This window comes from Salinispora vitiensis, from assembly GCF_000378825.1.
Lineage (GTDB): Bacteria > Actinomycetota > Actinomycetes > Mycobacteriales > Micromonosporaceae > Micromonospora > Micromonospora vitiensis.
This window is the reverse complement of sequence record NZ_KB900388.1, coordinates 3,065,716-3,290,460: the sequence shown is the minus strand read 5'-3', so window position 1 is coordinate 3,290,460 and position 224,745 is coordinate 3,065,716. Positions and strand designations below refer to the sequence as shown.

The window sequence follows — 224,745 nt, the reverse complement described above, 5'->3', positions numbered from 1 at the left end:
TTTCACCGGCATGGGGCAGATGGGCCCGGCGATGAAGGCCGCCCAGGCCGCGGTGGCCGGCCAGGCCGCCGGGGGACGGGTCGCCGCCGAGGTACGCCGGCAGCTCGCCAGCTGACCTGGCTCCGCGTACGCGAAGGGGCGGCCACCCGCGATCGAGGTGGCCGCCCCTTTGACGTCTCAGTGAACCGCTAGTCGGCGGGGCGTTCCGTCGGTCTGCCGTCGGGCTGCCCGGTCGGTTCGGCCGGCTCGGTGGGCTTGGTCGGCTCCGGCTCCGGGGCCGGGCCGGAGCTGACCTTGATGGTGACGACGCTGCCCTTGGCGGTACGGCCGGTCGGGCTGGTCCCGGCGGCGGTGCCGGCCGGGCAGCTCGACTCGACCCGGTTCGTCGAGACGAACACCGCGAATCCGGCCTTGGTGATGCGGGACTTCGCCTTCTCCACGCTGACGCACTTGACGCTCGGGATCGACCGCTGGTCGCCGTAGCGGAGCTTGTTCTCCGGCGGGGTGAAGTCGACCCTGGGCTTGCCCTTCATCGCGTCGCGCAGCGTCTCGTACACGGGTGGGTTGATGCCGTCGGGGTCGTCGTGACCCATTCGCTGGGTGGTCTGCGGCCAGTCTGGGTCGGCCATGATGCCGGCGACCGCGTACTGCTTGGTCATCGCGACCAGGGACGCGGTCTTTTCCCCGTCGGTGGTGCCGGACTTGCCGGCGACCGGGGCGTCAACGATGCCCCGCACGTTGCCGGCGGTCGGCGAGCCGCCGCACTTCGTCGTGGACGACTTGTCGCCGACGGGGCAGCGGGCGGCGTCCACGGCGGCGCGGGCCACCTCGGTGCTGATCCGCTGCTCGCAGCGGGGGCTGGCGATGTCGAGCTTGTTGCCGGCCGGGTCGCGGATCTCCTGCACCGGGATCGGCTCGCAGTACAGTCCTTCGGCGCCGAGGGTGGCGTACGCGTTGGCCAGCTCCAGCGGCGTGGTCTGGGAGACGCCGAGGGTGAAGGCACCCCAACCGTCAGCGTCTTTCTCCAGATCGAGGTCCTCCTGGCTCCGGAAGGTGATGCCGAGCTTCTTGGCGGCCTCGACCACCTTGTCCGCCCCCACCTGCTGCTGGAGGGGGACGAAGTAGGTGTTCACCGATTTTCCGAACGCGCTCCACATGTTGTGCACGCCGGCCATGCTGAGGTTTGCGTTCTCCGGGCAGTAGTAGGGGCCGTCGCAGGCGGCGGGGCTGTTCTTGTCGATCCTGTAGTCGGACCGGAACCGATGCTCAGCGTTGATGGTGTGGCTGAGCGGGATGCTCTTCTCCAGCGCGGCCACCACCGTGAAGATCTTGAAGGTCGAGCCGGCCTGGTAGCCGGTGATGCCGTCACCGCCGGTGAGGAGCGGGTTGACGGTGTTGGGATAGTTGCCGAGCGCCCCGGTTTCGCGTTTCGCCGGGTTGCTGTGTGGCTTGTTCTCCGGGTTGTCCGGGTCGTCGAGCTGGTAGTCGCGGTTGGTGGAGAGGGCGCGCACCCGGCCGGTGCCGGGCTCGACCACGGCGAGCATCCGCGCGGCCTTACTGGTGGCGGGGAGGTTCTTCCGTACCGCCTCGTCGGCGGCCTGCTGGACCTGGGGCTCCAGCGTGGTGGTGATCTCGAAGCCGCCGCTCTTGAGTAGCCGCTCCCGGTCGTACGAGGTGGAGCCGAACGCCTCCTGCTCCATCCACCAGCGGTAGAAGTAGTCGCAGAAGAATCCCCACTCCTGCGTGTTGGTGTCAACGCAGCCGTTCGGCGCCCGCTTGCCGACGATCTTCGGCTTGCTGGCCTTGGCCTCCTCGGCCTCCTCCGCGCTGATGGCTTTGATCTTCACCATGTTGTCGAGGACGTAGTCGCGCCGGTCCAGTGCGCTCGGGTAGCCGCTGGGCGTGGTCGGGTCCAACGTGCTGGGGGCTTTGACTAGGCCGGCGAGGAGCGCCGCCTCGGCGATGGTGAGCTTGCTCGGCGGCTTGGCGAAGTAGACCTGGCTGGCGGCGTGGATGCCGTAGGCGCCGTTGCCGAACGAGGCGATGTTGAGGTAGCGCCGCAGGATCTCGTCCTTGGAGAACTCCTTCTCGATCTGCACGGCGTAGCGCATCTCGCGCAGCTTGCGGGCGGTGGTGTCCTCGGTGGCCGCGACCACGTCGGCGGGGTGGGTCGCCGAGTACGCGATGGCGAGCCGGACGTACTGCATCGTCAGCGTGGAGGCGCCCTGCTGGTGGGCGCCCTCCTGGCTGTTGTTGATGAAGGCCCGGGCGACGCCGTTGAGGTCGACTCCGTTGTGTTCGTAGAAGTCGTGGTCCTCGGCGGCGAGGATCGCATCCTTCATGGCCGGCGCGAGGTCCTCGATTTTGGCGATGTCGCGGCGGTTCTCGTCGTACATCGTGGCCAACGGTGTCTTGCCGTCGGCGGCGAGCAGGTGGCTTATCTGGGGCCCGGTGCCGACGGCCAGCTCGGAGGGGAGGGCGTCGAAGGTTTCGGCGCCGGCCTTCGCGGCCAGCCCGGACAGTGCCACCGCTGGGAAGGCCGCCGCGGCGACCACCACTCCGGCGAGTAAGCCACAGACGAGCAGCGATGCGGCGTTGGTCAGCACATTATGATCACGTTTCCGCATCCAGGTCACCTCGACAGGGTAGCGAACCGGTGGCGAGCGGCGCGGGGCGGCTTTTCCCCATTTCCTGCGCACGCCCTCCTCGTTGTGTTAAACGCACGACCCCCGGTAGGCGGTTGCGGACCAGGCGTCGCCGAGTCTCCTCATGGCGTGGGATGGGCGTCCAACGTTTTCGTGGACCTCGGTGGGGTATGCGGGCGCCAGCCAGCCCGGTAAGCCGGGAGTGTCCGGAATAATGGATTTTGCCGACAACGTTGCGTAATCAGGCAGCTACAGAGCATGATGGGAGCGGCGACAGCGCCACAGGTCGTCCGTGCCGCCTTGGGGGAGGTCGGCGGGCGATCGGGGGGAAAACAGCCGGCTGGTCCGCGATGGGGTCGGTAGTACTGCAAGGGGGGACGTGTACAGATGGGCATGATCACTGACTGGCCGTCGCTGGCGGCATGTCAGAACGGGGACCCGGACGCGTTGTTCGTACAGGGCGCCGAACAGAACGTGGCGAAGCGGATCTGCCGAAGCTGCCCAGTCCGGTACGAGTGCCTGGCCGACGCGCTGGACAACCGGATCGAGTTCGGCGTGTGGGGCGGCATGACCGAACGGGAACGGCGGGCGTTGCTGCGCCGCCATCCGCAGGTCGCCAGCTGGCGCAAGACGTTCGAGGCCGCGATGAAGAAGAACGCCAAGGAGAAGGCCGACCGGGACAAGGTCCTGGCCGCCACGGTTGGCTGACGAGTCTTCCCTTGGCCGCCCGCGGCCGGGCTGATGAGTAAGTAACCCCTGGCGCCGCGGCCGGCTACGGATCTCCCTGGCCGGCCAGCGAACCGATCGTCCGTAGCCCGTCGATGTCGTGGACATCGGCGGGCTGCGCGGTGACCGAGGCCACCGGCACGGTCGGGAACGCCGCGGTGAACCGAGCGGCCACCCGCTGTTCGCGTACGGCCTGGTGGGCAAGGGTGGCATGGGCCCGGAGCACGTCCGCCGTGCCGTCGTGGCCGCCCAGCCTGGCCAGCCGGTCAGCGGCGGCCAGGCTCTCGTCGGGGTCGAGCTCCGGGGCTGCCGGGCGGTGCACCCGGTTGAGCACCAACCCGGCGAGCGGCATCCGGTCGGCCCGCAGCCGGCCCGCGAAGTACGCGGCCTCCCGGACCGCGTCCGGCTCCGGCGCGGCGACCAGGAGGAACGCCGTCTCCTGGGCCTGCAGGATGCGGTAGGTCTGCTCCGCCCGTTGGCGGAAACCGCCGAACATCGAATCGAGGGCGGCTACAAAGCCGGACAGATCACTCAACAACTGGGCGCCCAACAACTTCTGAACAACCTTCGAGAACATGCCGAACCCGGCGGTGACGAAGCTGAACATGCTCCGCCCGCCCGTGCGGGCCGGGGCAAGCAGCAGCCGCAGCATCCGGCCGTCCAGGAAGCGGGCGAGGCGAGCCGGTGCGTCGAGGAAATCCAACGCCGAGCGGGAGGGCGGAGTGTCCACCACGATCAGGTCCCACTCGCCCCGGGCGTGCAGCTGCCCGAGCTTCTCCATCGCCATGTACTCCTGGGTGCCGGCGAAGGTGGAGCTCATGGCCGCGTAGAACGGGTTCGCGAAGATCTCCGCGGCCCGCGCCGGATCAGTGTGCTGGAGCACCACGTCGTCGAAGGTGCGTTTCATGTCGAGCATCATGGCGTGCAGCTCACCGCCGCTGGCCTCGACGTTGATCCCCTTGACCTGGCGTGGAGTGTTGTCCAGCTCGGTAAGCCCCAGCGACTGGGCCAGCCGGTGCGCCGGGTCGATGGTGAGCACCACCGTGCGGCGACCGTGCTCCTCCGCGGCCCGAAGCGCGAGCGCGGCGGCGGTGGTCGTCTTGCCCACCCCGCCCGCCCCGCAGCAGACCACGATCCGTACGCCGGGATCGGCGAGGATCCGGTCAACGTCCAGCGGCGGCGCCGCGTCGTCGGAAGGCACCAATCGAGCGTATCGGGCCCGGTTCACCAACGCTCCCGAGCCGGAGGAGTGCCTCAAGCCGCTCGGACGAGCGCCGCGGCCAGCAGATCCAGACCCGCCCGGTCCACCCCGTCGGGCAGCAGCGGCAGCTCGACCAGCGGCAGGCCCAACTCGGCCAGCTCGGTCCGGAGCGAGTCCTCCAGGTCGCGGCGGACTGACTGGTCGCGCGCCTCGGTCGCCAGGCCGGAGACGGTGGCCTCGTCGGCGGGCAGCCCGGCGGCGAGCAACCCGGCGGTGAGCTCCGCCGCGGTGATCGCGGCGTTGACCGGTGCCGGTGGGCGGGTGGCGTTGACGATGATCCGTCCGACCGGGAAACCCAGCGTGGCGAAGTCGGCGATGGCGTCCGCGGTCTCCTGGACCGGCATCTCCTCAAGGAGCGTCACCACGTGCACGGCGGTCATCGGGGAGCGCAGCAGCGCGGCGACCCCCTCGCTCTGAGTTTTGATCGGCCCCACCCGGGCCAACCGTGCGGTCTCGGCGGTGACATTGAGGAACCGCGCGATCCGCCCGGTGGGCGGGGCGTCCAACACCACCGCGTCGTACACCCGCTGCTGGCCCTGCGTGCGGGTGGTGGCCTCCTTCACCTTGCCGGTCAGCAGCACGTCGCGCAGCCCCGGGGCGATGGTGGTGGCGAAGTCGATGGCGCCCAGCTTGCGCAGCGCCCGGCCGGCGCCGGCGAGCTTGTAGAACATGTCCAGGTACTCGAGCAGGGCCTCCTCCGCGTCCACGGCGAGAGCCCGCACCTCGCCGCCGCCCGCGGCGTCGGTCAGGTGCCGCTCGGCGTAGGGGAACGGGTCGGTGCCGAAGAGCTGGGCGATGCCCTGCCGTCCCTCGACCTCGACCAGCAGGGTGCGCCGGCCCCCGGTGGCGAGGGCGAGGGCGAGGGCGGCGGCGACGCTGGTCTTGCCGGTGCCGCCCTTGCCGGTCACCACGTGAAGGCGGGCCGGCCACTCGGTGCCGGCCGGCTCGGCCGGTCGCTGTGCTGCTCCCACCCGTCGAGCCTAACCAGGCGTCACCCGCCGGCGACCTCACAGACCCGCCAACCTTCGGTCCAGATCACGGTGAGGCGCAGGGGCAGTTCGGCGGCGTGCTCGTCGGCGGTGGTCATGGTGACCGTGGTGGTCACGCTGGCTTCGCCCTTGGTCTGCTTTTCGACCTTCGGGGGGCTCCACCGGAAGTGCGGCTTCTCGTAGTCGGCCGCGTACTTCTCCACCTCGGCGACCTTCGCGGAGATCTTGTCCCGATCCCGGGCGGCCGAGCAGACCAGGCTCGACGCCTGGGCCGCGTCGCGGTCCTGGTAGACGGCGGTGAGGAACTCATCCACGGCGACCCGGGGCTCCTCGGCGCCCGGGCCCTCCTCCATGGGACGCAGCACCAGGAATGCGGCGACCCCGCCGCCGACGCAGAGCACCAGGGTCACCGCAAGGGCGATCGACGCGATCAGGAATCCGCGTCGGCGGCGGGGCGCCGGACTCTGCTGCTCCGGGGGATAGGGGGCGGGGGGCGCGGGGTATGCCGACGGGTTTGGTGGTGCGTCGGGGGCGTCGGGTGGGGGGTATGCCGACGGGTTCGGTGGTGCGGGGGGTGCGGCCGGTGCGGTCGGGTGATCGGGCTGATGGGTCGGATCGTCGCTGGCTGACTGGGACATCGCTCCCCCGGGGGGTGGGACTGCGTCGGCTCGGCGAGGCGACGGGTGGCGGTTGGCCGCCGGTTACGACCGGAAGGGTAGCGGTTGGCCCGGCCATTGGCAGGGAGCCGGTTCCGCCCAGGCCCGTCGACTCCCGGATGTTGTCCGTATTCCGCCGGAGCAGGTGTCGCATATGTGACTTGGCGGTCGGAATGCCGCGCGTCCTGTTGGCGGGCGTCGAACAGCAGCCTACGTTCCGATGGTGCCGGGATCGGGCCGTGGGCCGGGCCGAGCGGCGTGGGCACGATCAGGTACAAACCGCCGGAGGCAAGGGCATGCACGACGTGGAGAACACCCGCCGGACCCAACTCCCGGCCGCGATCCGGCTGCCGGCCCCCGGGGGTGTCCCGGACCAGCCTGCCCTGCCGCCTCGCGACGAGGAGGAGCCGGGCTACGTGGTGCATCTTCCGGTCCGGGTCGCGGACCACGCCGCCGCTGTCGCGCTGGCGGGCACGATCGCCACCTCGTTGAGCTTCCTCGGTGCGGTGGACGCCGGGGAGACCACGGTCTCCACGGCGGATGACCAGAACAACCGGCACCGGGTCTTCTGTGACCTGCCGCTGCTGGACCGGTCCCGCTGCCCACGGCCCTATGACCACGTTGGCTCGTGCGGGGAGGCGGTGGCCGAGCAACGTCCCGCGCCCCAGGTCGTCGTCGGACCGTAGGCTGTGCCCTGGAAAGAACCGCACTCCAGGAAAGAGAGCCTTCCAGCGATGCAGAAGTGGGAGTACGCCACGGTCCCGCTGCTGGTCCATGCGACCAAGCAGATCCTCGACAACTGGGGCGAGGACGGCTGGGAACTGGTATCCGTGGTTCCCGGCCCGAACCCGGAGCAACTCGTCGCCTACCTGAAGCGGCCCAAGGCATGACCGGGCCGTACGCGAAACTCGTCGAGCTGGGGCATGAGTTGCCCGAGGTGGTGCCTCCGGTCGCCAGCTACCTGCCGGCGGTGCGGTCCGGGCAGCACGTTTACGTCTCCGGTCAGCTACCGATGGCCGAGGGCAAGCTGCTCGCCACCGGCAAGGTGGGCGCTGACGTCTCCGCCGACCAGGCCAGGGAGTTGGCCCAGCGGTGCGCGCTGAACGCGCTCGCGGCGATCAATTCGTTGGTCGGGCTGGCGAAGATCGTCAAGATCGTCAAGGTGACCGGCTTCGTGGCGAGTGCCCCGGGCTTCACCGGCCAGCCCGGTGTCATCAACGGCGCCTCCGACTTCTTCGGCACCGTCTTCGGTGAGGCCGGTCGGCACGCGAGGAGCGCGGTCGGGGTGGCGGAGCTGCCCCTGGACGCGCCCGTCGAGGTTGAGGTCATCGTCGAGGTCGCAGCTTAGCTCCTGCCGCGATCTTGTACCTCCTGCCGGTCAAAACCCCTGAACGGGTATGAAGCGGAGGATGGAGGTGCAAGATCGCGGAGGCCGGTGCGGGTGGTCGTACGATCGCAGCCATGAGCGGGCACTTCACGGCGCCGGCGACAGCTCTCGCCGGCGCGCTGCCGGGGTGGGTCACGCTGCTGCGGGCCCCCAACCCCGGGCCGATGACGTTGACGGGCACCAACACCTGGGTGCTCCGCGCCGCCCCCGAGGAACCGGCGGTGGTGATCGACCCCGGCCCGGCCGACGAGGCGCACCTGGCCGCGATCGCCGCCCAAGGGCCGATCGGGCAGGTGCTGATCACCCACGGGCACCCCGATCACACCGAAGGCTCGGCACGCCTGCACGACCTGCTCGGCGGGGCGCCCGTACGCGCCGCGGATCCGGCGCACACCATCGGCGGTACGCCGCTGACCGAGGCCGCCGGCGACCTCGGTGGCGACCCGCTGGAGATCCGCCTGCTGGGCACCCCGGGGCACACCGCCGACTCGGTCTGCTTCCTCGCGACGTACGGCGACGAGCAGGTGCTCCTCACCGGTGACACCATCCTCGGCCAGGGCACCGCCGTGGTCGCCCACCCGGACGGGCACCTCGGGGACTATCTGGACAGTTTGCAGCTGCTCGCGACGTACGGCGGAATTCCGGCCCTGCCCGGTCACGGCCCGGCGCTGGCGGACTGCGGCGCCGCGGCGGAGTTCTACCTGGCCCATCGACGGGCCCGCCTCGACCAGGTCCGGGCCGCGCTCGACGCCGGTGCCCGCACCGCCGCCGAGGTGGTGGCGGTCGTCTACGCCGACGTCGACCGGTCACTGTGGTGGGCCGCCCAATGGTCGGTCCGGGCACAGTTGGCGTACCTGGGCCGGGAATCCGGCGCCACCGATGCGGAGTTGGAGTAGACGTGACCTGCCCGGTGTGCGGAACCGTCGCGGTACCCGGTGCCCGGTTCTGCCACAACTGCGGCGCCGCGCTGCCGGCTGCGGCGACGCTGCCCGCCACCGAACGCCGTGTGGTCACCGTGCTCTTCGGTGACCTGTCCGACTTCACCTCCTGGTCGGAGGATCTCGACCCGGAACGGGTCGGCGCCGTCACCGACCGGGTGCTCGCGGCGCTGGCCGGTGCGGTCAAGACCTTCGGCGGGCACGTCGACAAGCTGACCGGGGACGGCATCATGGCGGTCTTCGGTGCGCCGGTGGCGCACGAGGACGACGCCGAGCGGGCCGTTCGGGCGGCGCTGTCGATGCAGCGGGCGGTGCGCCGGGTCCTCGACGACGAACGTGGTGGCGGCGGGCCGCTGGGGCTGCGGGTCGGGCTCAACACGGGGGGCGTGATCGCCGGAATCCAGGCGGCCCTGGAGTACACGGTCATCGGAGACACGGTCAACACCGCCGCCCGGCTCGCCGACGCGGCGGCGGTCGGGGCGGTCTACGCGGGGGACCGGACCGCCGCCGCCACCCGGCACGTCGCCTCCTGGCGGTCGCTGCGCCCGCTACGGCTGAAGGGCAAGCGCGAGCCGGTCGCGGCGTACGAGCTGCTGGGCCTGCTGGACGCCACGGGCACCCGCTCCGGGTTGGGGGACGAGGCGCCCTTCATCGGCCGGGAGACCGAGATCGGGCGGGTGGCGGGCCGGCTCGCCGAGGTGGTTGACAGCGGTGAGCCCCGGGTACTGCTGATGACCGCCGAGGCCGGCATCGGCAAGTCCCGCTTCGCCGCCGAGGTGGAGCGGCTCGCCGCCGGCTACGACGTGGGCGCCGGCCGGTTCGCGGCGTACACCGGTGCGCGGGTGCTCTCCGTGCGCTGCGTCGCGTTCGGTGAACGGCGCCGGCTCGCTCCGCTGGCGGACCTGGTCCGCGCCGCGGTCGGCCTGCCCACCGACTCGGCCACCGCGCTCACCCGACCGGCGGTCGAGGAGCGACTGCGTCGACTCGGCCAGCGCCTCGGCCGTGCCGGTGGCGATTCCGCGCCGGTCGCCACCGAGCAGCTGCTGGCCCTGCTCGGGTACGCGGAGCTGCCCAGCGGCCCCACCGACCAGGGCGAGTGGCGCTCGGCGAGTCAGTCCGCCGACGGCGACGCGGTGCCGAACGCCGTCGCCGACCTGCTCAGCGCCCTCGCCGCGGAGGAGCCGCTGGTGGTCGTGGTCGACGATCTGCACGACGCGACCACCGAGAGCACCCAGGCGCTCGGCGAGACCCTGTCCCGGCTCGTCGGCCCGGTGCTGGTGCTGCTGCTGGGCCGGCCGGAGCTGGTCCGCACGGCGGGTGCCCTGACCCGGGTGGCCGACGCCGAGGTCCATGCGCTGCCGCCGCTGCGTGGTGCGGACGCCGCGCGGCTGCTCACCAGCTACCTCAGTGACGGCCGGTTGCCGCAGGTCGACGCCGATCGCCTGCTCGCCACCGCGCAGGGCAACCCGTTCTACCTGGCGGAGCTGGTCACCCTGCTGATGGAGCGGGGCGCCCTGACCGTCGGTACCGACGAGGACTGGCAGCTCGCGCCGGGCTCGCTCGGCAGTCAACTGCTCTCCCGTGACCTCGCGGCCGTGCTCGCCGCGCGAATCGACGCGCTGCCGGCGGACGCCCGTTCGGTGCTGCGGGACGCGGCGGTGGTCGGCGACACCGTACCGGCGGGGGCGCTGGAGGCGTTGCGGGAGCAGCGGAGCGGTCGGGACGGCTGGCCGGCGGCGGTGGCCGCCGTGGAGCTGGAACGCGCGGTCGAGGAGTTGCTGCAACGCCGGATGTTGCACCGCGCGTGGTCCGGCCACACGTTCGCCACCCCGCTGATGCGGGAGGCGGCCTACGCCGGGGTCAGCAAGGCCGAGTTGGCCGAACGGCACGCGGCCCTCGCCCGTTGGGCGGCGGCCGACGCCCCGACCGGTACTTCCGCCTCCGGTGGTTTCACCGAGGCCGCCCGGGACGACTTCGTGGCCGGGCACGTGGAGCGGGCGACCGCGCTCGCCGACGCGGTCGGACTGCGGCCGGACGCACCGGCGCGGGCCGTGGTCCCGGTCGGGGTCGCCGCGTTGGGCCACGCCGCCCGCCGGTCGATGTACGTCGGAGAGCCACTGCTGGCAGTGGAGTACGCCGAACGCGCCAGCGAGCTGGCTCCGGATGGGGTCCCCGCGGCCGACCGGGTGGTGCACGCGCGGGCGCTGCTCCAGATCGGCAAGGCGTCCGACGCGCTCGCGAATGCGGAGAAGATCGCCGCCAACGCCGGGGACGAGGCGGCCATCCAGGCGAGTGCGCTGCTCCTAGCCGGGCAGGCGCAGCAGACAATGGGCGACCCGGACCGGGCGGTGAGCTCCTGGCAGGAGGCGTTGCAGGTCGCCTCCGCCCACGAGTTGCCGACGCTGCAAGCGGCGGCGATGCGGCGGCTCGGGATGGCCGACTTCATCGCCGGCCGGCTGGGGCAGGCGAGCAGCCGGCTCGCGGCGTCGTACCAGACCAGTCTCGCGGTGCAGGACCGCCGTGGGCAGGCGTGGTCGTTGCAGAACCTGGCCTGGGTGACCACCACCCGGGGCGATTTCGCCGGTACGGACGCGGTGCTCGGTCGAGCCGCGCGGTTGTTCGCCGAGCTGAAGGATCCGTACGGGCGGGCCTGGCTGCGGGGCACCACCGCCTTCGCCCGGCTGCTCGCCGGCCGGCTGCACGAGGCCGGCCGCCTCGCCCGGGCGTTCCTGCCGTTCGGCGAGCGGGTCGGCGAGCAGTGGGCGGTCGGCACCCTGCGGGCGGTGGAGGCGTTCGCCGCCGCCGAGCTGGGTGATCTGGCTGAGGCCGACCGGGCGGCCCGGCGGGCGTACCGGGACTTTGACGCCGCCGCCGACGAGTGGGGGCGGGGCTTCGCGCTGGTGGTGCGCGGGGTCATCGCGCGCGGCCTAGGCGAGCCGGAGCACGCCGCGGATCTGTTCACCGACGCGATGGGGTACGCCCGCCGTACCTCGCATCCACTGTTGACCGGGATGGCTGGCACGCTGCGGGGGTTCGTGGCGTTGGACTCGGGCGACCACGACCGGGCCGAGCGGGAGGCGCAGGCGGTGCTGGCCGCCGTCGAGCCGTACAACCCGTGGGCGCCGGCGCAGGTGGCGCCGCGGGTGCTGCTGGCCACCGCCCGGCTGGCGGCCGGCGACCCCGGCGCCGCGGTCGACCTGCTCGCCCCGGTGGCGACCGCCGCGCAGACCACCCCGGCGTTGCTTTTCTCCCGTCGCCTGACCTTGGCCCAGTACGCCTCCGCCCTGCTTGCCCACGGGCAGGCGGAGCAGGCGCTGGACTGGGCGCGGCGGGCCCGTTCCGTCCGGGCGGAGGACGTGCGTAGTCAGGTGGTCACCGCCGCCGTGTTGGCGAGGGCGCTCGCCGCTACCGGCGAGTCGGTGGCGGCGCGGGCCAGCGCCCAGGAGGCGGTACGCCTGGCGTACGCGACCGAGCAGCGGAGCGAGCGGCGGGCCGCGGACGACCTCCTCAGCCGGTTGACAGCGGCCGAGTGATCCGGCCGTCGGCGGCAGCGTCGGTGGCAGATTTTGGTAATTCCGGTGATGCGGGACAGGGTGGATGGTCGATAGCGTGGGGGCGCGCACGGCCCTGGGGTGTGGGCGTGCCGGACGGAAGGGGTCCGATGAAGCTGCCGCGTTCTGCCGCCGGCTGGACAGTCACGGTATTTGGCCTGCTCGCGTTGCTTGTGGGCGCGGTTGGGCTGGTCTGGCCGGAGGTGATGCTGCGGCTGCTCGGTTTCGAGGTGCTGGAGTCGCGGGCGTCGGGTGACTACACCATTACATTCCTGACGGCGTCCTCGATGGCGTCGTTCAACATGGGGGTCTACTACCTGCTCGCCGCGGCGACCGAGTGGCGGGCCTTCTACCGGTTCACGGTCGGGTTCCGGCTCCTCACGTTCACCGTCTTCACCGTCTTGGTGCTGGTGGACACCGCTCCGGGCCGGTTCTTCGGGGTGGCCGCCTGGGAGGGGCTGGGCGCGTTGGCGACCGCTGCGGGTCTGTGGTGGGATCGCCGCGGCCCGGGTGCCGTGGCACCGGGCAGCGCCGTCTCGTCGTCGGCCGACCCGGCGGGTCCGGCGTCCACCGCTGACGCGGTTCGCTGACCAGCCCGCCTGATTCGGTATTTTCAAGCCGTGACCGAGACCTCGCCTGGCGCGCTACCGACGCCCCTTGTGCCCGGGCTGACCGATCTGCGGGTTTTTGCCCGAGGCGGTTACGCGACGATCTACAAAGCCACCCAGATCTCGGTGGGCCGCGAGGTGGCGGTCAAAGTAGAGAACCGCACGCTGGACAGCGAGCGGGACCAGGCCCGGTTCCTCCGCGAGGCACGGGCGGCCGGTCGGATGTCGTCCCACCCGCACGTGGTTGACCTCTTCGATGTCGGCGTCACCGTGGACCAGCACCCGTACCTGATCATGGAGCTCTGCGACGGGTCGTTCGCCGAACGGATGCGTACCTCGCCGCTCGGCCCGGTGGAGGCCCGCGACCTCGGAGTCAAGATCGCCGACGCGATCGCCCACTCCCACGCGGCCGGGGTGCTGCACCGCGACATCAAGCCGGCCAACATCCTCCACTCCCACTTCAACCCGGCGGTGCTGGCCGACTTCGGGCTGGCCGTCGTCGCCGAGCTGCGGGACGCCACGGTCGCCCTGGAGGTGCTCACCCCGGCGTACGCGCCACCGGAGATGTTCAACCACAGCCCACCCTCGCCGGCAGTGGATGTCTACGCCCTCTGCGCCACCCTCTACGCGGTGATGCACGGTCGGCCGCCGCGTTGGCGGTCCGAGCGCGACCCCAGCCTGGTTACGGTGCTGGAGATGTTCCAGCAGCCGGTACCCGGCCTGCCCGGGGTGCCGGAGGAGCTGGTCGACATCCTCCGGGCCGGCATGTCGAACGACCCGATCGCGCGACCGTCCGCCGCCGAGCTGCGGGACCAGCTGGCCGCGCTGCCGGTTGGCGGGACCGCCGCCGGCGCCCCGGCCGAGCCAGCCGCCGGCGGGCACCCCGGGACGGCCCCGAGCGGGCACACCGGAGTGGCCGCGGACGGCCGGCCGACCTACCCGGCGCCCCGCGCGCCGGCCGAGGACGCACACCCGCCCCTTCCCTCCTCCGCGGCCCGGCGTCGGTGGCCCTGGTTCCTCGGCGGCGCGGGAGTGGCCGCCCTCCTCGCGGCCGGAGTCGGGCTGGTCGGCGTTGGACTGGATCAGGATGGGCGCGATGGCGGCCTGAGTGTGTCGCGACCGACCTCGAGCGTGGGCCGGACCGCCGATCCCGCCCTCCGGCCCGCCTGCGCCCAGGCGGTGGAGCTACCCTCCGGGGCCCGGTGCGGAGACGAGCTGGAGTGTTTCGGTCCGATCTGGGGCAGCGGGGCGCGGGCCCCCGCCGAGCAGGTGCCCTGCTCGGGTGAGCACACCTGGGAGAGCTACGCCGAGGGCGAGCTGATCGAGGCGGCACCCGGGATCCGCTACCCCAACATCGGCGTCGACCCGACGGTTCGTCGAGTGTGCAACGAGACCACCTTCAAGCTCGCCGCCGGCCTCACCCACACCGAGGGGTGGAAATTGGAGGTGCTGCCCCCCGGGGAGGCGGAGCGGACGTACCGCTGTGTGGCCGGGCGCGGGCTGGACGCGCTCGTCGCCCCGACCCTCGTGCGCTGAGCACCGCGTTGCGACCTTGGTGGCAGGTCGCCAATGACTAACGTGAAGGCCAGGTGAACATGGATCGGTCAGTCCTCTTCGACATCGACGGCACCCTCGTGGACTCAACCGAGGCGGTCACCATCAGCTGGCGTACGGTCGCCGCTCGTTACGGCGTCGATGCGGACGCCGTCTTGCGGGTCTGCCACGGCCGGCGCGACGAGGACGTGGTGCCGGAGTTCTTTCCGCCCGAGGCGGTCGCGTCGGTCCTGCGGGAGCTGGCCGACCTCGAGCTCTCGTACGCCGAGTCGGTGCGCCCGATCCCCGGCGCCACCGCCGCGCTGGCCATGATTACCGATGGCAGGTGGGCCGTCGTCACGTCCGGGTCCCGTCGCCTCATGACCGCCCGGATGCGCGGTGCCGGTCTGCGAACTCCACCGGTCTTCGTAGTGGCGGAGGATGTCCGCCACGGCAAGCCCGATCCCGAGGGGTATCTGCTGGCCGCCCGGCAACTCGATGTTGCCGCCGAGTCCTGCGTTGTCGTGGAGGATTCCCCCGCCGGAGTTGCCGCCGGCAAAGCGGCCGGTGCCGTGGTGGTGGCGATCGCCACCACCCACGCTCCGGCGGAGCTGGACCACGCCGACACCGTCATCGACGACCTGCATGAGCTGGACCGGGCGATCAGCGCATCCGTTAACCGCGTGCGGCGGTGAGGAGGCGGCTCACCTCACCGCCGTCGGTCGCCTCGCGCCCGTCGCGCCGGACGGGCGCCGGAATGTGGTGCGGCCGGTGTTTCCGTTGGACCCAGCCTTCGCTCCGGAGCTGGTCGTGCTGCTCGGGTGAGTAGGCAGTCGCCTCGCAGGTACTGAAGATGTCTTATGGGGCTTATATAGCCTTATGTCCGAATTCTGCCCCTCGGATCGGCTTAGCTCGGTTGGTTGCCACCGCTGCCCGGTAGTCGGGGAATCCCATCCGGCTACCCACGTGGGCTGCGGTTCCTCACCGTTCACGGGGGAAGGACGCCGAGAGCAGGATGAACCATCAAGACCAGGACCACTCCCGTAGGCGCGAACCGGTCCACCTCGCCGCGCTCCGACCGCGGTCACGGCGGCGGTGGTGGTGGGCTGCCGGCCTCACCGGCCTGGCGCTCATCGCCACAAGTGTCGCCGCTTCGGTGGTCGGCACTGCCGGACCTTCGCTCACCTCCGCCGACGAGCCCTCCTCCGCCACCGAGGACCATCGCAGCGGTGGAGGGTCCGACCCGGGCAAGGGTAAGAATGAGATGAAGCCGAAGCCCGTACCGGTCCCGTGCGACGCGGACAAGCTGATCGCCGCGATCACCCTCGCCAACGCCCGTGGCGGTGCCGTGCTCGACCTCGCCGAGAAGTGCACCTACCTCCTCACCGCCAACATCGACGGTGCCGGCCTGCCCGCGATCACCGCCCCCATCACCCTGAACGGCGGCAAACACACCGCCATCACCCGTGCCGCCGCCGTTGCGCAGTTCAGGATCCTCACCGTCAACGTCGGCGGCGATCTCACCCTTAACCACCTCACAATCACCGGTGGGCAAACCATCGACAACGGCGGCGGCATTTTCGTCAACACTGGCGCAGCGTTGACCACCAACCACAGCACCGTCACCCGAAACATCGCCGGCAGCGACGGCACCGGCAGCAGCGGTGGCATCGCCAACAACGGCACCACCACCATCAACCACTCCACGGTCAGTCGCAACACCGCGGCGACCTCCGCCGGAGGCGTCGGCAATGCGGGTCTACTCACCATCGAGAAATCCAACGTCACCGCGAACGCGGCAAATGTTTTTAACGGAATCGGCGGAGGTGTCGGCAGCTTCCCCGGCAGCACCACGTTCGTGACCCGTAGCACCATTAGCGGTAACACCACCATTGGTGCCGGCGGCGGAACCGGCGGCTTGAGTGCGAAGGTCACCGTGACCGACTCCGCCATCACCGACAACCGCGCCAGCAATGGCGGCGCAGCCTTCGTTCAGGGGGGCAGCCTGACCCTCCGCCACGTTGCGGTCACCCACAACACCTCCGTCAATCAGGGCGGCGGTCTAGTTTTCCAAGGCCTCAACGCGGCAACCGTGGGCACCATTGCGGACAGTAAGATCGCGCATAACGTCGCCAACATCCAGAACGGTGGAGGCATCGTCAACGCCGCCCTCAACCAACCCTCCACGGTTTACGTCCGGGACACCCACATCACGGATAACCAGGCAGCAATTGGTGGCGGAATATTCAACCTGGCGAGCCAGGGCCTCGACGGGGTGGTTACCCTTGTCAACACGAAGATCACCAAGAATATCGCCGTTCAAACTGGCGGCGGCATCTTCAACCTACCGCCCGGTGTGGTGAATCTGAACCCGGCCACCGGCACCATCGTGATCAAGAATCGACCAAACAACTGCTTCAACGTGCCGGGCTGCGCCGGGTAGGGGTGATCGCGGGCCGGAACTCGTCGAGGTCGCCGAGGGCGGGTGCTCGCCCTGACTCCGGGCGGCGTCGGCCGTGACCGGGCGCGGCTGTCGTGCCCCTCCAGCCCGGTGTGTCTCCGCAGGCCGTGACGAGAGCCGAGATCCCTTTGGTGGGCATTACTCGCATTATGGGCTGTTTGGGGGGTTAAGTCCGTTTTGCTCGTGGTGGTTGCTACCGCCTTCTGGTAGCCGAGGAGCGCCACCCCGGTCTGCCCCCGGGCGGCGAAGCTTCTCGCCGTTCACGGGGGAAGGACACCAGGATTGCGATGAACCATCAGGACCACACACCCGGACCCGAACCGGTACGCCCCGACCAGGGGCGTGCGAGGGCGCGGTGGCGATGGACTGTGGGGCTGGCCGGGGTGACCGGACTGGCTCTCACCACGGTCGGTGTCGCCGCCCCGGCCGCTGAGGCGGCCGGACGTCCCCTCGCCTCCGCCAACGAGCAACCCGCCGCCGACGACCGTCGTAGCGGGGACGAGCCCGGCAAGGGTAAGTCAGACAAGGGCAAGTCCGACAAGGGGCGGAAGGCGGAGAAACCCGAGGGGATCCCGGTGCCCTGTGATGCGGACAAGCTGATCGCCGCGATCACCCTCGCCAACGCTCGCGGCGGTGCCGTGCTCGACCTCGCCGAGAAGTGCACCTACACCCTCACGACCAACATCGACGGTGCCGGCCTGCCCGCGATCACCACCCCCATCACCCTGAACGGCGGTAAACACACCACCATCACCCGTGCCGCCGCCGTTGAAGAGTTTCGCATTTTCGCCGTCGATGCCGGTGGTGACCTCACCCTCAACCACCTGGAAGTCACCGGCGGGCAGGCCGACGGTGACGGTGGGGGAGTGCTCGTCAACACCGGTGGAGCGTTGACCGTCATGAAAAGCGCCGTCACCCGCAATATCGCCAGCAGTAGGGGCGGTGGCATCGCCAACGACGGCATCACCACCACCAAGCACTCCACGATCGGTCGTAACATCGCGGAAAGCGTGGGTGGAGGAATCGACAATGACGGTCTGCTCACCGTCGAAAAGACCTCCGTCACCGCGAACACGGTCAACAACGCTGCCGGCTCCGGCGGCGGTATCGGCGGTTCACCTGGTAGCACGACCCTCGTGACCGGCAGCACCGTCAGCGGCAATCGCACCGGTGACGCCGGCGGAGGAGTCGGTAGCTTCAACGCGACCGTCACCCTCACCGACTCCACCATCACCAACAACACCGGTAGCAACGGTGGTGGGGTCTTCGCCGAAGGGGGAATGTTGACCGTGCGGCGGGTCACCGCCACCGACAACACCGCAGCCCTTCAGGGTGGCGGCCTCAGTATCCAGGCCCTCACGGAAACAGCTGCGGTCACCGTCGAAGACAGCAAGATCGCGGGTAACGTCGCGCCGGGCGCGAACGGTGGCGGGATCGTCAACTCGGCCCTTGCCTTCGACTCCACAGTAGTTGTCCGAAACACCCTGATCACGGCCAACCAAAGCGTATCGGGGGGTGGGATATTCAACATCGGAGTAGGCGGGATGGCCACCGTCAACTTGTTCAACACGAAGATTGTCAAGAATATCGCCACCGGTAACGGCGGGGGCATCCTCAACGTGGCGGGTACGGTGAACCTGAACCCGGCCACCGGTACGGTCGTCATCAAGAATCGACCAAACAACTGCGTCAACGTGCCTGGCTGCGCCGGATAGCGGCCTGCTCACGCTGAGCTCGAAAGGGCCCGTTCCTGCCGTAACCCGGTGGGAGCGGGCCCTTCGGGAATCCGAAACGTCGGAAGGCACCCGAGCTGCGCCTCCAATCAGCGACAGCTATGAGCTGGACCGGCGATCAGCGCGTCCGTTCACCGCGTACGGCGCTGAGGAGGCGGCTTACCTCATCGCCGTCGGTCGCCTCGCGCCCGTCGCGCCGGACGGGCGCGCGTAGGTGCACCTCCCGTACCCCGGTTTCGGCGAGCACCTGCCGGACGTTGTGCGAGCGGATACCGCCGGCGGCGATCACCCGAAGCCGATCGCCGGCCCGCTGCCGCAGCGCGGCGATCCGGGCGGCACCGGTCAGCGCGGTGCTCGCCGCGCCCGAGGTGAGCACCGCATCCGCCCCGAGGTCGATGACCTCGTCGATCGCCGCGAGCTGGTCGTCGACCTCGTCGAATGCCTTGTGTACGGTCACCGGCAACGGCCCCGCCGCCTCGATCAGGTCCCGCAGCACGGCCAGGTCGAGGCCGCCGTCGGGGGTGAGCGCGCCGACCACCACGCCGACCGTGAGACCGTTTGGGTTGGGCAGGGCGCGGAGGGCCGCGATGTCGGCGAGCATGACCTGCTGTTCGAGCTCGCTCACCCGGAAGTCACCGCCGCGGGGCCTGATCATGACGCGCAAATCGGCCGCACGCAGCGTACGCAAGGCGACCTCAACCGTCCCCAGGCTCGGCGTGGTGCCGCCCTGGCCGAGGTCGGCACAGAGCTCCAGCCGGTCGGCCCCGGCCGCCTCAGCCACCAGTGCGGTCGGCACATCACTGACGCAGATTTCCACCGTGGTCATCCGACGGCCTGGACCTGGGTGGGCGTGCCGGTCGGCTCCGGGCGTAGCGGCAGGTGGCAGGCCACCTGGTGCCGGCCGCCGGCCAGCGGGGGCTCCGTTGTGCAGATGTCCGCCGCGCGGGGGCAGCGCGTACGGAATCGGCACCCGGTGGGTGGGTCGAGGGCGCTGGGAAGCTCGCCCCGGATGGTCGTGCCGTCGCGAGTGGCTGCCCGATCCGGCGCGATGGACGGGACCGCGTCGACAAGTGCCTGCGTGTACGGGTGCCGGGCCGCCCGCACCACTTCCCGGGCTGGCCCGATCTCGACGAGCTTGCCGAGGTACATCACACCGATCCGGTCTGCCATGTAGTCGACCACGGACAGATCATGGCTGATGAAGATGTACGCCAGACCGAGTTCGCGCTGCAGGTCCCGCATCAGGTTGAGCACCTGCGCCTGGATCGACACGTCCAGCGCGCTCACCGGCTCGTCGCCGACGATCAGCCGGGGGTGCAACGCCAGCGACCGGGCCAGTCCGATCCGCTGGAGCTGACCGCCGGAGAACTCGTGGGGGTAGCGTTCCAGCGCGCGTCGGGACAACCCCACCTGGTCGAGGAGAGTGGCGATCCGGGCCTGCCGCGCCGCACTGTCACCCACCTTTTGGATCTCGAGTGGTTCGGCGAGGATGGCGTCAACCCGCATCCGGGGGTTCATCGCGGCGTAGCTGTCCTGGAACATGAGTTGGACCTGCCGGTGCATCCGGCGTCGTTCCCGGCCGGTGAGGTCGGTGAGATCCGTACCGTCCAACACGATCTGTCCGGCGGAGGGTCGTTCCAGGCCGACGGAGAGCCGTCCCACGGTGGACTTGCCGCAGCCGGATTCACCGACGAGCCCGAAGGTCTCCCCGGGCCTGACCTCGAAGGAGACGTCGGCCACCGCACTGACCTGCCCGGCTGCCCGGCGCAGCAGCCCACGGCCGCGCACCGGGTAGTTCTTGACCAGGTTCCGCACCGACAGGACCGGCAGCTCCGCGACGTCGGCCGGCGCCGCGGTGACCGGCTCTGTCGTCGGTTCGACCTGCGCCGGCTTCGCCGCCGGTTCGACCTGTGTCGGGGCCGGCCCCGTGGCTGCCCCGGCGGGCGTGGGTACCGGGTGCAGACACGCGTGCTGATGGGTGCCCGGGATCAGGGACGGGTCGGTGGTCCGGCATTCGTCGCTGACATACGCACACCGGGCCGCGAACCGGCATCCGGTCAGGGGGCCGGACAGGTCCGGTGGCAATCCCGGGATGCTGATCAGGCGGTCGTGTCCGCCGCTGTCCCGGAGGGCCGACTCGGGTAGCGCCCGCATCAGGGCCTCGGTGTAGCGGTGCCGGGGTGCGTGGAACAGCTGCTCGGTAGCCGCGGTCTCCACGATCCGGCCGGCGTACATGACGGCTACCCGGTCCGCCCGGCCGGCGATCACCCCGAGGTCGTGGGTGACCAGGATGACGGCCATCCCGAACTCTTCCCGGAGGTCGTCGATGAGTTCGAGGATCTGCCGCTGGGTGGTGACGTCGAGTGCGGTGGTCGGTTCGTCGGCGATCAGCAGGCTTGGTGAGCAGACCAGAGCCATGGCGATGGCGACCCGTTGCCGCATACCGCCGGACAGCTCGTGTGGATAGTTGTCGACGATCCGTTCCGGCCGCGGCATCCCGACCCGGCGCAGGATCTCGATGGCCCGGTCCCTGGCCTCCGCCCGGCCGACCCGTTTGTGTACGCGCAGCGGTTCGGCCACCTGGGCGCCGACGCGAATGGTGGGGTTGAGCGAGGTGAGCGGATCCTGGAAGACCATGCCCATCCGGACACCTCGGATCCGGCGCACCTCATCGGTTGGCAACGAGCGTAGATCCCGTCCCTCGAACAGAATCTGCCCACCGGCGACGCGACCGCCGGGCGGAAGCAGGCCCATGATCGACAGTGCGGTCATCGTCTTGCCGCTGCCGGACTCGCCCACAACGCCGAGGGTCTGCCCCGGTGCGACGTCGAGACTGATCGCGTCGAGGGCGTGTACCGTGCCCCGGCGCAGCGCGATGTCGGTGTCGAGGTCACGTAGCTCCAGCAGGGGCCGGCCGGCTGCCGCTTGCCCGGCCGGCGCGGAGTGCCGGGCGGTTGGACCGATCGATTCGCTCATTCTCTGCTCCTGCTAGCGTCGCCGGAGGCGAACCTCGAAGGCGTCCCTGAGTCCGTCACCGATGAAGTTGAAGGCGAGGACGATGAGGATGATGGCGATCCCGGGCGGGTATAAAAGCCACCAGTGGCCGCTGTAGGTGTCCGCGAGACCATCGGAGAGCATGCCGCCCCAGTTCGCCGCCGGCGGGGGGATGCCGAGGCCGAGGAAGGACAGGTAGGCGACGTAGAGGATGGCGTCGGCGACCTGGAAGGTGGCGTTGACGATAACCGTGCCGATGGCGTTGGGGATGATGTGTCGGCGGACCGCACGGCCGCCCGTGCCGCCCATCCCGCGCATCGCCTGGACGTACTCGCGGGAGCGCAGCGTCAGTGCCTCGCCCCGCACGAGCCGGGCCGGGCCCAGCCAGGCGAAGGCGCCGATGATGAGGATGAGCATCGGCGCGCTCGGCGTGACGATGGCGGCGAGCAGCATGAACAGGAACAACGAGGGGATCGACATCATCGCGTCGACAAGGCGCATCACCGCGGCGTCCACCCAACCGCCGAAGAAGCCGGCGATGGCACCGAGGAGCGTGCCGACGATGGTGGCGAGGACCCCGGCGGCCAGTCCGACGATGATGGAGGTCTGCCCGCCGAGCATCAGCCGCCCCAGCTGGTCGTAGCCGACCCCGTCGGTGCCGAGCAGATGTCCCTGCTCGCCCGGGGCCCGGTATACGGCGGTGAGGTCCGTGTGTACTTGGTCGGTCTGGTAGACCAGCGGTCCGAGGAAGCAAACCGCGGCCAGCAGGACGAACAGGCCCAGTCCCACCAGGGCAAGCCGGTTCTCGCAGAAGACGATGAGCCCCTGCCGCCAGAGGCCACGCGGTGGTGTGTCGTTTGGCTCGGCCGGGCCGACCGCTTCGGACAGCGTGCTCATGTGGCGCTCCCACGGAGTCGGACTCGGGGGTCAACGGCGGCGTAGAGCAGGTCGGCGACCAGCGCGCCGACGACGGTGGCGATCGAGATGATGACGGTGACCCCGAGCAGGATCGGGAAGTCGCGCTTCAGCGCCGCCTGCCAGAACAACTGGCCCATCCCGGGGAAGTTGAACAGCGACTCGACGACCAGCGCCCCGCTGAACAGCGCGGGCAGGTACATCCCGAGCAGCGTGATGACCGGGAACAGCCCGTTGCGCAGGGTGTGCCGCAGCACCACCCGTCGCTCGGAGAGCCCTTTGCTGCGGGCGGTGCGTACGTAGTTCTCGTTCAGGTTGTCGATCATCGAGGAGCGTACGTACCGCGCGTAGACCGCGATGGTGACGATGGCGAGGGTGGCCGTGGGCAGGACCAGCCCGGCCGGATCGGCGAGCAACTCGGCAACCGTGAACCCCTGCGGCGCCTCCGGGGGCAGGATCGGCCAGACCTGCGAGAAGACGATGATCATCATGAGGCCGAGAAAGAAGATGGGCGTGGCGTACGCCAGCAGCGACAGTGCGGTGATGGCGTAGTCGGGCCAGCGGTTGCGGCGGATCGCCTGGAGCACGCCGAGCGGGATCGCCAACACGACGGCGACCAGGGTTGACAGCAGCGACAGCAGCATCGTCTTGGGGAGCCGCTGTTCGATCGCCTCGAGGACAGACTGGTTGAGCTGGTAGGAGTAGCCGAGGTCGCCCTGCAGCAGGCGTTGCACGTACATGCCGTACTGCTGGATCAACGGCCGGTCGTAGCCCATCTCGTGGTTGAACGCCGCCAGCTGCGCCAGTGTTGCCTCCTTGCCGAGGGTGGCCCGTGCGGCGCCCCCGGGCAGCAGGTGCAAGATGACGAACGCGATCACCGTGACGAGCACGATGACGATGAGCGCCTGTCCCAGACGTGCGATGAGGTACCGGGCCACTGTGCGGCTTCCTCTCCCTGGTCGGGGCCCCGACGACGCGCGGCGCGTCGCCGGGACCGGGACGATCAGCGGGCTACTTCCAGGACCAGTCCTGGAAGTACATGAGGTTCATCGGGTCCTGCGGCTCGACGCCCTGCAGACCGGAGCGGTACGCCGAGACCTGGTACACCGGGTTCGGCATCCACAGCACGGGCAGGTCCTTGGCCAGGAAGTCGTTGTACGCCATGAGCGCGCTCTCGTCGCCGGCGAACTGGGTGGCCTCGATGAGCTTGTCCGCCTCCGGGTTGCTGTAGCTGCCCAGGTTCACCGGGGCGTCGGTGGCGAAGAGCCGCTCGCCGCTGGCGAAGGCCGGGTAGTACCAGCTGCCCTGCGAGCCGAAGAAGGACATGTCCCAGGAGCAGCTCGCCTCGGTCGGCTCACAGGCTGGCGTTACCGCGACCGAGTCGGGCACCTCCTTGATGGTCAGCTGGATACCGAGCTTGGCCATCTGTGACTTGATCTCGGCGAACATCTTGGTCGTGGCGGCGAACCCGGTCTGGCTGGTCACCGTGAACTCGAGCGGGGTGCCGGCGGCGATTCCCTCGCCGCACTGGTTCGGGCCGGTGCCCGGCGACTGGCAGGTGGTCTGCCCGTCCGGGGTTACCTTCCAGCCGTGGCTCTCCAGCAGTTCCTTGGCCTTGGCCGGGTCGAAGGAGTACACGCACCGGGCGGTGTCGGTGTTGGTGCCGGGTTTGGCCGGCACCGGGCCGCAGGTCGGCGCGGCGGTGTCCGACCAGATGACCTCGCTGATCGTCGGCTGGTCGATGAGCATCTGCAGCGACTGCCGAAGGTAGGGCTGCTGGAACAGCACGCCGGACTTCGGGTTGTTGTAGTTGAGCTGGAGGTAGGTGATCGACCAGCCGTACCACGGTGAGACCGTGTATCCCTTGGACTCGAGGTAGCTCGTCTGGGACATGTTGGCCGCCGGCACGTACCCGTAGTCGATGTCGCCGGCGCGGAGCACGTTGAATTCGGCGTCATCGCTGGTGAACGGCCGCAACACGACCGTGGACAGCTTCGGCTTGTCCGTACCGGAGTAGTTGGGTTGGGCGGCGAGGGTGACCTCACCGTTGGGTACGTACTTCTCCAGCTTCCACGCGCCGCTGGTGACCTGCCACAGCTCGTTGGAGTCGTACGTCTTGGGGTCCTTCGCGGCGGCGGTGAGGAAGTCGAAGACCTTCTTGGCGCCCTCCGGGCTGCTGGCGAGGTCACTCACGTCGGCGGTCGCGGAGTCCTTGTTCCAGGCGTGCTGGGGCAGGGGCGTGATGCGGTTGAGCTGGTTGTCGATGAACCACGCGGTGTTGTAGACCTTTGTGGTGGTGATCGAGAAGGTCTTCTCGTCCTTGATCGACCACGTGTCGATGTTGTCGGGGAAGCCGCCGGCCCGGTAGGACGCCCACTTGTCCTTGTTCGCCGTGACCAGGTCGTACCAGAACTGGATGTCGCTGGTGGTGATGGGCGTGCCATCGGACCAGGAGTTGTCCTTCAACGTGATCGTCAGCGTCCGGCCGTCGTCGCTCACCTGCGGCGGCTCGGCCAGCGAGCGCTGTGGGTCGATGTTGTACTGCGCGGTGCCGTCTAGCCGGTACTGGTAGAGGGGGCGATAGAGCGCCTGGCCGAAGATGGCGTTCTCCCCCTGGGTGAAGCCGGGCGCTGAGATCGGCAGGATCCAGTTGGGGGTACGGAAGGCGACTGTCACGGTGTCCTTGCCCTGACTACCGCCGCCCTTGGACGATCCACTGTTGTCACCGCAGCCGACCAGACCTGCCCCGAGGGCGATCGTGGCGGCTGCCGCCACCGCGCCACGCAGGGCGCGGCCGGGAAATCTGCTCGTCATGAGTCTCCTCGTGTGATGTGCGCGTGCCCCTACGTCACCGGGTGCCGGCGCCTTGGGCCGGGTACCCCCGCCGGGCGCTGCCGCGGCGATCAACGCGAAGAATCTATCCAGGTGGAAGTGGTGCGTCAACGAAAATTACCCACTTCATTCACTAAGTTTGGTCGGTGTACGATCGAAGTCACCGAAGCATTGACCGTTACTCCTCGCCTGGGCGGCCGGAGTCCACCCCCCGACTTTGAGCTGCGACACGACTGGGGCGGGCCTTCGAGAACCACCCGACCAAGGGAGAGGCAAGTTTGGAGCCACCAATCTCCGCCACGCTGCGCGATCAGACCCTCGACCTGCTCTCCAGCGGTGCGGCCACGTCCCGCGCCGACCTCGTCGAGGCCCTGCAGGTCGCGCCGTCAACCGTCACCGCCGTGGTACGCCGACTGCTGGAGGAGGGTGTCCTCGCCGAGGAGGGCATGGGCCGCTCCACCGGTGGTCGACCCCCCCGGATCCTGCGCCTGCGAGAGACCAAAGGAGTCCTGGCCGTCGCGGAACTCGGCGGCAGGCACGCCCGGGTGGGCCTGTGCACGCCCGGCGGCGAACTGCGCACCACCGAGGAGGTGGCGATCGACATCGCCGTCGGGCCCGAGGAGGTATTCGCCGTGGTGGGAGCCACCTTCACCCGCCTCTTGGCGGCGACCGCTCCCGGTCAGGCGCTGCTCGGGGTCGGCGTCGCCCTCCCCGGCCCGGTGGGGTTCCCGGGAGGGCGGTTGGTCGGCCCGGCCCGGATGCCCGGCTGGAGCGGCGTCGACGCCGGCGCCCACCTCACCGACCGCTTCCAGGTGCCGGTGATCGTCGAGAACGACGCCAAGGCGGCGGCGATGGGTGAGTACGTCACCCGGCGTCGGGAAACCGGCGACATGATCTACGTCAAGGCCGGCACCGGCATTGGTGCCTGTCTGGTCAGCGGCGGACAGATCCACCGTGGCGGGCGCGGACTCAGCGGCGACGTCACCCACGTACGGGTAGCCGACAGCGGCGAGCGGCATTGCTCCTGCGGCAGCCAGGGCTGCCTGGAGACCGTCGCCAGCGGTGCCGCTCTGGCCCGTCAGCTGGCCGAGCAGGGCTCACCGGCGACCACCGTCCCCGACATCATCACGGCGGTCCGCGACGCCGACCCAACCGTCGTGACCATGGTGCGCCACGCCGGTGGACTGTTGGGCGTGGCGCTCTCCGGTCTGGTCAACTTCCTCAACCCCGACGCCATCGTCATCGGCGGCGTGCTGTCCAGCCTCGACGTCTACGTGGCGGCGACCCGCGGAATGCTCTACGAACGCTGCCTACCGTCCATGACCCAGTCCCTGACCATCGAGGCCAGCGTCGCCGGCTCGGATGCGGCCCTCATCGGCCTCGGGCACCTGCTGCGCACGACCGCCGACGTACGACCCAGCTGAGGAGCCAACACCCGTGCCTCGTCCCCTTCGTGTCGCCATCGGCGGCATCCACATCGAGTCCAGCACATTCTCCCCGCACCTGAGCACCGCCGACGACTTCGAGGTGACCCGGGAGGCGGCGCTGCTGTCGCGGTACGGCTGGCTCTCGCCGCCGCAGCAGTGGGCCGCCGACGTCGAGTGGATCCCACTCGTGCACGCCCGGGCCCTGCCCGGCGGCGTGGTGGACGCCGCGGCGTACGAGGAATGGGCAGCGGAGATCATGGAGAAGCTCGCCGCGGCCGGGCCCGTGGACGGCCTGCTGCTGGACATCCACGGTGCGATGAGCGTGGTTGGCCGTACCGACGCGGAGGGCGACCTGGTCACCGCCATCCGGTCGGTGATCGGGCCCGAGCCGTACCTGTCGGCGGCGATGGACCTGCACGGCAACGTCTCACCGGTGCTCTTCGACGCCTGTGACCTGCTCACCTGCTACCGCACCGCCCCGCACGTCGACGTGTGGGAGACCCGGGAGCGGGCCGCCCGCAACCTCGTCGCGGCACTGCGCCGCCAGCAGCGTCCACACAAGGCACTGGTCCACGTGCCGGTCCTGCTACCCGGTGAGATGACCAGCACCCGGGAGGAGCCGGCCCGGGGGCTCTACGCGCGGATCCCCGAGATCGAGGCCCGGGACGGCGTGATCGACGCGGCGATCTGGGTCGGTTTCGCCTGGGCCGACCAGGCACGCTGTCAGGGCGCGGTCGTCGTCACCGGTACCGACGCCACCGCCGCCGCCGAGGCAGCCCGTGAACTGGGCGGGCACTTCTGGGCGGCCCGGGACGAGTTCACCTTCGTCGCCCCCACCGGCTCGATGGATGAATGTCTCGACACCGCCCTAGCCGCCGTCGCCGATCAGGCGAAGCGGCCGTTTTTCATCAGCGACTCCGGGGACAACCCGGGTGCCGGCGGCGCCGACGATGTCACGTTCGCGCTCGACCGGATGCTGGCCCGCCCCGAGATCCGCGACGGCTCGTGTCGTGCCGTCTTCGCCTCGCTGGTCGATCCGCAGGCGGTGGCGCTGGTCGCCGACCAACCGGTCGGCTCTCCGGTCCGGGTGGCAGTCGGCGGGCGGATCGACTCCCGGCCGCCGGGCCCGCTGGAACTCGACGGGATCCTGGAGGCGGTCGCCGACGACCCCGACGGCGGGCGGTGCATCAGCGTACGGGTCGGCGGGCTCAGCGTCTTCGTCACGTCCCGCCGGATGCAGTACCGGCTGTTGGCGTCGTACGCCCGGCTGGGGGTCCGGGTCGACGAGGTGGACCTGGTCGTGGTGAAGATCGGCTACCTGGAGCCGGAGCTCTTCTCCGCCGCCGGGGACTGGCTGCTCGCCCTGACCCCGGGCGGCGTCGACCAGGACCTCGCGCGGTTGCCGTACCGGAATGTGGTGCGGCCCATGTTTCCCCTGGACCGTGACTTCGGCGCGGACCTCGCCGTGGTGCTCGGGTGAGCGGCGTGACCCAGCCCGAGGGCCACTGCGTCCTCGCCGTCGATGTCGGCGGGACGACCATCAAGGCGGCCGTGGTCGGCGACGACGGCCGCTTCCTGAGCACACTGACCGCGCCGTCGCAGGCGGACGACGACCCCGTCCTGGCGATCCGGTCCCTGTGCCGGCGATTGCGCGAGCACGCGCTCTCCCTCGGCGGTGAACCCGCCGCGATCGGCGTGGTGACGCCCGGCCTCGTGGACGAGCGGGACGGAGTGGTGCGGTACGCGGCCAACCTCCGCCTCCGTGACGTGCCCCTGCGCGATCTGATCAGCGGCGACCTCGGACTGCCCGTGGCGATCGGGCACGACGCCCGGGCAGCCGGCGTCGCGGAGGCCACGGCGGGCGTGGCCGTCGGGTTGGACAACTTCCTGCTGCTGCCCCTGGGTACCGGCATCGCCGCGGCGGTGGTGGTGGACGGCGTCCCGCTGGCCGGCGCGACCCGTGCGTCCGGCGAGGTCGGCCACATGCCGGTCTACCCGGGCGGGGAGCCCTGCAGCTGCGGGCAGCGGGGATGCCTGGAGGTGTACGCCTCGGCCGGTGGGATGGCCCGCCGCTATGCCCGGCGCGTCGGCACCTCGGGGGCGGACAGCCAAGCCATTGCCGATGCGGTGGGCACCGACCCGGATGCCCGCGTCGTCTGGGACGACGCGACCCGGGCGTTGGGGATCGCCCTGGCCACCCTCACCCTGGCGCTCGACCCGGCGCGGGTCGTGTTGGGAGGTGGGCTGGCCGAGGCGGGCGCGTTCTTCCTCGACCCGGTGCGCGAGGCGATGCGCGACGCCCTCGCCTGGCGGACCCCGCCCCCGGTGCTGCGTTCCGCCTTCGGCACCCAGGCGGCACAGGTCGGCGCCGCCATCTTGGCGCGGCGGAAGGCCGGGCTGTCCGTTCCCGACGGCTGGGGCGCACCCGATCTCGTACGGCCTGCCGCCGGAGAACCGCCGCACTAGCCGGTCATGGTGCCGCCGATCTGGCGCTTCATCGGCTGGACCCGGTTGCCGCGCGAAGGGCGGCAGTGAGGCGGGGAACCTCGGCTAGTTGGTGATGACGCCGCCGGGTGGCAGCGGCAACTCGTACGCCGTCGTGTCCGGCAGCTCTACCCGAACCCGGATGCGCCAGGGCTCCGCCGTGTCGACCTCGACCACGGTGCCGTAGGGGTTGCCGGGCACGGCAGACGTTCGGCCTTCCACCGTGGTCACCGCTACCCGACGATCCGCTGGAACGGCTACGAAGACGTAGGTTCCACGGCCCGGAAGGTGCCGTACCACCAACATTCCCAAGCCCGTTGGTCGCTCGGCCCGGCAGACGGCGTCCTCAGCGACGCAGGTGAGATCGTAGGAGATGTAGTCCGACCTGCGGCTGAACATCCCCGACCCGGTCGCGACCCAGAGCTCGGCCGCCTTGCCACCAGCCGCCGCCTCCTCCGGTCGCGCGGACCGTTTCACCAAGACCAGGTCTTCATCCCCCGCCCGTCCGGCAGCCAGTACCTGTTGCGCGGTAACTACTGATCCGGTGTCCCGGCTGAGCCGCCGTGCGGTTTCGTTCAGGTCGGGTCCAGGCGCGGTGGCGTGACTCGTGGTGGGTGTCCGCTTGTCGAGATCCACTTTGGCCACTCCCAGCCAGCCAGCGGCTATCACCAATAGCAAGAGCCCCACCACCGCTCCTTGCCGTCGCCGTCGTCGTGCCCGACCGCCCCGGACAACCCGGGCCGCGAAGTCGCCGGGCATTTCGTGCACCTCGACAGCACGCTCCATTAGTGACCGCAGGTCAATGTGGTTCATGGCGTTGCCCCTCTATTGGTGCCGGCGGGCATGGACGCTGCTCCGGACAACAGGTCCCGCAGCCGGTCGAGGCCGCGCGACGACTGGCTCTTGACCGCGCCAACTGAGCAGCCGAGTGCCGCTGCTGTCTCCTTCTCGGACCAGCCCACCCAGTACCGCATGACCACGACCGCACGCATCCGGGGCGGGAGCGAACGAAGTGCCCGCAGCAGGAGGGCACGGTCGTCCGCGCGGGCCATCTCGTCCCCCGGCGCAGCTTTGTCGGGCACTTCCACAACGCGCCGACGGACCCAGGGCGACCGCCACCGGCTGATGACCCGGTTGGCGATGGCCCGCCGTACGTAGCGCTCGGGGTCACCGTTGCGCAACCGGCTCCACCGGGGATAGGTCTGCTCCAGGACCGTCTGTAGGAGATCTTCGGCGTCCGACGGGTCGCCACACATCAAGATGGCGAACCTGAGGAGACGCCGGCCACTGCCGTGTACGAAGTCCTCGAAGTCCGGAAAGCTCAACGGCGGCTCCATGTCCTGATAACGCCGCAGCTACGCCAAAGGTTGAGTCGCGCCTCGGCCCCGGTGGCATCTATGTCCACGGTCGGGTCTGATTCTTCACCGAACTCAACCACCAACTCCCGGCCTCAACCGCAGCCGCACCAGCAAACCCTTGTCGTCCATCACGGCTGGTCGGGCCTAAAGCTCCATCGCCGACTTCGCCAAGAGCCCAACTACCAAAAGCGTGCAAACCTGGCGAAGCTCCCAAAAACGGCCGAAAGTGCACGATGCCTAGAACGAAACTCCTCTGGGGATTGGGTCGTATGGGCAGTGTAGAGTCAAACCATTGATCAAAACTGAAATCAGCCCTGCCTGAGAGCTCTGACGCTCAATGGACGAAGGGTTGTGCGAGGCGCCGTGCTCTGCGATAGTCAGCAAACTAGTGCGGCCCGACAATTGGTACGGGGGAAAGAGTGGCAAGTTTTCGTCGGGAGCTTCATGAACAGCTCATTGATCAAAGCGAAGCTATCTCGCGCCGCGCCACGAGGGCTGCCAGCGCGGCCGTGGGGGCGCGTGGGATGGGCGGCGCTGATGCGGTAAGTGTCACTCTGGATGGTGCCGGCAAAGTGTGTGCGGTGCAGGTCACCGCCGATTGGCGACGACGGGTCGGAGACCCCCAGTCGTTGGGTGGGGCAGTGCTGGAGGCGGTGCAGGCCGCCGCCCTTGCGCGCTTGTCCGCCTGGGGTGAGGCCTTTAGCGACGATTCACCGGAAGATAGCCCGGCCGCTCCGCCCGGTGATGTTACCGACCAGCCGCAGGACTTCGCGGCGCCGCGCCAGACGACCAGCGAGGACGTACGGACAGGGCTGGTAGAGCTGCTGGGGATGGCCGAAGACCTAGAGCGCGGCATTGACGAGCTCAGCGAGCAGCTTCCGATCGTAGCCGCCGCGACGCACCGTGGTAGCAGTGCGGACGGGTGCGTCGCCGTGACAGTTACTGGCGGCGGCGAGGTGCGCGAAATCCACTATGACCGGGCATGGCTCGGGCGAGCCCACGAGGCGAGCATCGGCCGACATACCCAGTTGGCTTTCGCCGCTGCCTATGAGGCCGCTGCGCGTAGCGGTGTAGAGCAGTTCATCGCAAATAGCCGGCTCGGTGAGTTGCAACGAGCCATGCAGGACCCTCTGGGGTATGCCCGTCGGTCTGGTCGCTCGAGCTAGCGGGAGTGTCGCGAATGACGTTGAAGGTTGCTGAGGAAGCGCTGCGCGCCGATGCGGACATGTGGGACGAGGTTGCGCGCGTGACCGATAAGGCCCAAGAGGCCGCGCACGCACTGACCCTGACCGAGGGGGAGCTGTCCTGGGCGGGCAGCACCACGTCGCTGCAGGCCACCTACACCGAGATTCAGCAAAAGGTGGTGATGCTGCTGCGCGAGGCCACCAGAGTTTACCAGGATCTGAGCATCACTCTTGATCAGGTCGCGAACGATTACCAGGCGGACGACCAGGCTGCCGCGCAAGATTTCAAGGGAGTGTGGGACGCACGTGACTAGTCCAACGTTTCATCCTGTCGAGGCCGAACTACTCCGTAGTATCTGGTCCACCGTGGACCGGATCCACACGAAGACTAGAGAACTGCAGAATGCTGTTAACAAAACCTTAGAGAAGTTGCCGAGTTTTTTGGTAGATCTAGTTATTAGCAAGTGGAACGAGTTTACCAGAGCCATCAATGGATTCTGGGATCAATTGAACGAAGCCTTCGCCTATACGGGTTCGCCGTCAAAGCTGACAGAGACCGCTGATGCCTGGAACGGCCTGGTCGGTGGACCGGTCAGCGGGCAGGTGCTGACTGCCGACGCCGGCACATTGCAGGTAGACAACAAATGGGAGGGTGATGCTGCGGATGCGTACCGGGCTACTTTGCCGCAGCAGAAAGCTGCTCTAGACAAGGTCAAAACCGCGCTCACTGATGGCATTACCTCCGGCCTTTCCGACGTTGCTGGGGCGATCACGAGTTTTTGGCGGCAGTTACTCGTTACGCTTGGCATTCTGGCTGCCGGCATAGTGGGGGCGATCGTCAGCGCTGGTACAATTTTCGGCTTGCCGGCAGCGCCGGTCGTCGCGGGTTTAGCTGTAGTGGTGGCGGTCGGCTCAGTATGGCACGCTATGTCGACGCTTGAGGGGGCGTGCTCGTCTGCGGCTAACACGATGCAGCAGAGGCTTGCCGATAACTCGGCATTCCGGGGTGGGCACTGGCCATCCGCCGTCAGGTACTAGGCCATGTCGCTTAAGGAGAGCCGGGGCGCGCAGGCTGTGGTGATCACCGCCTTGCTGTTATTTTCTATACCAATGGCTGTCGTTATGTTCGATGGAAGTATGTCTTCTTTTGACATGGCTGCCAGCACTTCGACAGGATACGATCTCGATTCGGGAGTGACTTCAGGCCGGATGGCGGTGAGCCTCGCGGCCAATTCCGTGGTCTTTGCGTTTATTTTGGTGGGCTTGTTAACTCGACGTCGTCGCTTGGCCGTCGTGGCCAAAGTGCTGGCGTTGATCAGCCTGGGTGGGGCGCTGGTCGGGTCCGGCGCCATCTTCATATGGGGTATCTACGAGAGTGAGATGAGCGCTGCGAACGTTCTGTGGGGCGCCCCCCTAGTGTTGTTTTATTCGTATACGGGAGTATTGTTCGCCAATAGTGCGATTCGGTTGACTTCCCGGTCGAGTCCCGGGCTGGCTGTGGCGGGTGGCGTTGATTCTTGATCGGCTGGGCCTGGTTGTCGCGCGATGTAGGGCAGTGAGCGCGGCAGCCGGGCCAACCGAACCGAGCTCGGACGCGACCAGGTAGCCCTGGGGGTGGAAGGCGCCTTCCGTTCGGGCTGCTCTCTCTGTCAGCGCTCGGGCGCCCGGTGATGGCGGGTGGGCAGATGCTCAAAGCTGACACCGCAGCCGTGAGGCGCAAGCGCAGGCCCGAATTCCTGCCCCGCTCTCTGACTGGTGATAGGCCTCAATCGGTCCGCCGCCGGACGGGGGTGCCGACGAGGGAGGGCTCCCCGGCCCTGCGTTCCCTCGCCGACATCCCCGCGCCTCCCCCGTTGCGACTCATTTGAGTCAGCCGACCTGCGATCGGGCTGTCACACCAGTTGAAGGGCGGCTGTCCCCCACCTTAGACTGTCACCAGCACTGCTTGTCAACCACCATGAGAGCTTGTTTCTCGAAACTCTCACGACAGTCATAATCCCTGGGGGTTCTGATGACCGCGAACGAGCCGCCTCAGGGGCAGGACGACACCGGACTGGCTACCGACACGGAGTGGAACCTGGCCTCCAAGATCAATAGGCTGTTCGACGTTGTCAGGCGTCCCGATGGCAAGCCCTACACCAACGACGAGGTCGCAGCGGAGATCTGCCGCAAGGGCGGCGAGGGCCTGAAAATCTCCGGCTCCTACCTGTGGTATCTGCGCAACAACGAGCGGGACAACCCCACGAAGAAGCATCTCGAGGCGCTCGCCAGCTTCTTCGACGTCCCGCCGGCCTACTTCTTCGACGACGAGAAATCTCGGGCCATCGCCAGCGAGTTGGAGCTACTGCTCAAGATCAAAAACAGTGGTCTCGAACGCATCGCCACCCGGCTCAGCGGGCTCTCCCCCCGTGGCGTCGAAGCCATTACCCAGGTCATTGAGTCGGTCCGGATGGCAGAGGGATTAGAACCGAACCCGCCCCAGAGCCGCGACGACTAGCGACTCGACCACCGCACCGAGAGCACCCCGGCGAGTCGCCGGTACCCTCGTGCGGCCTTCAGCCCATGCCGAGGCTACGAGGTGGCCCGGCGGGACTGGGAGTGCGCGCCGGAGCCGAGCGCGCCAGGGGAAGGAATGCCCTGGCAACCAACTCGAGGTATCGAACATCCCTGGTCAGGCTGGCGTCGCCTGCGGATTTCTCGGGCGGATTTGACGATGGGCTGCCAGCTTTGTCGCTCTGCCAATGGGCCAGGGCGGTGACCAGGGTGACCGCATCGACGTACGCCTGCGCGTGGTCCCCGGTCAGGCCCCGCTGGCGCGCGTCGACCGCCGCCTCGGCGACCGCCTCCTGATCGGCGAGCGGCTCCAGGAGTAGCTGGGCGTCGCGAATCTCGATGACTCGGCGGTAGAGGCGAATGTCGACATTCCAGGGTCGGGAAACACCGACCGGGGAGAGCACGATTTCGGGAATCGCCGTGGATAGCTGGTGCCACAACGGCTCAAGTCGACGGTACGCCCGGTATTGGCGTTGCCACCGCCACGGCAGCAGCACGCGGGGCCCCCACACCGGCAGGGTGGTGCCACCCGCGACCAGCACTCCGCCGCTGGCCGCCAACGTCGTTGCGATGGCTGACTCGTCACCCGGCACGGTCCAGCCCGCCCACGGCGCGACGATCAGGCTCAGCTTGTAGATGGTGTGGAAGCCGAAGATCACGCCGCCGGCGGCGACCATCCGCAGCCCGGTCTTCAACGTCGAGGTGACGTGCCGGGAGTACCGGATCGACAGCTGGATGAGGTCCACGACGGCCACGGCCAGGAAGCTGGGGTACAGCAGTTGGTAGATCACGACCGGGGTGTGGGTCGCGTACCGCTTGACGAAATTGATCTCGTTCTCGGTGTCCGCCGTCAACAACAGCGTCGTCATGATCACTGCGATTCCGACCAGCACAATCAGCCGGGCTCGGACGCGGGGGCGGGCGCGCTCGGTCGGATGCACCAGGTGCAGCATCATGATCTGCATCGCCCCGGCCGCGGCCAACGTCAGGAGGTTGCCGAGCAGGCGCCCGATGTTGGGTACGGCTAGCAGTTCGCTGATGATGATCCGATGTGGTGGCGCCATGACCAGGAACGACAGGCCGAAGGCGAGCAGCCCCAGGCACAACGCCCTGATGCTTGGAGAATCCGGCTGTCGCCGTACGGCTCGGATCTTCCACAGCCCTGCCATGATCGAAGCCACCCCAGCAATGATCATGATGGCCCGTTGTGCCGCCATGATCACTCCTCGAACGTGGATCGCAGGCGGTCAAGCTCCGGGGCTAACCCAGGGGTCGTTGCCGAGCGTCGGCGTGGGCGGCCACCCGCTGCCTTTTTGGCGATGAGCGTGGCGATTAGTTCGGCCTCCTGTTCCTCGATGTCGGAGTAGGAGGTCCTGCCCAGGACCTTGCTTATCAATGCTGGGTTCAGGTTGGGCAGGAGGCGGACCAGGTCGTCGCCGACACTCGCAGTTCCCTTGTGGTTGCACAGCATATGCCCGACTTCATGCAAAATGATGTGTTCGCTATGTAATGGTGTGGCTCTCGAGTAGGCGATGACATCGTGGTCGGGGAATCCAAGCCACAATCCGCACATTCCCCTCGGAATATGGTCGAAGGGCCATAGTTCGATGCGACGCCCGCGCCACTGGGCGAACTGGTCGAGGAAGACGCTGAGGACGAACGGACGAGGGATCCCCACATCGCGCACCAGGCGCTGCACCTGCTCAGCGCAGTATTGTTCAAGGTCTCGGTTCGGCACGTGACGAAGCCCCCCAGATTCTGTCGTAAATCAATCTCGACTGGGTAGCGAGCAAACATTCAGCATGATGGCCGACGCAGCCAACCCATACAACGGTCCGGGACAGCGGTCCAGTGTAAACACGCTCCGGGCTGGCAGCGATACTGGCCTGACCGGTGGGCAGTGAATCATCGATGGGTTGGAGGGGGGGTATCTAGACTCCGTCCCGTGGTGACCCAGGCGCGTTCGCGGGAGGTTCGTTCGGTTCTCGACGTGGTGGTCGGGTGGGCGACCGGGTGCGCGGAGGTGCGCGGGGTGGTGGTGGTCGGCTCGTGGGCGCGCGGGGCTGCGCGGATGGACTCCGACGTCGACATCGTGGTTCTGACGGATCAGGCCCGTTATTCCGCGGCGGAAGTGTGGACCGGTCTGCTCGGTGGCGAGGTGGTCCGGTTGGCTGAGTGGGGCCCGCTCCGGGAGGTCCGCGTGCGACGCCCATCGGGGTTGGTGGTGGAGATCGGCGTCGCGCCGGTGAGTTGGGCAGACACCGGCCCGGTCGACCCGGGCACGCGCCGAGTCGTCGGTGACGGGCACCGCATCGTGCACGATCCGGCCGGTGTGTTGGCCCGGCTGTCGGTCGCGTGCGGGAGCTGAGCGGCGGCCGCGACGCCCGCCTCCCCGCTAGCTCTTCGGTCGACTGAGATCCCGGTTGATAAATATTCACGTATGCGCAAACATGGGGTGGCCTATCGCTCTTGCCCACTTTCGGGAGGTTTACTCAGTGAAACCCTCAAGCTCCTCGCGCAAGCGGGTTGCCGCCGCCGCCGCGGCCGGAACCCTGGCCGCCGGCGTGCTGCTGGGCGTACCCACTCAGGCCGCCCCCGCGCCCCCGTCTCCCGCCTCCGCACTCGCCGCGCCCCCGTCTCCGGAGGTCGCCGAGCGCCTGGTCGATCTCCTCGGGGACCGGGCCCCCGGCATGTACCTCGACGACGACGGCGAGTTCGTCGTCACGGTCACCGACGACGCGGCGGCCCAGCAGGTCAGTGCGCAGGGGGTGCAGGCGAAGCGGGTGAACCGGGATGCGAAACAGCTCCGTGGCATCCGGGCCACGCTGAAGGAGATGGGGATCCCGGGCACTTCCTGGTGGGTTGACCCGGTCGCCAACCAAGTCGCGCTCGGCTACGACACGACTGTCACCGACGAAGAGCTCGAGACGCTTCGGGGCGTGGCCGACGATGCCGATGGCGCGCTCCGCCTGGAGGCCATGAATGGTGACCTGAGCGCCCTGGCGCTGGGTGGGGAGGCGATATACAGCTCCGACTTCAGGTGCAGTCTAGGGTTCAACGTCACCAATTCTGACCGGTCTGCGTTCTTCTCCCTCACCGCCGGCCACTGCACCGACGGAAGCTTGGCCAGGTGGTACACGGACCTTCCGGACCCCTCCGATCCAGACAAGAATCTGCTGGGTTACGACCTCGACAGCAGCTTCCCCGGAGACGACTACGGCCTCATCTGGACCGGGAGCGAAGCGCAGGACTGGGGCATGGTCACTCTCGGCGACGGTAATGCTCGGCCCATCTACGACCACGGCGAAGCGTACGTGGGCCAGTCGGTTGAGCAGTACGGCAGCACCTCGGGGCTGCTCAGCGGCGAGGTGACCCAGGTGGACGCCACCGCCGTCTACCGGGGCGAAGACGGCGAGGACGACGTGGTGGAAGGCCTGATCGGCACGGACATCTGCAGCCAGAAGGGCGACAGCGGTGGCCCGCTCTTCGCCGGCAACACCGCACTCGGCATGACCTCCGGTGGCGTCATTCTGTGCCTGATCCCGACCGCCAGCTGGTCCTTCTACCAGCCGATCGGAGAGGTGCTGGACGAGTACGGCGTGGAGCTCTACTGACCGGTGGAGCGGGCCGCCAGATGTCCTGGCGGCCCGCTCCGCGCGTCGGCGACGGTCACGGGATGGACCCGGTCGCCGTAGCGTGGCCCTAGGTCAGTACGACTTCTCCTGGCCGAGGACGTGCTGGGCCACGAAGTTCAGGATCATCTCCCGGGTGACCGGGGCGATCCGCCCGGCCCGGGAAGCCCCGAGCAGCGTCGCCACCCCGTACTCGGTGGTCATGCCGGCCCCGCCGTGGGCCTGGATCGCCGTGTCCACGGCCAGCGCCGCCGCGTCCCCGGAGGCGTACTTGGCCATGTTGCCGGCGACCCCCGCCTCCAGGTCCCGCCCGGCGTCGTAGAGCACCGCCGCCTTCTGGACCATCAGCCGGGCCAACTCCACCTGCACCGCCGCGTGGGCCAGGGGATGCGACACCCCCTGGTGGGAGCCGATCGACCGCCCACCCCACACCTTCCGGGTCGCCGTGTACTCCGAGGCGCGTTCGAGCGCGTACCGGCCGGAGCCGACACTCATCGCGCCGATCGTGATCCGCTCCGGGTTCAGTCCAGCGAAGAGCGCCGGCAGGCCGGCGTCCAGGGACTCACCGACCAACGCCTCCGCCGGCACCCGTACGTCGTCGAGGAAGAGCAGGAACTGGTCCTCCGGGGAGAGGATCTCCATGTCCAGCTTGGAGTAGGTCAACCCCGCCGCGTCCGTCGGTACGAGGAACAGCGCCGGCTTCAGTTTGCCGGTCGTGGCGTCCTCGGACCGCGCCACCACCAGTACGTGCCCCGCCTGGTCGACGCCGGAGATGTAGCACTTGCGGCCGGAGATCAACCAGTCGTCGCCGTCCCGACGGGCCACCGTGCCGAGCCGGTGGAAGTTCGACCCGGCGTCCGGCTCGGTGATCGCGAAGGCGATCCGCTGGGAGCCGTCGGCGATGCCGGGAAGGTGGCGTTTGCGCTGCTCCTCGGTGCCGTGCCGCGTGATGATCGTCGCGACGATGGCGGGAGAGACCACCAGCAGCAGCAGCGGGCAACCGGAGGCGGCCAACTCCTCGCAGACGATGGCGAGTTCGGTGATGCCGCCGCCCCCGCCGCCGTACTCGGTCGGGATGTTCACGCCGAGGTAGCCCAACCCGCCGGCTTCGTTCCACAGTTCGGTGGTGCGTTCGCCGGCCTTGGCCTTCTCGACGAAGTACCGGTGGCCGTACTGCTTGCCCAGCGCCCGTACGGCGTCGCGGAGCTGCTCCTGCTCGGGGGTGGGGTCGAAGTTCATGACTGTGTCTCCTCGTCGGGGTTGACCACGGCCAGTACGGCGCCGGTCTCGACCTGGCCGCCGGTGGACACCGGTAGCTCGGCGACGACGCCGTCGGTGGGGGCGAGCACGGGGTGTTCCAGCTTCATTGCTTCCAGGGTCAGCAGCAGGTCACCGGCGGCGACCCGCTGGCCGAGCTCGACCTGCACCCGGGTCACCGTGCCGGGCAGCGGCGCGAGCAGCGACCCGGCCGCCAGCTCCGCGCCGGGGAGCGGGAAGCGGGGCAGCTCGGTGAGGCTCACCGCCCCGTCCGGGCCGTCCACGAAGACCTCCGCCCCCGCCCGGTGTACGCGGTAGGTCCGGCGTACCCCGGCGACCTCCAGCACCACCCGGTCCGGGTGCGCCTCGACCAGGGCGAGGGCCGGTGCCGCGTCCGCAGCGGCGTCGCCGGCGGGCGGACCGCCGTCCACCGTCCACTCGACGAGCGCGCCGCGGCGGTCCAGGCGGTAGCGCACCTCGATCTCGTCGCCGTCCGCGCTGGCGTAGCGGGTGACCTGCGCGAAGGCGGGCACGTTGCGCCAACCCGAGGGGAGCCCGGCCAGCACCGGGGCGGCGGCCCGGCGGTCGGCGGCCGAGGCGAGCGCCGCCGCCACCGCGACCACCGGCAGCTCACCGGCGGAGACCAGCGGCGCGAGCACCTCGGGGTGCCGGTCCAGGAAGCCGGTGTCGAGGTCGACGGCGGCGAACTCCGGGCTGCGCAGGATGCGGACCAGCTGATCGCGGTTGGTGGCGACCCCGTGCAGCTCGGCCCGGGCCAGCGCGCCGGCCAGCGCGCGGGCCGCCTCGCCCCGGGTGGGTGCCCAGGCCATCACCTTCGCGAGCATCGAGTCGTAGTGGACGCCCACCACCGAGCCGTCCGTGACGCCGGAGTCCAGCCGCAGGCCGGCCCCGGTCAACGGCCCGAACTCGGCCGACACCCCGGGGACCGCGAACCGGTGCAGGGTGCCCGTCGCCGGCCGGTACCCGTGGGCGGGTTCCTCGGCGCAGAGGCGTACCTCGATGGCGTGCCCGGTGGCCGGTGGGGTCGTGTCGATCGGCAGCGGGTTGCCCTCGGCGACGAGTAGTTGCAGGCGGACCAGGTCCAGGCCGGTGGTCAGCTCGGTCACCGGATGCTCCACCTGCAGGCGGGTGTTCATCTCCAGGAAGTAGATCTCCCCGTCCGAGGCGAGCAGGAATTCGACGGTGCCCGCACCGAGGTAGTCGACCGCCCGGCCGGCGGCCACCGCCGCCGCGTGGAGCCGCTGGCGTACCTCAGGCGCGAGTACGCCCGGCGCCTCCTCGACGATCTTCTGATGCCGGCGTTGGATCGAGCAGTCCCGCGCCCCCAGGGCCACCACCGTCCCGAACTGGTCGCCCAGGATCTGCACCTCGACGTGCCGGCCGCGTTCGACGTACCGCTCGATGAAGACGGTGCCGTCGCCGAAGGCGGAGGCCGCCTCGCGGCGGGCGCTGGCGATGGCGTCGGCGAGACCGTCGGCGGTGCGGACCACCCGCATGCCCCGCCCACCACCTCCGGCGGCCGCCTTCACCAGCACCGGGAAGCCGTTGACCTGGTCGGCGTCGGTCCAGCTGGGCAGCATGGGGACGCCGGCCTCGGCGAGCAGCGTCTTCGCCGCCAGCTTGTCCCCCATCGCGGCGATCGCCTTCGCCGGTGGCCCGACCCAGGCCAGCCCGGCGTCGGTGACCGCCGTGGCGAACTCGGCGTTCTCGGCGAGGAAGCCGTAGCCCGGATGGACGGCGTCGGCCCCGGCCCGCCGGGCCGCGGCCAGGACGAGGTCGATCCGCAGGTACGTCTCGGCGGGTGTGTTCCCGGGCAGCCGGACGGCGTGGTCGGCCTCGGCGACGAAGGGCGCCTCGGCGTCCGCGTCGGAGTGCACGGCGACCGTCTCGATCCCGAGTGCCCGGCAGGTGGTGAAGATCCGGCGGGCGATCTCGCCCCGGTTGGCGACCAGAAGTCTGCTGATCATCCGCGCTGCGTCTCCTTCGTTCGCGACTTGGGACCGGCCTGACTGTGCGGTGTGGCTATTACATTCGGAAGACACCGAAGCCTTCGGCGCCCCGCACCGGTGCGGTGTGGATCGCCGACAGGCAGAGCCCGAGGACGGTACGGGTGTCCCGCGGGTCGATCACGCCGTCGTCGTAGAGCCGACCGGAGAGGAAGAGCGCCCCGGACTGGGACTCGATCTGCTGCTCGACCATCGTCCGCATGGCGGCGTCGGAATCCTCGTCGTACTCCCGGCCCTTCGCGGCGGCGGCCTGCCGGGCGACGATGGAGAGCACCCCGGCGAGCTGGGCCGGGCCCATCACCGCCGACTTCGCGTTCGGCCAGGTGAACAGGAACCTCGGCTCGTACGCCCGGCCGCACATGCCGTAGTTGCCGGCGCCGTAGGAGGCACCGAGGTTCACCGTCAGGTGCGGCACCGTCGAGTTCGACACCGCGTTGATCATGAGCGCGCCGTGTTTGATGATGCCGCGCTGCTCGTACTCGGTGCCGACCATGTAGCCGGTGGTGTTCTGGAGGAAGATCAACGGGGTGTCGGCGGCGTTGGCGAGCTGGATGAACTGGGCCGCCTTCTGGGCCTCCGCGTTGAACAGCACCCCCCGGGCGTTGGCGAGTATCCCGACCGGGTAGCCGTGCAGCTCGCCCCAGCCGGTGACCAGCGCGGTGCCGTAGGTCGGCTTGAACTCGTCGAACTCGCTGCCGTCCAGTACCCGGGCGATGATCTCGCGTGGGTCGAACGGCACCTTCAGGTCGGCGCTGGCGATGCCGAGCAGCTCCTCCGGGTCGTACCGGGGTGGCCGGGGGTCGGCCGTACGGGGCGCGGGTCCCGTCTTGCGCCAGTTGAGCCGCCGTACGCACTGCCGGGCCAGCCGGATGCCGTCCCGTTCGTCCTCGGCCAGGTAGTCGGCCAGCCCGGAGGTGGTGGCGTGCATGGCCGCGCCGCCCAGCGACTCGTCGTCGGCGTCCTCGCCGGTGGCCATCTTCACCAGCGGCGGACCGGCCAGGTAGACCTGCGACCGGTCCCGAATCATGATCACGTGATCGGACATGCCCGGCACGTACGCGCCGCCGGCCGTGGCGTTGCCGAAGACCACGCTGACTGTGGGGATCCGCTCCGCCGAGAGCCGGGTCAGGTCGCGGAACACCCGCCCACCCGGGATGAAGATCTCCGCCTGGGTGGGGAGGTCCGCCCCGGCCGACTCGACCAGGTTGATCATCGGTAGCCGGTTGGCCAGGGCGATCTCCCCGGCCCGCCGGCTCTTCGCCAGCGACCACGGGTTGACCGCGCCGCCGCGTACCGTCGGATCGCTGGCAACGATCATGCACTCGACGCCCTCGACCGGGCCGATGCCGGTGACCACGCTGGCGCCGACCGGGAAGTCCGTGCCGTACGCGGCGACCGGTGACAGCTCCAGGAACGGGGCGTCCGGGTCGAGTAGCAGCTCGACGCGCTCGCGGGCGAGCAGCTTGCCGCGCTTGTGCTGCCGGGCGCGGTACTTCTCGCCGCCACCGTCGCGCGCCTGGTCCAGCGCGGAGTCCAGTTCGGTCAACCGGTCCAGCAGCGCCTCCCGGTTCTCCCGGAACGTCGCCGCAGCGGGATCGATCACGCTGTCGAGTGTGGTCACAGCCCCATGCCCTTCGCGATGATCTCGTTCATGATCTCGGTGGCGCCGCCGCCGATGCCGAGGATGCGCTGGTCTCGGTAGTGCCGCTCCACCTCGGAGTCGCGCAGGTAGCCGAAGCCGCCGTGCAGCTGCAACGCGGCGTCGACCACCTCGGCGCAGGCGGCGACGGCGGTGTTCTTGGCCATCGCCACCTCCGTCATCACCATCTCCCCGGCAGCGACCCGGGCCGCCACCTCGAGCACGTGGGCGCGGGCCGACTCGGCGCGGGTGTGCATCTCGGCGAGCCGGTGCCGGACGAGCTGCCGGCTCGCCAGCGGGCGGCCGAAGGTCTCCCGGTCCCGGCACCAGCTCAGCGTCAGCTCCACGCAGCGCTGCGCCGTCGCGTACGCCTGGGTGGCCAGGGAGACCCGCTCGGCGGCGAAGTTCTGCATGATGGCGAGGAAGCCGGTGTTCTCCGCGCCGACCAGGTTCGTCACCGGCACCCGGACATCGGCGAAGGAGAGCTCCGCGGTGTCCGAGCAGTGCCAGCCGAGCTTCTCCATCCGGCGGCCGACGGTGAACCCCGGTGTGCCCTTCTCGATCACCAGCAGGGAGACGCCCTCCGCGCCCGGCCCGCCGGTCCGCACCGCGATGGTCACGAAGTCGGCCCGGTGCCCGCTGGTGATGTACGCCTTGGCCCCGTTCACCAGGTAGTGGTCCCCGTCCCGGCGGGCCGTCGTACGCAGCCCGGCCACGTCCGAGCCGCCCCCCGGTTCGGTGACCGCCAGTGCGCCGATCATCGCACCGGCGAGGGTCGGTCGAACGAAGCGCGCGATCAGGTCGGCGTCGTCGTCCGACCCGGTTCCCGCCCCGGTGTGGTCGCTGGCGGCCACCAAGTGCGGCAGGGCGATCCCGTGCGTGAAGAGCGCCGCCACCAGCCCGGAGGAGCCGCCGGAACGGATGATCTCCTCGGTGACGACGACCGAGTCCAGCAGGTCGCCGCCGCTGCCGCCGACCTCCTCGGTGAAGCCGATGCCGAGCAGACCGACCTTGGCGGCGGTGGCGTGTAGCTCTCGGGGGACCTCGCCGGCCCGCTCCCAGTCATCGAAATGTGGTAGCACCTCTTTGTCCATGAACGCCCGGGTCAGCTCGCGGAGCTGCCGGCGTTCCGGGGTGTCGAGGATCGTCATGATGCCCCCTCCGGGATCAACTCGGCCGGAATCTGAACCATGCGGGAGCGGAGCAGCTCCCCCAGCGCCTTCGCCTGTGGATCGAAGCGGGTCGTGGCCGCCACCCCCAGCCCGAGCAGCCCTCGGATCATGAAGTTGACCGCCCGCAGGTTCGGCAACTCGTACCGCTCGACGGTCAGCGGGGCGGTCTCCGGCAGCAACTCGGCGAGGCGCTCCACGGTCAGCCATCCCCGTAGCCACTCCCAGCTCGCGTCGGTTCGCGCCCAGACCCCCAGGTTGGCGTCGCCCCCCTTGTCCCCGGACCGCGCCCCCACCAGCTCCCCGAGGGGCCGGCGTCGGGTTGGGTACGCGGCGGGGCCCGCGCCCGACACCGCCATCCCCGACGAGGTCGGGGTCGGCTGCGTCAGCGGCGGCGGGGAGATCGGTACGCGGGTGCCGTCGGGCAGGACCGCCACGTGCTCGACGCCGTCCTGCGCAACCGTGTCGGCGGTGAAAACCCCGTACGGGGACGCGTCGCCGGGCAGCGTGGTCAGGGTGCATCCCGGGTACGAGGCCAGGGCCAGCTCCACCGCCGCGGCGGAGAAGGCCCGGCCGGCCCGCGCCTTGTCCCCGTCCCGCAGGTGGACGTGGAGCAGGGCGCTCGCCGCCTCGGTGTCCGCGGTGTCGGGGTGGTCGGTGCGGGCGAGGACGAACTCCAGCCCGTCCTTGCCGACCGTCTCCTCCAGCTGGCCGCGGACCAGGGCCGCCTTCGCCGGGATGTCCAGCCCACAGAGGACGAAGGTCATCGAGTTGCGGAAGCCGCCGAGGTTGTTGACACCGACCTTGAGCGTCTCCGGTGGTGGCGTCCCCCGGACCCCGGATACCCGGACCCGGTCCGGCCCGTCGTTGGTGAGGCGCACCGAGTCCAGGTGGGTGACGACGTCCGGCCCGAGGTAGGCCGGCGCGCCCACCTCGTACAGGAGCTGGGCGGTGACCGTCTCGACGGTGACCGCGCCCCCGGTGCCCGGGTGCTTCGTGAGTACCGACGAGCCATCGGCGTGCAGCTCGGCGAGGGGGAAGCCAGGCCGGTGCCCACCGTCCGGCAGCTCGGTGAAGAAGCTGAAGTTGCCCCCGGTCACCTGCGTGCCGCATTCGAGTAGGTGCCCGGCGACCGTCGCGCCGGCGAGGGCATCCAGGTCGCCGCGGTCCCAGCCGAACCGGGCGATCGCCGGCCCGACCACCAGGGAGGCGTCGGTGACCCGCCCGGTGACCACCACGTCGGCACCGGCGTCGAGTACGGCGGCGATCCCGAACGCCCCGAGGTACGCGTTCGCGGTCAGCGCGTCCGGCCGGGAAAGGGCGTCGCCCTCGACGTACCCGACCTTGAGGTCGAGCCCGAGCCGTTGGGCGAGGGAACGGACGGCGGCGGCCAGCCCGGCGGGGTTCAGCCCGCCGGCGTTGGTGACGATCCGGACGCCACGTTCCCGTGCGGTGCCGAGGGTTCCTTCGAGTTGACGCAGGAAGGTCCGCGCGTAGCCGAGGTCGGGGTCGCGCATCCGGTCCCGACCCAGGATGAGCAGGGTCAGTTCGGCGAGGTAGTCCCCGGTGAGTACGTCCAGCTCGCCACCGTCGAGCATCTCCTGCCAGGCGGAGAAGCGGTCGCCGTAGAAGCCGGAGGCGTTGCCGACCCGCAGCCGGCTGCTCGTGCGGTCGCCGGTGCCGGTGCTCGTGCGGTCGCCGGTGCGCACGCCGTCGCCGGTGCTCATGTGGTCGCCTGCGCTTGTGGCGTCCGGCCAGCACCGGGCGGGCCGGCGAAGGCCTGGGCCACGTCCAGCCAGGCATCGGCGACCGGCCCGGTCGCGGTGAGGGTGAGGTCGGCGCGGTGCCGGCGTTGGGTCACCAGCAGGCAGAAGTCCAGTGCCGGTCCGGTTACCCGGTCGGCGGCGTCCGCGGGGCCGTAGGCCCAGGTCGCGCCGGCGGTGTCGGTGCTGGCCGGTGGTGCGGTCAGTTCGATTCGGACCGGTGCGGTCGGCAGTGGGCGACCGTGTGCGGCGAAGGAGTGCGGCAGCGTCCGGAAGCCGAGGTGCGCGATGTGCCGCAGCCGTGCCGTGGCCGGTCGGGTGGCCCCGAGCGCGTCTGCCACGTCCGCGCCGTGTGCCCAGGTTTCCATGATCCGTGCGGTAACCATCGACGCCGGGGACATCCTGGTGCCGTACCAGGGGAGCTTCTCGCCGTCCGGGGTGGCCGCGAGGGCGGTGGCGAGCGCCGCCCGGCCGGAGCGCCAGCGGGGCAGCAGCTCGGCCGGGGGAGCGAGGAACTCCTCCGCGCCCGCGTCCACCAGCCGGGTCGGGTCGGCTGCGGTGGTGACGGAGGCGTAGAACGCGTCGGCGTCCGTCGCGGCGAGCTGCGCGGCGTGATCGGTCCAGGCCAGGTGCGCGATCTGGTGGCCGATTGTCCAACCGGGTGCGGGCGTTGCGCGGGCCCACGCCGCGGTCGACAGTGGTGCCACGAGCGCGTCGAGTTCGGCTGACTCGGCGGCCAGATCGGCCAGCAGGTCCGTCAGGTTGACCATGGTGCCTCCGGGGGAGTCGGCGGTGGTGCGGGACGGGTCAGGGGGCGAGGAGCTCGGTGAGTTGGCGTTTCCAGGCGGTGAGCAATGTGGTGCGCCGGGCGGAGTCGTCGTTGAGCAGGTTCGCCACGCCGAGGCCACGGAGCAGGTCGAGGGTGGCCTGCACCGCTTCTCGTACGCCGGGTTGGCGCTCATCAACCTCGAGCAGGGCGACGGTCAGCCGGTGCATCTCCCGGCCGAGGCGGGCCTCCAGCGGCACCAGCGCCGTCCGTAGTTCGTGGTCGGTGCGGGCGGCGACCCACAGCTCCAGGGCGGCGATGAATAGCGGCCCGGTGAAGGCCGCGGCGAGCAGGTCCACCACCCGGTCCAACCGCTGTGGGCCGGCGGGTAGGGCCTTCGCCTCGATGCGCAGCTCCTCCGCGCGTCGTTCGGCGAGGTGCGCGACCGCGGCGGTGACCAGGGCCGCCTTGGTGGGGTAGTGGTGTAGCTGGGCGCCCCGGGACACCCCGGCCCGGCTCGCTATGACGGTCGTCGTGGTGCCGGACCAACCATGCTCCACCAGGCACGCCACGGTGGCCTCAAGCAGTCGGGCCTGAGTGGCGCGGCTGCGTTCCTGTTGGGGGACGCGGGTCGATGTTTCGGACACGGCCTCAGCGTGCCGTCCACAAAACAAACAGTCAAGCCTGATTTTTTTTGGGCACGCAAAACGGCGGCCGGCGAACCGGCCGCCGTTGCAGCGGTAGCACCACCCCCGTGGATTCCGGACCGACGGGTGGGTGGGCGATCAGACGCGGGCGCGGCGAGCCAGGCGCTCCGGGTCCAGGATGATGATGCTCTTGCCGTCCAGGCGCAGCCAGCCCCGCGAGGCGAAGTCGGCGAGGGCCTTGTTGACCGTCTCCCGGGAGGCGCCGACGAGCTGGGCGATCTCCTCCTGGGTCAGGTCGTGCGTCACCCGCAGCACCCCGCCGTCCCGGGTGCCGAACCGTCCCGCCAGCTGGAGCAGGTTCTTCGCGACCCGACCGGGCACGTCAGTGAAGATCAGGTCGGCCAGCGAGTCGTTGGTCCGGCGCAGCCGGCGGGCGAGCACCCGCAGCAACTGCTCCGCGATCTCCGGCCGGTTGGTCAGCCACGGGCGCAGCGCCTGCTTACGGAGCCGCACCAGACGGGTGTCGGTCACCGCCGTCGCCGTCGCCGTCCGGGGCCCCGGGTCGAAGAGCGACAGCTCACCGAGCATGTCCGACGGGCCCATGACCGCGAGCAGGTTCTGTCGCCCGTCCGCCGCCCGGCGCCCGAGCTTGATTTTGCCGGAGAGGAGGATGTACAGACTGTCACCGGGCTCGCCCTCGTTGAAGACGACATCGCCCTTGCGGACCTCGATCGTCTCCATCTCCTTGGCCAACGCCTCGGCAGCTTCCGGGCCGACCCCCTGGAAGATCCCACTCCGGGCCAGTACCTCGTCCATCGCGCACCTCCGCCTGCGCGTGCCGTCCGTCGGCGGGTCCGCCGTCCGCTTCTCCCTCGCGCTCGGCCAGTCTAGGCGCACGTGCGCAGATATTCCGAGGTGCACCCCGGGAAACGTGAGCGTTGGGCGTAACCTGCCGGCCGTCCTTGACGTTACGTTACCGCGCCGCAGCAGGTGAGATGTGCCGGGCGCCAGATCGCGCCGTAAGGTCGCCCAGTGCTGAACGAACCGTTTCTGGGTACCCGTCGCGAGGACGGGCGGAACCTCCCGGTGCTGGTCTGGCGAGCTGAGCGGCCGTTACTAAGCGCGAGTTCAGCGGCGCTCGGCGGCGGGCTGGGCGTCCGGAGCTGGGTGCTCAACGCGACCGTCCCGATGTCGTACGACCGGGACGACCCCGTTGAACACCTGGCCGAACTGGCCGCGGGGTTCGGCCTCGACAGTCCTGGAGTGGGGCTGCTCACCGGGGTGGACGTCGCGGAGGTGGTGGCCCGAACCGACACCGGAGTACGGGTCTGGGCGACCGTCGGGCTCGGCGTTCCGATCTGGGCCGCCGCCCCACCCGAGCCCGCCCCGGCCGTGCCCGAGCACGTCCCGGCCCCACCCGTGCCCGAGCACGTCCCGGCCACGGCCGTGCCCGCCCCGGCCGTGCCCGCCCCGGCCGTGCCCGCCCCGGCCGTGCCCGCCCCGGCCGTGCCCGCCCCGGCCGTGCCCGCCCCGGCCGTGCCCGCCTCGGCGGTGCCCGGCGCGGACGGTCATCCGGTCGGCACCGTCAACATCGTGGTGTACGTGCCGGCCCGGCTCGGTCCCGCCGCCCTGATCAACGCGGTGGCGACCGCCACCGAGGCGAAGGCGCAGGCCATCGCCGAACTGGGCGTGCCCGGCACCGGCACCCCGACCGACGCGGTCACCGTCTGCTGCCCGACCGAGGGACCCGAGGCGCCGTACGGTGGCCCCCGCTCCACCTGGGGCGCACCGCTGGCCCGGGCCGTGCACCGGGCGGTCCTAGCCGGTGGCGCCCGCCCGGTGCGGCCGTGGTCGCAGCAGTCAGTCGGTTGAGTGACCCCACCAGGAGCCGATCAGGTGTGACGCCGAGCAGTTACCGAATCGGCCTCGTCGGCAGGAGGCGGGCCCGGTAGGGTCTCGGGCGATGCGCGCCCACGCAAAGACATTCACGTTCGCGACCCGTACGCGTCGGCTCCGGTCGGCCGGCGTGTTGCTCGCCGTGCTGGTTGTCGCCGGTTGCGGCGCGGTCGACTCCGATGCGGTCAGGTCCGGCGGGGTCTGGCAGTCCGGCCCCGACAACAGCTCCCCCTCCGCCTCCCCGACCGAGGAGGCCGCGGTGGTCTCCCTCAGCGCCACCGGCGACATCCTCCTGGGCAATGCCCCGGATCGGCTGCCCCCCAACGATGGCGAGGGCTTCTTCGACGAGGTGCGCCCGGAGCTCGATGCCGACCTGGTGATGGGCAACCTGGAGGAGCCGCTCACCGCCGACACCGGGACCGGCAAGTGCGGCGACTCCACCAACTGTTACCAGTTCCGAGCCCCACCGGAGTACGCGGCGCACCTGCGTGATGGCGGGTTCGACCTGCTCAACCTGGCCAACAACCACGGGAACGACTTCGGCGCGAAGGGCCTGGAGAACACCCGGCAGGCACTTGAACAGTACGAACTGGCGCACACCGGGGCGCCGGATCAGATCACCCTCGTCGACATACGTGGCGTCCAGGTGGCGGTGGCGGGCTTCTCGTCGTACGCGTGGTCGAACCCGCTGACCGACATCCCGGCGGCGGAACAGGTCATCACCAAGGCCGCTGAGCAGGCGGACCTGGTGGTGGTGCAGGTGCACATGGGCGCGGAGGGCGCCGACAAGACCCAGGTCAAACCGGGCACCGAGCAGTACCTGGGGGAGAACCGGGGCGACCCGGTCCGGTTCGCCAAGGCCATGATCGACGCCGGCGCGGATCTGATCGTCGGGCACGGCCCGCACGTCCTGCGCGGCATGGAGTTCTACCAGGGCCGGCTGATCGCGTACAGCCTGGGCAACTTCGCCGGCGGCGGGAACACCTTCAACCGCAGCGGCAAGCTCGGCTGGGGCGGCGTGCTCAAGGTTTCGCTGGAGCCCGACGGTACCTGGGCCGGTGGGTCGTTCGCCTCGACGTACCTGAATGGGTCGGGGCTGCCGGAAACGGACCCGGATGACCGGGGGCTGGGTCTGGTGCGCGAGCTCAGTGCCGCGGACTTCCCGGAGACCGGTGCGGTCTTCGATGACCTGGGGCGGATCAGCCCGCAGCCCGGCTGAGAGGCGGCCTCATCGCGCGGGCACGAATGGGGACGGCCGGCCGGCGACGTAGGCTGGCCGGCGTGACCAACAGCCTCAGGGAGACCGACCTCGGTCGGACGCGCCGCGCCCGGCGGATCGGGCGGGTGCTGGCCGACACCCACCCGGACGCGCACTGCGAACTCGATCACTCCAACCCGCTGGAGCTGGCGGTCGCCACGATCCTCTCCGCACAGTGCACGGACAAGCGGGTCAACGAGGTCACCCCGAAGTTGTTCGCCCGCTACCCGCAGGCGGCCGACTACGCCGGCGCCGACCGGGCCGAGCTGGAGGAGCTGATCCGCTCCACCGGCTTCTATCGCAACAAGGCAGATTCCCTGATCCGGTTGGGCCAGGGGCTGGTCGAACGACACGACGGTCAGGTTCCCGGGAAACTGGCCGACCTGGTGTCCCTGCCCGGAATCGGCCGCAAGACGGCGAACGTCATCCTCGGCAACGCGTTTGACGTGCCGGGAATCACCGTCGACACGCACTTCAACCGACTCGTACGGCGGTGGGGGCTGACCACCGAGACCGACCCGGTCAAGATCGAGCACGCTATCGGGGCGCTCTATCCGAAGCGCGACTGGACGATGCTGTCGCACCGGATCATCTTCCACGGGCGTCGGGTCTGCGCGGCCCGAAAGCCGGCGTGCGGCGCCTGCACCCTGACGAAGCTCTGCCCGTCGTATGGGACCGGGCCGACCGATCCGGCGGTGGCCGCGCGGCTGCTCAAGGGCCCCCGTGCCCGGGAACTCGCGGTGGCCGCGGGCGTCGATCCGGAGCTGGTGCCGGCCCAGGACGGGGCGGTGGAGGCGCCGTGAGGAAGCGGCTCGTCGCCCTGCTCGTCCCGGTGTTACTGGCGGTGGCCGGCTGCACGGACGCCGGGCCGGAGAACGCCTCCCGCACCCGGGATGAGGCGGCGCAGAGCCGGCCGTCCCCGTTCGCGGACTGCTCCGGTCTGACCACCGACCGGCCCAGCGCCCCGCCCGCTACCGGCACGGCCGCCGCTACGCCGGCCGCCGCCGGCGCGGCCTCCGCTACCCCGGCCGCTACCGGCACGGCCGCCGCCGGCACGCCCCTGCCGGAGCTGACGCTGGCCTGCTTCACCGGTGGCGCCCCAGTCGAGCTGCACCAGATCAGGGGCCCAGCCGTGCTCAACCTCTGGGCCTCGTGGTGTGCCCCCTGCCGCGCCGAGCTGCCCGCGTTCCAGCGGCTCAGTGAGCGGGCCGAAGGGCAGCTGACGGTCGTCGGGGTGAACATGCGGGACACCCGCAGCGGCGCCCAGTCGATCGGCGAGGACTTCGGGGTCCGCTTCCCCAGCCTGATCGACCAGGGCGAAGCGCTGCAACGGTCGTTGGGACGCAAGGCCATTCCGATGACCATCCTCGTTGACGCGAACAGCCGGATCCAGCACGTCGACGTCTCCGGGGCGCTCGACGACGCCCGCCTCGCCGAGTTGGTCCGGGTACACCTGGGCGTGGTGGTGCCGGAATGAGCCGCCCGCATCTCGCCCGCTGCCCGGCTGCGGCGGTGGCGGGATGAGTCGGCAGCCGCCATCCTGGCTCGACCCGCTGCGGACCCGGCTGGGCAGCGCCCGGACGGAGGACTTCACCCGGCTGCCCACCCCGGAAAGCGGTGGGCGGGAGAGCGCCGTGCTGGTGCTGCTCGGCGAGGACCCCGGCACCGGTCCGGACGTGCTGATCCTTCAGCGAGCCGCCACCCTGCGCAACCATGCGGGGCAGCCGGCCTTTCCCGGCGGTGCCGCCGACCCCGAGGACGCGGACGCCCCCGCAACCGCGCTCCGCGAGGCGAACGAGGAGGTTGATCTCGATCCGGGAACCGTCACCGTCCTCGCCGAACTGCCGAAGCTCTGGATCCCGGTCAGCGACTTCGTGGTGACCCCGGTGCTGGGCTGGTGGCACGCCCCCCACCCGGTGCACCCCCGGGAGCCGGCCGAGGTGGCGCACGTGGCCCGGATGCCGATCACCGAACTGGTTGACCCCGAGAACCGGCTGCGGGTACGCCACCCGAGTGGCTGGATCGGCCCGGCCTTCTCCGTCCGCGGCATGCTGGTGTGGGGCTTCACCGCGGCGGTGCTCTCCACCCTGCTCGACATGGGGGGCTGGGCCCGCCCATGGCGCCCGGGGCGGGTGCTGGACCTTCCCCCGGTGGCCGCGGAACCGGCGCCCTCCGCCGGGACTGATGAGGCAGACGAGAGCGCCCTGCGCTGACTCCCGTGACCTTGCGTAGCGGCAGCGGCGGTCCGGTGGGCCCGAGCCCCGTAGGCTGGACCCGTGTCCGCCGTGGATCTCGTACTGCTCCTGCTCATGCTCGTGTTCGCGATTAGTGGATACCGTCAGGGCTTCGTCACCGGCGTGCTGTCGTTCTCCGGGTTCTTTCTCGGAGCGCTGGCCGGCCTACAGCTCGGCCCCCGGCTCGCACAGCAGTTCCTGGACAGCGGCACCCGGGTACTGGTCTCCCTGGTGGCGATCTTTGGGCTGGCGGTGGTGGGGCAGGCGATCGCCGGCTGGCTCGGTACGCATCTACGCCGCACGATCAGCAGTGACCTTGGGCGGCAGGCGGACGATATCGGCGGCGCCTTCGTCTCGCTCTTCGCCGTGCTCCTGGTCGCCTGGCTGGTCGCGGTCCCACTAGGCTCGTCGTCGCTGCCCTGGCTGGCCTCCGCGGTTCGCAACAGCGCGCTGCTCACCGTGGTGGACCGGGTCCTGCCCGAGCAGGCGCAAAAGCTCTCCACCGCGCTGCGGGAGACCGTCGACACCAACGGCTTCCCGGACGTCTTCGGCGGCCTGGCGCCCACCCGCGCCCGGCAGGTCGCCCCGCCCGACCCGGCCCTCGCCGGTTCGCAGGTGGTCGCCAACAGTGAGAAATCCGTGGTCAAGGTGCTCGGCTCCGCCCCGAGCTGCTCCCGCCGTCTGGAGGGCTCCGGCTTCGTCTACGCCGACGACCGGGTGATGACCAACGCCCACGTGGTGGCCGGAACCCGCTCCACCGTCGTCGAGCTCAACGGCGAACGGTACGACGCCCAGGTGGTGGTGTACGACCCGGACCGGGACCTGGCAGTCCTGCACGTCCCGGGCCTGCCCGGCCCGTCGATGCGCTTCGCCGCCGGCAACGAGGACAGCGGCGCGGACGCGATCGTGCTCGGCTTCCCGCTCGACGGTCCGTACAACGCGCAGTCAGCCCGGGTCCGGGAGGTGGACGAGATCACCGGCCCGGACATCTACTCCAGCGGGAACGTGACCCGGGAGGTCTACACGATCCGGGCCCTGGTGCAGAGCGGAAACTCCGGCGGCCCGTTGGTCTCCACGAACGGCCTGGTGCTCGGGGTGATCTTCGCGGCGGCCGTCGACGACCCGAACACCGGCTTCGCCGTGACCGCGGACGAGGCCCGCTCGGTCGCCCTGGCCGGGGCCGAACGCGTGCGCGGCGTCAGCACCGGTGAGTGCACCTGAGCGCCTCAACGACGGTGCGGTGGGGTAGCCCGCCAGACCGTGAAGACCGCGGCGGTCGCGGCCACCACGGCGGTACCCAGCAGCCAGCCGGCAACCACGTCGCTGCTCCAGTGCACGCCCAGCGCCACCCGGCTGAACCCGGTCACCACGGCGAGGAGAAACGCGGCTGCCCAGATCGCGTACCGCTTCGCGGAGCGGCCCGGTCCGGGTCGGAAGACCACCAGCAGCACACCGGCGGCGAGCGCCGCGTTCAGCGCGTGCCCGGACGGAAAGGCGAGCCCGACCGCCTGGGCCAGCGGTTCCGGGAACTCCGGCCGGGGCCGCCCGACGAGCAACTTGAGCAGTGGGCTCAGCAGCCCGCCGAAAGTCATGGTGACGGCGACCCAGAGTGCCAGCTGTCGGGCCTGGCGCCGGGCCAGCCAGCCAACCACCACCAGCGCGGCCAACCGTAGCGGCATCGGCGCGAAGACCTCGGTCCACACGTTCAGCGCCCGGGCCCATTCCGGATGCCGCAGGCCGTAGTCGACGAGCGCCTCGGTCACCGCCCGATCCAGCCGTCGCAACGGCGACCAGGACGTCAACACCAGCAGCGCGAGCAGGAACGGCACCAACACCAGGAACGCGGAGACAACGGCGAGGGTCAGCCGCAGCCCCAGCCCGTGGTCGGGGTGCAGGCGGCGGTGGCGCCAGGACGGCCGGGCGGCCGTGCCGGGGCCGAGCGCGCACATGGCCTCCGGCTACCCGGATCGCCAGCGGGCAATCCGGTCCGATGGACCCGCCAGCCCGGACCGCGGCCGTTTCGACGTGGCGCCGCCCCCACCAGCTCCCGTCGACCACGGCTGCCACGACGCCGACGGGACGGTCGGGAGGAATTCGAGCCCGGTGCCCTCGGTATCCGCGCTGGCCGTGGTCGGCGCCGGGCCGAAGCCGACCACCCCCGGCGAGGAGTGGTCGTCCAGTGGGTTGAGCCCGACCGGCTGCACCTCGGCGGTCAGCGCCGCGACCGGGTCGACCAGCCCGTACCCGAAGCTGTCGTCCCGGCCGGCGGCACCGATGTCCGAAGCGGTGCGCAGCATTCGATTGATCACATCGCCGGCGGGCATCTCTGGATAGCGGGCGCGAATCAACGCGGCGGTGGCCGAGACCAGTGGCGCGCCGAAGCTGGTGCCCTGAACCCGCCAGTACCCGTCCGGCGGCCGCGCGCCCACCAGGCCGGTCGCGGGCGCGGTGAGCACCGTCTCCCGGCCGGTGATCGCACCGGACCAGAGCTTCTCACCCTCCTGGTCCAGCCCGGAGACCGCGACCACCCCCGGCTCCCGGGCCGGGTACCAGACCGTGCTGGAGTTCGAGGCGCTCTCGTTGCCGGTGCAGGCGACGACCACCACGTCCCGGGCGAACGCGTAGTCCAGTGCGGCGGCCAGCGCCGGGCTGGCGCTGCTGCCGCCGAGCGACAGGTTGATCACCCGGGCGCCGTTGTCAACGGCCCACCGGACGCCGTTCGCCACGATCAACGCGTTGTCGTAGCGGTTCTCCGCGTCCAGGACCCGTACCGGCAGGATCCGGGCGTCGGGTGCGAGGCCCACCACTCCGCTGCTGTCGTCGTGGCGACCCGCGATCAACCCGGCCACCGCCGTACCGTGGCCCACCGGATCCGGGTCGGCGGTGGGCGAGGACCCGACCAGGTCGAGACCGGGTAGCACCCGTCCAGCCAGGTCCGGATGTGCGCCATCCACACCGGAGTCGATGACCGCCACCACCACCCCGGCCCCGGTCGAGTGGCGCCACGCCGTGCTGGCGCGCAACATATCCAGCTGCCACTGGTCGTCGCGAACCTGGTCGGCGGAGCTCTCGGTCAGCTCCACCAGGGCCCTGCTGGCCGACTGGCCGGGGCCCACGGCGGCGCCCGGCGCGACGGCGGCGACCGGCACGACGGCGGCGACCGGCACGACGGCGGCGACCGGCACGACGAGGGCGGCCGACGTCAGCGAGCGCAACACGCGCCCGGCGGCCCCCCGCCGGGCGGCGGACCTGCTACCACGCCGTACCCCGATCACGTCCTGAACCCCTCGCGTTCGACCCACCTAGTCATAACGTTCGGAGAATAACGGTTCCCGCGGCCCCGATGGTGTAACCGGCGCCCTCGGACATGGCGGCGGCAGCTGGCGAGCCGAGGTCAGAAGTTGCTGCCGGAGGCGACGGGTAGCACCGGTGACGACGGGCCGAGGCGCGCCGAGCTGGCCATCGCTGCCCCGGTGGTCTCGGTCGCCGGGCGGGTTCAACCGGTACGAACAGGCCCGGGGGCTGCTCGTTGAGCGCCCCCGGCCCGCCGGTGTCTTGGGTCAGTGTGCGGAGTCGCCGTGCTCCTCGGCCTCCCGGCCACGCCGGATCGACGCGACGATCTCCTCCTCGGCCTCCTGCCGGCCCACCCAGGTGGCGCCCTCGACGGACTTGCCGGGCTCGAGGTCCTTGTACACCTCGAAGAAGTGCTGGATCTCCAGGCGGTCGAACTCGCCGAGGTGGTGGATGTCGCGGAGGTGCTCCTGACGCGGGTCCTCGTACGGGACGCAGAGAACCTTGTCGTCGCCACCCTTCTCGTCGGTCATCCGGAACATGCCGATGGTGCGGCACCGGATCAGGCAGCCCGGGAAGGTCGGCTCCGGGACCAGCACCAGGGCGTCCAGCGGGTCGCCGTCCTCGCCCAGGGTGCCCTCGATGAAGCCGTAGTCGGCGGGGTACTGCGTGGAGGTGAAGAGGGTACGGTCCAGCCGGATCCGACCGGTCACGTGGTCAACCTCGTACTTGTTGCGGTGACCCTTCGGGATCTCAACCGTGACGTCGAAATCCATCTGCACGCTCCTCGTCTGCCCACGCTGGCATTGACCGGCGGTGTCCGTCGCCGGACAGGCGGAACTCCCGCCCGACGGTCCGGTGTCCGCATAGTCTTCGGACCGAAGTAGTGTCACCCAAGCAGGTTCCGCGGGGCGAGGAGGGGGCCGTGGGGAGGGAAGATTCACACTACCGTCCGGAGCAGAGTACTGGACGGGAGACCGGCAGATCTGCTCGCGGCGGTGCGGTCGGGCGGGTACCGGTACCGGATGCCCACCTTGATCATCGACCTCCCGCCGGGTCGCCGCCGGGAACGCCCCCGGATCGCCCCGGCCCGGCCGGACCGCCATCGGTGGCTTCCGACAACGGCGGCTATGCCGCTGCTCCCTCGGCCCCCGGAGAATCCGATGAACCCGCTCCGAAGCCGGGTGAGTCCGCGGACGGCGGCGGCACTCGCGCCCCCGTACCGTCCGGCTCGACCTCGCCCGGCCGGCCCCGGCGTTGGCTGTTGCCGGCCGTGCTGGCCGCGGTGCTGCTCCTCGCGCTGGCCGCGGTCGGGGTTGCCGTGACACGGCCGGGCCCGGCAGCCGAGTGGCGCGCCGGTGACGCCGCCGCGGAGCCGCCGCCGGCGGTGTTGGCCGAGGCGGACGGGAACGCGCTCGAACCCGCCGCCGCCGGGGTGCGTGCCGCGCTCGACCCGCTGGTCAGCTCCGCCGCGTTGGGTGAGGTGGTCAACGTCTCGGTCGCCGATGTCGCGACCGGGTCGGTCCTGTATGACCGGGGTGCTGCCGAGGGCACCGTACCCGCCTCCGTGACCAAGCTGGTCACCGCCGCGACCGTGCTGGCCGCGCGCGGCTCGGGGCACCGGATCCCCACCCGGGCTGTCGCTGGTGCGGCTCCCGGTGAGGTCGTGCTCATCGGCGGGGGCGACCCGACACTCGCCGTCGACGGCACCGGTTTCTATCCGGGAGCGGCGCGCCTTGACGAGCTGGCCACGCAGGTGAAGGCCGCACTCGGCGACGTCGCCCCGGCACGGGTCGTCGTCGACTCCTCGCTGTACTCCGGGCCGGTGCACGCGCCCGGCTGGGACGACGACATTCCCACCGGCGGGTACGGCTCAGCGATTACCGCGCTGATGACCGACGGTGCCCGCGGTGACCTGGAGCAGGCGAAGCGGGACCACGACGACGGCGTCCACGCCGCCGAACGGGTACCGGAGCCGGACCTGTACGCCGGCGAGGCGTTCGCCCGGCTGCTGGGCGTACCGACGGACGCGGTCGAGCGGGGGCGGGCACCCGAGGCCGGTGCGGATGCGACGGCGGGTACGCCGGGCGCCGAGTTGGGCGTGGTGCAGTCGCTGCCGATGGTGCGACTGGTCGACATCATGATCGCTGACAGCGACAACGTGGTGGCCGAGGCGCTGGCCCGGCAGGTGGCCCTGGCCCGGGGGCAGCCGGCGTCGTTCTCCGGTGCGGGGGAGTCGATGGAGGCGGTCGCGGGGGAGCTGGGGCTGCCGGTCGACGCGCTCACACTCGCCGACGGCAGCGGCCTGTCCCGTGCCAACCAGATCAGTCCGGCGCTGCTCACCGACCTGATTCGGCTCGCCGCCGACGGGAGCCGTCCGGAGCTGGCGACACTCTTCGGGGGCCTGCCGGTCGCCGCCTGGTCGGGTACCCTCGCCGGCCGCTACACCGATGTCGCGGCGCAGGCCGGCGCCGGAATGGTCCGTGCCAAGACCGGCACGCTGACCGGGGTGCACGCGATCGCCGGCCTGGTGACCACCGCCGACGGGCGCCTGCTCACCTTCGCGGTGCTCACCGACCAGGCGCCCGGCGACGGGCTGACGGCGGCCCGGATGACGTTGGACCGGATCGCCGCGGCCCTCGCCTCCTGTGGCTGCCGCTGAGCCCAGCCGGGTGCGCTCCGACGTGGAGGGCGGAGGGGCGCGGTGGGGATCGGGGCCCGGCCGGGACGTCGTGGCCCCGACCGGGGGGCGACCGCGCGGGTACGGTGGGCCCATGGCGCAGTTCGTGGACTGGGATCTGGCCGCAGCGACCGCGGGGACGCTCGGCAAGACGGGCCCGCGCGTCTCCTATGTCGAGGCCACGGAGGTGGTCGGTGAGCTGCGACGGCTGACCGACGAGGCGGCCGAGCACGTCGGCGACTTCACCGGGCTGCGATCGCAGGTGTCGCACCCGCCGGTGCAGGTGGTGGACCGGCGAGACTGGGCGGCGACCAACATCGCCGGTCTCCGCGAGGTCATCGGCCCGCTGGTCGGTCGCCTGGCGGGAGACAAGCAGCCCGGTGTGTTGACCGAGGCGATCGGTTCGCGGATCACCGGCGTGCAGGCCGGCACGGTGTTGGCGTACCTCTCCGGCCGGGTCCTCGGCCAGTACGAGGTCTTCTCCGGCGAACCGGGCCAGCTACTGCTGATCGCGCCGAACATCGTCGAGGTGGAGCGGAAGCTGGCGGCCGATCCTCGCGACTTTCGGCTCTGGGTCTGTCTGCACGAGGTCACCCACCGCACCCAGTTCACCGCGGTGCCGTGGCTCCGGGCGTACTTTCTCGGCGAGGTGCAGGCGTTCGTGGATGCCTCCAACAGCGGCGCCGACCCCCTAGTCGAGCGGCTGCGTCGCGGCGTCGCCCTCCTCGCCGATGCGGTACGGGAGCCGACCGGTCAGACCAGCGTCCTGGACATCGTCCAGACCCCGGCCCAGAAGGCGGTGCTGGACCGGCTCACCGCGCTGATGACGTTGCTCGAAGGGCACGCCGAGTTCGTGATGGATGGCGTGGGGCCGCAGGTGATCCCGAGCGTGGAGCGGATCCGGGCGTCGTTCAACCGCCGTCGGGAGTCGGGCAACCCGGTGGAGAAGACGCTCCGTCGGCTGCTCGGGGTGGAGGTCAAGCTGCGCCAGTACGCCGAAGGGCGGCGGTTCGTGCACGGTGTCGTCGAGCGGGTCGGCATGGCGGGGTTCAACCGGGTCTTCGCCTCACCGCTGACCTTGCCCCGGCTCGCCGAGCTCAGCGATCCGGACGCCTGGGTGGCCCGGGTGCACGGGCCCGCCGGTTCGCTTCCGGCCGGCGACTGACCGACGACCCGTGGCCGCACTCGCCCCGCCGGTCGCCGCGATCCGCCGCGCGATCCGGCACGCGCTGGCCGAGCTACCCGGTCCGGGGCCGGTCCTGGTGGCCTGTTCCGGGGGAGCCGACTCGCTCGCTCTCGCCGCCGCGACCGCCTTCGTGGCACCCCGACTCGGGCTCTCCGCCGGTCTGGTCACCGTTGACCACGGCCTGCAGGAGGGCTCCGCGCGGCGGGCGGCGGCGGTGGCCGCCTGGGCCCGGGAGACCGGCCTCGCCCCCGTCGCGGCGGTCCGGGTTGACGTGTCCGGCCAGCCCGGTGGCCCGGAGGCCGCGGCCCGGGCAGCCCGCTACCGGGCGTTGACCGAGGTGGCCGATGGGTTTGGGGCGGTGGCGCTGCTGACCGGACACACCCGCGACGACCAGGCGGAGACGGTGCTGTTGGCGTTGGCGCGCGGCGCCGGCCCGCGCGGGCTGTCCGGGATGCCGGCCCGGCGGCAGCTCGGCTCGGTGGCGCTGCTGCGTCCGCTGCTGGAGGTGAGTCGGGAGCAGACCCGGGCGGCCTGTACGGCGCTGGGGCTCGAACCCTGGGTGGACCCGCACAACGCGGACCCGGCGTACGCTCGGGCCCGGGTTCGGGCCGAGGTGCTGCCGGTGCTGGTGCGGGCGCTCGGCCCGGCGGTGCTGGACAACCTGGCCCGTACCGCCCGGCTGGTCGCCGTCGACACGGCGGCGCTGGACGAGCAGGCCGGCGCCGCGCTGGACGGGGTGCGACACCCGGAGGGCGGTCTCTGGGTGGCCGGGCTCGCGGAGCTGGCGCCGGCGATCCGGGGACGGGTGTTGCATGCCTGGGCCCGGGAGTTGGGGGCTCGCCCCGCAGCCCTGTCGCACCGGCATGTGGGCGCGTTGGAGGCGCTGGTCACCGACTGGCGCGGGCAGGGGGCGGCGTACCTGCCGGGCGGGCTTCGGGTGCTCCGGCGGGCGGGTCGGCTCGCCGCCGTCGACTCGGCCGCGGCGGTGTGACCGGAGGGAGTTCGCTGGTCAGCGGGGGCGCGGATCGGTCCCGTTTGCTGGTCTTTGCGGAGAAACCCGGCCTGGGTCGGATAAAAGGAGCGGCCCCGCCGACGGAGACCATCGGACGTACGGCAGGCTAGGAGTCATGGCTGACGGCTCTTGGTACGACGCCGACATCGACCACGTGATCATTTCGGAGGCGCAGATCCGCGACAAGACGGCGGAGTTGGCCAAGCAGATCTCGGCGGACTACGCCGACGTCGAGGACGGGCTGCTACTCGTCTGTGTCCTCAAGGGCGCGGTGATGTTCATGGCCGACTTCGCCCGGGCGCTGGGCCGGCAGGGCCCCCCGGCGGAGCTGGAGTTCATGGCGATCTCCTCGTACGGGCAGGGCACCACCTCCTCCGGTGTGGTGCGGATCCTCAAGGACTTGGACCGGGACATCGCCGGCCGGCATGTGGTCGTGGTGGAGGACATCGTCGACTCCGGGCTGACCCTCTCCTGGCTGCTGCGCTATCTGGAGTCCCGCTCGGCGGCGAGCGTCGAGGTGGTCGCGCTGTTCCGCAAGCCGGAGGCGGTGAAGGTGCCGGTCGCGGTCAAGTACGTCGGCTTCGACATCCCGACCGAGTTCGTCGTCGGCTACGGGCTCGACTTCGGGGAGCGCTACCGGGAGTTGCCCTTCGTCGGCGTACTCCGACCTGAGGTCTATGCCCGGTAGGAGCGCTTGCTTTGACGCTCAGCGGACTCTCAGCCGGACGGACTAGGGTTGGGGCCGGTGGCGTGGAGGTAATCTCCAGGCCTGACCTCCGTAACCGCGAGACCGGGCGGTTGGGTGGCGGGTGCGGAGCTCGCGTCCCGCCGGCGGGATCCGGTTCGCCCTACGCGTAAGTGCTGGGCTGGCGTGCTCGCATGCGGCGCTAACGGTGTACCGTCGAGTGACCGTGGCGCGATGTGGTGCCCCGGGGGTCAGACCGGCCCGCACGGCGGCTCAGCCGCCACGCTGGCGGCGACACTATTCAGACGGTCCGGACGTCGATCAGGAGGATGCGAGCGTCTTGGCGCTCGACAATAGTATGGAACGTACGCGTTTCTTCCGCCGACCGTTGGTCTGGGTCCTCCTGGTCGGCCTCGGCGCCTTTTTTCTCTATCAATTCGCCTTCAATGAGCCCGAGTACCACGAGGTGGAAACCTCCGTTGCGCTGGAGCAGCTCAACGAAAAGGGTGGCATCGAGGAGGTCGTCTTCGCCGACAAGGAGCAGACGCTCCAGCTGAAGTTGGCCGAGCCGGCCAAGTTCGGTGACACCACCACCGATCAGATCGAGGCGCAGTTCCCGTACGAGTCCGGCGACCAGATCTGGAACGACGTCCTCGAGGCCGAGGCGAACAACCGCGTCACCGGCCCGGTCGACACCGACGTCTCCAGCGACAGCATCTGGACGACCCTGCTGGTCAGTCTGCTTCCCATCCTGCTGCTGGTGGCCCTGCTGGTGTTCTTCATGTCGCAGATGCAGGGCGGCGGCTCCCGGGTGCTCAACTTCGGCAAGTCCAAGGCCAAGATGATCACCAAGGACACGCCGAAGACGACCTTCGCCGACGTGGCGGGCTCCGAAGAGGCCGTCGAAGAGCTGCACGAGATCAAGGACTTCCTGCAGAACCCGGCGAAGTACCAGGCGCTCGGCGCCAAGATCCCGAAGGGTGTGCTGCTCTTCGGCCCGCCCGGCACCGGTAAGACCCTGCTGGCCCGCGCGGTCGCCGGCGAGGCCGGGGTGCCCTTCTACTCCATCTCCGGCTCGGACTTCGTCGAGATGTTCGTCGGTGTCGGCGCCAGCCGGGTCCGGGACCTCTTCGAGCAGGCCAAGACGAACGCTCCGGCGATCGTCTTCGTGGACGAGATCGACGCGGTCGGTCGGCACCGGGGCGCCGGCATGGGTGGCGGTCACGACGAGCGGGAGCAGACCCTCAACCAGCTCCTCGTCGAGATGGACGGCTTCGACACCAAGGGCGGTGTCATCCTGATCGCCGCCACCAACCGGCCGGACATCCTCGACCCGGCGCTGCTGCGGCCGGGCCGCTTCGACCGGCAGATCCCGGTGGACGCGCCGGACATGGAGGGCCGGAAGGCGATCCTGCGGGTGCACGCCAAGGGCAAGCCGTTCACCCCCGACGTCGACCTCGACGCGGTGGCGCGGCGTACCCCCGGCTTCAGTGGCGCCGACCTGGCCAACGTGATCAACGAGGCTGCGCTGCTCACCGCGCGCCGGGACAAGCGGGCGATCACCGATGACTCCCTGGAAGAGTCCATCGACCGGGTGATCGCCGGCCCCCAGCGCCGTACCCGGGTGATGAGTGACAACGAAAAGAAGATCACGGCGTACCACGAGGGTGGGCACGCGCTGGTCGCCTGGGCGCTGCCGCACGCCGCTCCGGTGCACAAGGTGACGATCCTGTCCCGGGGTCGCTCGCTGGGGCACACCCTGGTCCTGCCGACCGAGGACAAGTACACCCAGACCCGGGCCGAGATGGTCGACACCCTGGCCTACGCGCTCGGTGGCCGGGCCGCCGAGGAGCTGGTGTTCCACGAGCCGACCACCGGCGCCGGCAACGACATCGAGAAGGCCACCCAGCTGGCCCGCGCGATGATCACCCAGTACGGGATGAGCTCCAAGCTCGGTGCGCTCAAGTACGGCAGCAGCGGTGACGAGCCGTTCCTCGGCCGCAACATGGGCAACGAGCGGGGCTACTCTGACGCCGTCGCCGCCGAGATCGACGCCGAGATGCGGGCCCTGATCGAACTGGCCCACGACGAGGCCTGGGAGATCCTGGTCGAGTACCGCGATGTCCTGGACAACATCGTGCTCGAGCTGATGGAGAAGGAAACCCTCTCCACGGCCGACATGGCCCGGATCTGCGACCGGGTGGCGAAGCGCCCGCCGATGGCCCCGTACAACGGGTTCGGCAAGCGTCAGCCCTCCACCGAGCCGCCGGTGCGCACGCCCGCCGAGAACGAGGCGCTCAAGGCGCAGGACTCGGCCGACAACGCCGCCGTCAGCGGCACCGCCTCGAACAACTCGGACGGCTCGCACTGAACAGCGACGAGGCGACCAACCCCGTACCGGGGGACCAGGCGGCCAACCTCCCGTCGGGGTTGGCCGCCTCCGCCGCCGAGCTCGACGGCGACCTGGACCATGTCGCCGCTCGGCTGGTCAGCGGTCGGCTCGCCGGCCGTCCGGTCGAGGAGAGCGTTGACCTGGGCCGGCTGGAGAAGGCGGTCCGCGAGATCCTGATCGCGGTCGGCGAAGACCCGGACCGCGACGGGCTCCAGCAAACCCCGGCTCGGGTCGCCCGGGCCTACGCCGAGTTGTTCGCCGGGCTCCGGGTCGACCCGGCGCAGGTGCTCAGCACCACCTTCGAGGCCAGCCACGACGAGCTGGTGCTGGTCCGGGACATCGATGTGATGAGCCTCTGCGAGCACCACCTGCTGCCGTTTCGGGGCAGCGCCCACATCGGGTACGTTCCCGGCACGGACGGCCGGATCACCGGGCTGTCCAAGCTGGCCCGCCTGGTAGAGGTCTTCGCGCGCCGTCCCCAGGTGCAGGAGCGGCTCACCGCGCAGGTCGCCGACCTGCTGATGGCGCAGCTCCAGCCGCGTGGCGTGATCGTCGTCCTGGAGTGCGAACACATGTGCATGGCGATGCGCGGCATTCAGAAGGCGGGGGCCCGCACGATCACCTCCGCCGTACGCGGCAGCCTGCAGGCGGATGCGAGGACCCGCGCCGAGGCGATGGCGTTGATCAACTCGCGCTGACCTCGCCCGCCCGGCGGGGACACCAGCCACGCCGGGGGACCGCTACGCCTCCGTCGGGCTCAGCCCAGCAGGGCGAGCAGGAGCACCGTACTGGCCAGAACCGCCGGGACCAGGCAGACCAACGCCCCGAGCCGGGGAGTGCGGTGCGGTTGCCCGCCCGCGTCCGGCGCGGCGAGGCGCCCCACCCACCACCAGCCCGCCGCGAACGCCGCCGCCGGCGTCGCCAGCCCGACGACCAGCGCGGCGACGCTCACCGTGCCGGGGCCGGTGACAGCGAGCAGGATCAGCTGGACCAGCGGCGTCAGCAGGGCCAGCGGGGCGTAGCAGAGCAGGTTACGGGCGACGACGGGCCAGCCGGCCAGGTTGACCAGCCCCCGGGCGGCCAGCGCGGCGTCCGCCGACTCCACCCGGGCGGCCGCCTCCCGCAGCGCGGCCAGCACCGGCGCCGGCCCACTCGCCATCGACCGGTTCGCCGCCGAGAGCTCCGGTGGCGTCGGCGCCAGCGAGATCGGCGGTACGCCAGCCTCGCGCAGCCGCACCTCCTGCCCCGCCAGCCGGGCCCGGACCGTCGCCAACTCCTCCCGGGCCGCCGCGACCGCGCGGGCCTGCTCGCCCGCGGCAGTGGCCGCACCCCGGCGTACTTCGTCGAGCTGCCGGGTCGCCGCCAGGTACTCGGCCCATGCCGCCTCGGCCGGGTCGTGACCCGGCTCGAGCTCGGGCTCGTGGGCCGGCTCCGGCTCGTGGGTCGCCTCGGGCTCGTGGGTCGCCTCGGGCAGGCGCTCCGGTTCGGACTCGTGGGCCGCGTCGGTCGGCGCGGGGTCGGTTAGCGGCTGGTGGGCCGGCCCCGGCGGAGGAACCGGCTGCGGTACGTGGATCGGCGGCGGGGCCGCCGGGGGATGCTGCCGATCCGGGTCCCGATCCTGGATGGGTATCCGGCTCACGTCAGGACCGGATTCGTGGCGAACGGAACCAGGACGACGCCCTGCTCGCTGTGCCCGTCCCAGAGCAGCGCCCGGTCCGGTCGAGGGCGCCACTCCACCGGGCGGCCGAAGAGCGCCCCGAGCTGGGCTCCCGGTACGTCCACGACGGCGACCGTGGCGAGCTTGGCCAACTCGTCTCCTGGTTCGAGTAGGGACGCGAACGCGGGTACGGTGCCCCACCGGCCGAGCAGGTGACGACCGGCCGGCGGCCCCTCCCGGAGCAGGGTGGCGAGCCGGTCCGGCGGCACCCGTCCGGAACCGGGCCCGTCCAGGTCGAAAACGACCAGGTAGGCCGGCTCGGCGGAGTCGAGGGCGGCCGGCAGGTCAGCCGGCTCCACCACCGCGACCGAGTGTTTGGTGGCCAACTCGGCCGCGAGCGCCGCGGCGAGTGGCCCCGCCTCATCCGCGGGAGGCACCACCACGAACCGGGCGGAACCCGGCTGGTGGTGGGCGGCGAGACCGCGGGCCGCGGTGACCAGCAGGCCGGCGGCCGCCGTACCGGTGCCGAGCACCGCCAGATTGCGCCCCGGGGCGGGATCGAGCGGCACCGCCACCGTCGACCGGGTCACATCCACCGCGCGACCCAGCAGCGCCACCGGCCCGGTTGCCCCACCGGCCACCGCCGCGCGGTACCGGGGGTCGTTGCGGAGCTGCGGCTGGGCGTAACCGGCGAAGACAACTGGTGGGGCGCTCCGCTCCGGGCGGGCCGCCCAAAGCCGGTGCCGCAGGTCCGCCACCACCTCGCCGTGCTCCAGCGGATCGGGGAAGCGGACCACCCGTTCATGTCCCCGGATGGCGCCACGCGGCCCGCCGAGACCACCTGCGGTGTTGACCACCGCACTCCCCACCGCCAGCCCGGCCGCCGAGTCGTTGGTCGACGCCAACACCGCACCCCCACCGGGCAGCGCCACCCGCACCGGGAACTGCCCGAGCAGCGGATCCCGGTCACTGCGCGCCCGCAGGCCCAGGTCCCCCTCCCCGGCTAGGAGCAGGTGCACGCCGTACGACCGGCCGGTGCGCGCCACGGCCTCGAGCAGGGCCCGGGCCTCGGTGGCGATCCGGTCCCGGCCGGCGAGCAGTCGCGGTAGACCGTCCACCACGGCGACGATCCGCGGCAGCTCCCGGTGCTGCCGCAGCTCCTGGTACCGCTGCCCGCCGGCTCGGGCCCCGGCCTCCTCGCGGCGGCGGACCTCGGTGGCCAGGAGGTCGAACAGATCCAGCACATACTCCCGGTCCGCGGTGATGGCGGCGGCACGGACCTGCGGAATCCAGGAGCGGTCGTGTTCGGTCTGGAGAAACTCGGCGAAGGACTCCCCGGCGCCGAGGTCAGCCAGGTAGACGACGAGCTCCTCGGGACCGTAGCGGGCGGTCAGGCCGAGCAGGGCGGTGGCGAGGAACGTCGAGCGGCCGATCTCGGAGCGACCACTCACCAACCAGTGCGGCGTCAGCTCGGAGAAGCCCAGCGAGACCGGCCGTCCCCCGGCGTCCCCCACCGTCGTCGCCATCCCGTCGCGGGTACTCGCCGTCCACACCGGCTCGCCCGGCTCCGGAAGCAGCTCGGCCAGGGCCAGCCGCGAGCCCTCCTCCACCTGCTCGGCGACGCGTCGGCAGACCTCGTCCACGAGGTCTGCCGGGGGATCCGGTTCGAGAAAGACCGGCGAGTTCAAGCCGAGGCCGTCGTTGGGATGGGCGGCGCCGCCCGACGGATCCGCCTCCGGCGTCCCGAACTCCGTGCCGGGAGGGCCAGCCAGCAGCGCGTACGCACTGCGGATCGTCAGCGAGGCGGCGCGGGGCAGCGGAGCAGGGCCAGCCGGCCACCCCGCCACCACCAGGTGCAGACCGCTCGCGCTGCCCTGCTCGGCGAGCACGGCCAGACGGGCCAGGTCGGTGTGGTCGGTGGACTCGGGCAGTGCGGCGATGACCAGGAGCAGGGTCCGGTCGTGCCGGCTTCGGCCGTCGCCGACCGGGGCAATCCACCGCTCCGCCTCCGCCAGCACCGCCCGCAGGCCGGCGAGGTCGGTAGCCGGGGGCGGCAGGAGGCCGGCGTCGGCGAGCGCCGCGAACGGGGCCAGCGCGGTACCCGTACCGTCGACCGCCCGGACCAGCAGCGCCCCGGCCGGCGTGGCCGCCAGCAGTCGGAACAGGACGGCCCGGACCAGGCCCGCAGCCCGCGGATCCCCGGCGTCGGCGTCGATCGTCAGGTTCCCGGTGCCGACCAGCGGGACCAGTGCGGGGAAGCGCGCCTCGTCGAGGGGGGCGGCGGTGCCGACCCGGACGAAGCGCGGCGGCCCCTCCCCGGCGGGGGTCTCCGCCGGCAGCGTCTCCAGCGCGGCTCCCGCCCAACCGGGGGCGAGCTGACCGGCGGCGCTCCGCAGCCGGTCAGCGAGCGCGTACTGGCGGGCGTGGTCGGCGGGAGCGGGGCGGATGTCGTCGAGGACGTCGGCGGCGGCGAGCGCGGTGGCGGCAGCCTGCCGGTGTAGGGCGGCGGCCCGGTTCGCCCGCCTCCTCGGACCCACCCGTCCACCCCCTTTTCGCGAGGTCGGCGACCCACCCCGCGCCAAGACCGTAGCGCAGGACGAGCTGGTTCCGGCGGAGGCGCCGCGGTGCTGCGCCTCGTGTTGTTGCCGACGTCACCGGCGGGGAGGAAGCCGTCACGATCCGCCTAATCTGGGCATTGGGCCAGCGGCCGGCAGCCGTTAGCCTCAGGGGGTGGAATCAGTGCAGCCCCCCGCCGGTTCCCAGGTGTCCCGCCTACCGGCGCAGCGGCCTCCCTCGGAGCAGCTGGCGGCCCCACCTTCGGCGCCCGCGCCAGGAGCGGGGGCGCCGGTCCCGCCGCCGCGGCGCCGACTGCGCACCGTCCTCACCGTAACCGCCGCCGTGCTGGCCGCGCTCGTGCTGGGCGGGATCGTCGGTGGCTACGTCCTCTACGCCCGGGCCACCACCCCCGACCGCAGTGCACCGGAGGTAGTCGTGGACAACCACCTACGTGCATTCTTTGTCGACCGCGACGACACCCTCGCCGACCTGTTCCTCTGCGCCGAGGGAGCGTCCGTCGCGGAGCTGCGGGCGTTGCGCGAGGACTTGGTCGCGCGGGAGGCGCGCTTCGCGGTGCCGATTTTAGTTAGTTGGGAAAGTCTCGCGGTCCAACGGGACGGGGACGAGGCGGTCGTCGAGCTGGAGCTGGTGATCTCGGCCCATGTGGACGGCGTGGCCTACAGCGAACGGCAGCCGTGGCGCTTCACCACCCGGCTGGGCGAGGACTGGCGGGTCTGTGCCGGCGCGCGGACTGACTGACCCTACTCGATCCAGAGCAGGTGGACGGGGACCTCGAGCGTGGTCGGGGTCTGCCCGCGCCAGGCCCACCGGTACCACTCGACCTCGGGGGTGACCCGGACGCAGATGTCGCCCTCGGCACTGGAGTAGGTCTCGGTGACCGCGCGTAGGTCCCGGTGCTCGACCGAGCCCACCACGTGCACGACCCGCCGGCCGGCGACGGCGTCGGCCTCGAAGACCGGCGTCGGCGCCCGGTGGGTGGGCGCGTCCAGGGAGACCAGCCGATCCGGCTCCGCGGGCGGCTGCTCCGGTCGCAGCCCAACCGTCTCCACCCAGACCCGGTCGACCGGAACGAGGGGGGCGAAGACCTCGACCTGATCGGCCTCGGCGCGGTACCACTCGTGCTCGGCGATGACCGGGACGTAGGTGCGGCTGCCCTGTACCACGCGGTCGTCCGCGCGGAGGTCACCGCGCCAGCCCAGCCCGGGTTGGCCGACCCGCACCCGACGCCCGCGCAGCTCGACCCGGTCGGAGGCCGGCAGCACCGCTATCGGTCGGGGCGGCAGCGGCGCCCAGTCCGGCTGGTCCAGGAAGGGGTCGGGGAGGGGATCTGTCATCGCCGTCGGTTCCTCACTCCACGCTTCGCAGCGGCGCGCCCTGCTCCCGCATGAAGCCCACCGGGTCGATCGCGCCGTCGCTGCTCCGGTCACCATCGGTGTGCACCTCGAAGTGCAGGTGCGGGCCGGAGGAGTTGCCGCTGCTGCCGATCACCCCGATCTCCTCCCCGGCGCCCACCGAATCGCCCGCGCCGACCTTGGGCTTCTCCGCCAGGTGACAGTAGCGGGTAATGATCTTCCCGGGCCCGGGGTGTTCGATGTCGACGAACCAGCCACAGCCGCCCTTGCCCGGCCAGCCGTCCACGTCGCAGCTCAGCTCCCCGGCCCGGTCCGGGTCGCAGCGGGCGACCAGGACCCGCCCGCTGGCGGCGGCGCGGATCGGGAAGCCCTTCGGTGCGGCGATATCCACCCCGTGGTGCGCCGGCCGATCCTGGGTGCGGAAGCCGGAGCCGACGTCACCGGGGATCGGAGCGGTCCAGCCGGAGGCGGAGATCCGGCCATCCTCGGCGGCGTCGCAGACGTGCCCGCCGTTGACCGGCACGGTCCGGGCCGCGCCGCCGGCCAGCGAGTTGACGATCTCCGACGCCAGCGGCTCATGCTTCGCGTAGGCGTCCGGGAAGGCGCTGATCTGCACGGCCTGCGCGGCCCGGGTCAGCGGCAGCTGCTGCCAGCCGGGGACCTTCAGCAGCTTCTCGTAGAACTTGCGGGCCGCGTACTCCGGCGTCATCCGCTCCTGGACCGAGCCCCAGCCTTCCCGCTGCTGGAACAGGCCCACCGAGTCGTGGTCCGAGCCGACGCCCTCGTTGGGAAGCTGCTCCGACCCGGGGACCGTGGGGTTGGCGAGATTGCGCAGCCCGGACTCCTGCATCGCGGTCGCCACGGCGATCACCCACCCGCGGGGCGGCACCTGCAACTCCTGCCCGACCTGGATGATCCGCGCGGCGTTGCGGAGCTCGAGCTCACCGTACTGCGACATCTGCGGCATCGGCCCGGTGACCTCGACCCCGAAGTCATCGGTGCACTCCTGGTTGGTGAGCTGGAGCCGGTCATCGCCGCCGAGCCCGGTGAGGAAGAAGGCGCCCGCGCCGCCGGCGCAGCAGAGCAGGGTCAGCGTCGCGGTGAGCGCGAAGGCCAGCGCCCCGACGCGCAGCGGACGGCGTTTCGGCTCGGCTGCTCTGCTCATTCCTGCTCCCAGTCCACCGCGTCCACCCGCCACCGGCCGTCCGGCGCCACCAACTCCAGCCGGAGCTCGCCGGTGTTGAAAGGCACCCGTGCCTCGACGACCGCGTCCGACCGGGCCGTGACCGTCGGGGCGCCCGCCACCTCGCCGGTCGGGACATCGACCGGGTCCACGTCGGCGAGCTGCTCGGCCAACGTTGGGGTGGTTAGGGGGCGCAGCCCGGCGTGCCAGCGCTCGGCGGTGATTCCGGGCTGCCCCCGCCAGGCGGTGACGAACTGGTCAGCGACCTGCTCCGGTGTCGCCTCCCCGGGCCGGGTCACCGGCGTGGGGGAGCGCGTGCCGATCAGCCCGTCGTCGCCGGTCGTCGGGTGCACCGTGGTGATTGGCTGCTCCGGGCGGTTGCTGAGACCGCTCCCCGGCTCCCCCGCCCCGACGACCAGCCGGGTGGTGCCGATGATGCCCACCACCACCACGGCGAGCGCCAGCGCGATCCCCACCCGGGACCGGAACACCCGGGTGAGGAGCTGTTCGACCGCCCGCCGCACCGCGATCACCGGGCCTCGGAGCGGACCCGGGGGGTGCTCCGTTCCGGCGCGGGCTTCGTCGCACCGGGCCGGTAGATGACGAACGAGGGGCTCTCCGGCGGGCCCTCCGGCTCGGTCCAGCTGGCCGGCGTCCGCCGTTGCCGCGGTGCGGGGGTGGCGCGGTCCGGGGAGCCGCGCTCCCCGGCCGTCGGCGCCCCGTCCGGCCGCTCGCGGCGCTCCGGCCGGGCCCCACCCTCGGTCGCGGGCGCCAGCTCCTCGTGGCGGGCCTCCGGCCGGAGCCTGCTCTGCGTCGCCACCACCGCGCCGCGGCGACCCGAGCTCGGCTCGCCGGCCCCACGCGGCTCCGCGTCGAGGCGGGACGCCGTGCGCATGTCCCGGAAGAACCGGCGGTGCCAGGAGCCAGCCGAGCCGCCCGACTCGCCACCGCCCTTGCCGCCGAGCTGGGTGACCCGCCGGTAGGGGCGCAGCAGCAGCCAACCGACCACGCCGCAGAGCCAGACCAGCACCACCTGGAGCCAGCCGGGCAGGGTCGGCGTGCTCATGATGAGGTCCACGGCGAAGAGGTAGATCGCGGCGCCGGTGCCGAAGATGGCGATGTTGAAGACCGCCGCGACCACGGCGTTACCCAGCCGGCGCAGCCCGGCGCTCGCCGGTCGGAGCAGGCCGACGGTGCCGAGGATCGGCGCGGCGATCACCGCCCAGCGGAAGAGCAGGAAGCCCAGCAGCACCAGCACCGACGCGGTGAGATCAAACATCGCGAAGAGCAGCGCGGCGAGCACCGCGATGAAGCCGGCACCGACCCGGTCCATGTCCCGGATTCCCTGCAGGTACTCGTACGCCTCCGGATCCTCCTGCTTGATCTGCTGGGCGACCCGCGCCCACTGCTGTTGCTTGGCCCGGACGGTGGCCTCCCGGGTGGCGGGGAACTCCCGCAGCTTCTCGGTCTCCCCCCAGGAGAAGGACTTCGCGTCGTAGAGCGCCGGCCCGTACTTCTGCGCGGTCTCACTGTCGGCCGAGCCCAGCACCCCGCGCAGCCAGTTGCGGTAGAGCATCGTCTCGGTGGCCGTGTCGCTCGCCCGCACCGCCGGCGGGCGCTTGTCGACACAGGCATCCGGATTCGGGACCGGGCACTGGTCCGGCGGGGCATCCCTGGTGGTTGGTCCGACCGCGTCGTGGACCACCCCCAGCGTGGTGACCAGGGTGCCGTCGGCGACGTTGGCGGACTTCACCGGCCAGGCGGCCAGCGCGGTCACCGCCACCATCACGAGCAGTGCCCAGCCGGCGGTCGTTATGGCGTTGCTCATGTCCGACTGGCGGGATCGCCAGAGCAGATAGAGCCCGACCACGCCGAGGGTGACGATCCCGAAGACGCTGAACACCTTCTGGTAGACCGCCGTGGTCGCCTGCTCCACCAGCGGATCGGCCCAGCCCCACATCGACCGCGGATCCCAGGCCCGCTCCCGCAGCGCGTTCGAGGCACCGATGATCGCAGTGGCGATCATGAATTCGCCGTTGGCGACCGTGTTGGTGAACTTGTAGTCCGGGTGCAGCACGGCGGTGGCGCAGCCGGTGTCGATGTCGTAGGTGGTGTAGCCGTAGCCGGCGTAGCCGTAGTCGCTGTAGAACCCTTTCGGGCCGGGCTCCTTCGCGGAGTCCGGGCGGGCCGCGAACCAGCCGGCGAGGCCGGAGTCCGGCGCCGTCGGCGTCGGGGCGTTGCGGCAGGTGACCTCGTCCTCAGCGACCTCGCTGAGCCGGGAGACACAGGAGCGGAAGTCGGCCTGCCACTGCTCGACGGTGCAGGGGCTGGCCGGGGCCTGCGTGGACAGCTCCGGGGCCGGTGCCGCCGCCGCGCCGACCCCCGGCCAGCTGACCGTGGCCCCGGCGAGGACGCCGAGGGCCAGCAACAGCGCCACCGTCCGAGCCCGGGCCCCGGCCATCTCACGCCTCCAGGTCGGCTACGACGGGTAGTACACCCGCTGCGGCAGCGACCGCCGCGGGTGTGGTGTCGAGGTGGTCGAGCAGCCCATCGACGTACGAGACGTCGACTCGTACCTTCTGCACCCGCCCGTCAACGTCGCGCATGACGAACTCGCGGTAGCCGAGGCGGGCGGCGGAGGTGCTGTCGGCGGCGGAGAGGGAAGCGAGGGTGGCCTCGTACCCGTCGTTGACCGGGACCCGCAGCAGGCGCAGCGCCTCGGAGGCGATCTCCTCGTCCTCGGCGATCCGCCCGACGAAGACCGTAGAGACCAGGTTCTGTACGTCGAGGCCCAGGATGTCCTTCGGGTTCTGCGAGGCGACCAGCGCGGCCAGGTTCCACTTGCGGGAGTCCCGGGCCAGCCGCACCAGGAACGACCGCCCCGACCGCCAGCCCTCCATGAAGTGCGCCTCGTCCAGCCCGACCAGCTTGCGCGAGGACATCGAGCCGCCGTAGCAGCGGCGGACGGCGAGCCGGTGCGCGGTGTGCAGCATGGGCAGGGCGAGCGCCTCCTCCGCCGACCAGTACTCTCGCTCGATCTTGAGGTCGGGGAGGCGGAGGCCGGCCATCGTGATCACGGTGAGGGTGGCGTCCGGCCCGAGCAGCCCCTCCGGGGGGCGACCGAAGAAGAGCATGGCCAACGGCATCTCGGCGGTGTCCAGCAGGAGGTTGGCCAGTTCCCGGCCGGCGTCGTCGTCGAGCTTGCCCAGGGTGGCGACCACATCGTCCAGGGTGGCCGTCTCCTCCGCCGGAACCTGGCGTACGGCGTGCCGGAAGAGCGTGGCGGTGGAGGCCTCCCGCGCGACCTGCGGCGGCACCAGCATCATGCAGATGTCCTGGACCAGCATCCGGCGTTCGGCCCGGGCGTTGGAGACGGCGATCTCGAACTCCCGGTCGCCCGCGTCACCGGCGCTGAACTCACTGCGTAGCGGGGTGGGGATCAGCGAGTACGGGGCGAGGGTGCCGGGTTCGGAACCGGTCAGGTTCAGCACCCGCGCGTACGGGGCCAGCTCCGGCATGGCGCAGAGCCGGGCGAGCGGGCCGGAGGGGTCGAGCAGCGTTACCTGCACCCCGCGGCGGGCGGCCAGGTAGCCGAGGGCGCCGAGCAGGGTGGACTTACCGCCGCCGGGCTCGGCCACGAAGACCCCGAGCCCGGAGCGTTCCCGGACCTCCATCGGGAAGTGCAGGTCGAGGAAGACCGGCCGGCGGCAGGTGCCGGCGGTACGCCCGATCAGGTCGCCCCGGCGGTCGCCGACGGTCGAGGCGGCCTGCGGGAGCGCGGCGGCGAAGAGGTTGACCGGCATCCGGCGGACGTAGCCGGTGTTGGCGATCGGCTCCCCGGGGATGAACTCGCGGGCCAGCCAGTCCTGGTTCTTTGGGTGCTGGAGCGAGACCCGCAGCTCTCGGGAGTAGAGCTGGATCAGCCGGCGGGCGCGTTCCAGGCACTCCTCTCGGGTCCGGCCGCCGACGGCGAGTCGGTGCCAGCCGTGCGCGCGGGCCGATTCGACCGGCAGCCCGGTGGTCATCTCGTCACCGATGACCAGGGCCCGCTCCGCGAGGCGCTCCAACTCTGGCGGGGCGTCGATGCCGTGTTCGGCGTAGTCGAGCTGCTGGGAGCGGATCATCCGCAGCCGGTGCTCCAGGTTGCGGAAGGAGTCGCCGGAGCCGAGGATGTCGACCCGGCTGGACAGCTCCATCGGCCAGGGCAGCCGCTCGTGAAAGTGCAGCCAGGGCTCGTGTCGTTCCGGGATCTCCAGTGGCTCCATCCGGCCCACGGCGAGGACGGCGACGTGCCCCTCCTCCCCGGTCATCCGGTTGACCAGCTTGACCGTGGACCCGTACGGGGTGCGGTACCGCTCCACCTGCTCGGTCAGGGCGAGCAGGTCGCCGCGTTCCCAGTGCCCGTCGGTGACCGGGGAGAGCCGCCCGGGTGGGGCCATGCAGAGCGCTACTGAGCGGTAGAGGAGCCACTCCAGTTCCGGTGTGGTGACCCGGCGTCCGCGCATTCCGAAGGCGCCCAGCACCTCGTCGAACTGCTCGACGGTACGACTGAGCTTGCGCCGTTCGCCCTCGGCGACGCCGCGACCGAAGCTGCGTCGGACCCGCTCCACCAGCGAGTCGCCCAGGGAGCGTCGGGCGAAGGTCACCCCCAGGTACGTCTGTCCCTCGGCGTGGTTGACCGAGAGCAGGTGTCGTTGCGCGGCGACCAGGTGATCTGCCCAGGTCGGGGTCCCCGGGACGTCGGGGAGCGGTGCCCGGGTGTGGGTGTCGATGGTGCGGGCCCACTCGTCGGCCGGGAAGGGGCGGGTGGTGCGTCGCAGGTGCAGGCGGAAGCCGGCCAGCCCGGCGTACTGCTCGGAGATCGCCGCGAGTAGTGCCTCCCGCTCGGCGTCGGGGCGGAAGGCCCAGCGCACCTCGGGTAGCCAGTACCAGGCGGTGACCGTGTTGGGGGTGAAGGTCAGGTGGCCGGCGATTTCGGTGATGGCCAGCTCCACCGACGGGTCCCGGTCCTTGAAATTGATCTTCGGCGGCCGGATTCGTGCCGGCTTGGTGGCGCGATCCCGACGGTCGGGTTTGGTGGCGCGGTCCCGACGGTCGGGTTTGGTGGCGCGGTCTCGACGGTCGGGTTTGGCGGCGCGGTCCCGCCGGTTGGTGGAGCGTTGTTCGGACGGGGGTACGTCCGGGGCGTCCGGCTCCGACCGCTCGTCGAGGCGACGCCGCGGTGTCACCTCGGCTGGCCGCGGCCGCACCTCGGCAGCCGGTGGGGCCGCCTCTTCGGTCTCCGGCCGGGCGAGCCGCTCGCCGACCTGGTGCGGTACTCGGGTGGAGCGCCGGGCCGGCCCGGCGGACGACCGCTCCACTTCAGTCGGTGCGGCGGGAGTGGCCGGTGCGGCCAGGGCCCCGGGAGCGGCCGGAGCGGAGCGGGGATCCGCGGCGCCGAACTGCTGCGGGATGGTCGGCTGCGGCTGCTGTTCGCGCGCCGCTGATCCGACCGACGTGGACCGGGCCGGGCGCGTCGCGCCGAACAGGTCGAGGAAGGGGGAGTCGATGTCGGTGCCGGCGGCCGGCGGCGGCTCGGTGGGCGTCCGCTGGTGCAGTGGGCGGTGCGCCGGGAAGACACCGACCCCACCGTGGCCCGGGGAGGTGGACCGGGCGGAGTCGGGCCAGGCCTCATCGAACTCCGTGACGTAGCCAGCAGGCTGCGCTGCGTCACCTGGGGTTGCGGCCGGTTGCCCAGCCGGAGACCCCGGCGCGTAGTGGGAACTCATGCGACCGCCTCACCCGCGTCGTTGCACTGCCCGGTCATGCCAGTTCCTCTCGGATCCTGATCCGGCTGCCGACCAGGCGGGGGTCGCGTTGCTCGGCGGCCGGCTCCCGGGTGCGTCGCCAGTCGGTCAGCGCGGTGTGGATCACCATGCGCGCGGGCCGATCCGGGTCGACGTACCGGAAGACGAACGAGGTGGTCACGATCGCGAGGGCGATCTCCCACGCCGGGAAGAGCTCGACCTGCAGCGTGAACAACCAGTGGACGAACATGTAGAGGGGAACGAGCAGCATGAAGAGCCCGTACTGGGCGTACGGGAGGTGGACCGGGAGGGTGTAGCCGGGGGGCCCGAGGTAGACCAGACGAGCCCGGTAGATGTCGTCGTCGGTGCGCAGCCGCATGCTTGTGCCCGCGCCTATTCGAAGATCAGGCTGATCAGGTAGTCGCCGACGAAGAAGAGGGTGGCGGCCCCGGCGATGAAGGCCAGGCCGACGATCGCGATGGCCGAGCTCGTCAAGACCTTGGAGATCTCGCCCCGGCTCGCCCGCCCGATGAAGATGACGCCCAGCACGGCCAACAGGATCGGGGCGATCTTGCTTGCGAAGAAGGCGACGATGTTGTCGGTGGCGATACCGCTGGGTGCGGGCTCGGCGAGCGGTGTCGAGCTCAGGGCGGCGAGCGCGTGGGCGGCGGACGATGCCGCCTCCGTCAGCTCGATGGCGATCACTGGAAAACCTCCCCATTTCGCGGCCGGCGGCGCCGCGGCGGTGCAGCAGGCATGCCGGGCGGGAACGGTGCTCACGTTGCGGCTAGGCCGCTGCGGTCGTCACCCACCACGAGCGGGCGGGTCCTGGGCGGATTTTCCCGCTTCGGCCCCTCCCTCCAGGCTTCGCCACCTCGATGCTCGGCAATTCCAAAGCGTACGGCCACCCACTGTCTGCGACAAGCCACGAAGAATGACCCCGATCCGACTCTGTCGTCCGACCCCACACCTGCACCGAACCGCATGTCAGCGCCCCCGGGCCGGGTGGCGCGGGAGCGCCAACGAGGACCGGTACGGTCTCCTTGTGACCGATCTGGTGCAGGCCGCGTCCCCGGTGGTGATGGGCATCCTGAACGTCACCCCGGACTCCTTCTCCGACGGCGGACGCTACGCCGATCTCGATGCCGCCATCGCACACGGCGTGCGGCTGCGCGACGACGGTGCCCACCTGGTGGACGTGGGTGGCGAGTCCACCCGACCCGGGGCGGACCGGGTGGCGGCCGAGACCGAGGCGGACCGGGTGCGGCCGGTGATCCGCGAGCTGGCCGCCGCCGGCGTGCCGGTCAGCATCGACACCACCCGGGCCCGGGTGGCGGAGCTGGCGCTCGCCGCCGGGGCGCAGGTGGTCAACGATGTCTCCGGTGGGCTCGCCGACCCGGACATGGCCCGGGTGGTTCGGGACGCCGGCTGCCCCTGGGTGCTCATGCACTGGCGGGGGCACTCCCGCGAGATGCGGGAGCTGGCCCGCTACGGCGACGTCGTCGCCGACGTCAAGGCCGAGCTGGCGCAGCGGGTCGAGGCGGCCCTCGCTGCCGGGGTGGCGGCCGACCGCATCGTCATCGACCCGGGGCTCGGCTTCGCGAAGACCGCCGCCCACAACTGGGAGCTGAGTGCGCGGCTGCCGGAGCTGCTGGCGCTCGGCTACCCGCTGCTCTTCGCCGCCAGCCGCAAGTCCCACTTGGGTGCGCTGCTCGCCGTTGACGGCACGCCGCGGCCGACCGAGGGCCGGGAGATTGCCACGGTTGCCACCAGCGTGCTCGCGGTCGCGGCCGGCGCCTGGGGCGTGCGGGTGCACGACGTCCGGGCCACCGCGGACGCGCTGGCCGTCTGGCGGGCCACCGGGTCGCCCCGGCTGGCCGCCACCGGATCGTCCGGTCCCGCCGGCGCCAGTTCGACCGGACCGGCCGGCGCCGGCGGCGCCCAGACCAGCGGAGAGCAGCGATGACCGACCGGATCGAGCTCACCGGCCTGCGGGTGCACGGCCGGCACGGGGTGTACGACTTCGAGCGGGAACACGGGCAGGACTTCGTCGTGGACGCGCTGCTGGAGCTGGACCTCGCCCCGGCCGCCCGTTCGGACGAGGTGACCGACACCGTCCACTACGGGGAGTTGGCCGAGCGGCTGGCGGCGGTGGTGGCCGGGGAGCCGGTCAACCTGATCGAGACCCTCGCCGACCGGCTTCTCACGGTCTGCCTGGCCGACGCCCGGGTCCGTACCGCCACGGTGACGGTGCACAAGCCGCAGGCCCCGATCTCGGGTAGCTTCACCGATGTGGCTGTCACCATGTCCAGGTCCGCCTCGTGACCCGCGCCCTGCTCTCGCTCGGTAGCAACCTCGGCGACCGGGCCGACCACCTGCGGTCGGCGGTCACCGCGCTGGGTGAGTCCGTGCTCCTGGTCTCCGGTGTCTACGAGACGCCGCCCTGGGGTGACCGCGACCAGCCCGCGTACCTGAACGCCGTGGTGCTGGCGGTAGATCACGCGGCGGCGCCGGAGGACTGGCTGGCGCGGGCCCAGGCGGCCGAGCGGGCGGCCGGCCGGGAGCGCGATCCGGGCCGGCGTTTCGGGCCCCGCACCCTCGACGTCGACGTCATCGCGGTCTGGGGCCAGGACGGCACGCCGGTGCTCCGGGACGATCCCGAGCTGACGCTGCCGCACCCCCGCGCCCACCTGCGCGCCTTCGTCCTGCGGCCCTGGCTCGACCTGCAACCGTACGGGCGGCTGCCGGGCCACGGCTGGCTGACCGACCTGCTGAACTCGGCGCCGGTCGGTGCGGACGCGTTGGAGCTGCGCCCCTGCCCTGAAGTGGAGCTAGAGTCAACGGCATGAGGCAGCGGAGCCGGCGGGCATGACGCAGTCGAGGTCATCACCTCCGGACGGCGCGGGCCCCGGCCGGATGGGCCCCACCCGGGGCTCCACACTGGTGGTCGCCGGCCTCGCCGCCGCCGGGGTGGCGTGGCTGCTGATCAGCTTCTTCTACTACGACTACCTCCCCGGTGACCTGCCCTGGCTGCCGGTGGTCACCCTGGCCGGGCTCGCCGTGCTGGAGGCGTACGCCGCGGTGAACACCCGGGCCCGGATCGCGCGCCGGCCGGGGAAGGAGCCGGTGAACCCGCTGCTGGTTGCCCGCCTCGTGGTGCTGGCAAAGGCGTCCGCGCTGGCGGGGGCGATCTTCGTCGGCTGCTACGCGGGCCTGACCGGGTGGCTGTTCGTGGAGTCCACCCAGGTCGCGGCGAGCGACCGGAGCGTGGCTGGGAGCAGCCTGCTCGCCGCCCTGGCGCTGGTGGCCGCCGCGCTCTGGTTGGAGCGTTCCTGCCGGGTTCCCGAGCAGGAGAACGACCAAGATCGCGAGCCCGGCGACCGGGGAGGCCGTTCCGGCCAGCGCTGAGCCTGGGCTTCCGCCGTGCTTCTCGCCCGGGTACGGTGCCTGCCACCGGAGCGTAACGGCCGCCCCGGACCGCTTCGCGCGTTGGGATCCGGGACGGACGGCCAGGTGGAGGGGCGGCTGCATGGGGAACGACGAATCGGCGCGAGCTAGCTCGGAGGCCTCCCCCAGCGCCGACACCGTCGTCCCTGAGCCGGATCCGGACCGGGTTGAGTCCGGTGGGGACCGGCTCGGCGTACACGTCGTCTGGGAGCTCCTGCTCCTGGTGGGCGCGGTCGGGGTCGCGTACCTGCTCTGGCGGGAGAACCCGGAGACGCTGCGGGGCGACGGCCTGCGGTCACTGCTCGTTGATGGAGCCGTCCTCGGGTTGTTGGCCCTCGCCGCCGGGCTGAGCCTGCGTACCTCGGCGGTGAATCTGGCGATCGGTCCGGCGGCCGTCGCGGCGGCGCTACACATGGCCGAGCAGGGGGACCGGGGTGCGGTGGCGGCCCTCGGCCCGGCGATCGCCGCCGGGGTGCTCGGCGGGCTGCTGCTGGCGTTCGTGGTGACGGTGCTGCACGTCCCCGCTTGGGCGGCCAGCCTCGCCGCTGGCGCGGCGCTGGTCGGGTACATCGAGCGGCGAAGTGAGCCGGTGCTGCCGCAGGGTAGCTACGACCCGACGAGCGACGCGTTCTACCTGTTCGTCGGGTTCGCAGCGCTCACCGTGCTCGGCGGGCTGTTCGGCGCGTTACGACCGATCCGTCGGCTGATCGGCCGATTTCGACCGGTTGGCGATCCGGCCCGCCGGCAGGGGGCGCTGGGCCCGCTGGTGGCCGGCGGGGCGCTGGTCGCCTCCAGCGTCCTCGCCGTGCTGGCCGGCTCCCTACTGGGGACTCCCGCCGCTGGTCCGGTCGCCGTCGGGTCGGGGCTGGACTGGACCGTCCTGGCGGTGGGGACGGCGCTGCTCGCCGGCACCAGTGCCTTCGGCCGTCGGGGTGGCATCCTGGGCACCCTGCTCGCCGTCGCGTTGGTCACGCTCGTCCGCACCGACCTGGAGGCGAGCGGCCTGACGGCGAGTCGCTGGGCGGTCGGGGCGGTGGCGCTCGGGGTGGGGCTGGTGGTGACCCGGATGGTCGAGGCGTACGGGGGCGCGCGGGATGACCGGGAGGCGGTTGACGACAGCCCCGATCCGGACGAGCAGCTGCATGCCGATTGGAGCATGCGGCGGCCCGAGCCGTTCACGGACTGGGCCGCTACGCTGCCGCCCCCGCCCGCTGAGCGCCCAACCAATCAGTGGGATCTCCCGGACTGGGGGACCGGACGGCACTGGGACCCCAGCCGGCGTTGACCGCGCGTCAGGCAGGTCGGTGCTGACCCGTGTCACGCAGGTCGGTGCTGACCGCGTCTCGCGGGTCGGCGGGGAGCTTGACGGTTAGGCTCGGCCGCATGACCGACACACCTTCGACCTTCCCCGCCGGCCGGTCGTTCGAGGAGTTGGACGCACTCTCCACCGAGGAACTGCGCAAGCAGGCGTTCGCGGTGGCACGGGAGCGCCGTGACGTGCGGTTTTTCTGGTCAGTTCTGCGGCATCTGCCCAATGCCGACGAGGCCGCCGCCCTGGATGGCGCGCCGAACTCGGTCGGGCCGACCATCGACGAGGCGGTGGCGCTATGGCGGGAGCTGACCGGCCACGGCTACGAGGAGTTGGCGCCGGTGCTGCGGGCGGCCTTCATCGACTATCTACGGCGGTAACCGCCCCGTTGGGAGCGGACGGCCGGCGCTGGTCGTCAGCGTGGCCCAGGCCGAGCAGGCGAGATCGGGTGAGGACACCCACTGGTTGCTCCTGCTGGTCGGTCACCACCACCCGGTCCGCCATGGTGGTCAACAGGACCCCCAGCGCGTCGTACGCCGACGACCCGAGTGGCACCGTGGGGAGCTCGGCGGAGATCGGGGCGGCGGGGACCGGCTCGATTGTCTCCCGGGTGACCGGGGTGACGGCCAGGCGTCGGATGCCCCGGTCGGCACCGACGAATTCCCGGACGAACGGGGTGGCCGGTGCGCCGAGCACGGCGGCCGGGGTGTCGAACTGCTCCAAGCGGCCGCCCTCGGAGAGCACCGCGATCCGGTCGCCCAGCCGAACCGCCTCGTCGAGGTCGTGCGTCACCAGCACGATGGTCTTGCGAACCTCGGCCTGCAACCGCAGGAACTCCTCCTGCAACCGGGTCCGGACGATCGGGTCGACCGCGGAGAAGGGCTCGTCCATCAGCAGGACCACCGGGTCCGCGGCGAGCGCCCTCGCCACGCCGACCCGCTGCCGCTGACCGCCGGAGAGCTCGTGCGGGTAGCGGGCGCCGAACTGGGCCGGGTCCAGACCGACCAGCTCCAACAGCTCGGTGACCCGTTGCCGGCGGCGCTCCCGGGGCCAGCCGAGCAGCTGCGGCACGGTGGCGACGTTCGCGCTGATGGTCTGGTGCGGGAAGAGGCCGACGTTCTGGATCACGTAGCCGATGCGGCGGCGCAGCCGTACCGGGTCCACCCGGGTGACGTCTGCCCCGTCGAGCAGGATCCGGCCGTCGGTCGGTTCGATCAGGCGGTTCACCATCCGGAGTACGGTCGATTTGCCGCAGCCGGAGGGGCCGATCAGCACCACCAGTTCGCCGGCGGCGACCTCCAGGGTCAGCTCGCGGACCGCCTCGGTGCCGTCCGGGTAGCGTTTGCCGATCTCGTCGAGGGAGATCGAGGCCGCACGCGCCTCGTCGTCAGCGGATCCCCGCGGGGTAACGTCCACACATGTCCTTCCGCCTGAGCTACCGGGCCGACCCGGGTAACCCGTGGTTCTCCTGGCAGTACGTGCGGGACAACTTTGACACGATCCTCGCCGCGTTGCGCGAGCACACCTCGCTTACCTTGCGGGCGGTGCTCATCGCGACGCTGATCGCAGTGCCGCTGGCCGTGGCCGCGTACTGGTTCCGCGGGCTGGCCGGGCCGATCCTGGCGGTTACCGGTGTGCTCTACACCATCCCGTCGCTGGCGTTGTTCGCCTTCCTCGCGCCGTACCTGGGGATCGGGGTGGCGACCGTGCTCACCGTGGTGGTGCTCTACGCGCTGTTGGTGATTGTCCGCAACGCGCTCGCGGGCCTCACCCAGGTCCCGGCCGAGGTGCGGGAGGCGGCGGAGGGCATGGGGTACGGCCGCTGGGGGCGGTTGTTCCGGATCGATCTGCCGCTGGCCCTGCCGGGCATCCTCACCGGGCTGCGGTTGGCGACGGTCTCGACGGTGGCACTGGTCACCGTGGGGGTGGTCGTGGGGCAGGGCGGGCTCGGCCAGTTGATCTTCGCCGGCTTCCAGAACAACTTCTACAAAGCGCAGATCATGACCGGTACGCTGCTCTGCGTCCTGCTCGCCCTGGTGTTCGACCTCGCCCTGGCCGGTGTCGGGCGGCTGCTCACCCCGTGGCTGCGTCGCCGGAGCGCGGCATGACCGTGGCGGCCGGGCCGATCGAGGCGGCGGTGGTCTGGCTCAACGACCCGCTGAACTGGACCAATCCGGGCGGCATCCTGGACCGGACCGGTGAACATCTCGCCATCTCCGCGGCGGCGGTGCTCCTTGGCTGCCTGGTCGCGTGGCCGATCGGGCTCTGGCTCGGGCACACCGGGCGCGGCGGCGGGTTGGTCGTGCTGGTGGCCAACCTGACGCTGGCCGTACCGACGCTGGCCCTGCTCACCATCCTGCCGTTGACCTTCCTGGGTTTCGGCCGCCCCCCGGTGGTGGTGGCGCTGGCGGTCTTCGCGATCCCACCGTTGCTGGCCAACGCGTACACCGGGGTGCGTGCGGTGGATCCGGAGGCCCGGGACGCGGCCCGGGGGATGGGCTTCTCCCGCTGGCAGTTACTGCGCCGGGTCGAGCTGCCGCTCGCCGTGCCGTACCTGGCGGCGGGGTTTCGCACCGCGGCGGTGCAGGTCGTGGCCACCGCCGCGCTGGCCTCCTTTGTCAACGGCGGCGGCTTGGGGCAGATCATTCGGGCCGGGTTCGGCCTGGACATCGCCGCCGGCGGTGGGCAGATCCTCGCTGGCGGGCTGCTGGTGGCGGGGCTCGCGATGCTGGTGGAGCTGGTGTTGGCGCTGGTCGAACGGCTGGTCACCCCGCGACCGCTGCGTAACCGTGGCCGGCGGGCGGGGCGGCGCGCGGCCGCCGCGGTCAGCGGCGCCTGACTCCGGCGCCGGCGCCTGGCTCCCGTCCCGGCGCCTGGCCCCGGGGCCGGGGGCATCCGGCGCTCCCGATTGGGAGTCGGTGACGATCCGGTGACGAAGTATGACCGGAGTTTGTCGTACCCCGGCGCGAAGATGTTGGGTGGGAGCGCGGGCATCGATCGCCCGTCGGACACGCGGCCGGCGCAGAAGCCGTGCCGGGACACGGAAGGCGGGCAGAGATGCACGCACGCACACGTTTGGCGATCGGCGCTGTCGGCGTCCTGACCACCGCCGGTCTCCTGACCGGCTGCGGCAAGGCCGGTTCCTCCGGCACGGACGCGCCCGAGACCGCGGCGGCGGGGAAAGGCTGCGCCCCGGTGGCCGGCGACGAGCTGGTCGTGCTGACCGACGACAAGTCGCTGCAGAACAGCGACAACATCATCCCCGTGGTCAACGCCGACGCCGCGGCCCCGTCGCTCATCGCCGCCCTGGATCAGGTCTCCGCCGCACTGGACACGCCGAAGCTGATCCAGCTCAACAAGGCCGTGAACGAGGACCGCAAGACGCCCGCGGTCGCGGCGGCCGAGTTCGCCACCGCCCACGACCTCGCCGCCGGCATCGCGCCCGGGCCCGGCGGCACGATCCGAGTCGGAGCCGCCAACTTCAGCGAGAGCGAGACCCTCGCCGAGCTCTACAAGATTGTGCTGGTCGCCGCCGGCTACCAGGTCGAGGTGCAGCAGATCGGTAGCCGGGAACTCTACGAGCCCGCCCTGGAGAAGGGCGAGATCCAGGTCTTCCCCGAGTACGCCGCCACCCTGGCCGAGTTCCTCAACACCAAGGCGAACGGCGAGGGCGCCGAGCCGGTCTCCTCGCCGGACCTAGACGAGACGGTCGCCGCGCTGAAGGCGCTCGGCGCGGAGGCCAACCTGGTCCTTGGCGCGCCGGCCGCGGCCCAGACCCAGAACGCCTTCGCCGTCACGAGTGCCTTCGCCGACCAGCACGGCGTACGGACGCTCTCCGAGCTGGCCGAGAAGTGCTCCGGCCAGGAGACCGTCCTGGCCGGTCCGCCGGAGTGCCCGCAGCGGCCGAAGTGCCAGGCCGGGCTGGTCGAGGTCTACGACTTCCGGGCCGGGTCGTTCAGCTCGCTCGATGCCGGCGGACCGCAGACGAAGAACGCGCTGCGGACCGGCGAGGTCAGCGTGGGTCTGGTCTTCTCCTCCGACGGAGCCCTCACCACCGGCTGAGCCCCGAGGTAGGCAGGGCGAGCTGCGCTGCCGTTCCCACGCGGGACAACTCTCGGTAGGCTGCAGAGCCATGCCCGTCCCGGCCGAGACCGATGACCCGCGTAGCCCTCGGTTACCCACGGCACTGTTCCGGGTCGGCGTGGTGTGCGCGCCGGTGGCGGCGCTGCTGGTGCTCGTCGCCGACAGCAACGGCCTGCTACGGATCGCCGCCGTACTGGCCCTGCTGGCGGTGGTGCTGATCGGCCTCTCGATCGCGCTGCGCCCCGACGGCGGCGCCCGGGTCGGGGAGCTGCGGGGCGAGGTCGAACGGCTTCGCCGTGAGCTGCACGGTGAGATCGTGGCGGCGGCCCAACGGGGCAATCAGGCACTCGACCAGACCCAGCGCACCCAGGATGCGGTGGTGGCGCTGGGCCGCCGGCTTGACGCTGGTGCCGCCGCGCCGGCCGGGCCCGGCGGTGCGCAGCGGGTACGGGTCCCGGTTGACGCGCCAGCCGGGCGGGAAGCCGTTGCGGAGGCTGACCGCTGGGATGACCACGAGCGCGACCGGAACCGTGTCGGTGAATCCCCGTCTCAGGGCCACTTTCCGGGCGGCCACTCCGCGGCCGGGGCGGACGGGGCGGCCGGGGCCTACGCTGCGTTCCGGCCGTCGACCGGAGAGCACGGGGTCGACGACCGCTTCGCTGGGCGGCCCCGCACCGAGCGGCCCGCCGGCACCTATGGGGGTACCGCCGGCACCTATGGGGGCACCCCCGGTACCTATGGGGGCACCGCCGGCACCTATGGCGGCACCGCCGGCACCGCCGGTGGCGCCGAGCCGGAGGGCCGGCACGCCGCCCCCCTGCGCGGCGTGGTGCGACACACCGAGACGGTGCACGTCACCCGGCACACCGTGGTCGACGGCGCTCGGAACCCCGCTGGCGCCGGTGACTACGACCGAGGATGGCCGTCCGGCCCGGACACACCGTCGTGGGCCGAAGACCGGGAGCGCCGCTCCTGGTCTGGGGGCGGGCGGGCGCGTGACGAGCGGGGGCAGGGCGAACCGCCGGAGGTTGCTCGGGCCGGGGCGCAGTGGGATGACCAAGGCTGGGCCAACCAGCCCGACGGCCCGGGCTGGGACGGTGAGCGGTCTGACCGCGGCGGCGTTGACCAGCATGGCGGGGAGCTTGTGGCGGGCGGCGACGCGGAGGGCGAGTACTGGTCGCAGCTGCGGGCCGGAAACCGCTGGGCCGCCGTCCACGAGGACGAGCGGGGGCGCGAGCTGCGGCTGGGCGAGCAGCGGGCGCAGGTGCGTACGGATCGGGGCGGTGCCGAATACCGGGTGGACCAGCGGTGGGCCGCGGTCCGTCGGGACGAGCCCGGTCGTCCCGACGCCGGGCGGGGCGGGTGGTCCGAGCCGGTGGAACGATCCGCGCTGCCCCCGCCGTCCGCCGAGTGGGGGTCGCCCCGGCAACGGCAGCCCGAGCCCCGGTGGCCGGCGGAGCCGCAGCACCAGCCCGAGCCCCGGTGGCAGCCCGATTCGCAGCGCCAGCCGGAGCCCCGGTGGCAGCCTGATTCGCAGCGTCAGCCGGAGCCGGGTCAGTACGGCCGCGGGGACAACCGGTGGCGTTGACAGCCGCGGTAACGCCGAACAAGCGCAGCCGGCCCACTCACTTGTCGATGTCGCCGACCACGAAGAACATCGAGCCGAGGATGGCGACCAGGTCCGGCACCAGGCAACCGGGCAGGAGGGTGGCCAGCGCCTGCACGTTGGCGTACGACGCGGTGCGCAGCTTGAGCCGCCACGGCGTCTTCTCGCCCCGGGACACCAGGTAGTACCCGTTGATGCCGAGCGGGTTCTCGGTCCAGGCGTAGGTGTGCCCCTCGGGCGCCTTGAGGACCTTCGGCAGCCGGGTGTTGATCGGTCCGGTGAGCCGGTCCACCCGGTCCAGGCACTGCTCGGCGAGGTCGAGCGAGACGTACACCTGGTCGAGCAGCACCTCGAAGCGGGAGTGGCAGTCACCCGCGGTGCGGGTCACCACCGGCACGTCGAGCTGGTCGTACGCCAGGTAGGGCTCGTCCCGGCGGAGGTCGAGGTCGAGGCCGGAGGCGCGGGCGACCGGTCCGGAGGCGCCGAACGCGGCGGCCTGGGCGGCCGAGAGCACCCCCACGCCGACGGTACGGGCCAGGAAGATCTCGTTGCGCCGGATCAGATTGTCCAGGTCGGGCAGGCTCTGCCGGACTTCGCCGATGGCCGCCCGGGCCCGCCCGGTCCAGCCGGCCGGCACCTCCTCCTTGAGCCCACCGACCCGGTTGAACATGTAGTGGATCCGCCCGCCGGAGACCTCCTCGAGCACCGCCTGGAGCGTCTCCCGTTCCCGAAAGGCGTAGAACATCGGGGTGATCGCCCCGATCTCCAGCGGGTACGAGCCGAGGAACATCAGGTGGTTGAGGATCCGGTTCAGCTCGGCGAGCGCCATCCGGAGCCAGGTGGCCCGCTCCGGAACCTCCATCCCCAGCAGCCGCTCCACGGCGAGCACCACGCCGAGTTCGTTGGCGAACGCGGAGAGCCAGTCGTGCCGGTTCGCCAGCACGATGATCTGCCGGTAGTCGCGGACCTCGAACAGCTTCTCCGCGCCCCGGTGCATGTAGCCGATGATCGGTTCGGCGCTGACCACCCGTTCGCCGTCGAGCACCAGCCGCAGCCGGAGTACGCCGTGCGTCGAGGGGTGCTGCGGACCGATGTTGAGCACCATGTCGGTGCCGAGTTGTTCCCCACCGGCGCCGGTGCCGACGGTCAGTTCGCGGAGATCGGCGTCCGTGGTCATGCCTGTCATGGTGCCACGAGTGGGTCGAGGGCGACGCCGGCCGGCTGGAGGAGCCACCAGTGCCCGCCGAGGCCGGCCGGGTCGATCAGCTCGGCCACCGCCGACGCCGCGGAGAGGGCCCGCAGGTATCCCGCGGGGTCGGTGCTGGCCCGCGCCAGCGGTGGACGACGGCCGTCGGCACCGAGCGCCCGCAGCGCCGTCCGCTGCGCCACCAGGGTGTACGGGAGCTGCGCGACCCGCGTACCGGCGGCGGCGACCGAGTCCACGGCGAGGTGCGCGGTGACATCGCACGATCCGTCGGGTACCGGTGGGACCTGCCGCCCGTTCCGGTAGCCGGTCAGGGTGCCGGCGGCCGGCCGGGTTTGCCGGAGGTGCCCGTAGTCCACGGCGACCGCCAGCCCCCGGTCGAGCCGCCCGACGGCGTCCGCCCAGGCGTCGTCGCGGGTCCGGCCGATCTCGGCGCGGATGCCCGGGTCGTCGTCGGCGGGCGGCGACCACCACCGGGCCAACCAGTCGGCGTCTTCCGGGCTGACCGGGCCGCCGACCGTCTCCTCGCCGGTGGCGGGGTCCACCAGGAGGTACCGCCAGCCGGCCGGGGCGGCCACGGCTAGGTCCAGCGGGACATTGTCGAGCCACTCGGTGGCCAGCAGCAGGCCGGTGACGCCCGCGGGGATCTCCGGTGTCCAGGTGATCTCCGCGGGGAGCTCCGCGGGGCGCGGGGCGCGTTCGACGGCGGTGAGGCGCAGCCGGTGCGCGAGGGACGTGTCGGTGGCCCCGGCGATGCTGGCGTGCAGGGTGCGCAGTAGCTCGCCCCGCCCCGCTCCGACATCGACCACCGCGAGCGGGTCCGGGTGGTCCAGGGCGGCGTCAACGGTGGCGATCAGCCGGTGCAGGGCCGCCGCGAACGCCGGGGAGGCGTGCACGCTCGTACGGAAGTGGTCGGCGGGGCCGGCACCGGAGACGAAGAAGCCGTCCGGCCCGTACAGCGCCTGCTCCATCGCGTCCCGCCAGCGGATCGACATCAGCTTCTCCTTCTCCCCGGACCACCGGTGGTGAACGTTTTCACACCTCCCTGTCCCGGTTGCGGCGCCGCGGCGCATACTTGCCAGCGACCGGTACCCCTCCGAGGACTGGATCATCGTTATGAGTGCTTCGCTGTCTCCGCGTCCCGTCGATCAGTCGGTTGATGCTCCCACTCCCCGTTCCCTGACCGTCGGCCTGATCGGTGTCGGCCGGGTCGGTGCCGTCCTGGCCGCCGCTATCGCCGCCGCCGGCCACCGGGTGGTGGCCGCGACCGGCGGCTCCGCCGCCTCCCGCGCCCGGACGGCGCTGCTCCTGTCCGACGTGCCGCAGCGGCCGGCTATTTCGGTAGCCCGGGCCGCCACCGACCTCCTGTTGGTGGCGGTGCCGGATGACGCGCTCGCGACGGTCGTCGCCGGGCTCGCCGAGGCCGGGGCGTTGCGTCCGGGGCAGGTGGTCGCGCACACCTCCGGCGCGCACGGCCTGGCGGTGCTGGCGCCGGTCGTCGGGGCCGGGGCCACCCCGCTGGCCCTGCACCCCGCGATGACCTTCACCGGTACGCCGGACGATCTCACCCGACTGCCCGGCATCTCGTACGGGTTGACCGCCCCGGCGCAGCTGCGTCCGTTCGCTACCCGGCTCGTCGCCGACCTCGACGGCGTACCGGAGTGGGTCGCCGAGTCGGACCGAGCGCTCTACCACGCCGCCCTTGTGCACGGTGCCAATCACCTGATCACCCTCGTCAACGAGGCGGCCGACCGGCTGCGGGACGGCGGGGTGACCGAGCCGGAGCGGGTGCTAGCCCCGTTGTTGCGGGCCGCCTTGGACAACGCGTTGCGGCTCGGGGACGATGCGCTGACCGGACCGGTCGCCCGGGGCGACGCCGGCACCGTGCAGCGGCACCTGACTCAGCTCGCGGCGACCGCGCCGGAATCGGTGGGCCCCTACCTGGCGTTGGCTCGACGGACGGCGGACCGGGTGATCGCGGCCGGCCGGCTGCAGCCGACGGCGGCGCAGCCGGTGCTGGAGGCGTTGGGTGGACGGGATCGGGAGGGTGCTACGTGACCAAGCTGGTACACACCCGTGCCGAGCTGGCGGCGGCCCGGGCGGCGCTGACCGGCACCGTGGGCGTCGTCATGACCATGGGTGCCCTGCACTCCGGGCACGAGACCCTGTTGCGGGCGGCCCGGGAGCAGGCCGACGACGTCGTGGTCACGATCTTTGTGAATCCGCTCCAGTTCGGGCCGGACGAGGACTTCGACCGGTATCCCCGCACCCTCGACGCGGATCTGGAGATCTGCCGCCGGGCCGGCGCCGCGGTGGTCTTCGCGCCGGCCGTGTCGGAGCTGTACCCGCAGGGCCAGCCCCGGGTCTGGGTCAACCCGGGTCAGCTCGGCGAGGAGTTGGAGGGGCAGAGCCGGCCGGGCTTCTTCCACGGGGTGCTGACCGTGGTGCTGAAGCTGCTTCAGCTCACCCGGCCGGACTGGGCGTTCTTCGGCGAGAAGGACTACCAGCAGCTGGCCCTGATCCGCCGGATGGTGCGCGACCTGGAGGTGCCGGTGGAGATCGTCGGCGTGCCGACGGTCCGGGAGCCGGACGGGTTGGCGCTGTCCAGCCGGAACCGCTACCTGTCGCCCGATGGGCGGGCGGCTGCGCTGAGCCTGTCGGGGGCGCTGCGGGCGGGGGCGGCAGCCGCCGCCGGGGGCGCGGACTCGGGCGGGGTGCTGGCCGCCGCGCACGCCGCGTTCGACTCCGGACCGCCCGGCGCCGAACTGGATTACCTGGTGCTCACCGACCCGGAGCTGGAGCCGGGGCCGGTTGCGGGTCCGGCGCGGCTGCTCGCCGCCGCCTGGGTCGGCGCCACCCGCCTGATCGACAACGTGTCCGTCCAGCTCGACCCGCGTTTCTGACCCATCTCACGAAAGGCGTCTGATGCTGCGCACCATGCTTAAGTCGAAGATTCACCGGGCCACCGTCACCCAGGCCGACCTGCACTACGTCGGCTCGGTCACGGTGGACCAGGATCTGCTGGACGCGGCCGATCTGCTCCCCGGTGAACAGGTGGCGATCGTGGACGTCACCAACGGCGCCCGGTTGGAGACCTATGTGATCCCGGGGCAGCGGGGCAGCGGCGTGATCGGTATCAACGGTGCCGCCGCCCACCTGGTCCACCCGGGGGACCTGGTCATCCTCATCGCCTACGGACAGCTGGAGGACGCGCAGGCGCGTACCTACCAGCCGCGGATCGTGCACGTCGATTCGGGCAACCGGATCGTGGACCTGACCGCGGACGCGGCCACGGCGGCGCCCGGGACGGCGGGGGCGCCGGTCCCCAACCCGTTGGCGGACTCGCTGACCTGACCGGGGTCGCAGGACCGCTGACCTGACCGGGGTCGCGCGCCCGCCGACCTGATCGGGGTCGCGCGCCCGCCGGAGCCACGCCACGAGGATCTGTTACTCGTCGGGCATCCTTGGCTACCCTGGGTGGACTCGTTGGCAGGCGGGGCGTCGACTCTGGGAGGCGGCGTGAGGCATCGGGTCGGGAAGGGCGCGCGGGCGGTCGGCGGCATGCGGGCGTGGTGCGCGGCGACGGTGGTGGCGGCGCTGCTGGCGGGTTGTGCCGGGCCGACCGACGGCGACCTCACCGACGACTGGGGGGCGTTGCCCGCCGCCGGTCCGTTCACTCCCGAAGCGGGGGTGTGTCAGGTGGCCGACGCCACCACCCAGGTGACCCTGGCGGCGTACCAACCAGTGGAGTGCTCGGCCCCGCACCGGGTCGAGACCGTGCACGTGGGGACCTTCCCGACGGGGCGGTCCGGCCCACCGGCCGCCGGCTCGGTTGACCTGCGGATGGCGTTCGTCGACTGTGACACCCGCACCAGCGCGTACGTGGGGGCCGATTGGCGGATCGGGCGGCTGCGGCTCTGGGTGGCTGTCCCGTCCCCCGCGGGCTGGGCCGCTGGTTCCCGCTGGTACCGCTGCGACCTCACCGAGGTGACCTCCGCTGAGGCGGACGCCGAGGTGGTGCTCCGCACCGGCAGTCTGCGCGGCGGGCTCGCCGCCGGGTCACCGCTGCGGCTCGGTTGCCAGCAGAGTGGTCCGGATCGGGGCGGTGGGGTGGGGGCGCTGCGCCCCGTGGACTGCAGCAGTCGACACGACGCGGAGTTCGTCGGGGTGTGGCGGGCACCGAAGAGCCCGTACCCCACCGCGGACGCGGACTGGGCGTCGCTCTACGCCGGCTGCCGCAGCGAGATCGCGCGCTTCACGGAGGTGCCCGACGACCCGACGCTACGGCTGCGCGTCGATGTGGTGGTCCGTCCACCTGGCGCGGGCCGGTGGGAGGTCGGCGATCGGGGGGTCCGCTGCTACCTGTGGCTCAGCGACCGTCAGGTGACCGGGTCGCTGCAGGGCGCCGGTCCGGCCCGGTTGCCGGTCCGGAACCGGTGACGAGGAGCTAGCGGCGCTCTCCCCCGGCCTCGTCGGCGGGCGGATCGGCCCGGTCGGGTACGGCGTTGCCCAAACCACTCGTCTCGCCCCCGCCGCCTCCCACGTGCGTTGTTCGGGTTGACTGTGGGGATGGACCTTCCGACCGGTGACTGGCCGGCCCTGCCCCGGCTACTGGCGGCGCCCGCGCCCGGGTGGGTGGAGACGACTGACGTGATTGTCGTCGGTTCTGGGGTCGCCGGGCTGACCGCCGCGCTCCACCTGCGGGAGGCGGGTCTGCACGTCACGGTGGTCTCCAAGGTTGACATCGAGGAGGGCTCGACGCGCTGGGCGCAGGGCGGTATCGCCGCGGTGCTCGATCCGCACGACACCCCCGCGGCCCATGCCTCGGACACCGAGATCGCCGGGGTTGGCCTCAGTGATCCGGCGGCGGTCCGGGTCCTCGTCGAGGAGGGGCCCACCCGGTTGCGGGAGTTGATGCGGATCGGCGCGGAGTTCGACCGCAACCCGGATGGCTCGCTCATGCTCACCCGGGAGGGCGGGCACCGAGCGGACCGGATCGTGCACGCGGGTGGCGACGCCACCGGTGCGGAGGTGCAGCGGGCCCTACACGCCGCCGTACGTCGGGATCCGTGGATCCGGCTTGTCGAGCACGCCCTGGTGCTGGACCTGCTCCGGGCCCCCGGTGCCGGTCCGGACGGGCTCGGCCCCGCCTGTGGGGTGACCCTGCATGTGTTGGGTGAGGGCAGCGAGGACGGCGTCGGGGCGATCCTGGGGCGCGCGGTGGTGCTCGCGACCGGGGGGATGGGGCAGGTCTTCGGGGTAACGACCAATCCCGCGGTCTCCACCGGCGACGGGGTGGCCCTCGCACTGCGGGCCGGGGCCGCCGTCACCGATTTGGAGTTCGTCCAGTTCCATCCGACCGCGCTGATCGTCCCGCCGTCCGCCCGGGCCTCCGGTGCCCGGCACGCCCAGCAGCCGCTGGTCTCCGAGGCGCTGCGGGGCGAGGGTGCCCAGCTGGTGGACTCCGACGGTAAGCGGTTCATGGTCGGGCAGCACGAGCTGGCGGAGTTGGCCCCCCGGGACGTGGTCGCGAAGGGCATCCACCGGGTGTTGCTGGCCACCGGCGCGGACCAGGTCTTCCTCGATGCCCGGCACCTCGGCGGTGAATTCCTTGCCCGCCGCTTTCCCACCATTGTGGCGTCCTGCCTGGCCATCGGCGTCGATCCGGCGACCGACCTGATTCCGGTGGCACCGGCGGCGCACTACGCCTCCGGCGGTGTCCGTACCGACCTGCACGGCCGTACCTCCATCCCCGGCCTGTACGCCTGCGGTGAGGTCGCCTGCACCGGTGTGCACGGCGCGAACCGGCTGGCCAGCAACTCGCTGCTGGAGGGGTTGGTCTTCTCCCGCCGGATCGCCGAGGAGCTGGCGACCGGCCTGCCGGAGCAGTTGCGTCCGGCGCCGACCGGTGCCTGGGTGGGGGGTGCGGGTCGGGTGCTTCCCGTCGCCGGCGTTCCCGACCTGCAACGGGCGATGACGCGGGGCGCGGGCGTGCTGCGGTCGGCGGCGACCCTGGCCGACACGGCGGCTGCCCTGGCCACGCTCGGCGACGCCACGGGAGTTCCCCGCACCGCGGACTGGGAGGCGACGAATCTGCTGACGGTGGCGACCGTGCTGGTGGCGGCCGCCACCGCGCGGCAGGAGACCCGGGGTTGCCACTGGCGGGAGGACTTTCCGATGGCCGACGAGCGGTGGCGGGGCCACCTGGTCGGCACCATTGATCCACAGGGCCGGCTGCTGCGAAGGTGGCAGGGGTTCGGGGCCACCGAGCGTGGGGAGGACAGGTGACTGGAGAGACCGAGGGCTTGCTGCGGGCGGCCGGGCTGGACCCGGAGCGCGTACGACGGGTGATCGTCGACGCGCTCCTGGAGGACCTGGGGTCGGAGTTTCTCGACGTGACCAGTGTCGCCACGATCCCCGACAGTCAGGTTGACACGGCGGACCTGGTCGCGCGGGCCGACGGGGTGGTCGCCGGGCTGCCGGTGGCCGCAGCGGTGTTCGAGCTGGTGGGCGAGGTGACCGGAGCCGACCGTACGGTGGCGGTGTCGCTCGTCGCCCACGACGGGCAGCGGGTGGTCCGGGGCGACGTGCTGGCCACGGTGACCGGCCCGACCCGGCTGCTGCTCACCGCCGAGCGCACCGCGCTGAACCTGCTTTCCCGGATGTCCGGCGTCGCCACCCACACCCGGGCCTGGGCCGACGCGTTGGCCGGCACCAAGGCGATGGTCTTGGACACCCGGAAGACGACTCCGGGCCTGCGGGCGCTGGAGAAGTACGCGGTCCGCGCCGGCGGCGGCACCAACAAGCGGATGGGCCTGCACGACGTGGCCATGGTCAAGGACAACCACAAGCTGGCGGCCGGTGGGGTGGCCGCGGCGTACCGGCGGGTCCGGGCGGCCTTCCCCGGCGTGGCGGTGCAGGTGGAGGTGGACACCCTCGCCGAGGCGGTGGAGGCGGTCGAGGCGGGCGCCGACTTCCTGCTGGTCGACAACATGGGGGTGGAGCTGCTGCGCGAGGTGGTGCGCGCGGTCGGGGGGCGGGCCGAGTTGGAGGCGACCGGGGGGCTGACGCTGGCGGTGGCGGCCGAGGTGGCGGCGACCGGGGTGGACTTCCTGTCGGTCGGCGCGCTCACCCACTCGTCGTCGAGTCTGGACGTCGCGCTGGACCTACGGACGGGGTGAGGCGGCGGGCGTTGGCGGTTGTCTAGGCTGTCGGTGTGCTGCTCTGCATCGACATCGGAAACACCAACACCGTACTGGCGACGTTCGATGGCGACAAACTGGTGCACTCCTGGCGGATCAACACGGATCCGCGGTCTACCGCGGACGAGTTGGGGTTGATGTTCCGGGGGCTGCTCTCCGGCGCCGATGTGGAGATCAGCGGGGTGGCCGCCTGCTCGACGGTGCCCGCTGCGCTCCGGTCGGTGCGTACGATGCTGGACCGCTACTACGCCCACGTGCCGCACATGATCGTCGAGCCCGGGGTGCGGACCGGGGTGCAGCTCGCCATCGACAACCCCAAGGAGGTCGGTGCCGACCGGGTGGTCAACACGCTCGCGACGTACAACCTCTACGGCGGCCCGTCGATCGTCGTCGACTTCGGCACCACCACCAATTTCGACGTGATCAGCGGGCGGGGCGAGTTCCTGGGCGGGGCGTTCGCCCCCGGCATCGAGATATCCTTCGACGCGCTCGCGGCCCGCGCCGCCCAGCTGCGCAAGGTCGAGGCCGCCCGGCCCCGTTCGGTGATCGGCAAGAACACGGTCGAATGCCTGCAGGCCGGCCTCTACTTCGGCTTCGCCGGGCAGGTGGATCGGATCGTGGAGCGGATGGTGGAGGAGTTGGGTACGGTCAAGGCGGTGATCGCCACCGGAGGGCTGGCCCCGCTGGTGATGCAGGAGTGCCGGACGATCACCCACCACGAGCCGATGATCACCCTGATCGGGCTCCGGATGGTCTACGACCGCAACGTTTGAGCGGCCGGACCCGCCCGAGTCCGGCCCGGCCGGACCGTCCGAGCCCGGCCCGGCCGGACCGTCCGAGCCCGGCCCGGCCGGGTCATCAACCAGGTGATTGCGGGTATTGCGGTCGTAATCCGTCGTCATCGCCCCCCTAACGCGGGAGTGGGCGTGGGTTCGGTCATGGCGGCCGGCTATCCGATGTCCCTCGCGAGCGCCCTTGAGTACGCTCGGGGGCTGACCCCACCCGAATTCCCTGCCTGAGGAAGCGCGCCGTGATCGAGCAGAACGCCGTACCAGTTGACCCCGCCGACGACCTTCCGGAGCAGATGAAGGTCCGCCGGGAGAAGCGGGACCGGATGCTCGCCGAGGGGGTCGAGCCATATCCGCTCGGTTATCCGCGGACCAGCACGCTCGCCGAGATCCGCCAGGGCTACGCCGACCTCCCCACCGACACGGCCACCGGGGACCAGGTGTCGGTCACCGGCCGGGTGATCTTTGTGCGGAACACTGGCAAGCTATGTTTCGCCACGCTCCGCGACGGCGACGGGACCGAGCTGCAGGCCATGCTCTCCCTGGACCGGGTCGGCGCGCAGCGGCTTGCGGACTGGAAGCAGCTGGTGGACCTCGGTGACCTCGTCGGGGTGACCGGTGAGGTGATCACCAGTCGGCGCGGTGAGTTGTCGGTGCTGGCACAGGGGTGGGCGGTCACCGCGAAGGCCCTTCGCCCGCTGCCGGTGGCGCACAAGCCGCTCAGTGAGGAGGCCCGGGTCCGGCAGCGCTACGTCGACCTCATCGTTCGCCCGCAGGCCCGGCAGATGGTTCGTACCCGGGCGACCGCGGTGCGAAGCCTGCGGGAGTCCCTGCACGAGCGGGGTTTCCTCGAGGTGGAGACCCCGATGCTCCAGCTGCTGCACGGCGGTGCGGCCGCTCGCCCATTCGTGACCCACAGCAATGCCCTCAACACCGACCTCTATCTGCGAATCGCTCCGGAACTGTTTCTCAAGCGCGCGCTTGTTGGTGGCGTAGATCACGTTTTTGAGATCAACCGTAACTTCCGCAATGAGGGCGTCGACTCGTCGCACTCGCCGGAGTTCGCGATGCTCGAGGCTTACCAGGCGTATGGCGACTACGACACGATCGGTGAGTTGACCCGTCATCTGATCCAGCGGGCGGCGCTGGCGGTCGGCGGGTCGACGGTGGTGACCCACGCGGACGGTCGCGAGTTCGACCTCGGCGGTGAGTGGCGTTCCGTGACGTTGTTCGGTTCCCTTTCCGAAGCGCTTGGAGAGGAGGTCACGGTACACACGGAGCGGGCCCGCCTGGTCGAGTACGCCGACAAGGTGGACTTGGCGGTCGACCCGAAGTGGGGTCCGGGCAAGCTGGCCGAGGAACTGTTCGAGGAGTTGGTCGTACCGGGTTTGCTGGCGCCCACCTTCGTGCGGGACTATCCCGAGGAGACCAGCCCGTTGGTGCGGGCGCACCGTAGCGAGCCGGGCCTGACCGAAAAGTGGGACCTCTACGTGCTCGGCTTCGAACTGGGTACGGGCTACTCGGAGTTGGTGGATCCGGTGGTTCAGCGGGAACGTCTGGTGGCCCAGGCGCGGCTCGCGGCACGGGGCGACGACGAGGCGATGCAGCTCGACGAGGACTTTCTCCGGGCCCTGGAGTACGGAATGCCACCGTCTGGTGGTATGGGAATGGGAATCGACCGGCTCCTCATGGCGCTGACCGGCCTGGGAATTCGGGAAACCATCCTCTTCCCGCTGGTCCGACCGGAGTGACGGTCGGGTCACCCGACTCGTAACCGGATCCTATTGACGCGCGGCGCGGCATCCGGGTTATTGTGCTCTTGCGGGATTCGCAGAACCGCTGCACCCTGCTGGAAAGGAATGTGGGACGTGGCCAAGCAGATCATTCATAAGCTGGTCGATGACCTGGATGGCGGGGACGCTGACGAGACCGTCAAGTTCGCCCTCGACGGCGTTCAGTACGAGATCGACCTGTCGAGCGTCAACGCCGAGAAATTGCGGGAGGTATTCGCCGCGTACGTCGCCAACGGCACGAAGGTGGGCCGGGGTGGCGTGGTCGTGGGTGGCCGGGCTGCCCGGGGCCGGGGCGGTGCCACCGCCGATCGTGAGCAGAACAAGGCGATCCGGGCCTGGGCCAAGAAGGCCGGCAAGGAGATTTCCGACCGGGGTCGTATCCCGCAGGAGATCGTGGACGAGTACCACACTCGCGCCGGCCACTGACCGGTATCTGGCGGACGCCGGCCCGGAGCGCAGACTCCGGGCCGGCGTTGCTGTGTCTCGGCCCGGTGGCGGTCGGGGTGAGGGACGCTACCGCTGGTGGCGGCCGGTGGTGTCGTCGTGGCGGTGCGCCGGGTGGGCTGTTTCCGGGTCGGTGGCGCTTTCCGGGGCGTCGGGGGGTCGATCCGGCGGCGGTCGAATTTCGCTCTGCGCGTAGCAGCGCTGCTACCGGAACACCTGCTGAGCGCGGACGGTTGGGCAAAACAGCGCGTATCCGGCACCACCGGGGGAGGCAGGACCCCAGCGGAGTCGGCCCGCGGCGATAGAGTTAAAAGGCACGGACGCCCATCCCGGGCGTTCACGCAGCGGCCCCGCCACGATCTAGATCATCGAGGCGCACGGTATGTGAGGAGCACGAGGGCATGTTCGAGCGGTTCACCGACCGAGCGCGTCGGGTTGTTGTCCTGGCCCAAGAAGAGGCCCGGATGCTCAACCACAATTACATTGGTACTGAGCACATTCTGCTGGGCCTGATCCACGAGGGTGAGGGCGTGGCCGCCAAGGCGCTGGAGAGTCTGGGGATCTCCCTGGAGGGCGTGCGCCAGCAGGTTGAGGAGATCATCGGGCAGGGCCAGCAGGCGCCGAGTGGTCATATTCCGTTCACCCCGCGGGCCAAGAAGGTGCTGGAGCTCTCGCTGCGGGAGGCGCTGCAGCTCGGGCACAACTACATCGGCACCGAGCACATTCTGCTGGGCCTGATCCGTGAGGGTGAGGGCGTGGCGGCGCAGGTGCTGGTGAAGTTGGGGGCGGACCTGAATCGGGTCCGTCAGCAGGTGATCCAGCTGTTGTCGGGTTATCAGGGCAAGGAGCCGGCGGCGGCGGGTACGGCGCCGGGTGAGGCCGCTCCCTCGACGAGCTTGGTGTTGGACCAGTTCGGTCGCAATCTGACGCAGGCGGCCCGGGAGGGCAAGCTCGACCCGGTTATCGGTCGGGAAAAAGAGATCGAGCGGGTCATGCAGGTGCTGTCCCGGCGGACGAAGAACAATCCGGTGCTGATCGGTGAGCCCGGTGTGGGTAAGACCGCCGTGGTGGAGGGCCTGTCGCAGCGGATCGTCAAGGGCGAGGTGCCCGAGACGCTGAAGGACAAGCAGCTCTACACCCTTGACCTGGGTGCTCTGGTGGCCGGTTCACGGTATCGGGGTGACTTCGAGGAGCGGTTGAAGAAGGTCCTCAAGGAGATCCGCACCCGTGGTGACATCATCCTGTTCATTGACGAGATCCACACGCTGGTGGGTGCGGGTGCCGCCGAGGGTGCGATCGACGCGGCGAGCATTCTGAAGCCGATGCTGGCGCGGGGTGAGTTGCAGACCATCGGCGCGACGACGCTGGATGAGTACCGCAAGCACCTGGAGAAGGATGCCGCGCTGGAGCGCCGGTTCCAGCCCATCCAGGTGGGTGAGCCATCGTTGCCGCACACCATTGAGATTCTGAAGGGGCTGCGGGACCGCTACGAGGCGCACCACCGAGTGTCGATCACGGACGCGGCCCTGGTGGCGGCGGCGACCCTGGCCGACCGGTACATCTCGGATCGATTCCTGCCGGACAAGGCGATCGATCTGATTGATGAGGCGGGCGCGCGGATGCGGATCCGGCGGATGACCGCGCCGCCAGACCTGCGGGACTTCGATGAGCGGATCGCGCAGGTGCGTCGGGACAAGGAGTCCGCGATCGACGCGCAGGACTTCGAACGGGCCGCGCAGCTGCGGGACACCGAGAAGCAACTGCTGGGTCAGAAGGCGCAGCGGGAGAAGGAGTGGAAGGCCGGCGACCTGGATGTCGTGACCGAGGTCGACGACGAGCAGATCGCCGAGGTGCTCGGTAACTGGACGGGTATCCCGGTCTACAAGCTGACCGAGGAGGAGACCTCCCGGCTGCTGCGGATGGAAGACGAGCTGCACAAGCGGGTCATCGGCCAGGAGGACGCGGTCAAGGCGGTGTCGAAGGCGATCCGCCGCACGCGGGCCGGTCTGAAGGACCCGAAGCGGCCGTCCGGCTCGTTCATCTTCGCCGGCCCGTCCGGGGTCGGTAAGACCGAGCTGTCCAAGGCCCTCGCGGAGTTCCTCTTCGGCAGCGAGGACGCGTTGATCCAGCTGGACATGTCCGAGTTCCACGACCGGTACACGGTGTCCCGGCTCGTCGGTGCGCCTCCCGGCTACGTCGGCTACGACGAGGGCGGGCAGCTGACCGAGAAGGTCCGTCGGCGGCCGTTCAGCGTGGTCCTCTTCGACGAGATCGAGAAGGCCCACCCGGACGTGTTCAACACGCTGCTGCAGATCCTCGAGGACGGGCGGCTCACCGACGGTCAGGGCCGGATCGTGGACTTCAAGAACACGGTCATCATCCTGACGACCAACCTCGGTACCCGCGACGTCGCCAAGGCGGTCTCGCTGGGCTTCCAGGCCTCCGATGACTCCGACTCGAACTACGACCGGATGAAGCAGAAGGTCAACGACGAGCTCAAGCAGCACTTCCGGCCGGAGTTCCTCAACCGGATCGACGACACCATCGTCTTCCACCAGCTACGCCACCGGGAGATCCTCTCGATCGTCGATATCATGATCGGTCGGATCGAGACCCAGCTGCGCAACAAGGACATGGGGCTGGAGCTCACCGACAACGCCAAGCAGTACCTGGCGACGAAGGGCTTCGACCCGGTCCTCGGTGCCCGGCCGCTGCGCCGTACGATCCAGCGCGACATCGAGGACAACCTCTCCGAGCGGATCCTGTTCAACGAGCTCAACCCCGGCCAGATCGTCATCGTTGACTGCGAGGGTGATCCGGCCGACATCGATTCCTCCAGCCTCACCTTCCGCGGCACCGACAAACCGGCCGAGCTGCCGGACGCGGTCCCCGCCGACCTCGGCGGTGCCGCCACGGGGGCGGACGAAACGGCGTAGGCCGGCAGGTCCAACCGACGAGAACGGCCCGATGGCGATCGCCATCGGGCCGTTCTCGTGCTCAGTGGACGAGGATCGGCGGTCCGTCCCCGGCGAGCCGGAAGGACGCCTCGTTGACCTGCTCCACGAGACCGTCGTCGACTAGGCCGGCCAACGCCCGAAAACGCTGGGCTTCGTCGGCCCACACCTGGTCCAGGCGTTGCCGGGGTACCGGGGCGGTTGCCTCCCGGAGCACACCGAGCAGTAGCCCACGGACCTGACGGTCGGTGCCCGCGTACCGTTGCGGACGTCGGGTGGGGCCGGTCGGCGCCGGCTCCCCGGCGGCCCGCCAGGCGCAGATCGAGGCGACCGGGCAACTCCCGCACCGCGGCGACCGGGCCGTGCAGACCACCGCCCCCAGCTCCATGAAGGCCGCACTGGCCAGCGCGGCGGCGGCCGGTTCCGCCGGCAGCAGCTCCTCGGCGGCGACCAGGTCGGCCGGGCGGGTGGCGGGGCCGGCGTCCGGTTCGCCCGCGACCGCCCGAGAGATCACCCGCCGTACGTTGGTGTCCACGACCGGGTGCCGCTGCCCGTACGCGAACGCGGCTACGGCCCGCGCCGTGTACGTGCCAACCCCGGGTAGGGCCAGCAGCTGCTCCAGCCGGTTCGGCACCTGTCCGTCGTGCCGCTCCACGATCGCCACCGCGGCCTCACGCAGTCGGACCGCCCGCCGTGGGTAGCCGAGCCGCCCCCACATCCGGATCGCCTCTGCGGGCGGCTCCGCCGCCAGGTCGGCCGGGGCAGGCCAGCGGGCCATCCAGTCCGTCCAGGCGGGCAGCACTCGGGCGACCGGGGTCTGCTGGAGCATCACCTCACTGACGAGGATGGCCCAGGCGCCAACCTCGGGGCGCCGCCAGGGCAGGTCCCGGGCGTGCTGCGTGTACCACCGGCTGACCCGGGTGGTGAAGGTCGGTTCAGTCATCGTCGGTCGATCATGTCACGCCGCGGGACGCGCGCCCCCATGGCGGCCAACCCGCTGACCAGTCCCGAGAATGGTCGAGCGGGCAGTAATGACGAGTGGTCGAGCGGGCGGTAATTGGGTGGCGTTGTGGGCCTGATCGGGGAGAATCCGGGGATGAGTGAGCTCGCCATCACCGTCATCGGTCGGGACCGGCCCGGCATCGTGGCCGATGTGGCCGAGGTGCTCGCCCGCCTCGGCGCGAACCTCACCGACAGCACCATGACCCGGCTCCGGGGGCATTTCGCGATGACGTTGATCTGCGTGGGCCCGGCTGCCGCCGAGGCCGAGGCCGCGCTGGCGCCGCTCGCCGCCGACGGTCAGCTCCTGGCGACGGTACGCGCGGTGGTGCCCGACGGGGAGCAGACGTCGAGCGGCGCGCCGTACGTGCTGGCGGTGCATGGTGCTGATCGGATGGGCATCGTCGCCGCGATGACCCGGGTGCTCGCGGAGGCGGGCGGCAACGTCACGGACCTGAGTACCCGCCTCGCCGGCACGCTCTACGTCGTCCTCGCTGAGGTCGAGCTGTCGCCGGACGTGGCCGAGCAGGTGACGGCCCGGCTGGCGGCGACTGCCGCGGCACTCGGGGTGGAGGTAACCCTCCGGCCGGCCGACCCGGATCTGCTGTGAACCGCGAGGAGCGTGTCGGCCTCGGCGACTGGACGCTGGACGTGCTGGGCCCGCCGGGTCAGGTGCGACCGGTGGTGTCCGCCCCGGCCGCGGTGCTCACCCGGGCCGCCGGCGAGGTGGATCCGACGGCGGAGCAGACGGTACGCCTCGCCGCCGATCTGGTCGCCACGATGCGGGTCGCTCCGGGCTGCGTCGGTCTGGCCGCCCCGCAGGTCGGGGTCGGTGCCCGGGTCTTCGCGGTGGATGTCACCGGCCATCCGAAGGCCGGCATCGGGCACGGTGCGTTCGTGCTGTGCAACGCGGTCGTGGTGGAGGCCAGTCGGTGGAAGGCGGGCCGGGAGGGGTGCATGTCCGTGCCGGATCTGACCGGTGACGTCAAGCGCGCCGGCCGCCTGGTGGTGGAGGGGGCGCTGCCGGGAACCGGCGCGACGGTTCGGTTGGTCACCGACGCGTTCGAGGCGCGGGCCCTGCAACACGAGATCGACCACTGTGCGGGTCTGCTGTTTTTGGACCGGGTCGCCGGTGCCCATGCCGTGTACCAGCGCAAGGTGTATCTGTGATCACTTTCCGCTTTCCCGCCCGTACCCTTGGTGGTTTGGACTGTTGTAAGTGGAGAAAAGCTTTCATTGCTGGACTGATTCGGCGCGTCGCTGTCGGTTGCCGCACGTGGCACCGCTACGGTAGAGCATCATGCGTCTGACGGTCGGCCCCTTGCCCCCCGCCGTTTACTGGCGGCGTCGCGCCGTTGTACTCGGAGCGGTGTTGCTCTTTCTGGTGGTGGTTTTCTACTCCTCATGGGGTAATTCGGACGAATCCGCCAGCAAGAACGCCAGCGGGCAAGAGCAGCCCTCCGGCGACTCCCCAGCCGACTCCGAAACCCCGGCCGGGCAGGCGGATCCCCCGGATGACCCGGGCGACGCCGGTGGGGAGGAGCCGCCCAACCCCGAGCCGTCCGAGGGGGCTGAGGTGGATGACCCGCCCCAGGTGCCCCCGAGTACCGGCGACGGAGACTGCACCGATGCCGACATCAGCGTGATCGCTGACGCCCAGCCGACGTCGGTGGGCCAGGGCGATGCCGTAGAACTGAAATTTAAGATCAAAAATATTTCGGACCGGACCTGCAGCCGGGATGTCGGCGCGGACCTACAGGAGCTGTTCCTCAAGTCCGGGGCGGCGACGATCTGGTCCTCCGACAGCTGTGGCATCGCCGAGGGCTCGTACGTCCAGTCGTTCACGCCGAACTTTGAGCGGTCCTTCGGGGTCACCTGGAACGGCAACGACGACACCCGCTGTCAGGGTGGGGTCGCCATTGGCCCCGAAGCGCCGCCCGGCACCTACCAGGTGTTCGCCCGGGTCGGCACGAAGCACAGCGAGCCGGTGGAGCTCGAGGTCGGCGGCTGACCGAGCCGTACGGCTGGCGGGGGGGGTCAGACGTAGCGTTCCAGGATCGAGGCCTCGGCGAGCCGGGAGAGTCCTTCTCGGACGCCCCTGGCCCGGGCGTCGCCGACGCCCTCGACGGCCTGCAGGTCCTCCACGGTCGCGCCGAGCAGCCGCTGAAGGCTGCCGAAGTGCCCCACCAGGCGGTCAACGATCGCCACCGGCAGCCGCGGCACCTTGGCCAGTAGCCGGAACCCGCGAGGGCTGAGCGCGGCGTCGAGTGCGTCGGCGGCGGCCGGGTAGCCGATCGCTCGGCTGACCGCGACCAGGTCGATCAACTCGGCCGCGGTCAGCAGGTCCAGCTCGACCAGGGCCTCGTCAAGGGTACGGGGCTTGCGGCCGCTGGGCAGGTAGTCCCGGATGACCAGGGTGCGGTCGGCGTCCACACCGGCCATCAGCTCGTCGAGTTGTAGCGCGAGGAGCCGGCCGTCGGTGCCCAACTCCACGACGTATCCGGCGATCTCGTCGGCGATTCGACGGACCATCTCGAGTCGTTGCACGACGGCGACCGCGTCCCGGACGGTGACCAGGTCCTCGATCTCCAGGGCGGAGAGGGTGCCGGAGACCTCGTCCAGGCGTAGCTTGTAGCGCTCGAGCGTGGCGAGTGCCTGGTTGGCCCGGGAGAGGATGGCGGCCGAGTCGTCCAGCACGTGCCGCTGGCCGTTGACGTAGAGGCTGATGATCCGCATCGACTGGCTCACCGAGATGACCGGGTAGCCGGTCTGACGGGCAACCCGCTCGGCGGTGCGGTGCCGGGTGCCGGACTCCTCGGTCGGGATCGAGGGGTCGGGCATCAGATGCACTGCCGCCCGGACGATCCGGCTGCCGTCGCTGGAGAGCACCACGGCGCCATCCATTTTGCACAGCTCGCGGACGCGGGTGGCGGAGAACTCCACGTCGAGCGGGAAGCCGCCGGTGCAGAGGCTCTCGACGACCCGGTCGCAGCCCAGGACGATCAGGGCGCCGGTGCGTCCGCGGAGGATTCGCTCCAGCCCGTCCCGGAGGGCGGTGCCGGGTGCCATCAGGGCCAGGTTGGCGCGCACTGGGTCACTGGCCGCGCCTCCGGTCACGTGCACGCTGATCGGACGGGCGGTCGAACCCACGGCACCGGTGCGGGCGTGTGGTGTCGCGCCGGCAGGCTTGGTGGTGTCGCGGTCGGTCGGCACGGGGACAGTCTACGGACTACTCTGCGGTGGGTGTTGTCGCGGTTACTGTGATGTGTCGTGCTGCCTGAATTAACCGATCCAACCGCTTAATAGCCCTTTATTGGGAAGCTTTCTGTATTAACGGGGCTGAAGGTTATTCGGCTGATACCCGCGCGACCGCTTGAAGCGCGGCCCGGACATCGCTGACTTCGATCACTCGTAGCTGTTCGGCGCGGACGCCGGTGCTCTCCGGACCACAGCCCGGTGGTACGAGCGCGAGCCGGAAGCCAAGCCGGGCCGCCTCGGCCAGGCGGCGCGGCACCGCCCCCACCCGACGTACCTCCCCGGTGAGCCCGACCTCCCCGATCGCCACCAGGTGCGGGGTGATCGCGAGGTTGAGCCCGCCGGAGGCGACCGCCAGAGCAACCGCCAGGTCGGCGGCGGGCTCGACGACCCGGATGCCGCCAACAGTGGCCGCGAAGACCTCCCGATCGTGCAGGGTCAGCCGCTCGGTGCGTCGTTGGAGCACCGCCAGGACCATCGCGAGTCGGGCTGAGTCGAGGCCGGAGACCGTTCGTCGGGGCGACCCGGCCACCGTCGCCCCGATCAGCGCCTGTACCTCGGTGACCAGCGCACGTCGCCCCTCCATCGCCACCGTGACACAGGTGCCGGGAACCGGCTCCGAGTAGCGGGTGAGAAAGAGCCCGGACGGGTCGGCCAGACTGCTGATCCCGCCCTCGTGCATCTCGAAGCAGCCGACCTCGTCGGCCGCGCCGAACCGGTTCTTCACCCCCCGCACCAACCGCAGGGACGAGTGTTTGTCCCCTTCGAAGTGCAGCACCACGTCAACCAGGTGCTCCAGCACCCGTGGACCGGCCACCTGGCCGTCCTTGGTGACGTGCCCCACCAGCAGCGTCGCGATGCCCCGCTCCTTGGCGACCGCCACCAGGGCCGCGGTGACCGCACGGACCTGGGTCACCCCGCCGGGCACCCCTTCGCTGCCGGTGGTCGAGATCGTCTGCACCGAATCCAGTACCAGCAGCCCCGGCTTGACCGCGTCGAGGTGCCCGAGCACCGCGGCGAGGTCGCTCTCGGCCGCCAGATAGAGCTGCTCGTGCAGGGCGCCCATCCGTTCGGCGCGCAACCGGACCTGGCTGACCGACTCCTCGCCACTGACCACGAGCGATGGGTTGGCGCCGCCAGCGGCCCACTGCTGCGCCACGTCGAGGAGCAGGGTCGACTTGCCGACCCCCGGCTCGCCGGCGAGCAACACCACCGCGCCCGGAACCAGGCCGCCGCCGAGCACCCGGTCGAGTTCGCTGACCCCGGTCGGGCGGGCGCGCGCGGGCGCGGCGCTGATGGTGGCGATCGGCCGCGCCGGCTCGGCCGGCAGCCGGGAGCTGACCACCCGGCCGGAGACGGTCGGGCCGGTCAGCGTGCACTCGACGACCGAGCCCCACTCGCCGCACTCCGGGCAGCGGCCAACCCACTTCGGTGGTTGGTGGCCGCAGGCGTCGCACTCGTAGGCGGGGCGGGGTGCGCGGGCGGCGCGGGCGCCGGTCGGGCCGGCGCGGCCGGATCGGGAGGTGGTCACCCCAGGACGTTAACCGTCGCGTCGACGATCAGTGCCCGGCGCCACCCGGACCGCCGTGCCCGTCCTCCAGCTCCTCGAAGCCGGTGTGGCGCTCGATGATCGGCTCCGGGGGAGCGGCCGGGGTGAGCGGCACGGCGACCGGCGCCGCGGCCCGGATCGTGGTGCCACCGAAGTCGAAGGTCACGAAGACACTCTCGCCGACCCGCAGCGGCTGATCCAGCCCGATCAGCCGCAGCACCGCTGGCGCCTCCGAGTTGAGCTGGGCGAAACTCAGCGGCGGCACCACGATCTGGGCCGGCAGGCCAGCGGAGGGCGCAGTCTCGGTGACCGTCGTTGCCGGGCTTTCCTCGAGCGGGGCGTTGGGGTCGCTACGGACGACCTCCTGGGCGCCCTCGGTGGTGACGGTCACCGTGACCTGGTCCGGCGAGTCGTTGTAGAGGACCACGTCCAGGTTCGCGTCGTCACCGGCCTGGTAGCCGTCCACCCCCGGGTAGGCGATCAGCAGGCCACGAACAGCGAAGTCGCCGCTCTTACTCGCGACGTTGACACCCTGAATCGACGGTACGGTTTCGGCGGTCTCGGAGACCTGGCCGGCGCTGCATCCGGAGAGCAGTAGTCCGCTCGTCGCCAACCCGGCCAGTAGCAGGGCCGACCGGCGGGAACCCCTGATCGAGCGCGTCACGTCGGTCCTCCTCGTCATGATCGGGCCCGGTCGTACGCCGGACACGGTGGCCATGCCCGTGCAGACCGCGCTCCAGGGTAGTTGGGACTGATCCAGTTCCGCACGCCGACCCGGGTATGCCACCGCTGTGAGGGTGTTCAAACCAATGGCCCGCTGGTCAATAGCAGAATCACATCGATGAGAGCGATTACTAAAACCGCCCGGAAGGCGGCCACTGACCGAGTCGTGGCGCGGTTGGTGACGCGCTCGCCGTACCAGAGGAGTGGTGGTGTCAGGACGGCGGCGGCCACCGTGGCGAGCCCGACCGGCGACGGTGGTCCGGGCGGCCCGAAGACCAGGGTGGCGGTCGCGGCGAGCAGGAGCCCGATGGCGGCGGTTCGGCTGCCGCCCGCGCCGAGCCGGTGGGGCAGCCCGCGGACGCCGGTGCGGGCGTCGTCGTCGAGGTCGGGCAGCACGTTCGCGAAGTGCGCGCCCGCGCCGAGCAGGGCCGCGGCGCTGACCAGCCAGACCGGTGGGGTTCCCGCACCCGGCAGAGCCAGTACGACGAAGGCCGGCAACGACCCGAAGGAGGCCGTGTAGGGCAGGACCGACAACGGCGAGGACTTCAGCGGCCAGTTGTAGAGCAGCGCGGAGATCAGCCCGGCGGTGGCTACCGCCGCGGCGGCTCGGTTCGTCGTCAGCGCGAACACCGGGGTGGCGAGGGTGGCCGCGGCGGCGGCCAGCAGGGTCGTACGTCGGCTGACCAGACCGGCGGCGACCGGCTTGTCGGGCCGCCCGACCACGGTGTCCCGTTTCGCGTCGAGCGCGTCGTTGGTCCACCCGACGGCGAGTTGGCTGGCGGCCACGGTGAGCACCACGACGACCACCCCCGCCAGCCGGTGCCCGACACCCCAGGCGAGCAGGCCGGCCACGGTGGTGACCGCGGCTGCTGGCTCGGGATGGCTCGCCCGGAGCAGGGCCACCGCCGACCGGGCGCGGGTCGCTCCCGAGCCACCGGTGGTGCGTCCGGCCCGGTCCGGCCGGGTCAGCACCCGCGCGACACGCCGTAGCACTGAGGAGGTCATGAGGGAAGTCTGGTCGTTACCGGGCAGTCGTGCCACGCTCGGTCCATGCCAGAGGCTGGCCGCACCCTGCCGCGCAACGATCCGCGCCAGTACGACGACCTGGCCGGGGAGTGGTGGCGGCCGGACGGCGCGTTCGCGATGTTGCATTGGCTGGCCGAGTCCCGGGCGGCGCTGGTGCCGGCGGCGTCGCGTCCCGGCGCCGTCCTGGTTGACCTCGGCTGTGGCGCCGGGCTACTCGCCCCGCACCTCGCCGGCAAGGGCTATCGACACGTCGGCGTCGACCTCACCGGTTCGGCGCTGCGCCAGGCCGCCGGGCAAGGTGTGGCGGTGCTCAACGCCGATGCGACCGCCGTGCCGCTCGCCTCCGGCTGCGCCGACGTGGTGGCCGCGGGCGAGCTGTTGGAGCACGTTCCCGACTGGCGAACGGTGGTGGCAGAAGCCTGCCGGCTGCTCCGCCCGGGTGGGCTGCTCGTCCTCGACACGCTCAACGACACCGCGCTGAGCCGCCTGCTCGCCGTCCACATCGGCGAGCGGCTCCCCACGGTCCCGCGGGGCATCCACGACCCACGGTTGTTCGTGGATGATCGCGCGCTGGCCGCCGAGTGTGCCCGGTACGGCGTCAACCTGCGGCTGCGCGGGATCCGACCGCAGCTGATCCGGGTGCTCGGCTGGCTGGCCCGGCGGGCGAGGGGCGCGGGCGGGGTGCCCCCACGCATCGTGCCGACCTGGTCAACGGCGGTGCTCTACCAGGGCTGGGGCCGGCGCGAGCGTGCTCAGACGCGGACGGACGGATCTGAGGAGGGAACGGTCGTATGACGCAGGCTGTGCAGGTAGCCCGCCGGTTGGCGCCGAGATTCGCCGCCCGGGCGGCCGACCACGACCGGGACGGCACCTTCCCGGCCGACGATTTCCGTGACCTTCGGGAGGCGGGCCTGTTCGGCCTGATGGTGCCGCGGGAGCTTGGCGGCCTCGGCGCCACCTTCGGGGAGTACGCCGCGGTCGCGACCGAGTTGGCCCGGGGAAACGGCGCGACCGCGCTGGTGTTCAACATGCACGCCTCGGTCACCGGCGCGTTGGGCGCGGTGAACGAGGAACTGGCCGAGACGCTCGGCCTGCCGGACGGGGCGTTGGCGGCGCGGGACCGGCTGCTGCGGGCGGCGGCGGATGGCTCCTGGTACGCGGTGGCGATGAGTGAACGCGGGGCGGGGGCCCGGCTCTCGCAGCTCAGTACGGTGTACGAGCCGGTTGCCGACGGCTGGCGGCTCAAGGGGAGCAAGACCTTCTGCTCCGGTGCCGGCCACGCCGACGGTTATCTGGTGGCCGCCCGTAGCGCGGCTGATCCGTCGGTGGTCTCCCAGTTTCTCGTGCCGGCCGGGGACGGGCTGGCCGTCGAGGAGACCTGGGACTCGCTGGGCATGCGGTCCACCTCCTCGCACGACCTGCACCTGGAGGTGACGGTGCCGGCGGACCGGCTGCTCGGCGGGGTCGAGGGGCTGGCTCTGGTCGTGGCGCAGTTGATGCCGCACTGGCTGGTCGCGAGCTACGCCGCGGTGTACGTCGGGGTCGCGCGCGCTGCGATCGACGCCGCGGCCGAGCATTTGAACGCCCGTGAGCTCGGCGGTCTGCCGGCGGTCCGGGCCCGGCTCGGTCGCGCCGACGCGGCGGTGGCCGCGGCGGACCTGGTGGTGGCGGAGGCGGCCCGCCGGGTGGACGAGGCGCCGGGTGACGCCGAGACGAACCGTTGGGTTTGGCGGGCGAAGTTACTGGCGGGCACCACCGCGGCCGACGTGGCGGCCTCGGTGCTGGAGGCGGCCGGCACCGGGGCCACTCGGCGGGGGCATCCGTTGGAGCGGCTCTACCGGGATGCGCGGTGCGGTTCGCTGCACCCGGCGACCTCCGACGTCTGCGCGGACTGGCTCGGTATCGCGGTGCTCGGTGGCGACCCGGACCGCGACGGGTCGGCCCCTCGCTGGTGAACGTGCTGAGAGATCAGAACGAAGGGTGGGCGTCATGGCCGTGCCAGTGATCGCGGGGATCGGTACGGCGCATCCGCCGTCGGCCGACCAGGGTGAGCTGTGGGAGGGCTTCTTCGCCCGGCACTACTCCGGAACCACCCGGGCGCTGGCCGAACGGATCTTCGCCAACTCGGGGGTGCGGCGCCGGCAGGCCGCGGTCAACCCGATGCTGGAGGATGTCTCCGACTGGTCGACCGAGCGGCGGATGCGGCGCTACCAGGTGGAGGCGCTGCCGCTGGGCAAGGAGGCGGTGGGGCGCGCGCTCACCGCCGCCGGTCTGGCCGCCGGTGACGTCGGGCTCTTCGTGGTCTGTTCCTGCACCGGCTACGCGACCCCGGGGCTGGACATTCTCCTCGCCCGGGATCTCGGCATGGCGCCGGGCGCGCAGCGGGTCTTCGTCGGCCACATGGGCTGCTATGCCGCGTTGCCGGGGCTGGGGGTGGCGAGCGACTTCGTGACCGCCCGGGGTCGACCCGCCCTGCTGCTCTGCGCCGAGCTGACCAGCCTGCACATTCAGCCCGCCACGGCCCGGGTGGACACCCAGCAGATCGTCTCGCATGCGCTCTTCTCGGACGCCGCGGTGGCCGCCGTGGTCGTGCCCGGTGGCCCCGGGTACGCGGTACGTGAGATCGCCTCGGTTACCGACACCTCCACCGCCGATCACATGACCTGGGACGTCACCGATGCCGGGTTCCGGATGGGGCTGTCGCCGAAGGTGCCGCAGGTGCTCTCGACGCAGGTACGGGCGCTGGTGGACGGCCTGCTCGCCCGGCATGACCTGCGGCGGTCGGAGGTGGACGGCTGGGCGGTGCACCCGGGCGGCCCTCGCATCCTCAACGTGGTGGAGCGGGAACTCGCCCTGCCGTCGGCCGCCCTGGCGGCGTCCCGCGAGACGCTGGCCGAGCGGGGCAACTGTTCGTCGCCGACGGTGCTGTTGGTGCTGGACCGACTGCACCGAGCGGTCGGGCCGGCGCGACGGGTGGTGATGTTGGCCTTCGGCCCGGGCCTGACCCTCTATGCGGGCCTCCTGGAACGGTCAGCTGGCGAGGCGGGCTAGAGACGGGCTAGTTCGGGTTGGTAGTCGGCGGTGGAGCGGAGTTCGGGGAGCACTTTCCGTACCACCCCGGAGCGGTCCACGAGCAGCGCGCTGGCCACGCCGACCCGGGGTGGCAGGCGGAGGAAGGCGCGTAGCCCGTCAGCCGGGTCGTCGAGCGTGTGCAGGGCGGGCTCCGCGGCGGGGGGCGAGGCGCGTACGGCGGGGGCGGGGTTGACGATGATCACGGTGACCCGGGGTGGCGCGACGGCGACGGTGTTGGCGACCTCGGCCGGGCAGTCGCACGCGTCGGTGAGGAGGATCACGGCGGGCAGCAGGCCCCGCAGCGGCACCGGTTCACCGTTGTCCACCAGGTCGAACGCGGGCAGGGTCCGCCCGATCAGGTCTGCGGGTGTGGCCGGGGTCGACGCCGGTGGGGTGGGGGGCGGTTGGGCCCAGATCGTCGCGTTCAGCCCGGCCAGCACGGTGACCATGGCGATCAGGAGGATCAGCAGCGCCGGCACGGTCGAAGCGGACCGGGTCGGCCGGTTCAGTTCCCGGCGGAGCTGCTCGGCCTCGGCCGAGAGCGCTGCGGCGTTGTCCGGTACAACCACCCGGCCCCATTCGGGCGGCAGGTCCGGCAGTCCGGAGTCGTCGTCCGCGGCGGGCCTGCCCATCGAACCCCCTGGATTCTTGGCGAGCCTGAGGCGGGCTCTTGTTCAGCCTGCCGTACCGGGACCGCTCCCGCCAGGCGTGGGCGAGTGTCGGGGGCGCCGGCTACCATGAGTCGAGCGCATCACCTTGGATCCCGGGTTCCGTCACTCAGCCGCGACGGCATATTGCCGTTACGGAGCGTGTTCAATACTTCGGTCTGGCTGCCTGTCAAGCTGAAGAAATCCCTCTCACAGGGCCCCTGAGCTGCGCCAACGGTCAGGGCAGCGGTGAGACACCGGTGTCTGAGCGTGTTACCCTAGACACAGCGAAAGGGGTTTCGAACCTATGGTTTTCAGTGTCGGCGAGACCGTTGTTTACCCCCACCACGGGGCCGCACTCATCGAGGCAATCGAGACTCGGGTCATTAAGGGCGAGGAGAAGCAGTACCTCGTTCTCAGGGTCGCGCAGGGTGACCTCACGGTCCGGGTTCCCGCGGAGAATGCCGAGATCGTGGGTGTGCGCGAGGTGGTCGGCGAAGAGGGCCTCGGCAAGGTCTTTGACGTTCTCCGGGCTCCGCACACCGAGGAGCCGACCAACTGGTCACGGCGTTACAAGGCGAATCTCGAGAAGTTGGCTTCCGGCAATCCGCTGAAGGTGGCCGAGGTCGTCCGCGACCTGTGGCGTCGGGAGCGGGAGCGGGGGCTGTCCGCAGGCGAGAAGCGCATGCTCGCCAAGGCCCGCGACATTCTCGTCGGTGAGGTCGCACTGGCCGAAAAGAGCACCAAGGACGAGGCGGAGACGCTGCTCGACAAGGTGCTGACCGAAGCCTGATCCGCACCTGATCGTCGTACCCGATCTGCCATGAGTAAATCACCGAGGACCGCGACGTGACCGCGCAGCTTGATCCGCGCGGTGACGTCGCGGTCCTCGTGCCTGCGGCCGGTGCCGGCGTACGGCTGGGCCCCGGCCGGCCGAAGGCCCTCCGGCTGCTGGACGGGGAGCCGCTCCTGGTGCACGCGGTCCGCCGGCTCGCCGCCGCCGCCTCGGTGCACACCGTGGTGGTGGCCGCTCCGGCGCCGGATCTCGTCGCGGTCCGCGAACTGTTGGCCCCGGTGGCGCCGGTCACCGTGGTGCCGGGCGGAGCGCAACGGCAGGCCTCGGTCGCTGCCGCGCTCGCCGCGGTCCCCGCCGGCCCGGAGATCGTGCTGGTGCACGACGCGGCCCGAGCGCTCACCCCGCCCGGGTTGGTCGAGTCGGTCGCCGCGGCGGTCCGCTCCGGTCACGACGCGGTGATCCCGGTGCTCCCGGTGGTCGACACCATCAAGGAGGTCGGCGTCAGCGAGGAGGTCCTCGGCACGGTCGATCGCTCCGCGCTGCGGGCGGTGCAGACGCCGCAGGGCTTCCGGCGGGCGGTACTGACCACCGCGCACGCCGCCGCCACCGACCCGCTCACCGACGATGCCGGCCTGGTCGAGAAGCTCGGGGTGCCGGTGGTCTGCGTACCCGGCTCCGAGTACGCCCTGAAGGTCACCCGCCCGTTCGACCTGGCATTGGCCGAGCACCTGCTGGCGATCGACCGCTGACCCGTACCCTCGGATGGTGATCGTTCCGCGGGTTGCCATCGGCGTTGACATGCACGCTTTCGAGTCCGGCCGGCCTTGTTGGGTCGCCGGCCTGCACTGGCCTGGGCAGGACGGCCTAGCCGGGCATTCGGATGCGGATGTCGCCGCCCACGCCGCGTGCAACGCGTTGCTCTCCGCCGCCGACCTGGGCGATCTCGGCGCCAACTTCGGGGTGGGGCAGCCGGAGTGGTCCGGTGCCTCCGGTGTGGCCCTGCTCGGCGAGAGCGCCCGCCGGGTGCGGGCGGCCGGCTACACGATCGGCAACGTGTCGGTGCAGGTGATCGGGAACCGCCCCAAGATCGGGCCGCGTCGGGCCGAGGCGCAGCAGGTGCTCTCGGCGGCGGTGGGCGCCCCGGTGAGCGTCTCCGCCGCCACCACCGACGGGCTCGGCTTCCCCGGCCGGGACGAGGGCCTGACCGGCATCGCGGTGGCCCTGGTTTACGCAGCCCCGGCCGCCTAGGCTCGCAGCGATGTCCAGCGAATCCACCTCTGACCGCTCCGCGGCCGACGGCTACCTGCAGCGCGCCCAGCTCCTCGCCGAGCTCGGCCGCTACGACGAGGCCAGCACCGAGCTGGGGTTCGCTCTCGCCCTTGATCCCGCCCACGCGGCGGTGTTGATCGAACTCTCCCGGGTGCGGCTGGCGGCGGGGCGGCCCGCGGAGGCGCTCACCGCCGCCGACGGCGCGTTGGCGGTCGCGCCGGACTCGGTCCCCGCCCTGGTCGCTCGGGGGATGGCCCTGGCCGACCTGGCCGAGCATGGGGAGGCGGCCCGGACCGCGGACCGGATTCTGGCGCTGGGACCGGCGGACGCGTATGCCCAGCGCAGCGGCGCGGCGATCCTGGCCGGTTCCCGCAATGGTCAGCCGGCGCTGAACGCGGCCTGGCGGGGGGTGGAGCTGGCCCCACAGGAGCCGGCGGGGCATCTGGTGCTTGGGTTGGTCGCGGCGAACCTGCAGCTGTACGACCTGGCCGAGCGGGCGTACTCCGAGGCGCTGCGGCTCGATCCGCAGCTCGCCGAGGCGCGGCACGACATCGGGGTGCTGCGGCTGGAGCAGCGCCGGTGGAGTGAGGCGCTGGAGCACCTCGCCGCCGCGGCGGCGATCAGCCCTGGTCGGATCAAATCGGTGCGGACGATCTCGGCCGGCCTTCGCCAGCTGGTCGTGTTCGGTGCCGGTTGGTCCATGGTCGCCGCGGTGCTGATCGCCTGTTTCGCGGTGGGTAACCCGGGGTTGTCCCGGGCCGTCGCGGCGGCGGCGGCCCTCGGTGGCGGGCTGATGGTGTGGCGGTACGCGGCGAAGCTGCCCGGCGTGGCCCGCACGATCCTGCCGGAGCTGCTGCGCTCCGACCGGCCGTTGGCGTTGGCCGGGTACGCGACTGCCGCGGCCCCGGTGCTGCTACTGCTCTACACCCTCGTCGGTACGGTCTGGCCGCTGGTCCTGGCGATCGCGGTGGCGGCCTTCGCCGTCGTCACCGCGCTCGCCCGCTCGGTGCGCTGAGGGCTAGCCGCGCCGCGCCCAGGTCCAGGCGTACGCGTCGTCTTCGCAGGCCGCGGCGGCGTCGCAGAGCTCCAGCGGGCGGAAGGTGTCGACCATGACGGCGAGCTCGTCGAAGTAGTCAACGCCGATCGACCGTTCGGCGGCGCCGGGCTGTGGCCCGTGGGTGAAGCCCGACGGGTGTAGTGAGATCGACCCCTGGCCGATCCCGGAGCCGCGCCGCGCCTCGTAGTTGCCTCCGGTGTAGAAGAGCACCTCGTCGGAGTCGACGTTGTGGTGGTTGTACGGCACCGGGATCGCGTCGGGGTGGTAGTCCACCTTGCGGGGGACGAACGAGCAGATCACGAAGTTCGGGCCCTGGAACGTCTGGTGCACCGGCGGGGGCTGGTGGATCCGGCCGGTGATCGGCTCGAAGTCGTGGATGGAGAACGCCCACGGGTAGAGGTGCCCGTCCCAGCCGACCACGTCGAACGGGTGATTGGCGTAGACGTGCCGGGTCCAGCCGCGTCGGTGCCGGACCAGGACCTCGACGTCCTCGCCGGCAACGAGGAGCGGTGTGTCCGGTCCGCGGACGTCCCGTTCGCAGTACGGCGAGTGTTCCAGGAACTGGCCGCGCACCGACAGGTAGCGCTTGGGTGGGCCGATGTGGCCGGTCGCCTCGACCGCCAGCAGCCGGACGGGCTCGGTGCCGGTGGGTACGAGCCGGTGGATGGTCGAGGTCGGGATGATCACGTAGTCGCCGGCGACGGCGTCGAGGGGGCCGAAGGGGGACTCGACCCGCAGGGTGCCGGATTCGAGGTAGAGGCAGTGGTCGCCGGTGGCGTCGCGGAACAGCGGGGAGGGCTGGTCGGCCTGCACGTACGCGATCCGGACGTCGTCGTTGCCGAGCAGGTAGCGCCGGCCGAGCACCGGGTCGGCGCCGGCCCCGTCGAGTTGGTGGGTGCGCAGGTGGCGGGGCTTGAGCGGGAGGTTCGGCGTGCAGGTGACCGCCGGTGGGGTGAACTCCTCGGCGGCCACGATCGCGGTTGGTGCGTGCCGGTGGTAGAGCAGCGAGGAGTCGTCGGAGAAGCCTTCCTGGCCCACCAGCTCCTCGGCGTAGAGGCGGCCGTCGGGCTGCCGGAACTGGGTGTGGCGCTTGCGCGGCACCTCGCCGACGCGGCGGTAGAACGGCATCTCGCCCTCCCCGAGCAGATCATCCAGGGTGTCCGACAATCGGACGCTATTGTCCGCTCCTTTAGCGTCCCGTAGATTGTTGTCTCGTGTCAACGAAGCTGCCCCGACTCCTCGCCGGCCTCGTCGACGACGCCGCCGTCTTCCCGCCCGGCAGCGCGTCGCTGCCCGAGGCTGTTCCGGCGCATCGGCAGCACCGCTCGTCCTGGTACGCCGAGCTCGTCGGCCCGCTCCTGGTCCCCGCCTCCACAGTGCTTAACCGGGAGCTGCATGCCCTGGTCGACCCGGCCGAGGAGCTGGCGATCGGGCTGATCGGAGACACCGGACCAGCCGGCCTCCCGGCCGCCCTCGCCGCAGTGCCCCCCGGCGTCAGGATCCAGCAGGTCGAGGTCGCCGTCGCCGCCCGCGGCGCAGACCCGCAGCCGGGCCTGGCCAAGCTACTCGCGGTGGCGGAGCAGCTCGCCGGTCGTACCGTCTACGCCGAGATTCCGCTGACCTTCGGCTTGATGGGTGCGCTGGACCGGCTCGTCGAGGCCCGCGCCGCCGGGCTGCCGGTGGCCGCGAAGTTCCGGACCGGCGGGCTCGCCGCCGAGCTCTTCCCCACCCCCGCCGAGCTGGCCGCGGTGATCCACGGGTGCCAGCAACGGGGGCTGCCGTTCAAACTGACCGCCGGGCTGCACCGCGCGATGCGACACCTGGACCGGGAGACCGGCTTCACCCACCACGGCTTCGTGAACGTGCTCGCCGCCGCGCTCGTCGCGGCCGGGGGCGCCGAGGTGGAGCGGGTCACCGAGCTGCTCCGCGCCACCGACCCGCGGCCGCTGCTCGTGTCGATCGAGCAGCGGCTGGACGCGGCGCGTCCGCTCTGGATCGGCTACGGCTCGTGCAGCATCCTGGAACCACTGACCGATCTGACCCAGCTGGGGCTGGTGAACGGGGGTACCGACGCATGACCTGGGTGACCGGCCTGGAGGGCTCGCCGTACGGGCTGCACAACCTGCCGTACGGGGTGTTTCGCACCGCCGACCGCGAGCCACGGGTGGGCGTACGCGTCGGTTCCCACGTACTGGACCTCGGCGGCGCCGAGCAGGCCGGCCTGGTGCTGGCTGCCGGTACGCTGAGCCGCCCCCGGTTGAACGACTTCATGGCGCTTGGCCGTCCGCAGTGGACCACCGTGCGGGAGCGGATTGTCGAACTGCTCACCGACAGCTCCCACCGGGCAGCGGTCGAGCCGCTGCTCCGGCCACTGTCGAGCGTGGAGCTCCTACTCCCCTTCGACGTGGCGGACTACGTCGACTTCTACTCCTCCGAGCAGCACGCCAGCAACGTCGGTCAGATCTTCCGGCCGGGCCAGCCGCCGCTGCTGCCCAACTGGAAACACCTGCCGATCGGCTACCACGGTCGGGCCGGCACCGTCGTGGTCTCCGGTACCCCAATCGTCCGGCCGTACGGCCAGCGGGCTACTCCGCAGGGTCCGGTCACCGGCCCCTCGGTTCGCCTCGACATCGAGGCGGAGGTCGGCTTTGTGGTGGGTGTGCCCAGCCCGCTGGGCAGCCGCGTCCCGGTCGGTGACTTCGCCGACCACGTGTTCGGCGTGGTCCTGGTCAACGACTGGTCCGCCCGGGACATCCAGGCCTGGGAGTACCAACCCCTCGGACCGTTCCTCGGTAAGTCCTTCGCCACCTCGGTGGCGGCCTGGGTGACGCCGCTGGCGGCGCTCGATGCGGCGTTCGTGCCGGCGCCGGAGCAGGATCCGCCGGTCGCTGACTACCTGCGCGACGAGCCGCACCTCGGGCTGGATCTACGCCTGTCGGTGGAGTGGAACGGCGAGCGGGTGAGCGAGCCGCCGTTCGCCACCATGTACTGGACGCCGGCGCAGCAGCTGGCCCATCTGACCGTCAACGGAGCCGCGCTGCGCACCGGCGACCTCTACGCCTCCGGCACCGTCTCCGGCGCCGAGCGCGGCCAGGTCGGTTCGTTCCTGGAGCTGACCTGGGGTGGGGCGGAGCCGGTCCAGGTCGGTGGCAGCGAACGTACCTTCCTGGCCGACGGCGACACCATCACCATCACCGGCACCGCGCCCGGGCCGGACGGCACGACCGTCGGCCTCGGTGAGGTCACCGGCACCGTCGTCGCCCCCCGCTGACTCGGCGAATACCCCTTCCGTCCCGGCACCGCGCCGCCCTGGTGGCGCCGCGGTGCCGGAGCGATAGCACCGGTGCACCCAGGTCTGCCGGTGCCGGGCGAGAAACCTCCACCGGTACGGGTGGATCGCACAGGTCGTGCGATCGGGCCTCCTTCCCGTCACGTTGATCGATCGGATCCGTCGCCACGCGATACGGCCCTGCTCCCCGGGTCGGCTCGCGGCTGGTTGGCGGCACGGCGACAGGAGGGTGAAGGGTGAACGGTTACCCAGGCGCGGTCTGGCGATCCAGCAGCCGCTCCAATGACCAGGGGCTCTGTGTGGAGGTGGCCGACAACCTGGTCCAGGCGCTCGGCGTGGTGGCCGTACGTGACTCCAAGGACAGATCTGGTCCGGCCCTCGCGGTGGGGGGTCCGGACTGGGAAAGGTTCATCCGAGCGGTCCGGGCCGGAGAGCTCGGGTAGCTGAGTGGCGAGGGGGCCGTGCGGGGCAGCTGTCCGGCAATAGCCGGCGGCGGGACCCGCGCGGCGGTCACAGCGCGTACCGTCGACACCACGGGAGGTGGTATGTCGCGGGTGACGGTCACGCGGGCCATCCAGGCGCAGCCGAACGACGTGTGGCGCCTGCTCACCGACCTGACCGCGCGCACCCACGCCGCCGGGGGTCGGGTGGTCCTGACTCGCGGCGAATTCGGCCCGGGCACCGCCTGGCGGGAGGTCCGCTCCCAGCCGGACGGTGCGGTGCTGGTCGAGGAGTTTGTCGTGGTCGAGGCCGTGCCGCCGCACCTGCTGGTGCTCGCCTCGCCCGGCCGGGAGGTGGACTATCGGACCACCTGGGCGCTGCGCCCGGCCCGGTGCCGAGGCGAACGCAACACGGTGGTCACGGTCACCCAGGAGGCGATCCCCGTCGGTGCCCGTGGCCGAATCGTCGCGTTTTTCCTCGGCGGGCTGGCCGCGCGGGCGGTCTCCGGTGCGCTGCGCCGTGATCTCGCCGAGCTCGCCGCCGGCCGGGCCGCGTCGGTCCGGTAACCACGCCGCAGCCGGGCGCCGTGTGCTGGGTAGGGTTCCGGGCGGAGGTGCGCATGGTTTTCCCGACAGGCCGTCGGCTCTTCGTCGTGGCGACGGTGGTCGTGGTGGTGCTGATGGCGGTGGCGGCCACGGTTTACCGGGTGCTGGCCCCGGCCGAGGTCAGCACCGCGGCGGCCGGCGCATACCCCACGGCGGCGACTCCGTCCCCCGGCCTCGTCGCGCGGCTGCCGGTGGCGCCACTGGTGGTGGACGGCCGAATCCGGGTGTACGCCTCCGAGCGCCAGGTCTACGCCGACGAGCCGGTCGAGTTCAAGCATCGAAGTACCCCGTACTGGTCCTTCCGCCGCTGGCCCGCCGAGCTGGAGGGCGTGGTGGCGAGCGGCCACACCGTGGTCACCCAGTGGTCGGACGGTCAGGTGGTGGCGCTGGACGGGCGTACCGGCCAGGTCGCCTGGCGGGCGGAGGGGCCGGTGCCGGAGCACGACACCGAGTCCCGGCGAACCGGTGCGGAAACCGTGTGGAACCCGGCGGGGCTCTTCCTGGCTTCGGCTGCCGACACCTCGGTGGTGCTCGCTGCCGGCGGGGATGCGATGGCCGGCTGGAATCTCGCCGATGGGCAGCGACTCTGGCAGTCCGACGTCCGGCCGGGGTGCCAGCAGGCGATCGGCACCAGCACGGCGGGCGCTCTGGTGAGCGTCGACTCCTGCGGCCCGGCGGCGACCATCGACTTCCGGGACGCGGCCACCGGCGCCGTCACCCGCTGGAGCCCGCCGGGTGGCGGGGAGACGCTGGTCGTCACCCCGCTCGGCTGCCACTCGGGTCGATCCGGTTGCGCCGGCCTCCGGACGGCGGTCGGACCGGGTGACGACGCGGCTCGGGGCTGGCTGTTCGGCCCGGGAGAGCCGGTGGCGGCACCGGTGCTGGACGCGCCGGACACCCGGCTCGCCGGTGACGTGGCCGTCGGCGTACGGGATGGTGTCCTGGTGGCCCGGGAGGCGCGGACCGGGAGCGAGCGGTGGCGACACGAGGACGTGGGCGGGGCCCGGGTACTCGCGGTGGAGCCGGACCGAGTGCATCTGATCACTGAAAGTAACAATCTGATCACGCTTGATTCGGTCAGCGGGGATCAGCGATCCCGGTTCCAGCTTTCGCTCGGCACCGACAGCACATCGTGGGCCCCGGGCGCGGCGTACGCGGTCGACGGCTACCTGGCGGTGGAGTGCCTCCGCCTCCCGGTCGACGCGGAGGCGGACGATCAGGGTTACTTCCTCACCTCGCGACCGGTTCTGCTCGCCGCGACCTGAGCAGGCCGTCTGCTCGCCGCGACCTGAGTAGGTCGCTACTCGCCGCGACCCGAGCAGGCCGTCAGCTCGCGGCGAGCAGAACCGCCGTGGCTCAGCTGAGCGCGGCCTCCGCCGCGGCTAGGAAGGCGTCGTTCTCGGCCGGGGTGCCGATGGTGACCCGGACTCCGTCGCCGGGGAAGGGTCGCACGATCACGCCGCGCGACTCGCAGGCCCGGCCGAACTCCACCGCCTGGTCGCCCAGGGGTAGCCAGACGAAGTTGGCCTGGCTGTTCGGTACGTCCGGGACCAGCTTGCGTACCGCCTCGGTGACCCGGCCCCGCTCGGCCACGACCAGGGCGCAGCGTCGCCGTACCTCGTCGGCCTGGGCGAGGGCCGCCAGCGCGCCGGCCTGGGCGGCCGCGCTGGCGGAGAAGGGCGTGACCACCTTTCGGATGGCCGCGGCGACCTCCGGCTGGGCGACCAGGAAGCCGATCCGCAGCCCGGCCAGGCCCCAGGCCTTCGACAGGGTCCGCAGCACCGCCACGTTCGGTCGGTCCAGATAGCCGAGGCCGTCCGGCACCTCCGGGTCGGTGACGAACTCCCGGTACGCCTCGTCGATGACCACCAGCACGTCGTCCGGGACCTGGTCGAGGAAGCGCTCCAGCTCGGCTCGGCGTACCGCGGTGCCGGTGGGGTTGTTCGGGTTGCAGACCAGGACCATTCGAGTGCGGTCGGTTATCGCGGCGGCCATCGCGGTCAGGTCGTGCCCGTGCCCGGCGTCGTTGCTGACCCGTACGCTGGTCGCCCCGTTGGTCGCCGCGATGATCGGGTACGCCTCGAACGAGCGCCAGGAGTAGAGCAACTCGTCACCGGGCATGCAGGTGGCCCGGACCAGGTGATCGGCGAGCGCCACCGAGCCACAGCCGGTGGCGATCCGCTCGGCGTCCACCCCGTACTGCTCGGCGAGGGCCGCGCGCAGCGCCACCACGCCCATGTCCGGGTACCGGTGGGCGCCGGCGGCGGCCTCGGTGACCGCCGCCACCACCCCGGGCAGCGGCCCGTACGGCACCTCGTTGCTGGCCAGTTTGATCGCCTCGGGCAGGCCCAGCTCGCGGGCCAGGTCGGCCGGGCTGCGCCCCGGCACGTAGCTGGGCAGGACGTCCAGGTCGGCGCGGGTCAGCCGGGGTGCTGGCCGGCGTCGTCCGGTATCGGTCATGGGGTGTCTCCCGGAGGTGCGGGGCGGTCATTCGGGACGGGGGTACGGGGTAGCTGGACCACCACGGTCTGCGCCCGCTTGTCGTGCAGGGCCTGCCGGAGCGGACGGTCGAACAGCGGGGAGAGGGAGTCGATGAGCTGCAGCAGGAAGCCGATGCCGCAGAACCAGAGCAGGGTGGGCAGGCCGAGCGTGTTCCAGCGGCGCAGCGCCCGCCCGAAGCCCAGCGGGGCGACGGCGCTCACCGGTAGCACCTGCAGGCCCATCACCCGCTTGCCGAAGGTCTGCCCGCGGTTGGCCATCGACGGTACCTCGTAGGCCATCCAGAGCGCCGTGGCGATCAACAGAATCACGATCTGGAGGTTGGCGGCCTGGTCACCCGCCTCCGGTATCTCGGTGGTGTTGGCGGTGTCCTGCTCAACGATCCGGCGCCAGGCCTCGGCGAAGGGCGGGGAGATCTGCTGGACGTACTGCCACACGAACCAGGAGTTCACCACCACGTTCAGCGCGAGGACGACGGTGATGTCGATGAGGCGGGCTACCAGCCGGGCCCCCAACCCGGCCAGTGGCAGCCCGTGCGGACGAGGCTCGGGCTGCTGACCGGGCCAGGTCGGGTACGGCGCGCCCGGTGGCGGCCCGCCGGGCGTCCCCCGGTACGGCGCGCCCGGTGGCGGCCCGTGGCCCGGTGACGGGGTGCCGGACCCGCCCGGGGCGGGCTGGCCCGCCGCGGCGCCTGGTTGGCCGGCGGGTGGGCCGGGCTTGTCGAACCGGGTAGCCGGCTTCGACTCGGGCGCAGGCTCAGGCTCGGGCTCGGGCGGCGGCGGGCCCGCCGGGGGGGTGGCCTCGGCCGGGATGGGCGCACCGAGCCAACCCTCGCCGTCCCAGTACCGCCGGGTGTCGGGGTCGGCGGGGTCCAGATACCAACCGGGTGCGACGCTCACCGCGCCACCTCGTTCTGCTCGCTCACCTAGACACCTTAACGACGGGGGTTGGCCGCCCGGGGGTTGGCGGCCACCGGGCCGCCAACCCCTGGACGTCACAGGTTGCCGCGCTTCTCCTGTTCCCGCTCGATGGCCTCGAAGAGGGCCTTGAAGTTGCCCTTGCCGAAGCCGAGCGAGCCGTGTCGCTCGATCAGCTCGAAGAAGACGGTCGGGCGGTCCTGTACCGGGTTGGTGAAGATCTGGAGCAGGTAGCCGTCCTCGTCCCGGTCGACCAGGATCCGGCGGGCCTTCAGCTCCTCGATCGGCACCCGGACCTCGCCGATCCGGGCCCGCAGCTCCGGGTCGTCGTAGTACGAGTCCGGGGTCTCCAGAAAGTCCACGCCCGCCGCACGCATCGCGTCCACGCTGGCCAGGATGTCGTTGGTGGCCACCGCGATGTGCTGGGCCCCGGGGCCCTGGTAGAAGTCCAGGTACTCGTCGATCTGCGACTTCTTCCGGGCGACCGCCGGCTCGTTGAGCGGGAACTTCACCTTCCGGGTGCCGTTGGCGACCACCTTGCTCATCAGCGCCGAGTAGTCGGTGGCGATGTCGTCGCCGACGAACTCCGCCATGTTGGTGAAGCCCATCACTCGCTGGTAGAACTCGACCCACTCGTCCATCCGGCCCAGCTCGACGTTGCCGACGACGTGGTCGATCGCCTGGAAGAAGCGCTTCGGCTGGACGCCGGCGTCGATCATCGGCTGGCGGTCCACGATCGGTCCGCGGGCGACGTAGCCGGGCAGGAACGGACCGTGGTAGCGGGAGCGGTCCAGCAGGGTGTGGCGGGTGTCGCCGTAGGTGGCGATGGCGGCGGCCCGGACCGTGCCGTGCTCGTCGCTGACCTCGTGCGGCTCGGCCAGGCTGGTCGCGCCCTGGGCCATGGCGTGCGCGTACGCCGCGTCCACGTCCGGGACCTCCAGCGCGATGTCGCAGACCCCGTCGCTGTGCCGGGCGACCTGCTCGGCGCCGGGCGCGTCGGGGCGGACCGCGCCGGTGAGGACGAACCGGGCCGAACCGCTGGTCAGTACGTACTGGGCGTGGTCCCGGTAGCCCTGCTCCGGCCCCCGGTACGCCACGCAGGTCATGCCGAACGCGGTGGAGTAGTAGTGCGCGGCCTGTTTGGCGTTGCCGACCAGGAACTGCACGTGGTCCAGGCCCCGGACCGGGAACGGGTCGCGGCTGATGTCGTGGTCGACGGCGCCGACCAACAGGTCGGCGTTGACCTCGTCGTTCGACTGGGGTCGGTCGATCGCCTGGGTCATGGTGGCCCTCCCTCGCGTACCGGCCGGCCTGGTGGGCCGCAGCCGTGTTCCGTCAGTGCCGTGTTCCTCCCGTGAATATCGCTGTGCTCCCGGTCACTGAGCAACTGTCGTTGATCTGGCTGGTCAGGTTGTACAAGCAGTAGGGTCCTTGCCTATGAACCCTGGTCATGCTGTTCAGCTGGACAGCCTCGACGTTGGCCTGATCGAGCTCTTCGCCGAGGAGCCGCGGATCGGCGTGCTGGAGTGCTCCCGTCGCCTCGGGGTGGCCCGGGGCACCGTGCAGGCGCGGCTGGACAAGTTGGTCGCCCGCGGGGTGATCGACGGTTTCGGCCCCGCGGTGTCCCCGGCCGCCGTCGGGTTCGCGGTGACCAGCTTCGTCACCCTGGAGATCAGCCAACGACACGGGCGCGATCCGGTCGTCGCCCACCTGGCGGCGATCCCGGAGGTGCTCGAGGCGCACACCATCACCGGCTCCGGTGACCTGCTCTGCCGAATCGTGGCCCGCTCCAACGCCGACCTGCAACGGGTGATCGACCAGATCGTGTCGCACGAGAGCATCCGACGTACCTCGACGATCATCGCCCTGGCCGAGCAGATCCCGCACCGGGTCCTGCCCCTGCTCCGCTCCGCGCTGCGGGCAACGTCGCCGACGGCAGCGGAGGGCGCCGGGTCCGGTCAGTCGTTCTCGGCGAGCGCGTCCCCCAGCGAGGTGCGGCGGTAGCGGACCGTCCGGCCGGCGCGGGCGCGGGTCACCAGGCCCGCCTCGCGCAGCACCGCCAGATGGTCGCCGACGCCGCCCAGGCTCAGACCGAGTTGGGCGACGAGCTGACTGGTCGTCGCGGGGGCGGTCAGGGCGCGCAGCACGGTGGCGCGGCCCCGACCGACCAGCCGGTCCAGCGCGTCCACCGGCCGCGCCGGGTCCGGGGGACCGAGTAGTTCGGCGACCCCGGCCGCCCGGTAGACGATCGCGTAAGGCCCGGGTTGCTCGACGTAGCACATCAGGGCGCCGAAGACGGTGGGCACGAAGAGCATTCCGCGCCCGCTCAGCGGGTATGTCCGCGGGTCCCGGTCGGGGATGTCGAGGTAGCCGACGGTCGGGCCGGGGACCCAGCGCAGCCGCGGGTCCAGGTCCGCGACCGCCGCACCCCAGCCGTACGCGAGCAGCCGCCCCGCCCGGTGCAGCAGGTCCCGCTCCAGGGCGGCCCGTAGCCGCGGCCAGTCCGGCTCGACCAGCGTGACCCAGGCCGCCTCGATCCCGTCGGCGAGTTGGTCCACCACGTCCGGCGACTCGTAGATCCGACGGGCGTTCGCCGGTGGGGTTCGGTGGCCGGCGAGGTTGCGGGCCAGTTCGTCGCGGGCCCGCGCCAGTGGAGTCGACCGGACGATGGCGAGTTCGTCGGCGAAGTCCCGTGCCGTGCCGTCCGGTGGCGGTACGTAGAAGTCCGCGTTGTACGCGCCCCGGCGCTGCAACGCCAACAGCGCGTCGATCGCCGGCACGCTTCGCCGCAGCTGCTCGAAGGCGGGGCGGGCCCGGGTCACCCACGGGGTCAGCCCGGTGACCTCGTTCAGCCCGGCGCAGAGCCACAGCGCCCACACCGCCTCCCCGAGCGGCGAGATGGCGTATCGGCTCACCGCCACGTCCGCCGAGGTCACCTCGATCCGCATGCCGCTCCTTTCGCTGGTGAACGAAAGGATAGGTCGCCGCCGGATCCCTCCCCACACTTACTCGAATGAGTGTGACCGACTCCCGTCCCGTCACCTTCCGGGATGTCTTCGCCGTCGCCGAGTTCCGGGTGATCTTCGGCGGCTACAGCGTGTTCGTGATCGGCGAGACGGTGAAGATGCTCGCCCTGTCCGTGCTGATCTACGAGCGCACCGGCTCCGGGCTGCTCGCCGCGTTGGCGTACGTGACCGGGTTCCTGCCACACGCGGTGGGCGGGGTGTTCCTGCTCGCCCTCGCCGACCGGTGGCCGCCGCGGCGACTCATCGTCGGCTACGACCTCTTCCGGCTCGCCATGGTCGTGGTGCTCGCGCTCGGCGTGCTCTCCCCGCCGGCGATGCTCGGCCTGGTCGCGGTCGTCGGACTCCTTGCCCCGGTCAGTAGCGCCGCCCGTAGCGCGCTGCTGCCGGAGATACTGCACGGCGACGCGTACGTGTTGGGGCGGTCGGTGCTCACCGTGGCGGCCGGGGGCACCCAGGTGGCCGGGTTCGCCCTCGGTGGCCTGCTGATCGGGCTGGTCGGCCCGTACGGGGCGCTCTGGCTCACGGCGGCCACCTGCCTCCTCGCCGCCCTGCTGGCCCGGGTCGGGCTGACGTCCCGAGCGCCCCGGGTGGCGACGGGGACCGGAAACGCCGTCGGGGAGACCTGGCGGGTGAACCGGATGCTCCTCGCCGACCGGCGGGTACGCGGCCTGCTCCTGGCACAGTGGATTCCCGGCTCGCTGCTGGTCGGGGCCGATGGCGTGCTCGTGCCGTACGCGGCCCAGCTCGACCCGAAGGCCAGTGCCGGCCTGCTGCTGATGGCCGGTGCCTTCGGGATGCTCCTCGGTGACCTGCTGGTCGGACGGTTCGTCGGGCCCGACCGCCGGGAGGCGTTGACTCCGTGGCTGGCGCTGCTGCTCGGTGTGCCGATGCTGGCCTTCGTGGCCCAGCCGGGCCAGTGGCCGGCGGTGGTGCTGCTCACGGTCGCCACCGCCGGCTTCGCCTACCAGCTCGGGCTGGCCCGGCGGTTTCTCGACGCGGTGCCGGAAGCCCGCCGGGGGCAGGCGTTCGGGCTGCTGGGCACCGGCCTGATGGCGGGGCAGGGGTTGGCCGCCGCGGCCGGCGGGGCGTTGAGCGAGGTGGTCGCCCCCGGCACCGTGATGGCGCTGGCCGGGGTGGCGTCGCTCGTCGCGACGGCGGCGCTCTGGCGGACGCTGGCCCCGCCGGGGCGCGGGCGCGGCGGGATGCGGCGGGCCGGGCGGGCGGCTACCGTGTCCCGGTGGTGAAGGGGCGCGGCCTTGGTAAGCCTGGTTGGTTGCTGCTCGGGCTCGTGACGGTCGTCGTGCTCTCGGTGAGCGGGGTCTGGAACCCGTTCCCCGCGGTGTGGGACTGGGTGAACCGCAGTGCCCCGATCGGCGGGCCGGGCGTGGTCTGGCAGCAACGCGTCGGTGGCACCCCGCGCAGCGTCACCATCGCCGGGGAAGCCGTCGTGGTCGAGCAGCGCACCCGGGTGGAGGCGGTACGGCTCGGCGACGGCACGCCGCTCTGGAAGCGCAAGGCCGACTGGTCGGCGGTCGCCGGAGCGGGGCAGGACGCCGTCGTCGTGGTGGGCAAGCTCCTCACCCGGGGCTACGAGGTGCTCGACCCGGTCACCGGTGCCACCCGGCGACGGGACACCGCCGCGGTCGCGGTCTGGACCTGGCAGAACCTGCTCATTGACGCGCACTGCCCGGCCCCCACCGACTGCACGTTGCAGGCCTGGGATCCGCGCGGGGACACGCCGCTGTGGACGGCCTACCTGCCCGGAGTCGAAAGTGGCCTGCTCGGGGACAATCCGGGGCTGCTCGACACCCGTCGAATCGAGGCCGTCCGGATCGACAAGGGTGCCTCCGGCCCGGAGCCGGTACCCGGGCTGATCGGGTTTCCAGTCGACGGTCGCGTGCACGTCCTGGACACCGCGACCGGACGGGTGCTGGTCGACATCGAGCCCGGCCGGGACGAGCGGCTGTCTGTGGTCGGTGGCCGGATGCTGCGGCTCACCGCCCGCTCCGAGGAGGGCAACTGTCTATACACCGTCTCGGGCTGGGACCCGTTGTTGGGGAAGGAGACCTGGCAGCGGGCGGGCGTCAACTTCGGCACCGCCGACGCCATCGGCTGTGCCCAGCGCCGGGACCCGTTGGGCGCCCGCAGCGTGCTGATCGGGGTGTCGCCGGACGGTAAGCAGGCGGTCCTCGACGCCTACGACGGCCGGCTGCTGCTGGTCACCGATCCGGGCACGAAGATCGTCGCCGTTGACGATCGGTACGCCCTGGTCCGTGCGGCCGATCAGCGCTCGGTCTCGGTCCGCGAACTGGGCGGTGGCGAAATCCGGTGGACCCGCCCCGCCGAGAAGGAGCCGCGGGCGTCGCTCACCCCCTCCGCGGCGATCTTCGCCGAACGGGAGCCGTCCCGGCTCGTCGCGCTCGATCCGGGTACCGGCGCTGAGCTGGCGAACCTCCGGACGGCGGCGAATGCGCTCGCGGTCGGAGCGAACGGCATGGTCATCGGTGAGGGCCGGGAGATCGGGTACGTCTCCTTCCGGCCGATCGACCCGACGGGATGAGAGCACTGTCCCAGGACCTACCCGGCGGGTGGGACCGGACGGCTCTTCTGCCCTAGGCTTTCCGCTCATGAGCAGTGCCGCCTCCTTCTCGTACGCACCCCTGCTGCCGACCGGTTCGGACCAGACGGAGTACCGCCTGATCACCGACGAGGGCGTTGACGTCGTCAACGGCCCCGGTGGTCGCCGATTCCTGACTGTGGAGCCGGCCGCGCTCACCGCGCTGACCGCCGAGGCGATGCACGACATCGCGCATTTTCTGCGCCCCGCGCACCTAGCGCAGCTCCGGGCGATCATCGATGACCCGGCGGCCTCGCCGAATGACCGCTTCGTCGCGCTGGACCTGCTCCGCAACGCCAACATCGCCGCCGGTGGGGTGCTCCCGATGTGCCAGGACACCGGCACGGCGATCGTGCTGGGCAAGCGGGGCCGGCACGTGCTCACCGACGGGGCGGACGCCGAGTCGATCTCCCGGGGGGTCTGGCAGGCGTACACCCGGCTGAACCTGCGCTACTCGCAGCTCGCCCCACTGACCATGTGGGAGGAGCGCAACACCGGCAGCAACCTGCCGGCGCAGGTGGAGCTCTACGCCGAGGACCCGGACGGGCAGTCGGACGCGTACAAGTTTCTCTTCATGGCCAAGGGCGGCGGCTCGGCCAACAAGTCGTACCTGTACCAGGAGACCAAGGCGTTGCTGAATCCGACGCGGATGATGCAGTTCCTGGAGGAGAAGCTGCGGTTGATCGGTACGGCGGCCTGCCCGCCGTACCATCTGGCCGTCGTCATCGGCGGCACCAGCGCCGAGTACGCGCTGAAGACCGCCAAGCTGGCCTCGGCGAAGTACCTCGACCGGCTGCCAACCGCGGGTTCGATGACCGCGCACGGCTTCCGCGACCTGGAGCTGGAGGCCGAGGTGCTGGAGCTGACCCGGGGCTTCGGCATCGGCGCGCAGTTCGGTGGCCGGTACTTCTGCCACGACGTGCGGGTGGTCCGGCTGCCCCGGCACGGCGCGTCCTGCCCGGTGGCGATCGCCGTGTCCTGCTCGGCGGACCGGCAGGCGGTCGCGAAGATCACCCCGTCGGGGGTGTGGCTGGAGCGGCTGGAGACGGACCCGGCCCGCTACCTGCCCGACGTGACGGAATCCCAGCTGGAGTCGTCGGAGGTGGTCCGGGTCGACCTCAACCGGCCGATGGCCGAGATCCGCGCCGAGTTGAGCAAGTACCCGGTCAAGACCCGGCTGTCGCTGAGCGGTCCGCTGGTCGTCGCCCGGGACATCGCCCACGCCAAGATCGCCGAGCGGCTGGATGCCGGCGAGTCGATGCCGGCCTACCTACGGGATCACGCGGTCTACTACGCCGGCCCGGCGAAGACCCCCGAGGGCTACGCCTCCGGCTCGTTCGGCCCGACCACAGCGGGCCGGATGGACGCGTACGTGGAGAAGTTCCAGGCCGCTGGCGGCTCGATGGTGATGTTGGCCAAGGGCAACCGTTCCACCCAGGTCACCCGCTCCTGCCAGGAGCACGGCGGCTTCTACCTCGGCTCGATCGGCGGCCCGGCCGCCCGGCTGGCCCAGGACTGCATCAAGCACGTCGAGGTGCTCGAGTACGCCGAGCTCGGCATGGAGGCGGTCTGGCGGATCGAGGTGGAGGACTTCCCGGCCTTCATCGTGGTCGACGACAAGGGCAACGACTTCTTCGCCGAGGTGACCAAGCCGGTCCTCACCGTCGGCCGCCGCTGACATCGGTGCGCCCGCTCGGCTACCGCGGAACGGGCGCACCGCCCCCGTCACATGTTTCATCAATTTGCGCGTCCTGGATTGTCGGACGTCCCTCTCTTGATCCACTCTCACCGCGCTATCGCCGTACCCGAAACGGTTTTAGGTCGACAGCTACGCTGCGGGAAGTCGCAAGTACGGCAGGGGTGGAACTATGCGGTTTGGGATCCTGGGCCCGCTGCGGGTCGGTGTGGAGGGCACCGTCACCGCGGGTCGGGATCGGACCGTCCTCGCGATGCTGCTACTGCAGGCGGGTCGGATCGTGCCGGTGGCGGAGCTGGTCGACGCGGTCTGGGAGGAGCGGCCACCGGCTACTGCTCGGGCCCAGCTGCAGACCTGTGTGTCCCGGCTGCGGCGCCAATTCGTCAGCCTCGGGTTGCCCCCGGAACTCATCGTCACCGACCCGGTTGGATACAGCGTCCGTACCGCCCCCGGTGACCTCGACGCCGAGGTGTTCGGCGACCAGGTTGCCGCTGCGCGGGCGGCGGTCGCCGCTGACGAGCTGGCGGACGCCCGGCGGCGGTTCCGTGCCGCGCTCGCGCTCTGGCGAGGGCCGGCGCTGAGCGGCATCGCCGGGCGGGGCGTACTCGGCCGGGCCCAGACGCTCGACGAGCAACGGGTGACGGTGCTGGAGGAGTGCGTTGACGTCGAACTACGGCTCGGCAACGCCGTTGACCTGATCGACGAACTGACCGAGGCGGTCGCGCGACACCCGCTGCGGGATCGCCTGCGGGGCCAGCTGATGCTGGCTCTCTCCGCCATCGGTCGCCAGGCCGATGCCCTCGTCGTCTACCGGGACGGGCGCCGGCACTACGCCGAGGAGCTGGGCATCGAGCCCGGCGTGGAGCTGCAGGAGCTGCACCAGCGGGTGCTGGCCGGGGACCTGGTCACCACTGGGCCGCAGCGCACTACCGCCCCGGTCCGGGGCCTCCCGAGGGCGATCAGCGACTTCACCGGTCGGCAGGAGATCGTCGCGAGCCTGCTCCAGCAGTTCTGCGAGGGGGACACCCAGGTTCAGCTGATCGACGGGATGGCGGGCAGCGGCAAGACCACCCTCGCGGTGCACCTCGCCACCCGCCTCGCCGACCGTTACCCGGACGTGCAGCTCTACATCGACCTGCACGGTCACAGTGACCGCTCCCCGTTGACCCCGGACGCCGCGGTGGCGACGTTGCTACGGCAGCTCGGTATACCGGCGGAGCGGGTTCCGGTGGACCTGGAGGATCGTCTCGCCCGGTGGCGCACCGAGCTTTCCGACCGGCGGGCGCTGGTGTTGCTGGACAATGCGGCGAGCGTCGATCAGGTCGCACCCCTGCTGCCGACCGGGCGGTCCTGCCTCACGCTGGTGACCAGTCGATGGCGGTTGGCCGGGCTGGACGCGGGCCACCCCGTGTCGCTGCCCGTGCTCGATCTGGACGAGGCCGTCACGATGCTGGGGCGGGTGGCCGGGCCGGAGCGGGTCGCCGCCGAACCGGAGGCGGCGGCGGAGGTGATTCGTCGCTGCGGTTTCCTGCCGTTGGCGATCCGACTGGCGGGTGCCCGGTTGGCGCACCGGCCGAGCTGGCGGATCGTTGACCTAGTGGAGCGGCTGGCCGGAGCCCGTGATCCGTTGGCCGAGTTCGCGGCCGGGCCGCGTTCGGTTGGCGGCGCCTTCGCCCTGTCGTACGCGCAGGTCTCCCCGCCCGCGCAGCGGCTTTTTCGACTGCTCGGCGTGCATCCTGCCAGCAACTTCGACAACGCGGTCGCCGCCGCGTTGGCGGAGCTGGCCCTACCCGACACCCGGGACCTGCTGGACGAGTTGATCGACGCCAATCTGGTCGAGGAGCCGAGACCGGGCCGGTTCCGCCTCCACGACTTGGTCCAGAAGTACGCTCGCCGGCTGTTGGCTGAGCCGGGCCGAAAGGCCGAGCGCTCCGCCGCCCTGGAACGGCTTCTCGATCATCACCTGTACGTGGCGGCGGCGATCGCCCGTGTCCTCGAAGGAAGCAGCCAGGTCGCCTTCGTACTGCCGGATCCGCCGCGGGCCGACCTGGTCGAGGCATGCCTACCGCTGGGGACAACCTGGTTCGAAAACAACCGCGTGGTGTTGACCGCGCTACCCCGAATCGCTGAGGCGGAGGGCTTGCTCCAGCACTGTTGGCAGCTCGCCCGCGCCTGCTGGTGGGCGAACTACCAGGGTGGCCAGCTCAGCGAGCTGATCGAGATGCACACCGTGGGGCTCCGGGCGGCGGAGCGCCTCGACGATCAGGCTGCGGTGGCGCTGACCCTGAACTACCTGGCCTCGGCGCACTATCGGCTGGCGCAGTTACCCGAGGCGATCACCCTGATGTCGCGGAGTCTCCAGGTGTGCCGCCGGCTCGGGCTGCGGCAACAGGTTATGAGCGGACTGATGAACCTTGGAGCCGCCTACTCCATCAACGGCGACTACCGGCGTGGCTTGGAGTTTCTTGATGAGGCGATCATTTCCGTCGATGCCAGGGCCGGGCGGGGCAGGCTTGCCGAGCTGACGAGCAACAGGGGCTGCGCGCTCGCGTACTGGGGTCGGTACGAGGAAGCCCTGCGCACTGCACGGCTAAGCATGGTGCTGGCCCGGCAGCTCGATGATCTGTGGGCACTGGGCCGGGCCTTCACGCACATCGGCATGATCCGGCACCGGATGGGGGACGTCGCACCTGCCCGGCGGCTGCTCCGGACGGCACTGCGGGTCACGCGGCGGGTCGGCAACAGCTACGGCGAGGGCGAGGTCCTCAACGAGTTCGGTGTGTTGGAGCGGGAGGCCGGGCGGCCCGGGGAAGCCGCGCGGCTGCACCGGGAGGCGCTGATCGCGATCAACAGGTCCGGCGATCGGATTGGTGCGTGTGCCTCCCGCAACCTGCTGGCTCGGGCGATCGCCGAGCAGGGGGACCGGCCCAGCGCGTTGGATCTCTTCCGCCGGGTGCTGCACGACGCCCAGAAGATCAACCATCGGTACGAGCAGGCGCGGGCCCTGGACGGCATGGCTCGCTGCCTGCGGTCGACGGACGTGCGTGCGGCGCGGGTGTACTGGGCCCAGGCGCTCGCCCTCTTCGACCAGGTCGACGTGCCGGAGCGGCATGAGGTGCGCCGGCTGCTGACCGAGCTTGGTTGAGCGGCTCGGGGTGCTGGTTCTCCGGCCGGGTTCGGGCGGGAGCCAGCCCGATGGTCACGCCGATTCCGACGACGACCGCGCCGACGATGTCCGCGCTCGAGGGGTAGCCGGTGCCCAGCAGTGCCGTGGCCGCGACCGCGCTGGCCGGCGCGATGCCGGCGGCGAGCCCAGCCCGATCGGCACCGAGCCGGGAGATCGCTCCATACCAGAGTACGAACGCGAGCGCGGTGACGACGACGGCGAGATAGGCCAGCCCCAGCGCCTGCCCCATGGTCGGGAGGGGAACCGCGCGCTGCCCGTCGGCGAAGACGGCCGCGATGAGCAGTACGGGTACCGCCAGCGCCGACGCGTACGTCGAGACCCGCAATGGGCCCAGCCTCGGTAACAACGGGACGGCGAGCAGCGAGAACGCCACCTCGGCGGCGAGCGCCCCCAGCGCCCACGCCAGCCCGGTGACACTGCCGCCGCCGTAGCCCTGGGTCAGCACCACGCCGGCGGTCACCACGATCGCGGCGGTCACCACCCGCCCGCTGGGGGGCCGACGCCGTAGCAGCGGAGCCAGGAGCGCGAGCATGATCGGAACGCCACCGATGACGGCTCCGACGCTGGACGGGTCGGCATGCCGTACGGCCTGCACGTAACAGACGTTGAATCCGGCCAGGCCCGTGCCGGCGAGTAGCGTCAGGCGTACCGCCTCGCGCGGCGACAGGCGCAGATGTGACACCCGCTGCAGGCGCATGAACAGCAGCAGGACTAGGGCCGCGCCGGAGTAGCGCAGCAGCTGGCCGCCGAACGTCGGATAGTCGGTGAGCCCGGCGAGGACAGCCGCCGAGCTGCCGACCAAGGCCATCGCCGCGACGCCGGACAGAATCCCCCAGTATCGGCTCAAAATGCTCTCTCCTTGACGCGGCGGCGTGGTCTACCGGTCCGTTGCTTTAGCGTGGCGATTGCCGTGATGTCACGTCGTTCCTGCGTGATCGCTTTTAGTGAAGCCGGCCTGGTGGGTCGGGCACCAGACCAGTTGGGGAAGGTGAGACCAGACCAGATGGCACGGCAGCTCCAACTCAATCTGGACCGACAGTCAACAACGCCGCTGATCGAACAGCTGCGTAGCGGCGTCAAGAGCATGATCGAGGCCGGTGCCCTGCGGCCCGGGGCGCCGTTGCCGTCCAGCCGACTACTCGCGGCCGACCTACGGGTCGCACGCAGCGTGGTGGTCGAGGCGTACCAGCAACTGACCGCCGAGGGTTACCTGATCTCGGTGGACCGCTCCGGCACTCGGGTCGCGAATCTGGCTTCCGCCCAGGACGGTGCCGTCACCGGGGTGTCCGCCGTCGGCACCGTTTCCGCGCGGTGGGACCTCCGCACCGGGCTCGCGGATGTCAGCGGCTTCCCCCGCGCCGAGTGGCTCACCTGCCTGCGGCGGGTGCTGCAGACCGCGACGCCGGAGCATCTGGAGTATCCCGCCCTGGCCGGGGTGGCGGAGCTGCGGAGCGAACTCACGTCCTACCTCGGACGGGTTCGGGCTGTCCGCACCACCGCCGACACCTTGATGGCCACCGCGGGCTTCGCGCAGGGCCTCGCGCTGCTGTCGAACATGCTGTTGGATCTCGGACACGCGACCGTCGCCGTTGAGGACCCCGGACATCCGGGGCAGCGAAGGTTCCTTGAAGACATCGGGCTGCGTCCGGTGCCGGTGCCGGTTGACGATGAGGGGATCGACGTTCGGGCCCTGGCCGCCAGCGAGGCGCGGGCGGTGCTGGTGACACCGGTGCACCAGTTCCCGACCGGTGTCGTGCTGTCCGAGTCGCGGCGTACGGCGCTGGTGGCCTGGGCGCGGCAGGTCGACGGGCTCATCGTCGAGGACGACTACGACGCGGAATTCTGGTTTGACGATGCCGAACGTCCTCCCGCCGTCCAGGGCCTCGCTCCCGAACGGGTGGTCTACGGCGGGTCCGCCAGCAAGACGCTCGCCCCGGGGCTTCGGCTGGGGTGGCTCGCCGTGCCCGCGCACCTCACGCCGGCGCTGGAGCGGGCCCGCGCCCGTCAGGACCTGGGCAGCTCCACCATCGATCAGCTCGGGTACGCCCACTTCATCGCCACCGGACGCCTCGAGCGGCACCTGCGCCGGATGCGCCGGCGCTACCGGGAGCGGCTGGAGGCGTTTACCGCCGCGGTCGCCAACCTGCTGCCCGACTTCAGGTTGATCGGCTCACCCGCCGGTCTGCATACGTTCCTGGCGATTCCGCCGTACGTTGACGAACGGGCGTTGGTGGATGCCGCCGCGCGACTCGGCGTGGTCGTGCGGGGGGCGGATCACTTCGCCTGCCACCATCGCCCACCGACACCGGGGCTCGTCGTCGGGTATGCCATCCACTCCCGCGACTCGCTGGTCGGGGCCGCCGCCGCCTTGGCCGCCGCGGTCCGGATGATCAGGACCGGTTGAGCGGCTCGGGGTGAATATCCGCGCGGGGCCGTCGTGCGCGGCAGGATGGTGGGGTGACGAATCCTGAGGCGACGGGCTACCGGATCGAACGCGACTCGATGGGCGACGTGGAGGTGCCGGCCGCGGCGCTGTGGCGGGCCCAGACCCAGCGCGCGGTGCAGAACTTCCCGATCTCCGGGCGGGGGATGGAGCCGGCCCAGATCCGGGCGCTGGCCCAGATCAAGGGAGCCGCGGCCGAGGTCAACGGTGAGCTGGGGGTGATCGACGCGAATGTGGCCGCCGCGATCGCCGCCGCCGCGGCGCACGTGGCCGACGGCGGGTACGACGACCAGTTCCCCGTCGACGTCTTCCAGACCGGCTCTGGCACGTCGTCGAACATGAACACCAACGAGGTGATCGCCACCCTGGCCGGTCGTGAGCTCGGCGCCGACGTGCACCCCAACGACGACGTGAACGCGTCGCAGTCGAGCAACGACGTCTTCCCGTCCTCGATCCACCTGGCCGCCACCGAGTTCGTGACCCGGGACCTGCTGCCCTCGCTGGTGCACCTGGCGGAGGCGTTGGAGGGCAAGGCCGCTGAGTTCGGGGATGTGGTCAAGGCGGGGCGTACCCACCTGATGGACGCCACGCCGGTCACGCTCGGTCAGGAGTTCGGCGGGTACGCCGCGCAGGTCCGCTACGGCATCGAGCGGCTGGAGTCGGCCCTGCCCCGCCTGGCCGAGCTGCCGTTGGGTGGCACCGCCGTCGGCACCGGCATCAACACTCCGCTGGGCTTCGCGGCGCGGGTGGTGGAGCGGCTGCGCGACTCGACGGGGCTGCCGCTGACCGAGGCGCGGAACCACTTCGAGGCGCAGGGCGCCCGGGACGCGCTGGTGGAGACCTCCGGGCAGCTGCGGACGATCGCGGTCGGTCTCTACAAGATGGCCAACGACATCCGCTGGATGGGCTCCGGGCCCCGCGCCGGGCTGCGGGAGTTGCGGATCCCGGACCTCCAGCCCGGATCGTCGATCATGCCGGGCAAGGTGAACCCGGTGGTCTGTGAGGCGGTCCGCCAGGTCTGTGCGCAGGTGATCGGCAACGACGCGGCGGTCGCCTTCGCCGGTTCCCAGGGCGACTTCGAGTTGAACGTCATGCTCCCGGTGATGGCCCGCAACCTGCTGGAGTCGATCAAGTTGCTGGCCGCCTCGGGGCGGCTGTTGGCGGACCGGTGCGTGGTCGGCCTGGTCGTGGACGCCGAGGTCTGTTTGGCGTACGCGGAGGGCTCGCCGTCCATCGTCACCCCGCTCAACCGACATCTCGGGTACGACGAGGCCGCTTCGATCGCGAAGGAGGCTCTCGCGAAGCAGGTTTCGATCCGGGAGGTGGTGGTTTCCCGGGGGCACCTGGAGTCCGGCAAGCTCACCGGGGAGCAGCTTGACGAGGCGCTCGACCTGCTCCGGATGACCCACCCCTGATGGGCGGAGGGGCAAGGGCCTGCCGTCGACGTATGGGGCCGGACTCAATCAATCTGACTCATCTCGTACCGCGTGCATTCAGCGATCTTGTCGGCGGTGGCTTCCCCATGCTCTTGCACGTGTGAGCGGTTCATGTGCACCTGCCAGAGTTCATGGGACTCCCAGTTCTCGTAAACGAGAAAACGGGTGGGGTCGCTGTTGTCCTGATGGAGGTAGTAGTCGATGCACCCGTTCTCCTGGCGGATGAGCGGGACAACCCTCCTGAGCTCGGCCTTGAGTGGTTCCACCTGGTCCGGCTTGGCGCGAACGTCAACAACAATGGTCAGGTGTGGCATTCGGCGCTCCAGGGTTGCTCGGAGATGCGCTTAACCTCCTCAAGCTAGCGGCTGAGATCACTCGGAGTCCTGACAAGCCATCAACTGGGGGCAGCGAGCTGAACCGAGGGTCGAGGGCCGAGGGGCGAGGGTCGGAGGCCGGGCTGAGGGCCAGGGCGTGCGGGCGGTGGCGGGGTTGGGCGGTGGCGGGGTTGGGTGTCATCCGGGCCGCCTGGTGTTCCCTGGAGGCGGGGCCTCCGCGCCCCAGGGAACACCCAGCTCAGCGCAGGATCTTAAACCGCAGGTGGGTCGCCTGGGGCGTATCGATTACACCCTTGTTCTCCAACCGCAGGGCGGTAGCGTCGAACAGCTTGATCCCGCCGTCGATCACCATGGGCCGTACCGCCAGCCGCATCTCGTCAACGAGCCCCGCGGCCAGGCACTGCTGGGCGAGCTGGGCGCCGCCGCCGATGATGACCTCGCGTGCGCCCGCGGCGGTCTGCGCCCGCCGTACGGCCTCGGCCACGTCCGGAATGAAGTGGAAGACAGTGTCCCCTTTGGCCACCTGCTCCGGCGCGCTGTGCGAGACGACGAAGTGCTCGACCGGGAACGGGTTGTCCACGAACCCGTCCTGGCTGGCACCCTGGTCGTAGGTGCGTCGCCCCATGACCATCGCGCCCATGCTGCGCTGCAACTCCTCGACGATCGCCTGGCTCTCCGGCGAGGGTGCGAAGAACCAGTCATGCAGCCCGGCGGGCCCACCGTCCGCGGCGGCGATGCAACCATCTACCGACATCGTCATATCCAACACGACTTTTCCCATGAAACCTCCACCGGTTGCTGGCATCCTGCTTCGCGAGCCGGGAACAGCGCTCCTGCCCACCTCTCCGGGGTCGCTGAGGTGTCATGATCACGGAAAGCTCGCCTCCATCGATGTCATCATCACCCACCGACATTCCGGTCCCCCGCTGACTCACTGAGCCTTTCCGCGTAGTGGGTCGTGACGTTGGATGATCAGGTGGCTTTTTGGTGGTCGGTGTGAAGATGCCAATGCTGCTGGCCGCCAGGGCGTCAGCCCCACCGGGATGTTGTGCCCGAGGTAGCTGTCAGGGTTAGTTTCGCTGTCGAGCTGCCCCACCGGCGGGACCGACGCCAAGGCTCGCCCCGGGCTGCTGGGCGGGCACGGGGCATTGCTGCGCCCCAGCTATGCGGGCAGCTCGACAGCGGGCGGCACCGCACCGCCTAGTCCCGGCAGGACGACGCTCGGTCGCCCGCCCAGCTCACTGGTGTGCCCCCACCGAGTGGCGGTGCTAACCAACCCCGTCATCCTGATCTGAATTCATCGCCGGCGGGTTGCTTCGGGGTGTCCAGGCGAGGAAGCGGTCGAAGAGGGCTTTGGGATCTGGGCCATTCTGTAGGTGGAGCTTGTGCAGGTCGGCTGCGGCGTCGTGAAGTTGGGCGCAGAGGTAGATCCGGAGTGCGACGAGATCCTTGGCGTACTCGTGGCGCAGGGTGAGTCGGGCGGTGGCGCAGGGCCAGGGTGCGGCGCAGGTGCGGCAGATCCAGAGTGGGCGCAGCGGCAGATGCGATCGGGCGGCGGGAGGGGTCACCACTTGCCGCCGTTGGCGCGCCACGTTTGGGCGGGGGTGAGCCAGCCGACCCGGCCGACCTGGGGTTCGGCTACGGTGGGGGCGTTCCACGCGGGGCGGTTCGGTGGGGGCGCGGCGGTGGTGGGTTCGGTTGGCACGGTCGCGTGGCGGTCCGGGCAGGTTCGCCAGCGTAGGCCGCAGGAGCACTGGGGGCGGGGGCCGCGCCAGACCCGGCGGTGCCGGGGTGCGAGCGGTATGGGGCGTTGGTTGCGCGGCCACCGGAATGCGTGGGGAAGCCAGTTTCGGATAGATCGAGACATGACGCGGCCCTTCTTGAATCCACTGTGAGTGTCACGGCCCCGGCGGTAAGGTTCGCCCGGCCGGTGGGACGGACGGCCACTCGCTCTCCATGATCACTTTGGGCAATAGCGGCGTAGCGGGCTGTGCGGATTGACCCTACGAGGGGACAATCAGATCCCTATGCGGTTGCCCCATGCCAGCAGCGAGGCATATTGCCAAGGAGCGAGGCATCATGAGTTTTCGTGCAGAGCTGCGCCGTCGAAGGCTGGAAGCCAACCTCTCCCTGCAACAGCTCGCCGAGCTGGTTCCCTGTGATCAGGGGTACTTGAGCAAGGTGGAAAACGGTCACCGGAGGCCCGGCCCGGAGATGACGGCCAGCCTGGACCACGCCCTCGGTGCCAACGGTGTGCTCTTCGCCTTGGCGGGCGACAACGAGGAAGGCGGTGAGAACGTGCGGCGGCGCGCGGTACTGCAAGCCCTCAGCACGGCCGGGATGGCGGTGGCGGGTTGGCCGCTGACCTCGGCAACCACACCTCGCAAGGTCGGCATGGATCACGTTGCTGACCTCGTCGACACGACCGCCGTCTACCGAGGGTGGGTATCTCGACATGGTGGAGTGGCCGTGCAGCAACCGGCTGCGCAGTTGCTGGAGCGGGCCGCCACCCTGTACGGCACTGCCCACGAACCGAAGGTTCGTACGGCGCTACTCGTCGCGATCGCCGAACTTGCCGGCCTCGGCGCGTACATCGCGCGCGACATTGGAGACCATCGCAGCGCCGACGAACACGCCTGGCTTGCCTTGTCTGCGGCCACCACCGCCGGTGATACCGCCCTCGGCGGTCACACCGTAGTGCGGATGGCGGGGCACAACATCGAACTGCGTAACCCCGACAAGACGCTGGCACTCCTCGACGCGGCCGCGCAGCGTGCCAGCGACCTGTTCACCGCAGGCGACCGCGCCAACCAGACCTGTATCCGGGCGTGGGCGCACGCCCAGGCAGGTCACACGGACCTGGTCCGTCGTGCTGTGGGAGACGCCGAGGACGCCTTCACCCAGGTAGACGCGGCCGGCGCTCCCGGCTGGGCCGCCCAACACGTCACCGAGGCAGAGCTCTACAGCCTCACCGGCGCTGCGTACACGGACCTAGCCCGCACCAACCCCCGACATGCCGTAACCGCCATCAGCCGTCTTCACCGGGCCCTGGACCTGCGCGGTGTGTCGTTGGCCCGGAACCGCACCCTTGACCAACTCAGCCTGGCGGAGGCGTTGCTGTATGCCGGGGAGTTTGACGAAGCGGGGCGAGTTGCTTCGGCGGCTACCGATGCTGTTGGAGACATCAATTCGGGCCGGCTTTCGCTACGCATCGCTGGCCTGACTCGTCAGATGCAGCCGCATACCCGCAAAGCACCTGCTATTGCCGAGTTCGTCGTAGCGCAACGCACCGGATAGGTTCCCGGTGGCGTGCTTTTGTCCCCATTCAATGTAGCTATGCTCGATCAACCGTCGGATCTCGGACGGCTACAACGGGGTCTGGGAAGCTAGCCTTGGCGAGGTCTTGCATCTACAGAGGTCGATTGAGCTGATGAGGAAAGTGACGGAGTCATGGACTTGATAGGTGCTACCTGGCGGAAGAGCAGTCGGAGTGCTCAGACCAACGACTGTGTCGAAGTGGCGATGAACCTGCCGGGTGTGGTGGGGGTGCGGGACAGTAAGGATCCGACGGGTCCGGCGCTCTCTATCGACCCGGGCTCCTGGCGCTCCTTCACCGCCGCGCTACGCCGTTAGGCGAGCGCCCCGGCCTGGTCGTCAGGCCGGGGCGGTCCACGATTACCTAACGCAGTCGACCGCGGGCGTCGCCGTTGTCCTGGTCGGCGACGAAAGCCACGAGCCAGGCCAGCGGCGCGTTCCAGTTGATGGTCAGCTCGTTGGTCGACCACGATTCGATGTCGTCGAGGTAGCAGAACTGCGGCGGGCACCCCTGCAGTTTCTGCTGGGCGACCGGGTCCTGGATGCTTGAGTTGGGACCTCCGGACAGGGTGCCCCGGGGCGGGTTGGGCAGGTCGGTGTTGAGTTGGTGGGCGTACCAGCGGCTGTGCTGGTTCTCCGAGGCCACCTCGCCGTACCCGGTCACGTAGGACTGGTTGAGAGCGTTGCGCCCGAAGATGTAATCCATGGTCTCCAGGACGCCGTCGCGGTAGCGGTCGGTGCCGGTGATATCGAACGCCACCGCCATCACGATGGCGTTGTTCAGGATCAGGTTGTTGGATCCCCAGTCGTACGTGTTGTCCGCGGGCGCGTACGGGATGCCGTACGGGTGCGCCTCCAGCGTGGCGAGATACTTGTCGGCGCCGGCGACGACAGACTGCCGGACTCGCTCCCGGTCGGGTAGGCCGTTGGGCAGGGTTGCCAACTGGAGTCGGCCGAGCTGGGCCGTGTTGCCCCAGTCGAAGCCCCGGTCCCGCCAGACGTCCGCCGTGTGCAGCGGGGAGTCGAGCAGGAAGTCCCGGTATTCGCGGTCGCCGGTGGTGATGAACAGCTCGGCGGCGGCCCAGTAGAACTCATCGGTGACGTTGTCGTCGCCGTACGCGCCACCGCCGTTGCCGTCGTTCGGGTCGGCGTACATCTCGGGGTTGGACTTCGCCGCCGCCCACGCCGCCTTCGCGGCTTTGAGGTTCCGCAGGGCGAACCGCCAGTCGTAGGGCAGGTAGACCCGGGCGGCCTGGGCGGCGGTGGCCGCCAGGTTGAGCGTCGCCGCGGTGGAGACCGGGTGCAGCTCGCGGAGCTTCGGGTCGAGGTGGGGCAGGAGCGGAAGACCGGTCCAGGAATCGTCGTGGATCTTGTGGTGGGCCATGCCGGCGTAGGGCTGCCCCGCCGGTACCTGCATCTTGAGCAGGAACTCCTGTTCCCAACGGGCCTCGTCGAGAATGTCCGGCACCCAGTTGCCGCTCTCCGGCAGGTCGAGGGTGCCGTCGCGCAGCTTCCAGAACTCGCCGGTCGGGGCCAGGAGGGCGCGCTCGTACTCGCTCATCAGCTGATGTACGGAGATGCCGCCGTTGACGACGTACTTGCCGTGGTCGCCCGCGTCGTACCAGCCGCCGGAGACGTCCAGTGTGTACTCGCAGACGCCGGGCTGGCAGGGAACCGACATGTCTCCCTGGTTGGGGGCGGCACCGACATGCCCGGCCGGTCGACCGTAGCCGGGGCGCAGGTCTTCGCGGATCTCCACGCCGCTGCGTTGGGTGTAGTAGAACTTGAGCGCGTCGAGCCGGAGCTGCTCGTAGAAGTCGGAGCCGAGGTCGAACGGCCGGCTGGTTTCCCCGTCGGCGGTGAGGGTGTAGCCGGTGCCCTTCTTCTGGTAGTCGCCGAAGTCAATGCTGTGTACGTGTTGTCCGGACGACTCATCCAGTCCCCGAGGTTGGGTGGTGCCGCTGGCGACGACGGTCCCGGCGTCGTTTCGCAGCTGCCAGGGCAGCGCTTCGGTCGCCTCGGTGACGACGGTGGCGTTCTTCGGCCCCTTGGGCAGGTAGCCGACCTGGTTCACGCGTACCCGTGGGCCGGTGTCCGGCTCGTACTCGTCTGGCTCGGCGTCCCCGAGGAGGCTGATGTCGTCCAGGCAGATCCGCCACGGCTCGGCACTGCCGCCGATCTGGAACGCGACCTGGGCGTTCGGCAGGTCGACCGGGGAGGTGAAGGTGTAGCGGTAGCTGTCGCCGGAGACGGTCAGCGCCGGGTTGGCGGCGAGGTACTGGGTGTACGGCGGGACCGGGAGTTGGATCAGCGCCTTGCCGACCTTGCCTGGGTCGGCGCTGCCGAAGAACTGGAACTCGTACGTCACGCCGGCCTGGAGGGAGATGTTGTCCTGGCCGATGATGGCGTCCCACGGGTTGATCGTGCCGCCGGGCACATCGGTGCAGAGCCTGCCGTCGCTGGAGTCGAGGGTGAGGTTGCCGGTGGACCACCAGGGCGCGTGGCCGTCGTCGAAGGTGCCGTTGATGATCTGCTCTACGGCGTCGGCCTGCGCGCTGCCGCCGGTGAACCCGCTGACGGCGAGCGCGAGGGCGATGCCGGCGGCGAGCGGCGCGGCGCGTCGCCTCCGGTCGGCGGGTGGATTGGGGGCCATGAGGCTCCTCTCGATCCTGGTGGTGGTGGTGCCGGGTGGGGTGTCGGCGGCGTGGGAGCGCTCCACGAACTCAGGTGTGCCGATGAAACCACGCCTGGGGCGGCGCTGAGAAGAGATGGCGAGGAAACTTCTTCCGTTACCTTCCTGTTATTGACGTGACGCATTTCACGGGTGTTGACTGCCCGAAACCGATTCCGGAACCGGTTTCGGGCTCATTCAGCGCTTGACAAGGATGCGGTCAGTGCCAATCACCATCGCGGATGTTGCGCTCCGGGCGGGTGTCAGCAAAACCACCGTCTCCCGGGTCATCAACGGCAAGGGGGAGCTCGACGAGGTCACGGCGGCGCGAGTCCGGGCTGTGATCGACGAGCTCGGTTACGTCCCCAGTGCCCGCGCTGTCAACCTCGCCCGTGGCTCCACCCGGGTCGTCGGGATGCTCGTCCCCTCGCTCGCCTGGCCCTGGGTGGGCCAGGTGCTCCAGGGCGCCGTGGATGCGGTGGAGAGCGAGGGGTACGGGCTGCTGCTGTCCACCTGCAACCGGGGCGTGGAGTCGATGCGGCAGTTCGCCACCCACGTGTCGGCGAAGTCCTTCGACGGGCTGTTGGTCATCGAGCCCGAGGGAACCCTCGACTACATCGCCGAGCTGCACGACCAGGGGTTGCCGGTGGTGCTGATCGACGACCGGGGACACGAGCCAAGGTTCCCCTCGGTCGGCACCACGAACCGGGCGGGGGCGAGGGCGGCCGCCGAGCACCTGGTCGGGCTCGGCCGGCGACGGCCCCTGGTTATCGCCGGGCCGTACCGCTTCGGCTGTGTCCAGGAGCGCCTGGGCGGCTTCACCGACGGCTACGCCGCCGCCGGTGCGCGGCTGGACCCGGCGCTCCTCTTCGAGGGCGCCTTCACGTACGAGTGCGGGCAGGCGTTGGCCGGCCGCGCGGTCGCCGAGGGGCTCGACTTCGACGCCGTCTTCGCGCACAACGACGTGATGGCGGCCGGGGCGTTGCGGGTGCTCCGGGAGAACGGCCGGCGGGTTCCGGCCGACGTGGCCGTGGTCGGCTTCGACGACCTACCGCTGGCGGCGCAGACCGAGCCGCCACTGACCGCGGTGCGCCAACCCGTTCGCGAGATGGGTGCGGTTGCCGCGCGCGCGTTGCTGAACCACTTCAACGGGATACCGCTGCCAACGGCGCCGGTGGTCATCCCCACCACCCTCACCGTTCGTCAATCCACCGTCGCCTGATGTCGCACCAACGGCCCTGGTTCATTCCCCGGCACCATTCCCCCCGGCCCCCGGCCGGAGAAACGCAGGGAGTCATGATCGACAGACGTCGTTTCCTTGCCATCGCGCTCGCCGGCACCGTCGCCACCACCGCGCTCGTCGGTTGCGGCGAGACCGCGAACACCCGCGCCCAGGACGAAGGCGTGACGGTACTCAACATCGGCATGCCGAGTGGCCCGCAGACTGAGAATCACAACCCGTTCCTTGAGTCCTCCTCGGCGGCGGCTCTCGGCTACCGGTGGACGCTCTACGAGCCGCTCGCCATGACCAATCTGGCCCGTCCCGCCGAGCCCGCCCGGCCGTGGCTGGCCACGAAGTGGGAGTGGTCGTCCGACTACCGCACCCTCACCCTGACCATCCGGGAGAACGCCACCTGGTCGGACGGGCAGCAGCTGACCGCCGACGACGTCGCGTTCACGCTTGACATGATCAAGAACAATGAGGCGTTGAACCTCAACGCCCTGCCGTTCTCCTCGATCACCACCAGCGGTAACCAGGTGACCGTCACCTTCGGCGCGTCGCAGTTCGTCAACCAGACCAAGGTCCTCGGTTCGATCCCGATCGTGCCGAAGCACATCTGGTCCGCGGTCGAGGACCCGGCCACCGACCTCAACGCCGAGCCGGTCGGCAGCGGCCCCTACACGTTGAAATCCTTCACCCCGCAGACCACCACCCTCACCCTGCGCGACGGCGGCTACTGGCAGGACCTGCCGAAGGTCAAGGAGTTGCGCTACACCTCGTACAACGACAACAACGCGCAGACGACCGCCCTGGCCAACGGCGAGTCGGAGTGGAGCTTCGTCTTCATCCCCAACTACCAGACGGTCTTCGTCGCCAAGGACCCGGAACACAACAAGGTGTGGGCGGCGCCGGCGCTGGGCGTGCACGGCCTGTGGATCAACACCACCCGTAAACCGTTCGACAACCCGGCACTGCGCCGGGCAATGAACATGGTGATCAACCGCAATGACATCTTCGTGCAGGCCTCGGCCGGCTGGTTCCAGCCCGAGGTGACCTCGGTGACCGGCATCCCCACCCCGGCCGGTGAACCGTTCATCGCCCCCGAGTACAAGGGCCGCACGTACCAGGTCGACGTGGCCGGCGCGAAGAAGGTGCTGACCGACGCCGGCTTCCGGTTCGACGGCGACACGCTGCGCGACCCGTCCGGTGAGCCGGTCACCATCAAGCTCAGCGACCCGGCCGGCTGGTCCGACTACATCACCAGCCTGGAGATCGTGAAGGACAACCTGTCCACGATCGGCATCGCCGCCACCGTCGACAAGGCCAACACCGAGGCATGGCAGAAGTCCGTCGAGGAGGGCACCTTCGAGGGCACCTTCCGCTGGACGGACTCGGGTGCCACCCCCTACGACCTCTACCGGACGATCATGGATGGCGCGCTGCTCAAGCCGATCGGAACCGTCTCCCAGCAGGGCAACTTCGGCCGGTTTGACAGCCCGGAGGCGACGCGGGCGCTGCGGAACTACGCCGAGGCCACCGACGACGCCAGCCGGACCGCGGCCCTGAACACCCTCCAGACGATCATGGTCGAGCAGGCGCCGATGCTGCCGGCCGGAGCCGGCAATGTCGGCGGCGCGTACGTCACCAGGAACTGGACCGGCTGGCCGAGTGACGCCGACCCCTACGCGTCCGCGCAGCCGACCCAACCCAGCGCCCTGGACGTGCTGCTGCGTCTCACCCCCACCTCCTGAGCGCGGACCGGGTGCGGGACCTCGTCCTAGTGGGCCCCGCGCCCGCGTCCGGCCCGCCCGGGCGAAGGAGCCCAGATGACCGAGACCGAACCCCGCTCCGACGTGGTGCTCACCGCCGAGGCGGTGACCCGGCACTTCCCCGTCCGCCGGGGGCTGGCGCAACTCCTGCGCCGGCAGCGGCCCGTCGTGCACGCCGTTGACGACGTGACCGTGACCCTGCGCCGTGGCCGGGTGACGGCGCTCGTCGGAGAGTCCGGCTCCGGGAAGTCCACCGTCGCGCGCCTGTTGGCCCAACTGCAACCGCCCACCAGCGGCCGAATTCTGCTGCACGGCGAGCCCGTCGCCGTCCGCAGCGGCCGACCGTTCCGGGCGTACGTCCGGCGGGTGCAGATGATCTTTCAGGACCCGTTCGCCTCCTTGAACCCGGTACACACCGTGCGCTACCACCTGACGCGCGCGCTGCGGATCCACGGCACCGCCGGGCGCGGCCCAGCCGAGCGTGCGGCCGCCCTGCACCGGCTGCTGGAACGGGTCGCCCTCACGCCACCGCAGCGCTACCTGGACGCGTTCCCGCACGAACTGTCCGGCGGTCAGCGGCAGCGGGTGGCCATCGCCCGCGCGCTCGGCGCCGACCCGGAGGTGCTCCTCGCCGACGAGCCGGTGTCCATGCTCGACGTCTCCATCCGACTGGGCGTGCTCAACCTCCTGCGCGAGCTGACCGAACGGCTACACCTGGCCGTTCTCTACATCACCCACGACATCGCCTCGGCGCGCTACTTCGCTGACGAGACGCTGGTGATGTACGCGGGCAGGTCGGTGGAGGGCGGCGACAGCGAGACCGTCACGCAGCGACCCGCACACCCGTACACCCGACTGCTCGTCGGCTCGGCACCCGACCCGGACCGGATCACCGGTGCCGCGCCGCCGGCCGTGCCCGACCGCGGTGACGGGGAACCGCCCAGCCTGATCCGGCCCCCCGCTGGGTGCCGGTTCCACCCACGCTGCCCGGCGGTGATGCCCCGCTGCGCCACCGACCTGCCGCCCCGCCTCGACGTGGGGGACAAGCCGGGCCACTGGGCGGCCTGCTGGCTCTACGACCGGCACCCCGCCGGGTCGATCGCCGGCGCGGGGAAGGGGGACGGGTGAGGTTCCTGCTGCAGCGGCTCGCCTTCTACCTCTTCACCGTCTGGGCCGCCATCACCATCAACTTCTTCCTGCCCCGGCTCATCCCCGGTGACCCGGTCCGCTCCCTGATCGCCCGCTACCAGGGGCAACTGAGCGCCGACGCCATCGACTCGCTGTACGTGCTGTTCGGGCTCGACCAGGAGCGGAGCCTCTGGGGGCAGTACGTTGACTACTGGGCGCAGTTGCTCCGTGGTGACCTCGGACTCTCCTTCACCTTCTTCCCGACCCCGGTCTCCGACGTGATCGGGAACGCGCTGCCCTGGACCGTCGCGCTGGTCGGCATCACTACGTTGGTCAGCTTCGCCCTCGGCACCGGGCTGGGCGTCCTGGCCGGCTGGCGGCGTGGCTCCTGGCTGGACGGGCTGCTGCCGGTCACCACGTTCCTCTCCTCGATCCCGTACTTCTGGCTCGGGCTCGTCGCGATCGCCCTGCTCACCGGCCCCGGCAGCTTCTTCCCGTCCTCGGGTGGCTACGAACCCGGCCTGGTACCCGCCTTCGACACCATCTTCCTCGGCAGCGCGCTACAGCACAGCCTGCTGCCGGCGGCCACCATCCTGGTCTCCTCAATGAGCGGCTGGGTGCTCAGCATGCGCAACATGATGGTCACCGTCGCCGCCGAGGACTACATCACCGTCGCCCACGCCAAGGGCCTCGGTGAACGCCGGGTCGCCCTGCACTACGCCGCGCGCAACGCGCTGCTACCCAACATCTCCGGCTTCGCGCTGTCCCTCGGCTTCATCGTCGGCGGCACCCTGCTGGTGGAGATCGTCTTCTCCTACCCCGGCCTGGGCTTCCAGCTCTTCCAGGCGGTCGGCGCCAAGGACTACCCCCTCCTACAGGGCATATTTCTGATCATCACAGTCTCGGTGCTGGTGGCGAACCTGCTCGCCGACCTGGCGTACCTCGCACTCGACCCGCGTACCCGCAAGGAGGGCTGAGGAGATGGCTGTCCCTGCCGGCACCGTTGACGCCGCCACCCCGGCCGGCCCCGCGACGGTCGGCACCGGAGTGCGCCACCGCCCCGGGCGGCGACTCCCGCTGCTGCGCAACCGTAAGGCCATGACGGGGCTGATCACCCTCGGGTTCTTCGCCGTAGTCGCGGTCATCGGTCCCTGGCTGGCCCCGTACGACCCCGGCCGCCGCAGCGCCGACCTGTTGCAACCGCCCTCCGGCCAGCACTGGTTCGGCACGACACACCTCGGGCAGGACATCTTCAGCCAGGTTCTGGTCGGCACCCGGGGGGTGCTGCTGGTCGGCTTCACCGCCGGCATCGTGGCCACGCTGCTCGCGGTCGTCGTAGGTGTTACCGCCGGCCACCTCGGCGGTGTCGCTGACGAGAGCCTCTCGGTGCTGTCCAACGTGTTCCTGGTGATCCCGGCGCTACCTCTGATCATCATCGTCTCCGCCGCCATTCCCGAGTCCGGTGACCTGACCATCGCGTTGCTCATCGGGCTCACATCCTGGGCCTGGGGGGCCCGGGTGCTGCGCGCGCAGACCCTGTCGCTGCGTCGCCGGGACTTCGTCGAGGCCGCCCGCGCCACCGGCGAGTCGACCTGGCGCATCATCGCCTTCGAGGTCCTGCCGAACCTGACCGCGGTGATCTCCTCGGGCTTCATCGGCACCGTGATCTTCGCGGTGATGTCGCAGATCACCCTGGCCTTCATCGGAATCTCGTCCATCTCCCCGTGGAACTGGGGCACCATCCTCTACTGGGCCCAGAGCCAACAGGCCCTCGCGCAGGGCGCCTGGTGGTGGTTCGTACCCGCGGGCCTGGCCATCGCGCTGCTCGGCACCGCCCTCGCGTTGGTCAACTTCGGCATCGACGAACTGGTCAGCCCTCGGCTTCGTACCTCAGGCAGCGGACCGATCCGGACTCCCGACGGCCGCACCGTCCGGATGCGGACCGGCTTCACCCCGGTCCTCGCGTCGGCACCGCCACAAAGTCGTCAACCACGTCGGCAGCGGCGCCGGCCGACCACGACGAGGAGGTCGTCCCGTGAGTAGCCCGGTGCTGGAGATCCGCAACCTCTGCGTTGACTACGGCGTGGGGGAGACGGCGGTCCGCGCGGTCCGCGACGTGGACCTGACCCTGCACCGGGGCCAGGTGCTCGGCCTCGCCGGCGAGAGTGGCAGCGGCAAGTCCACCCTGGCCTACGGGCTGACCCGGCTGCTACCCCCGCCCGGAGTGGTGACCGGCGGGCAGGTGATCTACCATCCGCCGGCCGGTGCCCCGGTGGATGTGCTGGCCATGACGCCCGCGCAACTGCGCCGCTTCCGCTGGGCCGAGACGGCCGTGGTGTTCCAGGGCGCCATGAACTCGCTCAATCCCGTGCACCGGATCTCCACCCAGCTGCTGGACGTGCTCAAGGCACACCGGCCGACCAGCACCGCCGTCGGGCGGCGCGAGCGGGCCCAAGAGGTCCTGCGGCTGGTCGGCATCCCAGCGGACCGGCTGGACGCCTACCCACACCAGCTCTCCGGCGGCATGCGGCAACGGGTAATGATCGCGATGGCACTGTTGCTCGAACCGCAGCTGGTCATCATGGACGAACCGACCACCGCACTGGACGTGGTCATGCAGCGGCAGATTCTCGGCGAGCTCGCGCAGCTGCGTCAGCGGCTCGAATTCGCCGTCCTGTTCATCACCCACGACCTGTCGTTACTGGTCGAATTCTCCGACCACATCGCCATCATGTACGGCGGTCGCGTCGTCGAGCAGGCCGCGAGTGATCGGCTCTACCAGCAGGCCCTGCACCCGTACACCGAGGGCCTGCTGCAGTCATTCCCCGCCCTGCGAGGGCCGCTACGTACCCTCACCGGCATTCCTGGATCCCCGCCCGACCTCCGGGCGATGCCCACCGGCTGCGCTTTCCACCCTCGCTGCCCGTACGCCCTCGACGTGTGCCGCAGCCGGCTGCCACCCCTGGGCCGACCCGCCGACAGCCACGCCGGCCGCACCGTCGCCTGCTGGCTGCACCCCACCGCCGAGCCCGCCACCGAGACCCGACCGTGACAGGAGCAGCATGGACACCACCCCATCTCCTACCCCCACCGCGCGCCGTGCCTCGCTGACCGTGGACCAGGACGACCCGATCTGGGCGCTGCCGGCCACGTTCCGGTGGGGCGTGGCGACGTCGGCCTACCAGATCGAGGGTGCGACGAGCGAGGACGGCCGTACCCCCTCCATTTGGGACACGTTCTGCCGCGTCCCGGGCGCGGTGCGGGACGCCGACCACGGAGACGTCGCCTGCGACCACTACCACCGGATGCCGGAGGACGTCGCCCTCATCGCGGACCTCGGCCTGGACACCTACCGCTTCTCGGTGGCCTGGCCGCGGGTGCAACCGGGCGGGCGCGGCCCCGTCAACCACGCTGGCCTGGCCTTCTACGACCGGCTCGTGGACGAACTGCTCAGTCGCGGTGTCGAACCGTGGATCACGCTCTACCACTGGGACCTGCCGCAGGAGCTGGAGGATGCCGGCGGCTGGCCGGGCCGGGACACCGCGTACCGGTTCGCCGACTACGCGATGCTCGTCCACGACGCGCTCGGTGACCGCGTACCCACCTGGACGACGCTCAATGAGCCGCTCTGCGCGGCGATGCTCGGCTACCACGTCGGCGTACACGCCCCGGGCCGGCGCGACCTGGGTGACGCTGTCGCCGCGGTCCATCATCTGTTGCTCGGTCACGGCCTCGCTACCGAGCGGCTGCGGGCCGCCTCCGCCCCCGGCACCCAGCTTGGCATCACCCTGAACCTGGGGCCGGGGCAGCCGGCCACCGACAGTGCGGTGGACCGCAACGCGGCCCGCCTCGCGGACGGCCTCGGCAACCGGCTCTACCTCGACCCTGTGCTGCGTGGCAGCTACCCCGACGACGTGGTCGCCGACCTCGCCCGGGTCGGCGTCCAGATACCGGTGCGACCGGGCGATCTGGAGACCATTTCCGCGCCGATCGACGTGCTCGGCGTCAACTACTACTTCGCCCACCGGATCAGCGGCACCGACGAGCAGGGCCGCACCGCGGAGGCGGACGGCCTACCCGTTCGACGCTCCCTGCCCACCGGCCGGCCGACGACCGCGATGGGGTGGGAGATCCAGCCCGAGGGCCTGACGGAGCTGCTGGTCCGCCTCGGCCACGACTATCCCGGCATTCCCATGGTCATTACCGAGAACGGTGCCGCCTTCGACGACGAGCCGGACGCCGACGGGTTCGTCGCCGACGACGACCGCGTCGCCTTCGTCGCCGAGCACCTGCGGGCGGTAGCCCGGGCCCGGCAACGTGGGGCCGACGTCCGCGGCTACCTGGCCTGGTCCCTGCTGGACAACTTCGAGTGGGCCGAGGGGTACGCGAAGCGGTTCGGCCTAGTCCGGGTGGACTACGAGACCCAACGGCGGGTGCCGAAGCGCTCGGCCCTCTTCTACCGCGACGTCGCCCAGCGGGTACGACAGGCGGGGTAGGCGACGGGCACCCGGGCCCGGACCACGAACCGTTCCCCTCATCTGGCTACGGGGTTACCACGCTGAGGTGGGCCGGGGGCAGCCAGAGGGGGGTGTCGTCGCCGGGGCGCAGCGGTGCTGCCGGCCCGGTGGTGAGCTGCAGGGTGACTCCACCGCTGGTGGCCTGGATGTCGAGGTGGGTGCCGCGGTCGGTGACGGCGGTGATGGTCGCCGGCACCACGTTGTCGCCCGGATGGTCGCCGACCACGATGGCTGCGGGGCGGATGAGGAGCAGGCCCGCCCCGCGGTGGTCGGTGTCGAGGCGGAGCCGGCCGAGGGGGCAGTCGAAGTGGCCGGCGGAAGCGGTGCCGGGGATGGCGTTGCCGGCGCCGCCCAGGAACCGGGCGACGGTCAGGGTCGCGGGCCGGCGAAACAGGTCGGCGGGCGGGGCGTGCTGCGCGACCCGACCATCGAGGAGCACGGTGACCGTGTCGGCCACGTCGGTGGCCTCGTCGCGGTCGTGGGTGACGAAGAGGGTGGTGCTGCCCTCCCGGCGGTGCAGCTCGGTGAGGAGCGCCCGCATGTCGCCGCGTAGCTGCGGGTCGAGGGCGCTGAACGGCTCGTCGAGCAGCAGGACACCGGGGCGGGCGGCCAGGGCGCGGGCGAGGGCGACGCGCTGCTGCTGGCCGCCGGAGAGTTCGCCGCTACGCCGCTCGCCGTAGCCCGGGAGCGCGACGGCGTCGAGCAGCTCGGTGACCCGCCGCCGGATGGCAGCGCGGTCGGTGCCGCGCATGCGCAGGCCGAAGGCGATGTTCTCGGCCACGGTGAGGTGCGGGAAGAGCAGGGGGCGTTGGAAGACGACGCCGAGGTCGCGCCGGTGCGGGGGCTGGTGCAGCACACTGTGGCCGGCGAGCCGGACGTCGCCGCCGGTGGGGGTGCTCAGCCCGGCGACGATCGACAGGAGGGTGGACTTGCCGCTGCCGGAGGGCCCGAGGACGGCGGTACGGGTGCCCGCCGGCACCTCCAGGCTGACCCGGCGCAGCGTCGGCGTGGTGGCACCCGGGTAGGTGTGGTCCAGGTCGGCGATGGTGATGTCGGTGGTCATCGGCCGACTCCGAGCAGGGCGGTGTCGCGGCCGGCGAGTTGCCGGGCGGCGAGGGCGGTCAGCAGCAGGGGCGGGGCGACGGCGACCAGCGCGATGGCCGCGGTGGCGGCCTGGTTGCCGCTGCCGGCGGCGGTGGCGAAGAGCAGCAGCGGCACGGTGGTGACGACGCCACCACCGATGAGCAGGGTCAACAAATAGTCGCTCCAGGAGATGAGGAAGGCGAACATGGCGGCGACGACCAGGCCACCGCGCAGCTGGGGGAGGCTGACCTCGCGGAACGCCCGCCACGCCCCGGCGCCGAGGGTGCGGGCCTGCCGTTCCAGAGCGGGGTCGACCCCGGCCCACATCCCGGACATCAGCAGCGTGGCGTACGCGGTGGCCGCCGGTAGCTGGGCCAGGACCACGCCGGTGAGCGAGTCGGCGAGCCCGGCGCGCAGGTAGACGACCTGCGCGCCCATGGCGACGGCGAACGGGGGCACCAGTACCGGGGCGAGCAGGACCAGCTCGATCAACCGTCTCCCCGGCAGCCGGTGCCAGGCCAGCGCCCGCCCGGCGGCGGCCCCGAGGGCGGTGGCGAGGGCGGCGACGGCGGCGCCGATGCCGATGGAGGTGGCGACGGCCTCGGCGAGGCGGGACTGCGGCCCGAGGGCCTGCTCCCAGCCGGCCAGCGACCAGCGGTTCGGCCACAGGTCGGGGTAGAACCACTGGTCGGTGAAGGCCTGCACGGCCAGCGGCAGCAGCGGCCCCGCCACCCAGAGGCCGGTGAGGATCAGGACCGTGGGGCGGGCCAGCCCCACACCGAGCGGCCGCCGGGGCCGCCGCGCTCCCCTTACCGGCCCCGCTCCGCTCACCGGCCGCGCTCCCTGCACCGGCCGAGATCCCGTCGCCAGCCCCGTTTCCGTCATCGCCGCGCTCCCGTCACCCGGCCGACGGCCCGCCGGCTGGCCCCGGTGTACGCGAGCGCCGCCGCGACGGCGATGACCGCGATCAGCAGGGCGATGGCGATGCCCTCGGCCCGGCCGGAGAGCTCGGCGGCGGCGAACCGTTGGTAGGCCAGGACCGGTAGCGGCTGCGGGTAGGCGCGGCCGAGCAGCGCGGGCACCTCGTACGCGCCGAGGGTGAAGGCGAAGATCAGCACCGCCACGGCCAGGATCGACGGGGCGAGCAGGGGCAGGGTCACGTGCCGCAGCACCTGCCGGGGGCGGGCACCGAGGGTGGCGGCGACCCGTTCGTGCTCGGCGACCGGCCCGCCGAGCGCGGCGAGGACGACGATCAGCACGAACGGCGCCTCCTTCCACACGTACTCGGCGATCACGGCGACCGCGTGCGGGTCGGCGACCAGGGCGGGCAGCGCGACGCCGACCGTACGGGCGGCGCGGGCCAGCAGGCCGGAGTCGGCCAGCAGCAGCCCGATCGCGACCGCGCCGATCAGGTGCGGCACCGGCAGTCCGAGCTGGGCCAGGAAGGTGGCCGCGCGTCGACCCGGGGCGGTGCGGCGCAGGGCCAGGGCGGCGGCGACCCCGACGGCGACGGCGAGCCCGGTGGCGACGGTGGAGATCCAGAGGCTCAGCAGCAGCCCGTTGGTGAACGCCGGACCGTCGGTCACCCGCTGGTAGGCGGCCAGGCCGACCGGTGTGTCGGTGAACCCGGCCAGGCCGAGGCTCTGCGCGAACCCGTAGCCGAGGCCGCCGCCGAAGAGCAGCACCACGGTGGCCAGCGCCGGCAGGATCAGCAGGAGCCCGGTACGGCGGTGGTTCACTGTTGCAGCACCTCGCGCCGCCAGCCCTCCTCCAACGGCGGCAGCCACTCCGCCCGCAGCTCCGGTTGACTGTTGCGGGACAGCTGGTCGTAGCTCGGCACCTGGGCCGAGGTGGGCAGGGCGGCGAAGCGGTCCCGCCATTCGACGTCGAGCTTGTCGAGGTCCACGGCCGGATACTGGCCCCACCCGTCGGGGCGGGCCTTCTCGTACTGCAGCTCGGGGGAGAGCATCAGGTCGGCCAGGGCGAGGGCGGCGGAACGGTTGGCGGCGTTGGCCGGTACGGCGAGGTAGTTGGTGTTGCCGATGGTGCCCTCGTCCAGCAGCAGGGTACGGGTGGTGGCCGGGAACTGTTCCCGTTCGACCAGGCTGGTCACCTGCGCCGGCCCGTACGTCATGGTGAAGTCGACCTGCCCGTTGGCGTACAGGTCGTTGAGCTCCTTCTCGTTGGCCGGGTACGTCTCACCCGCGCGCCACAGGGCGGGCCGCAGCTCGCGCAGGGTCTGCCACAGTGGCGGGGTGAGCCGGTCGTAGGCGGCCTGGTCGAAGTCGTCCGGGACCTGGTCGACCCCGCCGGCCTCGTGGTAGAGGGCGTGTCGGACGAAGACCGAGCCGGTGAAGTCCGGCGGGGCCGGGTAGGTGAATCGGCCCGGGTGGGCGCGGATCCAGTCCAGTAGCCCGGCGAGGCTGGTCGGCGGGTCGCTGACCCGGGCGGAGTCGTAGCTGAACGCGAACTGGGCGCGGCTCCACGGCACCTCGCACCCCTCGACCGGGGTGCCGAAGTCGTTGGCGACGGTCGGCTCGGACCAGTCGACGTAGCGCATGTTCGGCAGCAGCTCGACCAGCCCGCACTGCCACAGCCCGGCCTGCTTGCCGGTGCGGAAGTTCTCCCCGTTGATCCACACCAGATCCACCGACCCGCCCGAGCCGCGGCCGGCCTGCTTTTCGCCGAGGACCTTGTTGACCGCTAGGGCGGTGTCGGTGATCGGTACCCGGTTGATCCGGACGTCGAGGCGCTCGCGGGCGGCCGGGGCGACGACCTCGTCGAGGTAGCGGTTGGCGCCGTCGTCGCCGCCGTACATGAAGAGGTTGACCGTCTGCCCGCGGGCCTCCCGCAGCACCTGGTCGAAGTCGCGGGGGGCGGGGTCGGCGTCGTCGGTGCCGGTGGTGCAGCCGGCGGCGAGCAGGCCGGCGGCGGTCAGCGACGCGACCGCGCGCCATCGTCGGGTCATCGGGTGGGCCTCCCGGCGGGTTCGGACAGGGTACGGACGGCGTGCATGACGCGTTGCCCGGCGGTGATGGCCACCACGGCGGCCCACCCCCAGGCGAGCTGCCCGGCGAGACCGGGCAGCAGGCAGAACAGGGCGTGTACGGCGATGGTCTCGGTGCCCTCGGCCAGTCCACCGAGGAAGTGCAGCGACCGCTCGTCACCGCGTTCCCGGCCGACCCGTTCGGCGATCGACGAGTACGCCAGCAGCGTCGCCCCGTTGACGTAGTAGGTCACCAGCAGGACCAGGAACGGGGTGGCGGGCCCGTCGACGCCGACGGCGACCCCGGCGACGAACGCCCCGTACACGGTGAAGTCCGCGACGATGTCGAGGAAGCCGCCCAACGGGGAGGCGGTGCCGCGGCGGCGCGCGAGGGGGCCGTCGAGGCCGTCGGCGAGCCGGGATACCAGCCACGCGACCAGCGCCGGCCACCACCAGCCGGCCGCCGCGGCGGCGCTCGCGGCCAGGCCCAGGGTCAGGCCGGCGGCGGTCAACCGGCCGGGCGTCACCCAGGGCCGGTCCACGGCGGCGGCGCACCGGTCCAGGGTCTTGGCCAGGACCGGCCGCAGACGTGCGTCGATCACGGGGCGGACCTCGGCGGCGACGGTGGCGGCAGCCGCAACGCCGACCCGGTGGTGCCCTCGGCGGTCGGCACCGGGCGGGAGTCCCGGCGGCGGGCCCGGCGGGCCGCTGCCACACCGGCCAGAGTCAGCGCGGCCAGACCGGCGACGGCGGCGAGGAACTGCGGCGAGGTGGGGTCGGTCAGCGACCCACCGACCGCGGTGTAGGCGACGATTCCCGGCGTCATGCCGATCGCCGAGCCGAGGGCGTAGTCACGCAGCCGCACGGCGGTAACCCCGGAGCCGTAGTTGAGCAGCGCGAACGGGACCAGCGGCACGAGCCGCAGCCCGATCACCGCGATCAGCCCGCGCCGCGCCAGGAACCGGTCCAGGCGGTGCAGTCGGCCGCCGACCAGCCGCTCCACGGCCGGGCGGCCCAGCAGCCGGCCGAGCAGGAACGACGCCACCGCCCCGGTGGTCGCCCCCACCAGCACCACCACTGATCCGCCGACCACTCCGAACAGCGCCCCGGCGGCCGCGGTGAGCAGCACACCGGGGACCAGCAGCACGGTGCCCAGCGCGTACCCGGCGATGTAGAGCAGCGGCGCCCACGGCCCGGCGGCGGCGACCCGGTCCCGCAGCACCGCCACATCCGGGGTGCCCTGGGTGGCCAGCAGGGTCGCCGCGCCGGCCAGCAGCACCACCAGGAAGGCCAGCCTCGGCCATGGTGAGCCGACGATCCGGACGAGCCGGGACGCCGCCGCGGGCCGGGTTGCTTCGTCGGTCATCGGTTCCCACCCCGGATCGGGTGCAGGGCGCGGCGCAGGGTGCGGAGCGCGGTCATCGCCCGGGCCGGCAGCGGCGTGGACAGGTCGGCGCGGAGCTGGGCGAGACTGGCGTTCCACGGCCCGTCCGCGTACGTCGGGTAGGGGTGCACGGTGCCGGCGACGTCGCGTACCTTCGCGCCGCGTCGGATCGCGGCGGCGAGCTCGGCGATGGTCTCACCGGCCCGGGGCGAGACGACGGTGGCGCCGAGGAGCCGGCCGCCCGGCCCGCTCACCAGTTGGGTGAATCCATCGGTACGACGGTCGGTGATCGCCCGGTCGACGTGGTCGTGGGAGAGCCGCTCCGCGCGGGCACGGGTGCCGTGCCGCTGGCGGGCCTGGGCGAGGGTCGCCCCGACGCGCGCCACCTCCGGGTCGGTGAAGGTCACCCACGGTACGGCAGCGTAGTCGATGCGGCGGCGCAGCCCGAGCAGCGCGTTGGTGGCGGCGTACCCGCCCTGCACCCCGGCGACGTGGGTGAACGGGAGGGTGCCGGTTACGTCACCGGCGGCGTAGATCCGTCGGTTGCTGGTCGCCATCAGGCCGTCGATCACGACATGCCCCTGTTCGGTGCAGCGCACTCCGGCGGCGGCGAGGCCCAGGTCGGCGCTGCGCGGTCGGCGTCCGGTGGCGACCAGGATCCGGTCGACCTGGACCGTCTCGCCGCTGCTGAGGTGGAGCGTGCCGGCGGTGACCCGGTCGACGGCGGTCCCGGTCTTCACGGTCACGCCCTCGGCCCGCAGCCGCTCGGCGATCAGCGCGCCGACCTCCGCCTCCTCCTTGCCCAGCAGCCGGTCGGCCACCTCCACGACGGTGACCTCGACGCCGAGCCGGGCGAGGGCCTGGCCCAGCTCGCAGCCGATCGGGCCGCCGCCGAGGATCGCCAGCCGCCGGGGCAGCGCGGTGAGCTCCCAGAGCGTGTCGGTGGTCAGCGGGTCGGCCTCGGCCAGGCCGGGCACGGTGGGCAGGGCCGGCGTGGCACCGGTGGCGATCAGTGCCCAGCGGAACCGCGCGGGTCGGGTGCCCGCGTCGTCGGTGATCCGCAGCGTCGCCGGGCCGGTGAACTCCGCCCGGCCGGCCACCACCGTCGCCCCCGTCGCGCTGATCGCGGCGGGGGAGTCCACCGGTTCGATCCGGGTGATCGCCGACCGTACGTGGGCGAGCACGGCGGCGTCGTCGATCTTCGGCGGGCCGGTCCGCACCCCGTACCGGTCGGCGGTGCGGACGGCGTGCGCGGCGTGCCCGGCGGCGATCAGCGACTTGCTGGGCACGCAGCCGGTCCAGAGGCAGTCACCGCCGGTGCGCGCGGATTCGACCAGCAGCACCCGGGCACCGAACCGGCCGGCGGTCTTGGCCGCCACGAGCCCCGCGGTGCCACCACCGAGGACCACCAGATCCCACTCTTCCACCCCACCAGCCTTCCTCGCCGCGCCGCCCGTGCGACCGTGCCTGTCCAGGATGCCCGGTCGGGGCCGGGGTTACCGAACTCCGTAATGCAACGGTCAGAACTGGGGTGGCGGCACCACGGCCGGTCCGGGCCGGCTGGCGGTCTTGCGCGCCCGGTAGGCGGTGACGGCGGCCCGGTTGCCGCAGCCGGCGTCGCAGAAGCGGCGGGACCGGTTTCGCGACAGGTCGACCAACACGTTGCCGCACCCAGGGTGGTCGCAGCTTCGTAGCCGGCCCAGTTCGCCGCTGCGGACGAGGTCGGCCATCGCCATCGCGGCCTCCACCGCCATCCGGGTCGCCAGCGGCGCGTCCCGGGGCACCGCGTGCAGGTGGTACGGCTCGTCGTCGTGCGTGATGAGCTGGGGCAGGGCGGCGTTTTCCCGGAGCAGTCCGTTGACGATGGACACGATCTCGTCGGTGTCGCCGTGCCAGAGGCGGCGCAGCCGGGGGCGCAGCTCGCGTACCGCCCGGAGTTCGCCGTCGGTGTGCTCGTGTCGTCCGCTGTACGCGTGGGCGACGAAGAAGTTGTTCAGCGCGGCCGTGTCGGGTAGGCCGTCGCCGGCGCTGCCGTCGGTGTTCACCAGGGCGGCGGCGGCGATCAGCCCGCACTCCGTGTCATGGGCAAAAAGCAATTTGACTCCTATCCTGGTAGCGCTAGCGTCATCGACGTAAGCGCATTTTGCCCATTACATGGTGTTGTTGCCAAGGAGAACCCATGCGCCAACCCCCGCGCGGCAGCGCCGGCCTGCTGCTGGCGGTGCTCTCGGCACTGACCTTCGCGACCTCCGGGACGTTCGCCCGCTCGTTGATCGACGCCGGCTGGTCCGCCGAGGCGGCGGTGGTCGTCCGGGTCGGCCTCGCCGCTCTGGTGTTGACGGCGCCCGCGGTGCTGGCGCTGCGCGGTCGCTGGTCGCTGCTCCGCCGTAACGCCGCCTCGATCACCGCGTTCGGGCTGCTCGGCGTCGCCCTCGCCCAGGTGTGCTTCTTCAACGCGGTGCGCTACCTGCCGGTCGGCGTCGCGCTGATGTTGGAGTACCTGGCCGTCGTGGTGGTGGTCGGCTGGATGTGGCTGGCCCACGGGCAACGACCCCGCCGGCTCACCGTCGTCGGGTCGATCGTCGCCCTGGCCGGGCTCGGCCTCGTGCTCGACCTCGCCGGGGCCGAGCGGCTCGACCCGGTGGGGGTGCTCTGGGGGCTCGGCGCGGCCGTCGGGCTGGCCGGCTACTTCGTGCTCGCCGGCCGGATGGACGCCAACCTCCCGTCGGTGGTGCTGGCCTCCGGTGGGATGGCGGTCGGCGCTGGCGTGCTGCTCCTTCTCGGGCTGGTCGGGGTGTTGCCGCTGCGGACGTACACCGGCGCGGTCGACTTCGCCGGGCAGCGCACCAGCTGGCTGGTGCCGGTGGCGGGGCTGGTGCTGGTGGCGGCGGTGCTCGCGTACCTCACCGGGGTCGTCTCGACCCGTCTCCTCGGTGCCCGGCTGGCCTCCTTCGTCGGCCTGACCGAGGTGATGTTCGCCGTGCTCATCGCCTGGCTGGTGCTGGCCGAGCTGCCCACCGTGGTCCAGCTCGTCGGTGGGGCCCTGATCGTCGCCGGGGTGGCCCTGGTCCGCCTCGACGAGCCACGCGAGACCCCAACGGTTGAGCAGGACCAGAAACCGGCACTCGCCACCCGCGGTTGACCCTGGCAAGCTCGACGCCATGCTGAGGACGGTGGTGTTCGACGCCGACGAAACCCTGCTCGACCTGCGCCCAGCGATGACCGGCGGGCTGCTGGCCGTCCTCGACGAGATGCGCCGGTTGACCCCGGCGGCGGCTGCGGTCTCGCTCGCTGACCTGGAGCACGACTGGTCCGTGACCTTCGCCGCGAACCCCGCTCGGTCGACGCCGGAGGTGCGACGGATGGCGCTTTCCCGGTCGGTGTCCCGGGTCGGGCTCGACGCGCACCTGGACGACCTGCTGGCGCACTACTTCGCCCGGCGGTTCGCGCTGACCCGCCCCTTCCCGGATGTGCTGCCCGCGCTCGCAGCCCTGGCGGAGAGGTGGGCGGTGGGCTACGCCACCAACGGCAACAGTCGCGCGGAGCGCTGCGGGCTCGGCGGGAGGTTCGCCTTCGAGGTGTACGCGCACGACAACGGGCTGCCGAAGAAACCGGCGCCAGAGTTCTACGCGGCGGTGGTCCAGGCAGCCGGGGTGCCGGCCCGGCAGGTCGTGTACGTCGGCGATTCGATCGCCCACGACGTGGTCGGGCCGCAGACCGCCGGGCTGCGTGGAGTCTGGCTCAACCGCGTTGGTCGAACCTGCCCGCCGGGGGTGCGGCCAGACGCGGAGCTGTCCACCCTGACGGATCTTCCTGCCGTCCTGGCTTCCCTGGCGGACGAGGAAGATCTTCGGGCGCAATCGGAGCGACCCCTGGTGTAAACGTCGACGGTGCTGTTCGATGACTGCCACGTCCTGCAACGAGAGGATCCGATGTGAGCAGACGCTTCACCGCTGGCGCCGTCGCTACCGTGATGGGCCTGGCGTTGACGGTCACGGGGCTGAGTGTCCCCGCCGGCGCCGCACCGAGCAGCAGCCAAACCTTCACTGTGGTCGCGGAGGACGGCGTAAGCGCCGCGGCGGCCCTGGCGGAGATCCAGGCAGCCGGGGGCACCGTCGTAACCCGGATCGACGATGTCGGCGTGTTCCAGGTGACCAGCGACAAGCTGGACTTCACCGACCGGATCGCCGAGGCCGACACCCTGATCGGCGCCGTCGAGCAGAAAGCCATCGGCCGGAAGCCCAAGCTGGACCCGGTCGAGCAGGAGGCGCTGCTAGCCGCCGTCAACGGCAATAGCTCCGGCAAGGGCTCCGACTCCGGCAAGAGCTCCGGCGGCAAGGGGTCCGGCGGCAAGGACAAAAAGATGGACCCGCTGGACGACAAGCTGTGGGGCCTGGACATGATCCGCGCCGACAAGGCCCGCAAGAAGGAGCCCGGCGACCAGCGCGTCACCGTCGGCGTGCTGGACACCGGCCTCGACGCCAGCCACCCCGACATCGCGCCGAACTTCAACTGGGCGTTGTCCCGCAACTTCGCGCCGGACCTGCCCGAGGTCGACGGCGAATGCGAGGTGGCGAGCTGCCTCGACCCGGTCGGCACCGATGACGGTGGCCACGGCACCCACGTGGGGGGCACCATCGGCGCCGCCGCCAACGACTTCGGCCTCTCCGGTGTCGCGCCGAACGTCTCGCTGGTGGAGCTGAAGGGCGGCCAGGACTCCGGCTACTTCTTCCTGGAGCCGGTGGTGCAGTCGTTGCTGCACGCCGGGCGGGCCGGGCTCGACGTCGTGAACATGTCCTTCTACGTCGACCCATGGCTCTACAACTGCACCGCCAACCCGGCCGACTCCCCCGAACACCAGGCCGAGCAGCGGGCCATCATCAAGGCGATGAAGCGGGCGCTGAACTTCGCCCACGAACAGGGCGTCACCCTGGTCGGCTCCCTCGGCAACAACCACGAGGACCTGGGCGACCCGCGGATGGACACGTCCAGCCCGGACTTCGGTGACACCCCGCCGTACCCGCGTGAGATCGACAACGACAGCTGCTGGGACCTGCCGGTGGAAGGGCCGCACGTGATCGGCGTCTCCGCCCTCGGCCCGTCCGGCAAGAAGGCCGACTACTCCAACTACGGCACCGAGCAGATCAGCATCGCCGCACCCGGCGGCTGGTACCGCGACGGTTTCGGCACCGACACCTTCAGCACCTACCCCAACCTGATCCTCTCCACCTACCCGGAGAAGGTGCTCAAGGAAAACGGCATGGTGGACGCGGACGGCAACATCGACCCGAGCGCGGAAGGAATCGTCTTCAAGGACTGCAAGAGCAACGGTGAGTGCGGCTACTACCGCTACCTCCAGGGCACCTCGATGGCGTCGCCGCACGCCTCGGGCGTGGCCGCGCTGATCGTCAGCAAGCACGGCAAGAAGGAGGGCCACACCGGCTACGGCCTGGCCCCGGACCTGGTCGAGCAGCACCTCTACCGCACCGCCACCGAGCAGGCCTGCCCCAACCCGCGGCTGCAGCAGTACCGCGACGAGGGACGCGACGAGACCTACGACGCGTACTGCGCCGGTGGACGTAGCTTCAACGGCTTCTACGGGCACGGCGTCATCGACGCGTACACGGCGGTAACCACCCCGCTGAAGTCACACGGCCGGCCGTAGGGCGGACCGAGCACAAGGCCCGGCCGACCCCGACAGGTCGGCCGGGCCTTCCGCTTCAGCGCAGCGCTTCAGCGCAGCGCGTCGGCGACGGTGCCGGCGGCCGTGCGGACCTGGCCGCCGACCGTCTCGGTGTCCAGCGGCGTCAGGGAGACCACACCGACGCTCGCCTCCAGCCCCGGTACCCCCAGCACGGGTGCGGCCACCCCGTGCGCCCCGGACTGCAACTCCCCAGCCGTGTCCACCGGATCCGCCACGCCGGTCCGGCCGGCGAGAATCGCCCGCCCTGCCGCCCCGCGCTCCAGCGGATGCCGCGCCCCGGTCCGGTACGCCACGTGCAGGGCGGTCCAACTCGGTTCGACCACCGCCAGCGCGACGCCCTCACCCCCCTCGACCACGGTCAGGTGCGCGGTCGCGCCGGTCTGCTCGGCGAGCTGGCGCAGCGCCGGCAGCGCCCCCTCGGCCAGCAGCGGCTGGGCCCGCCGGGCCAGATTCAGCACCCCCACCCCGAGGCGGAGCCGGCCGTCGGCGTCCCGGCGCAGCAGCCCGTGCGCGCTCAACGGCGCGACCAGCCGGTACACGGCGGCACGGCCGATCCGTAGCTGGCCCGCCAGCTCGGTGACGGTCAACCCGCCGGGCGCGTCGGCGACCAGGTGCAGCAGGCGCAACCCCCGGTCCAGCGTCTGTGCGCTCTCGCCGCCCCGCGGGGCCGGCGGGTCGCTGTGTCGGGGGGTCGTGTCCACGCCAGCAGCGTACGACCCGGCTCCCGGCGGCCCGGGGAAGCGGGGACGGATACCCTTGTCCGGTGACCCTACGCCTGTATGACACCGCCACCCGTTCGGTGCGGGACTTCGTCCCGCGGGAAGCCGGCAAGGTGGGGATCTACCTGTGTGGTCTCACCCTCCAGGCACCGCCGCACATCGGGCACCTTCGCTCCGGCGTCAACTATGACGTGCTCCGCCGGTGGCTGCTGGCGCGCGGCTTCGAGGTTCGCTTCATTCGTAATCTTACCGATATCGACGACAAGATCCTGGTCAAGGCGGTGGAGCAGGACCGACCGTACTGGTCGATCGCCTACGCCAACGAGCTGAAGCTGACGGCCGCGTACCGGTCGCTGAACGTGCTGCCCCCGACCTACGAGCCGCGGGCCACCGGGCACATCCCGGAGATGCATCAGTTGATCATGAAACTGATCGACGCCGGTCATGCCTACCCGGCCCCCGACGGCTCCGGCGACGTCTACTTCGACGTGCACTCCTGGCCCGCGTACGGGGCGTTGTCCAACCAGTCCCCGAGCGACATGCAGTCCGCCGGCGACGCCCCCGAGCGGTGCAAACGTGACCCGCGCGACTTCGCCCTCTGGAAGGGCGCCAAGCCCGGCGAACCCACCGACGCGTACTGGCCGTCGCCGTGGGGTCGGGGCCGGCCCGGCTGGCACATCGAGTGCTCGGCGATGTGCTGGCGCTACCTCGGCGGCGAGTTCGACATCCACGGCGGCGGGCTGGACCTGACCTTCCCGCACCACGAGAACGAACTCGCCCAGTCCCAGGCCGCCGGCCTGCCGTTCGCCCGCTACTGGGTGCATCACGGCCTGCTCAACATCGCCGGTACGAAGATGGGCAAGTCCTGCGGCAACGCCCTCGACCTGACGTACGTGGACTCGCTCGGGGTGCGTCCGGTGGAGCTGCGCTACTACTACGCCGCCGCCCACTACCGGTCGATGATCGACTACTCGGAGGACGCGCTGCGGGAGGCGGCCGTCGCGTACCGGCGGATCGAGGGCTTCGTGCAGCGCTCCGCCGAACGGGTCGGCGCCGGCCAACCGGCGGTGGTGCCCGCGGCGTTCGCCGCCGCCATGGACGACGACCTGAACACCTCGGCGGCGCTCGCAGTGCTGCACGAGACGGTTCGGGACGGCAACACCGCGCTGACCGGCGGTGACGATGTGACCGTCCGCACCGCACTCGGCCAGGTGCGGGCGATGCTGGATATCCTCGGGGTCGATCCCCTCGACCCGGCGTGGAGCGCCGGCGGCGGCACCGACGACCTCTGCAGCGTGGTCGACTCGCTGGTGCAGCTGGCCCTGGAGCAGCGGGCGCAGGCCCGCAGCCGCAAGGACTGGGCCGCCGCCGACGCGATCCGCGACCAGCTCAAGCAGGCCGGCGTGGTGGTCGAGGACACCCCCCAGGGCCCCCGTTGGACTATTGGAGAGCAGGACTGATGGCCGGCAACTCGCAGCGCCGTGGCCGACGGCTGACATCTAAGGCAGGCGCCCCGAAGGGCACCGGCGGCAAGGGGCGGGACGCCCTCGCCGGCCGGGGCCGTACCCTGCCCGCCGACGAGCGGCCGTGGCACAAGGGGTACTCGGGTACCGAGAAGCTGCCCCAGCGCACCGCCTGGAAGCAGGAGAAGGAGCGGCGGAGCGCGGCCGAGGAGGGGCGCGCCCCGAAGATCGGTAAACCCGGCACGAAGGACACCACCTGGGGCAAGGGTGGCGGTCGGGGTGTTCCCACCAACAAGAGCGGCCGGGGCGCCCCCGCCAAGAGCGGCGGCCGGGGTCGGCCAGAGAGCCGCAGCGGTGGCCCGCGGGTCGCCCCCGGTCGGCGGACGAACCCGGCGAAGGACACTCCCGAGCTGTTGGTCGGCCGCAACCCCGTGCTCGAGTCACTGCGTGCGAACGTGCCGACCACCGCCCTCTACGTCGCGCAGGGGCTCAACACCGACGACCGGATCAGCGAGATCGTCCGGACCGCGGCGGACCGGGGCATCGCGATGCTGGAGGTCAGCCGCGCCGAGCTGGACCGGATGACCGGCGGCGTGTTGCACCAGGGCGTCGGCCTGCAGGTGCCGCCGTTCCGGTACGAGCCGTTCGAGGACCTGACGGCGGCGGCGCTGGAACAGCCCGCCCCGCTGCTGGTGGCGCTGGACGGGGTCACCGACCCCCGGAACCTGGGCGCGGTGATCCGGTCCGCCGCCGCGTTCGGCGCGCAGGGGGTCTTCGTCCCCGAACGGCGGGCCGCCGGGATCACCGCGACCGCCTGGCGGACCAGCGCCGGTGCCGCCGCTCGGGTTCCGGTCGCCCAGGTCACCAACCTGACCCGGGCACTGAAGGCGTGCAAGGACGCCGGCTTCCTCGTGGTCGGCCTGGACGCCGACGGGGAGACCGACCTGTACCACCTGGAGGCCGCTGTTGGCCCACTCGTCGTGGTGGTGGGCTCCGAGGGGCGCGGCCTGTCCCGGCTGGTCGGCCAGACCTGTGACCTGACCGTCGGAATCCCGATGGTCTCCGACGTCGAGTCGCTGAACGCCAGCGTCGCGGCGGCCGTGACGCTCGCCGAGGTGGCGCGCCGCCGGGCCACCGAGGCCTGATTCCGCATACGAGGGAGGGGGCGGTCCGCAGCAGCGGACCGCCCCCTCCCTCGTAGCTCAGGATTCGTCGGTCAGGACGGGATCCGGAGGCCGGACTTCGAGTTGAAGATGTGGCTGCGGCCGGGCTGCGGCCGGACGAACACGGTGCCGCCCATGGTCGGCATGGTGCGCCGGTCGGTGCGGACCACGAACCGCTCGTTGGTGCCCTCCAGCGCGGCGTGACCGTAGATGTTCGCGTCCGACCCGAGGTCCTCGACCAGCTCAACGGTGACCGGCAGGCCGCCCTCGGTCGGGCTGACCAGCTCGCAGTCCTCCGGACGGAAGCCCACCACGACCTTGTCGCCAGCCTCGTCTGCGCGGGCCGCCTCGACCTGCTCGCGGGTCAGCGGGATGTGCATCTCGGCGAACTCGGCGCCCGAGTCGGTCAGCGGAACGGTCTTGATGTTCATCGCCGGCGAGCCCATGAAGCCGGCGACGAAGACGTTGGACGGGGTGTCGTAGAGCGCCCGCGGCGTGTCGACCTGCTGGAGCTCGCCGTCGAGCAGGACCGCCACCCGGTGCCCCATCGTCATCGCCTCGACCTGGTCGTGGGTGACGTAGACCGTGGTCACACCGAGCTTGGACTGCAGGGACGCGATCTGCGTACGGGTCTGCACCCGAAGCTTGGCGTCGAGGTTCGACAGGGGCTCGTCCATCAGGAAGACCTGCGGCTCGCGGACGATCGCCCGCCCCATCGCCACCCGCTGGCGCTGGCCGCCGGAGAGCGCCTTCGGCTTGCGGCTGAGGTACTCCTCCAACTGCAGCAGCGTCGCGGCTTCCTTGACCCGCCGGTCGATCTCCGCCTTCGGGGTCTTGCGAAGCTTGAGGGCGAACGCCATGTTCTCGTACACCGACATGTGCGGGTAGAGGGCGTAGTTCTGGAAGACCATCGCGATGTCGCGGGACTTCGGCGGCAGGTGGGTCACGTCCCGGCCGTCGATGGAGATCGAACCCTGGTCAACGTCCTCGAGGCCGGCGAGCATGCGCAGGCTGGTGGACTTACCGCAACCGGAGGGGCCGACCAGGACCAGGAACTCGCCGTCGCCGATCTCCAGGTCGAGCTGGTTGACGGCGGGCCGCTCGGTGCCCGGGTAGATCCGGGACGCCTTGGCGTAGGTAACCGTGGCCATGAGGGTGCTTCCTTTCACCGGCAGGAACGTGCCGGACGATCCGAGTGAAAGAGCGGACCGGCCCGCAGCTGCGACCCGGCCCACGGGCGACGGGCGTCGACCGCGTCCCTGAACGGTAGATCGGTTTCGTCCGTGTGCCAAGAACGGGAGCAGCTGGTGGGACCGGGACCATACACATAACGGTCAGGCGAGCAGTGCCGGGCACGAAACGACGACGGTTCGGACGTGCCGCCGACGGAAGTCGTGCTGACCGGGCCCGCCGCGCGGGAAAACTGGACGTCAGTCGCTATGCTGGCGTCGGCAACACGCCCCTGTAGCTCAGCTGGACAGAGCACTCGCCTTGTAAGCGAGATGTCGCCGGTTCGATCCCGGCCGGGGGCTCCACCTCCACCAGGCATTCCACGACGGGTGCCGCTGTGAATCGCCGGATTGACAGTAACGCTGACAGCAACGAGGTCAAGGCGGCCCTTAACGGGCCGCACGCGCCGCCGCCTGGGCGCGTGCCAACCGCTGCCGCTGTCGCTCTGCGGCCGTCCCGCCTGATACCCGGCGGCTGGCGCGGAGAGCGGGGAGCCCGGGGCCGCCGTAGACGGGAGGGCTGGGGAAGTGGTGGGGGTTCGTCGCCGGCGGCCGGCCGCGCCACGCCGGAGCGACGCGGCGTAGGGCAGGGCACGCCGGGTCCGCGCGGCGGGTCACGGCGACAACCTGGTGGCGGTCACTGCGCCTCCGGCGGGGGCGCTTGGGCTCCGGGATGGCCGGGTGGAGGCCCGCTCCCCAGGAGGGCGGGTCGACGGCAGACGGGATGGCAGGATTGGCCTCGTTCTGACGAGGAACAGGAGGGCACCAGGATGTCTGGCTGGGTTGATCTCTTGAATGAGTCGCACGGCATCCGGGCGCTATACGGTGAGGATCTGCCGGGGCTGACGTCGGTTGACCTCCATGAGTTGGTCCTTCATCGCGACGGGCCACGTGTTACGTTGCGATTTGATCTTTCTCAGTTCCCCAAGCCGCCACCGAAGAAGTGGGATGATCAAGGCTTCAACGTTGTTCAAGTCCAACTCATGCTGGTGGATGTGCTGCACCTGACCGTAGTTGGTTGGACGACCCGTGCTGTGCTTGACATCAATGTCGAGCGCATAGGCAAGGCGCTTTCGTTGAGGGCAAGCAATGGCTCGGTGGATATCAACATTAACGCCCGAGGGCTCGTTCTGTCACACCTATCGGCCTATTGCGGTGCCTCGGCGGAGTAACTATCTGGGTGACGACGGGTACGAGCGGCGGCGGACGTCCACGGACGACCCTGGACGGTTGCCGCAGGCCCATGGCAGCGCGGGTCAGCAAGCCGTGTTGGTTGCCTGGGGGCAAGGAGTCGCCGGGGCGCACACGGGGCACAAGACAGCGTCAAACCTTGGCAACCAGCCACCAGCGTGAGCCCAGGAGCGGGCGTAAGCAGCATGTCGACCGGGCCACCCCAGGTCGCGGGCGAGACGGTCCAAGTTCCGCTTCAACGTCTGACGCCCGGCTGTGTAAAAGGAGCTGCGGATGTCGACTGCGGCTCCTTTCACGATCATTAGTGATGCCTTTGTCGTTCCCGTTCGAACAATCGCTTAGCTCGCCGGCACCACTGTGGTTTCGATTTGCGGCGACGATCCGGCTGAGAGTAGCACAAGCACCATGATCACGGACGCAGCGAACAGCACGAGGCTGAGCGATAGCGTCACGAGGTGGAGGGCTCGACGGTCTTTGGACGCCCTAGCCCCCCAGGTACTTGCAATGGCCGCAACTATCGATACTGGCACTGCGATTATAAAGTTGACCACCAGCGTTACCGCAGCTACAAGAACTAACGCGATACTGAGGAGCTCACGCGAACTCCACCCTGCATTTCGTTCGACCGGCAAATCCATCGTAACCGGGCCCCCTGCTATGGCTCACCAGGTGCTGGCAACTTTTAGAGGACAGAGCATACTCGATCGCCGCTGGCCGTACCGAAGCTGCACCCTTCGCGCGCAGGCAGTGCTCGGGATGGCTCACATCGCAGCCGCCAACGCCGAGGATGAAACGGGGACCTGCCCCAGGAAACGACGCCCCGCCCGGCCGTGAGGCCAACGGCGGGGCGTCGTCATTCGGACGCGTGTTGTCGCAGGTGCCACCCGCCCCGCCCGCAGGCCGTCAGCCGCTAGGGCCGCCACCAGGCCGAATGGTCTCGATCGGCTCCGGCAGGTCGGGCGGGAGGGGTGGTGTGGGCTGGTGGCACCATGGTTCTACCTGACCTGGTGTGGCGGGCGTCGGCGCGCGGCGTAGCTGAGGACGACACCGGCCAGGATGGACAGGGCGGCAGCACCGATGGTGGTGGTCATCTTGGGGCCGGTGATGGGTAGGTCGGGCTCGTCGTGTGGTGGGGCGATGGTGATGGTGGTGGGTGGAGATTGGCTGTCGGGGCAGGTGTTGGTGCTGGTGTAGTGGGCGGTGAGGGTGTGGGTGCCCGGTGGGAGGGTGGCGGTGTGGGTGGCGGTGGCGTCGGCGGTCAGGGGTGTGGTGGTGAGGGTGGTGGTGTTGGTGCGGAAGGTGATGGTTCCGGTGGGGGTGTCGACGTTGCAGGTGACGGTGGCGGTGAGGGTGATGTCCTGATCCGCCGCCGGGTCGGTTGGGGTGACCTGCAGGGTGGTGGTGGATGTCGGTGGTGCGGTCAGGGCCAAGCTGTGGGCATCGCCGGCGGCGACAGCGGTGATGGTGGTTTCCGGCGGCAGGTTGACGTTGACGGGTGTGCTGCGGTTGGTGGTGGTTCCGTCGCCCAGCTGACCACTCGAGTTTTCGCCCCAGGCGAGGACGGTGCCGGTGGAGGTGACCGCCAGGCTGTAGAGGTTGCCGCCCGTGATGGTGGTGACGGTGACGCCGGCGGGCAGGTTGACGTTGACGGGTGTGCTGCTGTCGGTGGTGGTTCCGTCGCCCAACTGCCCTTCGGAGTTGTCGCCCCAGGTGAGGACGGTGCCGGTGGGAGTCAGCGCCAGACTGTGTTCGTCGCCGGCGGCGATGGCCGTGATGGTGACGCCGGCGGGCAGGTTGACGTTGACGGGTGTGCTGCTGTTGGTGGTGGTTCCGTCCCCCAGCTGCCCCCCGAAGTTGGCGCCCCAGGCGAGGATGGTGTCGGCGGAGGTCAGCGCCAGGCTGTGGTCGCCGTGGGCGGCGATGGCGGTGATGGTGACGCCTGCGGGCAGGTTGACGTTGACGGGTGTGCTGCGGTCGGTGGTGGTTCCGTCGCCCAACTCGCCGTCGTTGTTTTCGCCCCAGGCGAGGACGGTGCCGGTGGACGTCAGCGCCAGGCTGTGGTCGTCGCCGCCGGCAATGGCTGTGACCTCGGTGCCTGGGGGCAGGTTGACGTTGACGGGTGTGCTGCTGTTGGTGGTGGTTCCGTCCCCCAGCTGACCCTCGGAGTTGTCTCCCCAGGCGAGGACGGTGCCGGTGGACGTCAGCGCCAGGCTGTGGTCGTCGCCGGCGGCGATGGCCGTGGCCTCGGTGCCTGGGGGCAGGTTGGTGTTGACGGGTGTGCTGCGCCTGGTGGTGGTTCCGTCGCCCAATTGGCCGTCGAGGTTTTCGCCCGAGGCGAGGACGGTGCCGGTGGACGTCAGCGCCAGGCTGTGGTCGCCGGTGGCGGCGATGGCCGTGGCCTCGGTGCCTGGGGGCAGGTTGGTGTTGACGGGTGTGCTGCGGTTGGTGGTGGTTCCGTCGCCCAACTCGCCGTCATTGTTCTCCCCCCAGGCCAGGAGGGTGTCCGACGCGGTGCCGGACGGTGCGGGCGTGTTCCGTGCCGCCGCCGGCCACGCGCCGGCGACTGCCTGCGTGGCTGTCACCGCCAACACCAGAAAGAACAAGCCGACGATTGCCCGACCCATCCGGTCCACTCCGGCGCTCCGGCCTGTCCGCTGGCAGCTTCTGCGCATCACTCCGACCTCCACGTCGGCAAACATCGCCAATAGGGCAGACGCCAGTGTCAACGAGCTATTCCGTATAAATGCGGAGAAACGCCCCGAGGGAGACATCTAGTTGATGCCGCCGGTCGACAGCCGACCGGGAAACGACGGGCGATGGGAATTTTTCGGCGACCAGTTCGGGTTTGATCTTCGGCGCCAGTCCGTCGTGTGGACACCCGGGACAGGGGATACTGGAAACATGCGCTCTCGCATCATGCCGATCTTGGCGGTGGGGCTTCTTGCCGCGCAGTACATCTGGGCAGCCCTCTGAGCAGCCCTCTGCGGAGGCTTACCCACTGGCTGTAGGGCCGCCGGCTGTACTCGATACGCAGGTGCCTGGCTGGGAAACCTCCGCCTGGCTGACCGAAGGCTCCTTCTGTGTGCGAGCCGCCCGCACCGACGGGAGGCACAAGGAGGGGCGAGCGAACGAGTTCGTCTTCTGCGATCCGGCACCATCGGCTCTGAACACCGCTGGTCCGCCGCTGCTGCCTGCCAAGCCAATGCCCTACATCGCGCCCCTAGACCCGCAATCACAGGAGATCATCCTGGTCGGGACCGTTCGAGGCGCTGTTACCAGCGTTTCCGTGACCATGTTCAACCGAACCGCCACAGCAGCCGTTCATTCGCTGCCCACAACGAACAGCCATCAGGTAGGCGCGTACGCCGTCTGGCTTCCCAGCAGCGACACCGGACGCAACGGGATGCACATCTCCGATATCACCGCCGTCATCGGCCGAAACGCAGCCGGCGAAGTCGTGGCCCGGCTGGACTGACGTAAGAATCGTTAGCAATACGCCCGCCCGGCGGGCGATGTGGGCTAGAAACCGTCCTGGGGAACTCGCCACTCCTAGCCCAGGCAAGAGCACAGTTTCCCCGCCTGTCCTTGTAGCCTTCGCCGATGCAGGGATGTGGTTGTCCTGCCCCGGCCGCCGGGTGTGCTTGTGATCGAGACCAGCCAAACGCTGGCGGCAACTCCCTCGACTGCCCGGGCTGAAATAAGTCGCGGCGCACGGTAGAAATCAGGGCGGGCCGTTCGTCGTAGGGGTCAGCCACCCGGCGCGGTTGGCTGACGAGGCGAAGAAGGGTAGGCGGATGAAGTACCTGATGCTGGTGTGTGTCAACCGGCCGGCCGACGAGGGAGCGGGCGACCCCGGCCGTCCCGTCGGTGCCGCACCGGACGAGATGGACGTTGACACCTGGGTCGAGGAGATGGACGGCCGGGGCGTACGGCTGCTGGGCGAGGCGATCCGTCCGGGAAGCGACTCGACGACGGTTCGCGTACGCGATGGCAAGGTCCTGCTCACCGATGGCCCGTACGCCGAGACGAAGGACGTGATAGCCGGTTTCGACGTACTCGACTGCGTCGACCTCGACGAGGCGGTGGAGGTGGCGTCGAAGCACCCGATGGCGCGTAGCAATGTGGTCGAGCTGCGGCCGTTCTGGGAGTAGGACTGCGTACCGACATCGAGGCGGGCCGGGTCAGCGCGGCGGTCGCCACCGCCTACGCCGACGACTGGGGGCGGATCGTCGCCATGCTGATCCGGCTCGCTGGGGACTGGGAGCTGGCGGAGGAGTGCGCCCAGGACGCGTTCGCCGAAGCGCTCACGCGTTGGCCGACAGAGGGGATACCGGATCGGCCGGGGGGATGGCTCGCCACCACGGCCCGTAATCGCGCGGTGGACCGGCTTCGTCGCTCCGCCGTGGAGGCCGGAAAGCTGCGCGACGTGTCCCGGCTGGGGGAGCCGGCCCCGGTCGGCTACTTCCCCGACGAACGCCTCGAGCTGATGTTCACCTGCGTGCACCCGGCGCTCACCGGTGAGGCGCAGGTCGCCCTCATGTTGCGCTACCTCGCCGGGCTCCGGACCGCGGAGATCGCCCGAGCTTTCCTGGTGTCGGAGCACACCATGGGGCAACGGTTGTTCCGCGCGAAGAACAAGATTCGCCATGCGGGGATCCCGTTCCGGGTCCCGCCGGCTCGGCTGCTACCGGAGCGACTGTCGGCCGTACTCGCGGCGCTCTACCTGCTGTTCAACGAGGGCTACGCGGCGACCGCCGGCACGAACCTCGTGACCGCTGCGCTCTCCGGCGAGGCGATCCGGCTGGCCCGCCTCCTGATCACCCTGATGCCGGCTGAGCCCGAAGCCCGCGGACTGCTCGCACTCATGCTGCTGCACGACGCCCGCCGCCGGTCCCGGGTTGACCAGCACGGTGACCTGGTCACCCTCGCCGACCAGGACCGTTCGGCCTGGGACCACGCACAGATCGCCGAGGCGGTCGTCCTGCTCGAGCAGGCACTGGCGCGGCGCCGCCCCGGTGCCTACCAGGTGCAGGCGGCGATCGCCGCGGTCCATGCCGAGGCGCCCGTGGCGGCGGCGACCGACTGGCCGCAGATCGTCGGCCTGTACGCGCAACTCGCCCGCCTGGCACCCAGCCCGGTCGTCGAGCTCAACCGGGCGGTGGCGGTGGCGATGGCCGACGGACCCGGAGCTGGACTGGCGTTGGTGGATCGCCTGGCCGCCACCGGAGTGCTCAATGACTACTACCTGCTGCCGGCGACCCGGGCTGACCTACTGCGCCGGCTGGGGCGATTCGCCGAGGCGGCGGCCGCTTATCGTCGGGCGCTTGAGCTGTGCGGGACCGACGCCGAGCACCGGTACCTCCGCCGCCGTCTGCGCGAGGTGTCGGCACCCACCTCGTAGGAATCGGTTCAACGCCGGCTGGGTAGCCGGCGCTTTCTCCTGGTGGCGGTCTTCTGTGGGCGGCGCTCTTCTCCTGGTGGCGGTCGGTGCCGGTTACGTGGACAGTAGCAGCGGTATCGTCAGCACATACGCCGCGAGCAGCACCGAGCCTTCCGGTCGGGTGAGTGAGTAGCTCCGGCGGAGCAGTATCCACGCCGCCACCGCGGCTAGGCCCATCACTAGGACGAGCGCGGCACTGGTGCCCGGGACACTGCTCGGGGCGGCCAAGGCGATCACCGAGCCGCCGACGAGGCTGTTGAACAGGTTGGAGCCGAACAGGTTGCCCACGAGCAGGTCTGACTCACCCTGTCGTTGGGCTTGAATCGTGGTGACCAGCTCCGGCAGCGAGGTGCCCACCGCGACCAGGGTCATCCCGATGATCAACTGGGGAACTCCCAGGTCGGTGGCGATGGCGGCGGCGTTGACGACCAGCAGCTGGGCCCCGGCCAGGACCCCGACCAGGCCGAGTACGGTGCGGACCGGCTCCCACCGGGCCAGCGGTTGCCGCTGCGTCGGCGCCGGGTCGACCGCGGCGATGTTCTCGCCTTCCACGTGCTCCACCACGTCCCGGGCCAGCGGAGTGGCATCGCCCTCGCCCGCCCACCGGATCAGCAGCCACAGCGCACCGGCGGCGGCGACCAGCAGCACCACACCACTCACAGCCGTCAGTCCGGTCCAGGCCAGGAGGCCGAAGAGCAGCACGGCGCCGACCGCGAGCCGTGCCTCGCGGTAGATCACCGTCGACTTTACGGTGACCTTGGCGACCAGTGCGGCGACGCCGAGGACCATGGTCAGGTTGAGAATGTTGGAGCCCGCGATGTTGCCGAGGGCGATGCTCGTGTCGCCGCGGGCCGCAGCTACTCCGGAGACCAGCAGCTCCGGTGCCGAGGTGCCGAGGCCGATCACCACGACGCCGACGACGACGGGTCTGATCCGTAGCCGGTGGGCGAGCCGGGACGCGCCGAGCACGAGATGGTCGGCGGCCACGGTGAGCAGCAGCAGACCGGCGACGGCAAGGAGAATGCGGAGAATCATGACGGGCTCATGTGCGGCGTTGTCCTCGCTATCCCGTTGATCGGCGCCGGGCGTACCGGAGCCCAACCTACTGCCCTGGTCGACCCTTGTGGGCCCGGACGGTGCCGGAACCGCGTGTTCCCGGCGATCGATCGCGGGAGTGGGGTCTTCGCGGCTGCGAGCTCCGTTACCGGGTACGGCGGCGACGCGACCTGCTCCGGTGGGAGGGGGAGGGGACTAGCCTCAAGCTGTGATCGAGGCGGTGTTGTGGGACGTTGACGACACGCTTTTCGACTTTTCTGGCTCGGATCGGCGGGCGTTGTCGCGGCACTTCCAGGCGGAGGGCCTACCCCCGTCGGTGGCGTCGGTTGAGCGTTGGCAGCAGGCGACCGAGGTCGCCTACGGGCGGTTGGCCGCTGGGGAGCTCACGTACGAGGAGTGTCAGCGGCAGCGGGTTGCCGGGTTCCTGGGGCGGACGCTGGACGACGTGGCGGCGGACGCGTGGCTCCGGCGCTACACCGCGCTGTTCGAGCGGGCGTGGACGGCGTTTCCGGACGTCACGGCCGCCCTCGCGGCGCTGCCGTACCGGCACGGGATCCTCTCCAACTCCAGCACCGCGCATCAGGAGCGCAGACTGACTGCCCTGGGGTTGCGTCACCACTTCGAGGTGCTGCTCTGCGCGGACCGGCTTGCCCGGGCGAAGCCGGATCCCTCGGCGTTCCTGGCCGGCTGCGAAGCATTTGGGTTGCCGCCGGAGGCGGTCGCCTACGTGGGCGATCAGTTGGACACGGATGCGGTGGCGGCTCGGGACGCGGGCCTTGTCGGAATCTGGCTTGATCGTGCAAGATCGACGGCGACCGTGTCGGTGCCGGTCGGCGTGCACCGGGTCCCGGGCCTCGCCGACCTTCCCCGGCTGCTCGCCGCACTGGGCGAATAAGGCTACGGGCTGTCCCGTCCATGATTGGAGCCCTCGCGATGTCGTTTGAACTCCAGCCCGTCCTGACCAGCGAGCTGATTGCGGTAAGGCCCCTCCGGCCGGCGGATTTCGATGAGCTGTTCGCTGTCGCCGCTGACCCGCTGCTGTGGGAACAGCATCCGCAGCCGGACCGGTGCCGAGAGGAAGTGTTTCGCGCTTTCTTCCGGGATGCGCTCGCCTCCGGCGGCGCGTTCGCAGTGGTCGACACCAGGGACTCTCGCCTGATCGGATCATCTCGGTATCACGGCTACGATGCGGAGCGCCGCGAGGTCGAAATTGGCTGGACCTTCCTTGCGCGTTCCCACTGGGGCGGGGTTTACAACAAGACACTCAAGCAGCTCATGCTGGATCACGCTTTCCAGTTCGTCGATACCGTTGTCTTTCTTATCGGTACGGAAAATTTCCGTTCTCGGCGGGCGGTGGAGAAACTCGGTGGGGTCCTGGTCGAGCCGGGCCAGGACCGGGGTGGGGTGCCCCGCGTGTGCTACCGGATCGAGGTTGGCAACTGGTCCGGTGGGCGTGCAGGTGCCGACGGCCCGGGCGGTGCCGGTGGCCCGGGCGGTGCCGGTGGCCCGGGCGGTGCCGGCGGCCTGAGCTGACGGTGGTCTGGGGAGACGGTGGCAGCATGAAGTGGGGCACATGATCTTTAGGCGTAACGAGCGAAGGTTGCCGGACAACGTGCTACCGGACGGCGGGTTCCCGAACCTTTACCCACAGTCGGCCCGGCACCTCTTGGGGCGCCTCCACTACTCGGAGCCGGAGGAAGGGGAGGCGGAGGTAGCGGCGGCGCTCCTGTTGGAGGCGGTCGGCGAAGTGCCGGGTCCGAGCCGGTTCAGGGGTCTACTCGCCGAGGCCGAGGCGCTGCTGGGGTTTCGGAAGTTGACGGGAGTTCGGTCGTGATGGCAGTGCTGCAGGTCGTGGGGTTGGGTTCGATGTGGGTGGTGGCGGCCCTGCTGCTCCCGCAGGCCTTGCACGATGCCAAGCGCCGCATGCTGTGCGCGGTTCTCCTGCTTTTCGCGATTGAGCTGACCTTGTACCGGCCGGAGGTGCAGGCTCCGATCTACGACGTCGTCAACGGGCACATCGTCTTCGTGGCCGTGCACCTGGTGAGCGTCGGCAAGGGAATCGGCGTGCTGTACCTGCTGCTCATGCTGGTGCAGCGACCCCGCTATCGGCTACCGGTTGCGGTAGCGGGGGTGGCGGTCTCCGCAACGATGATCGCGATCTACGTGTCGGCTCGGCCAGAGCCGGCCACAGTTGACATCCCGCCCGAGATACCACTGAGCTACTGGCACATCTTGTCGGTGTTCCACACGGTCGCGCATTTGTTGGCGGTTGGGCTGTGCTGGCATGCCGCCCGGCTTGTCGCGCCGAGAGCGATGCGCGTAAGCCTGTGGGCATTGACCGGCGGGCTGCTGTTGGCGTGCCTGCCGTGGGCCTTCAACCTCGGCTGGCTCCTCACCGAGGACACCGCTTGGCTCGATCCGATCGGTCCGATCGACGCGGTGACCGGTCTGATCCTCGCGTTCGGTGCCGCGTTGCCGTTGGTGGCGACAGCGCATCGGATGGTACGGCACTACCGCGCATTGCGTCAACTAGAGGCACTGTGGCGAGAGCTCACCTCGGTGGTACCCGACATTGTGTTCGAAGCGGTTCGGCCCGGACTCGGTGTGCGTCAGCTACGGCTGCGACTGCATCGACGGGTCGTGGAACTCCGAGACGCGATGTTGACGCTGCGTGAACATGTCACTTCTGCGGAGCTGCGCGCGGCGCAGGAACATGTGGCCGCCCAGGTCTCCGACGAGCAGCGACGGGAGGCCGCGGCCACCGCCTGCTGGCTGGCGGCAGCCGTGGCAGCGAGGCACCGTGGCGGCGAACCGATGGTGCGGCGGGAGGGCCTGACGAGCGCCCCCGGTGACGACCTCGACGAGGAGGTCAGGCAACTGTTGGAGATCGCGCAGTGGTACCGCTCACCGCTGGTTGACCGGTATCGGGCCGGATTGCCGCCGGTCACCACGGCCCAGTAGCTGATTCACCCCACAATTCGAGAAGGGAGACCTGGGTGGGATTCATCCAGATAATCGACTACCGGACCGAGTACCCCGAGGCGGTGGACCGGCTCCTCACCGAGTGGATCAACGGGAGTGCCGGCCTGCGTACCGCCATCCGTACGCGGGTCTGCCGCGACCTCGATGACCCAACCCACTATATGGAGATCCTTGAGTTCGACTCGTACGATGATGCGATGGTGAACTCCGAGTTGGCCGTGACCAACGCGACCCATGAGGCTTTCGTGCCACTGTGCACCGACGGCCCGCGTTTTATCAATCTCGATGTCATCCGGGACGAGCCATGGCAATCATGAAAACCGTGGTGGGCGGGCGTGTCGCCTGCCCACCACCCCCCTTCTATGGCCTACGTGGTCGGCTTAACCGGCTTGGTCGCGCTAATAGGGGAGCTACAGTGCGCCTGTTTCTGACTCCCCTGGCCATGGTTGGCGCCCTTGCTCTAACCGGCTGCGCAGCCGGATCCGATACCAGCTCGGGTCTCGCCACGACCCCGACCGTGGACTCCACCGCACCCCCGAACGCCGGGTCCGCCGCAACTTCGCCCTCAGCGCCCCCATCCGTCACCGATGAGGTGGGACTACCCCCCGCCGAGCCAGGGCGAACCACGCTCCTGGCTGCGGAGCCCCAGTCCGGCGACGCGATAGTGGGGCGCGTCACTACTGGTCCGGGCGCATTGTGGATCAGCCTCGACTGCCAGGGCGACGGCTCGCTCGTGCTCGCGGTGGGCCCAGCCTCCGAGTTCACCATCCCGTGTGGCCCGGAACTTCACCATGAGCTCAACAAGATTGATGCCGCCTCATCCGCGCAGCCGCTGGGGGTCACGGTGAAGACGTCGGCGGAGGTGCGCTGGGCCCTCCGGATCGAGCAGTGACGACTCCGGCCGGAGGGTTGGTTCGGCATGGCGTTCCGGGGCGCGGGTACGGTGGCGGCCCTTCGGCCCGGCGGAGCAGCCACCAGGCGACAGCGGCCACGCCGAGCAGGCCGGTGCCGGCGATGAGGAACACTCCGGCCGGCGAGGTTGCCTCGAGTAGGGGGCCGCTGATCAGGTAGGCCGCGGTCTCCGCGAGGAAAACCGGGGCGTAGATCGCACCGAAGACCCGGCCCAGCTTGTCGCTGTCCACGTTCTGGCCGATGGCGGTGTCGGTGGCGATGTTCTCCAGGCCGTTGCCGGCACCGGCGATCGTGTAGAGCAGCACGATCAGGATCAGCTGGCCGGCGATGCCCACGGCGATGAGGCCCAGGGCTGAGCAGCACAGGCCGATGAGGAGCAGCCGCGGGCCGGAGGGCTGCCAACGGGTCAGCGCGAGCAGCAACGGCACGAGCACCATCGCGAGCCCGTAACCGCCGGTCGCCACCCCGACCCAGGTATCGGTGCCCCCGTGGTCGTCCTTGATCAGGAAGACCAGCGCCACGCTGTCCCAAGCGGCGAAGAAGACACCGAGAAAGAGGCAGAGCGCCACCGCCCGGGCAACGGCGTGCCCGGCCACGTAGCGCAGGCCGGCCGTGAGGTCCGCGACGAACCGCGTGGTCCGCCGGGAAGCACCATGATCGCTGCCGACCGGCGGCAGAAAGAACAGCACCAGGGCGGAGAGCAGGTAGGAGGCCGCGTCCAGGGCGAAGGCGGCTCGCGCTCCGGCAGCCTGGATGAGTACCGCACCGACGACCGGCCCGGCGGCCAACGCCACATTGCGCGAAAGCCCGAGCAGCGAGTTGGCCTGCACCAGGCTGGACCGCTCCACCAGCCGCGGCACGCAGCTCTTGCCCGCGGGCAGGAAGCAGGTGGTCAGCGTGCCTTTGAGCAGGATCAGGGCGATGAGCACCGGAAAGGGCGGCAGGGCCACCGCGATCAGGCCGACTGTCCCGAACCGAATCAGGTCAGCGGCGATCATGATGCGGCGGGGGTCCCAGCGGTCGGCCAGGGTGCCGGTCACCGGGCCGAGCCCTTGGGGCAGTGCCTTCGCGGCGAGCGCCAAGCCAAGCTCGGTCGGGGTTGCCCCGATTTCGTAGAGGTAGAGAACCACGGCGGTGGCAGTGATGACATCACCGAGGTAGGAGGTGGTGCGGGCGAGCCAGAGCGTCCGGAAGCCGCGGTTGTCAATGAGCAGCGACAGCCCACTACCCCGCAACCTCGTCACTGAAATCCGCCCCTCCCAATTGGAGGAATAATGATCGGCCGCTGAACTTACCAGGGCGTCAGCACTGTAGACAGATCTTGGTTCAGGCGGGGTATCTCTGGTAATAGCGGATGGTCGGGATCGGCGTTGGGTAGCTTCGGTTAGGCGCCCCGGCTGCGGATCAAGTCGCGGGCTGCCTCAGCTGGGCGCTCGTTCCATTAGCGTTTGCCGGAGGTCGTCGGGGAGGCCCTCGACCTCTGCCAGCGCGGGCAGCAACTCCGGCTCGGTCAGGTACGCGTGGAAGGCCGCCGCGATTGTTACGCCATGGGCCGGCCGGTGGAGCACCGAAACCGGATCTCCGGCTCGCACCTCTCCTGGTGTGACGACCCGAAGGTAGGCGCCGGGGCGATTTTCCCGGGTGAACCGCTTCACCCACCGCGGCTCCGCCATCTTGGCCTGGAAAGTCGCGCACGGAACGCGGCCAAAGGTCGGCTGAAGTTCGAGCTGGTCGCCGATGCGCCAGGTCTCGCCGATCACCGCACCGTTGACGTCGACGCCGGCCGTGGTCAGGTTCTCGCCGAAGATCCCGCCTGGCAGCACCCGCCCAAGGTGGGCCTCCCACCAGTCGTAGTCCTCCCGGGCGTACGCGTACACGGCTTGGTCGTCGCCGCCGTGGTGCTCGATGTCGAAGATCTGGTCGCCGACCAGGCCGCTGTGTAGGCCGGTGGTCTTCGGCCCCGGCGCCCGGACCGTCACGGGTCCGTCGACGGGCTGCTTGTTGATGCCGGTGATCCCGACTCGCTTCGCGGTGCTGGGTTCCGGTACCGCCAGGTTGACCGAGAGGATGCTGCCCATGGGCAGCAACCTATCCGTCCGTCTGACGTGGAGCAAAGGAGTTCGGGCTCGGTTTACGAGGCGGCTTCCAGCACGACGACGGGGATTTCCCGGTCGGTCTTGGCTTCGTACTCCGCGAAGCCGGGGAAGGCTTCCTTCTGCGCGCTCCAGATGCGCTCCCGCTCGTCCCCCGCGGCGACCCTGGCCACCAGGTTGAACGTGTCCGTGCCGATCTCCGCCTTGACCTGCGGATGGGCTCGTAGGTTGTGGTACCAGTCGGGGTTGCTGGGGGCGCCGGCCTTGGAGGCGAACACGGCGTAACCACGATCCAACTTCTGGTACATCATCGGGTTCAAACGGGGCTGCCCACTTTTGGCGCCCACCGTGTGTAACAGCAGCAGGGGTGCGCCTGCGAACTGGCCACCGACCCGCCCGTCGTTTTCGCGAAACTCTTTTATGATCTTGGCGTTCCAGTCGTCCATGATCTCTCCTCGCTCGTGTGTCGGCCCCATTATCGTCAATCTGGTACCCCCGCAGTGCCATCCGTTGGGCTACCATCCACCCGATATGCGAGAGCCGACTACGTCGAATGCGGCGTCCGGGTGCCTGTTCGGGTTGGCCTATGGCGACGCCTTGGGCGGACCGACCGAGTTCATGACGGTCCCGGACATCCAGGCCCGCTACGGGCCCGACGGCCCGCGCGAGTTGGCGGGCGACCCCGCACCCGTCACCGACGACACCCAGCTGACCCTGGCGGTCGGGATGGCGCTGTTGGATGCGCCCGCGCCGACGGCCGAGGTGTTGGAACCGCTGCTTCGGGAGCGGTTCGTGCAGTGGGCAGCCAGTCCCGACAACAACCGCGCACCGGGAATGACCTGCCTGCGTGCCTGCGGGAACCTGGCCCTCGGCCAGCCGTGGACCCAGGCCACGATGGTCGGCTCGAAGGGCTGCGGCGCGAACATGCGGGTCGCGCCGGTCGGGCTCGTCGCCGGCTACGACCTGGACACCCTCGCCGGGGTGGCGCAGCTGCAGGCCGCGATGACCCATGGGCATCCCACCGCGCTCGCCGCCAGTGAGCTGACCGCGTACGCCGTGCGGCTGCTGCGCGACGGCGCGGAGCTGCCGTCCCTGCCCACGCTGCTGCGAGCCCGCGCCCACGACCAGCGCACCGTCTACCGCGACGAGTGGTTGGGTGCGCTGTGGCAGCAGCCCGGCGTCGCCAATCCCGCCGACTACCTCGCCCGTGGCTGGGACGAGTGCCAGCACGTACTGGATCGGCTCGATCTGGCGCTCGCCTCGGCCGACGACGGCGCGGACGCCTGCCGGATCACCGGTGCCGGCTGGATCGCCGAGGAGGCCCTGGCCACCGCACTGTTCTGCGCGATCCGGCATGCCGACGATCCGGTGTCCGCCCTTGCCCGCGCCGCCACCACCTCCGGCGACTCCGACTCCATCGCCGGTCTGACCGGCGCGTTCCTCGGTGCCGCCCACGGTATGGCCACGTGGCCGGAGCCCTGGCGCGATCAGATCGAGTACGCCGACGAACTCGCCAGGATGGGCGAAGCCTGGGACTGATTCTTTCAATTCGTGATCAGGCTCATTTTTTCTTTCTCTACTTACCCTATTTTTTATGATCTCTCAATATGTCTGTCAGTATTCTGCCGTGCCTGTATCAGCCCGGGGGTGGGCCGCCTCATCTGTTCAGCGATGACGTAGCGAATTGGTAGGAGGCGGCCACTCCATTCCGTTCCGAGCGCCAGCGCGGCTGAGTAGCCCAGTTGAGAGGAGAACCGACATGCACACCGTCGACCTCGCCCTCCGAGCCCGGCACAACGCCAACAGTCCGTGCAACCATCAGCCGACGTGTCCTGCCGCCAGCGCGGTCGACCATGAGGCGGCCCGCATCATCGCGTCCCACCCGGAGCAGGGCTGGAGTCTGCGCTGCAACGGCGTGATCGTATTCGACGACACCGGTGAGTTGATGCCTGATAACAGCCCGGTCGCCCCGCACCGTGGCCCGGCTCCGCACTGGGAGGGCTACCGCGGAGAGTGACTCGGATGCGGCTGATCCGCCGTCCGTGCGGCCGGGTCAGCCGGTCGGAACCCAGAACCGGAGCTTCTCGCTGCGTTGGTCGGCGAAGATCCCGCCGTTGCGCTCGATCACCTTACGGGAGGCGACGTTGTCCACATCGCACGTCACCAGGGCGGATGCGATGTCCAGGCGGTGCGCCACGGGCAGCGCGGCGGTCAGCATCGCGGTCGCGTGGCCCCGCCGCCGTGCGGTTGGTCGCACGTCATAGCCGATGTGCCCGCCGAAGTCCCGCAGGTACGGGGTCAGGCGATGCCGGATCGCGAGGCGGCCGAGGTAGGCGTCGTCCTGGACCCACCACAAGGTGGTTGACGGTACGTGCCCGTTCGGGCGCGGGGAGTCCTCGAGGTTTTGCTTTCGTAGCCAATCGACGTACGCCGCGAACCCGGCGGGAGTTGACCAGTGGCGCGAGAATATGCGCAGCTCGGACCCGATCATGCTGCCGTCTTCCGTGCTGCCGCGTCCCTCGGCGCGGAACTCGGCCATGGCGGCAACGAACGATTGATGCACCCGTACGGTGGGCGGGCTCAGCTCTGGCATGGCGATATCAGTATCGAATCGGCCGCTTCGGCGCACCCGTATTTCGGTGGTGGTGTGGGGGTAGGTGTTGAGTAGGCCGGATGGCCCGGGTCGAGGATGTTTTCGTCGCCTACCGTCCCGGCGTGAATGATCATCCTGACTGTGCTGCATGACGGGCTGTGGGCGGACGACCGGGCCGGCGGCAGGGCTGGGAAGATCCACATGATCTGTAGGGACGCCACCGGCGTCGGTAGCGACAACAGGAGGATGGAATGGCAGACGGTTTGGTGCTGGCCTCCGGCCCACGTGTCGGCGTGTTGGCCGACGCGTGGGGCGGTTCCGTGGCGCGGGAGGTCGCCCTGGTTGTTGGTGGCGCCGCTGTCGTCGGTGCCGCTGCGCAGGTGTCGGTGGCGATTCCCGGGTCACCGGTCCCCGTGACCGGGCAGACCTTCGCGGTGCTCTTGGCCGGGACCGCGCTCGGGTCGGCCCGTGGGGTGGCGAGCATGCTGCTCTACCTGGTGGCGGGGGTGTTGGGGGTGCCGTGGTTTGCCGACGGCGCGCACGGCTGGCAGTCCGCGACCGCGGGCTACCTGCTGGGCTTCGTGTTGGCCGCGGCGGTTGTCGGCCGGCTTGCCTCGGCCGGGGCGGACCGGCGGCCGTGGCGCATGTTCGGGCTGATGGTGTTCGGGAACGTGGTGATCTATGCGGTTGGTGTTCCCTGGTTGACGGTCGCCACCGGGATGGACGTGCCGACCGCGCTCCTGCTGGGCCTCGTTGCGTTCCTGCCGGGCGACCTGCTCAAGGCCCTGCTCGCTGCGGGCCTGCTACCGGGCTCGTGGCGCCTGGTGCGTCGGCTGTCCGGCGGCGCGTGAGTTGCCCTGTGTCAAGTCTCCACAGGTTGATCTGGGTTGAGCAGGTGTTGTAGGGCGCTGTGGCGGTGGGGGTCGTAGTGTGATCCGGCACCGGCGCTGCGCCGGGGACCACGTGGTGCCCCGACTAACAGCGCACCACAGCGATCAGCGTGACTGACCCAGGTCGATGCGGTCCTGACAATTGCTCACATTTGGGGTAGCCTCCCACGATGGCTGATAAGACTACTCCGGATAAGGGCATGGCGGGCGTAATGGATACGGCGCTCGAGCGCGTCCTAGCCGAGCGGTCCTCTGAGCGGGACGCCCGTGAGGAGGCCGACGCGCAGCTCGCCGCCGAATTGGAGGCCGCAGCGGAGCAGTCGCAGGCGGCTGCCGCTGCCGGTGTTGCCGGTACTGCCGCTGCCGGTGCTGCCGGTGCTGCCGCTGCCGGTGCTGCCAGCGCTGCCGCTGCCGGTGCTGCCAGCGCTGCCAGTGCTGCCAGTGCGGTGAGGCGGCCTGCCTGACGGGAATGAGGACGGCAGTGGCCGCGGTGGCTGCACCACGGCTGAGCGTTGTCCGTCTCTCCATCGGCTGGTCCGCTGGAGAGACGGACAGCCTGTTTCTGAAGCCAGACCTCGCCCGACTCGATTCAGAGTCCTGGATTTGTGCTGCTGGGACGGCTACCCAAACGCGGAGTCTGGTCGGAATTGGACGCCACAGCTCACGGTCATCCCAAACCAGCCGATGCCCTGCCAAGGGGCTTTTATCCGGCATGTGAATCAGGGTTGACCATCGCCCAGATGCTGATAGGCCCCGCTTTGCCCTGTCCCGGCCGCCCAGGCACGTCGGGGCGTCTCGGACGGCACGTTCTATCGAGCTCAGACGAGCAGCTATGGCGTTCAATGCGAGTGGCTCCCAGGCGCCTGATCTCGGCAGCCGAGCCGGTAGCCTCGACCCTGACCCGCCCGGGGCCGCGCGTCCCTGATCGCACAGCCCTTGTCGGCATCGCACAGCCCTTGTCGGCGAAGCGAACCCGCGTACAACGCCACGGGCGCGGCTCTTGCTGCCCTCCGCCGACCAGGCTGCCTGGGGCGCCGCCTGGCGCTAGCCCGGCGTGCTAGGCGCGCCGTGCTGGCCCGCAACTGTCCCGAGAAGAGGGGCCGAAGGTCACGCTCCAGCGAGTTTTCCTGAGGTTAGCCTTACCTAATCTCAAGGTGAGTCTGGCTGGGGGCGTGCATGACGAGCAGGACGTTCGAACAGGGGACCGACGGTCGGCCCGGGGCTGAGGCCCGGCCCGACGGTCGGCCCCCGGCTGAGGCCCGGCGCGGCGAAAGGACGCTGGCCGACCTGACGCCGAGCGCCACCGCGCAGGTGGTGAGCGTCTCGGTGCCCGATTCCCCGGCTGTCGCGCGGCGTCTGGCCGACCTCGGTTTCACGCCGGGCACGGAGGTCCGGATGCTGCGCCGGGCACCGCTGCGCGACCCCCTGATCTACCTGGTGAAGGATTACGAGATCTGCCTCCGCCGGGCGCAGGCGTCCTGCGTGAACGTGGTCGAGGTGGACGGGTGAGCAGCTCCTGCCACGAGAGCGGTCAGCCCGCGGCCCCGCTGACCCAGCTGCCGCAGGTGGCCCTGGTCGGTGCCCCCAACGCGGGCAAGACCAGCGTCTTCAACGCCCTCACCGGCTTGAACGCCAAGACCGGAAACTATCCCGGGGTGACCGTGTCCCGCTTCGCCGGGACCTGCCGGGTCGGCGACCGTAAGCTCGCCGTCGAGGATCTCCCCGGCTCGTACGGGCTGGACCCGGTCAGTCTGGACGAGCAGGTTCTGGTCGATGTCCTGGACGGCAACGGCATGCGGGCGCCCGATGTGTTGCTGATCGTGGTTGACGCGACGACCCTGCGGCGCTCGTTGGGATTCGTCGCGCAGGTGCTGGCCCGGGGTCTTCCCAGCTGCGTGGTGCTGACCTTCACCGACGAGTTGCTCCGCCGCCAGGGCGCGGTGGATGTCGACGCGCTGAGCCAGGCCCTGGGAGTGCCGGTGGTCGCGGTGGTCGGCCACCGCGGTCACGGCATCGCGCAGCTGCGGGAACAGCTGCTCGACTGGAGAGACTGGCCGACGCCGGTGATACCACCACCCGTGGACCCGGGTGAGCGGGACGCCTGGGTGGAGTCCGTCCTGTCGTACGCCGGGTACCGGGCGGCCCAACCGCACGGCCGCACCCGACGACTCGACGCGGTGCTGCTGCACCCGATCTTGGGCACCGTGGTCTTCTTCGCCGTGATGGTGCTGTTCTTCCAGACGGTCTTCACCCTGGCCGCTCCGCTTCAGGAAGGGGTCGAGGCGTTCTTCGGCGTACTGTCGGGCTGGGTGTCGGTGCACGTCACCAATCCGTGGCTGTCAGGCCTGCTTGGGGACGCCCTGATCGGTGGAGTCGGCGGCGTCCTGGTCTTCCTGCCCCAGATCATGCTGCTGTTTCTGCTGATCTCCCTCCTCGAGGGGGTCGGCTACATGTCCCGCGCGGCGTTCCTGATGGACCGGGTGATGGGCCGCGTCGGGCTGGAGGGACGTGCCTTCGTGGCGCTGCTGTCCTCGTTCGCCTGCGCGATCCCCGGCATCATGGCCACCCGCACCCTGCCCTCGGCCCGGGACCGGATCGCCACGATGATGGCGGCGCCGCTGATGACCTGCGCCGCGCGGCTTCCCGTCTACGTGGTCCTGATCGGGCTGCTGGTCGACCCCGCCGCCACGTTCGGTCCGTTCGGTCTGCAGGGTCTGGTCATGTTCGGGCTGTACCTGCTCGGTGCGGTCGCGGCGATGCTGGCCGCGTGGACGTTCAAGAAGTTCGGTGACCGTCGTGGCCAACCGACGCCGTTCTATCTCGAGATGCCGCCGTACCGGCTGCCCTCGCCCCGGGCGGTTCTGCTGGCGGTGTGGGGCGCGGCGAGTTCGTTTCTCCGCAAGTGCTCGACCATCATCGTGGCCACCACGATGGTGCTGTGGCTGCTGCTGAACCTGCCGCTGCACTCGACCGAGCAGATGCAGGCGGCGGGCGTCGACACCGCTGATTCGGCCGCGGTCTCGGCCTACGTCGTCGACCACAGCTACGCCGCCGAAGCCGGCCGGCTGGTGGCCCCGGTCTTCGACCCCCTGGGTTTCGACTGGCGGATCAATGTCGGCGTGCTGTCCGCCCAGTCGGCCCGGGAGACGTTCGTCGCCACCCTCGGCCAGGTGGCGGCGGCCGAGGACCCCGAAGACCCGGGCGACGCGCTACGTGCCATGACCTACTCGGACGGCCCGCGTGCCGGGCAGCCGATCTTCACCGCGCCGACGATCGCCGCGCTGCTGGTGTACTTCGCCTTCGCCCTCCAATGTATGGCGACCGTCGGGGTCATCCGGCGGGAGACCGGCACCTGGCGGTGGCCGCTGGTGGCCTTCGGCTACCTCACCGTGGCGGCCTGGCTGATGGCCTACCTTGCCCGGACCGTCACCTCCTTCTTCGTGGGGTGACTCGGATGGTTCCCCTGCACCCGCAGCGCTGCGCCGACGAACCGGATCTGCTGCGCTGGGTCATCCCCGCCGACCTGCTCGACCCGGTCGGCGTCGTGGCCGCGGCCCCGCCACCGCTGGCGGGGCTGCTCGCCGACGGGACCCTCGCCGAGCTTCGGCTGGAACCCGCCGCCGTGGTCACCCGCCTCGGCCCGCGGCGCAGCTGGCGGGACCAGGGGCCCCGGGTACGCGGCGCGCTGCACGCCGCCCTCGGGGAACCCGACGGCTGGCACGTCGTACCCGATTCCGGTGCGCGGGCCGGTGACGCGGTGCTGCGTACGCTGGCCCAGCAGCTCCTCGATGGGTCGGTCGGGCGGTTCGCCGCCGCGCACGGTGGCCGGATCGACCTGGTGGACGTGCGGGACGACGTGGTCACCGTCCGGCTCGCCGGTGCCTGCAACGGCTGCCCGGCCGCCCGCAGCACCCTGCACGGCCAGCTGGAACATCGCCTCCGGCAGCGCTATCCGGCGCTGCGCGCGGTCGTCGACCATGCGGCTCGGTCCAGCGCCTCACGCACAACCGATCGATGATCCGGTCGGGTGCACTGCTCGGCTAGCCTTCACCCGTGTCCGGCCGGGTGAACGGTGCGGCCCGGGTCTTCGAGGACGGGCAACTCCACCTGTATGTGGTGAATCTTCCCGATGTGTCGGGTTACTACGAGGTGTGGCTGATCTCAGTGGTGGATATCTCCGCCGAGCGGTACGACAACAACACCGACCACTCCGGCGACAGCCTGGTCCGGGGCACTCTGACGGGCTGACCCTCCCACCGGGAAGGTGGAGACCAAGCGGCGGTGACGGTGCCCGACTGCCAGCGGGTTTGTCGACGATCGTTGTCGGTTGCCGCGGGCAGCACGCCCCGGCCAGCGGGTTCGAGTAGACTGGCCCCGCGGCCCTTCCAGCATGGCGACGAGGCTCGATGCCCACGTCGCGCGCCGCGACGCAGCTGCCGCTTGACCGCCGCGTTGACCTCCTTCGCCGACACCACCACGGTCAGCGCCAGGCGGGACGCCCCCTTCAACCTTCGGAGCCTCCATGGCGGCAAGCCGCCCGCGCCAGAACACCCTGCCCGACTCCCCGCCAACCCAGCCCGACCCGCCGAGCTTCACCGACCTCGGCGTGCCCGACCCGCTCACCCGCCACCTGGCTGCGGTCGGGGTGGAACGGCCGTTCCCGATCCAGGCCGCGACGTTGCCGGACGCGCTAGCCGGGCGGGACGTGCTCGGCCGCGGCCGTACCGGTTCGGGTAAGACCTATGCCTTCGTGCTGGCGGTGCTGTCCCGCCTGGCCTCGACCGCGACACCCCGTCGGGCCAAGCGTCCCCGGGCGCTGATCCTCGCGCCGACTCGAGAGTTGGCCACGCAGATTGACCGCGTGATGGCGCCGCTGGCCCAGGCGCTGTCGCTGCGCACGATGGCGATTTTCGGCGGCGTCGCTGCCCGGCCCCAGATCGCCGGGCTCCAAGCCGGGGTCGATGTCCTGGTGGCCTGCCCCGGACGGCTGACCGACCACGTCGAAGCCGGACACGCGTACCTGGACGCCGTTGAGATCACTGTCCTCGACGAGGCCGACCACATGGCCGACCTTGGCTTCCTGCCCAGCGTACGGCGGCTGTTGGAGCGCACCCCGCGCGGTGGGCAGCGGCTGTTGTTCTCGGCAACCCTGGACTCCGGCGTTGACGTCCTGGTGCGGCGGTTCCTCACCAAACCAGTCGTGCACAGCGTTGACTCAACACTGTCGCCGGTCGCCGCGATGACCCATCACGTGCTGCACGTCCACGCCGAGGACCGGTTCGCCGTGTTGGTCGAGCTGACTGCCACATCGAGCCGCACGGTGGTGTTCACCCGCACCAAACGGGGTGCGAAAACTCTGACTCGACGGCTCGCCGCAGCCGGGGTCAGCGCGGTCGAACTGCACGGCAACCTCGCCCAAGGCGCCCGCACCCGGAACCTACAGGCATTCGCCGCCGGGGAGGCGCACACGTTGGTCGCCACCGACATCGCCGCTCGGGGCATCCACATTGACGATGTGGCGTTGGTCGTGCACGCCGATCCGCCGGTGGAGCACAAGGCGTACCTGCACCGTTCGGGTCGTACCGCTCGGGCCGGTGCGGACGGGACCGTCGTCACCCTGATGACCGACGCGCAGGTGGCCGAGGTGCGGACACTGACTCGCAAGGCCGGCATCACCGCGACCACGACCCGCCTGCGCCCGGGCGACCCGCTGCTTAGTGACATCGCCCCGGGTGAACGGCGGCTGGTTCCCCAGCCTGTATCGCCTTCCCCCGGCCCTCGGCACGAGGCGCGGTCCACTCCCGGCGGCCGGGGGCAGCGCGGCGGCAAACCGGCGCCGACCACCTCGACCCGATCTGGTCCGCGGCGATCCGGGGCCGCAGCCTTCTCCGCCCGGGCCCGTCCCCGCGCGCGCCACATGGGACGATAGTTCTTGTTCGGGCCGAGCCGGACATTCGAGATCTCGTCGGGTTCGGTTTCCTCGATGATGCCCGATCTATTGGCGCCCACTATGGAATTTCGCTTTAGGGTCGGCGCGAACAGGGCGTTTGCGGGATATCTGGGATAGTGATGAGGGCCGCGTCACTGGGCCCCGCGAATGCTCGATGGGCGCTGATATCGTGCCGCTCGTGACTGATGAAGCGGCCAGTGAACGGGGGCGCCCACCCGCCGGTGCGCATGCGCATGGCGCTCCGGGTGGCCAAAGCGATGTTCCGGTCTCATCCCCACCGCCCTACGGGCCGCATCCCAACCCGCCGGCTGGTGGTGACCAGTATGGGCAGGGCCAGTACGGACAGGGCCAGCAGTACGGGCCAGGCCAGCAGTACGGGCCGGGCCAGTACGGGCAGGACCAGTACGGGCCGGGCCAGTACGGGCCGGACCAGTACGGGCCGGACCAGTACGGGCCGGGCCAGCAGTACGGGCCGGGCCAGTACGGGCAGGACCAGCAGTACGGGCCAGGCCAGCAGTACGGGCAGGACCAGTACGGGCTGAGCACGCAGCCGAGCGCTGGGCCGGCTGGTGGTGAACCGTACGGGCAGGATCAGTACGGGCTGAGCACGCAGCCGAGCTCGTTCACCACGGCGCCGCTCGCCGCACCAGGACTGCAGCGACGGATCGTGCCGTCTCCGCCCCCAGAGCGGGGAAAGCTCCTGCGTGGCCTGCTCATCGGTGTCCTCGCTGGCGCGCTGGTGGCCGGGGTCGGCGCGTTCTTCGTTGGTCGGGCGACCGCGCCCGACGGTGGTGGTGCGGCGCCGGCTGCCGCCCCGCAGCCGGAGAAGCTGGCCGAATTGGTCGCCACCAACCGCGCCGCATTCCCGGATGACCTGCTCCCCCTGGCGGAGCCGTGGCTGGCCGACATGAGCGGCTGCGTCGCGGACGCCGGGAGTGGCGGCCCACAGCTCAGCCCCGGGCAGCGCTCCCATGTGCTGTGCCGGGACGGCGGGATGTACCTGCACTTCGTCGGGTACGAGTCGGCCGAGGCCAAGGCCGCCGACCAGGACTACCGGCAGCAGCTCGCCCTGAACTCGGGGAGCATCCTCGCCGGGGCCGATCAGCCCGGCCGTAAGTTGGGCGGCGTCACCGACGCCCCGGGTACGTACGTCGAGTACGCCACTCCCGCCGGCGATGCCCCGGCTCTCTGCGGCTTCTGGTGGAATCGGGACAACACCGAGACGGCCGTCTACGTGGACGTGCTCTGCGACAGTCTCGGCGGCGGGTGGGACTCGCTGCGAGCTGTCTGGCAGCGACACAGCTGATGGCCGACCTGCTCGCCGACCGGTCGGTTGCGGTAGTCCATGAATGGTTCAGCGCCGTCGGTGGATCGGAGAACGTCTTCCTGGCGATCGCTGAACTGATCCCGCACGCGACCCGGCACGTGTTGTGGGCCGAACCAGATGCCGACAGTGCCGGCCTGCGGGAGACGTGGTTGGCCCGCACCCCGCTGAGTCGATCTAAGGCACTCGCCCTCCCGGTGATGCCGTTGGTGTGGCGCACCGCGGGCCGGCCCAGCCCAGATGTGGTGATCTCGTCCAGCCACGCTTTCGCACACACCGTCAAGTTCGGCGATCCCGCGCAGACCCGACACCTCAGCTACGTGCACACGCCCGCCCGGTACGTGTGGAGCCCCGGCTTCGACGGGCGTGGAGCCAACCCGTTACTCGCACTGCCCCGCGCGCTCCTGCAGCGAGCAGACCGGTGGGGCGGGCGCCACGTACACGCGTACGCGGCGAACTCGGTGGAGGTCCGCGACCGGATTCGCCGGTTCTGGCACCGGGACGCAGTAGTGATCAACCCGCCGGTTGACGTGGAGTACTTCGGTACCGCACCGGACGGCGACCGCGACTACCTGCTCGGTGTCGGTCGCTGGATCCCGTACAAGCGGTTCGACCTGATGATCGAGGTCGCTGCTGAGGCCGGGATGCCGCTGGTCCTGGCGGGAGCTGGCCCGGACGAGGCGAGCCTGCGCCGGCAGGCCGGACGGCACGTCCGATTCGAGGTACGCCCCTCCCGCGAGCGGCTGCGCGAGCTGTACGCGGGCGCCGCGGCCCTGCTCTTCCCCGCCCACGAGGATTTCGGCATCGTTCCGGTCGAGGCCCAGGCGGCCGGCACCCCGGTGGTGGGACTGGCGCGGGGCGGCCTGCTGGAGACCGTCGTGCCCGGCGAGACAGGCCTGCTCACCGAGTCCACCGACCCGCGGGTTCACGCCCGGTTGCTGGGGCGCCTCGGAGACCTGGACCGGGCACTGATCCGGCGGCACGCGGAGGGCTTCGGCCACGCCCGATTTGCCGAGCACATGATGAGGTGGATCAACGATGCCGTCCGCTGAGCGCCGGGTGACCGTGCTGGACGGCAGCGGGGTCGGGCCCGGAGGCATCACCCGGGTCCTCAACGAGTTGGTCCGGTACTGGCCGAGCGGCCACGACCTCCGTCTCGTCGGCGCGCCGCCGGGTTTCGACGGGCCGGCGGAGATCGTGGTGAGCCACCAGGCCGACGGCCGGGGGCGCACAATCGCGGCCGCGACCGCCGCGCTGCGCCGGGAGAGCCGCGGGCAGATCCTGTCGCTCAGTCCGTCCCTCGCGCTGGCTGGCGCCCGCCTGCCGGTCACCACGATCGTGCATGACCTCGCGTTCCGGCTCTGGCCACGCGGACTGTCGCAGTCCGTTCGCGAGTACCGCCGGGTCAGCTACGCTACCGCGATCCGCCGTTCCACCGCACTGCTGTGCGTCAGCGCCCGCACCCGCCACGACCTGTTGGGCCTCTACAACGTGGACGAGCAGCGAGCTGCCGTCTGGCATCCGGGTAGCGATCTGCCCAGTCCGGGTACGCCGCCAGCGCTGCCCCCCGAATACGTGGTGGTGGCCGGGCACGCCCCGCACAAGGGCGTCGAACTGGCAATCGAGGCGATTCGCGCCTTTCCGCAGTACACATTGGTCGTACTCGCTGGCAGTACCCGCCACTTCTCCGACGACAGCGGCCGCACGGTGTTCCTGGATCGGCTCGACGACGGGGCGTACGCGGCGACGGTGGCTGGGGCCGCCGCGTTCTTGATGCCGAGTCACTTCGAGGGCTTCGGCCTGCCCGCCGCCGAGGCCCTCGCCCTGGGTACCCCCACGATCGTCTCGCCCGACCCCGCTCTGCACGAGGCGACCGGTGGTGCCGCGATCCGGATGCGAAGCTGGACGGTCGAGGCCCTGGTCGAAGCGCTCGGCAAGCTGGAAAAGCCGGAACCGGTCACCGTCCGCACCTGGCGGGAGGCCACCTTGGAACTCGCCGGACGGTTGTGGCCCTGATGCGGATCGCCATGGTGCATGCCTCTTTCGCCGTCCGCGGCGGCGCCGAGCTCTACGTCGAGGACCTCAGCCGCAGCCTCACCGAACGCGGGCACGAAGTACGCATCTTCACCGCCGCGGATCATCGGCGGTTCTCGGCCCGGTTACCGGGCAAGGTCGCCGTGCATGCGGCGGATCTGCTCGACCCGACCGGCTTCGGCCCGGCCGACCTACGCGACTTCGCGCCCGACGTGGTGCATGTGCACAACTGGCAGGGGCTGGGAGTCCCCGCGGTGGCCCGCATCGCGCGCGCCTACCCGACGGTGCACACAGTGCACGATCACGCGATCGTGGATCCGAACAACGCGATGCGGAACCTGGGGCGCTCTCGGGTGCTGGACGCGCTGCTGCGGGCGCGTTCGGCCTGGATCCTGCGGCGCTTTCGGCGGATCCTGCTGCTGTACGCTACCGAACGGGTACGCGACACCGTACGGCGAAGTAGTCGTCGCACCCGGCACCCGGCGAGTCGTATCGTGCCGCTCGCCGTGGCGCTGGACTGGAACCGGCGGGACTGGCCCCCGGGCGACCCCACCACGTTCCTGTTCCTGGGTGCCCTCGGCACCCACAAGGGCCTCGATCTGTTGCTGGACGCGTGGGACGGCCCGGGCACCCTGCTCGTGGCCGGGGAGGGGCCGCTGCGGCAGCGGGTCGAGACAGCGGCACCGCGGGTACGGTATCTCGGCCGGCTCGACGAGGCGGGCAAGCGCGAGGCGTTCGGCCGAGCCGCCTGGCTGGTATTTCCCAGCAGGCAGGAGACGTACGGCCTGGTGTGCGCGGAGGCCCTGATGGCCGGCCGTCCGATCATCGCTGGCGCACACGCACCGCCGGTGATGGCCGCGGGCAGTTCCACGCTGCTCTTCAACGGAGCCGATGAACTCCGCGCGGTCCTGCGCCGGGCCGCTGAAATGCCGACTGCCGAATATGCTCGGATGGCCGAGTCCGCGGCCGCTGACGGCCGGGAACTGGACTGGGATGACCACGTCAGCAAGGTGCTCGACGCCTACGAGGGACGATGACTGAGCAACGCACCATCCGCATCGCGCCTCGCTGGGACTCCATCCACGAGTACGGCCTGCACTTCGTCCTCGTGGCGTGCACGGCCCCGCTGCCCCTCGCCGGCCTGTCCTGGCTACTCTTCGACGGCCGGCCCTGGGTCTTCAGCCTGGCCGGCGCCGTGGTCACCTGCCTCCTCGCGGTCGCCGTGGTGCTGCGGCACGGCTGGGAACTGCCGGTGCGGTGGGCGGAGATTGGCGCGGCGGCGGCCCTGGTGCTGATGGTCTGGAGCGTCATCGGCGTCGCCCATCACGGCCTTGCCCAGACCGTCACCGGCCTGCGGTTGATCCTGGTTCCGGTGGCATTCCTGGTAATCGTTGGTGCGCTCGCGTCGGGCGCGGTGCCGCGGCTGCTCACCGCACTGGCCGTGCTGGTCATCGCGAACGCGGTGGCGGGTGTGGCGGAGGTGCTGATCGGGCCCACGACGTTGGTGAGCTGGGGGTTCAGCCCGGAGCACAACGTCCGCTACATCGACGGCGTGTTCCGCGTTCCGGGGCTCACCGAGGTTAATGCCGAACTGGGCATGCTCGCCGCGGCCTACCTGCTCGGATACCTGGCCTGCTGGATTACCCCCCGGGCCCGGCCACGCGTGGTGCTCTGGCATGTTGCCGCTGCCGCCGCGGTGCTGTGTCTGGTGCTGAGCACCAGCCGGTCCGGAGCTCTGCTCGTGGTGGGCGGCATGGCTGGGGCGCTTATCCTGCCGCATACCCGCTCGCGGAGTAGGCGGCTGGTGGCCATCGCGCTGACCGGGTTGATCGCCGCCGGGATCACCGCCATGTTCGTGCTGATCGGAGCTGGGGGTAGCAGCAGCCTGTTCCAGCGTTTCGCGGTCTGGCGTGACCTGTTGGCCGGGGCGTCACTGGTTGGCGATGGGATCGGCGCGGCGGGTGGTGCGACGTACTCCCGGGTGGCCGATTCGCCACCGCAGTTCGTGGACAACTACTTCCTGAACGTCGGATTGCAGTTCGGTCCTGTGGTGATGGTGCTGCTGGTCGGTGCGACGGTGTTCGCGCTGGTGTGGCTCGCGCGTGGCTCCGTTCGGCGCCCTGAGTTCGTGATGCCGATCGCGCTCGTCAGCGGCTTGGCCGCCGCCTCCGTGACCCTAGACTCCTGGGAGTTCACGGCGGCGATGCTGACTCTGATCCTTTTTGGTCACCACGGTTTGCGCTCCCCGTCATGACCGGGCTGCTCCGGCAGCTCCAGCAGTCGCAGCTGTCCGTACAGGTGATGACTAGGCTGGCGAACGTCGGAGTGTTCCTGCTGGCCTCCTGGCTCGACAGCGAGCATGTGGCCTTCGTGGCCTTCCAGGGTGTTTTGCTGGCCATTCCGTACACCCTCATCGAGGCTCTGATCGGGCGCCCGCAGTCGGCGGGAATCGTGCCCTCCGGCTGGGACCGCGAGGCGTGGGCGAGGCGGACCGCGGCGGTGGTGATGTTGCCGGTCGCCGTGATCGCCTTCACGGCGGTCTCCGTGACGTTCCCGGAGAGCAGCATTTTCGACCGACTCCTGGTCGTTCTGCCGGTGTTGCTGCAACTACCGATCGAGGCGCTCTTCTGGTCGATGTCGGCAACCCGGTCCCGCCGCCGGGCCAATCTGGTGCCGCAATTGGTAGCGGCCGGCACGCTGGCCACCGCGGCGTTCGCCCTCACCGGCCTACGTCTGGAGGTCGCGGCAGTACCCGCCCAACTCGCCGTGCTGGCCTGGGCCCTGAGCTGTCAGCCGGCTCGGGGCAGGGGAGTCCGGCCCGGACTGCTGGCCGGCCTGCGACTCGGTGTTACCTACTGCGTGGCCGCGGCGGCTGACCTGCTGTATGTCATCGCGCTGCCCGCCGTCGCGGGAGTGCTGGCCGGCGCCGACGCGATCGTCGTGTTGCGCGCGATGGACCTGGCCTTCGGTCCGTTCCACGTGGCGCTCGCAGCCACCACCCGGGAAGACCTGGTCGTGGGACGAGGAAGCCGGTTCCGCACCGGGGCGCGGCTGTTAACCGTGGTGCTGCTGGTCGGGATCTCCGGCACGGTTGTCACCAGCCCGGACGTACGCGGCCTACTAGCCGGCGCGCTCGCCGCCGCCAGTCTCGGCACGGTGGCGTTCTACTGTGCCTACAAGGCGGCTCTCATGGTCTCCACCTGGCTCTCCACGCGACACATGATCTACTCCGCGCCCGCTACCTACCTCGCCTCGGCGATTGGATCGCGAACGATCGCGTTCCTGGCGCTGGCCGTCGCGCTGCTCTGGCTGGATAACACCGGTGACCTGTTTCTACTGCTCGCCGTGGGTGAGGTGCTCGTCGTAGCATGGTTCGCCCTGCGGCTCCGGCTGACCGGTGACTCGGCGGCACGACCTCCAGCGCTACCCTCGGCACGGGTGCCATCCCCTACTCTCGTCCAGCCACGCCGGTCACAGGAGAAATAATGAGTCCCGAGCCGCCCGGTGTCAGAGCAGCCCGTGCCGCCCTACCCCGCCGCCGGGCCATCGCCTCAGTCGGTGCGGTCCTCGCTGCTGGTGGAGTTGGAGCCGTGGCGTACGGCAGGGGCGATGACGCGTCCGCGCGCGGCGACTACGACGTGCGGGAATTCGGCGCGAAGGGTGATGGCAGCAGCGACGACACCAAGGGCCTGCAGCGGGCCATCGACGCCGCCCGCGCCACCGGTGGGATCGTGTTCTTTCCCCCGGGCACGTACCTGACCCGCCGGCTTACCCTCTACTCCCGGGTGCACCTGCGTGGCTCTGGCGGTGACGCCACCGTGCTCCGGCTGGCTCCGGGCGCAAACACCGCCATTCTCGAGACCGATCGTTTTGAGCAGGAGACGAGTAGTCGCAGTGACGCCGGCAGCACGATGTTCAGCGTCCGTGACCTCACCCTGGACGGGAACCGCGCGGAGGACAATCCGGTCGGCTACGGCCTCCGCATCTACGGGTACGGCTACGAGCTCGCGGATCTGACCGTGTTCAACTGCGGTGCCGATGGGGTTTTCAGTGACTGGGGAACCGCCGCCGACCTGCCCGAACCGTCCCACCAGATGGAGGCCCGGGTCACCGGCCTTCGTACGCACGACAACGGCGGCCACGGTATCAACTTCACCGGGCCACACGACTCGATGTTTCTCAACTGCATCTCGTTCCAGAACGCCGGCACCGGGTTTCACATGGCCGGAAACTCGTACGGCACGCTCATGGTCAATTGCCATGCCTGGGGTATTCGGCAGGATGTCTCCTTCGAGCTCGCCGCGTCGGGCATTGGCTGCGTGAACTGTTATGCGGACCTGGCCGGTGGGGTCGGTGTGCGTATCTCGCGCAACGACTGCCGCTGGCTGGCCGGCTACGTGCAGGGTGCCAACCACCCCGGCCCGGGCACCGAGATTGGTATTCAGTTCGTGGCTGGTGCCAAACCCGAGGAACCCGCCTCGGCCACCATCGACACCCAGATCCGGAACTGCGCGAACGCCGCGATCGACTTCGGTGCGGACCGGGGCATGTCCAGCATCCGGGCCACCCTTTCTCAGCCCGGTCTGCCCGGCGTCGCCGGCACCGGCCAGGGGTGGATCGGCCAGCCGGCAACGAACTCGCAGGTGGCCATCACCCACGGTCTGAGCCACCCCAGCAAGAACCTGGTCGTGCGGCCCGCGTTTGACCTGCGGGCCCAGCCGACTCCGGACGCGCCCGGCGAGGCATCGGTTCGGGTGTTCGCACGGGAGGTGAACGGTGCCACCCAGCTCTGCGTCCGCTTTCCCAACGGTGCCGTGCGGGTGCTGGCGGGGGAGGGCTGACCGGCAGCCCCGCTATCTGGCCTCTCCGATCGCCGCGATTTGTGCGGTGTCGTCGCGGCGTATCGCGTCGTAGAACTCCGCTGCCTTGGCCGAATCGGGCAGTACGACGCTCTGGTCGCCGCGGGTGCCGGTGCCGGAGGTGGGGTTGGTGTAGAAGGTCAGGCTGTCGCTACGCAGGTGACGCAGGTCGTTGGCGGTGCCAAAGATGTTCAACGTTTCGTCGACGGCGACCGCGTCTGCGGTGGCTCGCAGGAACGAGTTGAGCTTGCGGGGGTTCGTCAGGACACCACCGGAGGCGGCCTTGTTGATGATGGCTCTGATCACCTGCTGCTGATGCCGGATCCGGGCGAAGTCGCCATCCGCGAATGCGTATCGCTCCCGCGCGTAGTCCAGCGCTGCGGCGCCGTCCATGGTCTGCGGCCCGGCCGCGAACTTGCGGATGCTGTCCGCGTTCAGGGAATGCGTTGAGGTGAATGCCGTTTCCACGTCGATTTTCACCCCGTCGAGCGCATCTACGATCTCCCTGAAGCCGGCGAAGTCAACCATCACCACATGGTCGATCCGTACGCCGGTGTAGCTCTCGACGGTCTGCACCATCAGCGGTGTGCCGCCCCAGGCGTAGGCGGCGTTGATCTTCGCTTCGGTGCCCCCACGCCGTCCGTCCGCACTTCGTGGCACCTGCACCCAGGTGTCTCGGGGGATGGATACCAGCTGTGCGCCGGAGCGGTCCGCTGGCAGGTGCATCAAGATGATGGTGTCGGCCCGGGAACCGCCGGTGTTCTCCGGGTCGCGGGTATCGCTGCCAAGGATCAGGAAGTTCATCGCGTCTTTGGCCGCCGTGTCCTTCGCCGGCCGGGCTTCCTGCGGAACCTCGGTAAACGCCTCAATCCGCGATATGTCGTTATCGAGGTCGCGCGCGTAAAGTGTCGCAGCCACTGCCCCGCCGCCAGCAAGCAGAGCAAGCGTGGTCAGAACAGCCAAAATCACTCGTCGCCACCGGCGTCGGCGCGATGATCGGTGCTGCTCCTGAGGCGGCGCACCAGCCTCAGTGGAAGGCTCGTCGAGGGACATGCGGACGATCTTACCCGGGCAGTGCCAACTCGACCTTCGTCGTATCATCCTCAATGGCGGCAGCGAAAACTCGGGGGAAAATCATGGCGCAGGTAGTGACCGTGCCGCGGCAGCGGTCGGCATCAACCACAGTGTTGCCCTATATGAGGTCACCGTCCTCGCGGCACACGCACGTGCTCCGAGCCTGGATGCTCACGCTTCCGGTCGATTTGCTTGCCTTCTTGTCGCCGTTGGCGTGGAACCGCGACCACTGGAAGGGCATCATCGCGGCCGGGCTGGTCACCGTGGCCGCGTTTGCCTTGGGCGGGTTGTATGCCGGGCGGCGACACGTCAGCTTCCTGGACGAGATACCGCAACTGTGTGTCCGCTTGCTCGCCGCTACCGCGGTCGTTGCGATCATCGCGGCCGTGCGGCATGACTCCGTCGACTACGTGGCGGGCTACCTGCGGGTCGTGGCGATGTCGGCGGTTATTGTCCTAGCTGGACGAATGGCGACCCGGATGGCAGTGGTGATCGCTCGGCGACGGCGCTGGGTCGAACACTCCGCCATCATCATCGGTGGCGGACCAATCGCTACCGAGCTGGCTCGCCTGCTGCGTCGCTATCCGGAGTACGGGCTACACTTCGCCGGCTTTGTCGACGTTAAGTCGACCAGCCACACACGCAGTGACAGTCAGCCGTTGATCGGTGATCTAAACGACCTCGAGGATGTTATTCGAATACTTCACTGTGAAGTAGTGCTGATCGCCGATGTCGATTGTAGCGACGCGGAGCTCCTACGGGTCGCGCGGCTACCCGGCGTCGCCGCCTGTGACCTGTGGGTCGTACCTCGGCTACGGGAGTTCCACTCCCGCCACGGCATCCCCGACCACATCGGTGCCATCGGCGTCAGTAGGGTTACCCGTCCCTCGCTGACCGGCCCCCAGTTCGCCGCGAAACGTATATTCGACATCATCACCGCGGCCACGTCGTTGCTGCTTCTGAGCCCGGTCCTGTTGCTGTGTGCGATCGCCACCCGGATCGGGAGCGGCCGGGGCATCCTGTTTCGCCAGGAACGGATTGGCCGCTACGGCCGCCCATTCGAGCTGTTGAAGTTCCGGTCGATGCGACCCGCGAACGAGACCGAGTCGCAGACCACATGGTCCGTCGCCGCTGATCCTCGGATCGGCCCGGTTGGTCGCTTCCTGCGGCGCACGTCGCTGGACGAACTACCTCAGCTGTGGAACATCCTCCGCGGCGACATGACAGTGGTGGGGCCGCGTCCGGAGCGGCCGTACTTCGTCGATCAGTTTTCGGCGGACTACCCCGAGTACGCCATGCGGCACCGCGTACCGGTCGGGTTGACGGGGTTGGCGCAGGTCAGCGGATTGCGCGGCGATACGCCGATCTCTGACCGGGCCCGGTTTGACAACTATTACATCGAGAACTGGTCGCTCTGGTTGGATGTGAAGGTCATCGTGCGGACGGTCATTGAAGTGCTACGCGGCGGCGGCCGCTGAGGGCCCACGGTTTCGGGCCAGACTGATAGCCAAAGAACTCGATGGCTTCACGAAGTGCTGAAGCAGGGTTCGAAGCTAGGTGGAGAAACATCAGCTTACTGCGCTGCAGTAAGCTGCTTTGGGCACTTGCCGGGTCGAAGGATGCAAAGACAATGTGTGGCCCGGTGTCCCCCACTCCGATGGAGGAACAGCGTCGTTTGGACCCTTGCGCTAGCATCCTGGCCGGAGTGGACGACGTGAGCTTTTGCCTAAGTGGACGTCGATTTTCTTGGAAGCGAGGGAGGTCCTGATGGAGAATTCGGGTGGAGGAGATAGAGGGACGTTTCTTGACCTCACCTTAAGTTACCCCGCGACTGCTTTTCTTTACGGCAGCACCAAGCCTCGGGTCAGAGTGGATGGTGTCGACGAAGCGGTATCCGGCTGGGGTCAGCACCGCCTCGCGGTCCAGCCGGGGCGGCATCGGGTGGAGGTCTGGGTGCCGTATGCCCTGCCGCGGAAGGCGGGACGAGCTTCCTGTGAGATTGACGTTCCTTCCGATGCGCAGGTCGCCCTCGAATATATGGCCCCCACAGTTACCTTTGGCCGGGGTGCGCTCGGCCCTCCCGGCGAACAGACCTCCACCGGCTACTCCACCGTAATGATTCTCAATGTCGTGGTTTTGGTCGTGGCCCTGGGGGCCTGTCTAGTTAGCGTGTTGGTCTGACCGTAGCTTTGTTGCTGATGCGGTGGGAGGGGTGGATCTGGTTGATCCAACGGGCTCCGGTCGCGGGGCGGTGGCGGTGAGGTGCTCGGTAGCGTCGAGGGTGGCGGCCACCAGCGGGGACTGGCGGTACGCGGTCGCGACGCGGCTGAGCCAGGTGATCTCGGCGGCGTAGCCGTCGGTCGACCGGGGTGGAGCCGCGGCTAAATCCGGTTGGGCGGCGGTGACGCCGGCTCGGTACGCTCGGTCGTCCGCATGCCTCCACCGCAGGACCAGCACGGCGGTCAGTGGCCGTTACGGTGGCCGCCGTCGAGGGCTTGCAGGCGGGCGACCATCTGTTCCACCAGCCGAGAGTCAGCCGAGGACAAGCCGGTGTCAGCGAGAACCTGCCGCAGCGCTACCTGCTTGACGCCCATCCGTCGCAGCTCACCGAGGAGTCGGAGCTGTTCCTGAACCCGGTGCGCCGCGCCATCGTCCACGAAGTATCCGGAATGGATGCCAAAGGCGCGAGCCAGGGCGCGAACATGCGAGGTGCGCGGATCCCACGCCACCCCCCGGCGTAGCTCTCCGATGTAAGCGGCGCTGATCGACACCCCCGTTTCCTCCTGGTGTCCGTTGATCTTGTCGGCAATTTCCTTGTTTGTGTACTTCCGCCCGGCCTCCTCGGGCCGTCCCAGCTCCTCCGGTGCAGGGCGGATGGTCTCGAACAGGTACTCCAAGCGGTCGGCGAGGGTGTCGAGGGGCGGCAGTTCCTGCCGGCCTTGGTGCTCCGCAACCAATGGTCCTCACCCTCCCGTGACCGATCGACAGCAGTGTTACACCGCCGACGCTCGGCCCGACAGGTGTCGACACATGACCGTTATACGACGCCTACGACTCTCTTGGCACGGGCCGAACCGTTGGTGCGGCACGGCCTGCCGGTCGACCGGCAGTCCGTGCCGCCGGGAGCCGGAAGCAGCCGACGGTGGTGTCCTACCTGCGGGTCACGGCTTGCGGCCCACTCCGCAGAACTCGTCAACCTCGGGCCCGGTGGCGGTATCGGCGTTGGGCCGCCACCGGGTCAGTGAGACGATGCCCGGTTCGACCAGCTCAAGGCCGCGGAAGAACCGGCCGATGCCGTCGAGACTACGCACCACCATGGGGTCGGAGCCGCCCTCGTTCCAGATCCGAACCGCCTCGTCGGTCGCGGCCCCGTGGATGGCGTTGGTGGTGTGCGTCATCGCCAGGTAACTCCCCGACGGCAGCGCCTCGACCAGGCGGTCAACTACTCCGTAGGCCTCGTCGTCATCGGGCAGGAAGATCACAATGCCGAGCATGGTGATGGCGATCGGTTTGGTGAAGTCGAGTGTTTTGGCCGCCGCAGCGAGGATCTTGTCCGGGTCCCGCAGATCGGCGTCGATGTAGTCGGTGACGCCCTCGGGGTGGCTGGTCAGTAGCGCCCGCGCGTGCACCAGGACCAGCGGGTCGTTGTCGGCGTAGACGATGCGCGACTCGGGTGCGATCGACTGCGCGACCTCGTGGGTGTTGTTGGCTGTGGGCAGGCCGGTGCCGATGTCCAGAAACTGTCGGATGCCGGTCTCTCTGGCCAGATGAGTGACCGCGCGTACCAGGAAGGATCGCTGGTTGCGGGCCAGTTCGATGATGTGTGGGTAGGCGGCGATCGTGTGGTCGCCGACCTCGCGATCCACCTCGAAGTTGTCCTTGCCGCCCAGCCAGTAGTTCCAGATCCGGGCCGGGTGCGCGATCGTAGTGTCGATCTTCGAGGAGAGTGACCCGTTCGGTCTGGTGTCCGATGACGTGCTTCCCGAAGGGGTGTTGGTCACTAGGAATCTCTTCTCGACTCGCGATGGGGTGACTTCTCCCACACCGTAGCAGGGGCAACGGAACGGCTTCGTTTGTCCTCTATGGTGGACGAAGGATGCGCCACTCGCGGGCAGGTGAAGCCGCCCTGCCGCGGGGAAACCGGTCGCCGGCTCAGCCTTCTTGCCGCTAGGTTCCGCCGCATGCGGTTGGAGCGGATTACCCCAGAGAATCTCGAGGCGGCTCTCGCGCTCTCGGTACGACCCGATCAGGAGCGCTTTGTCGAGTCCGTGGCCGAGTCGCTCGCGGAGGCGTACGTCTGGCCCGACTATGCCTGGCCAAGGTTGATCTATGACGGCGACAAGCTGGTCGGCTTCGCTATGGCCTTCTTGAATATTCCGTGGGGGCCCGACCATGATGCCGACGATCTGCGGTCGGGCCTGTGGCGGCTGAACATCGCGGCTGAGGCGCAGGGGCGTGGCTACGGTCGGTTCGCGGTTGAGGCCGTATGTCAAGAAATCCGGGCAAGGGGCGGTGACCGGGCGTACGTCACCTGGGAGCCGGGGGTGGGCGGGCCGGCGGGCTTCTACCTCCGGTTGGGCTTTCGGCCGACCGGCGAGGAGAGCGGCGGACAGCCGGTAGGTGTCCGCGGTCTCTCCTGAGGGGTGGGCGCGCGACCGGGTCGCTCCTGGCACCAGACGGGTGTTAATGAACACGATTTTCGTCCTATCGGTCTTCATGGGCTGGATGTTGGCGCCCCTGCCCACCCGGCGCGCCCGATGGGCTTAGACTGACAATCGTTTTCATTAAGAGTTGAGAGGACTGTGATGACGACGTCTCCACTCGCGCCCACCGACCCCGGCGCCGCGGTGGCCGGCACCCGCCCGTCCCTGACCGTGCTCAGCGGCTTCTGGCCCTCCGCGACGTACGCCGTCGCCCGTACCCTGCTGGTGGCGGATCCGACCCTGCTGTTGGTCCAGCACGACCTCGCCGACCTGAGCGCCGGCACCGTGCGGCGGGTCGTGCGCGACAGCGCGGGCGTACTCGAGGACGAGCGGATCACGCTCGCACACGGATGCGTTCCCTGCACGCTGCGGGAAGATGTGCTGCCCACCCTCGCCCGGCTGGCCCGCGCGCAGCCCAACCGCGATCTGCTGCTGATGCTGCCCGAGGTGGTCGAGCCCGAGGCGGTCGCCGCTGTCTGCGCGCACTGCCCCGTTGACGGCGCTCCGATCACCGATCTGATCCGGATCGATTCCTATGTCACCGTCGTCGATGCCGAACATCTACTCGACGGGCTTGTCAGCACCGACGACCTGAAGCACCTCGGCATCGCGGCGGCGGACTACGACGACCGGGCGCTGGCCGACGTCATCGTCCGACAGATCGAGTACGCCGACACGCTCGTCCTCTGGGGCCGGTCCCGAGCCGGCGCGTACGGCACCAGTCGCCTGTCGGTGCTGCTCGAGCGGATGGCGCCGTGGGCGACGCAGGTCCCCGTCAGCGGTGATCAGCTCGACGCTACCGCGCTGACCCGCCAGCTGCGCGGCACCCTCCGGCACCGGCCCGAGACCCCCGGCCTCCTCACCCGTGGCCTCGAGGGGTACGTCCTCGGAGTGCACGAGCCGGACCCGGACTGTGGCATCGTCTCGGTCGTCTTTCGGGCCCGCCGGCCATTCCACCCGCGGCGCATCCACGACGCTTTTGAGAACCTCAACGACCAGGTCGTACGCTCTCGCGGGCACCTCTGGCTCGCCAGCCAACCCGACACGGTGATCGCCTGGAACTTCGCCGGGGGTGGACTCCGCCTCGGCTCCCTCGGCCACTGGCTGGTCGCCCTTCCCGACTCCCGCTGGGACGACGTGTCCGACCACCGCCGGCTCGCCGCCGCACTCGACTGGGACGCCTACTACGGCGACCGCCACCAACACTTGGTCTTCATCGGCCTGGGCCTCGACCCCGCCGCGCTGTGCCACACCCTCACCAGCTGCCTACTCACCGATGACGAGCTCGCCGACGGCAGCGACACCTGGCGGCACTACGACGACCCGTTGACCGGGTGCTTCCCGGTCGCGGACGTTCTTCGGCCGTGACGCGAGGGGAACGGATGGCGTAGTATGTCCGGGGCCTCGCCGCGAGGCTGCGGGAGCTGAAGGAGGAGGTGGCGTTTTCATGCATGTGACTGCTGAAAACCGCCACGCTTCGTGCGCCTGAGCGACATCAGGTGACGATCGGTTCACCCGATCGGATCTCACTTCCTTCACGCAGAGGGTTCCTCAGTTGTCTTCTCCCCACCGGGGTCCATCGGCGACCCCAGAATCATCCTCGTCTCTCACCGCCTTGGGCTGGTCGCACCGATGGCAGGCGGCGCTCGCCGCACACGGCGCCGGCCGTCCCGGGCGCGTCGTCCGCCACGACGGCTCCGCCGTCCTGATCAGCACCGAAGGTGGCACCCGCCACTTCCCCGTACGGTCCTCGGCACCCGCGCTCGCGGTCGGTGACTGGGTCGTCGTCAACGACGATCGCGTCCTCGACCTGCTGCCACGGGCCTCGCTGCTCCGCCGCCGCGACCCCTCCACCGGGGGGAGCCAGCTCATCGCCGCGAACGTGGACGTGGTGGGCATTGTCTGCGGCTTGGACCGGCCGGTCGTCCACGGTCGGCTGCAACGTTTCACCTCGCTGGCCTGGGACGCTGGAGCGGTACCCCTGGTGATCCTCGCCAAGGCCGACCTCGTGAGCTCCACCGCAGCCATCGAGAACGGTCTGCTCCAGCAGCATCCCGGCGTCGACATCATCTCTGTCGCGGCGGCGACAGCCACCGGGATATCCGACCTCCTGGGCCGGTGCGCGGAGCGCACCCTGGTGCTCGTCGGCGAATCCGGGGCAGGAAAATCGACGCTCCTGAACGCCCTTGCCGGCCGGGAGTTGGGCGCCACCGGAAAGGTCCGCAGCTCGGACGCGAAGGGCCGGCACACCACCACTGCCCGGCAACTCTTCGCGTTGGAGGGCGGCTGCTGCCTGATTGACACCCCCGGTATGCGCGAGGTCGGCGTCCACGCCGACGTGGCCACTGTTGACGCGGGGTTCGACGACCTCGCGGAGTTGGCGCTCGGCTGTCGATTCGGCGACTGCGGTCATGCCAACGAGCCCGGCTGCGAGGTGCTCGCGGCCGTCGCCGACGGGAGGCTGAGCGAGCAACGACTGCGGGCCTGGAATCAGCTCTGCCGGGAGGCCGCGTGGGCAGAGCTCCGCGCGGACCCGGCGGCCCAGCGCCGCGCAGGTCGGAGACTCGCCCGGGTCATCAAAGACGCCCAGCGGGCGAAGCGGCGTTAACCGCGCCTCGGCCGAGCAGTCCTCAGGTTGATCGGGTACCCATATCGCCGTGACACCGAGGCTGTAGGCCCAGGTGCCGGGTCGCGCTGGACGGTCCGCCGGCAAGCCGGTGGATCGTCCAGCTAACCGGTTCCGCCGCCGGCCGCTGCCCGCCGAACAGCGGGTTAGCCAAGCTCGGCGCGGACCAACTCGTCGGTTCCCGACTGCCCGTCCGGGGCGACGTGGGCCATCAGCTGTCGGGACATTGCCACCAGCTGCCCGCGGGAGTCCCACAGCTCCACGTCCTGCTCGGCCAGTCCGCCGGCGAGCATGCGGCAGCTGGTGCGCGCCTGAATCCAACCGGCGGCGGGCTGGTGCCGCAGGTGCACCGTGAGTTCCAGAGTCGGCGCCATTCCGTCCACCGCTTCGAGGACGGCCCCCGGGAACGCGTCCGCGAACAGCACCAGCGCCACCAGGTCCACGTCACTGCCGTCGGCAAACCGGATCCAGCCGTCCAGATTCGGCTCGCCAGCCTGAGCTCCCAACCACCGTGACGGCGGGACCACGCGGTATTCGTACCGGTCGGCCAAGGTGGCGCCGAGCGCGGCCGCGGCTGCCCGCGGAGGCGTCATGCACTGCTCCGGCTTGGGGATCTCGGGGGGATGTGGCGCGAAGACCGTCGGTCCTTCGAGCAGCTCAGGCGCGCCGAAGGTGGCTAGGAGGCGGAGCCGCTCCTTGCCCTTCTGCTCCAGCACAGCCGTCGCCGTGCTGGTGCTCCGCCCCTGCTTGACCACCTCCACGGTGACGCCTGCCGGCCCATGACCGCCCGGACGCAGGAAGTGCCCGGTGACGGTCAACGGGACCGACCCGGGCAGGCTTTCTTCCGCCGCCCGCATGGCCAGGGCGATCAGGTAGGCGCCGTTTGGAACCCCACCGATGGTGTCCCAACCCGGCTCCACCTCGATCTGGCGCGTCTCAGTCCGTGCTATGGACAGCTCGGTCCGCTGCATCAATCGCTCCTTCTGGGCTCTTGCGGTAGAAACCCTGAACCAGTGACCATGGGCTAGGCGGAGCGTAGTGCCAGCTGTCAATGACCATTTAGTCGATGTTGGTTGTTCCGCTGTGGCCGTGTGGTGCTCAGCTTGAGTGGGGGTTCTGCATCAGTGCGAGGACCGCGCCGGCGGGATCCTTGATCAGCGCGAATCCGCCCGGACCGGTGCCGTTGGGTTGCCGCACCACCTCGCCACCCTTTTCGGCCACCCGCGCCAGGCTCGCGGAGAGGTCGCTGACCGCGATGTAGGTGATCCACTGCGGCGGCAGGTCGGCGTTGCCGTTCCTGGCATGGCAGACGCCAGCGACCGGGTTACCGTCCTGGGCGAGCATCATGTAGTCGTCGTAGTCGCCCATACTCAGCGGCTCCGGCTTCCAGCCGGCCACTTCTGCGTAGAAATCGCGTACGTCGTCCGCGTTCTGGACAGTCAGGTCGAAGCCCGCGATCGTGCCTACCTTGTCTTGACCTGTCACGTGTCCGTTCCTTTCGTGTTGAAGTCCCTACCATGCTGATTGAAGGGCGACGAAGTCTGTAATCGTATCCCGTCGGGGATCCGTCAGGAACTATCGGCAGAGCGGGCCAGCTCTTTGCGGGCCCGGTCGCTACCCGCGGCGTTCGATGGCCACGAAGGTGGCACCGAACGGGTCGGCCAGGACGACGTTGCGGCCGTACGGCGAATCCTGCGGAGCCGTCACCACCCGACCACCGTGCGACACCGCCTGCTCCGCGGCTCTCTCCGCGTCGGGGACCTGAAAGTACGCCAGCCATGCCGCGTGCCCTTCGTGTGGGCGCTGCTCCGCGCCGGCGAAGACTCCCGCCACCGGGCGACCACCGGAGTTGAGCGTCACGTAGGGCACGTCCTCGAGGGCCTCGGTGTCGTAGCCGAAGACCCGCCGGTAGAACTCGACGGTGGCGGGCAGGTCAGCGCTGGTCACCTCGCTCCAGCAGGGCGCTCCGCCCTCGTCAACCACTTGTGACCCGCTCAGCTCGCGGCCCTGCCACAGGGCGAAGATGCCACCGGTGGTGTCCTGAGCGATTGCCAGCCAGCCGACCATGGCGTCCTGCCGCGGCTTCACCACTTTGCCGCCGGCATCGGTGACCCGTTGCAGCGCCGCCGTGCAGTCCGCCGTCGCGAGGTAGGTCGTCCAGTTCGACTGGGCGGGCGCCGGCTCGCCCGGATGCGGTTCGGCGATCGCCGCCACCGGCTTTCCGCGAACCTCGCACATCGTGTAGAAGTCGCCCTTGAAGGTCCACCCCAGCACCGGTCCGTAGAAGTCCATTGCGGTGTCCCGACTGGGCACCGTCATGTCGAACCAGCACGGCGTGCCGGAGGCGTACGCGCCGTCAACGTCACTCATGGGAAATCCCCGTCCTCTGGATTCGGTTCCCTATCGGAGACTCTACGAGAAGTGCGCTTGCGCGGGGAGCCGCAACACTCGCGGTGCAGCCAGCGAGACGCCCCGTGGCTGTCCGGCGAAAGGAGAAGCTTGGCTCAATGGCTGTCGGCCGGTCGCCACAGCCACCGTAGAGCGTCGGGGATAAGGGTGCCGCCATGATTCGGGCTGTGGCCGCCATCGCCCAGCACAAGACGGAAGTCATAGCCGGCTTCCGCCAGCGCGGCCGCGACCCGGAGGTTGTTGGCCAGCCAGTTTCGCTCGGGCTCGTTCCAGTGCAGGTCTCGATGGCCCGCCTGCAAGAAGACGCGTAGCGGCTTTCGGGGAACGCGGGAAATCAGTTCGGGGTATGGATTACCGCCGGATATCTGCGCAAAGCTGGACAGGCAGCCGACGACCCGTCGGAACTTGTCCGGGCGAAACCACGCGGCAGTGAAGGCGCAGCTACCGCCACTGCTGCAGCCACCGATGCCCCACAGCTCAGGGTCCTCGGTGATGGAGTAGCGGTCGGTGACCTGGGGGATGATCTCCTCCAGGAGGAAACTGACGTATCGGTCATTGAAGGCGTCGTATTCGAAGTTACGGTTTGTCGGACTCTCGGCCCCCTCGAAGGTGCCCGGGTCCACGAACAGGCCGATGGTGACCGGCATCTCCCCGTGGTGGATGAGATTATCCAGAACGGTTCCGCCCCGGACCTCCCCCTCCGGGTCCAGGTTTAGCTCTCCATCCTGAAAGACGATCAGCGCCGCTGGCTTGGTGGGGTCGTACTGCGCCGGAAGGTGAACCCAGAACCTGCGCGATGTCCCGGGGTAGGCGCGGCTTTCGCGCCAGTCGAACTCGATGGTCTCGCCGGCGGGTACACCCTGCTGCGCGCTCGAGTCCGGGCCATGGGCGTACCGGACCTTCGACTGGTTGAGGGGAAGCGGGCGGTAGGGGACCTCGACAGTCACCTGGGCAACGTAACGGACAACCGCACGACCGCGGCAAGCGAGATTAGGCCCTTCCGGCGGCGCGGGGATCAGGAACCGAGGAAGGCCGCGGAGACCACAGAGAAGAGAGCGGCGGCAAGCAGGACCAGCCCGGTCGGCGCACCGACGACTGCGCTCACCGACAGCTTCCGGGCCCGGGCGATGGGGAGCGCGGCGACCGAGACGACCGTGATGAGAGCGGCGACCAGGTAGATCATCGGATAGCCGATCAGCGTGGCCACCGGGAAGAGGTGGACACCGACGACGAAGGCGACCCACATCGAGATCAGGTCCCGTCGGCCGCGGCGCGCCAGCAGGACCGCCCCGAGGGCGGCGGCCCCGAACTCGATGGCGACCACGACCCCGAACAACCGGCTGGTGGCCTCGTCGAAGGCGGTGTCGTTGTGCCAGAGCCGCCAGGTCAGCAGAGCACCGGCGATCGCGGTGAGGAGGCCGGTCACCGAGCCGGCGGCGAGGAGCCCGCGCCACCTGCCCGGAGGCGCCTCCTGCGCCCAGCCGAACCAGCTTGAAGCAAAAAAGCCGAAGATCACGGCAGTTGCTGCAGGGTCCCGGATGTGCTCGGCAAACATGGCGCCTCCTGCCCGATGAGGACAAGCTACGGCAGTTCGGGGCACTCCTCCAGCCTCCGCTGCCGGACCGGGTGCCAGCTAGCTTCCGCCGCGGCGCCCGGTGCCGGCCGCAGCCCACCGTTCAGCTGTATTTGCGCAGCACGGCTTTGGTGTCGCGGACCCAGTCCGGGAGGTCGGAGCCGAAGTGGGCGAGGACGCTGAGCTGTTCGCGGAGGTTGAGCAGGTCCATGCGGTCCCGCCAGCCGGGCTGGGGAGCGGCGGCCTCCTCGTACGCGGCGAAGAAGGGCTCGGGTGGGCGGTCGACGCTGTAGATCATGCTGAGGTCGGCTTCGGCCCAGTTCCAGTGCACCGCGGGGTCGATGAGTACGGGGGTGCCCTGGTCGGTGGCGATGAGGTTGTTGCGCCAGAGGTCGCCGTGGGTGAGCACGGCGGGGGCGGATGGGAGCAGCTCGGGTAGCCGTTCGCAGATGCGTTCCAGCCGGGTCAGGTCGGTCGGGTCCAGCACCTGTTGGACCTTCGGCTCGGCCGCGTAGCGCAGTAGCCGGTGGGTGGCGAAGAACTCGTGGCCGTCGTCGGTCTGCTTGTTGTGCTGGGGGAGTAGGCCGAGCCAGCCGTCCTCGGGCCAGCCAAAGGTGCTGCCCGTAACGGAGTGCAGGCGGGCGATCGTACGGCCGGCTTCTTCCCAGTACCGGTCGGTGTCGGGGCGGGGAGCCAGCGCGGCGAGGACGAGATGGTGCTCTGTCACCTCGTAAACCTCGGGAGTCGGAACGCCACCGATTTCATGGAGGGCGCGCAGCCCCGCGGCTTCCAGGGCGAACATGCCGGGCGGGTTCTGCGAGGACGCCGGGGTCTGCTTGACCACGGCCGGCCGGCCATCGGCGAGTCGGACTCGCCGTACGTGGTGGGCGAGCCCGCCGGAGAGGGGCTCCCAGCCAGTGGCACCATCCAGTATCGACACGACCGTTTCGGAACGCGTCTCGGCCGCGCTCACCTTGTCCGAACTCACGATCAGCTCCTTCCGCACACCTGCCTGCAGAGTGCAGTATCCAGCCTGCTCGCTGTCGACCGGTGGTAGGGCGAGCGAACGGAGTCACGCCGCGTACGAGTCGGGAACGCGGGTAGCGGCAGGTCGTAGCCGCCTCGACCGCTGCCGCTGGGTAGCTGCCTTGAAGGCGGCGGGCACTTCGCCTCGATCGCGGTCACGGCCCAGTCGACCTGCGTGGACGGCGTCGTACGTCCATCCGTGGCCGAGTCGGTCTGAACCGCACGGGCTTCGGCGTCGCCGGGGCGGGCGTTGACGCGGTGCTGGGCCGGTCACGAATGGCCGGTGTTGTGACCTGTCCTCCGTACCTGCCCGAATACCACCATCAGCGGTGCCCGAACGAGGAATCGACGCGTCCACCGACCGCTCCGCGTTGCCGCCAGCAACCGAGCCGGTGACCGTCTCGAGGAAGGGACCACACAACCAATGAGAACCCGGCTGTTCTCCGACCGAACCCGGTCGTTCCTGCGGCTTCCCGCCGCCACCGTGGCCGCGGTAGCGACGGTCGCTGTCGCCGGATCGGCGGCGCAGGCCCAACCCGTCGAGATCCCGAGCTTCACCGACGGCCAGGGGCTGACCATCGTTGACAGCGAGGCCCACTCCAGCACCGACCTCACCCTCACCGTGACCACGGCGCAGTTGTCCGGCCAACACAAGATCCGCGTGTTTCTTCCCGCCGACTACGCCACCGAACCCGACCAGCGCTGGCCGGTCGCGTACTTCCTGCACGGTGGGGCCGGCGGCCCGGACGACGTGGCGGCCGTCCCGGCCCTGCGCTCAAACTCGATGATCACGGTGGCTCCGGACGGCGGGCTCAAGGGTTGGTACGCCGACTGGGTCATGCAGGACACCGCCCTCGGCGCGGCCAATTGGGAGACCTTCCACACCGAACAGGTCGTCCCCTTCATCGACGCCAACCTGCGTACCCGCACCGACCGGAACCATCGGGCCGTCATCGGCCTGTCGATGGGCGGCTTCGGATCGCTGCACTACGCGGAGGCCCGCCCGGACCTGTTTGGTCACGTCGCCTCGTTGTCCGGTGGGATCGACTTCGGTATGGCGGCGATCCGCGCGGTCGTCCTGGCCACGGAACTCAACCTCCCCGGCCTGCCGTGCAGCTCCGTGCCGGCCGGCCCGTGTCCGAACTACGGCCCGTACGTCGACAGTGACGCTATTTTCGGCTCTCCATATCCCGTCTTCAACGCTGACCGGATCTGGAACGAAGTTGACCCGGCCGCACCGGCCAACCTCGCCAGGTTGGCTGACACCACCATCGCGCTCTACACCGGCAACCAGGGCGCCGTCGACTATTTCACCGCCATCGCCACCGCGACTGTCGAGGACCGCCTCGACAACCTCGGTATCCCCCACGACACCGTCAACTACGGGGACGGCTCCACCTTGGCCCCCACGTGCAATGGCGGGCACAACTATGGCTGCTGGGCCCCGGCGATCGCCGACTACCTCCCGCAGCTCGAGGCGTCGTTCGACTCGGCCAGCTGACGGCTCAGCTCCGCGGCGGTGGAACTGGGTGGCGGCACCATCTACGGTGCGCCGGTCTTCGACCAGGCTCGGATCACCGCGGACAACCCGATGGAACGCATTCCGAGCTACCACCACAAACGAGTCTTCCTGGTCGCCGGCACCTCACCAAACCCGGTCGACTGGTGGGACGTCATCAACGAGACCCAGGTGCTTGCCGGACAACGCGAGTTCCGCGCCGCTCTCAGCCAGGCCGGTATTGCCCACGAGGGACTCGAAGAGCCGGGCGGACACGTCTTCCGGCGCGAGATCTTCGCTCGTGATCTTGATGGCATGTTGGGACGTCTCCGCCGAGCCGGCTGACCCCGGGCGAGTAACCCGCGTCCACCACGTCGAACCCACGGAACGAGCTAACCGCTACGACCTCACAGGCCGAGGCCCCTTCCGCACCACCCGGGAGGGGCCTCGCGGGACGGCGGTGTGCGGAGGCCTGTGCTCGGCGCCCTACGTGTTCGCGAAACTGGTCTTGCGGACCAGCATGTACCCGTATGCGGGCTCGGGCTCTTCGGGCGGGGCGCTGCCCTGGAACACCAGGGTGAATCCGGCGGTGGTGAAGCGGTCCTCCATTTCCCGGGCCGAGAGCCAGTACCGATCGAAGTCGACGCCGAGGCTCTCGACGGGGCTACCGGGGGAATTCCGATGCCCGGTCCCGTCGCCGTACTTGAACGCCGCCACCAGGTAGCCGCCCGGCCGTACGACCCGGGCGAGCTCGGCGAATGCCTTCGCCCGGGAGCCCGGCGCCAGGAAGATCAATGAATACCAGCACACCACCCCGGCCAGCGACGCGTCGGTGAACGGTAGCTCTCGCAGATCGGCGACCTCGTACCCGAAGCCCGGATGCTCCCGCCGCGCCACCGCCACCATTCCCGGCGACAGATCCACCCCAGACGGCGACAGGCCGCGACCCGCGAGGTACGGAAGGAGTCGTCCGGTACCGCAACCGACGTCGGCGACCTCCGTACCCAGGGACAAGGTCAGCTCGGCGAACAGGTCGAGCATCGCCCGCTCGATGGGCATGCTCTCCAGTAGCCCGACCAGGTTTTTCGCGTACCACTCCGACAACACGTCGTGTGCGTCCCGCAATTCCTCGGTACCGGCGTCCATCCCGCTGACCCTCCCCGTCGTCGGCCGTCGAGGCACCAAACCTACCCCAGGACCACACTCCGCAAAGGCGACCAGCGCGCCGGTTCGCGGCTATCGCTCGCGAGCCGGTCGGCGTCGGGTGCGGCGCCGAGGATTGGACATCGGCAGGGCGAGGAGCTCGGCGAGGATCACCGGCAGGCTGTCGTGGGAGGTGGGAACCGACGGCGCCGCAAGCGCGGTCGGTGGCGACACTGCCTCGGGCCGCCGGTTCAGCTGGCCGCGGCGACCGTGCGCAGTGTGGCGAGTGCGCGGCTCCAGGCGACCGTTTCGTCGAGCAGTCCGGCAAGGTCGTCGGCGTGACGTTCGGCGGGGGTGAACACGCCGGTGGTGGCGGGGTCGGCCGGGTCGAGTCCGGTGTAGTCGAAGTCGGTAAAGGTGCTGAGGGTGACCTGGGTGCGCACGTCGGCGAGCTTGAGCTCGGCGGCGATCTGGCGGAGCTGCTCCACCGCCCGCACCCCGCCGTGGACGCCGTAGCTGACGAAGCCTGCGGCCTTGTCGTTCCACTCGGAGAACAGGTAGTCGATCGCGTTCTTCAAACCGCCGGGGACGCCGTGGTTGTACTCGGGGGTGACGAAGACGTAGCCGTCGAAGGCTTCGATGGCAGCGGCCCAGCGCTTGGTGTGCTCGTGTTCGTAGGTGTGGTAAAGCGCCGGGGCCGACTCGTCGAGCACGGGAAGGTGGAACTCGGCCAGGTCGACCAGCTCGAACACCGTGTCCGCCGGGCCCCGGGACCGTGCGGTCCGCAGCGTCCAGTCGGCGACAGCCTTGCCGCGGCGGTGCCGGCGGGTGCTGCCGACGATGACGGCGATGCGGGTCATGATGCCTCCAAATTTGTAAAGTACACCCGGTACTTTACATGGTAGCGTGGGTGGCGAAAGCGACGAGAGGACGCCATGACTGAGACGACCAGCGCATCGGCCACCGGGCCACGGCTTCGCGGGGAGAAGCGAGCCGCGATCCTCAGCGGAGCGCTACAGGCGTTCGCCCGCGACGGATTCAGCCGCGCCAGCATCGACACGATCGCGAACGAGGCCGGCGTCTCCACCCGGACCATCTACAAGCACTTCACGGACAAGACGACGCTCTTCACCACGGTGATCACCGAGTCCGCGGCCACTGTCGCCGCGCAGCACACCGCGCTGGTCGAACGCCACCTCGACGCCGTCGCCACCCGCGACCAGGTCGAACCGGCACTCGCGGCCTTCGCCCACGCGTGGCTCTCCGACACCCGGCAGCCGGAAGTGCACCGCGCACTGATCCGGCAGGTCGACACCGAGACCGACCACCTCAGTGCCGAGGCGGTCGCCGCCTGGTGGCAGGCGGGTCCCGCCCGCGTTCGCGCCGAACTCGCCACCCGCCTGCGTCGCTGGGCCGAGGCTGACCTGCTGCGCATCGACGATGCCGAGCGGGCCGCCGTGCACTTCGCGCGCTTGATCTCGGCGACACCCGGTCCGCCGGGCACCCCTACCAACACGCGCGGACGGAACGACTGGATCACCGCGGGCGTGCGGGTCTTCCTGCACGGGTACCGCGCATGACGCCACCGTTGACCGCTGAAGCGTTCGGGCGGCAGGGCTTCGGTGCCATGCGCCTCCGGGACAGCGCCGCCGCCGACCCGGACCGCGATCCCGTCGCCGTCATTCACGCCGCCCTCGACCACGGGGTACGCATGATCGACACCGCCGATGCGTACGGCAACGAGGAACTCGTCGGCCGCGCCATCCGCTCCCGGCGCGGGCAGGTCACCCTGGCCACCAAGTTCGGCCTCCGGCTCCGCCCCGACCTCCCCCGCGGCTTCGAGGTGCACGCCGATCCCGCATACCTTCGGAACGCCTGCGAGGCCAGCCTCCAGCGACTGGGCACCGACGTCATCGACCTGTACTACCTGCATCATCGCAGCGACACCGTGCCCATCGAGGAGACCGTCGGGGCCCTGGCCGACCTGGTGGCCCGCGGGCTCGTACGGGCGATCGGACTCTCCAACGTCACCGCCGAGGACCTGCACCGCGCCCAGACCGTGCACCCGATCACCGCACTGCAGGAGCGCTGGTCCCTGACCGAGCGCGGCATCGAGGGCAGCCTGCTGGCCGCCGCCGCCGAGCACCGCATCACCATCGTGGCGCACTCACCGACGTCCCACGGCCTGCTCCACCACCGGCCGACTGGCGACGACACGCCGCCGCACCACCCCGGCGCGGTCCTGGCCCGTCTCGCCCAACAGCTCGGCGCCTCCCCCGGACAGGTCGCGCTGGCGTGGGTCCACCACCGCGAACGCGTACACGGCCGCACCGTCCTTCCGCTGCCCGGCACCACGCGGGTCAGTCACGCCCGGATGAACCTCGCCGCCGCCGACCTGCAGCTACCAGAGGCGGTGCTGCACCAGCTCGATGCCGTACCGATCCCGTAGCTTCGGGCAGGTCCTGCCGCCGGGCGGTGCTGGGTCCGGTCATCGCCAGGTAGAGGCCGTAGCAGAACTCGAGCGTGCCGAGCGCCATCAGCACGACGCCGACCTTGGTCAGGGCGAAAATCGGGACCTGGATCTCGTCGGCGAACAGCCACAGCAACAGTCCGACCACGAACGTGGTGCTTCCGGGCAAGAGGTTCTTGCTCAAGAGGCCCATTGCGTTCACCTTTCAGCCGACATTCCGGATCTTCTCCGGACGGTCAGCCGAAGCTAGCGGGAATCGCGTGCGCAGGCGTCCGGCGGAAGTTGTAGCGGCCGGTACGCCAAAGGAAGTAGACCGGTGCCCGTACCGCGGGTTCAGCCACGCCCAGCCGGCCGATCCATCCAGCTCAAGCCCGATTCCACGGCTCCGGCTGGTCGGTGCGGAGACGCAGCTCACGGGCCAGCACTGCGGCCTCCACCCGGCTGCGCAGGTTCAGCTTGGTCAGGACCCGGCTCACATGGGTCTTGGTGGTGGTGCTGGCCATGCCGAGCACGCGGGCAATTTCTCGGTTGGACAGCCCGGCGCCGATATGGGCCAGTACTTCACGCTCCCGAGTGGTCAGCTTGTCCAGCCCGACCGGTGCCCCGAGGGCCGGTGGGGGGTGCTGTTCGGCGAAAGCGGTGATCACTCGGCGAGTCACCTCCGGGGCGATCATCCCGTCGCCGTCGGCGATCAGCCGGACCGCTTCGATCAGCTTGTCGGCGTCGGTGTCCTTGAGCAGGAAGCCCGCGGCCCCGGCGCGCAGTGCGCCGTAGACGTACTCGTCGAGGTCGAAGGTGGTCAGGATCAGCACGTCGGTGAGTGCTACCAGCTGGCGGGTCGCCGCGATGCCGTCTGTGCCGGGCATCCGGATGTCCATCAGCACCACGTCCGGCCGCAGCCGGTGAGCCAACGCGACGGCCTCCTCGCCGTTGCCGGCCTCGCCGACCACCTCGATGTCCGGTGCGGCGCTGAGTACCAACACCAGCCCCGCACGTACCGCGCCGTGGTCGTCGGCTATCAGAACCTTCGTCGTCACCGGCTCGTCTCCGCCACGGGCAGGGTCACCCGGACCCGGAACCCGTCGTCGACCACGTCGGCGGTGAACGTCCCACCCAGCAACAACGCACGCTCGCGCATCCCGATCAGGCCCGCCCTCGCCCCGTACGTCCCAGCGTCGTCACCGACCGTGTTCCGTACCGGGTTGGACACTGTGATCACCAGCTGCCTGCCCTGGTAGTCGATGGTCATGTCAGCTTCGCCAGCGCCGTGCTTGACGGCGTTCGTCAAACTTTCCTGCGCGATCCGGTACGCGGCCATCTCCACCGCCGCCGGTAGGGAGCGCGGCCGGCCCAGAGTTGCCATCCGTACGGTCAGCTCGGCCTGTTCTACCTGCCTGATCAGCGCCGGCACGTCCTCGATGCCGCGGGCGCCGACGGCCGCGCCGGTGTCATTCATTCGCAGTAGGTTGATCGACTCGCGCAGCTCGGCCAGTCCCCGTACCGCGTTCTCCCGGATCACCGTGAGTGCCTGGCGCCTCTGGTCGTGGCGGTCCTCGGCCAGCGAGAGCGCTCCGGTGGAGTGAATAGCGATGATCCCGATGTGATTGGCGACCACGTCGTGCAGCTCGCGTGCCATCCGGGTGCGCTCGGCCGCCACCGCCTGTCGGTTGTCCAACTCGGCGAGCCGGGCCACCTGCTCGGCGTTGCGTCGTTCGGCCTCGGACCGATCGCGGTGCTCGCGAATCGAAATCCCGCTCCACACCGGCAGGAGCAGAACGATAGCCAGCAGCACCCCGGTGACCGCCGCGCTCGCCGTCCGGTACGTCAGCATCGTAGCGATCGTGACACCGACGGTGACCAACGCGCCGGTCCACAACAGCAACCGGGACAGTCGCCGGGGCCCGTGCACCGTGGCGTCGTGCAGGATTTGACTGAAGATCACCACAGTGGCGAGCGACGGGCCGATCGCCATGTCGATCACCGCGGCGACGACACCCAGCCCGAGCCCGGCGAACGGTCGGGCGCGAGTCAGCCCGGCGGCGATTCCGGTGAGGGTCCCGGTGCCCAGCAACCACCCGGTGTGGCTCGGGTTGTCGTTGGCGCCGAGGGCGGTCAAGATCGCCACCCCACTGATGCACGTCCCGGCGACGATCACATCACGGCGGTTCAGGCCGGCCGGGATCACTGCTCCATTATGCTCGGCGTTCAATCTTTCGGTTACGCGTGGTACTCGGCCGGCTGAGGAGCTGCTGCGAGACCGTGCTGCACGTCAGCGGCCGCTGTTGTCCGAGCCGGACAGCGGTAGGTCGGGGGCCCGGATCGGGCACGGCGGCCCTTGGCCGGTCAGTCGCCTTGACTTGAAGTGTTCTTCAACTTCTAGGTTCGGTGGTGGCGATCGACAGAGTCGTACATCGACGACAAATCCCGATACATCGATGAAAAAGGTGGGTCATGGTGGCTCAGGAGTCGCAGCGGGCGGGGCGGCGAGAGTGGTGGGGGCTGGCTGCCCTGGCTCTGCCGACGCTGTTGGTGGCGATGGACCTCACGGTGCTGCACCTGGCGGTGCCGGCGCTCAGTGAAGCGCTCAAGCCGAGCAGTTCGGAACTGCTCTGGATCACTGACGTCTACGGTTTCCTCATCGCCGGCTTCCTGATCACCATGGGGTCGCTCGGCGATCGGATCGGCCGTCGACGGCTGTTGTTGATCGGCGCGTTCGGGTTCGGCATCGCGTCGTTGCTGGCGTCGTTCTCCACCACACCGGAGATGCTGATCCTGACCCGGGCGCTGCTCGGTGTCGCCGGGGCCACGCTGATGCCCTCGACCCTGGCGTTGATCCGCAGCATGTTTCCGAGCCCGGCGCAGCGCGGAGTTGCGGTCGGTGTCTGGATGACCAGCTTTGTCACCGGGACCGCGATCGGGCCGCTGGTGGGTGGGATTGTCCTTGAGTTCTACTGGTGGGGAGCGGTGTTTCTGCTCGGCGTGCCGGTGATGGTGCTGTTGCTGATCATCGGTCCGATGCTGCTCCCGGAGGTGGCGGACCCCGGTGCCGGCCGCCCGGACCTGCTCAGTGCTCTCGCCTCGCTGGTCACCATGCTGGCCGTGGTGTTCGGGTTCAAACAGTTCGCCGAGGGGGCCAGCGGTCCGCTGCCGTGGGCCTGCATAGCCCTGGGGGCCGGTCTCGGCTGGATCTTCGTTCGCCGGCAGCGGATGTTGCGGGATCCCCTCCTCGACCTGGCGTTGTTCACCCGCCGGACGTTTGGGGTGGCCGTCGCCGTGCAGACCCTGGCGGTCTTCGCGATGGCGGGCGTGCAGTTCTTCGCGGGCCAGTACCTCCAACTCGTCCTCGGTATGTCCCCGCTGCGAGCCGGACTCTGGTCCCTGCCGTGGACGCTGGTGGGCGTTGCCGGGGCGATGCTGGCGCCGCTCGCCGTCCGCCGCCTGTCGCGCTCGGCAGTGATGGGGGGTGGCCTGGCGCTCGGTGCGGTGGGTTTCGGTGCTCTGGCCGGAATCGGCTCGGCCACCGGATTCACCTTGCTGGTGGCCGGCATGGTCGTTGCGTCCCTCGGCATCTCCGGTGCGATGACCCTGAGTACGGACCTGGTCGTCGGGGCGGCTCCCGAGGAACGCGCCGGTTCGGCGTCGGCCATCTCCGAGACCGGAAGCGAGCTCGGCCTCGCCCTAGGCATCGCGGTGCTGGGGAGCATCGGCGGTGCCATCTACCGCCAGGGCTTGACCGCGTCCGCGCCCGTGCCGACCCCGCCCGAGTCGATGCAGGTCGCGACGGAGACGTTGGGCGGGGCGGTCAGCGTCGCGGCCGAGCTGCCCGGCGGGCTCGGCGATGCCCTGCTCGCCGCTGCTCGGGAGGCGTTCACCACCGGGATGGCGGTGACATCGGCGATCAGCAGCGTGGTGCTGATCGCCCTGGCGATCGCCGTCGGCCTCCTGCTGCGCCGGGTGCAGCCAGACGGTGACCGGAAGCAGGAGGTCGGTGCCACCGTCGACGACCACATCCGTTGACCGACTAGGCGGCGACCCTCCGGCTCGCGCCGCAGGTGTCGACCGATCGGTGGACACCGGGATTCAGTCGGGTGGTCGTCCCCGGCCGGGCACGGTGGCGAGAGCCTGGACCCATGACCGAATCGCTCGCCGCACGAGTGCGGGGCCTGCGCAAACGCTATCGGAACATCCCGGCGGTCGACGGGATCGACCTCGACATCGTCACTGGGGAGATCTTCGCGCTGCTCGGCCCGAACGGTGCCGGCAAGACGACGACGGTGGAGATCCTCGAAGGCTACCGCCGCCGGGATGAGGGCGAGGTGTCCGTCCTCGGCGTTGACCCGCAGCGGGCGCCACGGAGCTGGCGGTACGGCATCGGCATCGTTTCGCAGGACGTCGCCGACCTCTCCGAGCTCACCGTCGGCGAGACGGTTCGGCACTTCGCCCGGTACTACCCCGATGCCGGGGACCCCGACCAGGTGATCGATTCCGTCGGGCTGAGCGAGAAGACACGCGCGCGGGTGCGTACGCTCTCCGGCGGCCAGCGGCGTCGGCTCGATGTCGCGGTCGGCGTCATCGGCAACCCGAAGCTGCTGTTCCTGGACGAGCCGACCACCGGCTTCGACCCCGGGGCACGCCGACAGTTCTGGAGCCTGATCCGCTCGCTCGCCGCCGAGCGCGGCACCACCGTCCTGCTTACCACGCACTATCTAGACGAGGCCGAGGCGCTCGCCAACCGGGTCGCGGTCGTCGCCGCGGGAAAAATCGTCGCCGCGGGGGACCCGGCGACACTCGGTGGACGGGCCGGTGCCGAGGTTACCGTCTCCTGGGACGAGGACGGTGCGCGTCGCACCGCGCACACGTCGGACCCCGGTCCGCTCGTCGCCGACCTCACCAGCCGCCACGGCGGCACCGTGCCGGGCCTCACCGTGACCCGGCAGAGCCTCGAAGACGCCTATCTGACTCTCATCGGGAGAGACCGATGATCACCGCAGCGAGCGCTGGCGCGCGCCGTGGGCCGTCGGTCGCCTACCTTGGCGTGCACCGCGGCATTATCGAGCTGAAGGCCTTCTTCCGGGAGCGCGACGCCGTCGTGTTCACGTTCGCCCTGCCGGCCGTTCTGCTCGCGCTGCTCGGCGCAATGATCAGCGGGGTGTACGAGGGCAGCAGCGTCACCTCGGCGCAGTATCTCGTGCCCAGCATGGTCGCCGCCGGCGTCGCCTCCACCACGTTCGTCAATCTCGGTATCAGTGTCGCCGCCGACCGGCAGGACGGCACGCTGAAGCGGCTACGCGGTGCACCGATGCCCGCTGCGGCCTACTTCCTCGGCAAGGTCATCATGGTGCTCGTCGTGACGGTCGCCGAGGTTGTCGTCCTGTTCGGAATTGGCGTGCTGATGTTTGACGTCACGATGCCGACCGACCCGTCGCGCTGGTTGACCTTCGCCTGGGTGTTCGTGCTGGGGGTCACCGGATGCACGTTCCTCGGCATCGCGGCGAGCAGCCTGGCCAGCTCGGAGCGGAGCGCCGGCGCCGTGATGAACCTGCCGTACATCGCCCTGTCGTTGGTCTCCGGCATCTTCTACACGCCGATCAGCGCGTTGCCCGAGCCGCTGCTCACGATGGGCTCACTGTTCCCGCTGAAGTGGATGGCCCAGGGCTTCCGTTCGGCGCTGCTGCCGGACACCATCCTCACCCAGGAGGTCGTGATGTCGTGGGAGCATGGCAGAACGGCGGTGATCCTGGGCGCGTGGTGCATCGGAGGTCTCCTGCTATGCCGCACGACGTTTCGCTGGCGGGGACGCCGGGACGGGTGATCCCCGGCACCGGCGCCGCAACCGGTCCAACCGCAACGGGCGGTCCGACCGCGACGGGCCCGACCGCAACGGGCGGCCCGACCGCGATGGGTCCGACCGCAACGGGCCCGACCAGCCCTCCCGGCGAAGTCGGTGGCCGATGGTGGACCAGCGACGCGGTGTGGGAGATCTACTACGTCCTCATCGCCGTCGCCACCGCCGCCCTCGTCCTGGGGGCCACGAACCGACCGGCCGCGGCCCGCGCCGGGGCGGTGGCCACGATCGTCGTGGCACTCGTCTGGTACGCCGCGTGGCGGCGCGTGCTCTCCAACGGGGGTGGCGCCACCTGGCGCGGCTACGCCTACTTCGCCGGCGCCACCGGGTTGTTCGCCGCCGGTGTGGCGATGGCCAACGGTGTGTCACTGCTGCTGGCCATGCTGTGCCCGCAGGCGTACGTCATCCTGCCGCGCCGGCGCGCGTTCATCGCGGTGGTGACGGTCAACCTCAGCTACCTGGCGGTGATCTTCGCTGTTTCGCGTGACCTGGTGGCCCTGGTCGAGGCGCCGCTGTGGGTGGCGATGATGACGGTGGTCGTCTCGGTGGTGTGCGGTACCTGGTTCAGCCACGTCTCGGACCAGAACGACGACCGCGCCGAGCTGATCCGCGAACTCGAGGCCAGCCGCGCCGAGGTGGCGCGGCTCAGCCACGAGGACGGCG

Annotated in this window: 208 protein-coding genes, 1 tRNA gene and 5 pseudogenes (2 of these 214 cut by a window edge); 130 read left to right on the top strand and 84 right to left on the bottom strand. The window is 70.5% G+C overall.

Annotated features, from left to right (window positions below):
• Positions 1-115 carry the end of a GatB/YqeY domain-containing protein gene (locus SALPAC2_RS0115425; protein WP_018217542.1) on the top strand. It extends 341 nt beyond the left edge of the window, so 115 of the gene's 456 nt are visible here — the last part of the coding sequence; the start codon falls outside the window, past its left edge; the stop codon is at positions 113-115.
• Between the two features lie 73 nt (positions 116-188).
• Here the strand turns inward: SALPAC2_RS0115425 and SALPAC2_RS0115420 are convergent, their stop codons facing one another.
• Positions 189-2,627, bottom strand: coding sequence for a penicillin-binding protein (locus SALPAC2_RS0115420; protein ID WP_026184767.1), 2,439 nt, complete (start codon positions 2,625-2,627; stop codon positions 189-191).
• A 405-nt stretch (positions 2,628-3,032) separates the two neighbouring features.
• Here SALPAC2_RS0115420 and SALPAC2_RS0115415 point away from each other — a divergent pair, with 405 nt between their 5' ends.
• Entirely contained in the window at positions 3,033-3,353 is a 321-nt protein-coding gene (locus tag SALPAC2_RS0115415; RefSeq protein ID WP_018217540.1) for a WhiB family transcriptional regulator, read from the top strand.
• 64 nt (positions 3,354-3,417) lie between these two features.
• Here SALPAC2_RS0115415 and SALPAC2_RS0115410 read toward each other — a convergent pair whose 3' ends face one another.
• Genes SALPAC2_RS0115410 through SALPAC2_RS0115400 form a run of 3 tightly spaced genes read right to left on the bottom strand, consistent with a single transcriptional unit; the run spans position 3,418 to position 6,259 of the window.
• Positions 3,418-4,575 carry an ArsA family ATPase gene (locus SALPAC2_RS0115410; RefSeq protein WP_026184766.1) on the bottom strand — a complete coding sequence of 386 codons (1,158 nt, stop codon included), beginning with the start codon at positions 4,573-4,575 and terminating at the stop codon, positions 3,418-3,420.
• 50 nt (positions 4,576-4,625) lie between these two features.
• Positions 4,626-5,603: an ArsA-related P-loop ATPase gene (locus SALPAC2_RS0115405; protein WP_018217538.1), complete on the bottom strand. Its 978-nt coding sequence runs from the start codon at positions 5,601-5,603 to the stop codon at positions 4,626-4,628.
• A gap of 20 nt (positions 5,604-5,623) precedes the next feature.
• Complete coding sequence (locus SALPAC2_RS0115400) at positions 5,624-6,259, bottom strand: Rv0361 family membrane protein (RefSeq protein WP_026184765.1); 636 nt, start codon at positions 6,257-6,259, stop codon at positions 5,624-5,626.
• Positions 6,260-6,573: 314 nt separating this feature from the next.
• Between SALPAC2_RS0115400 and SALPAC2_RS0115395 the strand changes: the two genes are divergently transcribed.
• The 8 genes from SALPAC2_RS0115395 (at position 6,574) to SALPAC2_RS0115360 (ending at position 14,989) form a co-directional block, all read left to right on the top strand.
• A complete protein-coding gene (locus SALPAC2_RS0115395) occupies positions 6,574-6,963 on the top strand; it encodes a hypothetical protein (protein WP_018217536.1) in 390 nt (129 codons plus the stop codon).
• 48 nt (positions 6,964-7,011) lie between these two features.
• Positions 7,012-7,167: a DUF4177 domain-containing protein gene (locus tag SALPAC2_RS26715; protein WP_013736319.1), complete on the top strand. Its 156-nt coding sequence runs from the start codon at positions 7,012-7,014 to the stop codon at positions 7,165-7,167.
• Positions 7,164-7,625, top strand: a complete 462-nt coding sequence (locus SALPAC2_RS0115385; protein WP_018217535.1) for a RidA family protein — start codon at positions 7,164-7,166, stop codon at positions 7,623-7,625. Before SALPAC2_RS26715 ends, SALPAC2_RS0115385 begins: the two co-directional genes overlap by 4 nt.
• 113 nt (positions 7,626-7,738) lie before the next feature.
• Positions 7,739-8,560 (top strand): MBL fold metallo-hydrolase, encoded by an 822-nt coding sequence (locus SALPAC2_RS0115380; RefSeq protein ID WP_018217534.1) that lies wholly within the window; start codon positions 7,739-7,741, stop codon positions 8,558-8,560.
• A 2-nt stretch (positions 8,561-8,562) separates the two neighbouring features.
• Entirely contained in the window at positions 8,563-12,135 is a 3,573-nt protein-coding gene (locus SALPAC2_RS0115375; protein ID WP_026184764.1) for an adenylate/guanylate cyclase domain-containing protein, read from the top strand.
• A 128-nt stretch (positions 12,136-12,263) separates the two neighbouring features.
• Entirely contained in the window at positions 12,264-12,743 is a 480-nt protein-coding gene (locus tag SALPAC2_RS0115370; RefSeq protein WP_018217532.1) for a hypothetical protein, read from the top strand.
• A 69-nt stretch (positions 12,744-12,812) separates the two neighbouring features.
• Entirely contained in the window at positions 12,813-14,297 is a 1,485-nt protein-coding gene (locus tag SALPAC2_RS0115365; RefSeq protein WP_018217531.1) for a serine/threonine-protein kinase, read from the top strand.
• 53 nt (positions 14,298-14,350) lie between these two features.
• Complete coding sequence (locus SALPAC2_RS0115360; protein ID WP_033661849.1) at positions 14,351-14,989, top strand: HAD-IA family hydrolase; 639 nt, start codon at positions 14,351-14,353, stop codon at positions 14,987-14,989.
• Here the strand turns inward: SALPAC2_RS0115360 and SALPAC2_RS26995 are convergent.
• A pseudogene (locus SALPAC2_RS26995) lies at positions 14,970-15,065 on the bottom strand (copper homeostasis protein CutC); the annotation flags it as partial. The gene SALPAC2_RS0115360 and the pseudogene SALPAC2_RS26995 overlap by 20 nt on opposite strands.
• A 244-nt stretch (positions 15,066-15,309) precedes the next feature.
• Here SALPAC2_RS26995 and SALPAC2_RS0115355 point away from each other — a divergent pair.
• Positions 15,310-16,737, top strand: a complete 1,428-nt coding sequence (locus SALPAC2_RS0115355) for a hypothetical protein (protein ID WP_018217529.1) — start codon at positions 15,310-15,312, stop codon at positions 16,735-16,737.
• Between the two features lie 305 nt (positions 16,738-17,042).
• A complete protein-coding gene (locus tag SALPAC2_RS0115350; protein ID WP_026184762.1) occupies positions 17,043-18,470 on the top strand; it encodes a hypothetical protein in 1,428 nt (475 codons plus the stop codon).
• Positions 18,471-18,606: 136 nt separating this feature from the next.
• Here SALPAC2_RS0115350 and SALPAC2_RS0115345 read toward each other — a convergent pair whose 3' ends face one another.
• The 5 genes from SALPAC2_RS0115345 to SALPAC2_RS0115325 form a co-directional block, all read right to left on the bottom strand.
• Positions 18,607-19,314, bottom strand: coding sequence for a copper homeostasis protein CutC (locus SALPAC2_RS0115345; protein ID WP_018217527.1), 708 nt, complete (start codon positions 19,312-19,314; stop codon positions 18,607-18,609).
• On the bottom strand, positions 19,311-21,464 hold the full coding sequence (locus SALPAC2_RS0115340; RefSeq protein WP_018217526.1) for an ABC transporter ATP-binding protein: 2,154 nt from the start codon (positions 21,462-21,464) through the stop codon (positions 19,311-19,313). The genes SALPAC2_RS0115345 and SALPAC2_RS0115340 overlap by 4 nt, the downstream gene beginning before the upstream one ends.
• A gap of 12 nt (positions 21,465-21,476) precedes the next feature.
• Entirely contained in the window at positions 21,477-22,379 is a 903-nt protein-coding gene (locus SALPAC2_RS0115335; RefSeq protein WP_018217525.1) for an ABC transporter permease, read from the bottom strand.
• A complete protein-coding gene (locus SALPAC2_RS0115330; protein ID WP_018217524.1) occupies positions 22,376-23,335 on the bottom strand; it encodes an ABC transporter permease in 960 nt (319 codons plus the stop codon). The genes SALPAC2_RS0115335 and SALPAC2_RS0115330 overlap by 4 nt, the downstream gene beginning before the upstream one ends.
• 73 nt (positions 23,336-23,408) lie before the next feature.
• Complete coding sequence (locus SALPAC2_RS0115325; protein ID WP_018217523.1) at positions 23,409-25,211, bottom strand: peptide ABC transporter substrate-binding protein; 1,803 nt, start codon at positions 25,209-25,211, stop codon at positions 23,409-23,411.
• A 296-nt stretch (positions 25,212-25,507) separates the two neighbouring features.
• On the opposite strand from SALPAC2_RS0115325, the gene SALPAC2_RS0115320 reads away from it, so the two are divergent.
• From SALPAC2_RS0115320 to SALPAC2_RS0115310, 3 genes are read left to right on the top strand one after another with little or no spacing between them, the layout of a single operon-like run.
• Positions 25,508-26,653, top strand: a complete 1,146-nt coding sequence (locus tag SALPAC2_RS0115320) for an ROK family protein (protein WP_018217522.1) — start codon at positions 25,508-25,510, stop codon at positions 26,651-26,653.
• 13 nt (positions 26,654-26,666) lie between these two features.
• Positions 26,667-28,136 carry a M81 family metallopeptidase gene (locus SALPAC2_RS0115315; RefSeq protein ID WP_018217521.1) on the top strand — a complete coding sequence of 490 codons (1,470 nt, stop codon included), beginning with the start codon at positions 26,667-26,669 and terminating at the stop codon, positions 28,134-28,136.
• Positions 28,133-29,122, top strand: coding sequence for an ROK family protein (locus SALPAC2_RS0115310; protein ID WP_026184761.1), 990 nt, complete (start codon positions 28,133-28,135; stop codon positions 29,120-29,122). The genes SALPAC2_RS0115315 and SALPAC2_RS0115310 overlap by 4 nt, the downstream gene beginning before the upstream one ends.
• Positions 29,123-29,206: 84 nt before the next feature.
• Here SALPAC2_RS0115310 and SALPAC2_RS0115305 read toward each other — a convergent pair whose 3' ends face one another.
• Together SALPAC2_RS0115305 and SALPAC2_RS0115300 are read right to left on the bottom strand one after the other, a co-directional pair.
• Positions 29,207-29,953, bottom strand: coding sequence for a hypothetical protein (locus SALPAC2_RS0115305; RefSeq protein ID WP_026184760.1), 747 nt, complete (start codon positions 29,951-29,953; stop codon positions 29,207-29,209).
• Positions 29,950-30,477 carry a SigE family RNA polymerase sigma factor gene (locus SALPAC2_RS0115300; protein WP_018217518.1) on the bottom strand — a complete coding sequence of 176 codons (528 nt, stop codon included), beginning with the start codon at positions 30,475-30,477 and terminating at the stop codon, positions 29,950-29,952. Before SALPAC2_RS0115300 ends, SALPAC2_RS0115305 begins: the two co-directional genes overlap by 4 nt.
• Before the next feature lie 662 nt (positions 30,478-31,139).
• On the opposite strand from SALPAC2_RS0115300, the gene SALPAC2_RS0115295 reads away from it, so the two are divergent.
• The 5 genes from SALPAC2_RS0115295 to SALPAC2_RS0115280 all read left to right on the top strand — a co-directional run bounded on the left by SALPAC2_RS0115295 (position 31,140) and on the right by SALPAC2_RS0115280 (position 34,179).
• Entirely contained in the window at positions 31,140-31,664 is a 525-nt protein-coding gene (locus SALPAC2_RS0115295) for a YbaB/EbfC family nucleoid-associated protein (RefSeq protein WP_018217517.1), read from the top strand.
• 14 nt (positions 31,665-31,678) lie between these two features.
• Positions 31,679-31,996 (top strand): hypothetical protein, encoded by a 318-nt coding sequence (locus SALPAC2_RS0115290; RefSeq protein WP_018217516.1) that lies wholly within the window; start codon positions 31,679-31,681, stop codon positions 31,994-31,996.
• A 52-nt stretch (positions 31,997-32,048) separates the two neighbouring features.
• Positions 32,049-32,720 carry a hypothetical protein gene (locus SALPAC2_RS27335; RefSeq protein ID WP_162561349.1) on the top strand — a complete coding sequence of 224 codons (672 nt, stop codon included), beginning with the start codon at positions 32,049-32,051 and terminating at the stop codon, positions 32,718-32,720.
• 3 nt (positions 32,721-32,723) lie between these two features.
• On the top strand, positions 32,724-33,203 hold the full coding sequence (locus tag SALPAC2_RS24895; RefSeq protein WP_027657302.1) for a hypothetical protein: 480 nt from the start codon (positions 32,724-32,726) through the stop codon (positions 33,201-33,203).
• Positions 33,204-33,693: 490 nt separating this feature from the next.
• Positions 33,694-34,179, top strand: coding sequence for a helix-turn-helix domain-containing protein (locus SALPAC2_RS0115280; protein ID WP_018217514.1), 486 nt, complete (start codon positions 33,694-33,696; stop codon positions 34,177-34,179).
• Positions 34,180-34,237: 58 nt separating this feature from the next.
• On the opposite strand, the gene SALPAC2_RS0115275 is transcribed toward SALPAC2_RS0115280, so the two are convergent.
• On the bottom strand, positions 34,238-35,458 hold the full coding sequence (locus SALPAC2_RS0115275; RefSeq protein ID WP_026184759.1) for an MAB_1171c family putative transporter: 1,221 nt from the start codon (positions 35,456-35,458) through the stop codon (positions 34,238-34,240).
• Positions 35,455-35,934, bottom strand: a complete 480-nt coding sequence (locus tag SALPAC2_RS0115270; protein ID WP_018217512.1) for a hypothetical protein — start codon at positions 35,932-35,934, stop codon at positions 35,455-35,457. The genes SALPAC2_RS0115275 and SALPAC2_RS0115270 overlap by 4 nt, the downstream gene beginning before the upstream one ends.
• A gap of 246 nt (positions 35,935-36,180) precedes the next feature.
• On the opposite strand from SALPAC2_RS0115270, the gene SALPAC2_RS0115265 reads away from it, so the two are divergent.
• Positions 36,181-36,603, top strand: coding sequence for a nucleotidyltransferase domain-containing protein (locus tag SALPAC2_RS0115265; protein ID WP_018217511.1), 423 nt, complete (start codon positions 36,181-36,183; stop codon positions 36,601-36,603).
• Positions 36,604-36,730: 127 nt separating this feature from the next.
• Complete coding sequence (locus SALPAC2_RS0115260) at positions 36,731-37,849, top strand: S1 family peptidase (protein WP_018217510.1); 1,119 nt, start codon at positions 36,731-36,733, stop codon at positions 37,847-37,849.
• 93 nt (positions 37,850-37,942) lie between these two features.
• On the opposite strand, the gene SALPAC2_RS0115255 is transcribed toward SALPAC2_RS0115260, so the two are convergent.
• The 8 genes from SALPAC2_RS0115255 to SALPAC2_RS0115220 all read right to left on the bottom strand — a co-directional run bounded on the left by SALPAC2_RS0115255 (position 37,943) and on the right by SALPAC2_RS0115220 (position 47,951).
• Entirely contained in the window at positions 37,943-39,106 is a 1,164-nt protein-coding gene (locus SALPAC2_RS0115255) for an acyl-CoA dehydrogenase family protein (RefSeq protein ID WP_018217509.1), read from the bottom strand.
• Positions 39,103-41,112 (bottom strand): acetyl/propionyl/methylcrotonyl-CoA carboxylase subunit alpha, encoded by a 2,010-nt coding sequence (locus tag SALPAC2_RS0115250; RefSeq protein ID WP_018217508.1) that lies wholly within the window; start codon positions 41,110-41,112, stop codon positions 39,103-39,105. Before SALPAC2_RS0115250 ends, SALPAC2_RS0115255 begins: the two co-directional genes overlap by 4 nt.
• 58 nt (positions 41,113-41,170) lie before the next feature.
• Positions 41,171-42,772: an acyl-CoA carboxylase subunit beta gene (locus SALPAC2_RS0115245; protein WP_018217507.1), complete on the bottom strand. Its 1,602-nt coding sequence runs from the start codon at positions 42,770-42,772 to the stop codon at positions 41,171-41,173.
• Positions 42,769-43,941: an acyl-CoA dehydrogenase family protein gene (locus SALPAC2_RS0115240; protein WP_018217506.1), complete on the bottom strand. Its 1,173-nt coding sequence runs from the start codon at positions 43,939-43,941 to the stop codon at positions 42,769-42,771. Before SALPAC2_RS0115240 ends, SALPAC2_RS0115245 begins: the two co-directional genes overlap by 4 nt.
• Positions 43,938-45,686: an acyclic terpene utilization AtuA family protein gene (locus tag SALPAC2_RS0115235; protein WP_018217505.1), complete on the bottom strand. Its 1,749-nt coding sequence runs from the start codon at positions 45,684-45,686 to the stop codon at positions 43,938-43,940. The genes SALPAC2_RS0115240 and SALPAC2_RS0115235 overlap by 4 nt, the downstream gene beginning before the upstream one ends.
• Positions 45,683-46,492, bottom strand: coding sequence for a TIGR03084 family metal-binding protein (locus SALPAC2_RS0115230; RefSeq protein ID WP_018217504.1), 810 nt, complete (start codon positions 46,490-46,492; stop codon positions 45,683-45,685). The genes SALPAC2_RS0115235 and SALPAC2_RS0115230 overlap by 4 nt, the downstream gene beginning before the upstream one ends.
• 37 nt (positions 46,493-46,529) lie before the next feature.
• Positions 46,530-47,135 carry a TetR/AcrR family transcriptional regulator gene (locus SALPAC2_RS0115225; protein ID WP_018217503.1) on the bottom strand — a complete coding sequence of 202 codons (606 nt, stop codon included), beginning with the start codon at positions 47,133-47,135 and terminating at the stop codon, positions 46,530-46,532.
• 138 nt (positions 47,136-47,273) lie between these two features.
• On the bottom strand, positions 47,274-47,951 hold the full coding sequence (locus SALPAC2_RS0115220) for a Crp/Fnr family transcriptional regulator (protein WP_018217502.1): 678 nt from the start codon (positions 47,949-47,951) through the stop codon (positions 47,274-47,276).
• 216 nt (positions 47,952-48,167) lie between these two features.
• On the opposite strand from SALPAC2_RS0115220, the gene SALPAC2_RS0115215 reads away from it, so the two are divergent.
• The 6 genes from SALPAC2_RS0115215 to SALPAC2_RS0115190 all read left to right on the top strand — a co-directional run bounded on the left by SALPAC2_RS0115215 (position 48,168) and on the right by SALPAC2_RS0115190 (position 53,744).
• Entirely contained in the window at positions 48,168-49,007 is an 840-nt protein-coding gene (locus SALPAC2_RS0115215; protein WP_018217501.1) for an adenosylcobinamide amidohydrolase, read from the top strand.
• A gap of 91 nt (positions 49,008-49,098) precedes the next feature.
• A complete protein-coding gene (locus SALPAC2_RS0115210) occupies positions 49,099-50,250 on the top strand; it encodes a CapA family protein (protein ID WP_018217500.1) in 1,152 nt (383 codons plus the stop codon).
• A gap of 26 nt (positions 50,251-50,276) precedes the next feature.
• The gene (nth, locus tag SALPAC2_RS0115205) at positions 50,277-51,092 is read left to right on the top strand and encodes an endonuclease III (RefSeq protein ID WP_033661850.1); all 816 of its coding nucleotides are present in this window, start codon (positions 50,277-50,279) and stop codon (positions 51,090-51,092) included.
• Entirely contained in the window at positions 51,089-51,766 is a 678-nt protein-coding gene (locus SALPAC2_RS0115200) for a TlpA family protein disulfide reductase (protein WP_018217498.1), read from the top strand. The genes nth and SALPAC2_RS0115200 overlap by 4 nt, the downstream gene beginning before the upstream one ends.
• Before the next feature lie 43 nt (positions 51,767-51,809).
• Positions 51,810-52,502 (top strand): NUDIX hydrolase, encoded by a 693-nt coding sequence (locus SALPAC2_RS0115195; protein ID WP_018217497.1) that lies wholly within the window; start codon positions 51,810-51,812, stop codon positions 52,500-52,502.
• 63 nt (positions 52,503-52,565) lie between these two features.
• Complete coding sequence (locus SALPAC2_RS0115190) at positions 52,566-53,744, top strand: MarP family serine protease (protein WP_018217496.1); 1,179 nt, start codon at positions 52,566-52,568, stop codon at positions 53,742-53,744.
• A gap of 5 nt (positions 53,745-53,749) precedes the next feature.
• Here the strand turns inward: SALPAC2_RS0115190 and SALPAC2_RS0115185 are convergent, their stop codons facing one another.
• From SALPAC2_RS0115185 to SALPAC2_RS0115175, 3 genes are all read right to left on the bottom strand, one after another.
• Positions 53,750-54,472, bottom strand: coding sequence for a phosphatase PAP2 family protein (locus SALPAC2_RS0115185; RefSeq protein WP_018217495.1), 723 nt, complete (start codon positions 54,470-54,472; stop codon positions 53,750-53,752).
• Positions 54,473-54,481: 9 nt separating this feature from the next.
• On the bottom strand, positions 54,482-55,798 hold the full coding sequence (gene mycP / locus SALPAC2_RS24890; protein WP_018217494.1) for a type VII secretion-associated serine protease mycosin: 1,317 nt from the start codon (positions 55,796-55,798) through the stop codon (positions 54,482-54,484).
• A 285-nt stretch (positions 55,799-56,083) separates the two neighbouring features.
• Positions 56,084-56,590 (bottom strand): inorganic diphosphatase, encoded by a 507-nt coding sequence (locus SALPAC2_RS0115175; protein WP_018217493.1) that lies wholly within the window; start codon positions 56,588-56,590, stop codon positions 56,084-56,086.
• Between the two features lie 149 nt (positions 56,591-56,739).
• On the opposite strand from SALPAC2_RS0115175, the gene dacB reads away from it, so the two are divergent.
• The 6 genes from dacB to folE all read left to right on the top strand — a co-directional run bounded on the left by dacB (position 56,740) and on the right by folE (position 64,467).
• Positions 56,740-58,476, top strand: a complete 1,737-nt coding sequence (gene dacB / locus SALPAC2_RS24885) for a D-alanyl-D-alanine carboxypeptidase/D-alanyl-D-alanine endopeptidase (protein ID WP_033661851.1) — start codon at positions 56,740-56,742, stop codon at positions 58,474-58,476.
• 112 nt (positions 58,477-58,588) lie between these two features.
• Positions 58,589-59,659, top strand: a complete 1,071-nt coding sequence (locus SALPAC2_RS0115165; RefSeq protein ID WP_018217490.1) for a zinc-dependent metalloprotease — start codon at positions 58,589-58,591, stop codon at positions 59,657-59,659.
• Between the two features lie 10 nt (positions 59,660-59,669).
• The gene (tilS, locus tag SALPAC2_RS0115160) at positions 59,670-60,671 is read left to right on the top strand and encodes a tRNA lysidine(34) synthetase TilS (protein ID WP_018217489.1); all 1,002 of its coding nucleotides are present in this window, start codon (positions 59,670-59,672) and stop codon (positions 60,669-60,671) included.
• Positions 60,672-60,807: 136 nt separating this feature from the next.
• Positions 60,808-61,380 carry a hypoxanthine phosphoribosyltransferase gene (gene hpt, locus SALPAC2_RS0115155; RefSeq protein WP_018217488.1) on the top strand — a complete coding sequence of 191 codons (573 nt, stop codon included), beginning with the start codon at positions 60,808-60,810 and terminating at the stop codon, positions 61,378-61,380.
• A 355-nt stretch (positions 61,381-61,735) separates the two neighbouring features.
• Positions 61,736-63,748 carry an ATP-dependent zinc metalloprotease FtsH gene (gene ftsH, locus SALPAC2_RS0115150; protein WP_018217487.1) on the top strand — a complete coding sequence of 671 codons (2,013 nt, stop codon included), beginning with the start codon at positions 61,736-61,738 and terminating at the stop codon, positions 63,746-63,748.
• A 59-nt stretch (positions 63,749-63,807) separates the two neighbouring features.
• Positions 63,808-64,467: a GTP cyclohydrolase I FolE gene (folE, locus tag SALPAC2_RS0115145; RefSeq protein ID WP_018217486.1), complete on the top strand. Its 660-nt coding sequence runs from the start codon at positions 63,808-63,810 to the stop codon at positions 64,465-64,467.
• A 59-nt stretch (positions 64,468-64,526) separates the two neighbouring features.
• On the opposite strand, the gene SALPAC2_RS0115140 is transcribed toward folE, so the two are convergent.
• A complete protein-coding gene (locus SALPAC2_RS0115140) occupies positions 64,527-65,408 on the bottom strand; it encodes a hypothetical protein (RefSeq protein WP_018217485.1) in 882 nt (293 codons plus the stop codon).
• Positions 65,405-67,963 (bottom strand): FtsK/SpoIIIE domain-containing protein, encoded by a 2,559-nt coding sequence (locus SALPAC2_RS0115135; RefSeq protein WP_018217484.1) that lies wholly within the window; start codon positions 67,961-67,963, stop codon positions 65,405-65,407. Before SALPAC2_RS0115135 ends, SALPAC2_RS0115140 begins: the two co-directional genes overlap by 4 nt.
• 202 nt (positions 67,964-68,165) lie before the next feature.
• On the opposite strand from SALPAC2_RS0115135, the gene SALPAC2_RS0115130 reads away from it, so the two are divergent.
• Positions 68,166-68,741, top strand: a complete 576-nt coding sequence (locus SALPAC2_RS0115130) for a hypothetical protein (protein ID WP_026184756.1) — start codon at positions 68,166-68,168, stop codon at positions 68,739-68,741.
• A 2-nt stretch (positions 68,742-68,743) separates the two neighbouring features.
• Here SALPAC2_RS0115130 and SALPAC2_RS0115125 read toward each other — a convergent pair whose 3' ends face one another.
• Genes SALPAC2_RS0115125 through SALPAC2_RS0115095 form a run of 7 tightly spaced genes read right to left on the bottom strand, consistent with a single transcriptional unit; the run spans position 68,744 to position 77,029 of the window.
• Complete coding sequence (locus SALPAC2_RS0115125) at positions 68,744-69,337, bottom strand: hypothetical protein (RefSeq protein ID WP_018217482.1); 594 nt, start codon at positions 69,335-69,337, stop codon at positions 68,744-68,746.
• 13 nt (positions 69,338-69,350) lie between these two features.
• Positions 69,351-70,520, bottom strand: a complete 1,170-nt coding sequence (locus tag SALPAC2_RS0115120) for a M23 family metallopeptidase (protein WP_018217481.1) — start codon at positions 70,518-70,520, stop codon at positions 69,351-69,353.
• Positions 70,517-71,071, bottom strand: coding sequence for a hypothetical protein (locus tag SALPAC2_RS0115115; RefSeq protein ID WP_018217480.1), 555 nt, complete (start codon positions 71,069-71,071; stop codon positions 70,517-70,519). The genes SALPAC2_RS0115120 and SALPAC2_RS0115115 overlap by 4 nt, the downstream gene beginning before the upstream one ends.
• Positions 71,068-72,999: a hypothetical protein gene (locus SALPAC2_RS0115110; RefSeq protein ID WP_018217479.1), complete on the bottom strand. Its 1,932-nt coding sequence runs from the start codon at positions 72,997-72,999 to the stop codon at positions 71,068-71,070. Before SALPAC2_RS0115110 ends, SALPAC2_RS0115115 begins: the two co-directional genes overlap by 4 nt.
• A 1-nt stretch (position 73,000) precedes the next feature.
• Positions 73,001-76,306 (bottom strand): ATP-binding protein, encoded by a 3,306-nt coding sequence (locus tag SALPAC2_RS0115105; RefSeq protein ID WP_018217478.1) that lies wholly within the window; start codon positions 76,304-76,306, stop codon positions 73,001-73,003.
• Between the two features lie 34 nt (positions 76,307-76,340).
• A complete protein-coding gene (locus tag SALPAC2_RS0115100) occupies positions 76,341-76,703 on the bottom strand; it encodes a hypothetical protein (RefSeq protein WP_018217477.1) in 363 nt (120 codons plus the stop codon).
• 14 nt (positions 76,704-76,717) lie between these two features.
• Complete coding sequence (locus SALPAC2_RS0115095; RefSeq protein WP_018217476.1) at positions 76,718-77,029, bottom strand: hypothetical protein; 312 nt, start codon at positions 77,027-77,029, stop codon at positions 76,718-76,720.
• Between the two features lie 340 nt (positions 77,030-77,369).
• Between SALPAC2_RS0115095 and folP the strand changes: the two genes are divergently transcribed.
• The 6 genes from folP to SALPAC2_RS0115065 all read left to right on the top strand — a co-directional run bounded on the left by folP (position 77,370) and on the right by SALPAC2_RS0115065 (position 81,460).
• Positions 77,370-78,290, top strand: a complete 921-nt coding sequence (gene folP / locus SALPAC2_RS0115090) for a dihydropteroate synthase (RefSeq protein WP_018217475.1) — start codon at positions 77,370-77,372, stop codon at positions 78,288-78,290.
• Positions 78,287-78,649 carry a dihydroneopterin aldolase gene (folB, locus tag SALPAC2_RS0115085; RefSeq protein ID WP_018217474.1) on the top strand — a complete coding sequence of 121 codons (363 nt, stop codon included), beginning with the start codon at positions 78,287-78,289 and terminating at the stop codon, positions 78,647-78,649. The genes folP and folB overlap by 4 nt, the downstream gene beginning before the upstream one ends.
• On the top strand, positions 78,646-79,173 hold the full coding sequence (gene folK, locus SALPAC2_RS0115080; RefSeq protein WP_018217473.1) for a 2-amino-4-hydroxy-6-hydroxymethyldihydropteridine diphosphokinase: 528 nt from the start codon (positions 78,646-78,648) through the stop codon (positions 79,171-79,173). Before folB ends, folK begins: the two co-directional genes overlap by 4 nt.
• A gap of 67 nt (positions 79,174-79,240) precedes the next feature.
• Positions 79,241-79,732, top strand: a complete 492-nt coding sequence (locus SALPAC2_RS0115075; protein WP_018217472.1) for a DUF3180 domain-containing protein — start codon at positions 79,241-79,243, stop codon at positions 79,730-79,732.
• A 121-nt stretch (positions 79,733-79,853) separates the two neighbouring features.
• Complete coding sequence (locus SALPAC2_RS0115070) at positions 79,854-81,056, top strand: ABC transporter permease (RefSeq protein ID WP_018217471.1); 1,203 nt, start codon at positions 79,854-79,856, stop codon at positions 81,054-81,056.
• Positions 81,057-81,154: 98 nt separating this feature from the next.
• A complete protein-coding gene (locus tag SALPAC2_RS0115065; RefSeq protein WP_018217470.1) occupies positions 81,155-81,460 on the top strand; it encodes a hypothetical protein in 306 nt (101 codons plus the stop codon).
• Here SALPAC2_RS0115065 and SALPAC2_RS0115060 read toward each other — a convergent pair.
• The gene (locus SALPAC2_RS0115060) at positions 81,438-82,496 is read right to left on the bottom strand and encodes an ABC transporter ATP-binding protein (RefSeq protein ID WP_018217469.1); all 1,059 of its coding nucleotides are present in this window, start codon (positions 82,494-82,496) and stop codon (positions 81,438-81,440) included. The two genes, SALPAC2_RS0115065 and SALPAC2_RS0115060, sit on opposite strands and share 23 nt — an antisense overlap.
• 2 nt (positions 82,497-82,498) lie before the next feature.
• Between SALPAC2_RS0115060 and SALPAC2_RS0115055 the strand changes: the two genes are divergently transcribed.
• From SALPAC2_RS0115055 to SALPAC2_RS0115040, 4 genes are all read left to right on the top strand, one after another.
• A complete protein-coding gene (locus SALPAC2_RS0115055; RefSeq protein ID WP_018217468.1) occupies positions 82,499-83,188 on the top strand; it encodes an ABC transporter permease in 690 nt (229 codons plus the stop codon).
• Positions 83,185-83,919 (top strand): ABC transporter permease, encoded by a 735-nt coding sequence (locus SALPAC2_RS0115050; RefSeq protein ID WP_033661853.1) that lies wholly within the window; start codon positions 83,185-83,187, stop codon positions 83,917-83,919. Before SALPAC2_RS0115055 ends, SALPAC2_RS0115050 begins: the two co-directional genes overlap by 4 nt.
• Positions 83,920-84,137: 218 nt before the next feature.
• Positions 84,138-85,142 carry a glycine betaine ABC transporter substrate-binding protein gene (locus tag SALPAC2_RS0115045; RefSeq protein ID WP_018217466.1) on the top strand — a complete coding sequence of 335 codons (1,005 nt, stop codon included), beginning with the start codon at positions 84,138-84,140 and terminating at the stop codon, positions 85,140-85,142.
• A gap of 70 nt (positions 85,143-85,212) precedes the next feature.
• Entirely contained in the window at positions 85,213-86,751 is a 1,539-nt protein-coding gene (locus tag SALPAC2_RS0115040; RefSeq protein ID WP_020493364.1) for a hypothetical protein, read from the top strand.
• Between the two features lie 37 nt (positions 86,752-86,788).
• On the opposite strand, the gene SALPAC2_RS0115035 is transcribed toward SALPAC2_RS0115040, so the two are convergent.
• Positions 86,789-87,955 carry an NADH-quinone oxidoreductase subunit D gene (locus SALPAC2_RS0115035; protein WP_188115886.1) on the bottom strand — a complete coding sequence of 389 codons (1,167 nt, stop codon included), beginning with the start codon at positions 87,953-87,955 and terminating at the stop codon, positions 86,789-86,791.
• Positions 87,952-88,968: an SAM-dependent methyltransferase gene (locus SALPAC2_RS0115030; protein WP_018217464.1), complete on the bottom strand. Its 1,017-nt coding sequence runs from the start codon at positions 88,966-88,968 to the stop codon at positions 87,952-87,954. The genes SALPAC2_RS0115035 and SALPAC2_RS0115030 overlap by 4 nt, the downstream gene beginning before the upstream one ends.
• A gap of 121 nt (positions 88,969-89,089) precedes the next feature.
• Between SALPAC2_RS0115030 and SALPAC2_RS0115025 the strand changes: the two genes are divergently transcribed.
• From SALPAC2_RS0115025 to SALPAC2_RS0114975, 10 genes are all read left to right on the top strand, one after another.
• On the top strand, positions 89,090-90,031 hold the full coding sequence (locus SALPAC2_RS0115025; RefSeq protein WP_018217463.1) for a Rossmann-like and DUF2520 domain-containing protein: 942 nt from the start codon (positions 89,090-89,092) through the stop codon (positions 90,029-90,031).
• Positions 90,028-90,876: a pantoate--beta-alanine ligase gene (panC, locus tag SALPAC2_RS0115020; protein WP_018217462.1), complete on the top strand. Its 849-nt coding sequence runs from the start codon at positions 90,028-90,030 to the stop codon at positions 90,874-90,876. Before SALPAC2_RS0115025 ends, panC begins: the two co-directional genes overlap by 4 nt.
• Before the next feature lie 22 nt (positions 90,877-90,898).
• Positions 90,899-91,327, top strand: a complete 429-nt coding sequence (gene panD, locus SALPAC2_RS0115015; RefSeq protein ID WP_018217461.1) for an aspartate 1-decarboxylase — start codon at positions 90,899-90,901, stop codon at positions 91,325-91,327.
• Positions 91,328-91,492: 165 nt separating this feature from the next.
• A complete protein-coding gene (locus SALPAC2_RS0115010) occupies positions 91,493-92,413 on the top strand; it encodes a septum formation family protein (RefSeq protein WP_397540873.1) in 921 nt (306 codons plus the stop codon).
• Positions 92,414-92,542: 129 nt separating this feature from the next.
• Positions 92,543-94,261 (top strand): L-aspartate oxidase, encoded by a 1,719-nt coding sequence (locus tag SALPAC2_RS0115005; protein WP_018217459.1) that lies wholly within the window; start codon positions 92,543-92,545, stop codon positions 94,259-94,261.
• The gene (gene nadC / locus SALPAC2_RS0115000) at positions 94,258-95,154 is read left to right on the top strand and encodes a carboxylating nicotinate-nucleotide diphosphorylase (protein WP_018217458.1); all 897 of its coding nucleotides are present in this window, start codon (positions 94,258-94,260) and stop codon (positions 95,152-95,154) included. Before SALPAC2_RS0115005 ends, nadC begins: the two co-directional genes overlap by 4 nt.
• 35 nt (positions 95,155-95,189) lie before the next feature.
• Positions 95,190-95,948 (top strand): type III pantothenate kinase, encoded by a 759-nt coding sequence (locus SALPAC2_RS0114995; protein ID WP_018217457.1) that lies wholly within the window; start codon positions 95,190-95,192, stop codon positions 95,946-95,948.
• A gap of 257 nt (positions 95,949-96,205) precedes the next feature.
• The gene (gene lysS, locus SALPAC2_RS0114985; RefSeq protein ID WP_018217456.1) at positions 96,206-97,714 is read left to right on the top strand and encodes a lysine--tRNA ligase; all 1,509 of its coding nucleotides are present in this window, start codon (positions 96,206-96,208) and stop codon (positions 97,712-97,714) included.
• A gap of 117 nt (positions 97,715-97,831) precedes the next feature.
• Positions 97,832-98,182, top strand: a complete 351-nt coding sequence (locus SALPAC2_RS0114980; protein WP_033661857.1) for a histone-like nucleoid-structuring protein Lsr2 — start codon at positions 97,832-97,834, stop codon at positions 98,180-98,182.
• Between the two features lie 419 nt (positions 98,183-98,601).
• Complete coding sequence (locus SALPAC2_RS0114975) at positions 98,602-101,136, top strand: ATP-dependent Clp protease ATP-binding subunit (RefSeq protein WP_018217454.1); 2,535 nt, start codon at positions 98,602-98,604, stop codon at positions 101,134-101,136.
• Between the two features lie 61 nt (positions 101,137-101,197).
• Here SALPAC2_RS0114975 and SALPAC2_RS0114970 read toward each other — a convergent pair whose 3' ends face one another.
• The gene (locus SALPAC2_RS0114970) at positions 101,198-102,097 is read right to left on the bottom strand and encodes an HhH-GPD family protein (protein ID WP_018217453.1); all 900 of its coding nucleotides are present in this window, start codon (positions 102,095-102,097) and stop codon (positions 101,198-101,200) included.
• 153 nt (positions 102,098-102,250) lie between these two features.
• Here SALPAC2_RS0114970 and SALPAC2_RS0114965 point away from each other — a divergent pair, with 153 nt between their 5' ends.
• From SALPAC2_RS0114965 to SALPAC2_RS0114955, 3 genes are all read left to right on the top strand, one after another.
• Positions 102,251-102,763: a glycine cleavage system protein R gene (locus SALPAC2_RS0114965; RefSeq protein WP_026184755.1), complete on the top strand. Its 513-nt coding sequence runs from the start codon at positions 102,251-102,253 to the stop codon at positions 102,761-102,763.
• Complete coding sequence (locus tag SALPAC2_RS0114960; protein ID WP_018217451.1) at positions 102,760-103,323, top strand: peptide deformylase; 564 nt, start codon at positions 102,760-102,762, stop codon at positions 103,321-103,323. Before SALPAC2_RS0114965 ends, SALPAC2_RS0114960 begins: the two co-directional genes overlap by 4 nt.
• 130 nt (positions 103,324-103,453) lie before the next feature.
• Positions 103,454-104,164: a hypothetical protein gene (locus tag SALPAC2_RS0114955; RefSeq protein ID WP_018217450.1), complete on the top strand. Its 711-nt coding sequence runs from the start codon at positions 103,454-103,456 to the stop codon at positions 104,162-104,164.
• Between the two features lie 26 nt (positions 104,165-104,190).
• On the opposite strand, the gene disA is transcribed toward SALPAC2_RS0114955, so the two are convergent.
• The 4 genes from disA to SALPAC2_RS0114935 all read right to left on the bottom strand — a co-directional run bounded on the left by disA (position 104,191) and on the right by SALPAC2_RS0114935 (position 108,685).
• The gene (gene disA / locus SALPAC2_RS0114950) at positions 104,191-105,366 is read right to left on the bottom strand and encodes a DNA integrity scanning diadenylate cyclase DisA (protein ID WP_018217449.1); all 1,176 of its coding nucleotides are present in this window, start codon (positions 105,364-105,366) and stop codon (positions 104,191-104,193) included.
• Positions 105,367-105,499: 133 nt separating this feature from the next.
• Positions 105,500-106,939, bottom strand: coding sequence for a DNA repair protein RadA (gene radA, locus SALPAC2_RS0114945; RefSeq protein WP_018217448.1), 1,440 nt, complete (start codon positions 106,937-106,939; stop codon positions 105,500-105,502).
• Between the two features lie 28 nt (positions 106,940-106,967).
• Complete coding sequence (locus tag SALPAC2_RS0114940) at positions 106,968-107,621, bottom strand: hypothetical protein (protein ID WP_018217447.1); 654 nt, start codon at positions 107,619-107,621, stop codon at positions 106,968-106,970.
• Between the two features lie 137 nt (positions 107,622-107,758).
• Positions 107,759-108,685: a UbiA family prenyltransferase gene (locus SALPAC2_RS0114935; RefSeq protein ID WP_018217446.1), complete on the bottom strand. Its 927-nt coding sequence runs from the start codon at positions 108,683-108,685 to the stop codon at positions 107,759-107,761.
• A gap of 45 nt (positions 108,686-108,730) precedes the next feature.
• On the opposite strand from SALPAC2_RS0114935, the gene SALPAC2_RS0114930 reads away from it, so the two are divergent.
• Genes SALPAC2_RS0114930 through SALPAC2_RS0114920 form a run of 3 tightly spaced genes read left to right on the top strand, consistent with a single transcriptional unit; the run spans position 108,731 to position 111,757 of the window.
• Positions 108,731-109,501 (top strand): methyltransferase domain-containing protein, encoded by a 771-nt coding sequence (locus SALPAC2_RS0114930; RefSeq protein ID WP_018217445.1) that lies wholly within the window; start codon positions 108,731-108,733, stop codon positions 109,499-109,501.
• Positions 109,498-110,661 carry an acyl-CoA dehydrogenase family protein gene (locus SALPAC2_RS0114925; RefSeq protein ID WP_018217444.1) on the top strand — a complete coding sequence of 388 codons (1,164 nt, stop codon included), beginning with the start codon at positions 109,498-109,500 and terminating at the stop codon, positions 110,659-110,661. Before SALPAC2_RS0114930 ends, SALPAC2_RS0114925 begins: the two co-directional genes overlap by 4 nt.
• Before the next feature lie 34 nt (positions 110,662-110,695).
• Positions 110,696-111,757, top strand: a complete 1,062-nt coding sequence (locus tag SALPAC2_RS0114920; RefSeq protein WP_018217443.1) for a type III polyketide synthase — start codon at positions 110,696-110,698, stop codon at positions 111,755-111,757.
• On the opposite strand, the gene SALPAC2_RS0114915 is transcribed toward SALPAC2_RS0114920, so the two are convergent.
• Positions 111,754-112,410 (bottom strand): hypothetical protein, encoded by a 657-nt coding sequence (locus tag SALPAC2_RS0114915; protein ID WP_018217442.1) that lies wholly within the window; start codon positions 112,408-112,410, stop codon positions 111,754-111,756. The two genes, SALPAC2_RS0114920 and SALPAC2_RS0114915, sit on opposite strands and share 4 nt — an antisense overlap.
• Before the next feature lie 322 nt (positions 112,411-112,732).
• On the opposite strand from SALPAC2_RS0114915, the gene SALPAC2_RS0114910 reads away from it, so the two are divergent.
• The 4 genes from SALPAC2_RS0114910 to SALPAC2_RS0114895 are packed head-to-tail and all read left to right on the top strand — an operon-like array spanning position 112,733 to position 115,505.
• Positions 112,733-113,218: a CarD family transcriptional regulator gene (locus SALPAC2_RS0114910; protein ID WP_012015454.1), complete on the top strand. Its 486-nt coding sequence runs from the start codon at positions 112,733-112,735 to the stop codon at positions 113,216-113,218.
• Positions 113,219-113,274: 56 nt separating this feature from the next.
• Entirely contained in the window at positions 113,275-113,970 is a 696-nt protein-coding gene (ispD, locus tag SALPAC2_RS0114905; protein ID WP_018217441.1) for a 2-C-methyl-D-erythritol 4-phosphate cytidylyltransferase, read from the top strand.
• A 13-nt stretch (positions 113,971-113,983) separates the two neighbouring features.
• On the top strand, positions 113,984-114,469 hold the full coding sequence (gene ispF / locus SALPAC2_RS0114900; RefSeq protein ID WP_018217440.1) for a 2-C-methyl-D-erythritol 2,4-cyclodiphosphate synthase: 486 nt from the start codon (positions 113,984-113,986) through the stop codon (positions 114,467-114,469).
• A gap of 10 nt (positions 114,470-114,479) precedes the next feature.
• The gene (locus SALPAC2_RS0114895) at positions 114,480-115,505 is read left to right on the top strand and encodes a tetratricopeptide repeat protein (RefSeq protein WP_018217439.1); all 1,026 of its coding nucleotides are present in this window, start codon (positions 114,480-114,482) and stop codon (positions 115,503-115,505) included.
• Between the two features lie 3 nt (positions 115,506-115,508).
• Here SALPAC2_RS0114895 and SALPAC2_RS0114890 read toward each other — a convergent pair whose 3' ends face one another.
• On the bottom strand, positions 115,509-116,675 hold the full coding sequence (locus tag SALPAC2_RS0114890; RefSeq protein ID WP_026184754.1) for a homogentisate 1,2-dioxygenase: 1,167 nt from the start codon (positions 116,673-116,675) through the stop codon (positions 115,509-115,511).
• An 86-nt stretch (positions 116,676-116,761) separates the two neighbouring features.
• Here SALPAC2_RS0114890 and SALPAC2_RS0114885 point away from each other — a divergent pair, with 86 nt between their 5' ends.
• From SALPAC2_RS0114885 to SALPAC2_RS0114865, 5 genes are all read left to right on the top strand, one after another.
• Positions 116,762-117,625, top strand: coding sequence for a hypothetical protein (locus tag SALPAC2_RS0114885; RefSeq protein WP_018217437.1), 864 nt, complete (start codon positions 116,762-116,764; stop codon positions 117,623-117,625).
• Positions 117,622-118,818: a fumarylacetoacetase gene (gene fahA, locus SALPAC2_RS0114880; RefSeq protein WP_018217436.1), complete on the top strand. Its 1,197-nt coding sequence runs from the start codon at positions 117,622-117,624 to the stop codon at positions 118,816-118,818. The genes SALPAC2_RS0114885 and fahA overlap by 4 nt, the downstream gene beginning before the upstream one ends.
• 254 nt (positions 118,819-119,072) lie before the next feature.
• Entirely contained in the window at positions 119,073-119,279 is a 207-nt protein-coding gene (locus SALPAC2_RS0114875; protein ID WP_018217435.1) for a DUF397 domain-containing protein, read from the top strand.
• A gap of 102 nt (positions 119,280-119,381) precedes the next feature.
• Positions 119,382-119,843, top strand: coding sequence for an SRPBCC family protein (locus SALPAC2_RS0114870; protein WP_018217434.1), 462 nt, complete (start codon positions 119,382-119,384; stop codon positions 119,841-119,843).
• A gap of 53 nt (positions 119,844-119,896) precedes the next feature.
• Positions 119,897-121,147: an outer membrane protein assembly factor BamB family protein gene (locus SALPAC2_RS0114865; protein WP_018217433.1), complete on the top strand. Its 1,251-nt coding sequence runs from the start codon at positions 119,897-119,899 to the stop codon at positions 121,145-121,147.
• Positions 121,148-121,238: 91 nt separating this feature from the next.
• Here the strand turns inward: SALPAC2_RS0114865 and hisC are convergent, their stop codons facing one another.
• From hisC to hppD, 3 genes are all read right to left on the bottom strand, one after another.
• Complete coding sequence (gene hisC, locus SALPAC2_RS0114860) at positions 121,239-122,342, bottom strand: histidinol-phosphate transaminase (RefSeq protein WP_018217432.1); 1,104 nt, start codon at positions 122,340-122,342, stop codon at positions 121,239-121,241.
• Positions 122,339-123,280 carry an RDD family protein gene (locus SALPAC2_RS0114855; protein ID WP_018217431.1) on the bottom strand — a complete coding sequence of 314 codons (942 nt, stop codon included), beginning with the start codon at positions 123,278-123,280 and terminating at the stop codon, positions 122,339-122,341. The genes hisC and SALPAC2_RS0114855 overlap by 4 nt, the downstream gene beginning before the upstream one ends.
• 95 nt (positions 123,281-123,375) lie before the next feature.
• Positions 123,376-124,581, bottom strand: coding sequence for a 4-hydroxyphenylpyruvate dioxygenase (hppD, locus tag SALPAC2_RS0114850; RefSeq protein WP_018217430.1), 1,206 nt, complete (start codon positions 124,579-124,581; stop codon positions 123,376-123,378).
• 154 nt (positions 124,582-124,735) lie between these two features.
• Between hppD and SALPAC2_RS0114845 the strand changes: the two genes are divergently transcribed.
• The gene (locus SALPAC2_RS0114845) at positions 124,736-125,302 is read left to right on the top strand and encodes an Lrp/AsnC family transcriptional regulator (RefSeq protein WP_018217429.1); all 567 of its coding nucleotides are present in this window, start codon (positions 124,736-124,738) and stop codon (positions 125,300-125,302) included.
• Here the strand turns inward: SALPAC2_RS0114845 and SALPAC2_RS0114840 are convergent.
• Positions 125,257-126,246 (bottom strand): ArsR/SmtB family transcription factor, encoded by a 990-nt coding sequence (locus tag SALPAC2_RS0114840; protein WP_018217428.1) that lies wholly within the window; start codon positions 126,244-126,246, stop codon positions 125,257-125,259. The genes SALPAC2_RS0114845 and SALPAC2_RS0114840 overlap by 46 nt on opposite strands.
• A gap of 65 nt (positions 126,247-126,311) precedes the next feature.
• On the opposite strand from SALPAC2_RS0114840, the gene SALPAC2_RS24880 reads away from it, so the two are divergent.
• The 4 genes from SALPAC2_RS24880 to SALPAC2_RS0114820 all read left to right on the top strand — a co-directional run bounded on the left by SALPAC2_RS24880 (position 126,312) and on the right by SALPAC2_RS0114820 (position 133,782).
• Complete coding sequence (locus tag SALPAC2_RS24880) at positions 126,312-127,568, top strand: MFS transporter (RefSeq protein WP_018217427.1); 1,257 nt, start codon at positions 126,312-126,314, stop codon at positions 127,566-127,568.
• Positions 127,565-128,884: an outer membrane protein assembly factor BamB family protein gene (locus SALPAC2_RS0114830; protein WP_026184753.1), complete on the top strand. Its 1,320-nt coding sequence runs from the start codon at positions 127,565-127,567 to the stop codon at positions 128,882-128,884. Before SALPAC2_RS24880 ends, SALPAC2_RS0114830 begins: the two co-directional genes overlap by 4 nt.
• A 67-nt stretch (positions 128,885-128,951) precedes the next feature.
• Entirely contained in the window at positions 128,952-130,619 is a 1,668-nt protein-coding gene (locus tag SALPAC2_RS0114825) for a fumarate hydratase (RefSeq protein ID WP_018217425.1), read from the top strand.
• Positions 130,620-130,809: 190 nt separating this feature from the next.
• Entirely contained in the window at positions 130,810-133,782 is a 2,973-nt protein-coding gene (locus tag SALPAC2_RS0114820) for an AfsR/SARP family transcriptional regulator (RefSeq protein WP_018217424.1), read from the top strand.
• Positions 133,783-133,891: 109 nt separating this feature from the next.
• Here SALPAC2_RS0114820 and SALPAC2_RS26235 read toward each other — a convergent pair.
• Positions 133,892-134,632 (bottom strand): annotated as a pseudogene (locus SALPAC2_RS26235) (DMT family transporter); the annotation flags it as partial.
• Between the two features lie 195 nt (positions 134,633-134,827).
• On the opposite strand from SALPAC2_RS26235, the gene pdxR reads away from it, so the two are divergent.
• A complete protein-coding gene (gene pdxR / locus SALPAC2_RS0114810; RefSeq protein WP_018217422.1) occupies positions 134,828-136,228 on the top strand; it encodes a MocR-like pyridoxine biosynthesis transcription factor PdxR in 1,401 nt (466 codons plus the stop codon).
• Positions 136,229-136,281: 53 nt separating this feature from the next.
• A complete protein-coding gene (locus SALPAC2_RS0114805; RefSeq protein WP_018217421.1) occupies positions 136,282-137,682 on the top strand; it encodes a class II fumarate hydratase in 1,401 nt (466 codons plus the stop codon).
• Between the two features lie 44 nt (positions 137,683-137,726).
• Here the strand turns inward: SALPAC2_RS0114805 and SALPAC2_RS0114800 are convergent, their stop codons facing one another.
• From SALPAC2_RS0114800 to SALPAC2_RS0114790, 3 genes are all read right to left on the bottom strand, one after another.
• Positions 137,727-138,017, bottom strand: a complete 291-nt coding sequence (locus SALPAC2_RS0114800; protein ID WP_018217420.1) for a putative quinol monooxygenase — start codon at positions 138,015-138,017, stop codon at positions 137,727-137,729.
• A 259-nt stretch (positions 138,018-138,276) separates the two neighbouring features.
• The gene (locus SALPAC2_RS0114795) at positions 138,277-138,819 is read right to left on the bottom strand and encodes a dihydrofolate reductase family protein (protein WP_263404664.1); all 543 of its coding nucleotides are present in this window, start codon (positions 138,817-138,819) and stop codon (positions 138,277-138,279) included.
• A 487-nt stretch (positions 138,820-139,306) separates the two neighbouring features.
• The gene (locus SALPAC2_RS0114790; protein WP_018217418.1) at positions 139,307-139,609 is read right to left on the bottom strand and encodes a hypothetical protein; all 303 of its coding nucleotides are present in this window, start codon (positions 139,607-139,609) and stop codon (positions 139,307-139,309) included.
• 508 nt (positions 139,610-140,117) lie between these two features.
• On the opposite strand from SALPAC2_RS0114790, the gene SALPAC2_RS0114785 reads away from it, so the two are divergent.
• Both SALPAC2_RS0114785 and SALPAC2_RS26230 read left to right on the top strand, forming a co-directional pair.
• The gene (locus SALPAC2_RS0114785) at positions 140,118-141,335 is read left to right on the top strand and encodes a helix-turn-helix domain-containing protein (protein WP_080636927.1); all 1,218 of its coding nucleotides are present in this window, start codon (positions 140,118-140,120) and stop codon (positions 141,333-141,335) included.
• Positions 141,336-141,488: 153 nt separating this feature from the next.
• Positions 141,489-141,671, top strand: coding sequence for a DUF397 domain-containing protein (locus SALPAC2_RS26230; protein ID WP_026184752.1), 183 nt, complete (start codon positions 141,489-141,491; stop codon positions 141,669-141,671).
• 46 nt (positions 141,672-141,717) lie between these two features.
• On the opposite strand, the gene SALPAC2_RS0114775 is transcribed toward SALPAC2_RS26230, so the two are convergent.
• Complete coding sequence (locus SALPAC2_RS0114775; RefSeq protein ID WP_033661860.1) at positions 141,718-144,006, bottom strand: glycoside hydrolase family 9 protein; 2,289 nt, start codon at positions 144,004-144,006, stop codon at positions 141,718-141,720.
• 232 nt (positions 144,007-144,238) lie between these two features.
• Here SALPAC2_RS0114775 and SALPAC2_RS0114770 point away from each other — a divergent pair, with 232 nt between their 5' ends.
• The 7 genes from SALPAC2_RS0114770 (at position 144,239) to SALPAC2_RS0114740 (ending at position 152,639) form a co-directional block, all read left to right on the top strand.
• Entirely contained in the window at positions 144,239-145,246 is a 1,008-nt protein-coding gene (locus SALPAC2_RS0114770; RefSeq protein WP_050563112.1) for a LacI family DNA-binding transcriptional regulator, read from the top strand.
• 74 nt (positions 145,247-145,320) lie between these two features.
• Complete coding sequence (locus SALPAC2_RS0114765) at positions 145,321-146,997, top strand: ABC transporter substrate-binding protein (RefSeq protein WP_018217414.1); 1,677 nt, start codon at positions 145,321-145,323, stop codon at positions 146,995-146,997.
• Positions 146,998-147,072: 75 nt separating this feature from the next.
• Positions 147,073-148,143: an ABC transporter ATP-binding protein gene (locus SALPAC2_RS28525; RefSeq protein ID WP_018217413.1), complete on the top strand. Its 1,071-nt coding sequence runs from the start codon at positions 147,073-147,075 to the stop codon at positions 148,141-148,143.
• Complete coding sequence (locus SALPAC2_RS0114755) at positions 148,140-149,120, top strand: ABC transporter permease (RefSeq protein WP_018217412.1); 981 nt, start codon at positions 148,140-148,142, stop codon at positions 149,118-149,120. The genes SALPAC2_RS28525 and SALPAC2_RS0114755 overlap by 4 nt, the downstream gene beginning before the upstream one ends.
• 4 nt (positions 149,121-149,124) lie before the next feature.
• Positions 149,125-150,186 (top strand): ABC transporter permease, encoded by a 1,062-nt coding sequence (locus SALPAC2_RS0114750; RefSeq protein WP_018217411.1) that lies wholly within the window; start codon positions 149,125-149,127, stop codon positions 150,184-150,186.
• Positions 150,179-151,195, top strand: a complete 1,017-nt coding sequence (locus SALPAC2_RS0114745; RefSeq protein WP_018217410.1) for an ABC transporter ATP-binding protein — start codon at positions 150,179-150,181, stop codon at positions 151,193-151,195. Before SALPAC2_RS0114750 ends, SALPAC2_RS0114745 begins: the two co-directional genes overlap by 8 nt.
• 10 nt (positions 151,196-151,205) lie before the next feature.
• Positions 151,206-152,639 (top strand): GH1 family beta-glucosidase, encoded by a 1,434-nt coding sequence (locus SALPAC2_RS0114740; protein ID WP_018217409.1) that lies wholly within the window; start codon positions 151,206-151,208, stop codon positions 152,637-152,639.
• A gap of 46 nt (positions 152,640-152,685) precedes the next feature.
• On the opposite strand, the gene SALPAC2_RS0114735 is transcribed toward SALPAC2_RS0114740, so the two are convergent.
• The 8 genes from SALPAC2_RS0114735 to SALPAC2_RS0114700 all read right to left on the bottom strand — a co-directional run bounded on the left by SALPAC2_RS0114735 (position 152,686) and on the right by SALPAC2_RS0114700 (position 160,209).
• A complete protein-coding gene (locus SALPAC2_RS0114735) occupies positions 152,686-153,723 on the bottom strand; it encodes an ABC transporter ATP-binding protein (RefSeq protein ID WP_018217408.1) in 1,038 nt (345 codons plus the stop codon).
• Positions 153,720-154,520 carry an ABC transporter permease gene (locus SALPAC2_RS0114730; protein WP_018217407.1) on the bottom strand — a complete coding sequence of 267 codons (801 nt, stop codon included), beginning with the start codon at positions 154,518-154,520 and terminating at the stop codon, positions 153,720-153,722. Before SALPAC2_RS0114730 ends, SALPAC2_RS0114735 begins: the two co-directional genes overlap by 4 nt.
• A gap of 104 nt (positions 154,521-154,624) precedes the next feature.
• Entirely contained in the window at positions 154,625-155,482 is an 858-nt protein-coding gene (locus tag SALPAC2_RS0114725) for an ABC transporter permease subunit (protein WP_018217406.1), read from the bottom strand.
• Complete coding sequence (locus tag SALPAC2_RS0114720) at positions 155,479-156,711, bottom strand: ABC transporter substrate-binding protein (protein WP_018217405.1); 1,233 nt, start codon at positions 156,709-156,711, stop codon at positions 155,479-155,481. Before SALPAC2_RS0114720 ends, SALPAC2_RS0114725 begins: the two co-directional genes overlap by 4 nt.
• Positions 156,708-157,331, bottom strand: coding sequence for a CDP-alcohol phosphatidyltransferase family protein (locus tag SALPAC2_RS0114715; protein WP_018217404.1), 624 nt, complete (start codon positions 157,329-157,331; stop codon positions 156,708-156,710). The genes SALPAC2_RS0114720 and SALPAC2_RS0114715 overlap by 4 nt, the downstream gene beginning before the upstream one ends.
• Positions 157,328-158,095 carry a TVP38/TMEM64 family protein gene (locus SALPAC2_RS0114710; protein WP_018217403.1) on the bottom strand — a complete coding sequence of 256 codons (768 nt, stop codon included), beginning with the start codon at positions 158,093-158,095 and terminating at the stop codon, positions 157,328-157,330. Before SALPAC2_RS0114710 ends, SALPAC2_RS0114715 begins: the two co-directional genes overlap by 4 nt.
• Positions 158,092-159,540, bottom strand: coding sequence for a dihydrolipoyl dehydrogenase family protein (locus SALPAC2_RS0114705; protein ID WP_018217402.1), 1,449 nt, complete (start codon positions 159,538-159,540; stop codon positions 158,092-158,094). Before SALPAC2_RS0114705 ends, SALPAC2_RS0114710 begins: the two co-directional genes overlap by 4 nt.
• Positions 159,541-159,633: 93 nt before the next feature.
• Positions 159,634-160,209: a CGNR zinc finger domain-containing protein gene (locus SALPAC2_RS0114700; protein WP_018217401.1), complete on the bottom strand. Its 576-nt coding sequence runs from the start codon at positions 160,207-160,209 to the stop codon at positions 159,634-159,636.
• 83 nt (positions 160,210-160,292) lie between these two features.
• Here SALPAC2_RS0114700 and SALPAC2_RS0114695 point away from each other — a divergent pair, with 83 nt between their 5' ends.
• Genes SALPAC2_RS0114695 through SALPAC2_RS0114685 form a run of 3 tightly spaced genes read left to right on the top strand, consistent with a single transcriptional unit; the run spans position 160,293 to position 163,778 of the window.
• Positions 160,293-161,255 carry an EamA family transporter gene (locus SALPAC2_RS0114695; protein WP_018217400.1) on the top strand — a complete coding sequence of 321 codons (963 nt, stop codon included), beginning with the start codon at positions 160,293-160,295 and terminating at the stop codon, positions 161,253-161,255.
• A 19-nt stretch (positions 161,256-161,274) separates the two neighbouring features.
• Positions 161,275-161,994 (top strand): HAD family hydrolase, encoded by a 720-nt coding sequence (locus SALPAC2_RS0114690; protein ID WP_018217399.1) that lies wholly within the window; start codon positions 161,275-161,277, stop codon positions 161,992-161,994.
• 53 nt (positions 161,995-162,047) lie between these two features.
• Positions 162,048-163,778: a S8 family serine peptidase gene (locus SALPAC2_RS0114685; RefSeq protein WP_018217398.1), complete on the top strand. Its 1,731-nt coding sequence runs from the start codon at positions 162,048-162,050 to the stop codon at positions 163,776-163,778.
• A gap of 68 nt (positions 163,779-163,846) precedes the next feature.
• On the opposite strand, the gene SALPAC2_RS0114680 is transcribed toward SALPAC2_RS0114685, so the two are convergent.
• The gene (locus SALPAC2_RS0114680; RefSeq protein ID WP_018217397.1) at positions 163,847-164,518 is read right to left on the bottom strand and encodes an IclR family transcriptional regulator; all 672 of its coding nucleotides are present in this window, start codon (positions 164,516-164,518) and stop codon (positions 163,847-163,849) included.
• Positions 164,519-164,580: 62 nt separating this feature from the next.
• Here SALPAC2_RS0114680 and cysS point away from each other — a divergent pair, with 62 nt between their 5' ends.
• Positions 164,581-165,996, top strand: a complete 1,416-nt coding sequence (gene cysS, locus SALPAC2_RS0114675; RefSeq protein ID WP_018217396.1) for a cysteine--tRNA ligase — start codon at positions 164,581-164,583, stop codon at positions 165,994-165,996.
• A complete protein-coding gene (gene rlmB, locus SALPAC2_RS0114670) occupies positions 165,996-167,144 on the top strand; it encodes a 23S rRNA (guanosine(2251)-2'-O)-methyltransferase RlmB (protein ID WP_018217395.1) in 1,149 nt (382 codons plus the stop codon). The genes cysS and rlmB overlap by 1 nt, the downstream gene beginning before the upstream one ends.
• A 71-nt stretch (positions 167,145-167,215) precedes the next feature.
• Here rlmB and SALPAC2_RS0114665 read toward each other — a convergent pair whose 3' ends face one another.
• The gene (locus SALPAC2_RS0114665; protein ID WP_018217394.1) at positions 167,216-168,313 is read right to left on the bottom strand and encodes an ABC transporter ATP-binding protein; all 1,098 of its coding nucleotides are present in this window, start codon (positions 168,311-168,313) and stop codon (positions 167,216-167,218) included.
• Between the two features lie 307 nt (positions 168,314-168,620).
• Between SALPAC2_RS0114665 and SALPAC2_RS0114660 the strand changes: the two genes are divergently transcribed.
• Positions 168,621-168,697, top strand: a tRNA-Thr gene (locus tag SALPAC2_RS0114660).
• Between the two features lie 464 nt (positions 168,698-169,161).
• Positions 169,162-169,563 carry an Imm50 family immunity protein gene (locus tag SALPAC2_RS26225; protein ID WP_080636926.1) on the top strand — a complete coding sequence of 134 codons (402 nt, stop codon included), beginning with the start codon at positions 169,162-169,164 and terminating at the stop codon, positions 169,561-169,563.
• 1,014 nt (positions 169,564-170,577) lie between these two features.
• Here the strand turns inward: SALPAC2_RS26225 and SALPAC2_RS0114645 are convergent.
• Positions 170,578-172,206 (bottom strand): RCC1 domain-containing protein, encoded by a 1,629-nt coding sequence (locus SALPAC2_RS0114645; RefSeq protein ID WP_018217392.1) that lies wholly within the window; start codon positions 172,204-172,206, stop codon positions 170,578-170,580.
• 410 nt (positions 172,207-172,616) lie between these two features.
• Between SALPAC2_RS0114645 and SALPAC2_RS0114640 the strand changes: the two genes are divergently transcribed.
• The 3 genes from SALPAC2_RS0114640 (at position 172,617) to SALPAC2_RS0114630 (ending at position 174,983) form a co-directional block, all read left to right on the top strand.
• Positions 172,617-173,057 carry a hypothetical protein gene (locus tag SALPAC2_RS0114640; protein ID WP_223874896.1) on the top strand — a complete coding sequence of 147 codons (441 nt, stop codon included), beginning with the start codon at positions 172,617-172,619 and terminating at the stop codon, positions 173,055-173,057.
• 319 nt (positions 173,058-173,376) lie between these two features.
• Positions 173,377-173,733, top strand: coding sequence for a YciI family protein (locus SALPAC2_RS0114635; RefSeq protein ID WP_018217390.1), 357 nt, complete (start codon positions 173,377-173,379; stop codon positions 173,731-173,733).
• Between the two features lie 83 nt (positions 173,734-173,816).
• Positions 173,817-174,983, top strand: a complete 1,167-nt coding sequence (locus tag SALPAC2_RS0114630; protein ID WP_018217389.1) for an RNA polymerase sigma factor — start codon at positions 173,817-173,819, stop codon at positions 174,981-174,983.
• Between the two features lie 93 nt (positions 174,984-175,076).
• Here SALPAC2_RS0114630 and SALPAC2_RS0114625 read toward each other — a convergent pair whose 3' ends face one another.
• The gene (locus SALPAC2_RS0114625; protein ID WP_018217388.1) at positions 175,077-176,057 is read right to left on the bottom strand and encodes a calcium/sodium antiporter; all 981 of its coding nucleotides are present in this window, start codon (positions 176,055-176,057) and stop codon (positions 175,077-175,079) included.
• A gap of 229 nt (positions 176,058-176,286) precedes the next feature.
• On the opposite strand from SALPAC2_RS0114625, the gene SALPAC2_RS0114620 reads away from it, so the two are divergent.
• The 5 genes and pseudogenes from SALPAC2_RS0114620 to SALPAC2_RS0114600 all read left to right on the top strand — a co-directional run bounded on the left by SALPAC2_RS0114620 (position 176,287) and on the right by SALPAC2_RS0114600 (position 179,377).
• Complete coding sequence (locus SALPAC2_RS0114620) at positions 176,287-176,973, top strand: HAD family hydrolase (protein ID WP_018217387.1); 687 nt, start codon at positions 176,287-176,289, stop codon at positions 176,971-176,973.
• Between the two features lie 38 nt (positions 176,974-177,011).
• Complete coding sequence (locus SALPAC2_RS24875) at positions 177,012-177,611, top strand: GNAT family N-acetyltransferase (protein WP_033661854.1); 600 nt, start codon at positions 177,012-177,014, stop codon at positions 177,609-177,611.
• A 25-nt stretch (positions 177,612-177,636) separates the two neighbouring features.
• Positions 177,637-177,912 (top strand): annotated as a pseudogene (locus tag SALPAC2_RS24870) (hypothetical protein); the annotation flags it as partial.
• A complete protein-coding gene (locus SALPAC2_RS0114605) occupies positions 177,912-179,039 on the top strand; it encodes an MAB_1171c family putative transporter (RefSeq protein ID WP_018217384.1) in 1,128 nt (375 codons plus the stop codon). The pseudogene SALPAC2_RS24870 and the gene SALPAC2_RS0114605, both read left to right, overlap by 1 nt.
• Positions 179,040-179,074: 35 nt before the next feature.
• Positions 179,075-179,377: a hypothetical protein gene (locus SALPAC2_RS0114600; protein ID WP_018217383.1), complete on the top strand. Its 303-nt coding sequence runs from the start codon at positions 179,075-179,077 to the stop codon at positions 179,375-179,377.
• A 522-nt stretch (positions 179,378-179,899) separates the two neighbouring features.
• On the opposite strand, the gene SALPAC2_RS0114590 is transcribed toward SALPAC2_RS0114600, so the two are convergent.
• The 3 genes from SALPAC2_RS0114590 to SALPAC2_RS0114580 all read right to left on the bottom strand — a co-directional run bounded on the left by SALPAC2_RS0114590 (position 179,900) and on the right by SALPAC2_RS0114580 (position 182,511).
• Positions 179,900-181,216, bottom strand: coding sequence for an MFS transporter (locus SALPAC2_RS0114590; RefSeq protein WP_026184746.1), 1,317 nt, complete (start codon positions 181,214-181,216; stop codon positions 179,900-179,902).
• Positions 181,217-181,393: 177 nt separating this feature from the next.
• Complete coding sequence (locus SALPAC2_RS0114585; protein ID WP_018217380.1) at positions 181,394-182,050, bottom strand: MOSC domain-containing protein; 657 nt, start codon at positions 182,048-182,050, stop codon at positions 181,394-181,396.
• 53 nt (positions 182,051-182,103) lie between these two features.
• Complete coding sequence (locus SALPAC2_RS0114580) at positions 182,104-182,511, bottom strand: nitroreductase family deazaflavin-dependent oxidoreductase (protein WP_018217379.1); 408 nt, start codon at positions 182,509-182,511, stop codon at positions 182,104-182,106.
• An 85-nt stretch (positions 182,512-182,596) separates the two neighbouring features.
• Here SALPAC2_RS0114580 and SALPAC2_RS0114575 point away from each other — a divergent pair, with 85 nt between their 5' ends.
• Together SALPAC2_RS0114575 and SALPAC2_RS0114570 are read left to right on the top strand one after the other, a co-directional pair.
• Entirely contained in the window at positions 182,597-183,604 is a 1,008-nt protein-coding gene (locus tag SALPAC2_RS0114575) for an ADP-ribosylglycohydrolase family protein (RefSeq protein WP_026184745.1), read from the top strand.
• A gap of 220 nt (positions 183,605-183,824) precedes the next feature.
• Positions 183,825-184,082 carry a DUF5999 family protein gene (locus SALPAC2_RS0114570; RefSeq protein ID WP_018217377.1) on the top strand — a complete coding sequence of 86 codons (258 nt, stop codon included), beginning with the start codon at positions 183,825-183,827 and terminating at the stop codon, positions 184,080-184,082.
• A 36-nt stretch (positions 184,083-184,118) separates the two neighbouring features.
• Here SALPAC2_RS0114570 and SALPAC2_RS0114565 read toward each other — a convergent pair whose 3' ends face one another.
• A complete protein-coding gene (locus tag SALPAC2_RS0114565) occupies positions 184,119-184,658 on the bottom strand; it encodes a GNAT family N-acetyltransferase (RefSeq protein ID WP_018217376.1) in 540 nt (179 codons plus the stop codon).
• Between the two features lie 251 nt (positions 184,659-184,909).
• Between SALPAC2_RS0114565 and SALPAC2_RS0114560 the strand changes: the two genes are divergently transcribed.
• The 14 genes from SALPAC2_RS0114560 to SALPAC2_RS0114495 all read left to right on the top strand — a co-directional run bounded on the left by SALPAC2_RS0114560 (position 184,910) and on the right by SALPAC2_RS0114495 (position 199,697).
• Entirely contained in the window at positions 184,910-185,509 is a 600-nt protein-coding gene (locus SALPAC2_RS0114560; protein WP_018217375.1) for a biotin transporter BioY, read from the top strand.
• A gap of 209 nt (positions 185,510-185,718) precedes the next feature.
• Positions 185,719-186,012 carry a hypothetical protein gene (locus tag SALPAC2_RS27330; RefSeq protein ID WP_162561347.1) on the top strand — a complete coding sequence of 98 codons (294 nt, stop codon included), beginning with the start codon at positions 185,719-185,721 and terminating at the stop codon, positions 186,010-186,012.
• Positions 186,013-186,724: 712 nt separating this feature from the next.
• Positions 186,725-187,057 (top strand): FeoA family protein, encoded by a 333-nt coding sequence (locus tag SALPAC2_RS0114550; RefSeq protein ID WP_018217373.1) that lies wholly within the window; start codon positions 186,725-186,727, stop codon positions 187,055-187,057.
• Positions 187,054-188,997 carry a ferrous iron transporter B gene (feoB, locus tag SALPAC2_RS0114545; protein WP_018217372.1) on the top strand — a complete coding sequence of 648 codons (1,944 nt, stop codon included), beginning with the start codon at positions 187,054-187,056 and terminating at the stop codon, positions 188,995-188,997. Before SALPAC2_RS0114550 ends, feoB begins: the two co-directional genes overlap by 4 nt.
• 5 nt (positions 188,998-189,002) lie before the next feature.
• Positions 189,003-189,566 (top strand): NifU family protein, encoded by a 564-nt coding sequence (locus SALPAC2_RS0114540; RefSeq protein WP_018217371.1) that lies wholly within the window; start codon positions 189,003-189,005, stop codon positions 189,564-189,566.
• A gap of 35 nt (positions 189,567-189,601) precedes the next feature.
• The gene (locus SALPAC2_RS0114535; protein WP_018217370.1) at positions 189,602-189,796 is read left to right on the top strand and encodes a hypothetical protein; all 195 of its coding nucleotides are present in this window, start codon (positions 189,602-189,604) and stop codon (positions 189,794-189,796) included.
• 274 nt (positions 189,797-190,070) lie between these two features.
• Positions 190,071-191,477 (top strand): DEAD/DEAH box helicase, encoded by a 1,407-nt coding sequence (locus tag SALPAC2_RS0114530; protein WP_018217369.1) that lies wholly within the window; start codon positions 190,071-190,073, stop codon positions 191,475-191,477.
• 559 nt (positions 191,478-192,036) lie between these two features.
• Positions 192,037-192,804 (top strand): hypothetical protein, encoded by a 768-nt coding sequence (locus SALPAC2_RS24865; protein WP_033661862.1) that lies wholly within the window; start codon positions 192,037-192,039, stop codon positions 192,802-192,804.
• Positions 192,804-193,874: a glycosyltransferase gene (locus tag SALPAC2_RS0114520; RefSeq protein ID WP_018217367.1), complete on the top strand. Its 1,071-nt coding sequence runs from the start codon at positions 192,804-192,806 to the stop codon at positions 193,872-193,874. Before SALPAC2_RS24865 ends, SALPAC2_RS0114520 begins: the two co-directional genes overlap by 1 nt.
• Positions 193,861-194,838 carry a glycosyltransferase gene (locus tag SALPAC2_RS0114515; RefSeq protein ID WP_018217366.1) on the top strand — a complete coding sequence of 326 codons (978 nt, stop codon included), beginning with the start codon at positions 193,861-193,863 and terminating at the stop codon, positions 194,836-194,838. Before SALPAC2_RS0114520 ends, SALPAC2_RS0114515 begins: the two co-directional genes overlap by 14 nt.
• On the top strand, positions 194,838-195,893 hold the full coding sequence (locus SALPAC2_RS0114510; protein WP_223874094.1) for a glycosyltransferase: 1,056 nt from the start codon (positions 194,838-194,840) through the stop codon (positions 195,891-195,893). Before SALPAC2_RS0114515 ends, SALPAC2_RS0114510 begins: the two co-directional genes overlap by 1 nt.
• A complete protein-coding gene (locus SALPAC2_RS0114505) occupies positions 195,890-197,110 on the top strand; it encodes a hypothetical protein (RefSeq protein WP_018217364.1) in 1,221 nt (406 codons plus the stop codon). Before SALPAC2_RS0114510 ends, SALPAC2_RS0114505 begins: the two co-directional genes overlap by 4 nt.
• Complete coding sequence (locus SALPAC2_RS0114500; RefSeq protein ID WP_018217363.1) at positions 197,107-198,342, top strand: hypothetical protein; 1,236 nt, start codon at positions 197,107-197,109, stop codon at positions 198,340-198,342. Before SALPAC2_RS0114505 ends, SALPAC2_RS0114500 begins: the two co-directional genes overlap by 4 nt.
• Complete coding sequence (locus SALPAC2_RS0114495) at positions 198,342-199,697, top strand: glycoside hydrolase family 55 protein (protein WP_026184743.1); 1,356 nt, start codon at positions 198,342-198,344, stop codon at positions 199,695-199,697. The genes SALPAC2_RS0114500 and SALPAC2_RS0114495 overlap by 1 nt, the downstream gene beginning before the upstream one ends.
• A 12-nt stretch (positions 199,698-199,709) precedes the next feature.
• Here SALPAC2_RS0114495 and SALPAC2_RS0114490 read toward each other — a convergent pair whose 3' ends face one another.
• Complete coding sequence (locus tag SALPAC2_RS0114490) at positions 199,710-200,768, bottom strand: LCP family protein (protein WP_188115887.1); 1,059 nt, start codon at positions 200,766-200,768, stop codon at positions 199,710-199,712.
• Positions 200,769-200,956: 188 nt separating this feature from the next.
• Between SALPAC2_RS0114490 and SALPAC2_RS0114485 the strand changes: the two genes are divergently transcribed.
• Together SALPAC2_RS0114485 and SALPAC2_RS27940 are read left to right on the top strand one after the other, a co-directional pair.
• The gene (locus SALPAC2_RS0114485) at positions 200,957-202,267 is read left to right on the top strand and encodes a sugar transferase (RefSeq protein ID WP_026184741.1); all 1,311 of its coding nucleotides are present in this window, start codon (positions 200,957-200,959) and stop codon (positions 202,265-202,267) included.
• Between the two features lie 289 nt (positions 202,268-202,556).
• Positions 202,557-202,970: a hypothetical protein gene (locus SALPAC2_RS27940; RefSeq protein ID WP_162561265.1), complete on the top strand. Its 414-nt coding sequence runs from the start codon at positions 202,557-202,559 to the stop codon at positions 202,968-202,970.
• Here the strand turns inward: SALPAC2_RS27940 and SALPAC2_RS28340 are convergent.
• The 3 genes and pseudogenes from SALPAC2_RS28340 to SALPAC2_RS0114470 form a co-directional block, all read right to left on the bottom strand.
• Positions 202,950-203,213 (bottom strand): annotated as a pseudogene (locus tag SALPAC2_RS28340) (hypothetical protein); the annotation flags it as partial. The gene SALPAC2_RS27940 and the pseudogene SALPAC2_RS28340 sit on opposite strands and share 21 nt — an antisense overlap.
• Positions 203,214-203,251: 38 nt before the next feature.
• Positions 203,252-203,746 carry a hypothetical protein gene (locus SALPAC2_RS0114475; RefSeq protein ID WP_018217358.1) on the bottom strand — a complete coding sequence of 165 codons (495 nt, stop codon included), beginning with the start codon at positions 203,744-203,746 and terminating at the stop codon, positions 203,252-203,254.
• Positions 203,747-203,950: 204 nt separating this feature from the next.
• Positions 203,951-204,790 (bottom strand): SAM-dependent methyltransferase, encoded by an 840-nt coding sequence (locus SALPAC2_RS0114470; protein ID WP_018217357.1) that lies wholly within the window; start codon positions 204,788-204,790, stop codon positions 203,951-203,953.
• A gap of 180 nt (positions 204,791-204,970) precedes the next feature.
• Between SALPAC2_RS0114470 and SALPAC2_RS0114465 the strand changes: the two genes are divergently transcribed.
• The 3 genes from SALPAC2_RS0114465 to rsgA all read left to right on the top strand — a co-directional run bounded on the left by SALPAC2_RS0114465 (position 204,971) and on the right by rsgA (position 208,100).
• Positions 204,971-205,429, top strand: coding sequence for a GNAT family N-acetyltransferase (locus SALPAC2_RS0114465; protein WP_018217356.1), 459 nt, complete (start codon positions 204,971-204,973; stop codon positions 205,427-205,429).
• A 165-nt stretch (positions 205,430-205,594) separates the two neighbouring features.
• Entirely contained in the window at positions 205,595-206,860 is a 1,266-nt protein-coding gene (locus SALPAC2_RS0114460; RefSeq protein ID WP_018217355.1) for a CobW family GTP-binding protein, read from the top strand.
• 247 nt (positions 206,861-207,107) lie between these two features.
• Positions 207,108-208,100 carry a ribosome small subunit-dependent GTPase A gene (gene rsgA, locus SALPAC2_RS0114455; protein WP_018217354.1) on the top strand — a complete coding sequence of 331 codons (993 nt, stop codon included), beginning with the start codon at positions 207,108-207,110 and terminating at the stop codon, positions 208,098-208,100.
• 164 nt (positions 208,101-208,264) lie between these two features.
• On the opposite strand, the gene SALPAC2_RS0114450 is transcribed toward rsgA, so the two are convergent.
• The 6 genes from SALPAC2_RS0114450 to SALPAC2_RS0114425 all read right to left on the bottom strand — a co-directional run bounded on the left by SALPAC2_RS0114450 (position 208,265) and on the right by SALPAC2_RS0114425 (position 213,088).
• Positions 208,265-209,089: a thioesterase family protein gene (locus SALPAC2_RS0114450; RefSeq protein ID WP_018217353.1), complete on the bottom strand. Its 825-nt coding sequence runs from the start codon at positions 209,087-209,089 to the stop codon at positions 208,265-208,267.
• Positions 209,090-209,216: 127 nt separating this feature from the next.
• Positions 209,217-209,603: a VOC family protein gene (locus tag SALPAC2_RS0114445; protein WP_018217352.1), complete on the bottom strand. Its 387-nt coding sequence runs from the start codon at positions 209,601-209,603 to the stop codon at positions 209,217-209,219.
• A gap of 129 nt (positions 209,604-209,732) precedes the next feature.
• Positions 209,733-210,488, bottom strand: a complete 756-nt coding sequence (locus tag SALPAC2_RS0114440; protein ID WP_018217351.1) for a VOC family protein — start codon at positions 210,486-210,488, stop codon at positions 209,733-209,735.
• A 134-nt stretch (positions 210,489-210,622) separates the two neighbouring features.
• Positions 210,623-211,474 carry an alpha/beta hydrolase gene (locus SALPAC2_RS0114435; RefSeq protein WP_018217350.1) on the bottom strand — a complete coding sequence of 284 codons (852 nt, stop codon included), beginning with the start codon at positions 211,472-211,474 and terminating at the stop codon, positions 210,623-210,625.
• 68 nt (positions 211,475-211,542) lie between these two features.
• Positions 211,543-212,082: a hypothetical protein gene (locus SALPAC2_RS0114430; protein ID WP_018217349.1), complete on the bottom strand. Its 540-nt coding sequence runs from the start codon at positions 212,080-212,082 to the stop codon at positions 211,543-211,545.
• Between the two features lie 121 nt (positions 212,083-212,203).
• A complete protein-coding gene (locus SALPAC2_RS0114425) occupies positions 212,204-213,088 on the bottom strand; it encodes a fructosamine kinase family protein (RefSeq protein ID WP_026184739.1) in 885 nt (294 codons plus the stop codon).
• Between the two features lie 462 nt (positions 213,089-213,550).
• Here SALPAC2_RS0114425 and SALPAC2_RS0114420 point away from each other — a divergent pair, with 462 nt between their 5' ends.
• Both SALPAC2_RS0114420 and SALPAC2_RS0114415 read left to right on the top strand, forming a co-directional pair.
• On the top strand, positions 213,551-214,627 hold the full coding sequence (locus SALPAC2_RS0114420; protein ID WP_018217347.1) for an alpha/beta hydrolase: 1,077 nt from the start codon (positions 213,551-213,553) through the stop codon (positions 214,625-214,627).
• A gap of 3 nt (positions 214,628-214,630) precedes the next feature.
• Positions 214,631-214,969: pseudogene (locus SALPAC2_RS0114415) on the top strand (alpha/beta hydrolase-fold protein); the annotation flags it as partial.
• A 141-nt stretch (positions 214,970-215,110) separates the two neighbouring features.
• On the opposite strand, the gene SALPAC2_RS0114410 reads toward SALPAC2_RS0114415, so the two are convergent.
• Both SALPAC2_RS0114410 and SALPAC2_RS0114405 read right to left on the bottom strand, forming a co-directional pair.
• Positions 215,111-215,770, bottom strand: coding sequence for a class I SAM-dependent DNA methyltransferase (locus SALPAC2_RS0114410; RefSeq protein ID WP_018217345.1), 660 nt, complete (start codon positions 215,768-215,770; stop codon positions 215,111-215,113).
• A gap of 248 nt (positions 215,771-216,018) precedes the next feature.
• A complete protein-coding gene (locus tag SALPAC2_RS0114405) occupies positions 216,019-216,627 on the bottom strand; it encodes an NADPH-dependent FMN reductase (RefSeq protein ID WP_018217344.1) in 609 nt (202 codons plus the stop codon).
• 75 nt (positions 216,628-216,702) lie between these two features.
• Here SALPAC2_RS0114405 and SALPAC2_RS0114400 point away from each other — a divergent pair, with 75 nt between their 5' ends.
• Both SALPAC2_RS0114400 and SALPAC2_RS0114395 read left to right on the top strand, forming a co-directional pair.
• Positions 216,703-217,347 (top strand): TetR/AcrR family transcriptional regulator, encoded by a 645-nt coding sequence (locus SALPAC2_RS0114400; RefSeq protein ID WP_018217343.1) that lies wholly within the window; start codon positions 216,703-216,705, stop codon positions 217,345-217,347.
• 47 nt (positions 217,348-217,394) lie between these two features.
• A complete protein-coding gene (locus tag SALPAC2_RS0114395) occupies positions 217,395-218,216 on the top strand; it encodes an aldo/keto reductase (protein WP_188115890.1) in 822 nt (273 codons plus the stop codon).
• Here SALPAC2_RS0114395 and SALPAC2_RS28520 read toward each other — a convergent pair.
• From SALPAC2_RS28520 to SALPAC2_RS0114380, 3 genes are all read right to left on the bottom strand, one after another.
• Positions 218,128-218,430 carry a DUF5708 family protein gene (locus SALPAC2_RS28520; RefSeq protein ID WP_026184737.1) on the bottom strand — a complete coding sequence of 101 codons (303 nt, stop codon included), beginning with the start codon at positions 218,428-218,430 and terminating at the stop codon, positions 218,128-218,130. The two genes, SALPAC2_RS0114395 and SALPAC2_RS28520, sit on opposite strands and share 89 nt — an antisense overlap.
• 172 nt (positions 218,431-218,602) lie before the next feature.
• Positions 218,603-219,274, bottom strand: coding sequence for a response regulator (locus SALPAC2_RS0114385; protein WP_018217341.1), 672 nt, complete (start codon positions 219,272-219,274; stop codon positions 218,603-218,605).
• On the bottom strand, positions 219,271-220,422 hold the full coding sequence (locus SALPAC2_RS0114380; RefSeq protein WP_018217340.1) for a sensor histidine kinase: 1,152 nt from the start codon (positions 220,420-220,422) through the stop codon (positions 219,271-219,273). The genes SALPAC2_RS0114385 and SALPAC2_RS0114380 overlap by 4 nt, the downstream gene beginning before the upstream one ends.
• Positions 220,423-220,688: 266 nt before the next feature.
• Here SALPAC2_RS0114380 and SALPAC2_RS0114375 point away from each other — a divergent pair, with 266 nt between their 5' ends.
• From SALPAC2_RS0114375 to SALPAC2_RS0114360, 4 genes are all read left to right on the top strand, one after another.
• Positions 220,689-222,254 (top strand): MFS transporter, encoded by a 1,566-nt coding sequence (locus tag SALPAC2_RS0114375; protein ID WP_018217339.1) that lies wholly within the window; start codon positions 220,689-220,691, stop codon positions 222,252-222,254.
• A gap of 113 nt (positions 222,255-222,367) precedes the next feature.
• Entirely contained in the window at positions 222,368-223,219 is an 852-nt protein-coding gene (locus SALPAC2_RS0114370; RefSeq protein ID WP_018217338.1) for an ABC transporter ATP-binding protein, read from the top strand.
• A complete protein-coding gene (locus SALPAC2_RS0114365; protein ID WP_018217337.1) occupies positions 223,216-224,049 on the top strand; it encodes an ABC transporter permease in 834 nt (277 codons plus the stop codon). Before SALPAC2_RS0114370 ends, SALPAC2_RS0114365 begins: the two co-directional genes overlap by 4 nt.
• On the top strand, positions 224,007-224,745 hold the 5' portion of the coding sequence (locus tag SALPAC2_RS0114360) for a sensor histidine kinase (protein ID WP_018217336.1). It continues 602 nt past the right edge of the window; only the first 739 of its 1,341 coding nucleotides appear in the window; the start codon lies at positions 224,007-224,009; the stop codon falls past the right edge of the window. Before SALPAC2_RS0114365 ends, SALPAC2_RS0114360 begins: the two co-directional genes overlap by 43 nt.

Coding starts and splice junctions, on each gene's coding strand:
- SALPAC2_RS0115420 (WP_026184767.1), bottom strand. CDS start 2,627: ATGCGGAAACGTGATCATAATGTGCTGACCAACGCCGCATCGCTGCTC.
- SALPAC2_RS0115415 (WP_018217540.1), top strand. CDS start 3,033: ATGGGCATGATCACTGACTGGCCGTCGCTGGCGGCATGTCAGAACGGG.
- SALPAC2_RS0115400 (WP_026184765.1), bottom strand. CDS start 6,259: ATGTCCCAGTCAGCCAGCGACGATCCGACCCATCAGCCCGATCACCCG.
- SALPAC2_RS0115395 (WP_018217536.1), top strand. CDS start 6,574: ATGCACGACGTGGAGAACACCCGCCGGACCCAACTCCCGGCCGCGATC.
- SALPAC2_RS26715 (WP_013736319.1), top strand. CDS start 7,012: ATGCAGAAGTGGGAGTACGCCACGGTCCCGCTGCTGGTCCATGCGACC.
- SALPAC2_RS0115385 (WP_018217535.1), top strand. CDS start 7,164: ATGACCGGGCCGTACGCGAAACTCGTCGAGCTGGGGCATGAGTTGCCC.
- SALPAC2_RS0115380 (WP_018217534.1), top strand. CDS start 7,739: ATGAGCGGGCACTTCACGGCGCCGGCGACAGCTCTCGCCGGCGCGCTG.
- SALPAC2_RS0115370 (WP_018217532.1), top strand. CDS start 12,264: ATGAAGCTGCCGCGTTCTGCCGCCGGCTGGACAGTCACGGTATTTGGC.
- SALPAC2_RS0115355 (WP_018217529.1), top strand. CDS start 15,310: ATGAACCATCAAGACCAGGACCACTCCCGTAGGCGCGAACCGGTCCAC.
- SALPAC2_RS0115350 (WP_026184762.1), top strand. CDS start 17,043: ATGAACCATCAGGACCACACACCCGGACCCGAACCGGTACGCCCCGAC.
- SALPAC2_RS0115345 (WP_018217527.1), bottom strand. CDS start 19,314: ATGACCACGGTGGAAATCTGCGTCAGTGATGTGCCGACCGCACTGGTG.
- SALPAC2_RS0115340 (WP_018217526.1), bottom strand. CDS start 21,464: ATGAGCGAATCGATCGGTCCAACCGCCCGGCACTCCGCGCCGGCCGGG.
- SALPAC2_RS0115335 (WP_018217525.1), bottom strand. CDS start 22,379: ATGAGCACGCTGTCCGAAGCGGTCGGCCCGGCCGAGCCAAACGACACA.
- SALPAC2_RS0115325 (WP_018217523.1), bottom strand. CDS start 25,211: ATGACGAGCAGATTTCCCGGCCGCGCCCTGCGTGGCGCGGTGGCGGCA.
- SALPAC2_RS0115305 (WP_026184760.1), bottom strand. CDS start 29,953: ATGAACCACATTGACCTGCGGTCACTAATGGAGCGTGCTGTCGAGGTG.
- SALPAC2_RS0115300 (WP_018217518.1), bottom strand. CDS start 30,477: ATGGAGCCGCCGTTGAGCTTTCCGGACTTCGAGGACTTCGTACACGGC.
- SALPAC2_RS0115290 (WP_018217516.1), top strand. CDS start 31,679: ATGACGTTGAAGGTTGCTGAGGAAGCGCTGCGCGCCGATGCGGACATG.
- SALPAC2_RS24895 (WP_027657302.1), top strand. CDS start 32,724: ATGTCGCTTAAGGAGAGCCGGGGCGCGCAGGCTGTGGTGATCACCGCC.
- SALPAC2_RS0115280 (WP_018217514.1), top strand. CDS start 33,694: ATGACCGCGAACGAGCCGCCTCAGGGGCAGGACGACACCGGACTGGCT.
- SALPAC2_RS0115255 (WP_018217509.1), bottom strand. CDS start 39,106: ATGAACTTCGACCCCACCCCCGAGCAGGAGCAGCTCCGCGACGCCGTA.
- SALPAC2_RS0115250 (WP_018217508.1), bottom strand. CDS start 41,112: ATGATCAGCAGACTTCTGGTCGCCAACCGGGGCGAGATCGCCCGCCGG.
- SALPAC2_RS0115240 (WP_018217506.1), bottom strand. CDS start 43,941: ATGACGATCCTCGACACCCCGGAACGCCGGCAGCTCCGCGAGCTGACC.
- SALPAC2_RS0115235 (WP_018217505.1), bottom strand. CDS start 45,686: ATGAGCACCGGCGACGGCGTGCGCACCGGCGACCGCACGAGCACCGGC.
- SALPAC2_RS0115230 (WP_018217504.1), bottom strand. CDS start 46,492: ATGGTCAACCTGACGGACCTGCTGGCCGATCTGGCCGCCGAGTCAGCC.
- SALPAC2_RS0115220 (WP_018217502.1), bottom strand. CDS start 47,951: ATGGACGAGGTACTGGCCCGGAGTGGGATCTTCCAGGGGGTCGGCCCG.
- SALPAC2_RS0115210 (WP_018217500.1), top strand. CDS start 49,099: ATGCGCGCCCACGCAAAGACATTCACGTTCGCGACCCGTACGCGTCGG.
- nth (WP_033661850.1), top strand. CDS start 50,277: ATGGGGACGGCCGGCCGGCGACGTAGGCTGGCCGGCGTGACCAACAGC.
- SALPAC2_RS0115195 (WP_018217497.1), top strand. CDS start 51,810: ATGAGTCGGCAGCCGCCATCCTGGCTCGACCCGCTGCGGACCCGGCTG.
- SALPAC2_RS0115185 (WP_018217495.1), bottom strand. CDS start 54,472: ATGTGCGCGCTCGGCCCCGGCACGGCCGCCCGGCCGTCCTGGCGCCAC.
- SALPAC2_RS0115175 (WP_018217493.1), bottom strand. CDS start 56,590: ATGGATTTCGACGTCACGGTTGAGATCCCGAAGGGTCACCGCAACAAG.
- SALPAC2_RS0115165 (WP_018217490.1), top strand. CDS start 58,589: ATGGCGCAGTTCGTGGACTGGGATCTGGCCGCAGCGACCGCGGGGACG.
- hpt (WP_018217488.1), top strand. CDS start 60,808: ATGGCTGACGGCTCTTGGTACGACGCCGACATCGACCACGTGATCATT.
- ftsH (WP_018217487.1), top strand. CDS start 61,736: ATGGAACGTACGCGTTTCTTCCGCCGACCGTTGGTCTGGGTCCTCCTG.
- SALPAC2_RS0115125 (WP_018217482.1), bottom strand. CDS start 69,337: ATGACAGATCCCCTCCCCGACCCCTTCCTGGACCAGCCGGACTGGGCG.
- SALPAC2_RS0115120 (WP_018217481.1), bottom strand. CDS start 70,520: ATGAGCAGAGCAGCCGAGCCGAAACGCCGTCCGCTGCGCGTCGGGGCG.
- SALPAC2_RS0115110 (WP_018217479.1), bottom strand. CDS start 72,999: ATGGCCGGGGCCCGGGCTCGGACGGTGGCGCTGTTGCTGGCCCTCGGC.
- SALPAC2_RS0115105 (WP_018217478.1), bottom strand. CDS start 76,306: ATGAGTTCCCACTACGCGCCGGGGTCTCCGGCTGGGCAACCGGCCGCA.
- SALPAC2_RS0115100 (WP_018217477.1), bottom strand. CDS start 76,703: ATGCGGCTGCGCACCGACGACGACATCTACCGGGCTCGTCTGGTCTAC.
- folB (WP_018217474.1), top strand. CDS start 78,287: ATGACCGACCGGATCGAGCTCACCGGCCTGCGGGTGCACGGCCGGCAC.
- SALPAC2_RS0115075 (WP_018217472.1), top strand. CDS start 79,241: ATGGGCCCCACCCGGGGCTCCACACTGGTGGTCGCCGGCCTCGCCGCC.
- SALPAC2_RS0115070 (WP_018217471.1), top strand. CDS start 79,854: ATGGGGAACGACGAATCGGCGCGAGCTAGCTCGGAGGCCTCCCCCAGC.
- SALPAC2_RS0115065 (WP_018217470.1), top strand. CDS start 81,155: ATGACCGACACACCTTCGACCTTCCCCGCCGGCCGGTCGTTCGAGGAG.
- SALPAC2_RS0115055 (WP_018217468.1), top strand. CDS start 82,499: ATGTCCTTCCGCCTGAGCTACCGGGCCGACCCGGGTAACCCGTGGTTC.
- SALPAC2_RS0115050 (WP_033661853.1), top strand. CDS start 83,185: ATGACCGTGGCGGCCGGGCCGATCGAGGCGGCGGTGGTCTGGCTCAAC.
- SALPAC2_RS0115045 (WP_018217466.1), top strand. CDS start 84,138: ATGCACGCACGCACACGTTTGGCGATCGGCGCTGTCGGCGTCCTGACC.
- SALPAC2_RS0115040 (WP_020493364.1), top strand. CDS start 85,213: ATGCCCGTCCCGGCCGAGACCGATGACCCGCGTAGCCCTCGGTTACCC.
- SALPAC2_RS0115035 (WP_188115886.1), bottom strand. CDS start 87,955: ATGACAGGCATGACCACGGACGCCGATCTCCGCGAACTGACCGTCGGC.
- SALPAC2_RS0115030 (WP_018217464.1), bottom strand. CDS start 88,968: ATGTCGATCCGCTGGCGGGACGCGATGGAGCAGGCGCTGTACGGGCCG.
- SALPAC2_RS0115025 (WP_018217463.1), top strand. CDS start 89,090: ATGAGTGCTTCGCTGTCTCCGCGTCCCGTCGATCAGTCGGTTGATGCT.
- panD (WP_018217461.1), top strand. CDS start 90,899: ATGCTGCGCACCATGCTTAAGTCGAAGATTCACCGGGCCACCGTCACC.
- SALPAC2_RS0115005 (WP_018217459.1), top strand. CDS start 92,543: ATGGACCTTCCGACCGGTGACTGGCCGGCCCTGCCCCGGCTACTGGCG.
- SALPAC2_RS0114975 (WP_018217454.1), top strand. CDS start 98,602: ATGTTCGAGCGGTTCACCGACCGAGCGCGTCGGGTTGTTGTCCTGGCC.
- SALPAC2_RS0114970 (WP_018217453.1), bottom strand. CDS start 102,097: ATGACTGAACCGACCTTCACCACCCGGGTCAGCCGGTGGTACACGCAG.
- SALPAC2_RS0114965 (WP_026184755.1), top strand. CDS start 102,251: ATGAGTGAGCTCGCCATCACCGTCATCGGTCGGGACCGGCCCGGCATC.
- SALPAC2_RS0114955 (WP_018217450.1), top strand. CDS start 103,454: ATGCGTCTGACGGTCGGCCCCTTGCCCCCCGCCGTTTACTGGCGGCGT.
- SALPAC2_RS0114935 (WP_018217446.1), bottom strand. CDS start 108,685: ATGACCTCCTCAGTGCTACGGCGTGTCGCGCGGGTGCTGACCCGGCCG.
- SALPAC2_RS0114930 (WP_018217445.1), top strand. CDS start 108,731: ATGCCAGAGGCTGGCCGCACCCTGCCGCGCAACGATCCGCGCCAGTAC.
- SALPAC2_RS0114925 (WP_018217444.1), top strand. CDS start 109,498: ATGACGCAGGCTGTGCAGGTAGCCCGCCGGTTGGCGCCGAGATTCGCC.
- SALPAC2_RS0114920 (WP_018217443.1), top strand. CDS start 110,696: ATGGCCGTGCCAGTGATCGCGGGGATCGGTACGGCGCATCCGCCGTCG.
- SALPAC2_RS0114915 (WP_018217442.1), bottom strand. CDS start 112,410: ATGGGCAGGCCCGCCGCGGACGACGACTCCGGACTGCCGGACCTGCCG.
- SALPAC2_RS0114910 (WP_012015454.1), top strand. CDS start 112,733: ATGGTTTTCAGTGTCGGCGAGACCGTTGTTTACCCCCACCACGGGGCC.
- ispF (WP_018217440.1), top strand. CDS start 113,984: ATGGTGATCGTTCCGCGGGTTGCCATCGGCGTTGACATGCACGCTTTC.
- SALPAC2_RS0114895 (WP_018217439.1), top strand. CDS start 114,480: ATGTCCAGCGAATCCACCTCTGACCGCTCCGCGGCCGACGGCTACCTG.
- SALPAC2_RS0114890 (WP_026184754.1), bottom strand. CDS start 116,675: ATGCCGTTCTACCGCCGCGTCGGCGAGGTGCCGCGCAAGCGCCACACC.
- fahA (WP_018217436.1), top strand. CDS start 117,622: ATGACCTGGGTGACCGGCCTGGAGGGCTCGCCGTACGGGCTGCACAAC.
- SALPAC2_RS0114870 (WP_018217434.1), top strand. CDS start 119,382: ATGTCGCGGGTGACGGTCACGCGGGCCATCCAGGCGCAGCCGAACGAC.
- SALPAC2_RS0114865 (WP_018217433.1), top strand. CDS start 119,897: ATGGTTTTCCCGACAGGCCGTCGGCTCTTCGTCGTGGCGACGGTGGTC.
- hisC (WP_018217432.1), bottom strand. CDS start 122,342: ATGACCGATACCGGACGACGCCGGCCAGCACCCCGGCTGACCCGCGCC.
- hppD (WP_018217430.1), bottom strand. CDS start 124,581: ATGACCCAGGCGATCGACCGACCCCAGTCGAACGACGAGGTCAACGCC.
- SALPAC2_RS0114845 (WP_018217429.1), top strand. CDS start 124,736: ATGAACCCTGGTCATGCTGTTCAGCTGGACAGCCTCGACGTTGGCCTG.
- SALPAC2_RS0114840 (WP_018217428.1), bottom strand. CDS start 126,246: ATGCGGATCGAGGTGACCTCGGCGGACGTGGCGGTGAGCCGATACGCC.
- SALPAC2_RS24880 (WP_018217427.1), top strand. CDS start 126,312: ATGAGTGTGACCGACTCCCGTCCCGTCACCTTCCGGGATGTCTTCGCC.
- SALPAC2_RS0114825 (WP_018217425.1), top strand. CDS start 128,952: ATGAGCAGTGCCGCCTCCTTCTCGTACGCACCCCTGCTGCCGACCGGT.
- SALPAC2_RS0114820 (WP_018217424.1), top strand. CDS start 130,810: ATGCGGTTTGGGATCCTGGGCCCGCTGCGGGTCGGTGTGGAGGGCACC.
- pdxR (WP_018217422.1), top strand. CDS start 134,828: ATGGCACGGCAGCTCCAACTCAATCTGGACCGACAGTCAACAACGCCG.
- SALPAC2_RS0114800 (WP_018217420.1), bottom strand. CDS start 138,017: ATGCCACACCTGACCATTGTTGTTGACGTTCGCGCCAAGCCGGACCAG.
- SALPAC2_RS0114795 (WP_263404664.1), bottom strand. CDS start 138,819: ATGGGAAAAGTCGTGTTGGATATGACGATGTCGGTAGATGGTTGCATC.
- SALPAC2_RS0114785 (WP_080636927.1), top strand. CDS start 140,118: ATGAGTTTTCGTGCAGAGCTGCGCCGTCGAAGGCTGGAAGCCAACCTC.
- SALPAC2_RS26230 (WP_026184752.1), top strand. CDS start 141,489: ATGGACTTGATAGGTGCTACCTGGCGGAAGAGCAGTCGGAGTGCTCAG.
- SALPAC2_RS0114775 (WP_033661860.1), bottom strand. CDS start 144,006: ATGGCCCCCAATCCACCCGCCGACCGGAGGCGACGCGCCGCGCCGCTC.
- SALPAC2_RS0114770 (WP_050563112.1), top strand. CDS start 144,239: ATGCGGTCAGTGCCAATCACCATCGCGGATGTTGCGCTCCGGGCGGGT.
- SALPAC2_RS0114765 (WP_018217414.1), top strand. CDS start 145,321: ATGATCGACAGACGTCGTTTCCTTGCCATCGCGCTCGCCGGCACCGTC.
- SALPAC2_RS28525 (WP_018217413.1), top strand. CDS start 147,073: ATGACCGAGACCGAACCCCGCTCCGACGTGGTGCTCACCGCCGAGGCG.
- SALPAC2_RS0114750 (WP_018217411.1), top strand. CDS start 149,125: ATGGCTGTCCCTGCCGGCACCGTTGACGCCGCCACCCCGGCCGGCCCC.
- SALPAC2_RS0114740 (WP_018217409.1), top strand. CDS start 151,206: ATGGACACCACCCCATCTCCTACCCCCACCGCGCGCCGTGCCTCGCTG.
- SALPAC2_RS0114735 (WP_018217408.1), bottom strand. CDS start 153,723: ATGACCACCGACATCACCATCGCCGACCTGGACCACACCTACCCGGGT.
- SALPAC2_RS0114720 (WP_018217405.1), bottom strand. CDS start 156,711: ATGACCCGACGATGGCGCGCGGTCGCGTCGCTGACCGCCGCCGGCCTG.
- SALPAC2_RS0114710 (WP_018217403.1), bottom strand. CDS start 158,095: ATGACCGACGAAGCAACCCGGCCCGCGGCGGCGTCCCGGCTCGTCCGG.
- SALPAC2_RS0114695 (WP_018217400.1), top strand. CDS start 160,293: ATGCGCCAACCCCCGCGCGGCAGCGCCGGCCTGCTGCTGGCGGTGCTC.
- SALPAC2_RS0114690 (WP_018217399.1), top strand. CDS start 161,275: ATGCTGAGGACGGTGGTGTTCGACGCCGACGAAACCCTGCTCGACCTG.
- rlmB (WP_018217395.1), top strand. CDS start 165,996: ATGGCCGGCAACTCGCAGCGCCGTGGCCGACGGCTGACATCTAAGGCA.
- SALPAC2_RS0114665 (WP_018217394.1), bottom strand. CDS start 168,313: ATGGCCACGGTTACCTACGCCAAGGCGTCCCGGATCTACCCGGGCACC.
- SALPAC2_RS26225 (WP_080636926.1), top strand. CDS start 169,162: ATGTCTGGCTGGGTTGATCTCTTGAATGAGTCGCACGGCATCCGGGCG.
- SALPAC2_RS0114645 (WP_018217392.1), bottom strand. CDS start 172,206: ATGGGTCGGGCAATCGTCGGCTTGTTCTTTCTGGTGTTGGCGGTGACA.
- SALPAC2_RS0114635 (WP_018217390.1), top strand. CDS start 173,377: ATGAAGTACCTGATGCTGGTGTGTGTCAACCGGCCGGCCGACGAGGGA.
- SALPAC2_RS0114630 (WP_018217389.1), top strand. CDS start 173,817: ATGCTGATCCGGCTCGCTGGGGACTGGGAGCTGGCGGAGGAGTGCGCC.
- SALPAC2_RS0114625 (WP_018217388.1), bottom strand. CDS start 176,057: ATGATTCTCCGCATTCTCCTTGCCGTCGCCGGTCTGCTGCTGCTCACC.
- SALPAC2_RS24875 (WP_033661854.1), top strand. CDS start 177,012: ATGTCGTTTGAACTCCAGCCCGTCCTGACCAGCGAGCTGATTGCGGTA.
- SALPAC2_RS0114605 (WP_018217384.1), top strand. CDS start 177,912: ATGGCAGTGCTGCAGGTCGTGGGGTTGGGTTCGATGTGGGTGGTGGCG.
- SALPAC2_RS0114585 (WP_018217380.1), bottom strand. CDS start 182,050: ATGGGCAGCATCCTCTCGGTCAACCTGGCGGTACCGGAACCCAGCACC.
- SALPAC2_RS0114580 (WP_018217379.1), bottom strand. CDS start 182,511: ATGGACGACTGGAACGCCAAGATCATAAAAGAGTTTCGCGAAAACGAC.
- SALPAC2_RS0114575 (WP_026184745.1), top strand. CDS start 182,597: ATGCGAGAGCCGACTACGTCGAATGCGGCGTCCGGGTGCCTGTTCGGG.
- SALPAC2_RS0114570 (WP_018217377.1), top strand. CDS start 183,825: ATGCACACCGTCGACCTCGCCCTCCGAGCCCGGCACAACGCCAACAGT.
- SALPAC2_RS0114565 (WP_018217376.1), bottom strand. CDS start 184,658: ATGCCAGAGCTGAGCCCGCCCACCGTACGGGTGCATCAATCGTTCGTT.
- SALPAC2_RS0114560 (WP_018217375.1), top strand. CDS start 184,910: ATGGCAGACGGTTTGGTGCTGGCCTCCGGCCCACGTGTCGGCGTGTTG.
- SALPAC2_RS27330 (WP_162561347.1), top strand. CDS start 185,719: ATGGCTGATAAGACTACTCCGGATAAGGGCATGGCGGGCGTAATGGAT.
- SALPAC2_RS0114550 (WP_018217373.1), top strand. CDS start 186,725: ATGACGAGCAGGACGTTCGAACAGGGGACCGACGGTCGGCCCGGGGCT.
- SALPAC2_RS0114540 (WP_018217371.1), top strand. CDS start 189,003: ATGGTTCCCCTGCACCCGCAGCGCTGCGCCGACGAACCGGATCTGCTG.
- SALPAC2_RS0114530 (WP_018217369.1), top strand. CDS start 190,071: ATGGCGGCAAGCCGCCCGCGCCAGAACACCCTGCCCGACTCCCCGCCA.
- SALPAC2_RS0114520 (WP_018217367.1), top strand. CDS start 192,804: ATGGCCGACCTGCTCGCCGACCGGTCGGTTGCGGTAGTCCATGAATGG.
- SALPAC2_RS0114515 (WP_018217366.1), top strand. CDS start 193,861: ATGCCGTCCGCTGAGCGCCGGGTGACCGTGCTGGACGGCAGCGGGGTC.
- SALPAC2_RS0114510 (WP_223874094.1), top strand. CDS start 194,838: ATGCGGATCGCCATGGTGCATGCCTCTTTCGCCGTCCGCGGCGGCGCC.
- SALPAC2_RS0114505 (WP_018217364.1), top strand. CDS start 195,890: ATGACTGAGCAACGCACCATCCGCATCGCGCCTCGCTGGGACTCCATC.
- SALPAC2_RS0114500 (WP_018217363.1), top strand. CDS start 197,107: ATGACCGGGCTGCTCCGGCAGCTCCAGCAGTCGCAGCTGTCCGTACAG.
- SALPAC2_RS0114495 (WP_026184743.1), top strand. CDS start 198,342: ATGAGTCCCGAGCCGCCCGGTGTCAGAGCAGCCCGTGCCGCCCTACCC.
- SALPAC2_RS0114490 (WP_188115887.1), bottom strand. CDS start 200,768: ATGTCCCTCGACGAGCCTTCCACTGAGGCTGGTGCGCCGCCTCAGGAG.
- SALPAC2_RS0114485 (WP_026184741.1), top strand. CDS start 200,957: ATGCTCACGCTTCCGGTCGATTTGCTTGCCTTCTTGTCGCCGTTGGCG.
- SALPAC2_RS27940 (WP_162561265.1), top strand. CDS start 202,557: ATGGAGAATTCGGGTGGAGGAGATAGAGGGACGTTTCTTGACCTCACC.
- SALPAC2_RS0114465 (WP_018217356.1), top strand. CDS start 204,971: ATGCGGTTGGAGCGGATTACCCCAGAGAATCTCGAGGCGGCTCTCGCG.
- SALPAC2_RS0114460 (WP_018217355.1), top strand. CDS start 205,595: ATGACGACGTCTCCACTCGCGCCCACCGACCCCGGCGCCGCGGTGGCC.
- SALPAC2_RS0114450 (WP_018217353.1), bottom strand. CDS start 209,089: ATGCAGCGGACCGAGCTGTCCATAGCACGGACTGAGACGCGCCAGATC.
- SALPAC2_RS0114440 (WP_018217351.1), bottom strand. CDS start 210,488: ATGAGTGACGTTGACGGCGCGTACGCCTCCGGCACGCCGTGCTGGTTC.
- SALPAC2_RS0114430 (WP_018217349.1), bottom strand. CDS start 212,082: ATGTTTGCCGAGCACATCCGGGACCCTGCAGCAACTGCCGTGATCTTC.
- SALPAC2_RS0114420 (WP_018217347.1), top strand. CDS start 213,551: ATGAGAACCCGGCTGTTCTCCGACCGAACCCGGTCGTTCCTGCGGCTT.
- SALPAC2_RS0114410 (WP_018217345.1), bottom strand. CDS start 215,770: ATGGACGCCGGTACCGAGGAATTGCGGGACGCACACGACGTGTTGTCG.
- SALPAC2_RS0114405 (WP_018217344.1), bottom strand. CDS start 216,627: ATGACCCGCATCGCCGTCATCGTCGGCAGCACCCGCCGGCACCGCCGC.
- SALPAC2_RS0114400 (WP_018217343.1), top strand. CDS start 216,703: ATGACTGAGACGACCAGCGCATCGGCCACCGGGCCACGGCTTCGCGGG.
- SALPAC2_RS0114395 (WP_188115890.1), top strand. CDS start 217,395: ATGCGCCTCCGGGACAGCGCCGCCGCCGACCCGGACCGCGATCCCGTC.
- SALPAC2_RS28520 (WP_026184737.1), bottom strand. CDS start 218,430: ATGGGCCTCTTGAGCAAGAACCTCTTGCCCGGAAGCACCACGTTCGTG.
- SALPAC2_RS0114375 (WP_018217339.1), top strand. CDS start 220,689: ATGGTGGCTCAGGAGTCGCAGCGGGCGGGGCGGCGAGAGTGGTGGGGG.
- SALPAC2_RS0114370 (WP_018217338.1), top strand. CDS start 222,368: ATGACCGAATCGCTCGCCGCACGAGTGCGGGGCCTGCGCAAACGCTAT.
- SALPAC2_RS0114365 (WP_018217337.1), top strand. CDS start 223,216: ATGATCACCGCAGCGAGCGCTGGCGCGCGCCGTGGGCCGTCGGTCGCC.